This is a genomic window from Dokdonella sp. (assembly GCF_041395345.1).
Classification (GTDB): Bacteria; Pseudomonadota; Gammaproteobacteria; order Xanthomonadales; family Rhodanobacteraceae; genus Dokdonella.
Map to the genome: position 1 here is coordinate 1 of NZ_JAWLAR010000001.1, position 228,681 is coordinate 228,681.

Consider the following 228,681-nt stretch of genomic DNA (forward strand, 5'->3'; position numbering starts at 1 on the left):
CCTTCCAGGAGCATGCAGTTTGACCGTGCGGATGCCGATCCGCAATTGACCGGCTTGGCCGTGCAGCAGTGGACCGGGCACGGCTCGACCGGAAATCGGACATCCGGTTCGGGTTGCCGCCCGCAAGCGCATTCAAATCCTGGGGGCTCGCCTCGATCCTGCCCGGCACTGTCTCGAGACGGGTTCACCGGCCTTGGCCGGGAAACGCCGGCAAGCCTGTCCGATCGATTGCCGGCATTCTTGCACTGCAAGCGCCTGCCGTGAGCAGGGACATTCGGTGCAACAGACTTGCAACCGAGCCGACCGCCACCACCTCGTTGAGCAGCCCGCTCGAAACGCAACGGTGCGGATCGCATCGAGCGGTGCAGCAAGGGCGGCACGGCCGATTCGTGGCCTGCAATCTTCTATCCAGCCGCTGTCTGCGCAACCTGATCCACTCACCGTTCAATGGCACGCGCCGAGGTCCCTTTCGTGATACCGCTTTCCATACTCGATCTTGCGCCGGTCACCGAAGGCAGCCATGCCGCGCAGACCTTCGCCAATACGCTCGATCTCGCGCGCCATGCAGAGCGGCTGGGGTACCGCCGCTACTGGCTGGCCGAGCACCACAACATGCCGGGGATTGCCAGCGCGGCAACGGCCGTGTTGATCGGACATGTGGCCGGCGGCACATCGGACATTCGCGTCGGTGCCGGCGGCATCATGCTGCCCAACCATGCGCCGTTGCAGGTGGCCGAGCAGTTCGGCACGCTCGCATCGCTGTATCCGGGTCGCATCGATCTCGGACTTGGCCGCGCGCCCGGTACCGATCAGGCCGCCACGCGCGCCCTGCGTCGTTACTATGAAAATGCCAACGAATTTCCTGCCGACGTGGTCGAGTTGCTGGGCTATTTCGAACCGGCCACGCCGGGACAGGCTGTCCGCGCCGTTCCGGGTGCCGGCCTCGAGGTCGAGGTCTGGATACTCGGTTCGAGCCTGTTTGGCGCCAGACTCGCCGCCGTGCTTGGACTGCCGTACGCCTTTGCCTCGCATTTCGCGCCGGCCCAGCTGGTCGAGGCAGTGGACACCTACCGACGCGAGTTTCGCCCTTCTGCACGCCTGTCCCGTCCGCATGTGATGCTGGCCCTGAATGTCGTCGTCGCCGAAACCGATGAAGAAGCGGGGCGCCTGTTCACCACGCAGCAGCAAGCCTTCGTTCGGCTGCGACGCGGCAGCCCCGGCCTCGTCCCGCCGCCTCTGGACAGCGCCGCCGCGATCAACGATTGGTGCAGCCCGGTCGAGAAAGCCGGCGTTGACCAGGCGCTGGCCTGTGCCGTGGTCGGCTCAAGCGAGACTGTGCGTGCCGGTATCCAGTCCTTCGTGGAAAATCACCGACCGGACGAGTTGCTGTTGACCGCGAACATCTTCGAACATGCCGCCAGAGTGCGCTCGTTCGAGCTTGCGATGCATGCGGCAGCAACCTGATTCTGCGCAGGAACCGCTACTTCCCCGTCGTCTTCACCACCGTTCGCAGCATGCCCCCGTGCGCGGGCTCCCCACTGTCGCAATTCCTTCGTCGGTACCGTCAATAGCAGAGGGTTCTGCGAGAAGCGCCATCCGCAATGGAGACTTGCACCATGTCGACCCCACCGCTGCCCCGCCCCGAGGAACTTGCCACCCTGGTCATCCAGCATTGGGTCGCGCACGGCAGGACGGAGGAATACGAACGATGGCTGGGGCGGATCATGCCGGTCTCGCAGAGTTTTCCGGGCCATCTCGGAGCCAACGTGATCCGGCCCGCCGACCTCGATCAGCCGTACACGATCGTTCTGCGCTTCGACACGATCGAGCATCTGGAAGACTGGGCGCGGTCGGATCGGCGCAAGCGACTGGTCGCGGAAATTGCAGACCTGCTGGTCGCGCCCGACACGCTGGACGTGCACATCGGTGCCGCGTTCTGGTTCACCCCGGTTGCGGCAGGCTCGAAAGCGCCAGTCCGCTGGAAGCAGGCACTGTTGACCCTGATGGTGATCTATCCGCTCACCGTCATCGTTCCGGCCTTGCTCGGATTCGTGCTCGCAGCGATCCCCTGGTTGGGCGGCCGCCATGTCGACGGGTTTATCGCTGTCGCCCTCATCGTGATCCTGGTGGTGTATCAGATCATGCCCCGCCTGACACGCCTGCTTGCCGGCTGGCTGACACGCTGAGTTCAGGCGATTTGTGGAGTCTCGTGGGTCGGGTCGTCGCCCGCAGGCGGCTTGTTGGCGGCCTCGAGGCGCTGCGCCAGTCGAACCAGTGACTCCACCGAATCGCACATGCTGCGGGCGATTTCGCTCTCGCCCATGATCGTGGCGTCGGCGCCGGCCTTGTGCAGATAGATGACTTCTTCGTCGGAGTGGGCCCGGGCCAGAATGGCGAGACCGGGATTGGCTTCGCGGGCGAGCTTGATGATCGGTCCCGCTTGCAGTGCCTGCGAGATCGCGACCAGCAGGGCACGCGCCGTGGTCAGGTTGGCGTCGTCCAGAACCTCGGTCGATACGGCATTGCCGAAGATGCACGGGATGCCGAGCTTGCGCGCCTCGACGCAGTGCTCCCTGTCGGAGTCGATCAGCACCAGGGGCATATCGTGTTCATGCAACGATCGGGCGACGCGCGAGCCCACCTGCCCGTAGCCAACCAGGATGATGTGGTTGCTTGCAGGTATGGCAGCACGATCGGGCAGGATGTCGTCCTCGCTTTCGTTCAGGGAGCGCTCGGCGGCTTCATGGATTTCGGCCTCGTGGCGCTTCGACCAGCGGTCGAAGAGGACGAACAGCATCGGATTGGCAATGATCGAGAGCAGCGCCGCGGCGAGGATCAGGTTGCGCGCATCTTCGCTGAGCAGGCCGAGACTGACCGCAAGCGCGGCGAGGATGAACGAGAACTCGCCGATCTGGGCCAGCCCCGTCGCCAGGGTCAATTGGGTCTGCAGGGGCTCGCGGAAAGTCCGCGTGACGATGAAGCCGCAGAACGAATTGCCGAGCACGATGATAAGGAACGTTGCCAGGATGGCCAGCGGCTGCTCGATCAGGATATGCGGATCGAACAGCATGCCCACGGATACGAAGAACAGCACGGCGAACGCATCCCGCATCGGCAGCGAATCACTGGCCGCCTGATGGCTGAGTTTGGATTCGTTGAGCATGACCCCGGCAAGGAACGCACCGAGCGCAAACGACACTTCGAAAATGGCTGCTGAAACATAGGCCACGCCGAGTGCGATGGCCAGCACCGCCAGGGTGAACAGCTCGCGCGAACCGATACTTGCGGTGCGCTCGAGCATCCACGGAATTACGCGGCGGCCAATGGCAAGCATCAAGGCGATGAAGACGGCGACCTTGCCGAGGGTCCAGCCGAGCGTCCTGAGCAATCCATCCGGCGAGCCCTCATGCACAGACTCGCCACCAAGCACGCCAGCCAGCGGCGGCAGCATGACCAATACGAGTACCATCAAGAGGTCCTCGACGATCAGCCAGCCAATCGCGATACGGCCGCGATGGGTTTCCAGCAGTCGGCGTTCCTCGAGGGCGCGCAACAGGACCACCGTACTCGCCACCGAAAGGCATACGCCGAAGATCAGGCCGGACCCCCAATTCCAGCCCATCAGCCAACCCAGCAGCATGCCGAGGCTGGTCGCGACAATGACCTGGAACAGTGCGCCCGGAATGACGATCTTGCGCACCGACCACAGATCGCCAATCGAAAAGTGCAGACCGACGCCGAACATCAGCAGGATCACGCCGATTTCCGACAGTTGCTGGGCGATCGCCGAATCGGCAACGAAACCGGGCGTGAACGGACCGACGACGACGCCGGCAACCAGATAGCCGAACAAGGGCGAGAGCCTGACCCGTTGCGCCAGCATGCCGAACACGAAGGCCAGGCAGATTCCGCCAACCAGCATCGCAATCAGCGGCGTGTGGTGCGGCATCAAACCTCCCTGCAGTGCGTGCGCGTGTCGCGCGTGGATTTCACTATAGCAAGCGCCGGGCATTGCGGAAGAAATCAACAACGGTGCAGCAACGCGCATCAAGCCCTCGAAGCGCGCGCCCCGTATCGGCTTGTGGCCCAGGCCAGATCAAGCACCCTGCGTGAACATGCGAATGAGGCCTGAAGATTCCCGGCTGCTGGTTACAGCCCGCTCGCCGCATTGGCCACGGCGCGGAAGAGTGCGCGACCCTTGTTCATGGTCTCCTCCCATTCCGTGGTCGGATCCGAATCGAAGACGATGCCGGCGCCGGCCTGCACGTGCAGGCGACCGTCCTGAATCACCGCGGTACGGATCGCAATCGCCGTATCGGTGTCGCCGGCCCAGCCGATGTAGCCGATCGCACCCGCGTAGATATTGCGCTTGATCGGCTCGAGCTCGCGAATGACTTCGAGAGCGCGGATCTTCGGCGCGCCACTGACCGTGCCGGCCGGGAACGATGCCTTGAGCACATCCATGCTGCTCAAGCCCGCATCGAGCTCTCCTTCGACCTGGCTGACGATATGCATGACGTGCGAGTAGCGTTCGACGACGAAACTGTCGGTGAGCTTGACCGTACCGGTCTTGCTGACCCTGCCGACATCGTTGCGGCCCAGGTCAATCAGCATCAGGTGCTCGGCGCGCTCTTTGGGATCAGCGAGCAGTTCGGCCTCGAGGGCAAGATCTTCCTCGACCGTCTTGCCGCGCGGCCGAGTCCCGGCCAGGGGCCGCAGGACCACCTTGCCATGCTGCTGGCGGACGAGGATTTCCGGTGACGAACCGACGATCTGGGTCGCGCCGAGATCGATGAAGTACATGTAGGGCGATGGATTCAGTGAGCGCAGCGCGCGATAGACATCGACCGGCCGTGCGCGGAACGGCACGCTCAGCCGTTGCGACAGCACGACCTGGAAGATGTCGCCGGCGCGGATGTATTCCTTGGCGCGACGCACGGCATCCTCGAAGCCTTCTCGGGTGAATCCGGAAACGAAATCCGCTTCGTCCAGCGGCTTCGGATCCAGCGTTTCCGGATAGCTCGAACCGGAATGGCGCAGGCGGAACGACAACTGATCGAGGCGCCGGCAGGCCTGGGCGTAGGCTTGCGGCTGCGACGGATCGGCATGCACGATCAGGTAGAGGCGACCCTTGAGGTTGTCGAACACGGCAACCTCCTCGCTGAGCATGAGCAGCGCGTCGGGGGTACCGAGCTGATCAGGTTTGTCGTCCATCCTGAAGCGCGGTTCGATCCAGCCAATCGTCTCGAAACCGAAATAGCCTACGAGCCCCCCGGAGAACGCCGGCATGTCGGGCAACTGCGGGACGCGATACTGCTGACGGAGCGCATCAATCCCTGCAAGCGGATCCGCCAGTTCACGCGTTTCGACGACCTCGCCGAGCTCCTCGACGGAGAGCGTGTGTCCGCGCAGCGAATAGACGCGCCGGCACGGCAGGCCGATGATCGAATGACGCCCCCAGTTCTCGCCACCCTGCACGGATTCGAACAGATAGGCGTAGGGGCCGTCGGCCAGCTTCAGGTAGACCGACAGCGGCGTATCGAGATCCGACAGCACCTCGCGCGCGACCGGAATGCGGTTGTAGCCCACGGCGGCGAGCGCGTTGAATTCGTCCTGGCTGATCACGACTCGGGATCTTCGAAGGCGAGCGGCCCGAGAAGATACCAGTTCGCATCCTGATGAGACAGCGCGATTCGGGGCGCACCTGTCGTCGAAACCGCCGACGAACACGGGATCGAGCACGCTGGCACGTGGGTCCCGGGTGATCGGAGGCCCGGCCACCGCGCCGCGTAGGTCGGCGCCGGGTTACTGGCTGGCGGTGTCGTCGAAGCCGTCCATGAAAAGCGCGTCGACGAGGACCACGGCCGCATCGCGGACGATGTCGTAGTCGTTGCTGCCCAGCGGCATCTCGCGGCCCCAGTAGAGTTCGACGACGCCGGGCGAGGCACCGACGAGCGGGTGCGGTTCGACGTCGTTCTCGCCGGCGCTCGCGGTCACGACGATGTCCTCGCTCCAGTTCGCCCCGTCGGCTGAGCGGCGCGCGGCAATGTCGAACTGACCCGCGACTTCGCGGATCCAGAACAGCACGAACGCGTCGTCGGCCAACACCACCGGCAGCGAATCGTGGTTGTTGCCGGTCGCGGCGAATGCCTGCGCCGGCGCACTCCAGTCGCGCAGGTTGGTGGTCGTCTTGACCCACATCTGCAGCGCCGTGCTGCCGGTCTGGTAGCTGGCCAGGTAGAGACCGTCGCTTTCGCGATAGGCGATCCGAGGCAGCTGGCCGTTTGCATGGATAGCGGTTTGCTGGGCGTCCCAGGTGAACCCGCCGTCGTTCGACTGGGCGACATACACGCCGCCCGAGCCCAGACGCTGGTAGCTCATCGTCAACGTGCCGTCGGCGTGGCGGACCACGTGCGGGTTGACCTCGCCACCCGTCGCCCAGCCGAGATCGAGCATGCCCTGTTCGGCGAAGTTGATGCCGTCGCTGCTCGTCGCGCGCCAGATCCGGTAGGTCGAGGCCGAGCTCGTGCCCTTGAGGTAGAACAAGGCAAACGCGCCGGGTGACGTCTCGACGAGAGCCGGATGACGCTCGTTCGGCGCACTACCGATGGCCAGCACCGGCGCGCTCCACGACTGGCCCCCGTCGTTCGAGCGCGTCAGCCAAAGATCGCCGTTGAGAGAGGCATCGAGACGTTCGAAGACGACGATACGGGTACCGTCGCCGCTCGCGCGTACGACCGCGGCCTGGTAGTCCAGACCGCTACCCGACGTCACCGGCTGCACGGCCGCCGCGGCGAAAACCGGGATCACGGCCATGAGGAGGGTGGCGCAGACGTGCGGAAAAATCATGGCGAATCACTCTCGCTGAAGCGCCGTCGCGGCATGCCGCTCAAGCGCAGGCTGAATTCGACGCCACGACCATCGTCGAGATTGGCCGCCGATGCGCGGCCATTGTGCAGCTCGGCGACGAGACGCACGACATGCAGGCCGAGGCCGAGGTGCGGGGTCTCGCCTGCCGAACGGATCGAACGCTCGCGCAGGCTGACCAGCGAGTCGAACAGTCGCTCCTGCATCGCCTGCGGCAGCAGCGGCCCGCTATTCGCCATGGTCAGCAGCACGCCAAGTTCGTCGGAGCGCAGGCCGATCGCGATCCAGCCGTCCTCGGCGCTGAACGAACGCGCATTGTCGAACAGCTTGTCGAGGGCCTGGGCGAGCAGGTCGGGAGCGCCATGGAAGCGCAACGGGGCGAGTGGCAGGTCGACGCGCAGATCGCGCCCGCCCGCCAGCGCGCGGTAGCCCTCGGCGCAACCGGCGACCAGCGCGCGCAGGTCGAAATCCTCGGCGTCGGCCGAGGCGATGGCCCGCTCGACGCGGCTGGACTCGCTCATCGCACGTACGATGCCACCCAGCCTGGCAGCACCGTCACGAGCGCGGTCGAGATAGGCGTGGGCGGCGTCGGGCATCTTCTGATGGTCGAGGTTGTCGAGCGAGGACTTCACGATTGCCAGCGGCGTGTTCAGCTCGTGCGACAGTTTCGCTGCCAGCGTGCGCAGGTATTCGGTGTAGGCGGCGACTTCATCGAACAGACGTCCAAAACTTCGGGCCAGATCGCCGAGCTCGTCGCCTGACCGAATCAGGGGCAATGGTCCTGCAAGCCGGCCATCGTTGCGAATGGCGCGCTCGGTCGCGTTGCGCAGGCGACGGATGCGCCAGCTCAGCACGGCGCCGAACAGCAGCAATACGCCACCGCTGACGAGCAGCGCGAGCAGACTTGCGCCGAGCAGACTCGACAGCGCGCGATTGGCCAGAATCGGCAACGCGGGATTCGCCTGCTCGAGCACCAGGGCACCGCGCTGGGTGTTGCCGTCGAGCAAGGGCACCGCTGCCACCAGCAGCACGCCACCGCTGTCCGTGGCACGCCAGCCGGTGGCCGGGATACCGGAAAGGGCCTGCCACAGATCGTCGCCCTGCAGGCGTGGGTCAACGGCGCCAAACGCATTCACGCTTGCGCGCTTGGCGACCAGTTCGGCCGGTTCCGGCGCCAGCAGCAAGCGGTAGACCAGCCCTGCCAGCATCCCCAACTCCTCCTCGTTGGGCGCGTCGGCATCCAGCGAACCGCCCGCTGCAACCAGCCAGCCATCGGCAGAAACCACGCGCACCCGCACATGCTCCGGGGCCAGTCGTGCCAGCACCGTTGCCACGGTTTCGTTGTAGCCGAGCAAGGCCAGCGGCTCGCCCGTTGTCGAATCGGGCAACGCGGAATCGTGCACCGAGAATCCGATATGGTCGGGAGCGTCGCTGCGCGGCAGGCGCAATTCGATGCGATAGCCCGAACCGTCTTCCTGCCATTCGCCACGCAGGCGCAGTGGAAAACCGCCATCACCCGAGATCGCCGGTGCATCGAAGCTGCCCGGTGCCGCGCTGGCGATCAGATAGCGCCGCGACTGCCCGTCGCGGATCAGATCGATAATGACGTGATCGCTGCGTTGTGCGGCGCTGTCGCGTGCGTCGACGCGTTGCCGGGTGACATCGCGCACCTCGACGAACAGGTAGAGCCATTGCGCATCCTCGGCCAGCATCGCGCGCAGACGATTCGGGTCGCCGGCCGCACCAAACACCTGTGCATACGGACGATAGGCCTGCCAGTCGTCGGCATAGCCGTCGATGCGCAGGGCACTGCTGCTCTGGTGTACATAGAGCGCCGCGTCCTCCGGCGGTGCATGCACATCCAGTGCATCGAGTGCGCGCGCCAGCGTACTCGCCGAGGCAAGCAGGGCCTGCTCCTGGCCCTGGCGCAGTACCGCCTCGGTCTGACGCACGAATTGCCAACCGGCCCAGGGCAGGGTCAGGGTGGATAGCGCAACGAGAAGGAGTTTCAGGCGGAGGGACACTTAGGAGCCGGGAATGGGGAATTGGGAATGGGGAATGGGTAGAGCGGACTTGCGGGAATTCACTGCTTGCTCCTCAGTCAAAATTTTCGTTGTCGTCATTCCGACACTTGCGGAGGCGACCAAGTGTAGCGATTTCGCTTCTCACCGATTCTCCATTCCCGATTCCCCACTCCCGGCTCCAACCTATTCCCTATTCCCTATTCCCGATTCCCCGCTCCCGGCTTCTCCCGATCCACCCACCGATAGCCCGCGCCGTGGACGGTGTCAATCGCGTCAAAATCGGGATCGATGGCGATAAACTTGCGGCGGATGCGCTTGACGTGGGATGTGATGGTGGCTTCGTCGACCACGACCTGGGCATCGCGCATCAGTTGCTCGCGGCTTTTCACGTGACCGGGGAAGCGCACGAGCGTGTGCACCATCCAGAATTCGGTGACGGTCAGCGGTACTTCCTCGCCGTTCCAGGTCACGCGCATGCGCTCGGATTCGATGCGCAGCGGACCCTGCTCGTGGATGCTGTCGGCAGCGGTCGGCTTGCGCAGGGCTTCCATGCGGCGGAACAACGCGCTGATGCGCGCGGCCAGCTGATGGAAGGAGACATCCTTGGCGAGGTAGTCATCGGCGCCAAGGCGCAGGCCTGAAATCACGTCAAAATCCGAATCGCGCGCGGTCAGGAAGATGATCGGCAGCGTAGGCGCTTTCGCGCGAAGGTTGCGGCACAGGTCGAAGCCTCCCTCGGGTTCGTCGCCGAGACCGACGTCGATGATGACCAGTTCGGGCATGCGCTGGGCAAAGGCCGTCTCGGCTTCCGCGCGACCGGCGTGGCCCCGCACTTCGTAACCGGCACGGGTCAGTGCCTCGACGTAGTTGGCCCGGATCAAGGGTTCGTCTTCGACGATGGCAATGCTGCGTGGCATGGGCTTTCTCCTGGCTCGGACTGGCGGCGGCAACCAGCTTACGCAGCGCTTTGGCGCCCGCGCAATGCGCCGGGATCGATTGCCCGCGATTCGCCACAACTCGTCGCCAAGCCGACACGGTCTGCGCCCCGACCTGTCTGCGCGCTCCCCTGGAATGGCATCGAACCCGACGGGAGACAGCGATGAAAACCGGCAACAACGAAACCAATACCGACCTGCAACGCGGAATCGAACCCCTGCGCGCGATTTTCGCGGTGCTGGTGCTGCTGCTCGGTTTCATCGCCGGCGCCCGCGCCGATACCGGATTCGGCACGATCAAGGCAACGGCCAGGGACGGCCAACCTTTCGAACTCGTTGCGCTGGCCAGCGATGTCCACTACCAGATCGGCGGGCTCATCGCCGAAGCCAGCATCCGTCAACGCTTCAGCAATGACAGCAACGACTGGGTCGAGGCCCAATACCTGTTGCCTTTGCCGGAGGGTGCCGCCGTGCACGACATGACGCTTCGCATCGGCGAGCGCTTGATCACCGGCGAGATCCGCGAAAAGGAGCAGGCGCGTATCGAGTATGTCGAGGCCGCGGCCAGCGGCAAGCGTGCCGCGTTAGTCGAATCCGACCGCGCAGGCCTGTTCCGCACAGCCGTGGCCAATGTCGGACCCGGCGAAACGATCGAGGTCGACGTGCGCTGGTGGCAGCAGATCAGCTATCGCGACGATCGCTTCAGTCTGAGCCTGCCTCTGACCTACACACCGCGGTTTCCGTCCCCGGGCGGCGAAGACATCCTGCCCCAGGCGACGGCCGACCTGCCCTCGACAACGCAGGATGACCACCATTCGCTGGTTGCGCCCAGAGTGGATGTCCGCATCGATCTGGATTCGGGCCTGGCCCTGAGCAAGATCGAGAGCTCCACCCATCGCGTCAGGATCACGCAGAAACCGACCGGACATGCGGTGTCGCTGATCGACGGCCCGGTCCCTGCCGACCGCGACTTTGAACTGAGCTGGGTTCCGGTACTCGGACAGGCACCCGCATCGGCGCTGTTGACCGAGACCGTCGACGGCGAAACCTACGCCATGGTCATGTTGCTGCCGGATAGCCAGCTCGCCAATCCGCTGCCGCGCGAACTGATCCTGGTCATCGATACCTCCGGTTCCATGGGCGGCGCATCGATTACCCAGGCGCGCGCCGCACTCGACCTGGCGCTGAGTTCGTTGCGCCCGATCGACCGCTTCAACGTGATCCAGTTCAACTCGACGACCGAGTCGCTGTTCGCCGGCGCAGTGCCTGCCTCGGCTGCGGATGTCGCCCTTGCCCGCGACTGGGTCGCTCGCCTGCAAGCAACCGGCGGCACCGCCATGCGACCGGCGCTTGAAGCCGCACTCCGGGGAACACCTCCGCCCGGCCATGTACGTCAGGTGGTATTCGCCACCGATGGTGCGGTCGACAACGCAGGCGGCCTGTATCAACTCATCGATCGTGATCTTGGCCAATCGCGACTGTTTCCGATCGGTATCGGCAGTGCACCGAACGCCCGGTTCATCGAGCGTGCCGCCACGCTGGGACGCGGCTCTTCGATTGTCATCCGCGGCCCGGCCGACATCAGGGCGCGCATGCACGAACTGTTCGCCAAGCTCGATCGCCCGGCCCTGCGTGATCTGAGCCTGAGCTGGCCCGGTATCGCCGACAGCTATCCGCAGCGTCTTCCCGATCTGTACGCGGGCGAACCCCTGCTCGTCGTCGCCAGAGTGTCCAGCCTGAACGGCTCGCTGGAAGCACGCGCCACCGGCACCCAGGCACCCTGGGCCGCATCACTCGCGCTGGATCGCGCCGCCAGCTTGCCCGGCATTGGCCGACTCTGGGCTCAGCGCAAGATCGAAAGTCTCGAGCAGTCGATTGACCGCGGCGCAGATCCGGCGAGCGTACGCAGCGAAGTGCTGCAACTCGCCATCGACCATCATCTGGTCAGCCGCTATACGAGCCTGATCGCGGTCGAACAGGTACGCGCCCGCGATGACATGCTCGATCTGGCCTCGACGCGCATCGCCAACGGCGCGCCGGCCGGCAGCGTCGCCTACGCCGCGACCGCGACTTCGGCCCCACTGCAATTCCTCGTCGGCCTCGGCCTGCTCGCGCTGGCCGGCCTGTTCGGCGTCGCCGGAATCCACCGCACCCGCTATTCCTTCTGAAGGAGGATTGATGTCATGAGCCGCTTTCCTGATGCCAACACAGCCGCACGGCTGAGTCGCGAAGACAGCGAACCCGCCGCCGAGTGGCTCGGTGGCGAAGCCTGGGTGACTGCGATGCCCGCAATGTTCTACGCGCGCGACAGCAAACCCGCCGTACGCGACGAACCGGCAGCTGCGGACTGGATTCCGGTCTGAGCGGTGCTGAAATTCGAGCACCGAAATCGCTGTCGCCAGGTGGCGTTGATACTGACCCTGGCCGCCTGCGTGCCCCTGGTTCACGCCGGCTACATGCAGGCCAAGGCCGGGCTCGCACAAATCCTGCTGCAGCGAGCCTGGCAGCAGGGGTTGCAAAGCGGCTCCGTCTCCAGACCCTGGCCATGGGCCGACATGGCGCCGATTGCACGGCTGAAAGTCGAACGCCTCGCCATCAACGAGATTGTCCTGAGCGGTGATTCGGGCAGAACACTGGCCTTCGGGCCTGGCTGGGCCGAGTCCAGTTCGCCGCCGGGTGAATCCGGAACCAGCGTGATCAGCGCACACCGCGACACGCACTTTTCCTTCCTGCGCGATCTCGTACGCGGCGACCGCATCGAGTTGCAGAACAGTCGATCAAGTCGGCGCTACGAGATCCTGTCGCTGCGTGTCGTCGATGCGCGCGAGGAAGATCTGCAACTGGCGAACGACAGCGATGCACTGATCCTGGTGACCTGCTACCCGTTCGACGCCATCGAACCAGGGGGACCGCTGCGATTCGTGGTCACAGCGGTCCCTTTGGATTGGGCCAAGAATCAGCCTTCGGCGGAAGGTTCGCCCGCGTCGTCACCGGCGTCCATCGGTGCACCGTGACCGCGGCGGCCGTGATGTCGGCCGTGCCTGCGTTCAGCGCGTTGCTCCATCTTCCATGCGGCATAGGTGGCATAGGCCTCATCGCCCAGCGCGGCACGCAGTTCATCGATGGTCTGGTCCCTGATCGCCTTGTGGGCGGCGCGCTCGGCTTCCCAAAGTGCCTTGTGTTCGGCCTGTCGTTCGGTCTCGATGCGGAGAATGTCGTCCCGTTGTGCCTGGGTCAGGCCGGGCACTGAAGCCAGTGCTTGTGCGCTGGGCGCGTGCTTGTCGCGCGGCTGGGCGAAGCCGGGCGTTGCCACCAGCAAGGCGGCGAGCAAGCCTGAGGCCAGGGTATTGCGGAGAAGTGTATTCATGGGGATTCCTCGTAGGGGTGGGTTGCACTGAAGCCGCCAGAGTCCGGATGCTGCGGACGAGGGGATCTTTCAATCCGCCCACGGATGGCTTCAGTGCTGCAGACTGCGCGGGGAATGCGCAGCGAATAGGCAGGAATAAAGGATTTTTTGCGCAGGGAACGCCGATCCCCGACACACGCGGTATCGTGTGCGGGTATGAACCTGCGCCTATGGCAACGCCTTTTCCTGACCTTTGCCGCGCTCAGCAGCGTGGCATTGACCGGATTCCTGTTCTGGCAGCAGCAGGCCTTCCGCAAGGGCTTTCTCGGCTATATCGAGGATGTCACCCTGGAGCGCCTGCAACCGGCGACCCGACGCCTCGCTGAAGCCCACGAGGAAAACGGCGGCTGGCAGTTTCTTCAAGGCGACAAAGCGCTGTTCGCCGAATTGCTCGAGCCCGACTTGCGGCGCCTTCGGCGCGGCCCCGGTGAGCGCCGCAGACTGCCGCTTCCTGATCGACCGCCGCCCGAAGACTTCGACGAGCCGCCCCCACCCGGGGATCACCGTGATCGGCCGCCGCCACGCGTGCCCCCGCGCGTGCATGCCCTGCGCGCCCGGCAGGCCGAAGCGAATCTGCTGGCGCGACTGCTTCTGGTCGACGCCAGGGGTCGGCCCGTGGTCGGCGATCCCGAAGTCCGCCAGGATGCGATCCGCCTGCCGATCGAGGTCGACGGGCGCGCGGTGGGCACCTTGTATCTCGGCAGGTTGCCGCAATTGCGGGGAGCAACCGATCTGGCCTTTGCCCGCGAACAGCTGCGCAATGCACTGGTTGCCGGTATCGCGATTCTGGCCCTGGCCTTGTTGCTTGCGTTCGCACTGGCGCGCTGGCTGCTCGAGCCGGTACGCGAGCTGGCCGCGGGAACCCGAGCGCTGGCGGCCGGAGACTACGGTCGGCGCGTCGGTGATCGCCGTCGCGACGAACTCGGCGCGCTGGCGCAGGATTTCAACCATCTCGCGGTGACCCTCGAACAGCATCGCGATGCGCGCAGACGCTGGGGTGCGGACATCGCGCATGAATTGCGCACGCCGTTAAGCGTTCTGCGCGGCGAGATCCAGGCGCTACAGGATGGTGTGCGCGAGGTGACGCCAGAGGCCTTGAATTCGCTGCACACCGAGTGCGAGCGCATGGGCAATCTGATCGAGGATCTCTACCAGTTGTCTCTGGCCGATGCCGGAACCCTCGAGTACACGTTCGCGCCGGTCGATCTTGCCGACATCCTGCGCGGCAGCCTGAGCGCCCTCAACACCAGCTTCGAGGATGCCGGGCTCGTCCTCGAGGCCGACATCCGCGAGGTTCCGTTGCTGCGCGGAGACATACGACGACTCGAGCAACTGGTCGACAACCTGCTGGGCAACTGCAGGCGCTACACGGATGCGCCGGGTCGGGTCCGCGTCGAACTGCGCGAGCACGACAATCGGATCCGGCTGCGGATCGAGGACAGCGCGCCGGGCGTGCCCGACGCTGCCTTGCCGCGCGTATTCGATCGCCTGTATCGCGTCGATCCCTCTCGCAACCGCGGCGCTGGCGGGGCCGGTCTGGGTCTCGCCATCTGCAAGGCGATCGTGCATGCGCACGGGGGGCATATCGATGCCGAGCACTCCGGCATGGGCGGCCTGCGCGTCAACGTGCATTTCCCTGTGGCCACCCGCTTGTGAACGACAGGTCGCACATCCTGATCGTCGAGGACGAGCCAAAACTGGCCAGCCTGATCCGCGACTACCTCGTTGCAGGCGGTTACGAGACCAGCGTTCTCGAACGTGGCGACGGTGCAGTGGACTGGGTTCGCAAGCACCAGCCGTCCGCGATCCTGCTCGATATCAACCTGCCGGGTCTGGACGGATTGAGCATTTGCCGCGAAATCCGCGGTTTCTCCGAGGTTCCGATCCTGCTGGTCACCGCCCGGGTCGAGGAGATCGACCGCCTGCTCGGGCTCGAACTGGGCGCCGATGACTACATCTGCAAGCCGTTCAGTCCGCGTGAAGTCGTGGCCCGGGTTCGAGCCGTGCTGCGCAGGACGAATCCGGCCCTGCCGAAGCCGGCCGCTCAGGTGGAGCTCGATGAAGTCCGTTTCGAGGCCCGCGTCCTGGGACAGGCACTGAGCCTGACCCCCGTCGAATTCCGTCTGCTGGGCAAGCTGGTCTCTCAACCCGGCCGCGTTTTTTCCCGGGATCAGCTGATTGGCGCGCTTTATGCAGATCACCGCGTGGTCAGCGATCGCACGGTCGACAGCCATGTGAAGAACCTGCGCCGCAAGCTGTCGGATCTCGGATACGACCCGATTTCTGCCGTTTATGGCGTCGGCTACCGGTTTGAATGGGAGCAGGACCAGACCGGCGGCAAGAGCTGATCCGGGCTGGTAAGACTGTGCCCATTTTTGTCACTGCGGGCCAAAACACTTTAAAACAACTGGCGCATTGCCTAGCATGCTGGTCGGATTCAGAGGGGATTCCAATGTTCGAGCACGCAATTCCGGTCAAGACGGCGATCGGCCGCCTGGAAATTGACGAGCGCAAGCAGAAACTCGGGCCGCGCCATCGCATGGTGCTGATCTCGATCAATGGCGAGCGCTCGGTCGGTTCAATCCGCAAACAGTTCGCTGCCATCAACGAAATCGACACCTTGCTCGAGGAGCTGCTGCAAAGCGGCATGATCGAGGTGGCCAATGATGTCGAAGTCGCCGCGCCGGTTGCAGACGTGATCACCGCGCCACCACCCGATCTGCAGCCGGCAGCGCACGTCGAGGACACCGCGCACGTTGGCGCCGACGTTGCGGCGCCTGCTCCGCGCAAGGCCAGCCACGCCGAAAACCTGCAGGAAGCGCGCGACTACATGAAGAGCGTGCTGAACGCCAAGGTCGGCTTGCGCGCCTTCCTGTTCACCCAGAAGATCGACCGTTGCAAGACCGGCGAGGCGCTGCACGAACTGTTGCCCGAGTTCCGCCGCCTGCTCAGAAAGAGCCTGGATGCCGGCCGCGTCGCGGAATTCAGCGCCAACGTCGACCAGTTGATCGGCCACGACTAGCCTTCCTGGCGTCTGATCCACGTCGCACCTGTTCCGGGTCTGGCCGTGCGACTGCGGGGTGCTTGATGCAACGCCGCCGTTGACGCTTCAAGTCAACCCTGATCCAGCGGCACAACCGTCATGGCATTCAGAAGGTCTGCCGGTCCATCTGCGCCAGCGCGCCGCGATCTGCACGCAGTCAGGTATCGTGACGATTGCGCTACTGGATCCGTGCTGCCCCGATGCTCAACAAACTCTGGCTTGGATTTTTCCTGACCGCCACCGTAGCCGGGCTGGCGCGCTGGTTGACCGGCGGCGACGACACCGTGTTTGCGGCCATGGTCGCCAGCCTGTTCGACATGGCCCGGTTGTCGGTCGAGGTGATGATCCTGCTGTTTGGCACCTTGAGCCTGTGGCTGGGCTTCCTGCATATCGCCGAGCAGGCCGGCCTGATCAAGGTTCTGGCGCGCTGGCTCGGTCCCTTGTTCGCACAACTGATGCCTGAAGTCCCGCGTGGACATCCGGCCATCGGCCTGATCACGCTCAACTTCGCTGCCAACGGACTCGGCCTCGACAACGCGGCCACGCCAATCGGCCTGCGCGCGATGCGCGAATTGCAGACTCTCAATCCGAGCCCGGAATCCGCGACCAATGCGCAGATCCTGTTCCTCGTGATGAATGCTTCGTCGCTGACCCTGCTTCCGGTTTCCATCTTCATGTATCGCGTGCAGCAGGGGGCGCCGGACCCGACCCTTGTTTTCCTGCCGATCCTGCTCGCTACCAGCGTCTCATCGCTGGCCGGCCTGCTCATCGTCGCCTTCGTGCAGCGCCTGAAGCTCTGGGACCCGGTCGTGATCGCCTGGCTGGCCGGCATCGCCGTCCTGCTCGGCGGTTTCATCACCGTGCTGGCCAGCTTGTCCGCGGTTGCGCTGGCGGCACTCTCATCGCTGCTCGGCAACCTCGTCCTGTTCGGCATCATCATCCTGTTTCTCGTGATCGCGGCGCTGCGCCGGGTTCCGGTGTACGAGAGCTTCATCGAAGGTGCGCGGCAAGGCTTCGAAGTCGCCAGGGATCTTCTGCCCTACCTCGTTGCCATGCTTTGCGCGGTAGGCGTACTGCGCGCCTCGGGGGCGCTCGATTTCCTCCTCGACGGAATCCGCTGGCTGGTCGCCAGCTCCGGCTGGGACACCCGCTTCGTCGACGCCCTGCCGACCGCCCTGGTCAAACCGCTGTCCGGCAGTGCCGCGCGGGCGATGCTGATCGAAACCATGGGCACGCATGGTGTCGACAGCTTCCCCGCTCTGCTCGCGGCCACCATGCAAGGCAGCACGGAAACCACGTTCTACGTGCTTGCTGTCTATTTCGGTGCCGTGGGCGTCCGCCGCGCACGGCATGCGGTGGGCTGCGCCCTGTTTGCCGAGCTCGCCGGCGTTCTCGCCTCGATCGCGGTGTGCTACTGGTTCTTCGGCTGACGTGCGCTCGCAACAGGCGCCAAGCGGGCTTCGATTCATCGACACGATGCACGGCGCTGGACGAAGTCGACTCGGGCAGGCACGATTGTCGGTTCGCTTTTGCTGATCGGACGTTGCGCCTCGCATGGAAGAGTCGGTTTTCCGCCAGTTGTTGTCGCGCAGCGCCAATGCGGTGCTCGACCAGCACACCCTGGCCAAGGGCGCCGAATACCTGCGCCGGGGCCGGGTGCGCGAGATCTGGTACGAGAGCCTCGGCCAAGCCGGCACCCTGTTTGGCTCGATCCAGGGTCGCGACACCAGCCCCTATACCGCTGCAATCCTGATCGGCATCAACGGCGGCAAGCCGAAGTTCGATACCCAGTGCACCTGCCCGCTGGAAGGTGAGTGCAAGCACGTCGCCGCCATCGCCCTGAAGATGCTCGGCAATGGCAGCGAACCCCTTGAAGCGCGCCCTGTCGCCACTCCGGGGCGAGGCGACCTCGGTGCCTGGAAACCGTGGTTCGACTCGTTCTCGGATCCCCCCAAGCCGGCCAGGCGCCCGTCCGCCGCCGTGGACCCCGGCCTGGTCTTCGGAATCCTGCTGCGCGTCGGTGATGGCACGCTCCCCGGTATCCAGGCCCAGCCGGTCTGGCTCAAACCGAACAAGCGCGGCGGACTCGGCTCGCCGCAGCCCGTTGGCCAGTTCCAGTTCGGTGCCGATCCCTGGCAGCGTCTGACCGTGCACCAGTTCGAGCATGTCGCACGTCTGCGCATGGCCAGCCCGCACTATGCTTCCAGTGCCTGGTATCCGCTGACCGGCGAGCGCGACGAGGCGCTGCTGGAGATCCTGCTTGCCGAATACCCGTGTTTCGTCGAAAAACCCTCGCGCGGGCAGGTCAAGCTGGGCGAGACGCGCACGCTCGACTGGGGTTGGCAACTCTTCGAGGACGGCAATCAGAAACTCGTGCCCAAGCTCGATGTTGCCGACGCGGCCACGCGCCTGCTGCGCATCGCGCAGATCTGGTACTACGATCCGGGCAAGCTTGCGATTGGACGCGTCGAGGGCGACACCCGGGTGATCGATGCGGCCCTGCGCGCGCCGGCACTGATGCCCGAACATGCCGAGTTCGTGGTCGAACACTGGCACAAGACTCAGCAGCTCGAAGGCCTGCCGAAACCGGCCAGGGCGAGTGCCCCGGAAACCCACAAGGTCGTGCCGACACCGGTGCTGACGCTGCGGGCTTTTCCGGTCATGACGGTCAGTGCCGGCATCGCCAACCGCTATCAGGCGGGCAGCGTGCGCCTGAGTTTCGACTACGACGGACCTCGCCTGCCGTTCTCGCCTGTCAAGCCACGCGAACGTCGTTTGCATGATGGCAAGCTGCTCGAAATCGTGCGCGACCGCTCGGCCGAGATCGCTGCCTGCGAGCAACTGGAAGCACTTGGCCTGATTGATGTCGAGCTGTTGCCGCGCATGGCCAACTTGCCACGCGACGCCTTCACCGATGGTGATTTCGTGCTCGAACCGAGACGTGGCCAGTTGATCGCCGCAGAACACCTGTTCGCACTCGCGCCACGCCTGCGCGATCACGGCTTCCGCCTGGAGACCGACGCCGGTTTCCCATTTGAACTGCTTGATGAACCGGACGACTGGTACGCCGAGATCGAGGAATCGGGCAACGCCTGGTTCGATCTGAGCCTGGGCATCGATATCGGCGGCGAACGCGTCGACCTGCTGCCGATCCTGCGCCGCCTGTTGTCCGACCCCGGATTTCCGCTGGCCCCACGCAAGGGGGAAGACGCCGATGCCTTGTGGCTGGTACCGGTCGATGATCGCCGTCGCGTGCCGCTGCCACTGGGTCGCCTGCGTCAGTTGATGGCGCCCTTGCTCGAGTGGCTGCAGGACATGCCCGAGCGGGATGCGGAACAGGGCAGCCTGCGTTTGCGCCGCTCACAGGGCACGGTGCTCGATGAACTGTCGGCCGGCAACGAGATGCCCTGGCGCGGTGGCGAGCGCCTGCGCAAGGAACTGGCGCGGCTGCGCGAGGCGCGACAGCCGGCCACCGAACCGGAGGGATTCAAGGCCACCCTGCGCGCCTATCAACGCGATGGCCTGGCCTGGCTGGGCTTTCTCGCCGATGCCGGCCTCGGCGGTGTCCTTGCCGACGACATGGGCCTTGGCAAGACAGTCCAGGTGCTCGCTCATCTGCTCTCGGAAAAGCAGCGCGGACATCTCGACCAGCCGGCCCTGATCGTCGCCCCGACCAGTCTCGTCTCCAACTGGCGCGACGAGGCGCGCCGGTTCACGCCGGACCTGTCCGTGCTTGTCCTGCATGGTCCGGCACGGGGCGGCCTGCATGAAGCGATCCCGCATCAGGACCTGGTCATCACGACCTACCCGCTGCTGGCCCGCGATCGCGACGAATTGCTCTCGCACGAATACGCCTTGCTGGTTCTGGATGAATCGCAGGTGGTCAAGAACTCAAAAAGTCAGGCGGCCAGGGTGGTGCGTGAAATTCCCGCTCGGCGTCGCCTCGCCATGACCGGCACGCCGCTGGAAAACCATCTGGGTGAACTCTGGGCGCAGTTCGATGCGGTCGAACCCGGTCTGCTCGGCAGCGAGCGCCATTTCACGCGCTTCTTCCGCACCCCGATCGAGAAGCACGACGACGCCGAACGACGCGATCGACTGAGCCGGCGGATCGCACCCCTGCTGCTGCGTCGACGCAAGGAAGACGTGCTTGCCGACCTGCCCGAAAAGACCTTGATCCCGCGCAATATCGAGCTGGATGGCGCGCAACGCGAACTCTACGAGAGTCTGCGCCTGGCCCAGCACGAACGCGTGCTGGCCGAAGTGCAGAAACGCGGCCTCGCGCAGAGCGGCATCATCGTCCTCGATGCCCTGCTCAAACTGCGCCAGGCCTGCTGCGATCCACGTCTGGTCAAGCTCGAAGGCGCACGACGGATCAAGGAATCGGCCAAGCTCGACCTGTTGCTGGAGCTGACCGACAGTCTGGTCGCCGAAGGCCGGCGCATCCTGGTGTTCAGCCAGTTTGCCGAGATGCTCGACCTGATCGCCAAGGCGCTGACCCTGCGCAAGCAGAAATTCCAGATGCTGACCGGCCAGACTCCCGGCAGCCAGCGCGCCGAGCTGGTGGCACGCTTCCAGGCCGAGGAGGTTCCGATCTTCCTGATCAGTCTCAAGGCCGGCGGTGTCGGCCTCAATCTGACCGCCGCCGATACCGTCATTCACTATGACCCGTGGTGGAATCCGGCCGTCGAGGCGCAGGCCACCGACCGCGCCCATCGCATCGGCCAGGACAAGCCGGTGTTTGTCTACAAGCTGATCTGTACCGGCACGGTCGAGGAAAAGATCCAGGCCCTGCAGGAGCGCAAGGCCAGCCTGGCCGAAGCGGTGCTCGAGGGCGGCAGCACGCAGGCGTTGCGCTTCGATGAAGAAGACCTCGCCGAACTGTTCGCGCCGCTGTAGCGCATTGCGCGCGCCGCCGCAGATGAACATTCGCACCCAATGAGTGTCCCAGTGTTCACGCCATCCGCTCCACAGCCCAGGTCCATGCATGAATTTTCAAAGCGCTTGCGTCCGTTTCGTTGTTGCGGGTATCGCCGCGCTCGCCCCGCTTGCGGGCGCTGAGGCCGTCGCCGTGAAAGCCGAACATGTCACGGTCGAGCTGGTCAGCGAGTCGAGCGGACTGGTGCCCGGCGAGATCGCGTGGCTCGGTCTGCGTCTGCGCCATGATCCACACTGGCACACTTACTGGATCAATCCGGGTGATTCCGGATTGCCGACGCGACTGAAGTGGCAACTGCCGGACGGCTTTGCGGCCGATGCCATCGTCTGGCCGGCACCGACCCGATTCGAGATTGGCGGTCTCTACAACTTTGGCCATGCCGGCGAGGTCGTGCTGCCCGTGGCCATCCATGTCCCGAAAAACGCGAGTCCCGGTCGGTCTGTGCCGTTGGCCGTCGACGCCAGCTGGCTTGTTTGTCGAGAGGAATGCATCACCGGCAAGGCGCGCCTTGATCTCGAATTGCCGGTGGTCGCCCATGAAGCACTGCGAGACTCCGCGCATGCGAATTTGTTCGCGTCAGCCCGCAACGCGACACCCGCTGCGACCGACTGGTCCGGCAGCGCACGGCTGACCGGCAACCAGGTCGAGATCCGGCTCAAGGGCGCCGACCTACCGCAAGTCGCTGGCCTTGACGTGTTCGCCGTCGAGCGTCGAATTCTCGGCAATGCGCCGCCAGACATGCACCGCGATGGCAACGACCTCGTCATCATCGCGCGCAAGAATGACTATTTCGACGAAACACCCGCCATGCTCGACCTCGTGTTGACTTCAGGGATGACGAATGGCCATGCCAGCGCCTGGCAGGTTCGCGTACCGTTTCATGTCGATGCCCAGTCAGACTGACAGCCCAGAATCCATGCAATCTTGATTGTCGCTGCAAGCATCGCCATATAAGCCACGTACGAAGGCCTGCCGCAGTTGAAGCGGGCCTGGGCTGCAGAACGGTTCATGTCCGCGCCGGGCCTGGCCGCAATGCGGCCCGACGACTTGCTCCGACTGAATCCCCTTCTACCCGACGCACAGGAGTCCGCCACATGTTCTTCAGAACCGCACTGTTCAGCGCACTCGCCGGCATGACCCTCGGCGCTTCCGCTTTCGCCAGCGTCGAAGTGGGCCAACCGGCCCCGGATTTCAGCCTCACCGGTGCCGATGGCAAGACCCATTCGCTGGCCGACTATCGCGGCCAGATCGTCGTTCTCGAATGGAACAATCCCGATTGCCCTTTCGTGAAGAAACACTACGGCGGCAACATGCAGAAGCAGCAGGCCCAAGCCGTCGCATCGGGCGTGGTGTGGCTCACGATCAACTCGGGCGCACCCGGCAAGCAGGGCCATCTCACTGCGGAATCCGCCAGGGCCTACATGGCCGACACCAGCGCGAAGCAGTCCGCGTATCTGTTCGATCCGGACGGCAAGACCGGTCATGCCTACGGTGCGCGTACGACACCGCACATGTTCGTTGTCGATGCCGATGGCAAGCTGCGCTACGCTGGCGGTATCGATTCTGTTGCCAGCGCCGACAAGGATGACATTGCCGACGCGACCCAGTTTGTCCCGCTGGCGCTGTCTGAACTTGCCGCAGGCAAGCCTGTATCCACGACCAGGTCCGAGCCCTACGGCTGCTCGGTCAAATACGGAGGTTGACCACGATGCGCGCACTTTTCGTTCTGCTTCTCTGGGCCATCGTGCTCGTGCTGTGCTGGCCGGTCGCCCTGGTGCTGCTGATCCTGTGGCCGATCCTCTGGCTGCTTTCGATTCCGTTCCGCATCGTCGGCGCCCTGATGGAAGGCATCCTCGCCCTGATCAAGGCCATCTTCCTGTTGCCCGCGCGCATTCTGGGCTACCGGCCGCCGTCGACGGCGCAGTAATCCACTCGAGCACACCCGCGCCGAAGGCGCGGGCGTCGCGCATGGCCGCGCTGCGGTACTTGCGAGGTCCGGACCGACGGCCTCGCATCACTTGCCGCCCGGGTGGAACCCTGAATCTTCGCCGGGCCACCGGGTAGTGCCTGGTCCCACGCCCTGTGATACGGTTCGCATTCCCAGCGCGGAGCGTGACTGCATCGGACAGCCGATGCTTGCAACACGCTGACGACTGCGGTTCCCTGCGGCACGCATTGCGCTGGCCCCTGCTCAACACAGAGAGGGCCAGTCATGTTTCGAATTCTCGTTTGCGCCATCCCGCTGATGTCGATCCTGCCGGCAGCGCTGGCCGCCGACGTCAAGCAACCGTGGAGCCAGGTGCCGATCTTTCCGCACGCACCACTGGAAGCAAAACTCGGTACGTTCACCCTGGGCGCGGATCCGGACGTGCTTGCCGTCGTGCTGTGGAACGACCGCGTCAACAATCGGCTCGACGCCATCCGCATTCCGCCGCCGTACGACGGCACGGGCATCACCAGCACGCCGCTGGAGAACACCGCGACACTGTTCGCCCTCGGCGACATCTGCACTCAGGGAACGAACGTGGTCGTGCCCTACATAAAGAACTTCAACATCGAGGTGGCCCGCTTCAACGGCAGTACCTGGTCGACCTCCACCATTCCGGGCACCACCACCAACAGTTTCACCACAGCCGATTGCGCGGTGACGCACGATTCGATCGTCGTATCGGGCCAGGATTTCAACGACCAGGAGGTCGAGATCTTCCGATCGACCACCGGTGGGGCCAGCTACACGTTCTATGGCCGCTACTCGAATGCCGTGGGTCCTTTCAGTGGCGCCCCGCGGGACCAATTGCTGGCGGCGCCGACCTCTCAGCATGCCTTCTCCCTGAGCATGACGCCGACGGGCCAGGTTCGTGTCGCCGAGTTCAACCTGGATGCCAGTCCCGCGGTGTTCACGCAGAGAAACATCATCAACCTGCCGGCGCCGCCTGGCACCTTCAGCGTGGTGCGTGAGTCGGCCGCCGGCTTCACCCTCGCAGGCAGGGCCATATTTACCTACAACGCTGACGATGCGGCACGGGTCGTCGAATTCCCGTTCTCCAACGCGTCGGCCATCACGACGCGCAATCTGGGAGCCATCAACAACAGTGGATCCCAGTTTCCGTTCCAGGGCGGCGGGGTGGTCTATTCCGAGGGCGAGTCCAGCCACGCGAACATTCTGTGGGGAGACTGGTTCATCCTCTCGGACAGCGGCGGGTTCACCACCGATTCGAGCTATCCGAAAGTCGGCATCGGCGGTCCCGTCGACGGTTGCGCAATCGAACGCCATTCCCTGCGAAATCAGACGGCGGTGGTAGTTCCCACGGCCGGCGCAGATTCGACCACCCTGCTGTTCCGCAAGGACGATGCCGCGGGAATCTTCCGGGATGGCTTCGAATCCGGCGACACCTCATCGTGGAGCTGCCAATAGATCCAGCCGCATCCCGCTCGGGCCATCGGTCGCCGTGACCCCTACCGCAAGGCAGACGCGGGTTGCTGCTCCATTACCTGGCTGCGGAAACGCTCATCGGACACAAACTTCTTCACTCATGGAAGGTACTGACTCCTGGAGTTCTCGCCGGCCAAGGCCTGCGCTACTGCGTCCTCCCCGATCAGCAGGATCCGCGCGCTGATCAGATCGACAAACGCGATGAACTGCTGAACCGGGACACTCGTTTCGAGGTCGTTGGCATAGTCTGACGGATCTCCGATGCTCTCAACCTTTCGAAGCAGAACATAGACACGCGTTGCGTCAAGGGATTGAACGATTGTGGGGATCTTCTTCTTCGCCCCCTTGCGGGAAAGGTAGGCGATAGAGATTTCGTCGATCTGCTCGGCGACAGTCATTTGGTTCCCGTTGCATGGTGTTGACAGCGCCCAATGCCTCAGTTCAGCCGCGCCGCGAAGCGGCGTCGGCCTGGACGAATCGCCAGCCGTCACAGCGGTGGAGGCATGCATGACGGGCGCCTGGTAGCGGTAGCCAGGATGTTGTGCTGTAGAGGTTGTCGACCAGAAAGGACCGCAGCTTGCATGCAGCTGACGACTGCTAGGCCGTTTGCATTGCGGAGAACATCATGTATCAACCGGACAGGGTATCCGTCATCGTGTCGTCGAATAGAGTGGATACCTGCATGGACATAGGAGTTCAACGCTTTCCATGAGTTCTCCTTGAAGCGGGATAGTGCATCGTAAGCCTGTGGCGGCGCCTTCGTGGCCAGAGCCTGCATCATTTCTGAGGTTTGAGGCAGGTTCTTTGCCGCCTGCTCAGACTCTAGAGAAAGAGTAGCAATCAACTTTGAAAGTTGATTTTCCGACGCAGCGTATAGCAGCCAAATTGAACGAGCGAGCGCTTCAAACTGGGCGCGATGAACAACGGCGGCTGATGACAGCAAACCATGACGAAGAAGCTTTTTTGTCGATGTCCAATGTTCCAGGGAGAGTGAGCATGCAGCATCACTGGATTGAATGCGCGGTGAGTCGTCAAAGAGCGGCAGGTCAATCAGCGCCAACAATTCTTCAGCCAGATCGTCGGACTCGTCGAATATTGTGGGCACAGGCACAGTGGCGAATGTTGCGGCCTAACGCTGCGCGTAAGCCGCGAGCAAAAGCGCCTCGCTCTTGCGAGTCGGGCGCCGGCAGGGCGCGGACTTGACGCGCTTGTTGGGCGTCATTGAGTTCTACCGCCAAAGCGCTCCGCAAACCCCTGACGCGCTTCTCCGATAAAGACGAGAAGCTCATTCTCAGGAACTCTCTTGACAACGATGTGCTGGCGAGTGGCTTCGGCCGCAACGGCATCCGCCTTTTGCTCCCGCGGGATGAGCAGCGTTTGAGGCAACTGTTGCCGGTGGCTTTGCCCGGCTTTCAGGAGCCGCCGGGCCTCGATGGTGGACAGTTCCACTGCCCTTACTGCAACCAGCTCCGAGCCCAGAATGAAGCCACTCGCGGCATCCATCAACGCAAGGCAATTGAGATCTCCATCCTGTTCGGTCTGAATCGGTGCATCATTCAGCCTGAACACGATCCAAGCCTCGTCTACGTCAAACTGAGTCGGTTCAAGCATGCCTTCCTCTCTTCTGACGCCCCACTACAATTCGATTGCAAGGTGAAATCCAATCTTGCTGCCTGGCCTGGGATGGCGGCGGTGGTGATCATGAAAACTCCCCCTTGAAACAGCGGCATTGTCCCATCTCGCTTCCTGATCCTGCCACCTGGTCAGTCCAATTTGCATGATTGGGTTATGCGGTGAAATGTACGCCGTGTATCGGGCATCTCGGCGTACTCCGTGGCGGTCCGCGCCAGGAAGGTGCGGGCAGGCCCGGTCTCCTCGGCTACCTGGCCATGGTGTCCATTGCATGGCCCTTGGATTCAAGCTCTCCACCCTTCGTGCTTGCGGGTCGTCGAGGTGGAATCGGGACTGGAGCGGTTCGGACGTTCGTCCGAGAATCGTCATGGATGGTGGACGGTCAGGCGGCCGGTCGACAGGCTCCCCGTGGGGCGACTACACTCGGGCCACCACCGCTTGCGTGCCTTGTGCGGTTCCGCGCCGACGGTCCTGACTGTCCTGAGGGCAATCAGGCGATGGCGGTTCGGAGGAGCTCGCCGCGACCATTCCGTTCGCGCAAGTCGCTGCATGCACGAGAGCCGCACCTGCTCGCGCCAGACCCAGCAGAGGAGATCGCCATGTCCGGCCATTATGAAATCTCATCGAACGACAAAGGCCAGTTCTCGTTCGTGCTGAAGGCTTCCAATGGACAAGTCATCCTGCGCAGCCAGATGTACGAATCGAAGGGGGCCGCCCAGACCGGGATCGCCTCGGTGCAAACGAATTCGCCATTGGATGAGCGCTATGAGTTGAGCGTCGCCAGCGACGGTCGGCCATACTTCAACCTGCATGCCGGCAACCGTCAGGTGGTCGGTACCAGCCAGATGTATTCATCGGATGATGCGCGTGCGACCGGAATTGCATCGGTGAAGACCAACGGGCCCAGCACGGACGTGCGCGACGCCTGATCGGAAAGCGACGGGATCGGCCTGCTGCGCAACAAGCGCGCCGATCCCGTGCCTGTCGAACCGATCAGATCCTCGAAGACTCAAGCTCCACATCGGCGAACTGCCAGGATTGCTCGAACAGCTTTACGGCCGCATCGGCTTCCTCGTTTCGCTGCTGCGCGCGCAAGCTCCGTGAGAGTCCGTACAGGCTCCATCCGTTGAGTGGATTGCGCTCGAGTTCGGCCCGATACACCGCTTCGGCTCTAACGGGCTTGCCCGCATCGAGCAGGACGGCGCCGAGGGCGTGACGTGTCGGGGAGTGCCAGCCCGGCGGCTCGTCGTAGGGTATCTGATCCTCGATGATGACCGCTTCTTCCAGCGCCGCGATGGCGCCTTCGGTGTCCTTGTTGAGCAAGGCGACTTCCGCTTTCAGGCTGCGCTCGGCAATGTCGGCCGCATGGCTGATCGGATAGCGTTCCCAGACCAGGACAGCGCGAAGTTCCGGCGCTGCGACCAGCGGTTGCATGGCGGCCAGGTGCTGCTCGGCATCCTCCTTGCGTCCTTGCCGGGCCGCTGCAATGCCCTGCGCGTAGTGCCAGATCACGCCCACGTAGGGAAGATCCGGCGCAGGATTGGGCAAGGCGGCAATTTCCTCCCAGCGCCCGAAGCGGACGCGATCGAACCAGGGCGTCAGCCAATAGTGCTGCATGGCTTCAAAACCTGGCGTTCGCAGGATCTCGGCATCAGCCGTGCGTTCGGCCGTATGCTCGGCGGCCTCGCGCGCCAGCGCACTGTTGCCTTCCATGCTCGCCGCGAACCAGAGGAAGTGATGATTGTGCGGCACATAGCCGAGCGGATACAGGCCATTGGCATTGCCCCTGCACACGGCCAGATAGGCATCATCCGCGCGGATCGCCACCTGGTTGGCCAATACGGCGTCGTTCCAGCGCCCGACCCGCGCATAGATGTGGGCAGGCATGTGTACGAGGTGGCCGGAACCGGGGATCAGATCGCGCAGATGATCGGCAGCGGCCACACCGCGTTCGGGGTTGGCTGAGGCTTCAACCGCGTGCACGTACAGGTGCAGTGCACCGGCGTGGTCGGGGTTTCGCTCCATGATGGATTCAAGCAGGGAAACGATGTCGGCGGTATTTCCCTTCGGTTGGCGCTGCTCGTCGTAGTAGTCCCAGGGCTGCAGATTCATCAACGCTTCTGCATGGAGCGCGGTGGCATCGAGATCGTCGGGGCGCTCCTGGACCAACTTGCCGGTGGCCTCGGCGTATGCGCGATCCAGCGGTCCGCGGTCCTGCGGCGGCTTTTCGGCATAACGGGCGGACAATGCCTCGATGAAGGCCTGCTCGCGCGGAGTCGCGTTGACGGCCAGCGCGCGCGCCTTCTGCAGGCGATCCCAGGCCTTGGCATTGTTCGTCGGTTCCATGCCGGCATTGACATGCGGGCCGAGCACCAGCGATGCACCCCACCAGCACATCGCACAACCGGGGTCGATTTCGGCACCGCGAAGAAACGATCGCTCGGCCGCATCGTGGTTGAAACCCCAGGCCAGCATCAGGCCCTGGTCAAACCAGCGTTGTACCTCGGGAACCGAAGTCGTTATCGGGAAATGATAGTCGCCTAGACCTTCGATGAAGTTGGCGCCGAGATTGTCGTCAATCGGCACTTCAGTCGCTGGCGTCTGCGCAACCTTGTCATCGGATCTTTCGGCGTTGTCACAGGCCACCAGAGCGGCCGTCCAGACAATCAGCAGGACCAGCATCGCATGGCGATTCATGACGCTTTTCCTCCGCAGTTGCAGGGGTTTCACGTTGTACGCCACCGCCTCGCGCTTCGCAAATCAATCCGCCAGATCGCGCCCCGACACCGGGGCGGGCTCGCTCTTGCCGCGCGGGAAGCCCGGCCGGAAACCGCTGCAGGAGTTCACCGTGGTCGCGAGTGCCGACAGACTCGTCGGCAACCCGCATGGCATGAGAGGATGGCGCGAATCCGGCGTCGCCTGCGGACGCAGCCGCGCTGGTACGCAATCCTGATCCGAACTGAAAGGCTGGCAGCACGCCATGAACGAAAACGATTCCCGGCAAGCCATCATCGACGGCGAACACCTCAGATTGCTCTCGATCGGCTACATCATTTCCGGCATTTTCAGCGCGCTGTTCTCGCTGATGGGCCTGATGTATGCGGTGATTGGCCTGGTCATGAGCCGCTTTTTCTCCGGCCTGGCGAAGGACAGCAACCATCCGGTCGAGGTGCCGCCAGAGTTCATGGGCACTTTCATCGCCCTGTTCGGCGGCGCATTCTTCCTGGTACTGGTTTCTCTGGCGCTGGCGAAGTTCTGGGCAGCCTCGCGCATCCGGCGACGCAAGTCGCGCGTCGCGATTCAGGTTGTCGCCGCCATCACCTGCTTCGGCGTTCCCTATGGCACGATCCTCGGTGTCTGCACTTTCATGGTGATGAGCCGGAAAAGCGTCGTGGACGTGTTTGATGCAGTCGCGACTGCAGATGATCGGCAGATTGCGCCAGGTTGAGCCGCCGGCAGACGGCACTACTCTCGAACTGCGTCAGTCGACAGCCCTCCGGCCGGCTCAGCGTGAACGGCTGACGGGGGAAGCCGCCAGGTCGTCGACCCGCGGAATCAGGTGGGGCCTGGTCTGGCGTCCGTCCAGGTAGCGAAATTTCCTGCCATCAAACACACCATCCTGTTCGAGCATGATGCGGATATCCTTGTTCCATTCGGGAATGTCCGAAGCAGCGTTGAGTTCGATCGAATAGACCGTATCGGCGTGCATCGGGAAGTCGCCGCTGCCCGGCACGCCTTCCTGTTTGTCCCACATGCCGATGGTGGGTCCGGCGGCATGTCCGTGACTGCCCAGTGGATGCGTGTAGATGCTGGCCTTGATGCCTTCCTTCTTCGCCTGTGCGAGCGAGGCGGCGAGTATCTGGTTGCCTGTGCTGCCGAGGGCGAAATGGCCGACAAGGATGTCCTGCAAGCGATTGGCCCTTTCGAATGCGCTGGCGATGCTGGCGGGAACCTCGGTTTCACCCGGGCGCAAGACGTAGGCGTGTTCCTGTACGTCGGTATTCAGGCGCAGATAGGTGATTCCGAAATCGACGTGCAGCAGGTCGCCTCCGCGGATGATCGCTTCGGCCGGATGATCGATGAAGCTCTTCAGATGATCGAAGCTTGTACCGTCGTTGCGCTGGATCGAGACGGTCGGGTGGAACCAGGTATCGAGACCGAGATCGCTGACGCGCTGGCGCAGCCACCAGACCACGTCGTCGCTGCTCGTGATGCCGGGCGTGATGACCTGCCCGGAAAACGCTTCGGCGATGATCGAATGGGTGATACGCACGAGTTGCGGGTAGATCTGCAACTCGCGTTCGGTGCGCGTTTCCAGCCAGGCAACGGCGAGATCCTGCGCAGACACCAGTCGATCGCGATAGCGCTCGGGCAAGGCTTTCACGAGAGCGGTGTAGTCGGTGCGCACGAGGCCATCCGCGTGGGCGAAGTCCTCGGATTCGTTGATCGCAATATTCTTCGGATCGCGTGTCTCGACGATATGGGCCAGCGCTTTCCATTGATCCGGAAACCTGTCCATGTCCCAGGCCGCGGTGATGCTGTCTCCGACGCTGTAGCGTGCGACAGCGAGCTTTTCGTAGTTGCCCTTGCCGGGATTGTTGTAGAACACGAGGATGGTTCGCCGGCGCGCATTGAGCCAGGTTGCCGGCAACATCGTGCGCAGCACGGGATCTTCGTTGTACTCGCGCGAGACGACGATCCACATCTCGATACCCGTGCGCTGCATCAGCGCTGGCAACAGCGTATCCAGGCGCTCGGCAAGGATCTCGTCGACAACCCTTGCCTGTTCGCGCTTGTCGAGTATCTGAGCGAAAGCGTGAGGTGTACCTGCGACAAGCAGGGCGAGAAAAAACAGCAGTGTCTTCATGGGGCAGACCGGCCAGTGCGTGGAACTGCAGCGTGTCATCGTGCGCCGTGCACAGCAAGGCTTGTGGACGGCCACGACAATTCATCCGCTTCCGTACAATCAAGGATGCCGGGCGGGCCGGATGGGGCAACACGCGCGCTTCAGACTCCCGCATCGCCCGCACCTTGACCCGACCCTCTCCCGACCGGAGAGGGTGGGAATCGAGAAATTACAGGCCCAGCACTTTTTCGACGCTGCCCTGGGTCATCGGGTGATAGCCGGGTTTGGCCCTGGCATAGACCTCGATCGCGAAGGCCTTGCCATCCGGGGTCCTGGCCAGCTCCTCGTAGATCGGCACGACCAGCTTGCGGCGCCCGATGCGTTCGATGAAGGCCGCAATCTGCGGACGTGCGTCGGTGTAGCCAGCACGCACGGTCGCCACGTACCAGCGGAACGCGATCTCGCCGTTGCCGCTGTTGCTGAGGTTCCAGGCATCGTCGAGCGCCTTGATCTGCGCGATTTCGGGCGTCTCCGGCAGCGCGTTGATGAAACGCAGCCACTCGAGGGTTACCCAGTCCTTTGCCTGGATGTCCTTCGCCGCGAGATTGCCCGCAATAAAGTCGGCCGCGGCCTTGTCGACCGCATCGAAGCGTGCCGAATGCGCCACGGGTGCATTCGACGGTATGCCCGGCAGGTGCAGCCACGCATCAATCTCGGCCGAACTGACCTTGCCGAGGTGCTTCTTCTCGAGATTCTCGCTGTAGAACTCGAGGAACTCGGTGCTGGTAATGCTCTGGAAGGCGAAGTGGTCGAAATAGGCACGCAGGAACGGATCGAACACATCACGCCCGTAGCGCGATTCGAGAAAACGCAGGAACCAGCGCCCCTTGTCATAAGGTACTCCGGACAGTCCCTCGTCGGGATCGATGCCGTCCAGATCGGTCACCAGCAGCTGCTGCTCGGGCGTCATGCCCTGCATTTCGACCAGCAACTCCTGATCATCGACAACCAGTTGCATGGTCGCGACTTCCTTGCCATACAGCTCCTCGACGATGCGGTTTTCCACGTAGGTCGTGAAACCCTCGTTCATCCACATGTGTTCAGCGCTGGCATTGGTGACGAGATTGCCCGACCAGGAATGCGCCAGCTCGTGTGCGATCAGTCCAACCAGACTCTTGTCGCCGGCGAGAATGGTCGGCGTGGCGAAGGTCAGGCGCGGATTCTCCATGCCGCCGAATGGAAAGCTGGCCGGCAGGATCAGGATGTCGTAACGCTCCCATCGATACGGTCCATACAGCTTTTCGGTCGCCTCGATCATCTTCTCGGTGTCTTCGAGTTCCTTCGCTGCCGCGGCAATCACGCTCGGCTCCGCAAACACGGCGGTACGCGGGCCGGTCACGCGCACATCGAGTTCGCCGACGGCAATCGCGAGAAGGTAGGAGGGAATCGGCTGCTTCATGACGAACCGGTAGTCGCCATCGAGCCGGTGCTTGACGTCGTTGTCGGCGCTCATGACCACGCGCAGCGGCTTTGGCGCCTTGACATGCGCGGTGTAGGTGAAGCGCACCGAGGGCGTGTCCTGCAGCGGGATCCAGCTGCGCGCATGGATCGCCTGCGACTGCGAGAACATGAACGGCTGCTTCTTGCTCGCCGTCTGCTGCGGACTCATCCATTGCAAGCCCGAGGCTTCTGGCGAGGTCCGGTAGCGGATACGCACGTTCGGGACCTGGTCCTTCAGCGCGATGCGCAGAGCCGAACCGAAGATCGGATCGCGCGGATCGAGGCTGAAGTCCGCATCCTGCTCCCTGCCCTGGGCATCAACGGCCTTGACCGACTCGATGTCGAGGTCGCGCGTATCCAGGACCAGGCTGCGCGCATCGGCATCGTGCCAGGCGAGCGAGAGATCGGCCGTCGCGAGCAGCTTCTTCGTGGGGAAGTCCACTTCGATATCGAGGTCGAGCGCGGTCATGCTCACCCTGGAGGGTTCCGCATAGCTATGCGGGTCGACCTCGGCATGAGCCACGACGACGTTCAGGAACAGGAAAAGGATGCAAGGCCAGAACAGTGTTTTCATGATTCCTCCGTTACAGACCGCCCAGTATGCCATTGCCAGGCCGACCCTTCGCACGCGCATGGCCGGGAAACGCGCCGTCAGCTGAACGCGCGGGCGGACTTGCGCAGCCAAAGTGCGTATATTCCCCTGCAGGGGGTTTTGCCATGCTTGATCAATGGGCCAGTCTGCAGAGTCTGCTCGAGTGCGACTCGACAGAAAGCTTGCGCGCGGAAGCCAGTCGCCAGATTCGCCGGCTCGGCTTCGAGAACTGGAACTATTCCAGCGCGAATGCCGCGCATCAGATTCCCGAGCGCCTGAACGCCTACCCGCCCGCCTGGACCGCCCACTACCGGCGGCAGGGCTACCTCGAGATCGATCCGGTCGTCGACCATTGTCGACACCGCTCGACGCCGTGTCTGTGGGCGTCGGATCCGCAGGCACGCCGCGCCGGCTATCTGACCGACTACTTTCGCGAAGCGGCGGATTACGGATTGCGCGCCGGCATCGGCCTGCCCTTGCATGGTCCGGGCGGACACACCGGCATGATTTCCGTGGCCACTGACAACAACGCACGAGCGGGCGAGAACCTGCACCATCTGGGCGACCTGCAGCTTCTTGCTTCGTTCATGTACGAGGCCGGCCATCGGATTCTGTGCGAATCGGCGCAGCAAGAAGTGCATCTGACCTCGCGCGAGCAGGATTGCCTGCGCTGGGCGGCCGAAGGCAAGACCAGCTGGGAAATCGGCCAGTTGCTGGGCATTGGAGAGCGGACCGTCGTTTTCCATCTGCAGAATGCCGCACGCAAGCTGGGCGTCCTCGGCCGCCGCCAGGCCATCGCCAAGGCGCTTGCGCTGCAATTGATCACCCTCTAGGCGGCGCGAACCACAGTTGTTTCCTCTCGTCAAGCTGTAAGAACTTACAGCTATCGCGAGCCCGGCCAGGCAGGCATGCTTGGGCCCGTGCTCGGCCACGCCGGCACGCCAGTCCCCCTAGTCGGACGAGGGGAGAACGGTTCGCAGGATGCGGTCCGCTCCTCGTCCGACTTCTTTCTTTCCCCTTCGCAATCCCGCGCTCGCGCCCCCTGGCGGCGGCATATCGCGCTTTGGATCGGGATGCAGCTAGATCCTGTAACCGCGATGGATAGCGACAATACCGGCCGAGAGATTGCGCACGTCGACGCGTGACAGGCCTGCCGCTTCCATCATCGCCTTGAGCGTTGCCTGGTCGGGATGCTTGCGGATCGACTCGGACAGATACCGGTAGCTGGAATCGTCACCGGCAATGAGTTTGCCGAGTCGTGGCATGACGGAAAACGAATGGAAATCGTACAGCGGCTTCAGCAGCGGCTCACGCAAGGTCGAGAATTCGAGCACGAGTGCGCGACCGCCGATCTTGAGTACGCGGTGGATCTCGGCCAGCGCGCTTTCCTTGCGCGTCACATTGCGCAGGCCAAAGGCCATGGTCACGCAATCGAAACTCCGGTCCGGAAACGGCAGTGCTTCGGCATCCACCTGGGCGTAGTCGAGACCGCGCAACAAGCCACGATCGATCAGGCGATCACGGCCGACCCGCAGCATGTCGCCATTGATGTCGGCGATGACTATGCGTCCGTCCGCCCCCACCCTGGGCAGCAACAAGGCCGCTATATCGCCCGTCCCGCCGGCCAGGTCGAGCACGACATCGCCCGCACGCACGCCACTGGTCGCGACGAAGTGGCGCTTCCAGAGGCGGTGGATACCGAACGACATGAGGTCGTTCATGATGTCGTACTTGCGCGCCACCGATGTGAACACTTCGCCGACCAGACGCGCCTTGTCGTCCTCGGCAACTTCGCGAAAACCGAAGTGGGTTGTGCCTTGCTTGCTCATGCGCACATGGTAGCTCGGGACGGGAATAGGGAACAGGGAATGCTCGGAAGCCGTGAGTGGCAGGCGGCAAGTCAAGAGCGGATACGGCGCGGGCGGTCAAACATTGCACGGATCCGGCTCTTCCCATTCCCCACTCCTGCTCCTCAATCCTTGACCCGCTTGCGCAAGGTCATGCGCGCGCTGGGGACCGGGCTGCGCACGACGCCGAGCTCGTTGGCCACATCAACGTAACCGAGCAGGGCGGCGATTTCGCCAGCGCTGCGTCCCATCGCATCGCGCTGGTCGATCGGCGCATCGTGCGACTTGAGCAGGCGTGCGACTCCGAGCAGACCGTGCATCGCGCATGCATGCAGGGGGCTGACTCCGCGCTGGTCGTGGCCGTCCACACTGGCGCCCTTCCCGATCAGCAAGGTGGCCAGATGACCCAGATGCTTTGCATCACACTCGGTGCCGGGATCCGCGCGCGCGCCGAGCAGGAGCAGCAGCGCATCCTGTCCGCCCTGATTGCGCGCACCGATGCTGGCTCCATGCCGAAGCAGCAATTCCAGCAATTCCGCTGAAACCGCCGTATCGCGGCTGTCAAAGGCAAACTGGGCGGCGGCTTGGAGGGCGGTATTACCGCGATCATCGGCTGCGTTTGGATCGGCGCCACGTTCGATCAGGGGTTCGGCCAGACGGGGCAAGCCCAGCGCCGCTGCAATCATCAACGGGGTACCGCCGCCCGGCAGGCGCTGGTCAGCATCGATGCCATGCTGCAACAAGGTGCGCACGACGGCTTCGCGCCGCGCCGCGACGGCTGCGGAAAGGCAGGTCGCGCCCGAATAAGAGGATTGCTTCGGATCGGCGCCCACATCGAGCAGTCGCACGACCAGGGCCGCATAGCCCGAGCCGGCCGCACGAATCAGGGCCGTTGCACCCTGGGCGTCCACACTGCCCACCGGGAAACCCAGAGCGAGCAGCTTGTCGACGGCATCGATGTCGCCTGCTGCGGCTGCCAATGGCAAATCGGCACCGCGCAAGGCGCGGCCTGGCAGGCGCCAGCGCGGCCAGTTCAGCCAGTAGACGAGATCCCGGTCGGCGCGGGACAGGGCCAGACCGAGGGCGGTTTCGCCACTGGCCGAGGCCCGTTCCGGGTCCGCGCCGCTGCGGATCAACACGCGTGCCACACGAATCGCGCTTTCACTGGGTGCCTTCAGCGCGTAGTGCAAGGGCATCCTGCCGCGCGAGTCGCAGGCATTCACGTCGCTGCCACGCTCAAGCAGGCGGCTGACCAGATCGTCATCACCCAGAGCACAAGCCAGATGCAGGGGCATGGCGTCGCCTGAAGCACGACCGAAACAGTCGGCGCCCCGGTCGATCAGGCGTAGTGCCAGGCGGCACATCGCATCGCCATCCGGCCCGGGCGGCGCAACCGAAAGCACGCGGGCCAGCAACGAGGCACCACCGATCGGGAAACCGCGCTGCTCCAGTTGGGTCAGGGCATCGCAGGTACCGGGCAGGCCCTCAAGCAGAGCGTCGGTCAGCAGCTTGCCGGTTTCGAGCCTGACATCGGCAGGCAATCCGATATTGCATATCCAGTCGCGAGCCTGCGCATGCGCAGGCTCGATGAGGCCGAGATACAGGCGAGCCAGCTCGGCAGCAGGCCGCGAGCGCGTGAAGTCGCGCAGTTCATCGGCGACACTCCAGTGCCCGAAACGCAGCGCGTCGAGGAGATGCGAAGAATTGTCATCGTCCAGGATCGGCTCGGCAGCCATGCTGCTCGGCAGCGGGAATGACGGATCCAGCAACGACACGATCGGCCAGCGTCCGCTCGCTGCAGCGTGATCAACCGCGCGCCGACCGTCTGCCGCGACGATGCCCCGATCTGCACCGATGGCGAGAAGTGCGCGAACGGTTTCCTCATTCCCCGCACGAGTGCCGCAGGCAATCATCAGTGCGGTTCTACCGAGCGCATCGACGCGATCCGGATCGGCCTTGCGCTCGCCCAGCGCGTGAATGATGTCGACCGCGCCGGAACGTGCGGCCTCCATCAGCGCATTGGCACCGTTGCGATCGAGCAGTTCGACTTGTGCCCCGGCGCCGAGCAGGGCATTCGCAATGCGTACATGGCCGGTCATCGCGGCCACCATCAGGGGCGTCCGATCAAGCAGGCCACGCGCATCCACCCTGGCCTTTCGCTTGAGCAACATCCTGACCCCTTCGGGATCGTCGTCGGCAATGCTTGCGGCCAGCAGCAAGGCGGGTTGCGCATGTTCGACATCGACTGCCGCGCCACGATCAAGCAGGAATGCCGCCAGTGCCCAGTTGCCATTCGCGCAGGCCATGCCGAGTGCGGTCTTGCCTTCGCCGTTGACCGCGTCGATCGGAACGCCGGCATCGAGCAGGAGGGCTGCCACAATCGGCTCCCCGCACAACGCGGCGTGATGCAACGCGGTATTTGAATTCTCGTCGAGGACGGCCGGATCCGCTCCGTTGGCGAGCAGGGTCATGATTGCATCGGGCCGGCCCTGATAGCTGTCGCGCGTGGCCGCGATCAGGGGCGCCATGCCGCCGTGGCCGCGATTGACGTCAACGCCTCTGGAAATGAGCGCTCGCAACAAGCGCAGATCGGGCAGGATGACGGCGTGGATCAGCACGCTGCGCTGGTCACGCTCATGGATCAGCGGCACGGTATCGGGATTCGCACCGCGCTCCAGCGCGGCCAGGGCAAGATCGACCTGTCCGGAACGTGCCGCAGCGAGCAGGGCGGCGCTGGCATCGAATACGCCGATGTCGGGCGGCAAGGCCTCTTCCGCCGGTGCGTCTTCGAAGGGCTGCTCTGCCTGACCCTGGCGCGACAGACGCTGCAGGCGCGCATCGGTGAGCATGGCGTTGACGCAACGGGTGGCAACGGTCAGATAAGCCAGTGGCACCAGCACCAGGGCATAGAGAACAACGGCGGAGATGCGCAGCTCGATCGCCAACCCTGAACCCAGCGTGGCAATCGCAAGCGCGCCTACGCTGACCAGAAGCAAGGCGAGCGCGGACAACAGGCCATGGCTGAAGAACAATTCATGCTCTCCGGTCAGGTGACGCGCAAATGCCATGGATCGGCGCAAGGCGGCCAGTAGCCACGATTCGCGACCCTCCGCAGGATAGGCGTCATCCCAGACAAATGGCAGCACAAACGCCGGCCAGAATCGCCACAGGATCAGGAGCCCGGTCAGCAACGCCACCGACAGCCCCAGTGCTCCGAGCAGGCTGGGTTCCTGAACCAGCCACCAGGTCGGCACTGCCAGCAGTACCGCGACGACGACGGTGTAGAGGCTGGTCAGCAGGAATCCGGCCAGGCCACGGCGCGCAACACTGCGACCGAAGCCGAGATCCATGTCGAAACCGATTCCGGCGCAGATGGCGGTCAGCATCAAGGCGTCGCCGGCCAGCAACAGGATCAGGACTAGCGGATCATCGAACGGTACGGCCGCCGCAAAAACAAGGACGGCGGGAAGAAAACGGGCCAGTCCTGCAAACAGGGAGCGGGGGCGGGCGACGGTGTTCGGCATGTCGGGGTGAAAGGTCAGCCAGGCCGCGGTATGAGCCGCAATGCGACGAGTATATCGGTGCCCGGCGCCGTTGCGCTGATGCGCATCAAACCAATTCCCCGTCGCACGCATTGCCCATCAGGCGCGTTCCTCGCGCTCGGCAACCGGTGGCCACTGCAAGTGATAGCCCTGGGAGTCCAGGTTGACCATGACATTGTCGACGTTTTCGCGGGCCAGTTTGCGATGCGGTGACAATTCGATCTCGATGACAAAAGCCAGTGGGCCCAGTTGCTCGGCGACGGGTTCGGGCAAGACATCGAACGCATCGGCATGACGCAGATACACGTAGGTCTCGGCCTTGCGCAGACTCTTGTAGACGAAGCACTGCATCGGCAACCACTCCTCAATCGCGAACCGGGCCGCGCAGGATAGCGCAGCCCGTCTGTCGTTCAGAACCCCGCGGCCTGCTCGCGCTCAACGCCCGGAAGGCGCACCGAAGCGGGTCGGAGCCGGTGGAGCGACCGGCTTGCTGCGCGGCGTTTCACCGAGCTCTTCGAGCAGTACGCCCACGGCAACTTCGATACTGGGATCCTTGCCGCTGGCCAACTGCTCCGGACGATCGATGACTTCGATATCCGGACTGACGCCCTCGTTCTCCACGGCCCACTTTCCATCCGTGTCCATGAATCGGAAGGTCGCCGCGAGCAGGACGCCGCCATCGGCCAGCGACGGATTGCCGGATATGCCGATCAGGCCACCCCAGGTGCGCGTTCCGATCAGCTTGCCGAGGCCGAGTTCACGGAAATAGTACGGCAGCGCATCACCACCGGAGCTCGACAGCCCGTTGATCAGCATCGCCTTCGGCCCGCTGTGCGAGAGCATCGGCGTGGCCTGCGGATCGAGGCCACGGGATTTCCAGTAGTTGAGCGGCTTGCGCGCGAGCAGCTCGATCATGCGATCGGGAATGAATCCACCACCGTTGTAGCGGTCGTCGATGATCAAGGCCTCCTTGTCGGAATAGGCCAGCATTCCCTTGAACAGCTCGCGATTGCCGGCGACTGCCGTGTTCGGCAGGTGGATATAGCCGATGCGACCGTTCGAAAGGCGATCGACCATGGCCCTGCGCGAGGCGACCCACTCCGCGTAGCGCAAATCCTGTTCCGAGGTCAGCGTCTTCACACGCACCTCGCGGCTACCCCTGGCTTCAGGCTTCGAGTTGACCTGCAGACTGACCTTCTGCCCTCCCTTGCCTTGCAGCAGCTGGTAGAAGTTGCTGACCGAACGTGCGTCGACGCCATCCACGGCGATGATGTATTCACCCTCCTTCACATCGACGCCGGGTTCGGCCAACGGAGAGCGGTTGCCTTCGTTCCACTGATCGCCGGCAAGAATGGACTGGATGCGGAACGCACCTGACGGGTCGGCAACGATCTCGGCGCCGAGCAAGCCACCCGGCGTACGCTCGACCTTGGACTGGTCGCCCTGCTGGACATAGATGTGCCCGGACTGCAGTTCGCCGACAAGCTCCTGGAACAGGTAGTCCAGGTCCTGGCGCGTTGCGACGTAGGCAACCAGCGGCTGGTAGCGGGCGCGGACTTCGTTCCAGCGCTCGATACCGCCGTGCATGCCCGGATCGTAGAACCAGTCACGCAGGATCCGCCAGCCATCGGTGAATTCCTGGTTCCACTCGCGCGGCGGATCGATCAGCAGCTTCATGGCCGACAGGTCGAGCGTGTTCTTGGCGGGATCCTGATCGGCCTTCGTCTCGAGCAAGGCGAACTTGCCGTCGAACTGGACCAGCACCTGCTTTCCATTGGCCGCCAGCGCGTAGTCGGAGAGATCCTTTGCGATCACTACGTCCTTGTCGGCATCAATACCGAGCATGCGAAGTTCGAACTTGTCATCATCCCGCCCGCCAGGAGAGGAGGCAAAGAAGACGGCATCGGCACTTGCCTGCAGCTTGCGGTAGTTTCCGTTGCTGGCCTTGAGCACCTGCTCGCGCCCGATCATGCCCCTGGTATCGACCTTCAGGCGCGGCGTCGAAGCGTCCTTGTCGGACTTGCCTTCATCCGCATTGTCGGTTTCGTCGTCCCGGTAGAAGAACGGGCCATCGGCAGCGAGGCTGACCGCGTAGACACGCGTGGCATCGGCGTAGAGATAGTTCATCTCGTAGGCACTGAACTGCAACTGGTAGTCGCGATCGGACAGGAAGTAGAGCCAGCGGCCCTCGGGATCGAATGCAGGGCTGAATGCGCTTGAGGTTTCGGCGGTCACGGGTGTCCTGGAGCCATCGGCAAGCGAGTACAACCAGATCCTTGCCAGACCCGCACTGTTGCGCAAGGTGTAGGCCAGCCACTGGCCATCGGGAGACCACGCGTACTCGGTGATGTCCTCCATGCGACTGCTGTCGACGTCACGGGTACTGCCATTGTCGACATCGACGATACGCAGCCGCTGTTTCTTGTCGGCATAGGCAAGATGCCGACCGTCCGGCGAATACACGGGCGGGAATCGCCAGACATCGCCATCACGGGTCAGGCGTTTCGGCGTACCACCCGCGAGCGACTGCAGATAGAGTTCGTATTCGCCACTCGCATCGGACAGGAATGCGATCGAGTTGCCGTCCGGCGCCATGGTCAGGCCCAGCTCGCGCGCATCCGGGGTGTGCGAAAGATTGCGGATTTCCGGCTCCTTGCCGCTGTAGCGGAACACTTCGCCGCGCGCTGCGAAGGCGATGGTCTCGCCCTCGGCATCGAGATCGAAGGATTCGACGTGGGCGGCCACGTTTTTCCAGGTCGGCAGCGTCTGCGGAAAATCACCGGTGACCCGTATCGGCACTTCGCTGGCCTTCGAGGTGGCTGGATCGAAACGCCAGATCGCGCCGCCCTTCTCGAACACGATGGCGGTCTTGCCGGCGCTGGGCCAGAGCACATCGAAGTCGGTGAATTCGGTCACCTGGCGCGGCTCGCCGCCTTCAGGCGAGATCGCAAACAGGTTCATCGTGTGGTTGCGATCGGACGTGAAATAGATGGTGTCGCCGACCCAGGTTGGCTGGTTGTCGGTTCCCGGATCGTCGGTCAGGCGTTTCGTGGTATTGCCGGAAAGGTCATAGGTCCAGACGTCCTGGGCGCGGCCACCGCGATAGCGCTTCCAGCTGCGGAATTCGCGATCGATCGGGGTGTAGACGAAAACCTTGCCGTCCGGAGAAAGCATGCCACCACCGGTTTCCGGCACCGCGAGCGCTGTTTCCATGCCGCCATCGACCGGAACAAGATACGGGCGTCCAGCGCGATCATCGGTCGCGACGCGGTTGGCGCGCACGAGAATGTTGCGGCCGTCCGGCGTCCAGTCGAGCACGCGATAGTCGGTACCCCCGCGGACCGGTTGCGGGCCGACATCGTTGTACCAGGTCAACTGGCGCGGCTCACCGCCCGCGGCCGGAATCACATAGACCTGGCGCGTACCATCGTATTCGGCGGAGAAGCCAATCGAGCGGCAATCCGGAGAAAACTTGGGGTACAACTCCTGCCCGCCGTGCGAGGTCAAACGCAATGCCGTGCCACCCGACGCCGCAACCACGTAGATATCCCCGGCCTGGACAAACGTGATGGCATCGCCGCAGATGTCAGGGAAGCGCAGCAGGCGCGAATTCCCGGCAGGCATGGCCTGGACCAGCGAACTGCCGGCCATGATCAGCACGACAAGAGGGGTGTATAGGCGCATCAGGCACTCCACGGAACACGAAAGCGCTCGATTCTACCGCCTGAACCGTTCAAACCCGAGGGTCGAAAGGCATGTTGCCGCCTCGCGTGCGCAAGGTCAGGCCGAGGCGACTGCCGATTTCATCGCCGAAACCACGCCGGGATAGTCTGATTTGCCGAATATCGCAGAGCCCGCGACGAAGGTGTCGGCACCGGCGCGTGCAATCTCGGCGATGTTGTCGATCTTCACGCCACCGTCGATCTCGAGGCGGATATCGCGTCCGCTCCGATCGATCAGTTCGCGCACCTTGCGCAGCTTGTCGAGCGCCGAGGGCAGGAAGGACTGGCCGCCGAATCCGGGGTTGACCGACATGATCAGGACCAGATCGAGCTGGTCGAGCACATGATCCAGATGATTCAGCGGTGTCGCCGGATTGAAGACAAGTCCGGCCTTGCAGCCGCTGGCGTGGATCAACTGGATCGTGCGGTCGACGTGCTCTGAAGCCTCGGGATGGAAGCTGATCAGGCTGGCCCCGGCCTTGGCGAAATCGGGAATGATGCGATCGACGGGCTTGACCATCAGGTGCACGTCGATCGGCGCCTTGATGCCATGCTTGCGCAGCGCCTCGCACACCAGCGGCCCGATGGTCAGGTTCGGCACGTAATGGTTGTCCATCACGTCGAAATGGACCCAGTCGGCGCCGGCGGCGAGGACGGCGTCCACCTCTTCGCCCAGCCGGGCGAAATCGGCGGAAAGGATGGAGGGAGCGATGACGCAGGATTGTCGGGGCATGGGCGGCAAGTCGGGAGTCGAGAGTCAGTGGATCATGTCATTGGAGAAACCGACGCTCAATCTCCGCCGGTTTGCGCTCACTCGCGCACGCGCGCGTGGAATTCGCCGTCCGTCACGGACTTGTCCGGCATGCCCGGCATGTCCAGCGAGAATCGGCCGTCGATATAACCATCGCTGACCGAAGTGATCTCGACCTTGGCATTGGCCAGACGGATGTTGCTGCTGTCGCCGATTGCATCGGTCAGAAGCTTGGTGGCATCGGCTTGCGCGTCGCCGCCTTCCTTCGGCATCGTGATGCTGACGCGCACAAACATCGACATCATGTCGGCCGTGTAGGCGCCGGGTCCCTTGAAACCCTTGATGTTCAGGCTGAGCGAATCGCGCTTCATCCTGTCGCCATCGCGCGTGGTATGGCTGGCAGAAATGCTCAGGCTGTCGCCCTTGAGTCGAGCCGATGCTCGCTCGCCATTCCAGGTGGTACCGGCCACGCTGAATTGCGCGTTGCCGCGATCTTCACCGGACCTTGATCGTCTGGGCTCCGACTTCGCTTCGCCAACCTGCTCGGGCGACGAAGACTTGCCTGCAGTGTCGGACGCGCCATCGCTGCATCCCGAAACGGAACCCAGCGCAAAGAGGGCGACAAGGCAGATCAAGCGAAAGGGTTGGAATGCAAGCATGAGCGGGCCTTTCTCGATTCAGTCGAGCATGGAATCTCGCACGATCGGCTCGTTTCGTCCAACCGAGCGCCGTTCAGTTGAAGCCACGCTCGTTCTTGATGCGCTCGTATGCGGTATTGATTTCGCGCGCACGCGCTTCGGCGCGATGCTTCAGCTCCTCGGGCACATTGCCGAGTTTGTCCGGGTGATGCTGGCTCATCAATTTGCGATAGGCGCGCTTGATGTCGCGCGGCTCTGCAGACTGGGTGATACCGAGGATTGCATACGGGTCCGCGGCCGGCGTGCTGTTGCGCGAAGTGCGTTGTCCGGAGGATCCGCCCGGTGCGCCCTGGTAGCGCGGACCATAGCCCTTCATGGCGGAAATCGCGCCGAGCTCCATGTCGCTCACGCCGAGTGCCCAGCACAGCTTGCGCACCATGCCGAGCTTGTTCGCGGCCAGGGTTCCCTCGGCGTAAACCAGGTCCAGCAACATGTCGAGCAGCAGAAAGGCCAGATCGCGCCTGCCCCGGGTCCATGCCTTGAGGTCGTTCACGGTGAGATGGACATCGAACTCCGGCGCCTTGCCCTGGTTGAATCGTTCAATGGCCATGCGGCGCATGTCGGTGTCCAGGCGCAGCCGGTCCATCAGCGCTTCGGCGGCCTTGATCTCGCGTTCCGATACGCGGCCATCCGACTTGGCCAGTGCGCCGGCGAAAGCGAACAACGGTTCGATGAACGACGAGGCGCGGGCGGGCGCACGCGCCTGCATGACGCTGAGATCGAACAGGTGCCCGGCAAATGCGCCGATCAGGACACCCACGAAGTTGCGAAAAATGATCAGGCCGAGGATGGCGCCTACGACCTTTCCGAAAATGCTCACGTGGTGCGCCGCTCCATGGTCACCGCGGCGGGATCCAGTGCGAAATCCTGCAGCGCCGCTGCAAGCCGCGTCGGGCGGCCGTTGTGGTTGTCGTGCAGGCGGTTGAACGGCGGGTGGCGCTTGGAAGCAGTCGATGTGCGCTGGCGCATGCAGCAGGTTCCGGGACGGACAGTCCGGCGATTTTACACGGCCAGTGCTCGGCCCCGGACCTTGACTGGCATTTGATTCAGGAAGGACGCCCCGGCGTCGATGCCGCAGCCGACAGCCCGCGATCGTCCGCCCTCGGGCAAGGGCTCCGGGTTAAACTGGGCAGCGACCCGTTTCGGATGCTTCCTCGTGCCCACCACGCTTTCCCAGTCCAGTCTGCCCGGTCTTGAGCTGATTCATCGTGGCAAGGTCCGCGATGTCTATGCCTTGCCTGAGGATCAGTTGCTGATCGTTGCGACGGATCGGCTCAGTGCCTTTGACGTGGTTCTGCCTGATCCGATTCCGGGCAAGGGTGAAATGCTCACGCAGATGTCCAACTTCTGGTTCGCACGGACCGCCAGCGTGATGCCGAACCACCTGACCGACCGACCCGTCCAGGATGTGCTGCCCGATGGCGTCGATGTCGATCTATATTCGCGGCGCAGCGTGGTCAGCAAGCGGCTGAAGCCGGTACCGTTCGAGGCCATCGTGCGTGGCTACCTTATCGGCTCCGGCTGGAAGGACTATCAGGCCACCGGTGCATTGTGCGGAATCCCCCTGCCCGCCGGTCTGTCCCAGGCCGAACAGCTCGCCGAGCCGATTTTCACGCCGTCGACCAAGGCCGCTGTCGGTGGACACGACGAGAACGTGAGTTTCGATACGGTCGTCGACCAGGTGGGTCGCAGGCTGGCCGAACAGGTGCGTGAGGCAAGCCTGGCCATCTACCATGCCGCAGCGAATCATGCGGCCAGCTGCGGCATCCTGATTGCTGACACGAAGTTCGAGTTCGGCACCGATAGCGAAGGCAAGCTTTACGTGATGGATGAAATGTTGACCCCGGATTCTTCGCGCTTCTGGCCAGCGGACGAGTATCGCGTGGGCATCAGCCCGCCGAGTTTCGACAAGCAGTTTGTTCGCGATTATCTCGAAACCCTGGACTGGAACAAGCAGGCGCCCGGCCCGTCCATCCCAGCGGAAATCATCGAGGGCACGGCGCGCAAGTATGCCGAAGCGCTGCATCGGCTGGCTGGCATTACGCTGGAGTGATCTGGGCCGACCATGGCAGGAGCAATCGACTTCTTGCGCTTGTATCGGGAGTTCCAGCTCAAGCCTGGAGCGGATATTGATGACCTCAAGCGCGCCTATCGCCGCCGCGTGTCCCTGGTCCATCCGGATCGCCTCGACGCAAGGGACGCCATTTCGCAGCAGTTGGCCACCGAACACTTGCAGAGGTTGACCGCACTCTACGAAGCCGGTGTGCAGTTTCATCGCCAGCATGGGAGGCTGCCCGGTGCCAGCGCCGTGACCGACGTGCATGCAATGGCCGATCGGGATGTGCCCGAAGACCGACCCGTGAGACCCGCCGATGCGGGCAAGCATGGGTTGCGCTGGGCCGTCATCGCGGTCCTGCTGGCCGCTGTCCTCGGCTGGTGGTTGTGGCCGGAAGATATCGAGCAAACGCCTGCGGTGATCCATGCCGCACCGGTCGCCCGCGTGTCTGCACTGGGCTCGCGGCCAGGCATTCCCGTTTCCGAACAGGCGGGAATCATGGTCGGCATGCGCAAGGAGTCGGTCCTGCGCATCCAGGGCGCACCGGTCATGCGCGATGGCGAGCGCTGGCTCTACGGGCCTTCCTGGATCCTGTTCCGGGAAGGCAAGGTCGCCGAGTGGTACAGCTCGCCCCTGCATCCGCTCAGAGTCTCAGCGAAGCCGGAGAAGTAGTTCGGCGGGCCCGTTCCGCTACACTCGATTCTGGTCAGGCCAACATCAGCGAAACGCGGGGTCAGTCATGCGCACCGTCCACGAATGGTTTGGAAACTACAGCAAGGATCATCGCAATCCGGTCAACCGTGCGATTCACTGGATCTGCGTACCGGCAATCCTCTGGGCGGTCATGGCTGCGCTATGGGTGATTCCGGTGCCCGCTGCGATCGGGCGTCCGGGGTTCTGGTGTGGCATCGCCATCGTCGGCGCATTCGCGTTCTACTGGCGCATGTCGCGTACGGTCGGAGCGGCGATGCTGCTGGTCTTCGTCGTATTCGGCCTGTCTTGCGAGGCCCTCTATCGCACCGCAGGACCAGCCAGCATGCTCTGGATTGCGGGCAGCGTCTTCGTGCTGGCCTGGATTGGCCAGTTTATCGGGCATGTCATCGAAGGCGCGCGTCCATCGTTTTTCACCGACCTGGCCTACCTGTTGATCGGGCCGGCCTGGCTGGCCGGCAAGCTGATGCGACGTCTGAACATTTCGTATTGATGCCGCAACCTGCGCAGTCCGCATGAATTGTTGCGCGCTCCACTAGCGCGTCATTCGACCTCGCGTTCCGGTCCGGAGCAAGACAGATGCACACACACCCAACCGAGTCACATCGAACGGACCGCGTTGGCTGGTTGCGTGCCGCGGTACTCGGCGCCAACGACGGCATCGTCTCGACCGCCAGCCTGGTCGTCGGCGTCGCGGCAGCGAATGCGAGCCAGACGCAGATTCTGATCACCGGCGTGGCCGGGCTTGTGGGCGGCGCCCTTTCGATGGCAGCCGGAGAATATGTGTCGGTCAGCTCCCAGGCCGATACCGAGCGTGCGGATCTTCGCGTCGAACAGCGCGAGCTCGAACAGTTTCCGCAACAGGAGCTCAAGGAGCTCGCCGGCATCTATGTCAGGCGCGGACTGGATGCCAACCTTGCGAGACAGGTCGCCGAGCAGTTGACCGCACACGATGCACTGTCCGCGCATGCACGCGACGAGCTCGGCATCACGCCCGAGCTGCGTGCGCGCCCCCTGCAGGCGGCGGTGTCCTCCGCTGCTGCTTTCGCGACCGGGGCTGCGATGCCCTTGGCGACCATCCTGCTCGCGCCGGCAGCGCACCGCTTGATGGTCGTGATGGCTTCATCGCTGCTGTTTCTCGGCGTACTCGGTGCCACCGCGGCGCGCGCCGGTGGCGCACCGGTACTGCGCGGGGCACTCCGGGTCGTGCTCTGGAGCACCCTGGCCATGGCCGCTACCGCCTGGGTCGGCAGTCTGTTCGACGTGAGTCTGACCTGATCTCGCGGACGGATCGAGGGCCGTCGATCCGTCCGCTTGCAACAGCGACGATCAGGCGATCTTCTCGGTTGGCCGCAGCAGCCAGCGGCACAGCGCTGGCAGGAACACGATGGCGGCAATCATGTTGACCACGAACATGAAGGTCAGCATGACGCCCATGTCGGCCTGGAATTTCAGGTCCGAGAACACCCACGTACCGACACCGACAGCCAGGGTCAGTGCGGTATAGAAGATCGCGATTCCGGTCGTCTTCAGCGAAGCGAAGTAGGCCTCGGTCAACGGCTTGCCCGCCTGCAGGGACTCGTTCATGCGCGCGAAGATGTAGATGCCATAGTCGACGCCGATACCGACACCGAGCGCGACGACGGTCAGCGTATTGATCTTCATGCCGATATCCAGATAGACCATCAATGCGTGGCCCAGCTCGGTGACGAGAACCAGAGGCAGGACTATGCATAGCGCCGCGCGCGGACTGCGGAAGCTGATCAGGCACATCAGGAACACGGCGGCGTACAACATGTAGAGGATCAGGCGCTTGACCGCACGCACCTCGTCGTTGATCGCCGCCATGACACCCACATTGCCGGTGGCCAGACGCAGGTTGACCTGGTGCAATCCTTCTTCGGGTACGTCGCCACTGGCCGTCTGTTCGGCAAGCTGCATGCGCAGATTCACATCCGGACCATGCCAGGCATTGTTCTCCTCGCGGAACTTCTTCACCGCGGCGACGACCCGATCGATCGTCGTGGCTCGATGGTCGGTAAGAAAGGCCATGATCGGCATCGCGCTGCAGTCGGCATTGAGCAGGCCGGTGTCTGTTTCAAAGCCCTGGGTCGCGAGGCGCAGGGTGTCGGAATCTCGCGGCAGGACGCGCCAGCGGATATTGCCTTCGTTCCAGCCTGCGTTGACGACCTTGGCGGCCATCGGCAGGGTCATGACCTGGGCCACGCCCTCGACATTGCGCAAATGCCAGGCGAAACGGTCGACCAGCTCCATGTAGGGATAGCTGTTCGTGCAACCTGACGGCGGGCCTTCGGCAATGACGCTGATGATGTCGACGCCCAGTGCGAACTTGTCGCTGATCAGGACGGCATCCTGGTTGTAGCGTGCATCCGGGCGCAGTTCAGCGACTCCCTTCTGCGCATCGCCAATCATGACCTTCTCGCCATAGCGCTCGGCCACGAACCAGACCGCGATGCCGATGACAAGAATGATCGCCGCCGGCACGGGACGGCTGAATTTGGCCAGCACGGTCCAGATCTTGTCGAACTGGGTCAGTTGTCGCAGGCGGTAGGCGCGCTTGCGTGGCAGGTTGCGCAGGCGTGTGTACGAAAGCAGGACGGGCAGCAGCACCAGATCGGTGAGCACGGTCAGTGCAACACCGATGGTGGCGGTGATGGCCAGCTCGAAAATGATCCGGATCGGAATCACCAGAATTGCCGCGAAACCGATGCAACCCGCGGCCAGAGCCACCGAGCCGGGGATGAGCAGGGCGCGGAACGCGCTTCGTGCGGCGGTCTCGGAATCGACGCCCGTGCGATGGCTGAGTTCTTCGGGCGTGCCTTCCTCAAGTCCGCCGAAGAATATCTCGCCGCGGTACCGGTTGATCATCTGCTCGCCGTGGCTCACCGCTATGGCGAATATCAGGAACGGTGTCAGCATGTTCATCGGGTCGATGCCGAAGCCAAGCAGGCGCAGTGCGCCGAGCATCCAGATCACCGAAATCAACGCGCAGAAGACGGTCAGCGAAGCAAGCTTGACCGAAGAGGAATAGATGAAGAGCAATAGCCAGGTGAAGGCTATGGTCAGGCCAAAGAACCAGATGACCGACTGGGCGCCGGCGGTAATGTCGCCGACCATCTTGGCGAAGCCGATGATCGCTACCGTGGTGTTTTCGTTTTCGTACTTGGCGCGGATCTCATCGAGCTGAATGGCGATCTTGTTGTAGTCGACCTTGACGCCCTGCTCCGGATTTTCCGGAACCAGGTCGACCCAGATCATCGCTCCCGAGAAATCCTTGGCGACCAGTCGGCCGACAATGCTGGCCTTCTCCATGTTCGCCTTGATCGTGGCGAACTGCTCCGGTGTGGCGTCGAATCCTTCGCTGTTCGGCGTGAAATCCTGGGGGATGACGTTGCCACCGGCAAAGCCGTCCTCGACGACTTCGACGAAGCGCACATTCGGCGTGAAGATCGAGCGCACCCTCGCCTCATCGACACTGTCGATGGCCTTGGCGTCCTGGGTGATGTTCTCCATCGTCTGGAAGAACGGCAGGTTGAACATGTCGCCGTTCTTGTCCATGACCGCGATGAGCACGCGGTTGGCACCGCCGAACTCCTGCTCGTAGTCGATGAAGGTCTGCATGTACTCGTGCTGGAGCGGAATCTGCTTCTTGAACCCCGCATCCACGCGCAATTGTGCGGCGAAGTAGGTCAATACGATGGTGACAATCGCGAACAGGATGAGGACTATCGGTCGGCTACCGAACACGAGGCGCTCGGCGCCGCGGTGGAATGCGTTGGGTTGCTTGTTGCTGGAACTGCCTGCGCTCATGGTGTCCCCGTTACTTGGGCTGGAAGCGACTGAGGCCATTCTCGCTGGCGATCAGCAGCTCACCGTCGTTGCCGATCGGCTGAACACCGGCGATGACGCCGGCTGCGTTGTCCGTTGCGGCCTGCAGTGCAGCGCCTGGGTTTGCGCGATGCAGGATGATCCCGTTGGCACCAACGATGACGAGACCGCCGTTGTCGAGGCTCTTGCCCCCCATCAGGCTCAACTCGCTCCCGGTGGGGATTTCATTCCAGGTGACACCGAGGTCCGTTGATTCGAAAACATGACCGCGCAGGCCGAAGGCAACCACGCGCTGATCCTCGAAGCCGACAACGCCGAACATGGAACCATCGTAGGGCAGCTGTGAGCGTGTCCAGGACAGGCCACCGTCTGTCGAACGGAAAACGGCGCCACGCTCGCCAACGATGACCAGCCCCCCGCTTCCGGTTCGCGCAATGCCGTTCAGATGCGGATCGGCTTCCATGCCGATCGTCAGCTCGGCATCGCTGAACACCGAGCTGCCGAGATCATTGTCGTCGTGCAACCCATCTGCTGCGAGGTCGTCTTCGATCTCGAGATCGTCGGCCATTGTCGGATCGGTTTCTTCATCCGCCTGACCGGAGGGGATGCGCAGGCCATTCCAGGTCTTGCCGCCATCATTGGTCGTGAGAAACATCGCATAGGCACCGATGGCCATGCCATTGTTGGCGTCAGTGAAGAGCACGTCGAGAAAGGGCGCGCCCTGACGCAGGTCGTAGGGATCAATGCCTTCGCCCGGTTGACCGCGCGGATCGCGCCGCTGGATTTCCCAGTTCTCGCCACCGTCGGCACTGTGCAGGATGACACCGTCGTGGCCGACCGCCCAGACCTGATTGCCCACGGCGGAGACGGCTGTCAGGGTGCTGCGCAGCGGAACGCCGGCGGACTGGGTCCACTCATTGCCATCCGCTGAAATCATCACTTCGCCACGCTCGCCCACGGCGATGAAACGGTCACCGCTTCGGGTGATGTCGAGCATCGTCGCCTTGCTCGCCAGCGGCAGCATCTCGGCCGGTCGATCGAGCGGGTCGGCCGGGAGGTTTGCCGATTCCTCTGCGTGAGCTGCCAGGGACATCGATAGCGCCGTCAGCGCCAGGGCTGCGGCCGCGAGGCCTGGATTGAAGCGCTGCATGCGGGTTACCTGTGCTTGGCGGGCGGCCTGATAAGGCTGCCCTGTTTGTCCAACAGGCCGCCGACTTCCTTGCGGGAAGGCCGGCGGCAGACACATGGAGGCAGAACTTACTGGATGCCGCGCTGGCGCAGGGACTGCGGCGAGAACATGGCCGGAGTCGTCTGGAACGAGAAGTCGTACATCTCGTCCTGGTTGTCGAGACCCACCGAAATATAGCGTCCGGATTTCAGATCGTGATGATCCTCGAGGGTCGACCAGAACACCGGCACATCGTAGTAGTTGACGCTCGGTGCCTCGGAGTAGCGCCAGAGCTCGAGCTGTGCATCGTAGTGATCGGTGGTCAGGATCTGCCAGCTGTCCTCGTCGAGATAGAACGTGCGACGCGGATTGATGTGGCGCTGGCCGGGGCGCAAGGTTGCCTCGACGACATAGACGCGATGCAGCTCGTAGCGCAGGTAGTCCGGATCGACATAACCCGGCTTGAGCAGATCTTCGACCTTGGTATCGGAACTGTGTGCCTTGTACGAATTGTACGGGACATACATTTCGCGCTTGCCAACCAGCTTGTACTGGAAGCGGTCCAGCGAACCGTTGAACATGTCGGTCATGTCCGTCGTACGCAGGTTGTCTGCGGCGGTGCCGGGGTTGTCGTAGGCGATGTTCGGCGCACGACGCACACGTCGCTGACCGGGATTGTAGACCCAGGCCTGGCGCGGTCCGATCTCGGAGTTCAGGGTTTCATGGACGAGCAGGATCTGGCCGGCGAGACGCGGCGGAGAAATCACTTCCTGGAAGAAGTAGATCAGGACGTTGTTGATTTCCTCGAGCGTGGCGCCCTGCCGATAGTAGAGGCCCAGCAGCTCTTCCTTGATCTTGACCAGGACATACTTGCCGCTTGCCGTTACCGGCGCCTGGGTGGACCAGCGTCGTGCAGACACGCCCTTGTACTTGAGCTTGTGGTTCCAGATCGCCTGTGGCCCGGCTATCAGGGGATCGCTGCTCAGAATCGGGAATGGAATGCCTTCTGCGACGTTGCTGACGCCGTCGCCTTTTTCGCCGCCGACCAGCTCACCGGTGGTGGCATTCTTGATGGTCATCTCGTAGGTGCGCTGCGGATTGGATGCCGAGCGCCGGGTTGGATAGACGATCATCTTCCATTCCGGGTACTTGGCAAACATGGCCTGCTGCCCGACCGAGAGCTTGTCCCCGTACTCCTTGTAGTTCTGCGCCGTGATCGTGAACAGCGGCTTGTCGGCGGCATAGGGATCAAGATGGTGCATGCCTACCTTGTAGCCCGCGGGCGGTTGGGTGATGCCACCGGTCCAGGCCGGAATCGTGCCATCGGCATTGCCGGCGCGCTCGGCGCCCATGGGCGTCAGCGGTGTTCCGGTGACGCCGAGTTTTTTCGCTTCCTCGGCACTGACCTTCGCGACCGCGGCATTGGCCATCAACGCGGTGGCGATGACAATGGCGAGTCCTGCAGTTTTCATGATTCTCATTGGTCGTACCCTCAGAACGAATAGCGGGCCGCGATCTGTAGGAAATCGCGATCGTTGATCAGATTGAAGTTGCCCGCGCCAAAATAGTTGGTGTAGGCGATGTCGAACGCCCATTGGCTCAGGTAGTTTGCTTCCATGCCGATGGTGACGGCCTTGCGTCCATCCAGGAAGCTGCCACCCGGTCCCGGCGTGGTTCCGTTGACATCCTGCTGGAAGGCGATGCGCGGATTCAGGCTGATCGGCGTGCCCCAGACATTGTCATAGTTGGCGCGCGCAGCAATCCGGTAGCCCCAGGAGAAGCGGGTCGGGAAGCCGTCGACCTGCGTGATCGGATTGCGACCGACGCCCGAGTTGACGTCTCCGCCGCCGCCGGTGTCGGTGCCGTCGCCCTGAAAGCGCAGATTGTCGGGCAGGTCGACATTGACGAAGCCCACCTCACCCACCAGGGCGATCTGATCGGAACCCAGCCAGTTGCCCGGCCCGAACACCTTGGTTGCGGTGAACTGCAACTGGGCGACCTTGTGCCGCTCCCAGCCCTGGATTTCCTGGCCCGGTCCGAATGAGCCCAACTGGCTGTTGAAGCGCAGGTAGGGCTGCGGAATGATGGCGTTCAGCGGAGACAGGCCGGCAAACAGCACTTCGACATCGTCGATCTGATAAGGCTGGTTCGGCCGATAGCTCAATTCACCCTGGAGAGCGACGCCGCTGCCCTCGAGCAAGGTGTTGAAGCTGACACCGAACAGATGGATGTCCTCAGGGTATTCGGTGAAGTAGGAACCCGAATTGACCGCCGAACTGACCACGGAAATGCCGCTGATCAGGGGCAGACGGCTGTGGTAGTTGAGGGCGTAGAAGCCGAACTCGGTATTGTTCAGGCTTTCTGCCAGATAGCGCAGCACGATGCCGCCCTGGCCGCTGTCGGATGCATAGCGTGTATCGCCACGCGGGAACGCGGCAGAACAGCCCGCTGCAACCAGACTGGGTGGCAAACCGGTGTCGCTCTGGTCGTAGTTGCCCTGACCGCAGACGCTGGCGAACAGATCGGTATTGATGACCGGCTGCGGCACCGTACCGAAGTTGAGCATGACGTAGCGGCCGCCGATCACGGCGAAGTCATTGGTGGAGAAGAAGCTGCCGACCGGATCCGGGTCGGTCTTCTGGAAGTCGAGCAGGTACACCGCTTCGGCCGAGAAGTTGTCGGTGAAGTTGTACGAGGCCCAGAGCATGTTGACTGGCAGGAACGCCGACTTCAGCTCGGAACCGGCCAGACGCAGCTTGGAGACATCGACCGGGTTGATCGAGTTGATGCCGCCCTGGATGAAGGTACTCTCGCCCCAGCTCAGCACCTGGCGACCAAAGCGCACGGTACCCTGCTGCTCGCCCAGCGTGAAGTTGTGGAAGATGAAGGCGTCGAGGATGCGTCCCTGCGTGCCAACGCGATTGCGTGCCGCCTGGGACAGATTGCCGCGGTCGGCATTCTCGAAATCATAGAAGGTGGTGCCGCGGATGAAACCGCCCCAGTTGTAGCCATAGTTGATGCTGACTTCGACCAGGGCGCTGACCGCGTTGGAAATCGGATCCCACTGGTCGTAGGCCAGGTCACCGTCGTCGCCGTTGACCGAGTAGCGGCCCTCGGCTGCATTCTGCGCGGCGCTGCCGAGACCGGCCTGGAAGATGGTCGGATCGAACTGGGCCTTGCCGATCAGGTCCGGATCGGCATCCTGGGTACGCCAGCCAACGCCGTAGGACAGCGTGGTGTTGACGACGAAGTTGAACCCCTCTTCCTCACCCCAGGCGAAAGCCTGTGCCTCGCTGGCGGCGCCGGCAAATGCCAGCGCCATGGCGATCGAGAGGGTGGACAATGCCGGACTGCGAAGTCGCGAACCGGCCCGGGATGTATTGCTGGTTTTCATTTTTGACTCCAGTGCCAGGTCGGTTATTGCGTCTGGATGACGGAAGGATTGCTGATCTGGACGGCATTGCCGCCGCTGACCTGCAGACTCACCATTTCACCCTGCATTTCGGCGGTTGCCGTCGGATAGGTTGCAGGGTTCAGCAGTGAGCCATGATCGCCTACCGTGAAGCGTACGGCGCCACGGATACCGGTGGCCGATTGGGTGGTCTGGGTGATGCTGCTCAGGCCGAGGATCCGGATCAAGGGTTCGGTACCGGACAGCGGCGCTCCGGGCACGCTGTTCGGAATGACCTGGTCTGGCAGCACATCGCCGCCACCGACCACTTCCTGGAGCAGCAGGTTCTTCGAAGCGTTCAGGCTGTTGTTGCCGGGCAGCGCCCAGTTGATCGGATCGCCGGAGTCGATGACGGTCTGGGTGGCGACGAAGAATGCCGCGTAGTCGGGCGTTCCGGGCTGCAGGCCGAGCGCGGCAAGTCCGGCGCGAATGCGCGGACCGAAGGTCGGCGAAGCTTCCAGCAGGTTGGCAATACCGCCACCGGGCACGTTCAGCAAGGCTGTCTGCACGTTCGGGTTTACACCCATGAATACGGTGCCGATGATTCCGCCCAGTGACTGGCCGACAAAGCCGATCTTGTTGGCATCGAAATCGACACCACTGCCGCTGGTCGTATAGCGAGCCGTCGGAATGGCCCGGGTCAGCTGGAGCAGATCGACCACGGCTTCCCGGAGGTTGTCGCGCGAGGTCAGCAGGCTTGGCAGATTGATGAAGTACGAGCCGGAAGGATCGGGCACGCCATCCGGACCTGCTGCGCCCGTCGAGTTGTTGATCAGGTCGATATTGAAGGTGCGCTCGGTCGATCCGAGGCTGGAATAGAGCGGGCTGCTGGTGTTGGTGATGCCGTGCAGCGGCGCATCAATGGCGATCACCGCGAAACCCTGCGACGCCAGCGAGCCGGCGATGGCGAACGCATCGGTACGATCACGCGTGATGCCATGCTGAAAGATCACGATCGGCCAGCCGGTTGGCGGCTTGCTCTTGCCCGAAGCGGCATTCGGGATGGTCAGGACCAGCGGCACCTTCTGCGTCGACGTGGCCACGGGCAGCGGATTGGCGAAGGTGACGAAGGTGGAGGTCGGATCGAGCATGCCTGCGAACGGCGGGATGTAGGCGCCGGGTGCCGCATGCCAGAACGAGGTCAATGGCGGGCACGCCGTGGTCGGAGTGCATTCCGTCACGCCGGGAGCGGTCAGGTAGTAGGGCAGATCCAGCGAACCGACATAGACATCGGCGATCGGCGGCAATGCGGCATTGATGGCCGAGAGATTCAATCCGGTCGGCACGATCTGCGTGGCGGTTGCCGGCGAAGCTGCGGTGCGTTGCTGAACGGCACCGATCACCGGCGTGATGCTCTGCACGGTCGCGACCCAGGACAGCACGATCTGGCTGCGGTTGACGCCGGCAGATGCGGCAGCGGCTTCCTGCGAGTTGGTCAGCTGGCGCAGCGGCTCGAGCGCACAGGCCTGCAGGTTTGACAGCAGCGGCTGCTGGGACACGCCATCGATGCACAGCGGCGTCGTGCTCTGTGACAGGAAGTAGGTCTGGTCCGGGGTCGCGTCATTGCCGCGGCTGTCGGTGATGTTGTCGGTCAGCACAGCCATGTACGAGGTGAGCTGCTGCAAGGGCTTCAACGGCACGATGGCCAGTTGGGTCGGGCTTGCAAGTGTCGCGACATAATCCACATTGGGCGTAAGTTCACGAGTCACACCAGTCACAACACTGCCCGGGGCGAACAGGGTCACCTGGAATACTCGAACCGAAGTACCTGCCATCACCGAAGATGCTTTCACCGGCACCGAGAAGCCGGTGACCCAGGGGGCCACGGCGCCGAAGCCATCCTGCGTATTCATGGCCACACGCGGATCGCCGAAATCGGTCGGATCAGCGACCGGAATGTTCAGGGTCAGATCCGTGGTTCCGGACAACAGCAGGTTGGTCGGAAACGGAATGATGCCGTTGCTGGGATCGAATCGCGCCGTGATCACGCCCGTGACCGGCGAGCCATCGTTGTTGGTTGCGACCGGCGTATCCACTGCACGGGGACTATTGCTCCCACCGCCGCATGCGGCGAGGAACAGGGACGGCAGGAGTGCCGCCGCGATCAATCGGGCCTGCATTTGAAACCCCTTCTTGTGATGATTCTGCAGCTTCATCTTAGGCCGTTCAAACGGTCGTTGGCAACGTCTTCTTAACGGAAAATCACCAAGCGCAACAATATGTTGCGGCGCACCATACGGTCGAGAATGGTGTACTGGCCAGTACTCAACCGAGCGTCCAATCGCTCCAGGTTGCCGCGACCGGCCGAAAACTCCGCGGCGACCAGCCGAGATGCGAGCGCGCGAGCTGATCATCGGCGACCAGGTCGCGTTTCAGGCGCTCGATGGCCTGTGTCGTGATTCCGCGCCACTGCGGGCGCAGGCGAGCCAGATGCAGTGCTGCCCGCAACGTTGCGAACGACAGTGAAATTCCAAGCGTTGATCGCGGCAGGGATGCTCGCACTCGCGACATCATCTCGGCAAAACTGAGCTGCTCGCCGCCGCCAAGGTCATAGGTTTGCTTGCGCGCCAATGGCTCTTGCGATGCGGCCAGGCACGCATCGGCCAGGTCCTCGGCGTGTACCGGCTGGCGCAGGCCGGTGGCGGCAGGGAACTTCGGGAACACGCGCCAGCGCATGCCCAGCCGCGCCAGCGGGGTCAGGCTGCGATCGAGACCGGCTCCGTAGATCAGGGTCGGCCGCAGCAACGTCCAGTCCAGATCTTTTCGATTTGCCGCGTCGGCGAGTTGCTGTTCGGCTTGCTGAAGGGTTCTGGCGAGATCCCGTTCGCGGGCATCGGCCGAGTCGCGCTTGCTCAGCACGCTCATGGATCCCAATGCGACGAGACGGGGATTGCCGGCAACTTGCGCGTGTTCAATCCAGTTCGCGAATCCGTTCAACGGGCCGAGACTGAAAATGCTGTCCAGCGGTCCGAATTCGGGCATCGCCGAGAACAGATCGCCACGAACCCAGCGCAGGCTTTCTTGGCCGGAGTCTCTGGGCCTGCGGCTCAGCGCGATCACCTCATGGCCGCAATCCAGCAGCTTCGGGATCAGGAAGCGGCCAATCTGGCCGCTTCCGCCAAGCACCAGCGAGCGAACCACGCGATCGCCCCGATTCGGATGCGCGCCGATCAGCGACTGCCCGACAAGGGCAGGTTGCTGACCGCGGCCGCCGCCGTGATGGGCAGGCTGACTATGACGCTGGTGCCGGTTTCTGCGGACGAGCGCAGATTGATGGTGCCGCCATGCGCCTTGATGATGCCCTGGGCGATGCTCAAGCCGAGGCCGAGCGCCTCCTTGCGCGTCGAGAAGAAGGGCTCGAAGACTTCCGGCAATGCCTCGGCGGCAATCCCCGACCCGGTATCGCTGATGCGGATCTCCACGTTGCGGACGCCGCCGGCGCGGGTATGCACGGAGACTCTGCCGCGGTCGCTGATGGCCATGGCCGAATTTTCGAGTATGTGCAGGAAGGCCCGGCAAATCTGCGCAGGCAGGCAACTGATCTGGGGCAGATCGGCATATTCCCTGACCACGACGATACGATCGCCCCAGGTCGGCGCAAGCAGACCCAGTGCCGCATCCATGACCTGATTGACGTCGGTCGCCTGCACGCCCTCGGTGTCGGGTCGGGTCAGATGACAGAGGCCATGCACGAGCGTCGAGGACCGACCCAGTCCGACCGCCGCCTCGCTGAGCATCGACTTCGAATCGGTCAGGATCGAGCTCTTGTCCAGCTCACGGCGCGCATTGAAAAGCTGCCTGCGCGCTTCTTCCACGTGCTTCACCAACTGGTCGAGTCCCGCCTTGTCGGCGCCGAAGATCATTTCCACGGGCTGCAGGCAGTACTGCACCGCCGCATCGTAGTTCTTGACCAGTTGCCGATAGTCGTCGAGCAACTCGTTGATGCCCTCGACGTTGCTGCGCGCGAATCCGAGCGGCGGATCCACTTCGCGCGCAACCACGGCTGCGATCTGGCCGACCACGGTCATCGGCATGGCCTGGAGCAGGCGTGCCTGAGTCGACTTCAGGTGTGCAATTTCGTCGGCAAGATGCATGCGCTCGTTGCGCAGACGCTGGGTCGTTGCCTTTTCGTCGCGCAGACGAACGAACAGGTAGCCGAGGCCCCCGATGGCAACCAGTATCAATATCCAGCTAACCCATTCCATGCAGGCTTTCTCCCGAATCCGGGCCGCAGTATAGCGATGCCCGGCTCAGGCGGAAGTCAGCCACAGTTCAAGCGCGACAATCACCGCGTAGCTGACGAGCAGGACCATGCCTTCGCGGCGGCTCAGTTCGCCGTCGCTGCGCATCATCGGATACACGGCCAGAGCCAGGGCAAACAGGGCTGGCAACTCGAGCCGCATCAGTGAGGCTGAAACCGCCAGCGGCTGCCACAGCACAACCGCACCCAGCACGATCAGCAGACCGGCGCTGGCGCCGAAAAGAGTCTGACCCAGGGCCAATTCGCCGTGGCCCCGGCGTGCCGCCAGCAATGCCGTGGGTGCGCCGGCCAGTGCACTTGCCGGTCCGACCACCAGCAGCCCGAGGATCAGGGGATTGACTGCCAGAATCGCGGCGAGTCCTTCGCTGCCGTCAATCAATCGCCATGCGCCGAGGCCAAGCAGGGCCATTCCGAGCACAAGCCGCATCAGAAGCATGGGCAGACCAAACACGCGCGGTGCTTGTTCAAACAGGGCCGCTGCCGTCGCTCGCTCGCCAGCAGCGGCGCGCACGATCAGGACGATGGCCATCAGGCCGGCAGACAACAGGACAAGGCCATCGACGAGTGAATAGGCCTGATCGAAACCAAGGGCAAACACCAGCACAACCGCAACGAGCAGGATCGGGTTGATCCAGTTGAGCACCTTCAGGCGCGCAAGCAAGGGTGCGAGCAGCGCCGCAAGTCCCAGCAGCAGTCCAAGCTGGGCAATCGATCCACCGACGATGCCGCCCAGGGCCAGCTCGTGTTCGGACATCCATATTGCCGCCAGGGCCAGGGCCGCCAGCGGAAACAGGGCGGCACTCGCGGCTGCGATCAGGGCAGCCGCATAAGCCCTGGGCTGACGTCGCACCAGCAAGCCGGACATCCCATTCGCCAGTGAGTCGCTCCCCAACAGCAAACAGACGATACCCAACACGATGTTCCCGATTTCAGCCAGCATCTCGCGCCCTCCCAGGTTTCCTGCGGCTCAGTCTAGCCCGAACATTTCATCCGGTCGCAGAAAAGCCTCGAGCAGGGTCGGCCGCGCTTCCCGCAGACCGCCGATGTGCGATGATTCCTGCCCCTGCTTGGCGGAGATCGCTCATGATCGCGCGCATCTGGCGAGGCATCACCCCGGCCGAAAAGGCCGACGCCTATCTCGAATACCTTCGTGACACGGGATTGCGCGCCTACTCCACCGTCAGCGGATGTCGCAGTATCAAGGTGCTCAGGCGTGTGCAGGGCGAACACTGCGAGATCATGCTGGTTTCGCTCTGGGATTCGATGGACGCCGTACGCGAGTTCGCGGGCGAGAATCCCGACCGCTCGGTCTACTACCCCGAAGACGACCAGTACCTGCTCGACATGGAGCCACTCGTACGCCACTACGAAGTGGTCGAAGGCCTGCTGCCGAACGACGTTCCGGGCTTCGAGCAAGATTTGTAGGAGATTCTGCGTTGTCGCGCAATCTGCTGAAAAGCATCGCGGCTGAAGCCTGCTCCTGCGAAAAGACTGAACGGTATGCGCAACGTCGAGGGCTGCCCTTGCTTGGCCGGCAACAGGCGACGAAAGTTATCCGGCATTTCAGGCGTCCGCGACAATCAGCTAGTAGCGGATCACCGAGCGGATCACCTTGCCGTCGTGCATCAGGTCGAAGGCGCGGTTGATGTCTTCCAGGGGCATGACTTCGGTGACGAATTCGTCGATCTTCAGATTGCCGGCCATGTACTGGTCGACATAGCCCGGCAGTTGCGTGCGACCCTTGACGCCACCAAAGGCCGAACCGCGCCAGACCCGTCCGGTGACCAGCTGGAAGGGTCGCGTCGAAATCTCCTGTCCGGCGCCTGCCACACCGATGATGATCGATTCGCCCCAGCCCTTGTGGCAGCACTCGAGTGCCGAACGCATGACATTCACGTTGCCAATGCATTCGAACGAGTAGTCGACGCCGCCATCGGTCAGGTCGACGATGACCTGCTGGATCGCGCTATCCGGATAGTCTTTGGGATTGACGAAATCAGTGGCTCCGAGCGCCTTGGCCATGTCGGCCTTGGCCGGATTCGTATCGATGGCGATGATGCGCCCGGCCCCGGCCATCACGGCACCCTGAATCACCGACATGCCGATACCACCCAATCCGAACACCGCAACGCTGGCGCCCGCCTCGACCTTTGCCGTGTTCAGAACCGCGCCGATTCCCGTCGTGATGCCGCAGCCGAGCAGGCAAACCTTGTCCAGTGGGGCCGCCTTGTTGATTTTTGCCAGCGCGATTTCGGGCAGCACGGTCAATTCTGAATCGCGCCTTTGTCGATTTACGGTCCGCTGCTGGCGCTGCTACGCGCATTGACGCATGAACCGATCGCCTACCTGTTGAAGTCTACGGCGACCTCGATGGCCGCTGCAGTGGGAATCGAACATACTACGCAGACAACGCTCCTGCGCCAGGCGCTCTGCGTCCTCCTTGATCACACTCAGCATTGGATCCACCACGTGCGCCCTCGGCACTTTGACTGATACATCCTCGCCCAGCTGACGACTGAGAATGAGGCTCAAGTCGCTGGTTTCCTGATACCAAGCGCCAATCACCTGCTTGCACGTCGTCGAGGAAGTTTGCTGGAAAGCGTCCCACCGGCTTGAACCGTAGTCGCCACTGTAGTCCAAGCTGTCGGCATCTGATCGAGCCTTTGACCCGGCGCTGGGGTGGCTAAGAAAGCGAACCATTTCGTTGAGGATGACACGCTGCTCTCGATCTCGATTTCGCCATTTTCAGATGCAATGTTGCCTGTGTAAGTACATACATCAAAAAAGCTGACCAATGCCAAGGTCGCCGCTTCCTCAGCAGCTCCGGCTCATCGGGACCGGATGACTCGGCATAGGCGCAAACTGGTTAAATAGTCAACAACGCATCAATGCCATTAAGTCAGCTCAAAATAGGACTCCGGTTGTTCTACACCCAGTTCGAGGTGCCTGCTTTGGCTTCAACCAGCGCTGCCATCGTGTATTCGCCGCCCGCAACACAAGCGCATTCCCAATCCGTCTGGTCTGACTTTCGAATCACCTCCTTTTCCAGCTCGACCTCCGTATATGCCTCCAAGCGCGTTCGCGCACCCCACTTTCAACCCTAGGTCAGCCGAAGTGCCTTTTGCAAAATCTTCAACGGTTTCCATGCAAGAAGCCAGGACGATTGTAAGGAAGCGTCCTACCCTCCTTGGACAATCTCCACGAGTACTGGAAATAGCCGAGCTCGCTCGCCTCGGACAAAAAAGTCTGGTCGATCATCCATGGGATATCCCCAATTCAAGCAAAGGTTCATGCCTGAATAATGCCATCGATCATCGTACAAGTGTGAACATCGGCATGGGCCATGGAAATTTGCAATCTGCAACATCGTGCCAGTTCAATTCACGGATTTGCACGAAGCGCTCTGACAGCCGCGACGGCAAGACAAACAACTAGGCCCCTCAGTAGCGGGATCACCGAGCGGATCACCCCTTGCCCCGTCGTGCATCAGGTCGAAGGCGCGGTTGATGTCTTCGAGGGGCATGACTTCGGTGACGAATTCGTCGATCTTCAGATTGCCGGCCATGTACTGGTCGACATAGCCCGGCAGTTGCGTGCGACCCTTGACGCCGCAAGGCCGAACCGCGCCAGACCCGTCCGGTGACCAGCTGGAAGAGTCGCGTCGGGAAATCTCCCTGTCCGGCGCCCACTTGCCACACCGATGATGATCGATTCGCCCCAGCTGTGGCAGCACTCGGTGCCGAACGCATGACATTCGTTGCCAATGCATTCCCGAACAGTAGTCGACACCGCCATCTACGGTCAGGTCGACGATGACCTGCTTGGATCGCGCTATCCGGATAGTCTTTTCGGATTGACGAAATCAGTGGCTCGAGCGCCTTGGCCATGTCGGCCTTGGCCGGATTCGTATCGATGGCGATGATGCGCCGGCCCCGGCCATCACGGCACCCTGAATCCACCGACATGCCGATACCACCCAATCCGAACACCGCAACGCTGGCGCCCGCCTCGACCTTTGCCGTGTTCAGAACCGCACCGATTCCCGTCGTGATGCCGCAGCCGAGCAGGCAAACCTTGTCCAGCGGGGCCGCCTTGTTGATTTTTGCCAGCGCGATTTCGGGCAGCACGGTCAATTCGGAAAAGGTGCTGCAGCCCATGTAATGCAGGATCGGCTTGCCGTTCATCGAAAACCGGCTGGTTCCATCCGGCATCACGCCCTTGCCCTGGGTGGTGCGGATTGCCTGGCACAGGTTGGTCTTGCCGGACAGGCAAAACTTGCAGGCGCCACATTCCGGCGTGTACAGGGGAATGACGTGATCACCCGGTTTCAGCGATGTCACGCCTGCGCCGACTTCCTCGACAATGCCACCGCCTTCATGGCCGAGAATGACCGGAAACATGCCTTCGGGATCGGCGCCCGACAAGGTGAATGCGTCGGTATGGCAGACACCGGTGGCAACAATGCGAACCAGTACTTCGCCGGACTTCGGGCCGTCCAGATCAACCTGCTCGATGGACAGCGGCTTGTCGGCTTCCCATGCAACGGCGGCTCGGGTTTTCATGATGCATGCTCCAGAAGTGGCCAAGCTGCAGCGCGATGCGTGCCGCGGCGTCGCGCTACTGTAGCGATCAATGGAAGCCGCGGACAACCCGCCGGCCATGCCGCAGCAGGGCTTCCCGGCGACAATGCCGGCACGCTACTGTCCCCGCGCTTGAAAAACCTGCACGCCGGGCGCATTAGGCCAGGTCTGCCAGCAAGGAATTCCCATGAACCTCGTCTGTGAAATACCCGGTGCCAATCTCGCCATCGCGCGTGGCGACTTTCCCAACCCCGAGCGCGACATTGATCCCGCTTCGGCCCATGGCGAGCAGCATGCCGTTCTGGGTGGCGGTTGCTTCTGGTGTGTCGAGGCCGTCTTCAAGGAAATCGACGGAGTCAATTCGGTGACCTCGGGCTACAGCGGCGATGGCGCGCACAATGCGGACTACAAGACCGTCTGCACCGGCACGACCAACCACGCCGAAGTGGTCTCGATCCGTTTTGATCCGACGCGCACGAGCTTTGGCCAGCTGCTCAAGGTGTACTTCGCCGTTGCGCATGATCCGACCCAGAAGGATCGCCAGGGCGAAGATCGCGGTCGCCAGTACCGCTCGGCGATCTTCACCACCGACGCTGCACAGAAACTCGTGGCCGAGGCATACATTGCACAGCTCGATGCTGCCGGCGTATTCAATGCGCCGATCGTCACGGAAGTCGTTCCACTGGAAGAATTCCATGAAGCCGAGGCCTACCACCACAACTATGCCGAGCTGCATCCGGAACAAGGCTATATCGCCGCCGTTGCCGCGCCCAAGGTAGCCAAGTTGCGCAAGCAGTTCAGCGACAAGCTGAAAGGCTCGAACTCGTGACCACTTCCGCATCGGGCCATGACATCACGCCCATCGATCCGGCCGAACGCGAGCGCCTGGCGCAGAAGCTCACGGCCGAGGAGCGCCGCATCCTGCTCGATCACGGCACCGAGCATCCATTCTGCGGTGGCTTGCTCGACAACAAGGAGGAGGGCCACTACGTCTGCAAGCTGTGCTCGCTGCCGCTGTTCAGATCGGAGAACAAGTTTGATTCGGGCACGGGTTGGCCGAGCTTCTTCGCCCCGTTCGATCCGCAACATGTGCGCGAGATACGCGACATCAGCCACGGCATGATCCGAGTCGAGATTCGCTGCGCGCGCTGCGACAGCCATCTTGGCCATGTCTTTCCGGATGGTCCGAAGCCGACCGGGATGCGTTTCTGCCTGAATTCTGCCGCGCTGGATTTTGATCCAGGGTCCGACTGAATCCTGAACGGACTCGCTGGCTCCACGCGGGCGATAGGGTAGGCTAGCGGCATGAGTCGACAGTTCGCCGGTTCGGGATACGTGCCGCTGCGCATCAGCGCAGGCCTGATCTTGTTCTGTCTCGTCCTGGCGGCCGTGGCGACCCTCCCCGCACCGGCCAGCGCACAAATCTTCGATCCCTCACCGGCGACCTCGACGCCGGCCAGTCCGCCGCCCGCTGCGGAAGAGCCGGCCGCGCCAGAGCCCTCGACCGCGACTGCCGAAGGTCCGGTCGCGGAGTTGCTCGTCGGCGTGCAAGCGGTGCTTGCCTACCCGCTGTTCGAGATTGGCGAGATCTCCATAACACCGGGCGGCATCTTGCGCGTCCTGTTGATCCTGCTCGCGGCCTGGTTCGCTTCGAAATGGTTGCGTCAGGGCCTGGAGCGCTACGGCAAGCGGCGTCCCGAAGTCAGCCGCCCTGCGCTTTACGCCGCCGGGCGCGTGCTGCACTACCTGCTGATTGCCATCGGCATCAGTTTTGCCCTGTCCGCGATCGGACTGGACCTGACCAAGATCGCCTTCTTCGCCAGCGCGCTCGGCGTCGGCATCGGCTTCGGCCTGCAGGGCATCGTCAACAACTTTTTCTCGGGCCTGATCCTGCTGTTCGAGCGCAGCCTCAAGATCGGAGATTTCGTCGAACTCGAATCCGGCGTCACCGGAGAAGTCACCGACATCAGCATCCGTTCCACGCGGGTAACCACCAACGACAATATCGACATCCTCGTGCCCAATTCCGAGTTCGTGAATGGCCGGGTGACCAACTGGACGCTGCGGGACACGGCTCGCCGCATCAAGGTCAAGTTCGGTGTTGCCTATGGCAGCGACAAGGAGCTGGTCAAGAAAGCCGCCCTGCAAGCGGCGGCCGCGGTTCCGTTCTCGTTCGCAAGCGAAGGCCCGCGGCGGTCGCAAGTCTGGCTGGTGGGATTTGGCGACAGCAGCCTCGACTTCGAGCTCGTTGTCTGGCTCACGGCAGATGCAGTCAATCGGCCGGGTGCCGTACAGGCCGCCTACTACTGGGCTCTCGAAGACGCTCTGTCCGAACACGGGATTGAAATTCCGTTCCCGCAGCGCGACTTGCATGTTCGCAGTCTTTTCAGTGCGACCGATGAGGAAGCCCGTGAGCTTTGGCGCAACCAGAAACCCAAACGCGGCAAATCCGGATCCAGGGGTGATCTGAGCGAGGGCGAGCGCAAGGAATTGTCCGGTAACGATGCGCTGCAGGACGCGCTGAGCGACGCGCCGGATCGCGGCAAGACGCGAGACCGGGCCGAGCCTGATTGAGCGGGCCCCGGAGGCTAGCGCGCCCGCGTCCATCGACGTCCAGATCGTGCTGACGCAACGGAGCAATCTCCAACTCGGTATGATCGCCGCCTGCCTACAGGCGTGAATGCCCCCTGCGATGATCGAGAATATTCCGATTCCCCTGACCCTGACCGGCATTGTCGTTCTCGGCGTGCTGGCCCAGTGGATCGCATGGCGGGTGCGCCTTCCGGCCATCGTGCTGCTGCTCGGTGTCGGCATCGTGGTCGGCCCGGTGATGCATCTGCTCGACCCGGACGCCGTTTTCGGCGACCTGTTGTTTCCTTTCGCCTCGTTGTCCGTAGCGATCATCCTGTTCGAAGGCGCACTGACACTGCGCTTCCGCGAAATCCACGGCTTGCGCGGCCCGATTCTGAATCTGGTCACGCTGGGCGCAGCGATCAATATTTTCGTGATCACGGCCAGCGCCCTCTATTTCCTGCGCGCTCCGATCGGTGTCGCCCTCCTGATCGGAACGATTGCCAGCGTGACCGGCCCGACCGTTGTGGTGCCGATGCTGCGCGCCATCCGGCCGACGCCAGTGATCGACAAGGTGCTGCGCTGGGAAGGCATCATCATCGATCCGATCGGAGCAATCCTCGCGGTCATTGCGCTCGAATTTGCAATGAAGGTGAACAACACCGAGATCGGCTGGGTGCTGGGCAAGCTGGTCGTGTCCGGCACGGTCATCGGTGTCGTCGCCGCGCTGCTGCTCGGCGGCTTGCTCAAGCGCCATCTGGTGCCGTGGTATCTGCGCAACGTCGTGACCCTGGCCGTCCTGTTCAGCGCCTTCACGGCCAGCAACATGTTGGCCCACGAAGCCGGCCTGCTGGCGGTTACGGTCATGGGCGTGATCCTGGCCAACACCCGCGGCCTGGACATGGAAGACGTGCTCAACTTCAAGGAGAGCCTCACCGTCCTGCTGGTCTCCCTGCTCTTCATCATTCTCGCTGCGCGCCTGGATCTGAGCAGTTTCCAGACCCTGGGCTGGGGTTTTCCCCTGTTCCTGTTTGCGGTGTTCTTCGTGGCCCGGCCGATGGCGGTATTCGCCAGCGCCACCGGTTCCAAGCTGTCCATGCGCGAACGCGGCCTGATTGCCTGGATTGGCCCGCGCGGCATTGTCGCGGCGGCGGTTGCCTCGTTGTTCGCACTGCGACTTGAAGTCGAACAGGTACCGGGTGGCAATCTGCTTGTGCCGGCCATATTCAGCATCATCATTGCAAGCGTGCTGATCCAGAGCTTCACGTCACGTCGACTGGCTCTTGCCTGGAAACTGGCCGAGGAACAACCGCTCGGCGTGATCATCGTCGGCTCGGGCAAGGTCGCTGTCGCGATTGGCGAGTCCCTCAAGAAAGCCGGATTCGACGTGACCCTGGCCGACAGCAACTGGGATGCGCTCAAGCGTGCACGGATGGGCGGGCTGAAGACGTATTTCGGCAGCATCGTCTCCGATCATGCCGACCACCATCTCGACTTGAGCGGCGTCGCCCGTCTGCTCGCCATGAGCAACCGGCCTGCGCAGAATACGCTGGCCTGCCTGCACTACCGCTCCGAACTCGGCACCGACGGGGTCTATGCGCTGCGCACCAGCGAGGATCGCGACAAGGCCCAGATGACGCTGAGCGGAAGTCTGAAAATGCCGTGGCTGTTCGACGACCGGATCGATGACCTGACGCTGGAAAAGGCCCTCGACAGCGGCGCCGTCATCAAGACCAGCAAGCTCAAGGAAAATTACACCCTGGCCAACCTGATCGAGCGCAGCGAAGGCCTCGCCATCCCGCTATTTGCGATCGACCCGAAAAAGCGCTTGCTGCCTTTCACCTCCAGCGACGACCCGCCCGCACGCACTGGCTGGGAGATCATGGCCATGCATCTGAAGAGCGACAGTCCTGCCAGGACAGAGGGCACCGACGCCGATCCGCCGCCGGCAGAGCCTGCTGAATCGGCCTGATCCGTGCACGGGTAGTCTGCTCCTCGTTCGCACCATGACCAAACCAGAGCCCACCCACCGCAGCGTCGAAACCGTGATTCGCAGCTCGTCCATGCTGCGCCGGATCAGGCGGACATTGGCTGCAGGCATTCTGTGGCCGGGCTGGATCCTGGCACAGGGCGTATTGCCCGCCATCAATGTAAACGCGGATGCGGATGCGTCGGACAACTCGGCTTTCGACACGCCCGCGGCATTGTCAGTGGTGCAACTCGACAGTGCGGAACAGGATTCTGCCGGTGTCACCCTGTCGGAATTTCTCGCCCTTGTACCGGGCGTTGCCGTGCGCAACCGCGGCAACCTGGCCCAGGACGAACAGGTATCGATTCGCGGATTCGGCTCACGTTCCACCTTTGGTGTTCGCGGAATACGCCTGTACGCCGATGGCATTCCGGCAACCATGCCGGACGGATCGGGTCAGATCTCGCATTTCGATTTCGCCTCGGCGGATCGCATCACGGTCCTGCGCGGTCCGTTCTCGGCCCTGTACGGCAATTCCTCCGGCGGCGTCATCGCCGTGCACAGCGCCGACGGCGAAGGACCGCCACAGCTTCGCAGTCGCGCCATGGCCGGAAGTTTCGGCACCGCGATCCTTGGCGCGAATCTGCGGGGCGGACACGAAGCAGTCGGGTACAACCTTGATCTGGGCGGCTTCAAGACCGACGGCTATCGCGACCACAGCGCCGCGCGCCGAGACATTCTCAATGCGAAACTGACTTCGAATCCTGGCGAACACGACAGCCTGACCATCGTCGCCAACGCGGTTTCGATTCCGTACGCGCAGGATCCCCTCGGCCTTGACCGCGAGCAGCTCGAGGACGATCCCGGTCAGGCAACAGCCGCTGCCGAGCTGTTCAACACGCGCAAGCAAGTCGCGCAGCAGCAACTCGGCCTGCATTGGGAGCACGCGATCAATGCAAACCAGGGTCTGCGCGTGATGGCCTATGGTGGCCATCGCGAAGTCGAGCAATACCTCGCCATTCCGGTATTCCTGCAAGCCGATCCGCTGCGCGCCGGTGGCGTCATCGATCTCGACGGCGACTATGCCGGTGGCGACCTGCGCTGGACCTGGCGCGGCGACACCGCGTCACTCGCTGTCGGAACCAGCTTCGAAGGCCAGCACCAGCGGCGCCGCGGCTACGAGAATTTTTCCGGAGACGAACTCGGTGTTCGCGGGACCCTGCGTCGCGACGAAACCAATCGCGCAGGCAATGTCGACGAGTACGCACAACTCAGCTGGTCGCCAACGCCGTCCTGGTCATTTGATGCGGGGCTGCGCCATAGCAGGATCCGCTTTCGTGTTGACGATGACTACATCAGCGACGCCAACCCGGATGACAGTGGCCAGCGTGACTACAGCGCAACCGCACCGGTGCTGGGCGTACTCATGAAACCCTCGACCGATCTGCGCTTTTATGCGGCCTGGGGCGAGGGCTTCGAAACACCGACCTTCGCCGAACTGGGCTATCGCAGCGATGGTGGCGCCGGCCTCAACCTCGACCTCGAGCCCGCACGCTCCAGCAACTTCGAGGTGGGCATGAAGCAGCGCTGGAGCAACGTCCTTGAAACGGAGATCGTTGCATTCCGTTCGGATAGCGATGACGAAATCGCGGTTGCGACCAACGCCAACGGTCGTTCCACCTATCGCAATGTCGGCCAGTCGCGACGCCAGGGCATCGAAGCCTTTCTGCATGCCGACCTTGGCGAGCGCTGGTCGCTCGATCTAGCCTTCACGGCTATCGATGCGCGCTTCCAGTCGAGCTTTCTCGCCTGCAGCAGCGTCCCGTGCACGCAACCGTCGGTAGCGGTTGCCGCAGATTCCCGCATTCCCGGCATACCCGAATCGATGTTGCGCCTGGCGGTCACGCATGGCGGCGATGTCGGATGGCGCTTCGAGGCAGCCATGCAAAGTATCGGCAGCACGGTCGTCAACGACGTCGGCAGTGAAGCCGCTCCGGGCTATACCCTGTTGGATGTGGGTGCCGGCTACGGCTGGCGCAGACCGTCGGGCTCCCTGCGCGCCTTCCTCGACATCGGCAACGTGTTCGATACGCGCTACGTGGGTTCGGTCATCGTCAACGATGGCAACGGGCGCTACTACGAACCCGGACCGGGTCGTAACGTGATGCTGGGCCTACGCTGGAACTGGCAGGCCAACTGAAAACCTGACGAACCAGCCCCGCTCGCACACGGCGGGCGGGGCCGATTTGCAAGAAAACCGTCAATCGACCTTGAGCTGGGTATCCTTCATGGCCTGGCTGCAGCCCGGAGCGAGCGTTGCCTGGTGCGCCTGCAGGCACTTGGCCAACCTTCCATCGCCAATCTCCATGCCGGCACAGTTCTTCTCGAGGTCCGCCTTGCACTCGACGCCAACGTAGGCCATTGCCGCGGCAAACCGCTCGAGCTGGGCGTTGGCATCGAACAGCGAGTAGGTGCAGCGCGCGGACAGCTTGTCTTCGTGGGCACCGAGGCAGGCCAGGATGCGACCTTCACCCGCTGTCACATCCTTGCAGAACGAGTCGATATCGGCCTGGCAGCCCTGTCGCGCCGACTCGACGATGTCTTCAGCGGCCAGAGCCTGCGTGGCGAAGAATCCCGAGGCACCGACCACGACGGCAAAAGACAGGGACCTGAAAAACGAACGATTCATGGAAGCTCTCCTTCAAGGTTGATGGGCAACACAGTCGACTAAAGGCAACACTGATCAAGTGGCCGCGGCGTCAAGGATACACGCGCACGAAACGCATTGCCCGGGCTCGGCGGAGCGATCCGATTCGAGGATTCGCTGGCCGCCCCGGAAGCGGAGCGTTCAGCATCGGACGTCAATACTGGGCAGGTTCGTGGAAGGCCACCACGTCACCGAGGAGGAGCATCCATGTCGGACGAATCCAGCAAGACTCCCGCTGATCACCTCGCGGATACGCTCGCCCAGTTCAAGGAAATGCGGCACTACTCGAAAGCCAATGTCGAACACCTGACCGCTTCATGGATCCTGTTCGAAGGCGAGCTCAAGAGCCTCAAGCAGACGGCGAAGATCGAAGACCTGATGAATCGGCAGGGCCAGTTCTATGACGCCCTCGAGAGCACCATCGAGGATCTCGAGAAGATGCATGAGGAAATGACAGCCGAACCTGAGGCTTGAGCGCGAAGCAATTGCGATCCATCAATCACGTTGCGATGCCGATTATGGGGGCCCTTGATTCAAAATGTCGGCGACCCGTCGGTTGATTTCCTGCTGACACCACGTCGGCGTCGGGAGACAGATTGCACCGATCAGCAAGACTCGCGCATCGAGTGTGTCGGTCCAGCGCTGTCTGAGTATCAGCTGCTTGGGGCCAGCCGGAGAGGACGCATCTCGCGTTTCGAACAAATCCCAAACAAGTGCGCCATCTTCCCGGGTGAAGCGTGAACCGTTGGGGGTCCGGCGCTCGCTGATGCCGGGCTGGCTCCGCAGATACTGCAGGCCATCCTTGAGCGAAGTAAACTCCAAAGGTTGCGGATCGGTGCGCCAGTCGAATGCGAGCGCATAGCCAGCGCCTCCTGGCGAACGCGGTATCAGCGTGCCCACCGAACCTTCCGATGAGTTGCTCGAAAGCGCAAATTCCACTGGTACCACTGCAGTCGAGCGGGTTGCCTTGCCGTCGCACTGCATCGCATTGAATCGCCACTCGGCAACGCTGTCGAGCGCAGCCTGGTCAAGATCCGTGTTACCGCTACTTTCGAGCACTGCGAGCTGGCCTGGCGAACCGTCGGTTTCGACAACGGCTTCCACCAATACCTTGCCCTCGATTCTCGCGGCCACTGCTTGCGCAGGGTACTTGAGGGGCTGCACTTTCGCGTAGCTGGATGGCGTGCATTTTTCTGGCACAGCAAGCGCTGCGACCGGAGCAGTCAATAGCAGGATTGCAATCAGTTCTGGGCGCATGCAAGAACGTCCATGTTGGTGGCAAAGCCGAGTTTTCGGGCCTAGCTGAAAAACCTACTTCTTCTTCGGAATATACAGATCCGTAATCGTGCCCTCGTAGACCTCCGCGGCCATGCCGACTGATTCGCTCAAGGTCGGATGCGGATGGATGGTCAGGCCGATATCGGACGCTTCGCAGCCCATTTCGATGGCGAGGCCGATCTCGGCGATCAGATCACCTGCATTCGGCGCAACGATGCCGGCGCCAATGACGCGATGGCTGGCTTCGTCGAAGATCAGCTTGGTGAAGCCCTCGGTGCGACCGATGCCGATCGCGCGACCGGAAGCGGCGTGCGGGAACTTGCCGACGCCGTAGGCGATGCCTTCCTTCTTCGCCTCGGCCTCAGTGAGACCGACCCAAGCGATCTCCGGATCGGTGTAGGCCACCGAAGGAATCACGCGGGCGACGAACTCGCTCTTTTCGCCAGCAGCCACTTCAGCGGCGACCTTGCCTTCATGCGTGGCCTTGTGCGCGAGCATCGGCTGTCCGACCAGATCGCCGATCGCGAAGATATGCGGAACATTGGTGCGCATCTGCCGGTCGACCGGAATGAATCCGCGCTCCGTCACCTTGACGCCAGCTGCTTCGGCATTGACCTTGCCGCCATTGGCCGAGCGGCCCACTGCAACGAGGACGCGGTCGTAGGTCTGCGGTTCCGGCGCCTTGTCGCCTTCGAAGGTCGCGGTAAGGCCTTTCTTGCCAGCCTCGATTTTCGCGACTTTCACCTTGAGGTGAATGCCGGCGTAGCGTTTGCTCAAGCGCTGCTGCAGCGGCCGCACCAGATCGGTATCGGCGCCGGGCATGAGCTGGTCGAGCAATTCGACGACCGTCACTTCACTGCCGAGTGCATCATAGACGCAGGCCATTTCGAGGCCGATGATGCCGCCACCGACCACAAGCAGTTTCTTCGGGATATCGGTGAGATCGAGCGCATCGGTCGAATCCATCATGCGCTTGTCATCCCACGGGAAACCCGGCAGTTTCACTGCCTGTGAACCCGCGGCGATGATCGCCTTTTCAAAGCGCACGAGCTTCTTGCCATCGGCACCGTCGACTTCGATTTCGTTGGCGGAGATGAACTTGCCGGTGCCCTGCACGACCGTGACCTTGCGCTGCTTGGCCATGCCGGCGAGGCCGCCGGTCAACTGCTTGACGACCTTGTCCTTGTTCGCGCGCAATTTGTCGAGATCGATCTCCGGTTTGCCGAAGCTGATACCCATGTCTTCGGCGTGCGCGGCTTCCTCGATCACGCGTCCCGCATGCAGCAATGCCTTGGACGGAATGCAGCCGACGTTGAGACAGACGCCGCCCAGGGTCGCATAGCGCTCGATCAGCACCGTGTCCTGGCCAAGATCGGCAGCACGGAATGCCGCGGTGTAACCACCGGGACCGGAACCGAGCACGACAATCTGGCACTCGATATCGGCCTTGCGTCCACTCGCCGAAGCGGCTTTCGGCGCGCTTTTTCCGTCTCCCCCCGGGTGAGGGTGGCCCGCAGGGGCGGGTGACGACTCCATGGATGGAGGAGTCAGCGCAACGTCTGGAGTAGTTGCCGAGGGTTCGGACTTGCCGGCAGATTCAACTTTTGGCGCATCGGCTTTCGGCGACGGCTGTTCCGCCGCAGCCGCAGCGTCCGTTTCCAGAATCGCCACGACCGTGCCTTCGCTCGCCGTGTCATCGACCTTGACCTTTACTTCCTTGATCACGCCATCCGCCGGCGACGGCACTTCCATGGTCGCCTTGTCCGATTCGAGCGTGACAATACCCTGATCCTTCCTGACCGTATCGCCCGCTTTCACGAGTACTTCGATGACCGGGATATCGCTGTAGTTGCCGATATCGGGGACCTTGATCTCTGTCGTTGCCACTGCGAGCTCCTTGGGTGCGCTGTCGGGACGGAAGTCGGCGTCAGACTATTCTTCGTTCACTGGATCGGCAGATTCGGCGGCCTGTTCGCAGGTCCTGGCTGCAGCCCGGACACGTACGGCGTAATCTTCTCCGAGTGCCTGCAACTCCGGCATCATCGACTTCATGCGACTCTGGGTGATCATCATGGATTTCTGCATCAGCTCCGGCATGCGCTCGATCATCTTCTTGCCGAGGGGTGATCGGTAGAAATCATTGATCTCACGCAATTCCTCAACGCTGAATACTTCCGCGTAGACCGCGGCGACATCGACCTTCATGCCTTCATCGTTCAACGTTCCCATCATCATGTTGGTCATTTCCGCCGAGAATTCGCGCAGTACCGGCCTGGCTGCTTCGCAAGTCGTATAGGTATCAAACTGCTGTTCGAGCATGCCGCGAATCTGATCCTGCATGCTTTTCATGGTTTCATCGAAATTCACCAGTCGCAGGAGTTCGATGGACAGCGTGATCTTTTCGTCAACCGGTTTCTGCGGAGAATTTCCGGCGAACGAGGACGCACTGAACAACGCGAGCGAAACGAATAGAACGGCATTCTTCAACATGGCGAGATCCTTTCGGTTGGGTCAGAGAAGCACGCGCCGCATGTCGGCCAGTACCTGGCCAAGGTATGCGGTGAAGCGTGCGGCCGAGGCACCATCGATGACGCGGTGGTCGTAGCTGAGGCTCATCGGAAGTATCAGGCGCGGCTTGAATTTCTCGCCGTTCCAGACCGGCTTCATTGCCGATTTCGAGACGCCGAGGATGGCGACCTCGGGCGCATTGACGATCGGCGTGAATGCGGTGCCGCCAATGCCGCCGAGGCTCGAGATCGAAATGCAGCCGCCTGACATGTCGGCCGGGCCGAGCTTGCCGTCGCGTGCCTTCCTGGCCAGCTCACCGCTTTCCTGCGCAAGCTCGATGACACCCTTCTGATCTGCATTGCGGATGACCGGAACAACGAGGCCATTCGGCGTATCGGCAGCGAAGCCGATATGGAAATATTTCTTCAGGATCAGGTTTTCGCCGCTGGCATCCAGCGAGGCATTGAAGTCGGGATACTTCTTCAGCGCGGCAACCATGCCCTTGATCAGGAAGGCGAGCATGGTCAGCTTGATCCCGGCCTTTTCGTTTTCCTTGTTGAGGCTGACGCGCAGTGCCTCGAGATCGGTGATGTCGGCATCATCAAACTGGGTGACATGGGGAATCATGACCCAGTTGCGGGCCAGGTTTGCGCCCGAAATCTTCTTGATCTTCGACAGCGGCCGGGATTCGATGTCGCCGAACTTGCCAAAATCGACCTGCGGCCAGGGCAGCAGGTCGAGGCCACCGCCGCCGCCAGAGGCCGCCGCGCGTGAAGGTCCCGAGGACAATGCACGCTTGACGAAATTCTGCACGTCTTCACGGGTGATCCGACCCTTGCGAGCGCTGCCACTGACCTTGAGCAGGTCGACGCCCAGTTCGCGCGCGAACAGGCGCACGGCCGGGCTGGCATGCGGAATCCTGTCCGGCATCACGCTGTCAGCCCCGAACGTGACGGGCGGTGACTGCGGGCCGGAAATTTCGGGATCGCTGTCAGGCGACAGCGCGGCCGACTCGAGCTCGCTCAAGCGCGCCGGGTTGCTGGTATCGATGGTCGCCTTCTTCGCCGCGGGTGCCGGCTCGGCCTTCGCGGGCTTGTCCGCCGCGACAGGGCTGGCCTGTTCTGCCTTCTTGCCGGTGTCCCCTGCAGCTTCCGCCTCGACGATCGCCACCACCGTTCCTTCGGAAATCTCGTCACCGAGCTTGACCTTGAGCTCCTTGACCACGCCTGCCACCGAAGAAGGCACTTCCATGGTGGCCTTGTCCGATTCAAGCGTGACCAGCCCCTGGTCCTTTGCCACCGTGTCACCCGGCTGCACCAGTACTTCGATGACGGGAATACCGGAGTAGTTGCCGATATCGGGGACTTTGACTTCGTGGCTGGCCATCAGGCTGCTCCAGATAAGGTCATTCAGGTTAGCGAACCCGCATTGTCGCCTTGATGGGCCGATACGCCAACCGCCAGTGAGCAACCCGCAAGGCGTGGAATGGCCTTGCGTCTGGGCTCGACATCCCGAGAAGGCAGGGATCCGGCTTTTTCCGGGTGTGCGGTTGATGGCAAGGGAACTCGATGCGGCTGCCGAGAAGCGCCCCAGCCTGCACCGGAACGACGCAAGGCATGGGTCCGCGCCAGGTCGGTTCCCTGCCATAAACGGCCCGTCTCCTTGCAGGGCTGATACCTGTTCGTGCTTCCCGTACAATGATCGGCTGCCCTTTCGCCCGTGCGGCCTGCGCCGGCAAGCGCCGGTCCGACACAACGCACTTCCGGAACACCGCCTGATGATTTCCTTTCGCAACTTCGCCCTGCGCCGTGGCGAGCGCCTGCTGCTGTCCAGGGTCGATATCGCCCTGCACGCCGGTTGGCGTGTCGGCGTGGTCGGGCGCAACGGCTGCGGCAAGACCAGCCTGTTCGCCGCCATCCTCGGTGAGGTCGAGGCCGATTCGGGCGACCTGGAGAAATCGCCGAAGCTGCGTATTGCCTGCGTCGCCCAGGAAACGCCATCGCTTCCCGATGCGGCCATCGATTTCGTTGTCTCCGGCGACAGCGAAGTCCATGCCGTGCTGCAGGCCGAAGCTGCCGCGATGGCCGCCGAAGACTGGGATGCCGTCGCCGCCGCGCACCAGAAAATGGCCGAGATCAATGGCTACGACGCCTCCGCCCGCGCGGGCAAGTTGCTGCACGGGCTCGGCTTTTCCTCCGACACCCATCAACGCGCAGTATCGGAATTCTCCGGTGGCTGGCGCGTGCGTCTGAATCTGGCCCGCGCGCTGATGATGCCGAGCGACCTGCTGCTGCTCGATGAACCGACCAACCATCTCGATCTCGATGCGGTGCTTTGGCTCGAGCAATGGCTGCTCAAGTATCCCGGCATGCTGATGATGATCTCGCACGACCGCGAGTTCCTCGACGGAGTCGGCACGCATATGCTGCATTTGCACGACGGAACAGCCAAGCTCTATACCGGCGACTACACCAGTTTCGAGCGCCAGCGTTCCGAGCAGTTGCGCCAGCAGCAAATCGCCTTCGAGAAGGAACAGGCCGAGCGCGCCCATCTGCAATCCTTCATTGACCGCTTCAAGGCTTCGGCCGCCAAGGCCAAGCAGGCGCAATCGCGGGTCAAGCGCCTGGCCAAGCTCAGCGGCACCGAAGCCGTTCGCGCCGAACGCCAGATCCGCATCAATTTCGCCGACCCGGTCAAGCTGCCCAATTCACTGACCCGACTGAACAAGGTCGATGCCGGCTACGGCGATGTGAAGATCCTGAGCAAGGTCGGCTTCGGCCTCGAGGCCGGCGACCGCATCGGCCTGCTGGGTCCGAACGGGGCCGGCAAGTCGACCCTGGTCAAGACCCTGGTCGGAGAATTGCCCGTGCTTGCCGGAGAGCGCAGCGCACATCCGGATATGGAACTTGGCTACTTTGCCCAGCACACGGTGGAGTCGCTGCACGAGGGGCAGTCGCCGATCGATCATCTGCGCGACATTGCGCCGGGCACCGGGATACAGGAGTTCCGTGACTTCCTCGGACGCTGGAATTTCGCCGGCAACCGTGCCTTCGAAAACGTCGACGGCTTCTCCGGCGGCGAACGCGCTCGCCTGGCCCTGGCCCTGATCGCCTGGCGCAAGCCAAATGTGCTCCTGCTCGACGAGCCGACCAATCACCTCGATCTGGAAATGCGTGAAGCCCTGGCGGAAGCCTTGAGCATTTTCCCCGGCGCCATCGTCATGGTCTCGCACGATCGCCACCTGATCGGCCTGGTCTGCGAAACCTTCTGGCGCGTTTCCGACGGCAAGGTGGAGGAGTTCAAGGGCGATCTGGATGAATACGCTGCGTGGCTGAAATCGCGAGCGGCGAAGGGCTGATAGCCGGGAATGGGGAATCGGGAATGGGGAATGCGCAGAGCCGGGTTCCCGCCGCCCACAATCTTTCGGCTACCAGGCTTGAGCGTCAGATGTCGATCCTGGGGAAGCTCAAGCGGTAGACTGCAGGGCGCCAGTCGGCCCCAATTGACTGCGAAAGTCGACGACTCTTGCGTTTCCCATTCCCTATTCCCCATTCCCCATTCCCGGCCCTCAACCCATGTACACCCTCTACTACTCTCCCGGTGCGGCCAGCATGGTCGTCCACCTGAGCTTGCTGGAACTCGATGTACCACACGAGTTGCGCCTGATCGATTTCGATTCGAAAGCGCAAAAGAACCCGGAGTACCTTCGCCTCAATCCGGCCGGAGTGGTGCCTACCCTGATTGTCGACGGTGCGCCGATCTACGAATGCGCGGCGCTGATGCTGCTGCTGGGCGAACGCCATGCAGAGAAAGGCATGGCTCCGATCACGGGATCGGAGCAACGCGGGCTCTACCTGCAATGGACCCTGCATCTGGCCAATACCCTGCAACCTGCGTTTCGCCAGTGGTTCTACCCCACCGACTTCGGGCCAGCCGATCAGGCCGATGCCATGCGCGAGTTTGCGCAGCGCCGCATCGAGGCGGTCTGGGATCGGCTCGACGCGCATCTCACCGGAAAAGGGCCCTACCTGCTCGGCGACTCCTTCAGCCTGCTCGACCTTTACGCGACGATGCTGATGCGCTGGTCGCGCAACATGCCGAAGCCGGCAGATCGATGGCCAGCCATTGCTGCGCTGGCCCAGCGGATCAAGGCAAGGCCGTCCTGGCAGCAGCTCTACAAGATCGAGGGCTTGACCGAGTGGGCGTGAACGATTCGTCGAAGCGTTGATCCAGGACCAGGAGGAACCCATGAAATTTCTTCACAGCATGGTGCGCGTGCGCGATCTCGATGCCTCGCTGGATTTCTACTGCAACAAGCTCGGCCTCAGGGAAATTCGCCGCAACGACTACGAGAAGGGTCGCTTCACCCTGGTCTTCCTTGCCGCACCCGGAGACGAAGATCGCGGGCAGATCGAGCTGACCTGGAACTGGGATGCCGAGGACTACGGCAGCGCGCGCAATTTCGGCCATCTCGCTTTCCAGGTGGACGACATCTATGCAACCTGCCAACGCCTGATGGACGCCGGCGTCGTCATCAATCGTCCGCCACGCGACGGCCATATGGCCTTCGTACGCTCGCCCGATCTGATTTCCATCGAGTTGTTGCAGAAGGGCGATTCCCGGGAGCCCTGTGAACCCTGGGTGTCAATGCCGAATACGGGCGTCTGGTAGACAGACGGCCTGCGCGAGCGGGCTTCAGTCGCGGCGCTGCCTCGCAGACGAGGCATGCAGACCGGGCCTCGGCGGTGGCAGCGCCGGGGCGGTCCGTCCAGCGGGTCGGCCCCGCAACCCAACCGTCCTCTCACCTCTGTGAGACCATGTGCGTCAGCTCTTCGTGCTTGCGGGCCATGCCGGGAGGCATCCGACGAGCACAGGGCCAATCACCACTGATCCCATCGAATCTCTAACAGGGGGGCTTCGAATGCATCAAGGCGAGGATTCGTCGGCAACGGCGGCAACCGAATTCGAGGGCTCCGCGCGGGACAGCGGCAATTCCGAGTCGATGGCGCCCGGAACCCGCCTCGGCGCCTACAAGATCCGACGTCCTCTCGGCGAAGGCGGCATGGGCCAGGTCTATCTGGCTGAACAGACGGCCCCGGTCCATCGCGACGTTGCCCTCAAGCTGATTCGTCAGCAGATTGCCAGTCCTCTCGCCCTGGCCTGGTTCGAAGTCGAGCGCCAGGCGCTGGCGCAGATGCAGCACCCGGCCATCGCGCAGATCTTCGATGCGGGCACGACCGACGAGGGCCATGCCTACATTGCAATGGAATACGTCGAAGGCGTGCCGCTTACCGAGTTCAGCCGAACCAACGGGCTCACTCGCGACCAGCGCATCGCCTTGTTCGTGCGCATTTGCCAGGGCGTGCAACATGCGCATCAGAAGGGCGTCATTCATCGCGACCTGAAGCCGGACAACGTGCTGGTCCAGGCCATCGACGGAATACCGATGCCCAAGATCATCGACTTCGGCATCGCCATTGGTGGCAGCGTGTCCGACAGTGGTCCGGTGGTGTCGCGCAACACCAGCGATCATGCGGGCACCGCGATCTACATGAGTCCCGAGCAGGCCGGATCAAAACATCGCGACATCGATACACGTACCGATGTCTATGCATTGGGCGTGATGCTTTGCGAACTGCTCACGCACTCCGATGCGCGTGCCCTGACCTCGGACGCGCACCATTCCACGCATGCGCCGCACCAGACCCTGTTGACCGCACTGGCCGGCGAAGCCGAGGCCCCCAGCGCTACACCCAGTGCACATGCATTGTTGAACGCTGCCCGGACACTGCCGGCGGAACTGCGCGCCATCCTGCGCAAGGCGCTGGCACTGGATCGAGCCGATCGCTACGAATCCGCAGCGGCACTCGGACAGGACCTTGAACGCTACAGGGAGCATCGACCGCTGTCGGCCATGCCGGCCAGCCGCGCCTATGCCGCGCGAAAGTTCATCGCCCGACACCGACTCGGCATCCTCGCCACCGGTGTCGCCGCACTGGCCCTGATTGCCGGGACCATCATGGCCGTACAGGGACAGCGCCGCGCCGAAGTCGCTGCGGAACTGGCCCGCATCGAAGCAGACAAGGCAGCCCAGGTGGCCGCCTTCGTCCAGGAAATGATTGCCGGTATCGATCCCGACCGCGCCAAGGGTCTCGACCGCAGCCTGATGCGGTTGATGCTCGATTCGGCAGCTTCTCGCGCCGGTACCGAGTTGGGGGACCAGCCGGCGGTACGCAGCACGATCGAAAGTACAATTGCGCGCAGCTACGCAGCCATCGGCGAGTATGCGCTGGCTGCCGAGCACTTCTCCGCAGCACGAACTGCGGCCATCTCGGCAGGAAGTCCGAAGGCAGAACGGGCCCGCCTGCTGCTGGCCGAGGCCGACGCCGATGGCAACCTCGGTCACTTCGAGCAGAGTAGAGTTCTAGCCAGCCAGGCTCTCGAGGAAGTGCGGGACCTGCCCGAGACGGATCGCGACCGGCTCTACATCGAGAGCCGTCTGGCCTGGCACGAGCAGGGCGCAGGGCAATTCGAAACCAGCATCAAGCGCTACCAGCGAGTACTCGCTCTTCAACAAGCGGCCTTCGGCATCGACGACGACGACACGCTGGAAACTCAGCGTGGCATGGGTGCCAACTATGCGCGTGTCGATCGATACGCGGAAGCGGAGCCGCTATTCAAATTCGTACTCGAACGATACACGCAACGCTACGGCCCGACCCATACAAAAACCCTGGACCTCACCACCGGCCTTGGCGTCACCTACCTCGAACAGGAAAAGTATGCCGAGGCCGAAGCATTGTTGCGGCCAGCCCTGGAACTAACCGAATCCAGGCTCGGGCCCGAGCATCCAAACACCATGGTGCTGGTCTCGAATCTCGGCAGCGCGATCCGTAAACAGGATCGCAACGAGGAGGCGCGTCCGTACTACGAGCGCGTGCTGGCAACCAATCTGAAGATCAATGGCCCCGACCACTATCTCAGCGTCGCCGGCGAAAGCAACCTGGCCTTGCTCTTGCGTGACGCGGGCGACATCGCTGGCGCGGAGAAGCATGCGCGACTGAGCATCGCGCACCTGCAGAATGCGTTTCCTCCCGAGCATCCGGCACGTGCGATCTTCATCGCCGCACTTGGCAGCGTTCTCGTTTCCGCCGGGAAATATGCCGAGGCCGAAACCCACTTCGATGCTGCTTACGCCATCTTTCTTGGCGCACCGGGATTTGGCCCCAGGCATTCGCGTACGCTTGAGCTGATAGAGAACTACATCAAGCTATACGGTGCCTGGGGAAAACCCGAAGAGAAGGCGCGCTGGCAGGAAACCCTCGACAAGGCGAAACGCGCCGAAGAAGAGAGCACTGCAACTAGAGGCTGACTTCAACCAGGTTCAATGCCGAGCCATCAGGCATGCGTGCGGAAACCGATGCCTCGATACGATCAAGAGCCTGAACCCGACGACACAGTTCGTCAGCGCGCGCTTCGAGCGCCTTGGCGCGCTTCTCGACAACCCTCTCGACATTTGTTTCGATCGATGACGCGCGCGCCTCGAGCTCCGCTACGGCCGACTCGTCACCGCTGAAGGCCACGGCGATGGCCTGGGCAGTGATATTGCCCACCATCTCACCGATCAGGGAGCCCACTGCACCTTCGATCAGGTCCTCGACTTCCTTTTCGGAACTCGGGCCCCAGACATCGCGGTCGTTGATGGTCTGCTTGATTTCGTCGGCCGTGCGCGCAATTCGCTCGGCGCTTTCGCGCGCTGCCTGCGCACTGGGTGCAAATGCCATCGAAACATGTGCCACCGCTTCGAAGGCAATTCCCACGGCCTCCACAGCCAGCGCCTTGGCTTCGGGCACCAGGGCCCGTACGCCGCGATCCAGTTCGACAACGCGGGTTTGGTCTGCTGCATCAAGGCTCAACGCCTTGCCGTCGACCTCAAGAACGCCACCGGGCAGGATCGCCACGACCTGTTTCGACTTGTCGTCGGTGAAGGCGATGCGACCGGCCTCGATCTTCGTGGAATAGCGGCTTTCGACATCGCAGTGATTGCCATCTATCTGGACCTTTGCATGGCCGGTGTGTGCGGACAGGGCGAGCACGAGGCTGACCGCGGCGACGACGGGAAGGGTTTTCATGACGGACTCACCTTGCATCGGGATATGAAGCTTGGATGCGAAGGGTCACACGCGGGTTTAAACCGCGCATGTGTCAAATGTACGGGGCCGCAGTCCCTCTCGACCGGAGGACGGCGCGACGAGCTCCGCTCGACGCGCCCTTCCGTGCCCGATTTCAGTGTGCCCGCTTGTCTTCCAGCAGAAACCGGTAGATCAGCCCGCCAATGGCCCCGCCGACCAGGGGCGCCAGCCAGAACAGCCAGAGCTGGCTGATTGCCCAGCTGCCCTGATACAGGGCCACACCCGTGCTGCGGGCGGGGTTGACCGAGGTATTCGTGACCGGAATCGAAATCAGGTGGATCAGGGTCAAGGCCAGGCCGATGGCGATCGGGGCGAATCCTGCCGGCGCCCGCTTGTCCGTGGCACCCATGATGATGAGGACGAAGAAAGCGGTCAGCACGATCTCGATCATCAGCGCAGCCTGCATCGAATAACCGTCGGGTGAATGCTCGCCGAAACCGTTCGAGGCGAAACCGGCCGAGGCATCGAATCCGGCCTTTCCGCTGGCGATCAGGTAGAGAACGCCGCCGGCGGCTATGCCTCCGATCACCTGTGCCACCACGTAGGGCGCGAGATCCTTCGCGCTGAACCGACCACCGAACAACAGGCCGAACGAGATGGCCGGATTGAAGTGCGCCCCTGAAATATGACCGACGGCATAGGCCATGGTCAGCACTGTCAGGCCGAAGGCCAGGGCAACGCCGACAAATCCGATACCGAGCTCCGGATATCCCGCTGCAATGACCGCACTGCCGCAACCACCAAAAACCAGCCAGAAGGTGCCGAAGAATTCCGCCGTCAGGCGCTTGCCCATGCTCATAGATTTTCTCCCCGATTCCGTTTTCAGATGGACCACTGCCGATATGGCACCGGATGACCCGATCCGGCCCCACTACCGGCGCGGCGGCCCATTCTAGCTGCTGTCGCGATCGATATTGCTACGGAATTTGCTTTTGTTGACGACAAGATCAGGGCTGAGCCGGAGTTCTCCCTATGGACCGGATACGGGCCGATTGGCTGTCGGGTTGTCCTGATTTTCCTTGAGCCAGAGCATCGCGCGGTGCACGCGCGCGTAGCCGCTGGGGTGATCGTAGAAAATGATCTCTTCGAGCGGGCCGGGCTTGATCTTGCGGTAGGTCGACAGACGCATTGCGACCATGGCGAAGCCATGCGGCTCGTTGGCGGCATTCAGTCCGTAGGCGTCCGCTTCGGCTTCGGCCTGGCGAATGATGGAGTTGGTCAGCGGTGTCGCAAGGAAGAAGAACAGGGAAAGTATGGCCAGCGCCAAGGGCAGCGCAGCGGGATCATCGCGGCCCTCGAGACCGAAGCGCGCACCCCAGCGGGCCATGGCGCGATCGAAATAGCGGTTGACGATCCAGAAACCGAAACCCAGCACCAGAGTCATGTAGGTAACCAGACGCAAGCCATGATTCAGCACGTAGTGGCCCATCTCATGCCCGAGCACGGCGTAGATTTCAGGCTTCGAGGTGCGATCAAGCAGATTGTCGTTCATGGCGACACGTGTGGTGCCGAGGAACCCGGCGACATTCGCACTGATCCGCGTGGTTTGCCGCGAGGCGTCGAATTCGACCACGTTGTCGTCGGGAATCATGTTGGCCCTGGCCAGCGACAGGATTTCCTCGCGCACCTCACCCTGACGCAGCGGCTTGTAGTCGTTGAAGATCGGATCGAGGAAAACCGGAGCGATCATCATCATGAACAGGATCAGCACGAACGCGCCGCAGGTGGCCCAGATCCACCAGCGCTGTCCCGTCTTGCGTATCGCGGCATAGGCCAGCGCAATGACGGGCGGAACGATGACAAGACTGACCAGCAGGCCCTTGAGCTGGTCGAGTGACCACTCACCGAAATTCTGGGCGGCGAGGCCGTAGGCATGCTCGCGGAAGAATCCGGTGTAGATCGTCATTGGCAGGGCCAGCACGGTTGCCACCACCAGCCACTGCAGCGCGTAGATCATCGTGACCAGCCAGGGTCGATGACTGACCCGACGAGCCAGATTTCGCATTCCGGTCGAGAGCCCGCTGCGCAACAGGATCCAGGCTACGACCAGGCCGTAGAGCAAACCCCACAGCTGCAACCAGTAGCCGCCTTCGAAATAGGCATCCGACTTGGCCTGCTGCTCGGGCGTGAGCAGATCCAGATACGCCTGGGTGGCCTTGTCGACATCGAATTGCGGGCCGGGACGTGCAGCATCGGGGATCTGCAGCCCCGCTGGCAGCTCGGCCGAAACAGGGGATTCGGCGCCTGCCAGCCCGAACAACAGGAACGCACTGAACAGAAACACGATGCCGCGATAGACCAGCTTCATGCCGCACTCCCCCTGGATACGAAGAGTGCCAGACTACCGCAAGCTGAACGACAAGTGCATGCCGCAATTGACTGGCTTTTTGAACATGAGAAAGCCGCGGCACCGAAGCGCCGCGGCTCGTTTCAGGTTGCCAGTCGAGTCGCCCCTCAGTCGGCCTTGCTGATCGTGAAACCGCCAAAGCTGACGCCGAGGTTGACGCCCTCGCCCGTACCGGCCAGCGCAAGGGAAACGGTACCCTTGGTCAACACCTGTGCGGTGGCGCTCTTGCCGGCAGCCGCGGAGGCATCCGCCTGGGCATAGGTGCCGAGAACGTCACTCATCTTGTGGACATCGGAGAACGTGCCCTTGCCGCCATCGATGTGGATCTTGCCGACGGTCAAGCCGCCGCCCTTGGCGGAAATCTTGACGTTCATGGATTCACCGTTTTCACAGGTCACCTTGCCGGTGCCTTCGGAGTGCTTGTAGATGGCCGACCAGCCGGTCAGGCTGAAGCGCATCTCGCAATCGAGCTGTGCCTCTGCTGCTTCTGCTTTCGGAACAGACACTGCGGTCAGGGCCAGAGCCAGTGCAGATACGGCGAAACCTTTCTTGACGAATGTCATGGTGATTGCTCCTCGTTGGGGTGGCGCAAGTGTGTGTCGCGGAAGCTGAACGAGCCGATACTGAGGCGCTGCGACGGCTTGATGCTGGCCCTCTCAGGTCAGGAATTCCTCCAGTGCCTGCCAGCGACGCCGCTTCTCCGCCCTTGTCATTCCTGCATTCGCCGGGCTGGTCGATGGCAGCTCGAACAGAGTGACCCGTTCGCGCGCGGCCACGTCTAGCCTCGGCAGGATCAGTCGCCGGAACGAAGTCCGGGCGCGGCCGCCATTCAGGGCAATGCCCGTGATTGAAGGCCGAGCCATCAGCAGTCCCGGTATATCATTGGCCACTTCACTGGAGCGCACAATAGCGCTGTCGAGACTGCCCTGGCGTTCGCAAGACTCGAGGACATCCCAGATGCCAACGCCCATCCGCTGCAAACGCGCAATGCGTTCGGCATACGGCAACTCGGGGCCTGCATTGAACATCTCGCCCATCAGCGGCCAGAACAGATTCTGTGGATGTGCGTAGGACTGTTGCAGTTCGAGCGACTTGACGCTGGGCGCGGTGCCAAGCACCAGCAGGCGACAGCCCTTGGCTACTTGCGGCGCAAAACTCTCAACATGAAGGATCTTGGCGGAATTCTTCATTGACCAGGTGCAGCTCATCTTGTTTCTGCAGCGCTGCTACTTCTTCGGCAGGGGCAGGAATTTCTCGGGATCGAATCCACCGACTTCATAATGCAGGGTGCGCGGCGGCTTGCCTTTCTCGCTGACTTCGATATCCACGGTCTTCGACTTGCCAACCCTTGCGATGAAGGCCTTGTCTTCCTCGATGAAGATTGCGGGCTCACCCGTTGGCGGAATGCTGCCTTCCATGCTGGTCGGTGAGCCCCCGTCGAAAGTCATCGTCACGCGGCAATTCTTCGCGCAAGTGAATCCGGGCTCGCTGCCGTAGAGAAACACACTCTGACCCCAGTCGGTATGCCGGCGAAAGACGAGACGCACCTGATCGCCGTTCGCGCCACCGTCACTGGATTGGTAGATCGTGGCCGTGCTCTGCGTTCCACCGGCCATCGGAGATGTCTGGTAGGTCCACAGGCGTGCCATGCGCCGCGCCTCGCCTTCTGTCGTCGCCTTCTCGCGCAAGGCCTCGATGTCGGGCCGGATGCGTGCGGCAGCAGCACTGTCGGGATACATCTTTAGCAATTCGTCACCGAGCGGAAGTGCCAGCTCGGCGTTGCCCGCCTTCAGCATTTCTTCGTACATCGCGTAATGCTGTTCCGCCCTGGCTTCCTGCTGGGCCCTGGCCGCTGCAATGGCTTCAGGCGAGGGCGCGGCGGCTTGTTCCTGCTTGTTGCAGGCACTTGCAAGGGCAAGCAGTAGTACAGGGACAACCACTACGTTGAAAATTCGCATCGACAAGGATCCCGCTGAATGATTGAGCCACCCAATATACCGCCGATAGCCTGCAGCATGTCGTCGCCCGCGGCTGCGCACGTGCCGTCCTGATTGCGGGCTATCATTGCTGATGATGACTGACCTGAGCATGACGCTTCGAGAACTGCTGGGGCTTGCGCACCCTGTTTCGGTTGAATTCCAGCGAGGCGACGTCGAAGAGGCCGTCGGATTCAACCGGGAACGGATCGGGTACCGGGGACTGGAAGGCGACGTCATCCCGGCTTTCCTGTTCACACCGAGGGGCCGTGACATGCTCGGCGGTGTGGTTGTCTTTCACCAGCACAATGGGGAGTTCCACTTCGGCAAGAGTGAGGTAGCCGGCTTGGTCGGCGATGCCTTTCAGGCCTTCGGGCCGGCGCTTGCTCGCATAGGCCTCGCCGTTCTGGCCCCGGACTCCATCTCTTTCGAGGATCGACGAGGAGCGGTTCGCGGGGTTGAGCCGGACCACTACGACTGGCTTCAGCACTACAACGCCATGAGCTACCGCTTGGTCGATGGTGACCTGCTGATGAGGAAGTGCCTGGATGACGCACAACGGGCGCTGAGCGTCTTGCTCCAGGCCACCGAGCTGGACAAGCGACTCGTGGGCGTGGCAGGCCACTCCTACGGTGGTTACACCGCGCTCTACCACGCGGCAGTCGATGCACGATGCAGGTTCGCGTGCGTCAGCGGTGCCGTGTGCAGCTTCGAGACGCGCCGCCGGGAAGGCACCGGGATCTCTCTCTTCGAGACCGTGCCCGGTCTCGCACGCCAGATCGACACGCACGATGTTCTTGCAGGCATCGGGCCTCGGCCGACAATGGTGGTGTCGGGTACCGGGGACAAGTATTCACGGGATGCGGACCAGGTAGTGGCCAAGGTCGCCGGCGACTTCATCACCGAGCTCCGCGTCGAGAGCGGACACGCTCTCGATCGAGAGAGGTTCGATGCGATCGTCGAGTGGATTGTCGGCCGCACATCCGATCGATGAGAAGCGACACCTGACGCAGAATTGCGTCTGATTGCAGGCAGGACCTTCGCCAGCGACTCCGGGCATTGGTAGCATCGGCGATTGGCATTGCCGGGCGAGTTTCAAGCCGCGTGGAATGCCCTTGCCGATTCCCCATCATCCATTCCCGATTCCCGACCCCATGCGCAAGATCCTTCACGTCGACATGGACGCATTCTATGCATCGGTCGAACAGCGGGATGATCCCTCGCTGCGTGGTCGGCCGGTGGTCGTCGCCTGGCGTGGTGCGCGCTCGGTGGTCTGTGCGGCGTCTTACGAGGCGAGGACCTTTGGCGTGCGTTCGGCGATGCCGGCCATACGTGCCGAACGACTGTGTCCGGACGCGGTCTTCGTGCCGCCCGACTTCACTCGCTATCGTGCCGTGTCGCGCCAGGTGCGCGAGATTTTCCTGCGCCATACCGACCTCGTCGAACCACTGTCGCTCGACGAAGCCTACCTCGATGTCACCGAGAATCACGGCCGCCTGCCTTCAGCCACGGCGGTAGCCCGGGCGATCCGAGAGCAGATCCGCGAGGAAACTTCACTGACCGCCTCGGCCGGAGTTGCACCCAACAAGTTCCTCGCCAAGATCGCCTCGGACTGGAACAAGCCCGATGGCCTGTTCGTGATCAAGCCGGATGCCGTAAGAGACTTCCTGACGCCACTATCGGTCGGGCGAATCCACGGCGTCGGCAAGGTCATGGACGGCAAACTCGCCGAGCTTGGCATTCGCACGGTCGGTGACTTGCGCGCCCGTGATGTGCACGAGCTTGAGAGCCTTTTCGGCCGCTACGGTCGGCGACTGCATGAACTCAGCAACGGCATCGACGAAAGCGCCGTGACGCCCGACCGGCCGGTACAGTCGATATCGGCCGAGGATACCTTTGCCGAGGATCTGCCGCTGGCGGATCTCGAGCCGGCGATCCGCGAACTGGCCAGCAGGGTCTGGACTGCGAGCCGCAAGGTCGAACGCGTCGGGCACACCGTGGTACTCAAGCTCAAGACCCGTGAATTTCGCATCCTCACGCGCAGCCTGACACCAGCGACGATGCCCGAGTCCGCAGATGAACTGGCCACGCTCGCCCTGGCACTGCGCGAACGCGTGAACCTGCCTGAATCCACGCGCTATCGCCTGGTCGGGGTCGGCATCAGCAATTTTCGCGATGCCGACGAACTGGGAGAACAGGCTGGCCTGTTCGGTGGCGATGGCGATTCGACAAGCACTGGCTAGCGTCGTCGCCGCGCACGCCAGGCTTCGATCTTTCGTGAAATCCAGACATCGAGCCGGTCGAGCAGGCGCGCCGCGAACAGTGACTCCTCTGCCACGAGCACGGCACCAAGAATCAGGGCCAGGATTCCGGGGCCGGGCAGGACGAGCATCGCCACGCCGGCCAGCATGATCAGCACGCCGAGCCCGCTGATCAGGACCTTTCGCACCAGACCACTCCTGCTTCCGCGGCGCAGTCGATAGCGAGTCACGAAACGGCGGCCCCTGGGGGTGGCTGCAAAGTGTTTCCATTGTCTGCGCACGCTGGCCGTCATCGATGCCCCTGTACTTGTATGGTGCAAGAACCCGCACCCGGCGAATGCTGGCCATGCATCGATCAGTCTGAACGTTTCAGGTGAACCGCTCCGAAATGACCGTGTTGTATGCTTGAAGTTCATCACGGCAAGGAGCTGGACGTGACGCGATTCATTGCATTGCTGTTCACCCTGATGGGTGCTTGCGCGGCGGTGGCGGCAGAGCAACCCGACCGCGTCCGGGAGAGCAGCGAAGGGCACTACAACGCCAGCCTTGTCGAAAGCCTGCTCGCAGAAGGAACGCCCCGCGCGCTGGTACTGGCAGCGACGTCCCTGCCGTATGCCGGGAACCCAGCGGGCCTATCGCGCCAGGCTCTTCTGGATCGAGCCGCACAAGCCGCGCCAGATGACCCCTTCGTCCAGTGGTTCGCCGCACTCTACACCGCGCCCGCCACCACCTTGTCGGAACCGGCGAAAGCGGTGCTGCGCCTGGAGCCAGACAATGGAGCAGCGTGGATGTTCGTGCTTCAAGCCGCCAGCGAGGCAAAAGACGAGAACGGCGTTACCGAAGCGCTTGCACATCTTGGTGCTGCGGCCGCCTTTGACGAGCACTATGCTGATTTCACACTGGCATGGATGGAAGCATTCCGGGCCCATCCCCGGCCCGCGCAGCCTGAACTCGACCGCGAGCAGGCCTTGGCCGAAGAGCCGCTGATCATGGCAATGGCACGAAGTACGGCGCTGGCCTTGCCCGCCTTCTCGAGCCTGATTTCCGCCTGCAGTGACAAGAGCGTCGACTTGCTTGCGGGCCGTCGCGATGCCTGCATCGCTGCGGCGCGCCTCATGGCAGGGCAATCCACGGCAATCATTTCGCGCGGCATGGGCAACGCCCTGCTTCGCCGCAGCGGCGCTCCGCAAGCCGCCACCGCCATGCGCGACTTCGAATACATCAACTCTCGCTATGCGTTGCTTTCGAGCACGCTCGAATGCGACCCCGTCGAGTTCGACGCGTTCGAGGCCGACTGGATGGAAACGCGCAACGAAATCCAGGTCGCCGAACGAGCCCTGTTGCGAGACGGCCATCTGCTGCAGCCGCCACCGGACTGGCAGCCAGACGATGGGTCGCTGCCTCCAGTCGACAGGACAGGCTGTCACTAAACCGACACGATCCGCCCGCCTGTAGTACGCTCTCCCGCGCTGTGCAACCCGACGGAGGCCTAGATGCTGAGAGTCCTGGTGGCGAGTTCCAAGGGCGGTTGTGGCAAATCCACGATCGCGACGAATCTGGCGGCGCACTCTGCGCTCAAGGGCAAGGCGACCGTGTTGGCCGATGCCGACCGCCAGGCCTCAAGCAGCCGATGGTGCGAAAAGCGCGCTGTCCTCGATACCGCCGTATTGCCCATCGATGCCACGCGCAAGGGCTGGCAACAGCGTATCCCGGAAGACGCCGAGCGCGTCATCATCGATTCCGGTGCCGGTATCCGGGCCAGCGAAATCGCGGAGTTTCTCGACGATGTCGACGCGATCGTGGTGCCGGTGCTGCCGTCCGTCGTTGATCTTGAGGCCACCATGCCGTTTCTGGCCGATCTGGCCAGGCTGCCGAGAATCAAGAAAGGCAAGGTCGCCGTCGGCCTCGTGGCCAATCGCACCAAGCCCTGGACGAACGCCACCCAGCAGTCGCTGGAGGAGATGCGCGAATTTCCGTTCAGCGTCATTGCACAGTTGCGTGATACCCAGGCCTATTCGCTGATGAATGGCCTCGGCCGCAGCATTTTCGACTACCACTCCGAGATCGTGCGTTCGCATCAGCAGGATTGGGTCAAGCTGATCCGCTGGCTGAACAAGCAGGGCTAGGCACCGCAGCGTATTGCGGCGGAGCATGGAAATCGGTCCCGGCGTGCGCCGCTGCTCGCGCTCGCAGTCGACCGCTCTGGCGAGTACTTATTCAGCCAGGCCGGGAAAATTCGCTTCTGCTTGGGAATTGCACCGGCCATGCGGCATGATGCAGGCCTACTCCGAGGAGTCATCATGTCAGTACGCCAGATCATCCTGTTGCGACACGCCCACGCGGAACCTCCGGCTGGCTCGCAGACCGACGAGTCCCGGCCGTTGACGGAAGGGGGCGTGTGCGAGGCGCATGCGGCGGCGGACTGGCTCAAGGACCATTCTGCGGAACCGGATGTCATTCTCTGCTCGCCCGCCGCACGCACCCGCGAAACGGCCGACTGCGTGGTTGAAAAGCTCCGCCATGCCCCTGGCAGCGTGGTCGATGGACGGATCTACGAAGCCACCCCCGGTGATCTGATCCAGGTGCTCGAGGAGCACGGCGACGCCGATTGCGTGCTTTTGGTCGGCCACAATCCAGGCCTGGAGACGCTGGTGGCCCTGCTCACCGACGGCACCTCGGACCAGGGACGCGGCATGCCGCCTGGGGCCATCGCCTGGCTGCATGTGGATGGTGATGCACCGATCGAACCCGGATCGGCCAGCCTTCGGCACTTCTGGTGGCCATAGGATTCCCGCTTGCCGGATGAGTTGACCGCGTGATCCCCAACGCACCTGAAGCCGCCCGCATGCACAGCACCGGATCGGGGCGGCGCAACCTCCTTGCCGATGCGTGGAAACTCGTGTTTGCCTGGACCTGGGCAACAGGCATTTCGCTTTCGGCAATGGCCGCCGAACCTGCTTCGACCACACCGGAATCCCGTTTCCTTCGCTTCGACAGTGTGCGTTCCAGCGCGTCGTTCGAGGTCAGGGTGCTGCTGATGTTCAGTGTCGATGGCCAATTCGGCAGTGTCAGTGGTGGCGTACACATCGAGAATGAACAGGCCCGGGTCGAAGCCGCCATCGATGCGAATGCGGTCAGCATGAACCGTGAATCCAATGAAAAATGGGTCAAGTCGACGGAGTTCTTTGACGTCGACCGGCACCCGCAGATCTTTTTCGAGTCGGCCCCGTTCCCGCTGGACCAGCTGCGGCAGGGCGGTGCGCTGCCCGGCACGCTGAACATGCGCGGCGTAACCCGGCCCGTCGAATTCGTGCTTGAGCCCGCCAAATGCGAGCAGCCGGCACTCGATTGTCCGGTGGTGGCCCATGGCACCGTTCGACGCAGCGAATTCGGCATGACCACGCGCCGCGGCGCACTTTCGGACAAGGTCGAGCTGAATTTCAGCATTCGCGTGTTGGCGCCCGCGGCTGGATCCGCTCAGCCGTGATCGGGGGCGACCGGAATTCGCTTCACGCGGCAGGGCGCGCCGCCCTGGTGCTGCTCTGCGTCCTCGGACTTCTCGGTGGTTGCACCGTCAATCGCCAGCTTGCGCGCAAGGCCGACCAGATCGTCTCGGAAACCCGCAACGACGAGCTCACCTGTAACCGGCCGGATCACTGCGCCATCGACTCGCCCTACCGCAAGCTGGCCGACAAGGCGCAGGGGCCGGGCGCGGCTGAGAGCGAGACCCACTATGTGAACCTGCTCGAGCAAGGCGAGGATTCGCTGCTCCTGCGCATCCATCTGGTCCGCGCCGCGCGCACCAGCATCGATATCCAGACCTTCATCTGGGTCAACGACGATGCCGGCAGGCTGCTGCTCGATGAACTGCTCAAGGCGGCGCGGCGCGGCGTGCGCGTGCGCGTCATCGCCGACCAGTTGTTTTCGCTTGAAGACCCGGCGCTATTGTCGCGCCTGGCAGTGATTCACCGGAATTTCGAGGTCCGCATCTACAACCCGACCTTCAACAAGGCAGTCACCCAGCCGCTCGAATTCGCGGTCAGCATCCTCTGCTGCTTCACCCGTTTCAACCAGCGCATGCACAACAAGCTGTTCCTCGTCGATGGGGAATTCGGCATCGCCGGTGGGCGCAACTACGAAAATCGCTACTTCGACTGGGATCCGGAGTTCGACTATCGCGATCGCGACGTTCTCGTCACCGGAGCGAAAGCCGGCCGCGAGATGCAGCGATCGTTCGACCAGTTCTGGAACTACAAGCGAGCCGTGCCGCTGACCCGGCTGAATGACGTGAACCGCCAGATCGTCGCGGATTCGGGTCAGAGCCTGCCCTTGCCCACGCCGATCCGGCAGGTGGATCCCATGCGCGTCGGCATCCTCAGTGCACACGCGAGCAATCAGGCCGAGATTTCGCGGCGCTTCGTCGATGAAGCCTTGCGCGTCGAGAAGGTTGACTACTTTTCCGACGAGCCGCAAAAGCAGGACTCGGCATCGGACAGCAATTCCGAGCTTGGCGACCGGATCGAAGGCCTGATCGCCTCGACGGAATCGAACATCCTCATGCAGACCCCGTACCTGGTCCTGAGCAAACGCGCGCGACGCCTTTTTGGTCGCCTCAAGGAACAGGAACCACGTCCGCAAATCATCGTTTCGACCAATTCGCTGGCAGCCACCGATGCCTTCTATGTCTATGCGCTGTCGCACAAGTACAAGAAGCGCTACCTCAAACTCGGATTCCGCATCTACGAATTCAAGCCTTTCCCGGGCGATGCGGACCTGTTGATCGCCGACTACGCCCAACTGGGTGCCGGCGAAATCAGCGAACAGGGTTACCAGCGCTACGGAAAGGCACCGCTCACAACGAGTGGCAGCGGCGTTCGGGTCGGCATGCATGCCAAATCCATCGTCATCGACGATCACGCGACCCTGATCGGCTCGCACAATTTCGATCCGCGTTCCGACAACTACAATACCGAGTCGGGATTCATCATTCATGACGATGAAGTGGCGCGGCGAGTCAGCGCGGCCATCCTGCGCGATATCGAGCCGCAGAACGCCTGGGCCATTGCCAAGCGCCCGCGCACCAACCTGGTCCATCGCATCAACAATGCCATTGCCGACTTCTCGACGGCCCTGCCCCTGTTCGACTTCTGGCCGTTCCGCTACGCGACCAGCTATGAACTCAATCCCGGCTGTAAACCGCTGCCGCAGAACGACCCGGATTTCTACGACTGTTATACGGCCGTCGGCGATTTTCCCGAGGTCGACTTGCCGTTGAAGACCATCTATACGCGCATGGCGACCGCAATCGGCGCCGGGGCAGTGGGTATTCTTTAGCCAGCGCGGCCCCGCACCGATTGACGCGCCCCCAAGCGCCGTCTAGTCTCAGCGCTGACTCTTTCCCCTGCGGAGCGGCATCCATGTCCCTCGACATCACGATTCAACTGGCTGATGAGGACCTCGATCACTTTGTCGAGGCCATGAAACGCGCACAGGTCAAGGCAGCCGATCTGAGCCCCAAGGAGGTCGTCGAGGCCGCATCCAGGCTGCTGATCGACGCGCCGGGCGGCAAGGTTCCCCAGTTCATCCAGGAACGGCTCGAGAAGCTCGACCAGATGTTGCAACTGGTCGTTGACGAAGGCTATGGCCTGCCCCAGGAAGACCGCGACCGGGTCCTGTCCTGCCTGGCCTATTTCGCCGATCCGCACGACATCATTCCCGACAATGTTCCGGTCATCGGCCTTCTCGATGACGCGATCATGATCGAGCTGTGCGTTCGCGAACTGGGGCCGGAAATCGATTCGTATGCGGATTTCGTGCTGTTCCGCAATCAGGAAGCGGCGCGCCGTGGTGTCGACCCGGCCACGTTGAAGACCGAACGCGTCGATTGGCTGGAGACACGTCGCCAGGAAGCGCATGAAGGCATGCGTCGGCGCCGTCGCGAAGGCTATTCCAGCAGTGGCGGCTTTTCGCTGTTCAAGGCGCGCTGATCGCCCACCCGCCCGTTCAAACCATGCAACGAAAAAGGCAGCCGCGAGGCTGCCTTTTTCGTCCTGGACAACGCTGATCAAGTGGCGGGTCCTAGACCCGCCACTGCGGCACGCTGCTAGTTGCAGTCAAACGGCAGCAGGTCCGCCGCCATGCTCGACTCGCAACGCCAGCCGCCGCCCGTGTAGGTCCATTCGATGCGCTCGATGCGGGCGGCGAACGGAATGTCCGAAGATGAGGAAAGGCGCACCGTCACCGTGCATTCCGGGGCTATGCCACCAATCTGAATGGCCTCGATCCAGGCGTTGTTCGATGTGCGCTCCTCGGCCGGACAGTCTCCGCCGCCATCGGCAATCGCAGCCACTTCGGCCTGGGTTTCGGTGGCGACCATGAACACCGACGTCATGCCGGCGCGGACGGCCGCAGCTTCATCAGCCTCCACGCCCGAGCTGGTATCCATGGACTCGGCAAGATCGGAGAAATCGGACATGTCCATTTCCGCCATCTCCGACTCGGCCATGTTCATCTCGCTGGAGGCCATGCCCATGAACTGGCTCATCACGTAGCCCCAGCTCGCAAACATGATCACGATGCCCAGAATCGGCAGGCAGTTGAGAACCCAGCCATACCAGGGCATTTTCGGCCGCTCGGTGGGCATCGGCTTGCCCGGTTCCACATCGCGGAAAACCACGCAGCAGCCGGCCATCATGTCGTGCAGCGCCTGCTTGCGGCTCGTGAAGCCGGCCATCATGTAGCCGACATTCATGATCATGCCGGATACGATCTTGCCGAAGAAGCGTCCTGTCGCGCGGCCGAATCCGATGCGCTGACCCTTGTCGTCGGTGACCTTGATGCCCATCACCTGCTTGCCGGGCGTTGCCTGCCTGGGGCCGCTTTCGAACTTGGCGAAGTACAGCCACATGATCGCGATCAAGCCGACGTAACCCAGGAACATGATGAAGAACACCAGGCCCGGCGAGTCCGAAGCCAGCCAGCCGAGTCCGCCGATCACGGCGAAGAAGATCAGCGAGACGACGCTGAGAATGATCGAGTCGAGCATGTAGGCCGCAACGCGACGCCAGAAGCCGGCGTTGACGATGTTGCCTTCCGGCAGGAGTTCGCCCGGCGCCATGCTTGCACCGCTCGCAGCAGGTGCAGCGGCGGGAGTCGCCGCAGACATGCGCATTTCCGGAGCAGGGGTTGACGCCGCCCTGGGCTGGGCTGCCACGGTTTCCGGGCTCAACGTGCTGAACGCCACGGTGGCCTGCTGGTCCGCATCCATGGATGGCGCAGCCGGGGTGATGAAGGGTCGCCAGTTGGCGCTGCCCACGGTCGCAACACTGATGCTGGATGGCCAGGCGCCGCTGCGCACCCGATCCTCGACATAGGCATGCGGCATCGGGCCACGCGGAGAACCGTCGACGAGTACGAACAGGTTGTCGTCGCTGCCCATGGCCTGCAGTTCGGTGGCCGCGCCGACGGCGGAAGCGCCGTCCTGCAGCTTTTGCAGCTTGGCCAGATCGTCGCTTTCCTTGATGGAAATGGGCGCACGAGCCAGCAGCTCGGCCTTCAGGCGATCGGGCTCCATGCGGAAATAGGCAGCCAATGCAGGCCAGACGTTGGCGGCATCGAATCCGGGCAATACCTCACCGGTCAGGACCAGGGCGTGCTTGATGGGTTCCATTGTTTACCTTCCCCGTATTGGTTGAGTTCGTGGTCAGGGACAACGACCGATTTCGCCGCCCGGTGGTTTTCAAGTATCGCCGTCCGCTTGCGGTTATGCACGCCTCCCCGGTCGAAGGCTTCTGCGGCAGTGCGTCATCGACAGGCGGCGGGCAGATACCTTGATTCTACGGATGAAACGCAGCTCCAGTCGTTGTCGCCAATATAGGCCCACTCGATCGACTCGTCGCGCGCTGCATCGGGCACGTCCGGACCCGAGGCAAAGGTCAGCGTGATCACGCAGTCCGGCGCGGTTCCGGCAATGCGGATGGAGTCGACCAGGGGACTGGAGCTGTTGCGCAAGCCCTGCGGGCACGGCTCGCTGGCAATGACTGCCTGACTGACTTCGATCTTGGCCGGCGATACCTCGATGAAGGCCTCGGAAATTCTGGCTCGTACGACGTAGTCCTGATAGGCCGGAACGGCAATGGCGGCGAGGATGGCCAGCGGGAAGAGCGCCAGCAGCAAGCCGTTGACGACCCATCCGTACCACGGCATCGGCGGTCGCACCGTTGGCAGCGCCTGCCCGGGTTTGACCGTGTTGAAGACGACACAGGTATCGGCGATCAGGTCGTGCAGGGCCTGCTTGCGCGTCGTCCATCCGGCCAGCATGTAACCGATGTAGAAGGTGATATGGGAGATCGCGGCCGCAAAGAAGCGGCCCGTAGCCTGCCCGAAACCCAAGCGTTGGCCCTTGCCATCGGTGACGATCAGGCCCATCGCACGTTTGCCCAAAGTGGCCTGGACGGCGGAGCTCTCCTGCAGCGCAAAGTACAGCCAGTAGCCGACAAAATAGACGATGACGCCCAGCAGCGGAATGATCATCAGGATCATGGCGGGAATGGCGATGATCAGGCCATCGATCAGATAGGCAGCGCTGCGGCGCCAGAACCCGGCATGGATGGCAGGCCCGGCCGGCAACGGGAGCAGCGGATCCTTCTTGCTGGCAATGCTGTCGGCAACGCGTGCGATCTTGGCTGCGACCGTATCCTCGGGATCGACCTCGTTTGCGGCATTGCCGTTCAGCGCTGGCGGCGGTGCGCTCACTTCGGGCCCCGGATCGAATGTGCGCCAGTCGGTGCTGCCTACCGGGGCAACCTTGACCGAGGCCGGCCAGCCACCGCGGCGCAGTCGTTTTTCAATGTAGCTGCGCGGCAGGGGCCCGCGCGGCACGTTGTCGACCAATACGAAATGGCTGCCGCCATCCAGCGCGTGCACTTCGCTGAGCGCACCGAGTTCGGTCAATCGGGTCTGGCGCTGGGTGAGGTCGGCAAGATCCGACGACTCCTTGACCGTCATCGGCACGCGCGCCAGCACATCGGACTTCAGTCGGGCCTCGTCGATCCTGAAGTAGCTGGCAACAGCGGGCCAGACCTTTTCGGCGTCAAAACCGGGTAGCAGCTCACCGGTCAAAACCAACGCACGCTTCGTGTTTTCCATCGTTTCCGCTTCCCCTCGCAGATGTCGGTCCTGGCGCGCCGTCGCGCCTGCCCTTTCTGATCCGTATCGATCAGCGTTCGAGTATGGCGGTGACCCCCATGCCACCTGCCGTGCAGATCGAAATAAGCCCACGGCCCGTGCCTTTCTCCTCAAGCAACTTGGCCAGGGTAGCGACGATGCGTCCGCCGGTTGCGGCGAACGGGTGGCCGAGGGCAAGGCTCGATCCGTTGACGTTCAATTTGGCTGGATCGATTTCTCCGAGCGGCTTCTTCAGGCCGAGTCGGTTCTTGCAATAGTCCTTCGACTCCCATGCGCGCAAGGTGCACAGCACCTGGGCCGCAAAGGCTTCGTGGATCTCGTAGAAATCGAAATCCTGCAGACTCAACCCGGCATTCTTGAGCATGCGCGGTACAGCCACGGTCGGCGCCATGAGGAGGCCTTCGCCGTGCACATAGTCGACCGCGGCGACTTCGGCATGGGTCAGCCAGGCCTGCACCTGGAGGCCGCGATCCCGGGCCCAGGCCTCGCTGCCGAGCAGGACAGCGGAAGCGCCATCGCTGAGCGGCGTCGAATTGCCAGCGGTCAGCGTGCCGTGACCGGAAGTCTTGTCGAAGGCGGGTTTCAGGGTGGCGAGTTTTTCCAGCGTGGTGTCGGGGCGCAGGATGTTGTCGCGATCAAGGCCGCGGAACGGCACGACCAGATCCTTGAAGAATCCACGCTCATAGGCTGCTGCCGCCTTCTGGTGACTTTCCCAGGCCAGCTTGTCCTGGTCCTCGCGAGAGATCTTCCATTCGCGCGCCATCATCTCGCAGTGATCGCCCATGGACTTGCCCGTGCGCGGCTCGGCCACGCCGGGAAACGACGGGGCCAGTTCGCCAAACGAGAATCCGCGGATCGCCGTCTTGACCTTGTCGGCCGGCTTGCGCGCGCGGTTCACGGCCAGCAGGCGTTGCTGCAGGGCGCGACCATAGACGATCGGCACATCGCTGGTGGTGTCGCTGCCACCTCCGATGCCGGCCTCGATCTGGCCGTTGGCGATCTTGTTGCCGATCAGGATGGCATTGTCGAGACCGGTGCCGCAGGCGCGCGCCGTGGTGATGCCGGGGGTGGTCGGTGCCAGGCCCGATGACAACACGGCTTCGCGTGCGAGATTCCACTCGGACGGATGCTTGATCACGGCACCGAGGGCGACTTCGCCCAACTCGACGCCATGCAGGCCGTAGCGTTCGACCAGTGAGCCAAGTGTCTTCACCGACATGCCGAAATTGCCGATGTCGGCATACGCGGTATTGTTGCGGCAGAACGGAATCCGCACACCGCCTATGACACCGACACGCTTGATCGCAGTCACGTCGAACCTCGCTTCAGGGAATCAGAATGCGGGGACATTATGCAACGCCCACAGCGCAGATGCCGCATTCAATGTCGAAGAAACGCGATTGCGAAGGCCGGCCCTTTCAGCGTGGCGCTGCGCCCCATGCAGCTTCATTGCCTTTCCACATCCCGAGGAACCATTCGCGGAACATCGGAATTTCTTCGCCACGTGAATCATCGGAGAGATCTTCCCAAAGCGCCATCGGCGCCCGCTGGCCGGTGACGACATCGAGGATGCCGTCGAAAAGCTCGGTCCACAGCGGGGAATACGCGACGCGCCCGGAGGCCGACTGCGCCCTCTGCCGGGCGGCTTCGAGATCGGAATTCGCGCCTCGGCGCACGCCGATGGCCTGCACCCACGGAGAATCGGCCAGGAGCAGGGCGAGATCGAATCCGGCGCGGTCGAGGAAGATGCGCACTTCCTCGGGCGAGGAAAACTGGTTGCGTGCCACGTCCTTGCGCTTGGCATGATCCGCTGCCCGGTACTGCTCGATCTCGAGCGCATAGCGGCGCCAGCCCACCCGGCTGGCCATGTTCCATACATCGAAATAGACCAGGCCCCCCGGCTTGATCACGCGGGCCATTTCTTCCAGATAGAGAAAGAAGTCTTCCTTGTCCATGTGGATGAACACGGCGACGCAGTAGGCCTTGTCGAAACTGGCATCGGCCAGCGGCTGCAAGCTTGAGCGATGCAATTCGGTGAAGCCGACATTGGTATGGTCGGCCAGTCGCTCGCGTGCCACCTGGATCATGTTCGACGAGATATCCGAACCTTCCCAATGTGCCACGCGCGGCGCGATCTCGCGCCCGATGCGACCCACGCCGCAACCCAGCTCCAGGACGCGATCGGTGGCTTGCAGATCGAGCGCGGCTGCAACCTGATGGGCACTGTAGGTGCCGGTCAGACGCGCCGTTTCCTCATTCGTGCTGCCATCGACTGCAATGAATGCACCATCCGGCGTGGATGCCTTTTCATTCCAGAAATTCTTGTAGTTCTTCTGCGATTCCATGGGATTGCACGATCCGGACAGGGGGCGCGATGGTACACTGCGGCCCCCACCGCGAAAACCATCAGCGGATCCGTTTGCGGCAGCGCGACTGGCGCAAGGCAAGCGGAAGTCGCCATGGTGACCTCTTGATGGGGGCGAGGAGCGTCACGGCAGTGGCGGGCCAGATCAGGCGATCTCCGCAGCGACCGGAATACGCCACGAGCGACGTATCCAGCAACAAGCCGAAGATGAAAACCTGCCCGTTCGACTCAAACTTGAAGATGTCCGGTGATCGCATGAAGAGTCCGGGCTGACGTGGCGGTCTCATCACAGGCACCCGGAGCCGATGCGGCGCGATCCCACCTCATGGCCCTGGTCGCGGTGGAGTGCGAGGCCCCGGGCGCGCCGCCCAGAGCCGCACTTGACCGACAGATGGCCAGCGTCCTGGCCGATGCCCTGGCTCAAGATCTGGTCACCCAGATTCCGCAGATCGGCCTGCTCGATTTCGTGGTTGTCGGTGCACTTTACGATCAGGCACAGGTCCTGCGTCCTCACTGGCCCTTGTACGCATCGATGGCAGACGCGCTGGAGCGGCTGCCACGAGAATCTGGCGAGAGCCACGTGGTTGCCCTCGGCACTCATGGGGGCCGCTTGCCGTTGTCGATTCTCGAGCCGGAGCCGGAACTGTTCGGCAGCCCGATGCTGGTCATGCCCTGGCTCCTGAGCGGACCGGGCGACGTGATCGGCAAGGTGGCGCAACGTCTGGAACAGGAGTTGATGGAGCGCGGCCTGATCGGAGCCGAACTTGCCCTGGCCATCGGCGAGGCGTTTGGCATCAAGACCGCGCATGCGCGCCACATGACCACGCTCGATCTGTGTGCGCTGGCCTGCGCGCAATACGAACACGCGGGATTGGGCGCGCTTTGGCAGATCATCGAAACGGCCTTGCTGAGGCCGGACCAGGAGATCGGCGTCAATCTGGATGACGGAAGTTCACTGTGGTTTCGAGACAGAACAGTTCACTTTGAATCCCGCGACAGTCGCCTGCTCGCACAATACCGCGCCATTCTCGGCGCGCACGGAATCGTGGTCGTGGCGATCGGTCGGGGCGGCCCCGACGCGGGGCCGGGCAGCGCCTAGGCCGTAAAGTCGATGAATCCGGTCTGCAGCATGCGATAACCGGCGTCGCGCATGCCCAGCGATGCATAGGTGGCCTGTGCATCGTGATTCTCGTTTTCGACGTAGAGACGCAGCCCGACCACAGCAGCGGTGGCGCGAGCGCGTGACTCGGTATCCGCATACAGTGCGCTGAATACCCCGCTCCGGCGTGCTTGCGGCGTGACATAGACACTCTGTATCCACCACCAGTCGCCATTGCGCCAGTCGCTCCACTCATAGCTGACCATCAGGCTGCCTACTGCCACGCCATCGCGCTCGGCCACCCTATAGAAGCCGCGACGCGGATCGGCGAACACGGCCTCGGTGCCGCGTGTCAGCAGTTGCCTGTCGAGAGTCTTGTGTTCGGTTTCCAATGCCATGGCCGCATTGCAGTCGACCAGGAAGGGGATGTCGGCTGCAGTTGCGGCGCGGATCGTGATGGCGTTGCTCATGGGGTGTATTCCGTTTTGGTGGCCAATGGCAGCGAGAATCGCGCCGAGCGCCTCGTGTACAGGTTCTCGACCCAGATCGAACGACCATCCTCGGAGATACCGGTGGGGCGCGAGCCTGTGCGCAAGTGGTCTGGACGCGCGTCGAAGCGTTGCTGCAGGGATTGACCGTTGCCCTCGGTCTCACGCAGCCAGACCAGGGTCGCGGCCAGACGCAGATGCGCAGCGGAGTCGAGAAGTCGTTCGTGATACTCATTGAATTCCGGAGCTCCGATCCGGGTCAGGATGCATCCGACCTTGTTCGCCTGGCAGTCGAACCAGTCGATCTCCAGTGGCGGCCTCACGGGAAGCCTGTCCTCAAGCGCCTGCGTGGCGTCCTCTGCCTTGCAGTAGGCTTCGGTTTCCCTCGCGCGCCAGGCGCGAACACGCGATGCATCGAATACCAGGGGTTGTGTATTGCGCTCCAGCCAGCCCTTCTGCGCGCTGTCTTTTCCAGTTGAAACCAGTGGATCCAGCAAGTCATCGATATAAGCAAATTCCCCGATCATGGCCGAGCAGAGGGAAACCTCCCCGGCAACAACCGGTACCAGCGCTGCATCGCAGTCAGCAGGCAAGGGCTTGGCAGCATCCATCTCGGCCAACATGTCGGCAAGCAGCGCGATATCGGCATCGCGACGGGATGCGGCAAGCATGGTCTGAACCAGTGATCGGTTGTCGCGCCCGAAGCGTCTCCACGTGGAGAGATTGCGACAAACACCTGCCAGAGCCTGCTCGTGCATGCCATCCACGAACATCAGGGCCAGTTGGCTGGTACGCAATCGCTGAGGCAGCCTGCTGTGCACGGTAGTGGTGACAGCCATGCTGAGTACGGGCGGGAAGTCGTTGTGGAGATATTCGTGATCTTCAATCGCTACCGCTCGCTGAAGAAGTCGATCGTGTCTGGCCAGAGCCTCACGCGTGGATTCGGGGTTCTCACGCACGGTCGCCAGACAGCTTTCAGGTGTGTCCTCGCACAGGGCCGTTGACCGCGCATCGGGCACGTCAAGGTCCGGTAATTCATTCGAAGGAAACTGCAGCTCTTCGCCGGTCAATGACAAGTTGCTGCGAACGTACTCGACGTCACGTGCGGCAAGGCGCTCGAAATCGGTGTCGGGAACATCCTTCGCGAACAGCCACAGGGTCGCAAATGCATTTCGTCCTTGAGGCGCAACGTATGGCACTTCCACCAGCTCGAGTGCGGCCTGCTCGTCTGCGGTGGGTCCGCGCAAGCGGTGCCAGGCGATATTGAGCAGGAACAGGATAATCACGCCCAGCAACAGCAGAAGAAGCCACTTGATGAATTGTCGTGTCCATTTCATTCGTGTTTCCTCCTGCGTGAGCTTCCCAGTTTTCGAGTCAAAGTATTGCGACCCAGGCCGAGTGCCCTGGCGGCATTCTGGCGATGGCCGTTGTTGACGGTGAGTGCGGCTTCGAGAAGGACGCGATCAAACTCGGCGAGCGCGCGTGCATGCAGGGCCTCGCCACCTCCCTTGAGTTCCTGCTCTGCCCATTCGGCCAGCGCGAGACTCCAGGCGGGCCGGCTCGGGGTGATGTTGCTGCGCAGTTCGATGGGCAGATCGGCGACACCGATCTGGCGACCACTGGCGAGTACGGCGAAGCGCTGACAGACATTCTCCAGTTGCCTGACATTGCCTGGCCAGGGCAGTTCGCGCAGCGCCGACAGCGCGGCAGGCGCGAACCGCTTCGGCTCCATCCCGGCTGCGCTGCTGGCCTGGGCGAGAAAATGTTCGGCCAGACGCGGGATATCGTCACGGCGATCACGCAATGGCGGCACCTTCAGGCGCAGCACATCCAGACGATGCAGCAGGTCCGCACGGAATTCGCCGCTATCGACCTTGGCTTCGAGATCCTGGTGGGTGGCCGCGATCACGCGCACGTCGGTCTTGATCAACTCGCGGCCACCGACACGATAGAACTCGCCGGCGGCCAGCACGCGCAGCAGTCGAGTCTGCAGGGCCAGTGGCATGTCGCCGATTTCATCGAGGAACAGGGTGCCCCCATCGGCCTGCTCGAAGCGTCCGGCATGACGTCGCACTGCTCCGGTGAATGCGCCGGCCTCATGTCCGAAAAGTTCGGACTCCAGCAACTCCGAAGGGATGGCTGCCGTATTCAAGGCAATGAAAATCCTGTCTGCACGCGGGCTCTCGCGGTGCAGGGCGCGCGCAACGAGCTCCTTGCCGGTGCCTGTCTCGCCCGTGACCAGCGCATTGAGTCCGCTGGCGGCGACCCGGCCAATGGCACGAAACAGTTCGCGCATGCCGGCGCTGCTGCCGATGAGTTCGTGCTCTGCGCTGTTCGATTCCTGCTTCGACGGCACGGCTTCGGCAATGGCCTGGGCGAGAGCGCGCTCGGCCATCTCGACCGCCGCATCCAGATCAAAGGGCTTGGGCAGGTAGTCAAAGGCGCCTTGTCGATACGCGGCCGCGGTCGTTGCGACATCGGTGTAGGCACTCATGACGATGACCGGAAATCCGGGTTCGCATTCCGCCAGTCGCGAAAGCAACTCGAGCCCGCTGGCACCCGGCATGCGGACGTCGGTAAAGATCACATCGGGCGATCCCGATTCGAGTGCTGCGAGCAGGGTCTCTGCATCGGCAAACTCGCGTGCATCGAAACCGGCATCGCGCATCGCCGCTGTCAGCACGACGCGCACGCCGCGGTCATCGTCCACGATCCAGACGCGTGCATCACTCATGGCGACAACTCCAGTGGCAACAACAGGGTGAATGTGGTGGCGCCGGGTCGGCTGCTGTGGCGCAACTCGCCGCCATGTTCGTCGGCTATCTCGCGCGCCAGGGCCAGGCCGAGTCCGCTTCCATCGGCGCGCCCGGATACCAGGGGTTGGTAGAGGGATGCGGAGATGTTCGCGGGGACTCCGCAACCATCATCGATCACGTCCACGCGCAACACGACACGTCGCAAGCGCTCGCCCAGCCGGGCGCCGAATTCGACACGCGTGCGCAGGCTCAGCGTCGTCGCGCCGGCCTCGACCGCGTTGCGCGCAAGATTGAGGACCAGCTGATAGAGGCGGTCGCCGTCTCCTACAGCCGGGGGCAGACTGGGATCGTAGTCGCGGCGAACCATCGGCGCGCCATCCTCGGCGGCGATCAGGGCCGCCACGCGCTCCAGCAGCTCATGCACATTCAGCCTGACCAGGCGCGGCTTGCCGCGCGCGCGCAGCAGGTTGTCCGCAAGACCGGCCAGTCGATCGGCCTCGGCGATGATCAGCTCGGCCAGTTCGCGCAGGTCATCGGATTCCACCCGTCGCCCGAGCAGTTGCGCCGCTCCGCGCACACCGGCGAGCGGGTTTTTCACTTCATGGGCGAAACCGCGCAATGATTCCGACAACGCAGGCGTGCCGCGATCGCCGCTCGAATGGGTCTGGTGCAGCTCCATCAACAGGCGCTGCTGATCCAGTGGCGTAAAGGCAATATCGCCGAAGAATTCCCCTTCGTCGCGGCGACGAAGGCGTATCTGGCGCAGCACCACTCGCCGCTGCTCGTCCAGCGCGCGCTGCGCCGCCTCGACCAGCCCCGAACCGCCGGGATCCAGCAGTTCGAGAGAGTCGCCATGCCAGCGCAGCAAGCCGGCGCCGAGCAAATCGGCCAGGGCGGGGTTGCACCAGTTGAATTTCAGGCCGAAATCGAGCTCCGCGAACGCCGTGATGCATTGGGCCAAAACCTCCTCGGAGGTCTGAGGCCCGGATTGCTCGATAGTGGTGCGATGCTTGGGCATTGCACGATAGTAGTGCATGTCGCGGACAATGCGAGCTGAAATGATCAACGGTCAAGTGTCGGGGAAAGTATCCCGTGAACCCGAAAAGAAAATTCTCCAGCAAGGGGGATATGTTGGCGAGCGGAAAGGGCGCCTTCTTCAACTCCACCGATCGGGCTCAGCGGACGACGCGTTGGCGTCGTCCGCTGCAACCACTTGCCAGCGGGCACTACGCTTACTTGATCAATTCGATCTCACCTGGCTTCCAGGTCTTGTCAAACCATGGTTCCATTGGTCCGTAGAGACGCAAGATCATGAACCAACCTCTATCGGGAATCGTCTGCACCCAGTTGTTTTCCTTGCCGGTCGGAGGCTTGGGACCGAAATAGACATCAACCGAACCGTCCGTATTGACCAACACGTCCTTGTTCTGGCTGCTGACACTGGGGAAGCGCTGGTCCGTCTGTATCATCGAGCGTGTCTGGTTGTCATAGACGATGACCGACCAGAAATCCTTGACCGGAACATTCGGTGGCAGACGCAGTTTGTAGTTCTTGCTGCCATCAAACGGCTTTCCGTTGGAGTCCTGAGCCGTCCAAGGATATTGCGAGCCTTTGCCAACCATTTTCTCCGCCATGGCCGGTGTCACCCCGGTCGCGAAGTAATAGAAGAATGCTGCGCCATCCAGATTGGATACGCCCGGTGAGACTTCGAACTTGTAACCGCCGAAGAACGGCAGACGCCACGAGCTATCTGGATAGAAATAGGCGTCCTTTTCGCGCATCCTGAATGCGATCGCCCGCGCAGTCACCGCACCGATGTTCGCGGCATCCGTCAGGATTTTTTTCATCCGTGCATCCGGGTTGAAGGGCTTGCCTTTTTCTATGCCAATTGAGGCAAACAGGCCGAGCGTCGTGGGATCACTGCCTGCGCTGGGTTCTTCCTGAATCACTTCGTTGAGCAGGCCCCAGAACGAATAGTCACCTGGAGGCACAAAGTTTGTTGGAAGGCCGGAAGCGTTGACGAATTTCACCTCGGGAGGATTGGCTGCGTCAGCGAGTTGATAGATCTTCAGATACTTTTTCGCTTCTTCGACACCAGGCTTGGTCGAGCCATCGACGAGGAAGGAACGAAACGGCATCCAGCTGCCATAGGTACTGGGCCTTACCACGTAGTATCCGTCAGGAACATCACCGCTGTAACCGGGAGGCAGAATCAGGTATTTGCCACCCATCCCCTTGTCTTCGCCGGTAATGCCGACATCGGCCACCCAGCGATACCAGAAATCATCAATGAGCCCCAGGACTTTGGGTGGAATTTCCACAACCAGCGGCCCATTCTTGGTATCGAGCCAGACAAAGCTGTAGACGGTATTGTCGTTGGCTGTGAGCTCCACAGTCTTGGAATCCACCAAGTCTTCCCAAATCACATTGGTCTGGTTTGCTGGCCCGAACTCGGCAAGCGTTGCGCGCATGCTCGCCTGATTGACGATCGGTATGGCCAGCAGGTATGCCTGTAGCGCCCGCGAGGCATCCAGATTGTCATAGACTTTCTGAGTAGTCGCATCATCGGGATACCCATAATTCAAGCTCAGCGTACCTAATGAAGTTTCCACCTTGTCAGGGACCGCGACACCCGGTGCGATTGGTGTGGTCATTTTCATTTGCGCCGCTTTTTCTGCGTAGCTGCTGTTCGTCACCAGCAGGCAAAATAGAGCGGCGGCAATCAAGCATTGGATAGGTCTGCGTTTCATTTCTTTGGCTCCTCTTGACGTTCCTCCAAGTTTCAGTTATGGCCTGAGCCAAGTAAAGCGTATTTTTTTGACCCCTACCCAGTTCTAGCGCCAGCCGAAGATGGAGATTTCGTCGGAAATTTCCTCTTGCTGCCGTGACAGATGCTTTGACAGTTGGCGTCCTAGCCATGGAAGTTGGGCCCGATCCTCTGAAGGGTTTCTCGCAGGTGCCCCATTTGGAAGACTCTGTCACTGGGCAATTGCTTGCAATGGGACCTGTCAGCAAGCATGGCACTCCGGTGGCTCAATTCGGCAATCGTCTGACTCGTAGAGCAATGTCGGCTATGTCCCGATTTGGAGAAGTCGACAGCCATGTTCAACGGCGGGCGTGGAACTCGGCGCAACGAAAGATCCGAAGGGCCCGGCAAGGAACGGCGGGTGCTTTGCCAAAGCGGCCAGGAATGTCGGATAGTTGATCAGCGGACCACCGAACTGGCGGATCCGGGCATGGCCATCGGACGGGTGGATCAATCAGGGAGCGGCAAGACATGGGCGATTGGAAGTCAGGTTCAAGTGGAATGAGCATCTGGCTGATGGTTGCGGCCATCGCATTCGGGACCGAATCGTTGCTCGCGGCGACCACGCCGGCACCTGCGAAGAATCCCCTCAAGAGCGTACTAGCACCTGAAGCATTGGCACTGGGCGAACTTGAGCTGCCGCAGAGCGCTGGCGTTTCGGAGCTTGATCGGCTGGTTGGTGTGGATCTCCCCGGTGCCTTCGAAGGTGAACGCTGCGATGAACTCGAATCGACCATCGAGGAACAGCTGCGCCTGGATCCGTCGAGTCTCTCGGCGTCCTACTTCAAGGCACTGTGCACGGGGTCGGAACAGTCAATCCTCGAGTATCGGCAGACCAGCAACGATCTCGACCTGAAGTTCAAGCAGGCAGAATTACCGGCGGGCGAGTACTTCGGCGATACCGTCATTTCGGTTTCTTCATTCCTGGATATCGGTGTCTTCAATGTCTGGCACGGCTACGAGGTTCTAGCAGGCTATTACGACATCGCCGGAGGTGGCAGACGCCTCTATTTCGTTTCCATCGTGCGCGATCCTGAAAGCGGACGAGAGTCGAGGATCCATTTCGACCTGACCCGCGTCGCTACCGAACTCGGGCAGGTCATTTCGTCGGAAGTTTCTGCACCGATCCGTCAGGCTATCGAAGATTCGCCGGCTGCTGCGCTGGTCGGCGCGTTCGTCAGTCAGGCGGTTGCTGACCCGGCAACGCTGACAGGACTTGCGAGTTTCTCGGCAAATCTTCCCGACGGCTCGTGGGAATCGCCCGAAATTCTCGAGTTGCTCGAGAAGGCAGCAGCGATGGAAGACAGTTACGCTCGGATCCTTCTGGCGAGGGCATTGTTGCTCAAGGAGAGCCTTCCAGTTTCGGCAATGCCTTCACACTCGCCACCAAAGCTTCGGAATCCGGTTGTATGGCCGATCTGGTTTTGTATGCCATGCTTGAAGTGCACCGGTGGCAGGAGAAGCAAGAAAGCGCGGCGCGTTGAAGAGCGCCGAACGAGCGCTTGGTGCCGCGCATGCCCACTATGAACGACTGGCCACGGTAGTAGCCTCTGTCCGAGGGCAGTCGCGAACCGCAAGCTCGGTCTGCGCTGGCTCGAGAAGGCAGCCCCGCTGGCGATGCGAGTGCGCAAAACCAGATGGGTATCGAGTGCTACTCGGATAAGCCCGACAATCCGGGAAACGAGTGCATCCGATGAATACGAAAAAGGCTGCCGACCAGGGCATGGCGTTCGCAATGTCCAATCTTGCATGGAACTTCGAAAACGGCAGCGGCGTAAGAGAAGGATCCTGGCAAAGCGCAGATGTACTACCGACAGGCCATGGAGCATGGCAGCACCTTCCACTGACCCGGCAACCTGGCTTTCTCCTTTCACAAACCGACGATGCTGCGCACAGCAAAGCACAAGTCGCCGCGCTCTATCGAAAGGCGGCGGAATGGGGCGCACCCTGGGGCAGAACAATTATGGCGTCGTACTTCGCGAAGGAATCGGCGTCCAATGATGAAGGCCAGGGCCGTTCGCTGGTTTCGACTCGGAACAGCGCAGGGAAATCTGTCCGCGCTCTTGAGGCTTGCAAACGCCTATGAATGGGGTCTTGGCCTTGAACAGGATGAGACTTAAACAGGCATTTGCACTGGTTGAGAATCGCCAGAGACGCATCTTTCTGCTCGCGGCAGAGCTGGGCGACAGCGAGGCCATGTGGCGATTGGGGAAGCCGCGTTGGAGGAACCTTTACTGCAGCCGATCGTGAAGTCGCAGAGCAATGGTTTCGAAAGAGCGCCGAGGCCGGTGACATGATGGGTCAACGCCGACTTGGCTTTCTTCTCTCCGAAAGTGAAGCGGAAGACAGAAGGGGCGAAGGAGTGCGTTGGCTGCTTCAGGCGGCTGAGTCGGGTGACGACGTTGCATCCAACGGCCTCGGCATTGCCTACGAAAACGGTATCGGCGTGGAAGTCGACTACGGCTCGGGCCAAGGCGTGGTTTCTGAAGGGAGAGGCCGCCGGAAACGTACGCCATCTTCAATCCTCGGCCACCTGAATCAGAGCGGGATTGGCCAGGATCCGGATCCGGTCATGGCAAGGACGTACTTTGAGCGTGCCAGTGCGATGGGGCTGAACCCTGCCAAATGCCATCTCGGCGAAATGCTTATTGAGGGCGAAGGCGGCGGCGTGGATCAGTTGGCTGGGCGCTGATCACGCAAGGCAGCGAACGGGAGCGTTCGCATGTGTCAGCTCAAGCTCGGCATGGCGTTTCGTTTTGGGGCTCAATCCATCGCCGTGGACAAGGCCAAGGCGATTCACTATCTGGAGCTGGCCTCGGCTCAGGGACTGGCATGACAGCGCAACTCGTGGAAATCTCGATGCGACAACGAGGATGACGCTGAAAAGATCGCAGAGGGTTTTGCGACTTTGACCCGGCTTGCGGAAACCAACTCTGCACGAGCACAGTTCCTGCTCGGAGAGGCTTGCCTGATGGGTCGCCCATGGCCGCGCGACTTTGAATGTGCGCGTCGAAACTTCGAGCTTGCCGATCAAGGAAGCATTCCCGCTGCTGCGTACAACCTGGGATTGTTTGCCCAGGCGGGCATTGGGGGGGCCGTGGATCTGGATGCCGCTGAAACCTGGTTCCGCAAAGCAGCGGCCCACGAGGGCTCTGCTCTTGACTATGAAATTGGGCGACTGCTCCTGCACCGCAACAAGAACGTACAAGAAGCCATCGATCTGCTCCTGCCCAACGCCGATGAAGGCAGCCCCATAGCGGCCTATGTCCTGTTGCGGTTTTGTCGTGAGAATCCGGATTGCAACCTGACTCCCATCAATATCGCCGAACTGGAGAAACAACTTGCCGAGTTGACACCCCAACTGAAGAACGATTTGGCCTGGGGTCTGGGCTGCGACGCGTTGTCCGATGCCGAGGATGGCCGCTACGCTGTGCAGTTGATCAAATCGATGCCAGCAAAGGAAAAAGTCACGTGGATCGTGCTAGATACACTTGCCGCAGCTTACGCCCGTGCCGGGGATTTCGCGAAGGCTGTGAGCGCACAGAAAAAAGCCATAGGCTTGATTCCAGAAACCGAGATTCGAGTGCGGCGTCTCATTTTTGAGGAGCGTCTTGAACGCTACGAGTCCGGCAGGCCCTGGGATCTTCCGTATTGAGATTTTTCAGGCTCGTGACGGGCGCCTGTTCTCGCACTCCAGTCGCGGGCAATTTCGGATGCCGCCCCATGCAGGCCTCTGTAGTACGGCATTCGAGCTGGCGACGGCGACCACACGGCCTGCCTTCCGCACTCTCTTCCGGTTCATTTCTCCGGCTTTGACTCAAGTGCAGGCTGATTTTTTTCGATGAGTTCCAGCTCCGGGACGTACTCCAGATACCTTCGCCAGCGATCGACCGATTTCGTGTTGACCGTTTGTCGCGCCTGCCAGACGCTGGCGGTGGCAATGATTTCGACTGGCTTGACCTCTGCCGTAGTCGTCGCTGCGTCAGGTTCGAGGCCGAGGAATTGATGGACTCTGGCGAGCGTTGCATCGGTATCGGCGACGAGCGCTTCGTAGTCGAGCGCGAAGATGCGTTCCGGCATGACTGTTTGCCAGTGCGACATCAGGCGCTGGTAACCGCGGATGAACTCGGCGATGTCGCCGAATGCGTAACTCCAGTTCATGTCTGCGTGCGCGAAATGCTGGCTCCAGATCGACAAGGCGGTATCGCGCAGATCGCGGCGGCAATGGATGATGCGCGCCTGCGGCAGCATTGCCACAATCTGGTCGAGATGGCGGAAGTTGAGCGGGTTCTTGTCGATGTAAAACTGCGCGGGCGTGTCGTCCTGACGGAGTTGGCGCATGAAGTAGCGCCCTGCACCGGCAAGAATCTCGGTCGTCGCTTCCGCTCCAAGTCGCGGCGCAAAGGCGGAAATCCAGTTCAGCTCGCCGCGATTGCGAATCCGCGCGTCGCGCGAAAGCAGGCTGGCGGCCAGGGTCGTTCCCGAGCGCGGCAAGCCCACGATGAAGACCGGAACGGCATCATCCACCTGCGCAGCCTCGGCCAGCGCAGGCGAGCCGATTCGCGAATCGACAAAGCGCTGCCATGCCGCCGAATCCCAGGGATGGCTGGCATGCCAGCGCGCATTGGTGCGTCGAAGTACTTGCGCAGCTTCGGCCGCATCACCCAGATCGTCGAGCGCCTTGCCCAGGGCAAAGCCAATCGCCGTGTCCGCGTCTTCAGCCAGGTCCTCGCGTGCAGCACCCGCGCGCAGCAAGCCAAGATCGGGATCGTCGTGCCCGGTAAAGCGATGTGTGTGCGCAAGTCGCAACCACGCAGACGCCTGGGTCGGATCAATCGCCAGTGCCCTGCGCAAGGCCTCACGTGAATCCTCGAAGCGCCCGAGCACCAGTGCGATTTCACCGGCCCGACGCAGCAGCCCGGGATCGTCGGGATGTGCGGCAAGCATGGCCTTCGCCAGCGGATCGGCATCGGCAAAGCGCTCGCACTCGCAGAGAAAGGCGAGCGTGCGCTTGTCGCTGTCCAGGCTTCTCGGCTCGTGTTCCCACAAGGCCAGCATGACCGCGGCCAGCGCCTGCATGCGTCCCTGCTCGCGCAACAGGTAAGCCAGTGAAAGACTGGCATTGACGTGGGAGGGTTCCAGCGCAATCGCCTTGCGCAGCGATGCTTCGGCTTCAGCATGGTTGGCATTGAGGCGGCAGGCATTGCCCAGCAGGTAATTCAGCGTGGAGGAATCTGGAAACCGATCGGTTGCCACTTCGAGCAGAGCCAATGCCGCGAGCGAATCCGCGCGCAACAGTTGTTCGGCACTGCCAATCCATTCCTGTTCGCTGGCTGCGCCCGATCGCAATCGATCAAGAAGTGCCGGTACGCCATTGGCGGAGGTCGCAGCCAGTACTTGCTGCAAACGTGCCAGAGCGTCGGAAAATTCCGCCGTACTCACGCCAGCAACCAGAGGCCCACTAAAGCCAGGGTGGCGCCCAGCAGCAACCCGCCCACCACCGGCCAGTAACTTCCGTCACGCTTCAGGCAGTAGAACAGATAGCCCGGCACGAGCAGGGACAGCCAACCGGCGACGAGACTTGTCTGGAATGCGAGAACGGCGCCGGTGAGCAGGGCAAGACAATAGACCGCGATTCCACCGAGGATCATCACGCTCGGCAGATTCATGGAGGCGAAATCCTCCGGATACTGCAGCTGGCCGAAGTAGACGGCCGCACCGACGCAGCCTGCGACCAGCAGGAGAAACAGGCAGATCACCAGCAGCCAGTTCACCAGTTCGCGGCGAAACCGGCGCCAGCGTGCCGCCGAGCGCGCCTGAGCGCGCACGGCCGGATCGATTTCCAGTTCGATGTGGCCAATGCTCGGCTCCAGGCGCTTGCTGCGTCTGTTCTGCTCCGCCTGCGGCCTGATATCGCGTCGGCTCAAATCGAGTAGTACATCTGGTATTCGATCGGATGCGTGGCCGCACGATAGCGCGTCACTTCGTGCATCTTCAGATCGATGTAGCCGTCGATGAAATCATCCGAGAACACGCCGCCAGCGGTCAGGAATGCGCGATCCTTGTTCAGCGCATCGAGCGCCTGGTCAAGCGAATGGCAGACCGTCGGGATGTTCTTCTCTTCCTCGGGTGGCAGGTCGTAGAGATCCTTGTCAGAGGGGGCACCGGGATCGATCTTGTTGAGGATGCCATCGAGGCCGGCCATGAGCAGTGCGGCAAACGTCAGATAGCCGCTGTTGACCGGATCCGGGAAACGGATTTCGATGCGCCGGCCCTTGGCATTGTTGACGAACGGAATGCGGCAGCTGGCCGAGCGGTTGCGCGCCGAGTAGGCCAGCATCACGGGCGCCTCGAATCCGGGTACCAGCCGCTTGTAGCTGTTCGTCGAAGAGTTGGTAAAGGCATTGAGCGCGCGCGCGTGCTTGAAGATGCCGCCGATATACCAGAGCGCCGTCTGCGACAGGCCACCGTAAAGATCGCCTGCGAAAATGTTGTTGCCTCCCTTGGCCAATGACTGGTGCACATGCATGCCGGAACCGTTGTCCCCCACCAGGGGCTTCGGCATGAAACTCGCCGTCTTGCCGTACTGGTGGGCGATGTTGCGCACGACGTACTTCATCGTGATCAACTCGTCGGCCTTGCGCACGAGGGTATTGAAACGCGTGCCGATTTCGCATTGGCCGGCGGTGGCCACTTCGTGGTGATGCACTTCGACGACCTGGCCAAGACGCTCGAGCACCTTGCACATCTCGCTGCGCAGGTCCTGCAGGGAATCGACTGGCGGCACCGGGAAGTAGCCTCCCTTGACGCCCGGACGATGACCGCTGTTGCCGGCCTCGAATCGCTTGTTCGACGACCAGGCTGCTTCCTCGGAATCGATCTCGAAGCCAACCTTGCCCATGTCGACCTGCCAACGCACCGAATCAAAAATGAAGAACTCGGGTTCCGGTCCGAAAAAGGCCGTGTCGGCGACACCCGTCGATTTCAGGTACGCCTCGGCGCGCTTGGCCAGCGAGCGCGGATCGCGCGAATAGGCCTGCATCGTATGCGGCTCGAGCACGTCGCAGGTGATGATCAGGGTCGGATCGGACATGAACGGATCGAGGATGGCGGTCTCCGAATCCGGCATCAGCACCATGTCCGATTCGTTGATGCCCTTCCAGCCCGAGATCGAGGAGCCGTCGAACATCTTGCCGTCCTCGAAGAATGCCTCGTCGACCGAGTGTGCCGGAAACGTCACGTGATGCTGCTTTCCGAGCATGTCGGCGAAACGCAGATCGATGAACTCGACGTCGTGGTCCTTGATCAGCTTGAGCACATTGGCGACAGACATGGTGGATCCTCTGGGAAGGGTGGCGTCCGCAACGGGCCGGACTGCATCGCGTGGGTGACAATTCTCGCACGAACCTGTCGATGGAAAGGTCGCACTGCATCTGGACAACCATTTGACCTATGCTCCGGGGTTTGACTGACCGGATTCCGCGCGTGCCCGACCTGATCAACGTCATCCTGCTTGGCATCATCGAAGGCATCACCGAATTCCTGCCGATTTCCAGCACGGGCCATCTGCTGATCGCCGAACAATGGCTCGGTGCACGCACCGACGCCTTCAACATCGTGATCCAGGCCGGCGCGATCCTGGCGGTTACCCTGATCTACTGGAAGCGCTTGTGGCAGCTGGCGACGGGCTGGCGCGAACCCGAAAATCGCGATTACCTGCTGAAGCTCTTGGTTTCGTTCCTGATTACCGCGGTACTCGGACTGGTTGTGAGCAAGATGGGCTTCAGCCTGCCCGACCAGGTCCTGCCGATCGCAATCGCCCTGGTGGTTGGCGGCTTCTGGATGTTCGCAGCCGAATACTGGAGCGCGAAGCGCCCCGAGAGCGACCGGATCACCTGGACCGTCGCCATCCTGGTCGGCCTGGCCCAGATCGTCGCTGCAATTTTCCCCGGCACGTCCCGCTCCGCTGCGACAATCTTCATCGCCATGCTGGCCGGCACCAACAACCGACCAGCGGCCACCGAGTACGCCTTTCTGGTCGGCATCCCGACCATGTACGCGGCCAGCGGCTACCAGATCCTCAAGCACTGGAACAGCGCCGGGGTGCAGGAAGACTGGCTCGCGATCGCAGTCGGATTCGTTGCGGCCACGATCACCGCCTTCATTGCAGTGAAATGGCTACTTGGCTATATCCGCACGCACACCTTCAATGCATTCGCGATCTATCGCATCGTGCTTGGCGTACTGCTGCTGGCGTTGTTGCCGGCGGACTAGCTGTTTCAGGATGTTGGGCTCCGCTTGCGCTCAGCACCGACAACGAAGCCGCAACGCGACGAGGGCAGTCGAAACCCGCTCCCTGTTTCGGCTTTGGGTCCGCTTTGGACATTTGAGCTGAGCGCAGTCCCGAAAAGGGGATTCCCTTCGATCACGATGCCCGGCGTGAGGCCCACTCTACGGCCTAGTCATCGACGCAAGGCGGCATTCAGCGAATAGGTGCCGACGATTTCCGCTTCATCGAGCACGTGACCCTGCATCGCGCGACGCAGGTCGGCAAGGTTGAATCGTCCCTCGAGCCCGAGCGATGCCACGTCGATGGCGGCGACGCGAAAGTGATAGTGATGCAGGCGCTCGTCGTTCCAGGGCGGGCACGGACCGTCGTACCCGTAGTAGTCGCCGGCCATGTCGGCATCGTTGGCGAACCAGCTCGTGTAGTCGTTGATGCCCTGCTTCGAACCAGCCGGACCGAACGGTTCGCGCACACCATGCGGGACGACGCCTTCCGCGCAACTGCCGGCACCGAACTCGCGGATTTCCGCCGGTATGTCGATCATCAGCCAGTGCACGAATTCGCCGCGCGGCAATCCCGAGCGCACGCTGCGCCCCTCCTGATTGACATCGTCACCGACCGTCGGCGCATCGACATCGATGCAGGTCAGCACGAAGGACCGGGTGCCTTCCGGTACGTCGCTCCAGGTCAGGTGCGGATTCCGGTTCTCGGCGAAAACGCAGGGTTCGCCCTTCGGTCCGGGCTTGCCAAAGGCAAACTCGGACGGTATCGGTTGCATGTCGTGGAAGCTCTTGCTGCGGATATGCATGACGTCCCCCTATGGTCTCAGGATGCCTTGACGAGTGGCCCCGGCAGACTGGAAAAGGCATCTGCCAGAGGTTCAGCATAAGCTTGCCAGTGGCCATCCTCGAAATGGGTCGGCAAGCCTGTCACACCGGCCTCGATACGCCGACTCAATGGACCGGGTTGCAGACTGTCGATGCCGACAAAGCGGGCCAGTTCGGCGCCTGCTCCGGCCGGATCGGCAAGTACCTGCTCGGCGTTGACGACCAGATTCGCCAGACCACCCTGCTCGGCAACCAGGCGAACGTGAGCCGTGGCGCGAGCGAGCCAGGCCAGGCAGCTGTCGAAATCGTTCAGCCCGGCGAACGGAAGCCAGCCGAAGGCCAGCCAGTTGAGCAGGGCGTCGCGCGGGTCCCTATCGACCACGATCACGCGGGTTCCGGGCAGCACAGCACGCGCGAACAGAAGATGGTGGGCATCCAGGCGCGGCAGCCAGTCGACGACAGGGCGGCTGAGGTCGATCCTGCGTTCGCGCAGCGGTGCAAAATAGGCTTCGCGCTGGGCCTCGATGAATTCCGCAGTCGGCTCGCCTTCGGGAAGCATGACCGTCCCGGTATCGAAGCCGTCGTTGCGTACGCCCTGGACACGATCGCGCAGCACGACGAGCCCGGGCTGGTCAGCGAGCAGGGCGGCAACTCGGTCCACACCGCTTCCCGGTGTGCCGATCAGCAGGATCGGGGCGTTTTCGCAGGCATCCGCTTCGGGCTTCTCAATTTTCCTGGCATAGTCGGCCGGCAGCGACTCGAGCCGGGGCAACATGCCCGGCAGACCCTTCTGCGCTTCGCGAAAATCCGCGACCGCTTCCGCTACCTTGCCGGCTCGATCATTGAGCTGACCCGAAAGGTTGGTGCAGACACGCGCGACATCCTTGTTGGCCTTGCGCAGATCGATCGCCTTCAGCAGCTCCCGGGCGCCGGCATCATCGCCGGCGCGCATGCGTGCGCGCACCCGGATGATGCCCAGCGTCGCGTCGGCCGGCGCAAGCTTGACGGCCGCCTCGGCGACCTCGGCGGCGCGATCGAACTCGCCGTTGCTTTCCAGCGCGCTCGCGAACTGCACGGCCGCTTCGGGATCCTGAGGATCGCGTTCGACCAGCCACTTCCAGTCGGCTGCCGCGTCGGCATGGCGACCGCTGGATCCGTTGATGCGGGCACGGGTTGCGCGCCAGCGCACCTGCTCTGGAAACTCGGCGATGCGCTGGTCAAGCAGGCTCAGCAATTCCTGCCCACGACCCAGCTTGCCAAGGCACCAGGTCATGGCTTCGAAACAGGCCTCGTGGTCGGGCTTCAGTGCCAGTGCTCGCTGGTAGGCGGCAATCGCCTCTTCGAACTTTTCCTGGATTCGCAGCGAGTCGCCCAGGCCCAGTTCGGCGGCCAGTTCGAAGCCGCGCACGCCCTGCAGGGCACGGAAATACGGTTCGGACTCGGCGGCCCGCTTGTCATGGATCAGCAGCTGACCGAGTGCGTTGCTGGCGTGCGGCAAGCCCGGGCGCAGGCGCAAGGCATTGCGGAAGGCCTGCTCGCCGAAGGCCATCATGCCGCGCTTGGCGAAACCACGGCCCAGCGCATAGGCGATCGAAGCATCCTTCGGCGCCAGATCGGAAGCACGAGCCAGATACTTGAGCGCCGTTTCGGCATCGCCCGCGTCCAGGGCGAGGGTACCGAGCCCGCTCAGGGCCTGCGGATCTTCGTCGACGCGCAGGGCGGTGCGGAAATAGTCGCCGGCGAGCCGGGTATCGCCCTGCATCATGGCGATGTGGCCGAGGGCCGTATGCGCCCCGGCGATGTTCGGATCCAGGGTCAGGGCGCGCTCATAGGCACTCCTGGATGCATCGATGTTGCCGGCTTCGAGCTGCACCGAACCCAGCATGAGCAGCAGCTTGGGCTGTTCCGGGGCCAGGTCATGCGCGCGCGCTATCAATTCCGCGCTTTCGGCGAGCTGGCCGCGCGTGCGGCAGATCGCTCCGAGCCCACGCAGGGCCTCGCTGTTGGAAGGATCGGCGGCGAGGGCTTCGCGATAGCCTTTTTCGGCTTCATCCAGGCGACCGTGACGATGGTGTTCGATGGTTTCTCTGAGCATGTTCTTCAACGAGTTGGGCAGCCCGACGGGCGCTTGTGAATCCCCCATTATGCCGCATGCCGCCATGTTAGGCTTCCGCGCCTTGCATTTCGGGCCATCTCGTGTGGCCGCGAGGAACGGGAAACAATGAGCGGCAATCAGGATCTCACCACACTGTTGCGGGCGCGAACGCCGCTGCTGGTCATCGAATCGGCGGAGGAAGGGCGGGTCATCGAGAGCTTCAGGCACGCCATCGCGCAGTCGCTGCGGCCGCTGTTCACCTGGAGCATTACCGACGGCCTGCGGCGCATCGACATGGACGACGAGGGCGAGCAGGCCATTCCGGATGCCACCCTGACCCTGACCTCGATCAAGCAGCGCACCGAAGCTGGCGTGTTCCTGTTGCTCGATTTCCAGCCCTACCTGCGTTACCCGATGACCCTGCGCCTGCTGCGCGAAATCGTGCTGCGTCAGGGATCCGCCGAACACACGCTGGTCCTGGTCGGCTCGAAGATCGAGCTGCCGGACGATCTCGGCGAGCATGCCACGCGCTTTGAAATGGCTTTGCCCGACGCACAGGCCATGGCCGCCCTGCTGCGCGAAGAGGCGTTCAACTATTCGCGCGAGAACAGTGGCCGCCGTGTCGAGGTCGATGCCGACTCCGCGCGCACCATCGTTCGCAATCTGGCCGGCCTGACCCATGCCGATGCTCGCCGCATCGTGCGCAAGCTGATCTACGCCGACGGTGCGTTGGGTCCTGCCGACCTGCCGGAGCTGGCCCAAGCCAAGTTCGAGCTGCTGGATCGCGAGAATCTGCTGCATTTCGAGTACGAGACGGCGCGCTTTGCGGAAGTTGCGGGCCTGAACCGCCTCAAGCGCTGGATCCAGCAGCGCGAGCCGGCTTTTGTCGGGCGCAAGCTCAAGGTCAGGCTGGATCCGCCCAAGGGCATTCTCCTGCTCGGCGTGCAGGGCTGCGGCAAGAGTCTGGCAGCCAAGGCCGTCGCCGGCGGCTTTGGCGTGCCCTTGCTGCGCCTCGACATCGGCACGCTGTACAACAAGTACCACGGCGAGACCGAGCGCAACCTGCGTGCCGCACTGAAGAACGCCGAAATGCTCTCGCCTTGCGTGCTCTGGCTCGACGAGATCGAGAAGGCCTTGTCGACCGAAGGCAGTGACGATGGCGTATCCCGACGGGTGCTCGGCTATCTGCTTACCTGGATGGCCGAACGCAAGGGAAAGGTCTTCCTCGTGGCCACTGCGAACGATGTTTCAGCACTGCCTGCCGAATTGCTTCGCAAGGGTCGCTTCGACGAAATCTTCTTCGTCGATCTTCCCGATGCGGAGTCGCGCGTGGAAGTGCTGCGCATCCATCTGGCCAAGCGCGAGATCGATGCCGAGAGTATCGACATCGATCACGTCGCCAGCGCCTGTGAGGGATTCTCCGGCGCCGAGATCGAGCAACTCATCGTCGCCGCAATGTACGCCGCTTCGGCAGATGATTCGGCTCTCGCAACGGAGCATCTGATCGAAGAAGTACGTCTGACCCGGCCGCTGTCGGTGATGATGGCCGATCGCGTCTCGGCCCTGCGCGAATGGGCACGCGACAGGACTGTGCCGGCGGATTGAAGTCTGAATTCCCGTTTGGCTGCCTTCGCAAGAGTGGGTCTCAGACCCACCCGCTCGCAAACAACACCCGCCCCTGCCAATCTCTCCGCCGTCATCGAGGCAGCACCGCGATCCTCACCATCAAGGTCCTCGGCGAATAGAGGCCTTGAACGTTCAATCAGCAACCGGCAACACCAGGTTCCGACTCATGCGTTCCGCAATGTAGTCCTCGGTCCAGCTGGTCAGGGAAAGGTCGCGGATAAAGCCGCAGTGCCCTCCGCCCGGCGCAATATCGAGTTCGACACAGGACGGAAGACTGAGCTTGCGAAAATCGGCCACGGGAATGATCGGGTCATCCACCGATGTCAGTACGCTGGTCGGTACACGCATGCTCGACAGGCGGTCGCCGGCAATAGAGTAGCCGTCGAAGTAGTCTTCCAGCGTTGCGAACCCGGTGTGCCGAAGCACCAGCGAACGGGTCAGTTCGCGCAGGTTGCCGCGCAGATCCTTTTCGTCGAACAGACGATCGGTCGGAAAGGCACGCTGCTTCAGGCCCAGCGAGCGTTTCCACTTGCGCAGGAAGTAGGCCTCGTAGAACCACGGCGCCTGTTCGATAGCATTCATCGCATCGCGCGGGCTGATCGCCGGGCATACAGCCAGCGCGTAGGCCAGCGGAATCCCCGCATCGGGCGCACGCAAGGCCACGCGCAAGGCAAAATTGCCCCCGAGCGAAAAGCCGGCAATGGCCAAGGGCAGCTGCGGAAACATGCGTGCAACAGCGCCCACGGCAGCCACGACTTCATTGATTCGGCAAGAGTGAAACAATTCGCGATTGAGATGGTGGGTGTCGCCGTGATCGCGGAAATTGAGTCGGAAAACGTCATAGCCTTCGGCAAGCAGGCGTGAGCCGGTGTGCAGCACGTAGCTTGATTGCACGCTGCCTTCCCAGCCGTGCAGCAGGACCACCAGCCCGCGTGCATCCGGCAACGCTGTCTGGGCAGTGTGCATCCCCTGCAGGCGCACTCCGTCACCGCAATCAAGCAGGTGCTGGCTGGCGTTGCGTTCGAGTGCGGAAAGCCGGCGCCGGAACAGCAGGCGACGCACGCCGCTGGAGGCCAGCACCGATTGCAGGTGCGGATTGCGCAGCAGGCGAGGCGGTCGGTAGTCGGATGCGTTCATGGCTTCAGCAATGATTCGGAGCGCAAGTCCAGGTCAAGTCCATTCAACGTTCGCCGTAGCCCAGCGCATCGATAATGCGTGCCCGGCTCTCCTCGGCCATGCGCCGACGCGCGTCCGGGGTTGCTTCGACGGGCTCGAGGAAATGGACCTCGGCATCCATCGAGCGGTTTCCAAGCAATCGAATGAAGTTGGCGGCGAAACTTTCACCGGGAGAGAACGGCACGTCGGGATCCTGCATGCCGTCCAGCCCGTAGCGCAGCGCCACAGGCTGAACCGGCGCCTCTGCATCGAGCGCAGCCTGGAAGATGCGCGCATGAAACGTGCGCACCTGTTTCCCTGCGCCGGTACCGCCTTCCGGAAAGATGCCGACCGGCATTCCTTCGCGGAGCCGCTCCACCACGCGACCCATCACCGCCGACATCGAGTCGGTGCTGCCACGCTGGTGGTAGATCGTTCCGGCACGCGTGGCCAGCCAGCCGACCAGCGGCCAGCGTGCGATCTCGCTCTTGGCAACGAACTGGATTGCGCGCTGACTGTGCATCAGCTCGATGTCCAGCCAGGAGACGTGGTTGGCCACGTACATGACCGCGCCCGGCAAAGGCTTGCCATGTGCACGGATACGGAAGCCGAACAGGCGCACCAGGGTGCCCGACCACCAGCTGATCATGAACTGGTCAAAGCGCAGCTTGCCGACCGGAATGCGTGCCAGCAGCGGATTCAGGGCCAGTACGGCCAGCGGCAGGGCGAGCACGACATGCAGCGTCAGCAACGGCGCACGCACGAGATAGCGCAACGGACGCATGGCGTCGCCGCGGGTTGACTCTCGAGTACGTTCAGTCGTTGAGTTCATCGATGCGTATCGTACCGGAAGCGAGGGTCGTGCCAGCACATCCTCGCTTATACAAGTCGACCGAATGCTCTAAAAAGTATCAGTTGCCACTCAAAGTGGAAATGGCTTCGGCCAGATCGTTGCAGTGTTCTTCCCACCAGCGCGCCTCGCCGACATGGGCGAATGCCATCGGAAATGCGGGATCATGCCAGCGCATGGCGACCCAGCCGGCCCAATGCACCTGGCGCATGATGCGCAAGGGATCGATCAGGGCGAGTTCGGCCGGATCGAAGTCACGAAATTCGGCATAGCCTTCGAGCAGGATATCGAGTGCGGCCGCGGACGGCGCGAGCATCCAGAGATCCTGGACGGCCGGTCCCATGCGCGCGTCGTCGAGATCGACGAAATGCGGGCCGGCGTCGGTCCAGAGCACGTTGCCACGATGGCAATCGCCATGCAGGCGGATCTGCCGGATGGGAGCGGCGGCCTCGAAGCATTCGTCGAGCAGATCGGCCAGTGCCGCTGTCTCGTCGGCATAGCGCTTGTGCAAACTGGCCGGCAGGAGCTCGGACTCCAGCACCGCCGCCGCCGGCTTGCTGACAAACGTGTCAACGTCGATTTGACCGCGCTCGCTGAATCGTCCGCGTGAACCGACCCCATGGATGCGCGCGAGCAGGCGTCCCATCCACTCGAGGTTGTCGCGCGTTTCGAGCTCGGGCGAGCGACCGCCCTGGCGCGGATACAGACTGAATCGAAACCCTTCGAACTCGAGCAGCGACCGACCCTCCAGGATGAGCGGTGCGACTACGGGCAGCTCGGCGTGCAGAAGTTCCAGGGCGAACTGGTGCTCCTCGGCGATCGCCGCATCGCTCCAGCGGGCCGGTCGATAGAACTTGGCGACAAGTGGCGTCCCGTCCTCGATGCCGATCTGGTAGACACGATTTTCATAACTGCCCATGGCGAGCATGCGCCCATCAGGTTCGAATCCGGCATCCGCCACGGCATCGAGAATCAGATCGGGGCTCAGGCCTGCGTAGGGAGCGTCGCCGTGATTCACCGGCTCAGACGGCCTTCGGCGATCGACGCGGCACCACAGCCATGGTCAGACGGGATATGCAGACGAGGTTCTGTTGCCCGTCTTCGATGCGGATCTCCCAAACCTGGGTCGAGCGACCGATATGCAGCGGACGTGCAGTGCCCGTTACCGGCCCTGAAGTCACCGCACGCACGTGATTGGCGTTGATGTCCAGTCCGACTGCCATTTCACTGGCCGGATCGAGCACCAGATTGGCGCCGAGGCTGCCAAGCGATTCGGCCAGCGCCACCGATGCTCCGCCATGCAAGAGCCCGAAGGGTTGTATGGTGCGCATGTCGACCGGCATCGTGCCGCGCACGTAGTCATCGCCTATTTCGGTCACACGCATGCCGAGATGTTCGACCATGGTGTTGACGTTCCAGCCATTGATGCGATCAAGATCGACCGATTGTTTCCAGATGGGCACCATGAGTCTCCGCGAATGTGCTGCGCGACTATAGCAAGCCGGACATGCGACGATGCGGCAACTATCTGCGTCACGTTGCTGTCATTGCACTGAGCCCCGCGGAGCCTGCCCGATGATCCGAACACTTGCTCTTGTCGCCCTCATGTTGACGCTGGCAAGCCCTGTGGCGATGGCGCTTCGCTGCGGCAACCAGCTCGTCAGCGATGGGGACCGCGACTTTCAGGTCCGCGAGCGCTGCGGCGACCCCTACTGGGCCGAGACCTGGATTGGCGTCGACGTGGTCGGACGCTACTCGGCGCTGGAAACCCAGCAGGAAGTGGAATGGAGCGTCTGGTACTACAACTTCGGACCACGCGCGCTGATCCAGCGACTGGTGTTCGTCGATGGCAACCTGCGCTTCAGCGAATCATTGGGATACGGCGTTCGCGAGATCGGCGACAGCTGTCGCGCGAACATGAATTTCACCGGACTGAGCAGCGGAGAGCTGGTGGCCAGATGTGGCCAGCCCGCGCATCGACGCGCCTCGAACGACGGTCTGGTCTACCGCCCGGCGCCCGGCCTGGAAAACTGGCGTCAGCAACGCCGCGAAGAATGGACCTACGACCTTGGCAGCAACCAGTTGCTGCGCGTGCTTCACCTGGTCAATGGCAAGGTCGAGTCTGCGCAGAACCTGTCCCGCTAGCAACTTTCGTTCGTTTCGAGCCCGATCTGTCGGGCGTCTGCCGAAGCAGATCAATACGGTGGGAGCGTCCTTCGACGAGCTTCCTTCGACGGGACTCAGGACGAAAGGCACTGACCTGGTGCTCGTCACTCCAGCGCAGGCCGGGATGACGCAAGCCGGGAATCGGCGCCAGGTCAGTGCGATTCCGCTCAGAGCCTGGCCCGGACTGGGGTCAGAGGACGAACGTCGGGGAAAATCGGACCCTACTCGAGCCGATCAGTTTACGGCGCAGCGCACTTCGCCTTGCCACTCCCCATTCCCCACTTCCCGCTGCTACTTCCCGACTGGCAAGCGCGGCACACCGTGGGCGTCGCGCTCTTCGAAGATGAGTGCGCGCGTATCGACAGTTCTCGGAACCTGGCCGCTCAACGGAACGGCCGGTTCGCCGCGCAGATTGAGCAAGGCATTGCGGTAGCAGCGATTGGCCAGGCTCTCGTTGCCGGCTCCGGCGTGGCAGTCGCCCAGGGTTTCCCAGGCGATCGGTGATTCGGTTATTTCGACGGCGCGCTCCAGATACTGGATGCCCTTGCCCCACAACTTCTGGTCACGACACAAACGTCCGAGCGTGGTCAGCAGCGACGTGCTGTTCGGCGCGATCTGCAACCACGCTTCGGCGTGGCGGGTTCGCGTGGTCATCTCGGCGGGGCCAATGTCGCTGTAGCACAGCGCCAGTTCGTCACTCCACTCGCGCCGCTGGGCCGATTCGATCTCATCCATTGCAGCGAGCGTCTGACCGAAGCTCGCGGCACGGCGCGCGAAGGCGGCGATCACGTCGGGTTGCTTGCGGCGATTGCGACCGATGTCGTTCCAGAGGCTGTTCAGGCGCGCCTGCGAAGGTGCGCTTGCCAGCGCCGCCATCATCACGCGAATTTCCAGCGCGGCAAAGGAATCCGCCGTCAGCGACTGCGTTTTCGCCAACGTCGGAAGCGCGTCCAGCGCTTGCTGCACGTCGCCTTGAGTCAATGCGGCTTCGACAAGCATCTGCCAGCCGACCGGCGGCAATGCGCCTCGGGCTGCCTTTGGCTTGAGCAGGGCGAGCGCATCTGCATGGCGTCCGCGTTCAATCATGAACTTGGCTCGCTGGGCCAGGGCCGCCGATTCGAGATCCAGTGCAGCGTCGTCGAGGACTTTCGATGCGCGCTCGTCGTCGCCGCGCGCGTGGGCCGCACGGGCCATCGCCAGCAGGGCCGGGCCGCGCAGCGCGGGTTGTTTGATGGCCTTGGCCAGATGACGTTCAGCCTGTATGTAGCGGCCCTCGGCGAAGGCGGCCAGGCCATTGGCCAGGTTCTCGCGAGCGCGCCGCTTGCGGGCGCGAATCCAGGCCTGCAGCGGCCAGCGCAGCAAGCGCCAGGCCAGACTCAGCAGGCCCCATAAGACGAGCAGGGCGACCGCAGCAAATACCAGGGTGGTTTCGACCGATGTATCGCGCAAGCGCAGCAGCACATAGCCCGGATCTTCAACGACCCATTGCCAGCCGAATGCCGCGGCCGCAGCGATCAGCAGAAGCAGAAAGACGCCAATCCAGACTCTCACTGCAGCTCCCCGTCACGAGGCTGCGGCGCCAGCACCGGTTGCGACAGGGCGCGGGTCGTGCGCAGGTTGCGCAGTTCTTCCAGCGCAGTGCCGAGTTCGGGAAGGGCCGGTGCCAGAGGCTTGGTGGCAACCATGTCGAGCGTCGCCAGTGCTTCACTGACCGCAGGGGCGCCAGGGTCCAGCGCCGCCAGCATGCCGGCGCGTGCACGCGCGAGGGCGGCGCTGAAGCCTTCCTGGTCGCGTGCGAACAGGTAAGTTTCTGCTGCACGCAGGTCTACCGCAATGAGGGTGCGCAGCAATTCTTCGTTGCGCAGCTCGAACGCAGGGCCGGCGTCATCGTGGCTGACACGCACGAACTGGTCCAGGATCTCGCGGAAGCGCGAGCGCTCCGGCTTGAGCGCGGCCTGCTCACTGGTTGGCGTGGTCTTCAGTGGCAGCGTGACGATGCGCGCACGCAGATCGGCCAACGCATCCAGAGTGGCACGGGTTTGCATCGGCCGGGCAGCTTCCAGTGCCTGCATTTCCGCGCTGATGGTTTGGCGAACGGCGCTGAACAGCGGGTCTTCGGCTGCCGCCAGCGCACTGTCGGCGAGTCGATAGGCGGCGATTGCACCGCTCGCGTCACGAAACAGAGCCAATCGTTCGCCCGCCAGCTGGAGGATGAACTCGGCCTCGTTCAAGGCCATGGCATCGCGATTGCTCAGGCGTTGATCAGCCAGATTTGCCACTGCGTCTTCAAGCGCACGCGAGCGTTCGCCGAACGCCAGCACCTCTTCGCGAATGCCGCGATTCATCGCTTCGGCATCGCTGGCACGCGTGCGCAATGCATCCATTTCACGACGCAATTGTTCGTTGGCGCTGCTGAGCGCGCTGATCTGTTCGGCCAGACGCTCTTCACGCTGGGAATCCTGTTCGCGTGTCTGCCGCTCCCAGAACCACCAGCCGAGCAAACCCAGTACCAGCAGTACAATGACGAGGATGAGGAGGCCAGGCCCGCGACTCTTCCTCGTCGATACCTTGGCGCCGCCCTTCCTTTCGGATTCGGCGGGTGCGGGCAAATTTGCAGCGGATTCGGTTTCCATGGGGTCCATGCTAGCTGAAGACGCCGGCCCGCGGCAGCACAACTACAGGCGATGCCGACTCAGCACGGCGACTGCAGCGGCGAGCAAATCCTTGGGCAAGGCCGATTCGGCCTCGTGGACATCGCTGAAGCCGTGCTCCCGAGTCTGTTCGGCAAGTCGCTGACTGCTGACTACCACGGCTTCCCTGCGCCATCGCATCGCCAGCTCGGCGGGTAGCGCTGCCAGCAGGTTGGTCAGAGCCTGAGCGCTGGACAACAGGGTGATCCACGGCCGTTCGGCGTTCCGCAGGGCATTCAGATATCGTTCGCTCAGGTTGGGCGGCTTGCGCTGGTAGACGGCAATGCTCTCGACAAGGGCGCCTCGCTCGCGCAAGGCCGGGGCGAGCAGGTCGCGACCTCCGGGGGCCTCGATCAGGGCAATGCGCTGGCCGCTGATATTGGCCAGCACGGGTTCGGCAAGCAGCCCCTCGCTGTTGTGCAAATGGGCCGGTGCAATCGCAGCGATTCCATTTCGGGCCAGAGCGCGTGCGGTACCCGCACCGACGGCGCAAACGCGCAAACTCGACGGAAGCGGATCCGAACCGAGCAGCGAGAGGCCAAACAGGACCGCCGTGGGACTGGTGAAGATCCAGGTATCCGCACCGCGCGCGGCAACCAGGTTGCGTTTTGCAGCGGCGGTATCGTCGATCGCGCAAAGGCGCATGCCGGGCAGTCGAACCACGTGCGCACCGCGGGATCGGGCTCCACGGACCAGCCCCGCCGCAGTGGCAGCAGGGCGAGTGACAATGACACTCGCGCCTGCGAGTGAGGGCGCTTTGCGCGTGCGGCTGTCGGTCATCTCGGTTCCCGCCCCGATCAGGGTAGGAATCATACTCAAACAGCGCCCTGGCTTGAATGAACACGTCCCGCATGCGCACACTCGCGGCCCGTTTCCAAGCGCGAGCCGTGCATGCCCCCGACCGATGCCTTCGCCAGCAAGCCGCAACGCGAGCGCGACGCATTGCGGCTTGCCCTGCAGAAACAGGTGCGCGTCGATATCCCGCTTACGGCTGCAATGCAACTGGGCATCACGGCCTGGGATGGAGAATCGCTGCGCATGAGCGCACCGCTGGCGCCCAATGTGAATGACAAGGGCTGTGCGTTCGGCGGCAGCCTGACCAGTGTCATGACCCTTGCCTGCTGGTGCCTGGTCACCCTGGCCATGAAGCAGCGAGGCCTGGCGTGCGACATCTACGTGCAGGACAGCGAAGTGCGCTACCTGGCTCCGGTCTGGGAGGACTTCTCGGCGGAGGCACGACTGGCCTACGGCAACACCTTCGAGGAGTTCTTCGGCACGCTGGAGTCGCGCGGAAAGGCCCGGCTTTCCGCGCACTGCGAGATTCGTCTGGCTGACGGATGCGTGGCCAGCCGTCTGAACGCGCGCTTTGTTGCGCTAGGGCAACGCTGAACAAGAGGCGCAGCCTCCATGGCACGGAATTACTGTCAGTGCGTCTGATGGGGCACAATCGGAGTCTGCCGGCTGACAGTCGAGGAGACGACAGCATGATTCCGAACCGATGGTCTGCACGTTCCGCAGCGATCACCCTGCTTGGCCTGGCGCTGCTCACCGCCGCATTCCCGCTGCTCGCGAAATCGCGTGACAAGCAGCTGACCGAGACCCTGCGCACCTATGCCGCGACGATTCGCTGGGGGTCCATCGAGCAGGCCGAGAGCTTCGTCTCGCCCGAATACCGCGCCTTGCATCCACTGACCTCTCTGGAACTGGAGCGCTTCAAGCAGGTTCGGATCACCCAGTACACCGATACGGCCCCGGTTCCTGTCAATGACTATGAGGTCCGCCAGACCGTGGAAATCGGCCTGGTCAATGTGTACACGCAGGAAGCGCGTACGATTGTGGATCGTCAGATCTGGATCTACGACAAGCAAAACAAGGTCTGGCTGCTCCATTCCGGCTTGCCGGACATCACTCAACGCAATTGATCGGGCTCGGCGAATCGGTCCGATTTGCCAGCCCACCCCTTGCTCACGGACAATCGGCGCCCATTTCTCTCCGGCGCGGATCCTCGCGCGCCGCATCAGGCCAGCCAACGACCGTGTCCGAAATCCTCAATCGCCTGCCCGAATTCATCGGCAACCACCCTTTTCTCTCGCTTGGCTTCATTGGCGTGCTCGCCGCGCTCATCGCCAGCGAAGTCGGCCGCATCACGCGAGGCTACAAGGCGCTGACCCCGGCCGGCCTGACGCAGTTGATCAATCGAAACAATGCCCTGCTGATCGACGTTTCGAGCATCCAGGACTTCGAGCAGGGCCATATCGCCGGCGCCCGCCATGTCGCCATGAGCCAGTTCGATCCGGAAAACAAGGATCTGGCCAAGGCCCGCGAACTGCCGGTGGCGGTTTACTGCAAGACAGGGCAAACCTCGGCCACGGCAGCCAAACGCCTGAAAAAGGCCGGCTTCACCGATGTGTCCACGCTGGATGGCGGCCTTCGTTCCTGGATCGAGGCGCAATTGCCGCTGGCCAAGGGTCGAAACAGCGGCAAATAACCCCCATCTCACTGGATCCAGCCCGGATGCACAACGCGCTGTCGTGCGCCAGCGCCCTCGGCATGGGATAATCCGGGCCCATTTTTCCCCACGTTTTTCTGGAGCAAACGCAACATGGCAGAGAATTCCCCCGCAAATGGCGCGGCCAACCCCGCAGCCGACCCGAGCCAGCCGCAGCTCAACCTGCAAAAAATCTACACCAAGGACATCTCGTTCGAAGTGCCGGATGCGCCCAAGGTTTTCCAGCTTCAGGGCCAGCCTGGCGTCGAGCTGAACCTGAGCCAGCGCGTCAACACACTCAGCGAAACCGTGTTCGAAGTGGTCCTCAGCGTCACCGTGACCTGCAAGATCGAGGAAAAGACCGCGTATCTGGCCGAAGTCCACCAGGCCGGCATCTTCGGTGTCGCCGGCTTCGACCAGGCTTCGCAGGAAAACGTGCTGGGCACCTATTGCCCCAACGTGCTGTTCCCCTACGTGCGCCAGATCGTCTCCGACCTGGTCCAGGGCGGCGGCTTCCCGCCGCTGTATTTGCAGCCGATCAACTTTGACGCGATCTATGCCGAGCAGATGCGTCGTCGCAACGAAACGCCGGCCGAAAGTCCAGCGCTCAACTCCTGAGCCAGCGATCGATGAACACGCCGGTTGCGGTTCTCGGCGCCGGATCGTGGGGCACGGCCCTGGCCGTGCTGCTTGCGCGCAACGGCGTCCCCACCACCTTGTGGGGACGTTCGCCGCAGGGCGTGGTCGACATGGCCACGCAGCGCGCGAACACGCGCTACCTCCCGGAAATGAATTTCCCCGATGCCCTCGGCATCAGCGGCGTACTCGAAACCTGTGTGCGCGATGCGGCCATCGTGCTGATCGCCGTACCCAGCCATGCCTTTCGCGAGCTGGTCGACGAGATCGCGCCGTGGGTCGCGGCCGATGCCGGCATCGCCTGGGCTACCAAGGGATTCGATCCGGGCTCGGGCCGCTTCCTTCATGAACTGGTCGAGGAGCGCCTGCCGGGCCACCCTGCCGCGGTCGTCACCGGACCTTCTTTCGCCAAGGAAGTCGCCGCCGGCCTGCCGACTGCGCTGACCGTGCAGTCCAACGACGCCGACTTCGCGCGCAAGCTCGCCCGCCTGCTGCATGCGCCCACCTTTCGTGCCTACACCGGCACCGACATTCTCGGCGCCGAGCTGGGCGGCGCCATGAAGAACGTGCTGGCCGTAGCCACCGGTGTCGCCGATGGCATGGAACTCGGATTGAATGCACGCGCCGGCCTGATCACGCGCGGCATGAATGAAATCCTGCGCCTTGGCACCGCACTCGGCGCCAAGCCCGAAACCCTGATGGGCCTCGCCGGCCTCGGCGATCTCGTGCTCACCTGCACCGGCGATCTTTCGCGCAACCGCCGCCTCGGCCTTGCCCTCGGTCGTGGCGTTTCACTCAAGCAGGCAGTCGCGGATATCGGCCAGGTCGTCGAAAGCATCGTTACCGTCGACGAAGTCGTCCGCCTCGCCCGTCGCGTCGGCATCGAACTGCCGATCGCCGAACACGTGCAGCATGTCCTTCACGAAGACATGACCCCGGAAGAAGGACTGCGCGCCCTGCTCGCCCGCGAACAGAAACCCGAATACCCCGAGTAATCCTCTTCCCCGCCTTTTTCCTTGAAGGGGGCGTCAGCCGCTATGCCAATTGAATCCTCCTGCAGGGGTGGGTCTGAGACCCCTCCGCGCTTCCCCCACAATTCGAAAACGTTGAAACGCGGGCGGGTCTGAGACCCGCCCCTGCGGTCGACCCATAACCGCCTCAACTGCCGCCTTCGAACCCGCTTTGCCGCCAGGCCTCATAGGCCACCACCGCCACTGCATTGGACAGGTTCAGGCTCCGATTCCCCGGTCGCATCGGCAAGCGGATCCGCTGCTCGGCCGGAATCGCCTCAATCACTTCCGTCGGCAGGCCGCTCGTCTCCGAGCCGAACATGACCGCGTCATTCTCCTCGTAACGCACCCTGTCATGGCGCACCGTCCCTCGCGTGGACACCGCGAACAGCCGGTTGGGTTTTACCGCCTCCATGAACGCATCAAGATCCGCATGCACGGTCAGCCGCGTGTACTCGTGATAGTCGAGTCCGGCGCGCTTGAGCTTGGCATCATCGAGGGCGAATCCGAGCGGACCGATCAGATGCAGGTGAGCACCCGTGTTCGCGCACAGACGGATGACATTGCCTGTGTTGGGGGGTATTTCCGGGCGATGCAGGATGATGTTGAGCATGCTGTAGGAGCCGATACCATTCGGGGAATTGCAGGGCAGACTAAATGAGTTTCCCTTCTCCATCGAGAAGACTCGTTGCTCGTGCGTCGGCGGCGCGTGGATCGCAATCGAATTGACCTTTGTGGCAGGCAATTGCCCAAACTTGGGTGCGCTGCCCCCAATTGCATAACCGACAATCCCGACTTGAGCCCTTGGCTACGGCAAGACTGCCCGACAACCAATTCGTCGATGAGTCGCCGTGGCCTGCGACGGTTCTCAGCGAATTCGGCGAGAGTCAGGCTGCAAACGACGCTGTAAAGTTCGCATACGGCGTTGCTTTGAGGAGCCGAGCTACAACTGCCATTGCTGGCGATGCCAGGAACCCGCAAGGACATTCAACGATGGAAGCCGTACCCGAGTTCAGAAAGAGCGTGGCAGTGGTCATTGGCATCAACGCCTACGATCACGGCGTGCCGCAACTCAAGACCGCGGCGAACGACGCCCGGCGGCTGGCTCGCATGCTGGCCGAAGAGCATGGCTATGACGTGCACCTGCTGCTCGATGAACAGGCTTCGCTTGCTGCTATCAACAAGCTGCTCAGGGACGAACTCGCGAATTCGATCGAAAACGAGGATCGCGTCTTTTTCTACTTCGCGGGGCACGGCGTAGCCCTGCAAGGCGCAGATGGACCCAGCGGCTATCTCCTCCCTCAGGACGCCAGGCGCGGCGAGCCCGAAAGCTACCTCCACATGCCCCTGCTATACGACGACCTCTTCGCGCTTCAGTGCCGGCATCTCCTGGTGATTCTCGACAGCTGCTTCTCCGGGGCATTCCGCTGGTCTTCAACGCGCGACGTGCTGGTCATGCCAGAAGTGATCCATCAGGAGCGGTACGACCGCTTCATTCTCGATCCGGCCTGGCAGGCCATTGCTTCGGCTTCCTACGACCAGACAGCGCTTGACGAGATCCCCGTATTCGGGGCCTTCGGATCACGAGGCGATGACGGCACGCACTCGCCTTTCGCCAGTGCCCTTTTCGAGGCGCTGGAAGGGGCTGCGGATGTGGCACGTGGTGGTGTGGCCGATGGCATCATCACGGCAACCGAGCTGTATCTGTATCTGGAGGACTCCCTTCAGCCTGCAGCAATCGAAGCGGGGCATCGGCAGACACCGAGCTTGTGGCCCCTGCCCAAGCACGACAAGGGCGAGTACATCTTTCTGGTACCCGGTGGCAAGCTCGACTTGCCGCCGGCACCACCGCTCAATTATGGCAACAACCCATGGCGCGGCCTGGAGCCCTACGAGGAAGAGCATGCCGAGCTGTTCTTCGGTCGCGAAGATGCCATCGACGCGCTCGCGAAACACATTGACGAGCATCCCCTGAGCATCGTGCTGGGTGCCTCCGGCACGGGCAAGTCGAGTGTGGTGAAAGCGGGTTTGTTGCCGAGGTTGAAGCGGGACGTGGCACAACGCTGGTACGTGCTGCCTGTCGTGCGTCCTGGTGCCGAACCGATGCAGGCACTTCGCCGGGCGGTGGCCGGCCTGGATTCGGGCGCGCCAACCGGCACCGAAGTTGGCGTGGAAGAGCGCATCGCAGCCTGGTGCCTCGCGCATCCCGGCAATCGACTCGTTCTGGTCGTCGACCAGTTTGAGGAACTGGTTTCGATGACCAGGTCAGACGCAACACGGGTAGAAGTACTCGATCTATTGGCGCGTCTTGTCGCGCAATTCCCGGAACAATTCCGCCTGGTCCTCACGTTGCGGTCGGACTTTGAACCACAGTTCGACCGCTCCGCGCTGGGGTCCGACTGGAACCAGGCACGCTATGTCGTGCCGCCGATGACGCAGGACGAAGTGCGCAGCGTCATCGAGCGACCCGCTTTGCAGCGGGTGATGTATTTCAAGCCATCGGAGCTCGTCGAAGACCTCATCAACGAGGTCATCCAGACACCCGGCGGGCTGCCCCTGCTTTCATTCGCACTCAGCGAAATGTATATCCACTACGTCAATCGTCGCAGTGACGATCGCGCATTGGAAAAGATCGACTTCGACGCTGTGGGCGGTGTCGTCGGCGCACTGCGCACGCGCGCAGATGCGGAGTTCGAGGCGCTGGACGCCACGCAGAAGGAAACCATGCGGCGCCTGCTTCTGCGAATGGTTGCTGTCGAGGGCGGCAACGTGGCGCGTCAGCGCGTGCCCGGCCCCGATCTTGAGTACCAGGACGCCGCCGAAACCGGGCGCTGTCGTGAAATCGTGGGTCGCCTGACGCGTGCGCGCTTGGTAGTTGAAGGGCGGGCAGACGATGGCGAGGCCTACGTGGAGCCCGCACACGACGCGCTCGTTCGGGCGTGGGACCGCCTCCTGCGCTGGATCCATACCGAGCAGGGCCGCGTTGCAAACCTCCAGTTCCAGCAGGGACTTTCACGCGCGGCGCGCGAATGGTCGCTGGCCCGGACCAGCGCGATGAAGGCCGGTTTGCTATGGCGGGACTCTGCGCGCGCGGGGCTGCTGGCCCTTCTGGTCGGGCACGAAGAAGATCAGATGCCGGGAAGTGCGCTGACCACTGGACAACGACTGCGGCGCTGGGGCCGCCGGTTGAAACGCCGATTCGGCGGAAAGGCCGGAGCCGTCGAGGTCCGGGGTGCCTGGATGAACCGTCGCGAGATGGCGTTTGCCCGGCGCAGCATTCGGCGGCGGAGACGAATTCGTGAGGGGTTGGCCGCGCTGGGCCTGATCATCTTTGCGAGCGCGTTTATCGCCTGGGGCTTTGCTATCGAAGCAGGTATCCAGGAGGAAATCGCGGTCAGGCGCGCGGATTCACTGGGCGAGCTTTTCGGCAGGGACCTGATCAAGGACGGACTTGTGCCAGGGGACATGGCGGTTGCTGAAGCGATGCAGTCGGAGTGGGAACCCTTCGTATTCCGTGGGAGTTCTGTATTCGCCCTGCGCAGCTCGCATGCCGGCGGCAAGATCGTCGCGCTCAGCCATGATGAGCTGCCGGTAGACGAAATCTTCATGGATTACGTGCTGGGATGGATGCTCGATGGCAAGGACGACGCCACGTTTCTCGTGTCGACCTCGCACTGCGAGGTGATTACCTATGAGATCGAAAATGTGTTGGCCCGAAGTCAGTTTTCGAACAGCTCAATCAGGGAAATCAGCGATCTGTCTACGATTGGCTCGGGAGATCCGTCGACCGTGCTGCTGGTTGGAAACGCCTGGAGCGCCTTTTCAGAAGCAGAGATAGAAGCCGTGGAGCGATTCGTGCGGCAAGGTGGCGGGCTTGTGGTTGCCGGTATCGGCTGGTCGTGGAACCAATTCAACGGTCAGCCGAATTTCGCGACCCAGTTTTGCGAGGCACATCCGAGCTCGGTCGGAAAGACTGCCAGCACCGACTCCTACCCAATGAACAACTTGATGAAGCCTCTGGGCCTTTCGTGGATTCTTGAGGCACCCGCTGAAATCGATTCGGACCAGTGATCTCCTGCGCTTCCGGACAGCCTGCATCGACACGAAGCCGAGCAACCGGGATGCCCACAATCTGTCGCTGGCCACCGTCCAGCCCGAACCGGGTGTCGCCAGACCATTCCATTGCTGGCTTCTACCCGACAGGTCGATCGCTCTTGATCAAGAGAAACAGGGCACACTATTTCCATAACGGCATAGGAGGGATCTCAGTCACAACATGCGACCACTCGGATACATGTACAAACGCGTTGCCACCGATCTGCAATGGCTGAATGCGCCGCGCGTCGACGACGTCTACGCGCTCAGCGGTTGTGTCTCGAAGAATTTCGCCGACTACATCGCTTTCTGGAAGCACAACGGCTATTGGCTGTTTGATTCTCCGTCCATGATCCGTGCGCTCGCCGTGGAACACGCCATCTCGCTTGACGGTGCGAAGCTGTTCTACTACGAGGCGCACGATCTGGAATATGACAGCAACTCTGGCAGCTGGTTCCCTTTCGCTCCCGATCCGGCCTTTGAGACAAACGTCGAAGCTCCTGGCGCCGCAACACTGGAAGGATTCGACATCACCACGTTCCATGCCGGCACTTCGCCCGAGTGTTCCCCGCTGTCATGCAACGGCCTGGCCGCAGACGTCGCCACAAACGAACATTGCCTCATTCCCACGTTCGAGGCGGCAATCCTCGCACTTGAGAGCGGGCGATTCGACAATTCCGAACCGGGGCCTTGTCGCGTCATTGCTGTCTACTCGGTCAATGACGCCTGATGCTTCGCCGGGAACAGCAGTGAACCGCCATGTGGGTCGGTGCATCGACTCCCGAATCCGCCTGCGCACGTGACCGGTTGCCGCTCGAGCATCGCAGTTCGCGGCGAATATTTCGACCAATCCGGGCAATCCGTACATCTCCCCGAAATCGTTTGCTGCGGCCAGGACGAGGCATCCTGTGGAGCGATCCTGCATGGTCATTGACGATGCCTGGCATGGGCGAAGCACGGCATTTTCATCGCTCAGAACGTACACTCTGATCTGGTATTCGCGCTTGGGAGGCGACATGAAACGGGTCACTGGCATTGGCGGCATCTTCTTCAAGGCCAAGGACGCTCCTGCACTGCAGGCTTGGTACAAGCGACACCTCGGCATTGATGTGCAGGAATGGGGCGGCACGGCCTTCAACTGGACCGACGCTGAAGGCAAACCGGCCGGTGGAACCACCATCTGGTCGATCGGACCGGACAAGGGCGAACCGTACGCGCCAGGCACCGCGCCGTTCATGATCAACTATCGGGTGGAAGACCTGCACGCCCTGGTCAAGGTGTTGCGCGAGGAGGGTTGCAACGTCCTCGACCGGATCGACGAGTCCGAGTATGGAAAGTTCGCCTGGGTGATCGACCCGGAAGGCAACAAGGTCGAGCTCTGGCAGCCACCGGTAGGCCAGTGAACTCGGCAGGCAGGCCCGGTACGCACCTGCGACATGTACGATCATCGCGGCCAGTCGGCTCCATGTCAGACCGTCTGTCGGCTTCCGGAAACAGGTGCTGGGGATATCAAATTCGCTTCGCAGTAGTGTTGTCGGTGCTACTTCTGGCGGCGTGCTCCCGGGCCATGGTTCGAGATGAGGGCATCGACCCGCCTTGCTTGCCTGGCGCGCCTGCTTGTACGCCCGAAATTGCAGCAACGCTCTCGCGTTCCGAGATTGCGCTGGTTGGTTCAACACTGACCGTATCCTGCGGAGTGTCAGAATCAGGCGAAAAGTCCGCTGCGCTCTCGCAATGTTCGGAACGATCGAGAAGAATGCTGCACCAACTTTCCAACGTGATGCCCACGATCGATCCCTTTGCCCACATTGATGTTGAAGAGGCCAGAACCTGCATTGACACGTTTATTTCCGGCCGTGAAGCAGCGGACTGCGAGTTCCATGCCATTTCGGCAAGGGTATCCCTCGATGGCAAGCTCGAGAGGTGAGCTGACCGTACCTCGCCCGGTTCACTCGACACATGGCCAGGCAAGTCCGTCTTGATCGTATCTTGCGGTTGCTCCGGTCAAGCCGTTCGCTCATTGGCTTCACGCAACTGCAATGCAGGAATCAGGAAGATCAGCAGGAAGCCGATATTGCCGGCGACGTTCCACGGCGCTCCAGCAAGCATGGACCCGCTGGAGTCGACGACGAACCAGGTGCACAGGCCGCCCAGGATGAGAACGCGCGCAAGCTCGGGCTCGCGGGCAGCCAGTCGCGTGAGGACCAGCCAGATGGAAACGCCCCAACCTGCCATGACGCCACCACCGATGGCTGACAGCAGGCGGGCGGATGGATCGGTCAGGCCTTGCCCTCCGTCCAGCGGCGCGAACACAAGGTCCAGCATGAAAGCCACGGGCGCCGAAAGCGCAGGTGTTGCGGCTGCCACCATCAGCAGGCCGAACCCGATCGTGAACACGGTGGATGCTTTCAACCACATGATTGCGTGACGCTGTTTCATGGCGCGATCCTTGTATCTGGGAATGCGCCGAGACTAGGCCTGAGCAAGGCTGCTGCCAATTACCTCGCAGGTAATGGATATTGGTGCCGGGGTCTGGTTTGATCGAATCCTCCCAGGGAGTGCGCGTCCGTGGATCCGTTTGGCCATCTTCTAAAGCACTGGCGCAGCCGACGCCGCTACAGTCAGCTCGATCTGGCCGTGGCTGCGAATGTTTCTTCGCGCCACATCTCGTTTCTCGAAACCGGCCGCTCGCAACCGAGTCGGGCCATGGTGCTGCAACTGTCCGAGGTCATGGACGTGCCGCTGGCCGAACGCAATGCCTTGCTGGCATCGGCGGGGTTCAGCGTCGCCTACGTCGAACGCGCGGCCGATTCGAGGGATCTGCAGTTTGTTCGCGAGGCGATAGCCTGGACCCTGGAGCGCCACGATCCGTATCCGGCCATTGCTTTCGACCGGCATTGGCGCGTGAGGAAGTTGAATCGCTGCGCTACGGCCCTGCTCGGGCGACTGGGTGTTGGCGAAGGCGACAGTCTGCTCGATGCATTCCTGTCAGCGGGTCCATTGCGTGATGCGCTGGTCAACTGGCAGGAAATTGCGCGCGAGTTGCGCACTCGACTGCGCACCGAGAGCATGCATTTCGGCGGCGATCCGGTTCTGGAAGAGGCGATCGACAGACTCGATGCACTCGACGACGGCGAGCGGAATGATTCCCGAGCACCATCCCCGGCCGTGATTTCGGTCGAGTATCGCGCCGGGCCAGAGGTTCTGTCCTTCTTCTCCACCATCTCGCAATTCGGTTCCGCAGAAGACATTGCCTTGGCCGATCTGAAGATCGAAATGATGTTTCCGGCCAATGAGGCGACGCGACGCGCCTTGCTGGATTGACATCGCGGACAGCGGGATTGCATCGGTCGGCAAGTTGCAAGCGATGGCGGGGACGCCGATCATCCGCTGACAACTTCCAGATCAGGACGGAAACCGGCGGATCGACTCTGACCGCCAACGCACCGCACACCGCTCATGAGCCTGCCCGACAGGACCCTGCGACCGCAGCAATCGACCTCCAGCCTGCTCAAGAAGTGCCTGCTGTTGGCGGTCTCGATCCTGTTCGTCGCCTGCGGCGTCTGGATGCTGCCCGAGAAAGCCCTGACGGGATCCTTCATCATCGCCTTCTTCGGTCTGTGTGCGTTGGTGTTCGTCGTCCAGCTGCTGCCTGGAAGCACCTGGCTGAAGCTGGATGCACGGGGATTCACCTACTGTTCGCTGTTCAGGAAGCACCGGGTGCGCTGGCAGGACGTCGAGTCCTTCGTGCCGGTTCGTATGGGTCCCAACGATCTGGTCGGCTGGACTTGGGCGGAGAACTACAAGGGCACACGTGGCGGCAGCGAGCTCAGTCGCAGGCTGGCCGGTGTGGACGCCGCCCTTCCCGACAACTACGGAAAGAGTGCGGGCGGGCTTGCTCAGCTCATGAACTCGTACAACTCGCGAACTCGCTGATCAGCTCTCGAACCTGGCTACCAGCCGCCTCCGCCACCGCCCCCTCCACCGCCGCCCGACGAACCGCCGGAAGATCCACCGGAGCTTGAGCCGGGCGCCGTCGAGGCCGAGGAAATCGAATTGCCAAGACTGGAGGTCAGCCCACTGGTGAGTCCGGTGAGACCCGCCGCGTTCAGCGCGGTGCTGCCGTGATACCAGCTGGGCTGCGCCTTTTCGAGTTGATCGCTCGGCAATGCGTCGGCGAAACGCCGGGCCCAGGCCTGTTCGACATCGAGCGCAAAGGCGTACGGCAGGAACACACTGAACTGTTCAGGGTTGTCTTCGGGACGATAGCGCGCGTCGAGCTCGTCTTTCTCGGCCACGCCGAGATACCAGCGGAAGCCCTCGATACGATCAAGCAACTTCGCGCCATCCTGGGTTGGCGCCTTCATCCAGTGGTAGAAGGCGATATTCGTGCCGATCACGGCGATAAAGACGAACATCAGGCCGAAGCCGGCAATCATGGCCATGGCCACCAGGCCGAAGATTTCGCCCGCTATGAATGGCAGGGCGAACAGCCACATGAAGGCCGCGCCAAAGTGCCCGAAGAATCCACGCGCGCCACGCCAGCCCGCTAGTGCACGCGAGACGAGGGCGTAGACGCCAAAGCTCCAGCCACTCAGCCAGACGCACATGAACAGCACGGCGAACTTGGCTTCGCCAGGCATGGCGATTGCGGCGGCCAACAGGCAGAGAATTGAAAACAGAACGGCCGGGATCAACTTGCGTCGGTGGGTAAGGAAGTACTTCTTTTCATAGTCGGCCGCCAGAGCCGCCTTGTGTGCGTCCTTGGTCGCACTCATCTTGCGCGCCGTGGTCTCGCTGGTTTTCAGCACGATCGACTTGCTTGCCGCGAACAGCGTCTTCATGATCGCCGCCTCGCCTGGTGCGAAATCGACCCTTCCGCCTTTTGACTTGAGCGTGATCTCGCCCTTGTCATCCTCGATGTCGAGCGCACCCTTGGCCGCCAGCCCGAGCACCGCTGCGGCGAAACACGATCGGTCGTAGCCCATGCGCCGGATGTAGCGAAGCGAAGCCGGGGAATAGCCATTCGGAGGCTCATACTGAGGAACAACGACGCCGCGTTCCGGATCGCGACCGTAGCGCGTCCACATCAGTCCGTAGTAGATCCAGAGCAGGATCAGTCCGCCTGCGCCGATCAGCAACTGGCGGTTGTCCGCCAGCAGCCAGCGAACCTTCTGTTCGGTGGTCGGTTCGGCAACGATGCCCTTGGGGAATTCAAGGACAATGCTGAGCCCTTCCTCTGGACCGAGCGCGCGCGTTGCGCGATAGCGGGCGCCGCCATCCATGACCTCGGCATCAAGTCGGGCCTCGGTCGAGCCTTGCGGCCCGGTGTAACCGGATGCCTTGAGCCGATCCGCGCTGACCGGCTCGGGCAGATGCACGCTGGCGCTCGCCGCTTCGATCGGGAAGGCCCAGCCGTTGCCGGTCACGTTCCAGTACAGCTCATCGTGTTCGTCAAAGAAACCGAGCTGGCGCGAAGTCCGGTACTCGATCACATAGGTGTACTCACCCGGCTCGAGAGTCACATCCTTGTTGCCAAGGTAGATGCGCACGCCATTGCCGAGGGTCTCGCTGTGCCAGGCTTCCTTCTTGCCATCGCGTGTTGCACTGACGAGGTCGAATCCGGTGACGTAGCGCTGTCCCTGCGGATCGCGGTAGGTGGTCGGGAAATCGCGGTAGATGCCGCGCTTGATCTGGTCGCCTTCGGCGCGCACGCGAATCGTTTCGCGCACGACCATCGTGGCATCAGCAGCAATCGCGATGTCGCTGTGGTAGGAAAGAATGGATTCGTTCGCAGTGGTCGTTGCTGAGAACGCCAGCAAGACCAGCACCAACATGCATGCCCAGCCGCGGCGGCTCACAATTTCACCTGTGGGGCAGAAGCCGCTGAATCCGGTGCATCAAAGAATTCCGCCTCGCGAAATCCGAAACCGCGTGCCACGAGCACGTGCGGAAAAACCTGGATGCGGTCATTGAACTGGCGCACCGAGCCGTTGTAGAAGCGGCGTGCGTATTGAAGGTGGTCCTCGACCTTGACCAGCTCGTTGTTGAGCTGGGCGAAATTCTCGCTGGCCTTGAGATCCGGATAGGCTTCGGCCAGCGCGATCAGGCGACCGACATCGTTGCCGAGGGCGCGTTCGATCTCCCCTTTTGATCCCACTTTGTGCGCATTGCGACTCTGCGTTCGCTCTGCGGTCACGCGCTCCAGAAGCTCGCGTTCGTGCGTGGCGTAACCGCGCACAATCTCGACCAGCGGCGGAATCAGGTCGTGGCGCTTCTGCAGCTGCACGTCGATGTCGCTCCACGCGGCAGCGACCTGGTTTCGGTCGCGAACCAGGCGATTGAAGATCCAGATCACGGCTACGCCGAGCGCAGCGATCAACAACCCCAACAACAGGCTTGCAGACATGAGCGAACTCCCATTCCCGGAAATCCATTCTGCCCGCAATTCGGCATCAATAGAAATCCTGCTGCGGACGTGACACGGACTGTCGACATGGCAGGCCAACCATGGACAGAGTTCTCCATCCGCCGGCCAGAACCAGTAATCCGACATGACGGCCCATGCCATTCGCCTGCATCGCGTACTGCGTGCCGCCCCTGAAAAACTCTACCGGGCTTGTCTCGATGCCGCCGCGATGGCCAAATGGCTGCTTCCGTACGGGTCCACCTGCTCGATGGACAAGATGGACGTCCGCGTCGGCGGCAGATTCCAAAGGGCGTCCACCAACTCCTCCACAGGCAACGGTCACACCTTCGGCGGCAAGTACCGCGAACTGATCCCGAACGAGCGCATCCGCCATTCGGACGTCTTCGACGACCCGAACCTGCCCGGAGAATTGGAGACCACAATTTATTCAAACAAAGTCTCCTGTGGGTCCGACCTTGCAATCACGCAGACCGGCATTCCCGAGATGATTCCGGTCTAGAGGTGTGAACTCGGATGGCAGGAGTCGCTTGCCCAACTGGCGCTGCTGGTCGAACCCTTGATCAGCGACTGAAGTCGTCCTGAGCAGGAATCGTTAAACCATTGTTAGCAACAGTGGCCTGGTATGGAACTGCTCAAATACAGCCGGTAGGCTTGGCAACGGCAGAGCGTCCATTCCGCCCATCCTGCATTGTCGATCCCGCGCTATACCCGAGATCATCTGTCGTGTACGTTCTGCCCCTGCTGAAACATCCTGAGCTGTTTCAGACAGTTTCCACATCGAGAGACATCGATCACAACCGGGAGACCCCCCATGCAAACAAGGCAATTGATCGGCCTGGCTTTCCTGACCTGTTTCGCCGTACAGGTTCAGGCCGCGGGAAACGTAGTGAAATGTGAATCCGAGCACGACAAACGCGTTTCCTGCGAAATGAATACAGGCGGTGTGGTCAAGATCAAGCAGCAGCTGAGCAAGACCCGCTGCGTCGAGGACGAGAACTGGGGTATCACCAAACACACCGTCTGGGTCGACAAGGGCTGTCGCGCCGTATTCGAATTGCAAGGCAGCAACAATGCCTCGAGCAGTTCGGATGAGGGCGACAATTCCGGATATGCCTCCAATGGCAAAGCTCCCAACTCCGCGATTCGAGCCTGCAATGCCGTCGAAGACTGGTATGGGAAGGTCGTATCCAGCAATGCGATGAAGCCGGGCTGGTGGGAAATCATCCTGCAGTACGACGATGGCAAGTATGTCTGCAACGTCAGCGACTCGGGTGAGGTCGAATCGTTCGAGAAGTTGCGTGAGCCGGGAGCCGCTGCTGCGACCGAACCACCGGCCGCCGCCGTACGCGCCTGCAATGCCGTCGAGGACTGGTACGGAAAGGTCGTAACCAGCAACGCGCTGAAACCGGGCTGGTGGGAGATCATCCTGCAGTACGACAATGGCAAGTATGTCTGCAACGTCAGCGACAGTGGCCAGGTCGAAACCTTTGAACGACTGAGGAACCAGTAGCCCTCAAGGCAGGGATCACTCAGGGCGGCAACCCCCTGTTGCCGCTCTGGGCAACGCCGGCAATCGGGACTTGCCTGACCCATCGGCAAGGGCCCCGTGAAAGAACCGACATCCAATGCGGACTCGCGTTCGCACTGCCCGTTTGTATATCCAGACGACGAATTTCCCTGCTACAACGGCCATCCGCCAGGCCTGTCGATCTGACAGTGGCTGTTCGTACCGGCTGCCGTCTTCGCCGATTACCTTGCCTTGTCAGTGATGCCCTTGCTGGCGTTGCTCACCTTCAATTGTCACCACCGCGGGAAACGTCCATGCAAAATCTTCGAAGTGTGCCGGACCGGTCTTGTCGCGCCCTGAACCGCACCTTATTCCTGATGTTCTCGGCGCTGCTCGGCATGGCGGCAACGCCCGTAGCGCTTGCCGACACCGCGGCCAATGCCTTCTTCGACTCGTTGCACCGGCTTTGCGGCACACGCTTCGAAGGTGCCATGACCTTTCCTGCCGAAGGCCAGGATGCCTTCGCCGGCAAGTTGCTGGTTGCGCAGGTTGAAACCTGCACCGACAGCGAAATCCGCATACCGTTTGCGGTTGGCGACGACACCTCGCGCACCTGGATCATCAGTCGCACGGACAGCGGCCTGCAGTTGCAGCATGATCATCGACATGCGGACGGGACAGAGGACGCGATCAGCATGTACGGCGGCAAATCCCGTCCCGGCGGCAGCGCGACAGAGCAATCATTCGCTGCCGATGCTCATACCGCGAAGCTGATACCGGAGGCCGCCACCAATGTCTGGACGATCAGCCTGGCGGACGACGGTGGACGTCTCGTCTATGCGCTGCAGCGAAACGACAAGCCACGCTTCAAGGCGGAGCTCAGACGCGTCGATAGTCCGGCATCGGTCCCCGGGCACTGATATTCTGAATACAGAGCTGCGCGGACACAGGAGTCGCTGGCGCAGCGCCCGACAGGAGCATCCGCGCCATGGCTACGGCAACTTCGCTGTTGCTGGCTCTGCATATCGCAGCCGGCTTCTCCGCGCTCGGTTCGGGCCTGCTTGCTGCCGGCAACAAGGTCATCAATCGCGGACGTCGGTGGCATGTGCTGGCCGGCCGCACGTTCGTTGTGGCCATGTCGGTCGTCTTCGTGACGGCCGTGCCGTTGTCTATCCTGCGCGCGAACATCTTCCTGCTCCTGATCGCCATCTTCAGTTTCTACCTGGCGTTTTCCGGCTGGTGCCTTGCACGCAACCGATCGGGCAGGCCGCAACGCGTCGACAGGGTTCGGGCGATTTCCATGTTGCTGTGTGCCGGGGCCATGGCGACCTACGGTGTGTTGCTTTTGTCCCGAGGCAACAGCGGCGGCTCAATCATGCTGGTGTTCGGAGTCATCGGCGCATTCCTGGGCGTCAATGACATCCGCATCATCCGCGGCGGTGGCGTCAGCGGTCCGGCGCGCATTGCCCGCCACCTGACCATGATGCTCGCGGCGACGATCGCCGCCATTACCGCGTTCCTCGTCGTCAACCTCGTTTTTCATCCGGCACTGGTACTCTGGCTGGCACCGACGGTCGTGATCGTTCCGCTGATCGTGATCATGAGCCGACGTGTGAAGCAGACAGCTTGAATCTTGATCCGGCCAATGCAGGAATACCGATCGATGAGCAATGACCCACTCGCCTCCTGGCACGAACTGGTCCGCAGCAGGGACATCCGAGGGCTGGACGCGCTGCTTGCCGACGATGTTGTGTTCCATTCGCCGGTTGTGCATACCGCACAGGTGGGCAAGAGGATCACGACGCAGTATCTGGCAGCGGCCCTGAAGGTTTTTTTCAATGAGTCATTCGCCTACGTGCGCGAGCTCAAGACCGATCGTGATGCGGTTCTCGAGTTTCGCGTGGTGATTGACGACATCGAAGTCAATGGCGTCGACATGATCCGCTGGAACGAGGCCGGGCTTATCATCGAGTTCAAGGTCATGTTGCGCCCGCTCAAGGCGATCAATCTGATCCACCAGAAGATGGCCGCGATGCTGCAGGGCGGCCAGTCGCGGTAACCTCGGGCCAGCGGACCAGCATTGTCTTGCTTTGCTGCGAAAAGACGACCTCAGGGTGACTCCCGCCTGTTCGGGGACTACCCTTGCATCCACCGCCTCCATACCGGACGCGCCAGGGAGAAACCCGATGCAAGCACGCCTTCCGAATCTTGTGCTCCTGATGTCCCTTCTGCTGACCGCCTGCGGCGTCGCCGTACCGGCCGACAAGTCCGACTATGTCGGCGAATGGAACGCCGATGGCATGTCGCTGCTGATCACCCAGGATGGCAGTGTCGTCTATCACCGCATGAAAAAGGGTGCGAAGACTTCCATCGATGCGCCGCTGAAAGGTTTCAAGGGCGATGATTTCGAAGTGGGACTCGGCCCGATGGTGACGACATTCAAGGTCAGCTCTCCACCGCACAAGGTGGGCGATCAGTGGATGATGACAGTGGATGGCGTTGAGCTGACAAGACGCTGAGCACTTCGGAATGCTCATGGATGCCGCCAGCCTGGACGTGAGGTCGCTCGCTTCGAGCAGTTGTCCTGTTCAGTCGCCTGCGCCGCCGCAGCATGAATCGGACCCGTCATGGACACGAAGACGACCGATGCAGATCGGACGCGTAGCGCTGCCACTCCTGCTTGCCCTCCTGCTGTCTGCTTGCGCAGTCCCTGTTCGTGCCGACAAGATCGATTACGTGGGCGAGTGGTGGAGTTCGGAAGGCATGTGGCTGCTGATTACCCGGGACGGCAGCATTGCCTACAGCCGCTTGAAAAAGGGCGGGCGGGTTTCAATCGAGGGACCGCTGAAGGGATTCACGGGCGACGATTTCGAGGTGGGCTTCGGCCCGGCGGTGACGACCTTCAGGGTCTCGGCACCTCCGCATCAAGTGGGCGGTCGCTGGCTCATGACGGTCGATGGCGTGGAGCTGACGCGTCAATGAGTGCATGGTTGGCTCTTCTGGCGTACCAGCGCAATCGGCGGCCCGCCTGATGCTGCGCAGCTTCGTGTTCTGGAGTTCATTGCCCGTCGTTGCCGTGCAGGCCCTGCGCGTGCGTCGGAATGCGCTGCGCATGACGCCGGCAGAGGGTCCGGATTCGGGATCGGTTGGCAGCGGCCCGCCGCTGCGCCTGCTCGCGATCGGCGACTCGATCATTGCCGGGGTCGGCGCCTCCACGCTGGCCACGGCCCTGGTCGGGCGCACGGCGGAAGCGATGGCCGCATTGTCCGGGCGTACGGTCCATTGGCGGGCGATCGGTCGCAGCGGCATCAATTCGACGGACATGCTCGACGAACTGGTTCCACGCCTGCCGGCCGAGTCCGTTGATGTGTTCGTGGTCTCGATCGGCGTCAACGACGTCACCGCGCTGACACGCACGGCACGCTGGAAGAAGAATCTCGATGCGCTGCTACTGGCGTTGGCCTCGCATTCGCCAGGCGCCGTTGTTGCGATGGCCGGCATTCCACCGCTTCGGGAGTTTCCACTGCTACCGCACCCGCTTCGATCGGTGATTGGCTATCGCGGCGAAAGTCTGGATCGCATCCTGCGCGACACGATCGCCGCACACTCGTGTTCCGTGCACGTGCCGGTCGAGTTCGAGGCACAGGAGAATCGCTTCAGCCAGGATGGCTTCCATCCGTCCGAAGCGAGCTACACGGAATTTGGTCGGGCCATGGCGGAGCACATCGTGTCACGACTGCCTGCGAATTCCCTCACTCCCCGCTGATCGTCATTGGATCACGTCCAACCGGGTCGTGCGGCAACGATGCGATCCGTTGCCTTGGCCGCCGCTTCAGTCCCGGCGCTGCCAGACCACGCAGCGATTGTTGGCAGGCAATGCGTGGTCGGCAACCCGATACAGGCCGGCGCTTGCAGCCAGCGTGTCCACATCGGCGAGGTCACGTATGCCCATGTGTTCGCCTTGTTCCTTGAGCCATCGGTCGAATCCCGCATTGCTTGGACTGGTAAATCGCCCATCGATGTTGAAGGGTCCGTAGATGACGAGTTTCGCATCCGCGGTCATGACCCCGGGCAAGTGAATGAACAGTTCCTTGACCTCGGACCAGGCCATGATGTGCAAGGTATTCGCGCTGAAGACTGCGTCGAACTTCTGCTCGGGCCAGGTCGGCTGAGTGACGTCAAGCACAAGCGGCGCCGGGGTATTGTCGAGACCGGCCTCGTCCAGCCAGAGCCTGATGCCAGGAACATGTTCCTCGCGCTCGCTGGTCTGCCATACCAGATCCGGAAGCGCTTCGGCGAAATGCACGGCGTGCTGACCGGTGCCGCTTCCGACTTCGAGCACGTGGGCGCGATCGGCGAAGACCGAGCGCAGGACTTCAAGGATCGGATCGCGATTTCGCTCGCACGAAGGCGCGATCGGTTTCTCTCTGGCTTCGCTCATGGGCGATCCTCCACATCGGCGAGTGCGGGCAGTTCGCCGGTTCCGGGCAGACCGGCTTCGGCGTGCGCGGCGGCAGGCGTGATTGGATGCAGATCGGCCGTTGCGCGCCAGCCGAGAACGAATCCGAACCCGAGCAGGATCGCCGACAGGATGAAGGCGGCCCCGGGCAGTTGCACGGGTGTTGCGGGTCCGATAAAGAACGCGAAGATCTGGCTGAAGATGAAGGGCCCGAACACGGTAGCCAGACTGCCGAGGCTGGTGATCGCGCCCTGCAGTCGACCCTGTTCGCTCGGATCGACCTGGCGGGTGATGATCGACTGCGTGGTCGGTCCGCCGAGCCCTGCCAGGGCGAGCAAGGGGATTCCGAGCAGGAACAGCGTGCTGGTCGCGGCAAAGCCCAGGGTCAGGAACCCGCTGACGCCGAATACCAGTCCGGCCAGCATGACGCGACGTTCACCGAACAGGGGCACCAGCCGGCGTACGAGCCCGGCCTGCACAATCGCGCTGCACAGGCCGACCAGGGCCAGGGTGTAGCCGACTTCCTGCGGACCCCAGGAAAAGCGGTAGTCACTGTAGAGCACGAAGGTCGAATTGAGCGAAAACTGGGCCAGTGCGGCGAGAAAGAAGACGATGGACAGCGCAAAGACCTGCGGATAGCGGCGCAGCATGCGCAGCGCCCCGAGCGGGTTCGCTTCCCTGAAATCGAAACGCTTGCTGCGACGCTCCCTGGGCAGGGATTCGGGCAGGATGAAGAAGCCGTAGAGGAAATTGGTCAGGGCCAGGCCCGCGGCTACCCAGAATGGCGCGCGTACCGACCATCCGCCGAGGAATCCGCCCAGGGCCGGACCAAAGATGAATCCGATGCCGAAGGCTGCGCCCATCAGGCCGTAGGCAGCGGCCCTTTTTTCCCTGGAAGTGACGTCGGCTATGTAGGCGTTCGCGGTCGAGATGCTGGCACTCGCGATTCCCGAGATGATCCTTCCGACAAAAAGGATCGGAAGGGTCTGGGCCACGGCCATGACGATGAAATCCAGACCCAGCGCAAGATTTGAGGCCAGGATGACCGGACGTCTGCCAAAGCGATCGGACAAGGCGCCCTGAACCGGAGAGAAGACGAACTGCATGAGGCCGAACATCGCGCCCATGATGCCGGTCCAGCGTACGGCCGTGCTGATCTCGCCGCCGGTCATGAACTGCACGAGGTGCGGAAACACCGGAATGATGATTCCGAAGGCCAGCATGTCGAGCACCACCGTGACGAACACGAAGATGATCGCGGCGCGGCGCGGTGGCGTGTGGTCGGCCTCGGAGGTCATTCGGAAGGAATCAGGGAAGGTCAGCGCAGCGCACGATACAGCAATTGCCTGGAGACCAGTGCCTGCTGGAAGTCGTGCGTGCCAGCTGCTAGTTCTTCGAGTTGATATTGATGAAGCGCAGGAATTCGGCACGGGTGCGCGCATCGTCACGGAAATCGCCGAGCATCTGGCTGGTGATCATCGAAACGCCACGCTTGTGCACGCCGCGTGTCGTCATGCACTGGTGCACGGCATCGATGACCACGCCGACGCCGCGCGGCTTCAGCACGTCCTCGATGCAACGAGCGACTTGCGCGGTCAGTTTCTCCTGGACCTGGAAGCGCCGCGAATAGGCATCGACCACGCGCGCCAGCTTGCTGATGCCGACCACCTTGTCGGTCGGCAGATAGCCGATATGCGCGCGACCGATGATCGGCGCCATATGGTGCTCGCAATACGATTCGAACTCGATGTCACGCAGCACGATCATTTCGTCATAGCCGGCGACTTCTTCAAACGTGCGACGCAGGTATTCGGCCGGATCGATGGCATAGCCCGAGAACCAGTCGCGATAGGCGTTGACCACGCGTTTCGGTGTATCCAGCAGTCCCTCGCGCGCAGGGTCCTCGCCGGCCCAGCGCAGCAGCGTGCGCACGGCCTCTTCGGCCTGGGCCACGCTGACGGTGGGGACAACGGTGGTTTTCTTGCCGTGGCGCGCCATGCGGGTTCCCGATAACACTGCAGAGGCAAAGTCTAACAGCCAACTACGCAGCGGCAACGCGGGCGCCGCTCGACGAATCGCAACGCTGAATCGCGGATGGGTCAGACCAGCGACGGAGGGGCCCTGGCTCCTGATTCGGTCTGACTCCCCATCAAGGCGCTTCGCCCGGCCTTAAACCCTGCCTGCCGTTCTCCGTCTGCTGTGCGGCACCTGCTCGCGTCCTTCAGGATCGACCTGGCAAGCGCCCGGATGGCGGTCGATACCCGTCTGGTCCCGACCGACGGCATGGCGGAAAAATCGGGATTTCAACCGTACTTGCAGGACGGCCTTGGACAGCGACCGCCAAGGCAGCGCAAGATTCGACGAGCGCAAACTACCCTCAATCCACCCGGCAGAAGACGGCCTTGAGATAGCGACTCTCGGGAACGTGCGCGAGCCAGGGATGGTCGGCGCCTGCACCGGTCACCTTGAGCACCTGGGCCGTGCGTCCGGCATAGAACGCCGCACGACGCAGCATGTCGAGGAACTGGTCTTCGCTGACCAGGCCCGTGCAGGAACAGGTCAGCAGGATGCCGCCGGGCTTGAGTGCACCCATCGCGAGCTTGTTCATGTCGAGGTACTTCTTGAGCGCCGGAATCACCTGCTCGCGGTCGCGCGTCATCTTGGCCGGATCGAGGATCACGACATCGAACTTTTCGGCCTTGTTGTTCGGGAAATCCCGCAGCCAGTGGAAGATGTCGGCCTGGACGAAGCGAACCTTCGCCTTGTTCAGGTAGGCGTTCTTCTCGGCGATCTCGAGGATGCTCTCGTCGAGATCGACACCGACGACTTCGCTGGCCCCGCCTATGGTCTTTGCGGTGATGCCGAAGCCACCGGAGTTGCAGCACAGGTCGAGAACCCGCTTGCCTTCGCAGAACTCGGCGAGGGTCTTGCGATTTTCACGCTGGTCCACAAAGAAGCCGGTCTTGTGCTTGCTGCCCGGTGCAGCATGGAACCTGACGCCGTGCTCGTGGATGACCGTCGGTTCCGGTGTTGGCGGCACGGCACAGTCGAAGCTCTCCTGCTTCTGCACGTGCTGTTCGGCGTAGGCGTAGATCTCGCTGTCCGGATAATGCGCAAGCAGGCAACGACGGATCAGTTCGCGCTGCTTGTACATGCCGGCCGAGAAGAATTCGACGACCAGAGTGCCGGCGAATCGATCGACGATCAGGCCAGACAAGCCATCCCCTTCGGAGTGGATCAGGCGGTAGGCGTCGGTGACCGCATCGAGCTTGAGCAGGTCCCGGCGCAGGCTCACGGCCGCCGCGATCTTGCGTTCGAAGAAGGCCTCGTCGACCTGCTCCTCGATGTCGGCCGTGAGTACGCGCAAGCTGATGCGCGAGTGGCCATTGTAGAAGCCGCGACCGGCGTACTCGCCGTTGCGATCGACGATCTCGACAATACTGCCGGGCTTGGGCTTCGGCTCGGGGCGCTCGACCATCTTCTGATAGATCCAGGGATGGTTGGAACGGCGTTCGATTTTCAGCTGTACGACGGGCAGCGGTCCCGCTGGATGGTTGCTCATCGGTGAATGATAAGCGAACGCGCCTGCCACACGGATTTTCGCCCCGGTCGCCAGCCCGTCGACCGGGCGGGTCCCGCTTCCCCGCTTTTCGCCGGTGGGGCCGGGCGAATGCCCCCGAGAAAGCAATTCCCTTCGGTCGCCGCGCCCGACATCGCCAATGAGGGGGGTCAGGCTCGGAGCAACCTCCCGACATGCCGGGGTTCGCTGCGCTCTACGTGCCGCTCGCCGCTTCCCATCCCTCACGCTCTACTGCCGATCTCCGAACCCCAACCCCGTCACGCTTTGTTACCGCGGCGGCCGATGACTTTTACCAGGTGTTCGGATACAGTCATGCGCGTAAACGAAGGGGAGTAGCTCTCCCGTTGCCGTGATCGTCAGCACGGACCGCCCCGCCGGTCCCGGTCCGGCAGGCAGTTTCCGGTGCCTGGCACCGTATCCTGCGAGCAAGACCTTCGCCGCACGACGGCGAAGCTGTGCCCGGAAATAACCGAGGCCCTGATCGCCGTCACCGGCGCGGGGCCTTTTTTGCAGTTGGAGTCCAGGCAATGCACACCATCGGTACCCCCGGCCTCTGGTCAGCCTTCGGGCTACTGGTTGTTGTTGCCCTGATCATCGACTTCGCCGTTCTGAAGGCCGGTGGCTCGCACAAGGTTTCCTTCAAGGAAGCAGCCTGGTGGAGCATTGCCTGGATCGTGCTGGCGATGCTGTTCAACCTGGGCCTCTGGTATTGGCTGGGCGGACATTCCAGCCCGGCGGTCGCGGATGAAACGGCTCTGCAGTTCCTGACCGGCTATGTTGTCGAAAAGGCGCTGGCGATCGACAACATCTTCGTATTCCTGCTGATCTTCAATCGATTTGGCGTGACTCCCGAATTGCAGCAGCGTGCCCTGATGATCGGCATCCTCGGCGCCATCGTGCTGCGTGCGATTCTCATCTTCATTGGTGCTGCGCTGATCGCGCGCTATCACTGGATCCTCTATGTTTTCGGGGCATTCCTCGTCTATACCGGGATCAAGATGGTGCGGGCGCCGAACGACGAAGCGGATTTCGAGGCCAATCCGATGATGCGCTGGATGCGTGGCCACCTGCGCCTGACCAGCGAGTACCACGGCACGTCGATGACCGTGGTCAAGGACGGCGTTCGCTGGTTTACGCCGATGTTCGTGGTGATCGCCCTGCTTGCCGTCACCGACGTGATCTTCGCGGTCGACTCGATTCCGGCGATCTTCGCGATCACTGAAGACCCCTTCATCGTGTTGACGTCGAACGTGTTCGCCGTGCTCGGATTGCGCGCGCTGTACTTCCTCATTGCCGGCATGGCCGATCGCTTCCATCTGCTCAACTATGGGCTGGCGGCGGTGCTGGTCTTCATCGGGGCCAAGATGCTGATCGCCGATATCTGGAAGGTGCCGATCGGATTGTCGCTGGGCATGGTGGCCCTGCTGATCGGCAGCTCGCTGATAGCCAGTCGCCTGATCGAACGCCCTCAGTAGGAGCCGGAGGAAATCTCCGGGCGATCCCCCGCAACACCGTCCTGCCCCTTCTCCAGGGTCGACGCCGCGACCACGCGGTTGCGTCCCGTGCGTTTGGCCGCGTACATGGCACGATCGGTTTCGCGCAACAGGGTCTCGAGATTGCTGATCGACGGGCCCATCGAACCGACCCCAATGGATGCGCGCAACGGTACAGGCCAACCACTGACCGAGAAGTCGCTTTCTTCCAGCCGCTCGCGCAAGCGTTCAGCCAGGTTTGCGGCGGCGGCTTCGTTCGAGTCGGGCAGGATGGCGACAAATTCTTCGCCACCGATTCGCGCGATGACGTCCGATCCGCGCAAGACGCCGTGCATGATCTCGACCACGCGGCACAGGGCCAGGTCCCCGGCTTCATGGCCAAACTGGTCATTGATGCGCTTGAAGTGATCGATGTCGAGGATCAACAGCGACAAGGACCGGCCATGGCGCTTGCTCGTGGCTATGGCCTTGTTCGCCAGTTCCGCCATGGTCCGACGGTTGTACACGCCCGTCAGCGGATCGATCGTGGCCAGGCGGGCGAGGTCCTTGTTCAGTCGCTCGCCGCACATGAGCAGGAAGCCCGAGGTCGCAATCACCGGCAGCAAGGCGGCATACGTGAATACGATGCCCTGCAGCGGCGAGGACATGGTCAGCTCCATGAAGCCCGGCGCAGGCACGATTGCGACCCTGACAATCATGATGGCAACGCCCACCAGCAACATCAACGCTACCAGATGCTCGGGCCGGGTAATCGAATCCTGCTTGCGATAGATGGCTTCGACGCCGATGCTGGCCTGTAGCCCGATCATCACCGAGATGAGGATGATGCGCCCGTACAGGCTGGGCCAAACATAGGTGAGCAGGATTTCGCCAACAACGGCGAGGCCCACCAGGACCAGCATCAGCCCGGTCAACGGCGACTTGCGACTGTAGATGCGCAGAGCCTCGGTAATGTGCGCAAACGCGATCACCAGCAGGGCATTGGCAACGATGATCGAAAGCCAGTCGGGAACCTGCCCGCGCAGGGAGAACAGGGCATAGGAAAACGGCTGAATCAGCAATCCGCGTACCCACAAGCGCATCGGCTGCCGCAAGGTAGCCGGAAAGCCGGTCAGGGTCAGGGCTAGTGCCAGGCCGATGATCATGCTCATCGTGGCTGTCAGCTGCATCGCGGTGGGAATGTGAAAATTCATGACGGCTCAGGTACTTGGGCCCCAGACTTCAGCAATATTCGAGCCAACCCCGCCGGAGCCGGGCGATTACCCTTTGACCAATCGTTTGCGGGGGCTTGAGAGGCGCATAGAAGTCAGCCCTGCGGGAAGCGCTCGACTACCCCTTTCGAACGAGCGTCTGCGGAGACAAAGGGTGAGTGATCGATGTCAGGCCCGCGGAGAGAACCAGGTCCTGCCAGGTTCACACCCCGAAAAACAGCGAAACCCCGCCGGCACCCGCATACCGATGGCGGCAGGGAAATAGGGTGCCGCCAGGTCTCTCCAAACAGCCCACCCTTGCAGCCGCCGCAGCCGACCCAACGTGCTGTGAATGGACATTGCTCCCCCTACACCCGATCCGGGCAGTACCGCGGTCAAGTTCGACCGGGAACGCATCAACTACGCCGTATTCAGTGCGGCGATCCTGCTTGCAGGCATCTGGCTGGTCTGGCTGGGCGGCTGGTTGCTCGGTTGGAAAATGGGCGATCTCGGCATCGAGCCGAGGCGGCTCGGCGGCCTGCTCGGCATTCTCAGCGCGCCACTGGCGCATGCGTCGTTCTCGCATCTGATGTCGAACACGCTGCCGCTGGCCCTGCTCGCCACGCTGACCCTGTATGCCTACCCGCTGGCGGCGCGCTACGCGATGCCAGCGATCTGGCTGGCATCCGGTATCGGCGTCTGGCTGTTCGCACGCGACTCGACCCATGTCGGCATGAGCGGCATCAATCATGGGCTGATGTTCTTTCTGTTCCTGACCGGCCTGCTGCGCCGAGATCGCCTCGGTGTCGCGATATCGCTGGTCGTGTTCTTCTTCTACGGTGGCATGCTGCTGACCGTACTGCCGCGCGAGGAACAGGTTTCCTTCGAGTACCACCTGGCCGGCGCCATCAGTGGCGTGATCGCCGCGATCCTGTTGTTCCGGCTGGATCCGAAGCCGATCCGCAAGCGCTACAGCTGGGAAGACGAGGAAGACGAGGATGAAGATGCGTTCGCGCTGGATGCCGAACTCGAACTGCCCCGCCCCGCTGAAGTTCCGGTGCTCTGGAAGCGGGATTCGGCAAATGCGGATGAACCGCGTGTCCTGCGATTTCCCGCAAGCCGACGCGATGAGGATGGCAAGTCGCACACCCTGCATTGAACAAACTCGATTGATCAGCTTCGACTCAGATGATCCAGCGGCAATTCGCGGGTCTGCTTGACCGTGCGCAACACGAAACTCGAATTGACATCGGCGACGCCGGTTTCATTGAGCAGCTTGTCGAGCAGGAAGCGCGAGAAGTGTTCGAGATCGCTGACCACGATGTGCATCAGATAATCCATTTCGCCGGTCAAGGCATGGCAGGCGATGACCTCGTTCCAGCTTTGCACGCTTTCGACGAAGTGCTGCACTTCGCGGGCGCCGTGTTTCTCCAGTTGCACACGGACGAAGGCCTGCAGACCGAGGCCAACCGCCTGTGGATCGACCAGGGCGGCATAGCCGGCGATGACCCCATCGGCTTCAAGGCGCTGGATGCGTCGCAGGCAGGCCGATGCGGACAGGTTCACGGCCTCGGCAATGTCCGCATTGGTCGCGCGGCCGCTGCGCTGGAGCAGGGCGAGCACGCGAAGATCGGTGCGATCCAGCCCGGAAACCGTTGATTCGCTCATTTCGTGCGCCATTTCGTGCATTGACGCAAGAAATATGCGCCCAATCTGCTCACCAAGGCAAGAACGCAAGCCTGTTGCGCCTGTGTCCCTCTAGGATGGTGACTCTACCCATTCCCCGTGACTTTTCATGTCCAGCGAGCCGCGCCGCGTCGAAAACCAGCTCACCGACAAGGGCTATGTCCCGGTCTATACGACCGCCGTTGTCGACCAGCCCTGGGACAGCTATACGCCGGAGGACCACGCCACCTGGGCGACCCTGTTCCGACGCCAGCGCGAAGTGCTCAAGGGCCGCGCCTGCAACGAGTTCATCGAGAACCAGACGCGCTTCCGCATGACGCCGGACCAGATCCCGCGATTCGAGGAGCTCAACGCGGTGCTCGACAAGGCGACAGGCTGGCAATTGATCGGCGTCGAGGGGCTGCTGCCCGAGCTGACCTTCTTCGAGCACCTGGCCAATCGCCGCTTTCCGGTGACCTGGTGGATTCGGCGCCCGGACCAGATCGACTACATCGCCGAACCCGACATGTTCCATGACCTGTTCGGGCATGTGCCGCTGCTGCTCAATCCCGTGTTTGCCGACTACATGGCGGCGTACGGGCGCGGCGGCGTCAAGGCGCATGGCATCAGCGCCGAGGCTCTGGTCAACCTGACCCGCCTGTACTGGTATACGGTCGAATTCGGCCTGATACGCCAGGACGACGGTTTGCGCATCTACGGTTCCGGCATCGTTTCCTCGAAGGGTGAATCGATCCATTGCCTCGAGTCGGCCTCGCCGAACCGTATCGGCTTCGACCTCAAGCGCATCATGCGCACGCGCTACCGCATCGACACGTTCCAGAAAACCTATTTCGTCATCGACAGTTTCGAGCAGCTCATGGATGCCACGCGCCCGGACTTCGTTCCGATCTATGCAGAACTCGCGTCGAAGGAGTCGTTGCCGGCTGGTTCGGTCCAGGACGACGACAAGGTTTATCAGCGCGGTTCCGGTGAAGGATGGGCCACCGACGCGGATGCCTGAATGCAGCGAACGCCACAGGCCGGCGTGACCTCGGACGCAGGCGCTGCGACAAGGGATGCCAGGGTCGAATGGCTCTGGATTGACACCGAATATCGTCTATTGGCATACCTGCGCCGGGGGAATGACGAGCGTCGAGCCGGTGTCATTCGAGCCAGTGTCTCCAGCGGGAACAACCCATGAAATTCGCCACGGTCATTGCACTCTTCCTCGCCTGCGCAACGGCGCCCGCCATGGCTGAAGTCAAGGAGGCTTCCGCCGATCATTTCCATCTGGCCTTCACGGCCACGATTGCTGCGTCGCCCACCAAGGTCTATGCCTTGCTGCCGCACGTGGAAAAATGGTGGAGTGCCGAACACACCTGGTCCGGCGATGCCGCGCACCTGAGCCTCAAGCCCGAAGCCGGTGGCTGCTTCTGCGAGCGCTGGCAGGGCAACAGTGTCGAACACGGTCGAGTGATCATGGCATTGAAGGATCAGACCCTGCGCCTGGATTCGGCACTGGGTCCGTTGCAGGAATTCGCGCTCAAGGGAATTCTGGATTTCGGCCTGACCGAAATGGAAAACGGCGCGACCGAAATGCTGGTCGACTATCGCGTGAACGGATCAGACGCGAGTGGACTGGACCAGTTCGCACCCGCCGTCGACGAGGTTCTCGGCATGCAACTGGAGCGTTTGCTGCGCTACATCGACACCGGAAATCCGGAAGCGCCCGTCGTAGCTGAGCCGGAAGAAGCCCCGAGCAAGAAGGAGGCGCGCGCCGAGTTGATTGAAGAGTGGGCGGAAGAAGCGGCCAAGGAGATGCAGAAGCCTCCGAAGCCGAAAGAAAGGCCGTAGGCGTTACCGGGTACCGATGGGAATCCCCGGAACACGGATCGAACCCTGCGTCGGTCATGCGATTGTCTGAAGGAGCCAGCTTCAGCTGCGATGCTTTTTGCGCCATTGCGAACAAGAGCGTCACGGCTGAAGCCAACAACAAAGCGGCAACTCCTGACCCGTAACCGAATTCCGCGCCGCCGGACCGGCACTTCGCAAGAGGCCTCTTCTGCAACGATGCTCTTTCGCCATGTTGCTGCGAGGAGCATCGCCGCTGAAGTTGGCTCCTATAGTTATTCCTGCGCCACTTTTTCGTTCTTCGCCGCGGCCGCTGCCTTGCTGGTTGCGATGAACTGCTGGATCTGCTGATCCAGAACCGGCAGCGGTACCGAGCCCTGGGCAAGTACCGCATCGTGGAAAGCACGGATGTCGAAGTCCTCGCCCAGCGCCTCTTCGGCCTGCTTGCGCAAGGCGACGATGCGGATTTCGCCAAGCTTGTAACTCAGTGCCTGGGCCGGCCAGGAAATGTAGCGGTCGACTTCGGTCGTGACTTCGTGTTCGCTCAGCGCGGTGTGATTGCGAAGATAGGCCAGCGCCTGCTCGCGACTCCAGCCCTTGTGATGCACGCCCGTGTCGATGACAAGACGGCAAGCCCGCCACATCTCGTAGGTCAGACGGCCGAAGTTTTCGTAGGGCGTCGTATAGATGCCCATCTCGATGCCGAGCTTCTCCACATACAGGCCCCAGCCTTCTCCATAGGCGGAGATGTAGCCATTGCGCCGGAACGCCGGTTGCCCGCTCTGCTCGTCGGCCAGCGACAACTGGAAGGAGTGACCGGGCGCAGACTCGTGCAGGGTGAGCGCCGGCAGGTTGTACAAGGGCCGCGAGGGGAGATCGTAGGTGTTCAGCCAGTAGGTGGTGGGTCCGCCGCGACCGGCAGTCCAGAACGGTGCAATGTCTGCCGGAACCGGCTCGATGCTGAAACGTGCGCGCGGCAGCAGGCCGAAGAACTCGGCCAGCCTGGCGTCGACCTGCTTGGAGATCCATGCGGCTCGCATGAGCAGTTCCTCGCCGGTCTTCGGATAGAACTGCGGATCGGTGCGCAGGAAAACCAGAAACTCCTCGAAGCTGCCCTCGAATCCCGCCTCCTGCATGGTTTCGAGCATCTCGGCCTGGATGCGCGCGACCTCATTGAGCCCGATCGTGTGGATCTGCTCGGGGTCGAGGTCAAGCGTGGTGTACTCGCGGATCTGCTGGCGGTACCAGGCCTTGCCGTTGGGCATCGCTTCGGCGGCCAGCGACTTGCGCGCCCTGGTCATGTACTCCTTGCGGAAGAACGCGAGCAGATTGGCATAGGCTGGAATGACCTGTTCGCGGATCGCGGCAAGAGCCTCGGCCTGCAGGCGTTCGCGTGTTGCCGCATCCATGCTCGTCGGCAGTTTCTTCAGCGGGCTGTAGAACTCGCTCTCGGACGGATCGCTCAGGTCGGCAATGGCCGCGATCGAGGCATCGCGCCCCGGCAGCACCGCACGCGGCACGCTGAAGCCGCGCTTGAGGCCTGCACGCATGTTGACAATCTGCTGCTCGAAGTAGCGCGAAATGTCCCTGAGCTGGGCGATGTAGTCTTCGGCCGCCGCGGCATCGCGCAGCGGCTTGCGGGTCAGGAAACCGAGATTCGACCAGAACGAGGAATCCGAGTTGAACGGCATCTGGTAGCTGCCGAAATCGATTTCGGCAATCAGATTCTCGATCTGCGGCCGGTACACGGCATAGTTGATGCGCTCGGCCGCCGACAGGTTCTCCACAGGCAGCGCGTCCAGTTCAACCAGCACCCCGCGCCACACGTGCAGGCGTTCGCGCCGGGCCGCAGCATCGACCTGGGGAAGCGACCTGACCCGCGTCTTGCCGTCCTTGTCTTCCTCGAGTCCAGGAAACTGCTGCTTGCGCCATTCCCATTCCTTCTCGTAGATGGCCTTGAAGGTTTCATCGGCACCGGGGCGGGTGCCGGCCTGCGCAGTGACCGGGACCGGGCAGGTCAAAGCCGCTGCGAAAAGGAGTACTGAAAGAATTCTCATTGCCTGATCCACGTTCTCATCCGCAGCATGATCGCACTGATGATCGTGGTTGCGCAGGTGGCATTCGACACTTCGGGCAGATGTCGTCGTCGAATGGGCCTGGGGCGATGCCGTTCCAGTGGCGCAGACCGGTGTCGCTGACCGACCGGCTTTCACTGATGGAGGCGGCTTTCAGAAGGCCATGACGCGGGTGCCACTCGATCAGCGTTGCCCCGTATCCGTGATCGGGTCGGCACCGATTGCGCGCAAATAGGCATCGAAGCCATGCTCGGGACAGTCGGCAAAACGTTCGCTGCGAAGCTCAAGCGCGATGATGCGATCGGGGCGGAAGTTGCGGAAATCCTCGCGCATCCGGCACCAGGCGCCGAGCGTCCAGCTGCCTCCCCAGAACGCCAGGCACAAGGGTTCCACTTCGCGCGCGCTGGCTTTGCCCGCCTCGTCTCGGTAGTCGAGGCCGATCACCCTGCGCTGCTCGATGGCTTCGTTGAGCCGGTCGATCAATGGCGCCGACGTCTGCCATCCGCCGGGTGCGAATATGCGCGATCGCTGCGCACGCGCGCGTTGTTCGTCCGGCAGCACGGCTTCGATCTTGATCAGCGCCGAACGCGCGCCCGCGGCAAGGCGCGTCCCCGCGAACGCTCGTACGAAACGGGTACCGACAACCAGGGCTTCGAGTTCTTCTGCGTTGAACATCAGCGGGGGAATGTCTGATCCCTTGCGCAGCAGGTAACCGACCCCGGCTTCTCCCTCGATCGGCACGCCGGACAACTGGAGATCGGCGATGTCGCGGTAGATCGTGCGGAGGGAGACGGCCAGCGTCTCGGCCAATTGCCGCGCGGGCAACGCCGTGCGTCGCCCGCGCAGGGAGTGGATGATCAGAAACAGTCGGTCGGCCCGGCGCATGTCGCCATCATCGCGCGTCGGCCGGACAACGCCAATCGGCCGGCAAGATCAGGCGCAAGCTGGAGCGGTACTGCCTCAAGGCCGATCCCGGTTGAGACCCCACCTTGCATCGGCACGTTCGTCCCCGGACCGGAGTCCGGGGCAGGCTCCGAGCCCGTCGAAGGATGAACGCGCGTTGCGGAACGGCAAAGGCGAACTTCCGCCCATGCTTGTGCAAGCTCACCCCGAAACGGAAGCTGGTCTTTCTTCCCGCCGAGTTCCTGTCATTCGTGTCGGTCTTCGGTCGGACTGCCTTTATTTGGCCGACCACAAACCGACCCGGTTGCCCTCGCTGTCGATGAACTGGGCGAAGTAGCCCATGTCCCCCGGCAGGGCGGTGCGTGGCACGATGGTGTCGCCGCCTTCCGCAACGGCTCGCTCAAGCACCGGCCGAAGATCAACGACACTTAGATAGATGACACAACCTTGCACGGAGGGTTCATTGTCCTCGGCATGGATCAGGGCGCCGCTGGTGTTGGGGCTTCCGCCATACGGAAATACCGCCATCTTCGACCCGCCCATCTCTTCGCGCTGCATCTTGACCTCCAGCACCTTCTCGTAGAAACGCTGGGCACGATCCAGATCGGTGGTGGAAATTTCGAACCAGGCGGGAACATTCGGATTCAACATGCTTGCTTCCTTCGCTGACGTGCGCGACTGCACGCTGAGACGATAGGCGAGGCCTGCTGACAGCGTCCTGTCAGCAGGCTGGCGCATTCACGCTGGAGTCGCGACAATCCTCGCCCGCTCTTCGAGGCCGGGATGATGCGCCGCGACCCGAACATTGATGGCATCGCGCAGCCGTGATCAGTGCGGAGCGCGTGGCACGCATCGTGTCCATTCTGGGCCACCCGATGCTGGTGATGCCGCTGGCGACATGGCTGGCGGTTCGCAGCCGCGATGCGACGGTCGCTGCCGGTGCCTCGGCCATCGGTGCCGTCCTGTTGCTCGGAAACCTCGTGCTGGTGTTCAGCGCCATTCAGGTGCGTCGCGGTCGCTGGCGCCACGTGGATGCCAGCAGCAGCCACGAGCGACGCGCATTGAACCTGTTTCTGCTCTGCCTGTTCGCGGTGGCTGCGGCGGCGATATGGTTCGAGCAGGGTTTCTCGCCCCTGTTCCTGGCCCTGTTCCTGTCGGCCGCGATCATTCTTCTCGCGTTGCTGACATCACCGTTGTGGAAGCTGTCCCTGCATGTCGCCTTCATCGCCTTCGCCGCCTTCGTTCCGGGTTCGATCGGCGTCGGTGTCGGCATCGCCACATTCGGCACGGTCGTGGCCTGGTCACGCCTGAAACTGGGCCGCCACGCGCCAGCGGACCTGATCGCCGGATTGCTTGCCGGTGTCGCGGCTGGCATTGTCTTCCAGACAGGCTGAGAACGGACTCAGCGGAGCGTCGGGCATGGCGGACGATTTCATCGAGGTTTACACGGATGCCATCAGCGAGCGCGATAGCCGCGCGCTGATCCAGCAGTTCGAGTCCAGCGGCAAGGCCGTACGTGGGCAAACCGGCGGCGGCGTCAACACCCGACTGAAGGACAGCTGGGACATCTGCATCAGTGACTATCGCGAATGGACCGCGGCCTCCAACCTGCTCAACTCGGCGATGATGCGCGCACTGATGGCCTATGTGCGCAAGTATCCGCATACCACCATTGCGCCGTTGTCCCTGCAGATGCCGGATCCGCAGACCGGCGAGCTGACCACCCTCGATGCCGATGCGATCCGGAGCCTGCCCGACGAGCGACTGCAGCAGCTGCTGGTCAAGGTCTTCAGGCCGGGCACCATCAACATCCAGAAATACCTCGCCGACCAGGGCGGCTATCCGTACTGGCATTGCGAGCTCTATCCGAAAATCGGCGACCACAACGGCGATACGCTGCATCGCGTATTGCTGTGGTCGATCTATCTCAACGATGCCTTTGCCGCCGGCGAAACGGAGTTCCTGTACCAGCAACGCAAGATCGTGCCGCAAACCGGGTCACTGCTGATCGCTCCGGCCGGCTTCACCCATACCCACCGCGGCAACATGCCCAGGAGCGGCAACAAGTACATCGCGACCTCGTGGGTCCTGTTCCAGCGCGCGGAGCAGTTGTTCGCGGCGCCCGGCGCGAATCGCTGAGTCAGCCGCTGCCGGCCATGGCATCCAGTTCCCCGCGCACACTGCGCAGCAGCTGTTGCACGGATACCGGTTTCTGCACGAAGCGCATGTGCTCGAGCGGCGGCAAGCCCTCGCGATCAATCGGCTTTTCGGGGTCGACGAGGAGGACAAGGGGGCCGGTGTAATCGAGATCGAGCAGGGCCGAAATGGTTTCGATGCCACTCATCAGGTTGAGGTCCGCGTCCATCACGACGATGTCGGGCGCACCGAGCGCGGCGATCTTTTGCAGCGCATGCGAGCCGCTGCCGGCAGTCGTCACTTCGTAGCCGTTCAATTCGAGACTGTCGGAGAGCATGGTCTGCTTGCCGAGCCGCTCGACAACCACGAGGACTCTCTCGCCTCTGCCGCCAGGCACTTCTGCCAATTCGTCGTCGTCCGCGTCAGCCGACTCGAGCGGAAGATAGACCTCGAACGTGGTGCCCTGGCCCGGCTCGCTGAGCACGCGCAGGTAGCCGCGATGATTGGTCACGATGCGCTTGCACGAGATCAGGCCGAGTCCGGTACCGCTCTCCTTGGTCGTGAAGAACGGCCGGAACAGACTGGCACGCACCTCCTCGTCCATGCCGATACCGGTATCGCTGACGAGCAACTTGAGGTAGGCGCCCGGCGTCTGCAGTTCGCCTTCCTCGAAAAACGCTGCATCGATTTGTGCCGGTTCCGCGGACAGCACAAGGCGGCCGCCTTCGGGCATGGCCTGCATCGCGTTCAGGCACAGATTGAGCAGACACTGCTGCAATTCGGTCTGATTGCCCTCGATCGCTATGTCTTCTTCGGGATTCTCGAATTTGAGGTCGATGTTTTCCGGAACGCTGCCGCGCAGCAGCAGACCCAGCGCATCGAAGAGCGCTGCCAGCTGGACGCGCTCGACTTCGACGCGGGCTCCGCGCGCGAAGGAGAGCATCGAGGCAACCATCTGCAAGCCGCGGCGGGCGCAATCGCCGACGAGGGCGCCATGTTTGCGCAACTCCTCATCGGAGCTGTCGTTCAGTGCAGAGGCGGTCAGCAGCAGGGGTTGCAGGATGTTGCGCAAGTCATGACTGAGACCCCCGGCCAGCATCGCCAGACTCTCGAATCGTTGTGCGCGCATGAGCTCGCTTTCCGCGCGCGCGCGCGCCGAGGTTTCACGGGACTGTTCGACGGCCCGGCGCGCCGCCGAAGCGAGGCGAGCCAGGCGCTCCTTGAGCAGATAGTCGGTTGCGCCGCTCTTCAGCGCCTTGATCGCCGCATCTTCGCCGATCGTTCCCGAAACGAAGATGAAGGGCAGCAGTGAATCCTTCTCGCGCAGCAGCTCAAGCGCGCGGTAGCCGCTGAAGCCGGGCATGCTGAGGTCGGAAATGACAAGGTCGGCATCGAACTCTTCAAGCGCCGCCAGGAACCCTTTCTCGTCATCGACCAGGCGCGATTCGATGCTCATGCCATCCTCGCGCAACTGGTCGAGAATCAGTTCGGCATCGAGCGGTTCATCCTCGACCAGCAGAACGCGCAACGTCCCGCCATCATCCTTACTTGGCATGCCTGTTCATTCCTGCTGCGGAAATTCGTTGAGAACAGCCCAGAATTGACCGAGTATCTGGACCGCGCTGAAGAACTGGCCGACATCGACGGGCTTGACGACGTAGGCATTGACGCCGAGATCCCAGCTTTCTATCAGATCGCTCTCTTCGCGGGACGAGGAGAGAATGACCACGGGGACGCGCCTGAAATGCTCATCGGCCCGCATGCGCTTGAGCACCTCGAGACCGTCGATCCTGGGCATCTTGATATCGAGCAGCACAACGGCCGGATTGCCCTTGCCACGCCCTTCGTAGGTGCCTCGGCAATACAGGTAGTCGAGTGCTTCGACGCCGTCTTCGACGTGCACGACCGGATTGGCGAGCTTTGCCTCGCGCAGCGCATCGATGGCCATCTCGGCGTCCGCAGCACTGTCTTCGGCCAGCAGGATGGTATGTATTTCACGATTCATGCGTTGTTCCATCGGATATGACTGCGCCTGTCACTTCGGGCAGCGAGAAATAGAGGGTTGCTCCCTGGTCGGGCACGGCATCGGCCCAGGTGCGGCCGCCATGCCTGCCGATGATGCGGCGGACATTGGCCAGACCGATACCGGTGCCAGGGAACTCGGACGCCTTGTGCAGACGCTGAAAGACGCCAAAAAGCTTGCCTGCGTACTCCATGTCGAATCCGGTACCGTTGTCGCGCACAAAGAAGGTGATTTCTCCTTCGGTCTCGCGCTCTACGCCGATTTCGATTTCAGCCCTGTCGCGCCCCGAAGTGTACTTGATGGCGTTCGAAAGCAGATTCTGCCAAACCCTTCTGAGCATGCTCTCGTCACCCATCACCGTGGGCAAATCGGCAACCTTCCAGACGATATCCCGCTCCTCGTGATCGGCCAGCATCATCGAGCGCAATTCCTCGACGAGCTGGTTCATGTTTACCGCAGAGACCCTGAACGCACCGCGACCGAGTCGCGAATACTCGAGCAGGTCTTCGATCAGACGCGACATGCGATGTGCAGCGTCGCTGATCACGCCAAGGAAATGCCGGGCCTTGTCATCCGCTGATTCACCGAGATGGTTGCCCAGCTTCTCGGCAAAGCCGGCGATATGGCGCAACGGCGCACGCAAGTCGTGTGACACCGAATAGCTGAATGCCTCCAGTTCGCGATTCACTTCGGAGAACTGTTCCACCTTGATTTCGAGGTCTTCATTCAGTTCGCTGATTCTCTGCTCGTAGCGCTTGCGTGCGGTGACATCGCTGACGGTCAGCAGAATCGTCTGTTCGGCACCGAATTCAGCGCTGTCGGAGAGGTCCATGCGCCGCGCATTCACCAGCACGATGCGTTCGATGTCATCGGCACTGTACTGTTCCAGTTCGAAATCCCAGATTTCCCGCCCGCGCGCGGCGACGTCGAGCAGGCGCTGCAACAGCATCGGATTGTCCCAGGCGCCATCGCCAAGGTTCTTGAGGTGGTCATCCTCACCTTGCTGCGGCGGCTTGCCATAGAACTCCGCGAATGCCTCATTGGCCATCAAGACACGCAATGAGGAATCCAGAACGGCAATGGGTTCGCGCATGCTCTGCACGATGAGCCGCGAGCGTTCCACGGCCGTGCGCGCAAGTTCTTCGGCGCTGCGCCGGTGCTGTGCCTGTCGCTCGGAAACGAACACCACCGAACCGAGCAGCAGCAACTGGGCAATGAGGGCGCCGGCAATCGTCCAGCGCGAGGCACGCGTGGTCTGTGCCATCTCTTCTTCGCGCTGTCGATACAGTGCCTCCTCGGTGCTGACGATCTCCCAGGACGTCTCCCGCGATCCGAACATTCTGGCACCGTCATTCAGCGTTTCCATCGCGGCGTCGAAATTCTTGTTGCGGATCTGATCCAGAGCACTGTCCAGCATCTTCATGCGGCCATCGAGCAGCACTCGCAGCGCTCCGATCCTGCCCTGCTGCTCGATGTTGTCGCGCGTGCTGTTTACGAGATCGTCGAGCAAGGGCGTGATGCGTGCGCGAACGTCCGCATAGGCGGGCCTGTTTTCGCCGGGATAGACGTCCACAAGCTCGGACAGCACGAGGCTCTCCAGTTCACTCATCTGGAATCCCAGTTCGTACAACTTCTCCCGCACGGCGGCCGAATGCACGACCCAGTTCGACGCGAGCAGCATGCGATCGGCGCTGGAGCGGATGATCGTATAGGGCAGGGCCACGCTGGCAGCGACGGCGATCACGAGCAGAACGATTCTCAGGCGGGTTTCGACTTCCGCCGTCAGCTTTGGCCACTGCATTCGATGTCCTGGTAGTAGGATGACCCCATAGATGTGGTCGGAACGCGGGGCAAGAGATTTCCCGATTCGCTTCCGACCATACGCCCGCTCTGCAGGATAGATTATCAAACCCCAATGGTGGCTTTATGGAATCCTCCCGACGAGTCCTGATCACCGGAGCCGGCAGCGGCCTTGGTCGAGCACTGGCCTTTCGCTACGCAGAAGCCGGCTGGCGTGTCGCCTGCGCCGACATCCGCCTGGATCGGGCCAGGGAAACGGTCGGCCTGATCACGGGCTTCGGCATAGGTGCAATGGCTCTGCAGGTGGATGTCGGCGACGACGAGTCGTTCGAGGACCTTCGTGACCAGATCCTGGCCGCCTGGGAGGGGGTCGACCTGGTCATCAACAACGCCGGCGTATCCGGGGGTGGCTCGGTGCTCAACGCCTCGATGTCGGATTGGCACTGGATGCTGAACATCAACCTGCTCGGCGTCGTGCGCGGTTGCCGGCTGTTCGGTCCGGTCCTTGTCGAACAGGGTACGGGACATATCGTCAATATCGCCTCATTCGCCGCCCTTGCCGGCGGTCCGAACATGGCCACCTACGCTACCGCCAAGGCTGGCGTGGTCACGGTGTCGGAGGGGCTGCGCGCCGACCTGCATGGCAGTGGCATCAGCGTGTCCGTCGTCTGCCCGAGCTTTTTCCAGACCAATCTGCTCGAAGGTTTCCGCGCGCCGGATACCACGTCGCTGAACGTGGCCAGGAAGCTCATGCGCAACGCAAGGGAAACGCCGGCGGATATCGCCGAATCCATCTATCGCAGCGTCGAGCGTGGCGAATTCCTGATCCTGCCGACGGCCGAAGTGCGCAAGGCCTGGCGTCTCAAGCGCTGGTTTCCGGATTTCTATTTCCGCAAGCTCATGCAACTGGTCCAGCAGAGGGGAACGAACTGATGCATCCGATCCTGATCTATGGTGCCAACGGCTACACCGGCAGGCTGATCGCCGCCGAAGCCTGCAAGCGCGGCCTCAAACCCGTTCTCGCCGGACGCAATCGCGATGCGCTGGACGCCCTGGCCGAGCCGCTCAAGCTGACCCGCCGGGTTTTTGAACTTGGCGATCCGGCCGAAATCGACCGCAACCTCGATGGCATCCGGATCGTGCTCAATTGCGCGGGTCCGTTTGAACGCACCTGCGAACCGCTGCTGGAGGCCTGCTTGCGCAATCGGGCCCACTACCTCGACATCACCGGCGAAATCGATGTCTTTGCGCTCTGCCACCACACCGATAAACGCGCGCAGTACGAGGGTGTCGTGGTGTTTCCCGGAACCGGCTTTGATGTTGTTCCCACCGATTGCCTGGCGGCAATGCTCAAGAACCGCCTGCCCGACGCGAGTCATCTGGTGCTGGGATTCGAGGCCGCCGGTGGACCCAGCCCCGGCACGGCCCGAACCAGTGTGGGTGGCCTGGTCAAGGGCGGACGCGCGCGTGTCAATGGCGAGGTGGTGGAGGTTCCGCTGGCGTGGAAGTCGCGCACGTTCACGCGCGAAGACGGCAGCGAGCGTTCCGCTGTCAGTATCCCCTGGGGCGATGTCTACACTGCATTCGTCTCGACAGGCATTCCGAATGTCGAGACCTACATGGCGATGCCCGAGAAGACGATCGCAAACATGCGTCGTCTGCGCCACCTGCGCTGGTTTCTCGGGCTGGGGCCTGTACAGAAGTTCCTCGAACGCAGGGCTGCGCAGACGGACGGGCCGGATGAACAGCGCCGCCAGCGCTGCGGATGCCAGGTCTGGGGCGAAGTGCGCAATGGCGCCGGCAAGGAAGTCGCGCTTTCCCTGATAACGCCGAATGGCTATTTGCTGACGGTCACGGCCAGTCTCGGCATCGTCGAGCATCTGCTGGCGAATTCCCCGGCCGGTGGTTATTACACGCCGTCGCTGCTGATGGGCGAGGATTATGTGCTCGGGTTGCCGGGCGTCCGGCTTGTCGAATAGGCCCATTCGCGGCGAAAACGCGCCGGGTCGGCCAGGCCGGACGATCCCGCGCGCGCTCTGGCGGATGGTGCTCACCGATTCCTGCAGCGCTTGCTAGAATCCGCGGCCCTGCCACCGACCGAGTATGCGCATGTCGCAAGCCAAACCGCCCTTGAGCTTCTTTCCTGCCCTGATCTTCTCCTCACGCTGGCTGCAGCTGCCGCTGTACCTTGGCCTGATCATCGCGCAGGGCGTGTACGTGATCCTGTTCGTCAAGGAATTGATCCACCTGATCCTGCACTCGACCTCGTTCGGCGAGCAGCAGATCATGCTGATCGTGCTCGGCCTGATCGACGTGGTCATGATCTCGAACCTGCTGATCATGGTCATCGTCGGTGGCTACGAAACCTTTGTCTCGCGACTCGGACTGCAGGGACACCCGGATCAGCCGGAATGGCTCAGCCACGTCAATGCCTCGGTGCTCAAGGTCAAGCTGGCCATGGCGATCATCGGCATTTCCTCGATCCACCTGCTGAAGACCTTCATCGCGGCGGGAACTCTCGGTGGTCTTCCGTTTTGCAGCGCAAATGAACTCGCGCCAACGGCCAGTGCGGTGATCAACGGCACGATCCAGACCTGCACCACGATGACCGAAGCCGGCGTCATGTGGCAGACGATCATCCACTGCGTCTTCATCCTGTCGGCCATCGGCATCGCCTATACCGACCGGGTCATGCAGAGTATTCCGCGCAGCAAGCCGGGCGCCGCGCACTGAAGGCACTGACGTTCAAGTGAGAGAAACCTGAACCCCAGTTGCGCAGGCGAACGGCACTGTCTTGCACGGGCACCTGAAGCCGGTCACCCTGCAGGTTCCAACCACGACACAGGGGTAGCACCATGCGCATGGGAATGATCATTGCCGGAATCCTGTTCATTGTTGTCGGCGCGGCCGCATTCACGGGAAACCTGGATTTCAGCAGGGACAAGGAAGTACTGAAGATCGGTGGCTTGTCGGCGACCGTGCAGGAGGAAAAGACCGTGCCGCAGTGGGCGGGCGGTGCCGGCGTGCTGATTGGACTGGGCTTGCTGGTCGCCGGCGCAATGCGCAAGCGCTGATCAGCCTGGTTCGACCCGGCAGCGGTGACGGGCCACTACAATGGCGACATGGATGTTTCCCACCTGCTTGATGATCTGAATCCGGCCCAGCGAGAAGCGGTCAGCGCCGCGCAGGGCCATACCCTCGTACTCGCCGGAGCTGGCTCGGGCAAGACCCGGGTCCTGACCCATCGCATCGGCTGGCTGCTCGAGGTCGAGCGCGCATCGCCGTGGTCGATACTGGCGGTCACCTTCACCAACAAGGCCGCCGCAGAAATGCGCGCCCGTACCCAGGCTCTGGTTGGCGAGGGTCCGCGCGGTCTCACCATCGGTACCTTCCACGGCATTGCACATCGGCTGCTGCGCAGGCACTGGCGTGAAGCCCGCCTGCCCGAAACCTTCCAGATCCTCGATTCGGATGACCAGCAGCGCCTGATCAAGCGCACGATCCAGGGCCTTGGCATCGACGAAGCGCGGTTCCCGCCCCGCCAGGCTGCCTGGTTCATCAATTCGGCCAAGGACGAAGGCAAGCGTCCCGAAGCCATCGATGCGGCGGGCAATCCGATGGCCAGAACGATGGTCGACATCTATGTCGCCTACGAGCGTGCCTGCCAGCGTGCCGGTCTGGTCGACTTCGCCGAGCTGCTGCTGCGCTCGCATGAACTCTGGCTGCACGACGATGCCCTGCTTGCCCACTACCGTGAACGCTACCGGCACCTGTTGATCGACGAATTCCAGGACACCAATACGCTGCAATACGCCTGGATTCGAGTACTCGCCGGGACCACCGGTCAGGTGTTTGTGGTGGGTGACGACGATCAGGCCATTTATGGCTGGCGCGGCGCGCGTGTTGAAAACGTGCAGCATTTCCTGCGCGATTTCCCCGAAGCGAGAACCATCCGCCTCGAGCAGAACTACCGTTCCACGGCGAACATTCTTGGCGCAGCCAATGCGGTCATCGCAAACAACCCGAGCCGACTCGGCAAGCAGTTGTGGACCGCCGACGGCGATGGCGACCCGATCGAAGTCTATGCGGCCTACAACGAGCAGGACGAGGCACGCTTCGTCATCGAACGCATTCGAGAGTACCTGCGCGAAGGCCATCGTGCGAACGACGTGGCGATTCTGTATCGCTCGAACGCGCAGTCGCGCAACTTCGAGGAACAGCTGATCCAGCACGACATCGCCTATCGTGTTTACGGCGGCCAGCGCTTCTTCGATCGCGCCGAGATCAAGGACGCGCTCGCCTATCTGCGCCTGATCGGCAACCGCCATGACGACGCGGCCTTCGAACGTGTCGTGAACACACCGCCTCGCGGTATCGGGGATCGCACGATCGACTTGCTGCGCGCGCGCGCGCGGCGCGAAGACACTTCGATGTGGGAAGCGGTCCTTTCCGAACTGACCGACAGCACGCTGGCCGGCCGGGCAAGGAATGCCTTGCGTACCTTCCTCGAGCTGATCGAAGGACTGGCGCGGGATTGCCTGGCACCCGGGCAGGAACGACGCGAAACGGATGCCGAGGACGCGGACGCCGATGAACCCTTGCCGCTGTCCGAGCAGATGGATCATGTCATCGTGCGTTCGGGCATTCGCGACTACCACGAACGCGACAAGACCAGCGCCGAATCGAGGCTGGAGAATCTCGACGAGCTGGTCAATGTCGCCGATCGTTTCGAGCGCACGCCCGAGGATTACGAGGCGGGATTGTCCGAGCTGGCCGCCTTTCTCTCGCATGCAGCACTCGAGTCCGGCGAAGCGCAAGGCGAGGCCTGGCAGGAGTGCGTGCAATTGATGACCCTGCATTCGGCCAAGGGCCTGGAATTTCCGCTGGTGTTCCTGGTGGGCCTCGAGGACGGTCTGTTTCCCAGCCACAAGTCGGTCGAGGAGCCCGGACGCCTGGAGGAGGAACGTCGTCTGGCCTATGTGGGCATTACCCGCGCACGCGAACACTTGTTGCTGTGCTATGCGGAAACACGGCGCATGCACGGAATGGAGATGTATGGCCGGCCTTCGCGATTCCTCGGCGAGATTCCAGCCGCATTGCTCAAGGAGATCCGCCCGCGCCCGCAACTGAGCCGCAGCCTGCCTGCCGCTGCGCACACCTCGCTGGCCGAGCACAACCACGGCCTGAAGCTCGGCCAGCGCGTCAGCCACTCCAATTTTGGTGAAGGCGTTGTGGTCGACTACGAGGGCACCGGCGCGCACACCCGCGTTCAGGTGAATTTTGAAGGGGCCGGCCAGAAGTGGCTGGTGCTCGCCTATGCCAATCTTTCGGCTGTTTGATCTGTATGGGGCGCTGAAGTCCGACGACTTCTTCGGATCTCCCGCGTTGCAAGCCCGGGCATGACGCCCGTTGTGCCGTTCGATTTTCGGATCTGGTGCAGAGGCCCCTCGACACGCTCGGGGCGAACGGTTCTCGGCGTGCGGGGAGTGCGCGTCACTGGGGAATGCGTTGCCCTTGCCCGACACCGGCCAGAAAAAAGCGGACCGAAGTCCGCTTTTTCCTCATGCCGGGTGGTTTCAGCCGCGGCTGCTGCGCGAGCGGAACTCGGCGAGGTTCCTGTCGACGTCATCAAGCAGGGGCTCGACCGCTTCCTGGGCTTTCTCGGTCGCATTCAGGGTGCTGAAGTTGACCTGCGACTTGGCGCTGCTCCACAGCGTGCTGCCATCGGAAACACGGTAGGCCTTGACCCCGAGCTGCACGGTGTACAGCGTGGATGCCTGCCCATAGTAGAACAGCTCCTGCGAACCGACCGGCTTGGCCTGAATGAAGACCACGGCATCGGCACGCCCTGCAAGACGTCCCATGTCGGGACTGTTGCCCTGGACCTGGCCTGCCTCGATCACGCGGAATCCGCGGCGCTGCAGCAGGCTGGCGATCGCATCGCGCGCCGGTTCGGCGATGACATCGTCGCCACCGAAGACAACGGCAATGGTCGGCACGCTCGGCTTGGCCGGCTTGGACGGTGCTTTCTTGGGCACCATGGCGACGGCCACGGCTTCCTCGGCCCGCGGCGCCGGCACATTGCCCTGGGATTCCTCGGCCGCTCGTGCCGCCGGCAGGTCACGCAAGGCATCGACGTCGGCTTGCGAAGCGCGTGGGCCGGGGCCGTCCGCGCCGGCATCGGCCACGGCGACCGTCGCCACATCGTTCGATGCGCTCGTGTCCGAATCCTGACTCGTCACGACAGCAGCCTTTTCACCATCGGCCGTCGTGGCGGGGCTGTCTGCCCTCGTGTTGCTGTCGGTCGATTCATCGACCATGGCGACCCGGTCGGACTCGACACTGCTGAGGCCCGGGATCTTGTCCCGGAACGCCCATGCGCCTCCGATCAGACACAGCACCAGGGCGGCAGCAATCGCCAGGGGCACAACGGAACTGCGCTTGTCGCTGGCACCGGCCTGGCTCTCGAGCACGGAACGGCGCTCGAACGCCTGTCCCGAGACGCCCGGCGCAGTCGCGGACGCATCCTGCGACGGATACGCCGGCGGCATCGGCTGCGACGACGGAGTGATCCGGGTATTGGCTGCGCCCGAGTTCGAAACCGGCGTCTTCGGCAGAGCGCTCTGGCCGGAGAACGGGGTTTTCTGGCCGACCATGGTGGCTGCGGCTGCCGAGACCTTGGGCACGATCGTGATCGGACCGCCCTTGGCCACCAGCGGGTGAGCGGCCAGATCCTCCGCCAGCTCGTGGCAACTCTGGTAGCGATCCTCCGGCTCCTTGGCGATCATCTTGGACAGGATCCAGGCGATCTGCTCGTCCACTTCCTTGTTCAGCTCGCGCACGTCCGGTATCTCGGCGCGGACGACCTCGAGCATCAGCCCGAGTGGCGATTCATCGGTGAACGGCATGCGTCCGGCCAGCATCTCGAAAAACACGATGCCGAGCGAGAAGATGTCGGAACGCTGGTCGACCTTCTTGCCCAGGCAGACTTCCGGCGACAGATAGCCCGGCGTGCCGACGAATTCGCCGGTCGAGGTCAGCTTGTTGGACAAGTCCTGGTTTGACAGGGCGATGCCGAAATCGGCGATCTTGATCGTGCCGCGACTGGAAACCATCAGGTTGCCTGGCTTGATGTCGCGGTGGATCACGCCCTTGTCGTGCGCCGTGGCGAGGCCGAGCGCGGTCTGGTAGATGATCTTCGCGGCCGGCCCGGCGGCGACCTTGTGCTCGCGCTTGAGCAGGGTACCCAGCGATTCGCCCTCGACAAATTCCATGACGAAGAAGGTCTGACCCTCGTCATCACCGATGTAGTAGATCTGGATGATGTACGGATCATTGAGCGCGGCCATGCTGCGTGCTTCGCGCAGGAAGCGCTCCTTGACCCCCTCGTCGTGGGCAAGGGAATCGGCCAGAACCTTGATTGCGACGTAGCGGTTGAGCGAGGACTCGTGTCCCTTGTAGACGACGCCCATGCCTCCACGACCCAATTCGGAAACGATGTCGTAGTGTCCCAATCGCGTTTTCATGCTGTGTCTCCCAGGCGCGTTGCGCCAGTAGTGGTGCTGCGAGATGAAATGCTAGCACCGGGAAGTAGCACCGGATCGTCCATTGCTTCGCATTGAAAAGCGGACTGCGGACACGCCGGGAATGCAAACCAGATCACACTTTCATGACGTTAGCACAGCAGCGATGAGCCTGAAGCCTGCGCCAACGAATTGCATCCTGCTGCGACGCACAATATGCAGTGCGCGGGTACGCGCCGAGACGATTGTGCCACTTGTTCAGCGTTGCCCTAGATCTGCATGCCGTCGATCTCTATGCGCAGGTCGCTGCGGCAGATGTCGCCAAACAGGGTAATGCAGTCGATCTGGGGCGGGCAGCGCTCGCGCATGCGTTGCTCGATCGCCGCGGCTTCAGTCGGATCGCGCAGGTACACCTTCAGCAGGCTCGCCGCCAGACCGCGACGGGCGATTTCGCTACCGGCTGCGTCGAGCAGGCTCTGCAGATTGCGCAAGGTCTCCTCGAACTGGGCGAAGGTGTCGCCGAGGTGGACCGAGGCATGGCCGACCACGGCCGCCGTACCGGATACCAGGAGTTGCTCGGCGGGCGTTCGCGTGGCGCGGGCGAAAGTCGGCGCGACCGGGCCGTACTGGCGTGGATAGGACCAGGCACTGACCTGACGCGGATTCTCGACCGCTACACCGGCCTGACGCGCCGCCAATCCATAGACCTGCAGCACGCGCACGCCATCGCGACGCCCGATAGCGGTGGCGGCAGAGTAGCCGTTGCGTGCGGCGGGGGTGATTCCGCGTGCGCGACCACAGCAGAATTGCCGGTAGCGTTCATCGTCTCCCTCGCCCTCGTTGATGGCGTCCATGTAGTTCCACAGGCGCAAGATATGCGGTCGCGTACCGCCCTCGAGGCGTTGCTCGTCGAGCAGGTTGCAGATCCTGGAATAGGCCTTTTCCGCGGCCTGATCGATGCCACCGGATTCGGCTTCATCGATTTCGACGGCGAAGAACAGGTAGGTATCGTCACTGCTCCAGCGCACGTTTCCCATGACGCCCGAACGCACCGGTGCCACGCCTCGCCAGACTTCATAGCGGTTGCTTCCGGCTTGCTCCAGTCCGATATTCAGGTAGCGCGGATCGTTGCTGGATCCGGCGGACGGGCCGAAGCCGATCACGGCAAGCACGTCGGGGCCGGCCAGCAGATCCTCAAGCCGGCCTGCCTCATAGCTGGCCCGTAGCGGAGGCATCGAAGCGCATTTGGCGGTGGTGGGTGGTTCGGGGAATATCACGTGAATTTCAGATCTCGGGCCTGTTTCCGGCACAGGGTTGGCGGTCGCGGATGATACACTGCGCAGCTATTGACCACCGACTATCCGACCAGGCAGGCCTTCCCGTGACACAAGCTTCAGCAACCCCCACGCAATCCCCCGCCGAACACGAACTTGCCCAACTCGTGATCAGCAGCCTCAACATCGAAGGCGTGGAAGCGGCGGCGATCGACCCCGATGCACCGCTGTTCGGCGACGGCGATCTTGGCCTCGACTCCATCGATGCGCTCGAACTCGCCCTGGCAGTATCCAAGCATTACGGATTCCAGCTACGCTCCGACAACCCTGAAAATCGGCAGATTTTCGGCAGTCTGCGCGCACTTTCCGCGCATATCGAAAAAGAGCGCGCCTAGCAGGCTTCCGGCGCGGTGCTTGTTGTAGGGGTGGGTCTCAGACCCACCCTGCAGGGGTTGCGAACGAGTGCGCGGAATCCGATAACCTCCCTCGCGTTTCTGCTTCGTTGTTGGCTTCAGATCCGATTGGCACTGACCCAAGGCTCGTCATTCCAGGCTGCTCCGGGATGACGAAAATGGGCGCGAAAACGGGGGATCGGCTCCAAATCAGTGCGATTCGTCCCAGTCCCGCCCGCTCCCTGGTTTGTGCAAGTTGCGGCAGAAAGCCGGGCGAGTCCGAGACTCGCCCCTACACTCGAGCTGTATTCCGTCAACGCGCCGGCGCAGGCTTGACCTGCGCGTCCTCCATGAGGAACGCACGAATACGCAATGCCGGGCCGCGCCAGGCCAGAGCTGCAACATGCCCCGGTAGCGGTTCAAATCGATGCAGCTGCCAGTCTTCGACGGCGCCCGCCGCGGTGTCGATCGCCTTCAACCTGCCTGCCCGGCCCTCGTGGTCGAGCTCGAACTGCAATCGGTGCAAGCCGAATGAAAGTCCCTGTCCCAGGGCCTTGAGCACGGCTTCCTTGCCGGTCCACAAGCGCATGAATGCCGGACCCTGGCTCGAACCATCCAGCCTCTCCAGAGCGCGCGACTCCTCGTCGGCGAAGAAGCGTCGGGCCAGCTCCAGCGGCGTGTGCCGGCGCGCCAGGGTATCCACATCGATGCCCAGTTCCTGCCGTTTCGAAAATGCGAACAGCACGCATTGCCCGCCATGACTCAGGTTGAATTGCGGAAATCCCGCCTGGCTCGCGTAGGGCTTGCCATGCTCGCCACGCTGAAGCGCCGGCGGCGCGGCGCCGGCATAGCGATGCAGCAAGCCGAGCAGTTGTTCGTTCGCTTGGCGCGATACATCGCGCGGGGGTATCGGCCGGGCCGCCTGCCACAACCAGACATGCACCTCGTCGTCGAGCAAGTCCAGATTCGCCGGCGCCGTCTCGAACTCCAGCCGGACCGAATCGGCCGGTTCCTCGGCAGCCTGTCCGGGCAAGGATGCCTGCATGCCGGTCAAGCCGGATCCACGGGCGTACTGCCGCCGCTGAATTCGATCCTGGCCTGACGCCGTCGCGCGACCCGTTCGCTGCGCCAGCGCGCCCACGAAAGCAGGCTTGTCACCGCATAGATCAACTTGAACAGGCGCATGCGCCGCATCACCGGAGCGTTGTCGAACACATCACCGGCCAGCATCGAAACCAGACCCTCTTCGACACGCCAGTGGTTGCGCGGATTCGCAAACAGTCCGCGCATGACCGGCGAATTGAAGCGGTAGATGAACCAGGAAAACACGCGCACTCCGCGACGGATGCGCCGATCGTAAGCCCGCTGCAGGCGCTTTTCGCTCGCCCCGTCTCGCAGGCAGGCATCAACCAGTGCCGCTGCCGCGGTTCCGCTGTGCATGGCCAGGTAGACACCTGAGGAAAACACCGGATCGACGAACGCCCAGGCATCCCCGGCCATGATCCAGCCGGGTCCGCACATGCGCGAGCAGGTGTAGGAATAGTTGCCGGTTACGCGGACCTCGCCGCGGATGCGCGCCGCCTGCATCCGGCTCCATGCTTCGGGCATGCGCTGCAGGGTCTGCATGAGAAAGGCCTCGTTGCTGCCCTTGCGCTGCTTGAGGAATTCCGGCCAGCACACACAACCGATGCTCATCAGGCCATCGCGCAAGGGAATGAACCAGCACCAGCCCTGTTCGAAATGGTAGATGCTGATGTTGCCGGCGTCCTCGCCATCACGGCGTTCGACCGACTCGAAATGGGCGAAGATGGCCGCACTCTGATGCACCGCGTTCTTTCGCTTGAGGCGGAATTGCCTGCCGAGCACGGTATCCCGACCACTGGCATCGACCAGGTAGCGTGCCTTGATCGACAATTCCGTTCCGCTGGCCTCGCGGGCCCGTGCTTGCACGGATCCCGGGCCATCGATCGAGACCGACGTCACGCATGTCCGCTCGCGGGCGTCGACACCATTCGCGCGCGCGTTCTCGAACAGGATGCGGTCGAACTCCTCGCGCTTGACCTGAAAGGCATGGTCGGGCGACTGGCCCAGGGCGCGCGCAAAGTGAAACGTCTGGTAGCGCCCCTCGGTGGCCGGAAAGTCCGCGCCGAGCTTGCGCACCCCGATCGCCTCGATTTCATCGAGCACGCCAAGCTGCTCGAGGATCGGCAAATTGCACGGCAACAGCGATTCGCCAATGTGGAATCGCGGGTGGCTGTCCTTCTCCAGCTGCAGCACCTGCCAACCCTTGCGCGCCAGCAGGGTCGCAGCCGTCGACCCGGCAGGACCGCCCCCAATCACCAGCACATCGCATTGCAGAGCCTCTTGCATGGCATGTTCCCCGACTGCGGAAAGAGCGTGTCCAATGCCGCGCCCGTTCCTGCGGCACTCCATCGGATCCTGCCCTCCATGTTACATTTCCGCCCCGTTCCCATGGCGATTGCCTCAGTCCAGCGCGTGAATCGCCCTGCCCAATTGCACAGCCGACCTGTGACCAAGCTGCCAGCCCCGGCATGGCGCCGTGCCCTGGTCGCCATTGCCATCGCGCTCTACCTGCTCCTCGTGCTGGCCGCGTGGACGACCGGCAGCGAGCCGCTTTCGGCGGCCTGCGTTGCGTTGCTGGTGACCGCGGTACTGGCGCAACCGATGCTGGCGCGCAAGGCCTGGGCCTGGATTTGCTGGCTGATTCTCGGCTCCGGCTTGCTCGTCCTGAGCCTGAACGGATACGGGCGGATCGCGCTCGACCTGGTTCCTGTCCTGATCAACGTGGCCCTGGCCATTCTGTTCGGCCTGACCCTGCGCCGCGCGAGCACGCCGCTGATTGCGCGTGCCATCTGTGCGATCGAGGGCCCGGAACACTTGAAGCTGCCGCGCGTGGCCGGCTATGCGCGCGCACTGACCATTGCCTGGACCTGCCTGTTCCTGATCCAGGCCTTCCTGCTCGTACTGATGCTGGTCTGGTGGTTGCCGTCGATTGCCGAGAACGAGCGTCTTCATTCCTGGGGCATGAACTACGTGCACATCGGCGGCTATTTGCTGCCCGCCGCATTCATGGCCATCGAGTACGCTTTCCGGCGCTGGTACCTGCGCCATCTGCCGCACGTCCCGCTGCATGTTTTCCTGCAGAAGCTCGTGCAGAACTGGCATGGCTTGCTGCGCGATTCCGCGCATGGCACGCAAGGGAAATCCTGAGCGATGCGGCAAGACGATTGCGAGTTCATCGAAGCGCTCTGCATCCCCGCTACACATCCGTGCCTGCCGGGTCACTTTCCCGGCCAGCCCGTGGTTCCCGGAGTCGTCCTTCTGGACCGTGTCGCCGCATGTCTCGAAAGGCAGGGTCGGGGCACGCTGTTGCGCCTTGGCGCGGTGAAGTTCCGCGCACCCCTCTTGCCGGGGCAAACGGCAGAGATGCATGTCAACCTCGGCGCTGGGCGGTTGCGTTTTCGTATCGTGCGCGAGGATCAGCTTCTGGTTTCGGGTGAGGGGGAGCTGGCTTGAGCGAGCACTGGAGCGAACAACGGGAGGGCGGCGGGCGCTTCGCGCTGTGGCTGATCCGCACCATCGGACTGACCCTGGGACGCAGGGTAGCGCGCGCATTGCTGTATCCGATCACGCTGTACTTCTTCTTGCGCCGCACGGCCGAGCGGCGTGCGTCCTACGCCTATCTCGAGCGCATGTTCGGGCGCCCGGCGAATGCGCGAATGGTCTTCCACCACATCCACCGCTACGCCGCGACAATGCTCGACCGGATTTACCTGCTCACCGAACATCTGCGCAACTTCGATGTGCGCGTGTACGGGCTGGATGAACTGCACGCCATGATGCGGCCGGATCGCGGAGTTCTTCTGGTCGGCGCCCATGTCGGCAGCTTCGAAGTGTTGCGCGTGATGTCCCTGCAGCGACCGGACGTGAAGGTGCGGGTTGTGCTCAATACAAAGCAGACGCCGGCCATGACCGAGCTTCTGCACGCTCTGAGTCCGGACATCGCGAACAACGTGATCGATGCCTCGCGGCCCGGACACGAGGTCGTTTTCGCGCTGCACGATGCCATGCAGGAAGGCGCCCTGGCGACCTTGCTCGGTGATCGCGCGCGTCCTGGCGAAGCGACCGTTGAAGTCGACTTCCTCGGTTCGCCTGCCCGCTTTCCAGTCGCTCCGTTCCTGATCGCGAGCATGCTCAAGGTCCCTGTCGTGTTGTGCCTCGGCATGTATCGGGGAGGTCGAAGCTACGACCTGATCTTCGAGCAGCTAGCTGAACAGCTCGACCTGCCCAGACGCGGCAGGGAGGCGGAACTGCGTGTTTTCGTGCAACGCTATGCCCAACGGCTGGAACACCATGTCCGCGCCCATCCTTACAACTGGTTCAATTTCTATGACTTCTGGAACCTGGAAACGCCTCGCCCTGCGCAGCCTTCCGTGGCTGATTCTGCCTTCTCTGGCGAGCGCAGCAGAGTTTGATCCGCTGACCCTGGTCGCCGGCCTGCAGCGCGAGCTTCCTGCGCGCACGGCCTACACCGAAGTCCGCTTTTCGCACATGTACGATCGAGCCCTGGTCGCGCGTGGCGAACTGGAATATCTGGGCCCCGGCCGCCTCGGCAAGCGTGTCGACGAACCCTACACCGAGGTCACCACGATCGCTGACGGGCAGGTGACCCTGCAACGCGGCAAGCGCAAGCCGCGCCAGATCTCCTTGCAGCGCGTTCCCGAACTGGAAGGATTCCTGCGTGGCTTCAGCGCGCTGCTGGGCGGCGATGCACAGGCACTGCAACGCGATTTCGAATTGACCGGTAGCGGCAACCAGGACCGGTGGCAGCTGCGTCTGGCCCCAAGCGACAAGCGACTGCGCAAGCGCATCGATGCCATCGTGGTCGATGGCAGCGGGGACGATGCCAACTGCTTCAGCATCGTCGATGCCGACGATGACGTCAGCATCATGATGGTCGAGCAGCTGGCTTCGGCCCCCCTGCCCGAGCCACTGACGCAAAAGAATGTCGAATCGGCCTGCCGTGGCGGAGACGCCGCGAAGTGACAGGGCGCTCGGGTCGATTTGCCTTGCTGGCAGCGTGGATCGTCGCGCTGGTCAGTGTGGCTGCCTACACCGCGCACACGCTGAAGATCAGCACGGACTTGCGCAGCTTCATGCCACCCGCGCAAAGCGCCGACCAGAAATTGCTGATGGAACAGATCGGCGAAGGGCCGGGCTCGCGACTGCTCCTGCTCGCCATCAGCGGTGACGAGGAATCACGGCTCGCGGAGTTGAGCCGGACATTCAGCAGCGCGCTGCGTGAGGATCCACGCTTTTCCCAGGTCATCAATGGCGAGTTCGACGCCGGCATGCTCGATGAGACGCTGCTGCCCTATCGCTATCTGCTGACCGCGAGCTTCGATGAGGAACCGCTGGACGCGGCCGTGCTGGCCGACGAGCTGCAGCAGCGCGTCGAGGATCTCGGCTCGCCTGCCGCAACCCTGCTGAAACCGATTCTCGAGCGGGATCCGACCCTGGAGATCATGAAGCTGGCCGAAGCGTGGTCACCCCCGCGGCAGCCACTGGTTCGCGACGGGGTCTGGTTTTCGCCCGAGAACGAGGCCCTGCTGCTGGCCCAGACGCACGCGCCGGGCTTTGATCCCGAAGCGCAGGGCGAGGCGATCGCCGCGATCCGCAACACGTTCGACGCAGTCAAGTCCGCAGGCGATACGGCAGAACTTGTCATCAGCGGACCCGGCTATTTCACCGTAATGGTCAATGCCGACACGCGCGGCGAATCGGAGTGGCTGGGCCGGATCAGCACGGTGGGCTTCATCATCCTGCTCCTGCTCGCCTATCGCAGCATCGCCGTGCTCGGGCTCGCCGCCTTGCCGATAGCTTCCGGGGCGCTGGCAGGGGTGGGCGCGATTGCCCTGGTCTTCACCGAAATGCACGGCATTACGCTCGCGTTCGGCTTCACCTTGCTCGGCGTTGCCCAGGAATACCCCATCCGCCTGCTCAGTCATCGACGGGCCGGGGAGACCGCACTGGAAAGCGTGCGCGGTCTGTGGCCCTTGCTGCTGACGGCCATTGCATCGGCGTGCATCGCCTATCTGGCATTCTTTGCCTCCGGCGTGACCGGCCTCATGCAGCTGGCCGTATTCACCATCAGCGGCCTGCTCGTCGCCGGCTTCAGCACGCGCTATCTGCTGCCGCGCGTATTGCCGATCAGGTTCAGGGACGCGGCCGACACGCCCGGACTCGGCGCGGTCTGGAACTGGCTGGAGGCACTGCCACGACCACGCTGGCTGCCGGCACTGCTGTGCGTGATCGCAGCGATCATGCTGTGGGCTGCGCCAACGCCGTTCTGGCAGAACGATCTCGCAGCGCTGACGCCCGTGCCGCAGGACCTGATGCAGCGCGAAGGTCGGCTGCGGGCGGCACTCGGCGCACCCGATGTGCGCTATCTGCTCATTGTCGAAGCCGAGGATGCCGAAGGCGTGCTTGAGCTTTCCGAACAGGTCGCGCCGCGCATCGAGGCCCTGGTCGAACAGGGCGCGATCGCCGCCGCCGAACTGCCGAGCCGCTACCTGCCGAGCCTCGAAACCCAGCGCGCGCGCCAGCAGAAACTGCCCTCGCGCGACGCGCTTGAAGCCATGCTCGATGAAGCCAGCGCTGGCCTGCCGTTTCGGCAGGGACTATTCGAACCCTTTGTCGATGATGTCGAAACTGCGCGCGGACTCGAGCCACTGACCCCAGCTGCCTTTGCCAGCTCGCCCATCGGAGCCCGCATCGACGCCATGCTGGTCGAGCGCGAGGGACACTGGCTCGGTCTCGGCACGATCATCGGCATGCAGGATGCCGAAGCATTCGGGGCGCTCGCTGCCGAGACCGGCGGCGCGGTGCGCTTGCTCGATCTCAAGGGTGCGTCCGAATCCCTGGTCATTTCCTATCGCGAGCGCATCCTGCAGGCCTTCGTGATCGCCATCGTGCTGCTCGTGATCACGGTGTTTGTCGCCTTCCGCGATGTTCGGCGCGCATGGCACGTGCTCGCACCGATGACGCTTGCGACCATCCTCGTTCTGGCCGTGCTGCGCATCAGTGGCTTCTCGCTGTCGTTGTTCCATCTGGTCGCGTTGACCCTGGCCGCCGGGCTCGGCCTGCACTACGCGCTGTTCTTCGAGCGCACGACACCCGATGCCGCCGAAGCGCGGCGTACCCTGCATGCGACCCTGGTCTGCGTGATCTCGGCCCTGCTCGTATTCGCCCTGCTGGCCTGGTCGTCGTTGCCGGTATTGCGCGCGATCGGCCTGACCGTCAGCCTCGGCGTCGGCTTCCATTTCTGCCTGTCCATCCTGATGGCGCGCAAGGGACGATCCGGCCATGCTGGATAAATCGGACTGGGCACACCTGATTCCGCACCAGGGCACGATGTGCCTGCTCGATGGTGTCGTCCGTTGGTCGGCTGATGCGATCCACGCGCGCACCGACTCGCACCGGCGTGCGGACAATCCGCTGCGCAGCGACGACGTCCTGCGGGCCGTGCACCTGTGCGAATACGGTGCGCAGTCAATGGCCGTGCACGGGGCCTTGCTGGCCCGCGAAGCCGGGGAAGCCGCTTCACCGGGTTTCCTCGTTTCGCTGCGCGGCGTTTCCCTGGCTGTTGCGCGCATCGATGATCTTCAGGGCCCGCTCGATGTATTCGGCGAACGCCTGATGGGCACGGACTCGAGCTGGCAGTACGCGTTTCGCATCGAGCACGCGGGAATCGAGATTGCGTCGGGGCGGGCGGCGGTGATGCTGGCCGGAGCGCCGGGAATGGGGAATAGGGAATAGCGAGTAGGTAGTCGGTTTTCCATATCCCCTCGCAAGGAGGCTGTGGCATGCCACGGCTTTTCGGCAAGTCGCAGTTTGGCCGTGAACACAGCGAACCCCAACACTGCCACGTTGCGGGAACAATCACGACGACTTGGTATGCTGACCCGCGAAGCACATTCAGGGCAGCATCCGTGCAAGGAATTGAACCATGAACACATCCCCTCGACGCGCCCTCGTCACCGGCGGCAGCGGTGATATCGGCAGCGCGATCGCGCGCGGTCTGGCAGGCGATGGCTGCAGCGTGATCGTGCATGCCAATTCGAATATCGAACGCGCCGAAGCCGTCGCCACGGAGATTCGCGAGGCAGGTGGACAGGCTGCTGCGATCGCTTTCGATGTGACCGACGCGCAGGCCTCGAAGGAGGCGCTCGAGTTCCTGCTCGCTGACGGCCCCATTCCGATCATCGTCAACAACGCCGGCATTCACGACGATGCGCCGATGGCCGGCATGTCCGAGCAGCAATGGCGACGCGTGATCGACGTATCCCTGAACGGATTCTTCAATGTGACCCAGCCGCTGCTGTTGCCAATGGCGCGGACGCGCTTCGGGCGTATCGTCAGCGTCTCTTCGGTCGCCGGCGTACTCGGCAATCGCGGGCAGACAAACTACGCCGCTGCCAAGGCAGGCCTGCATGGCGCGTCGAAATCACTGGCCCGCGAAATGGCCTCGCGCGGCGTCACGGTCAACGTCGTCGCGCCGGGAATGATTGAAGGCAGCATGCTCGGCGAGCTTTACGACAAGGCCCAGATCAAGGCGATGGTCCCGGCCGGTCGCCCTGGCACCGCCGCAGAAGTTGCTGCCCTGGTGTGCTTCCTGTGCAGCGAAGCCGCCGCCTACATCAACGGCCAGGTCATCGGCGTCAATGGCGGCATGGGCTGAACCCCGCCGCGCGAGCAAGTCGGCGGCGAGGCGGAGCAGGTTGGGGACTATTCGATCTCGAAGGATTGCAGGGACACCGGCGTAGTGCCTGCAAAGGTGACTTCATAATTGAAGGCCGCGGCATTGTCGAATGTCGTCAGCACGTAAACCCGAGTCGATCCACTCGGAATACTGATGCCGGTAAACGAAGGGCATCGATCTGTCGAGCCATTGGTGTCGTCGTTGACCAGCAGGCAATTGGTCAGCGGGGAGGCCGGGTTGAAGCTGCCGTCATATTCCACGAGAAACGGGTCAATCACGGTTCCACAAGCCGTCGAAGGATCGCCCTGTTGACCGAGTCGAATATTGAGAGTTGCCGTATTCGCCCCTGAATTGGTCAGCGTGATCGTGTCGAACGGTACGGCCGTGCCGACACCGGACAGCGATCCGCACGTGACCGGCCGGTTGAAGGTCGAATCCTGGGCGTCGAATGAGCCGACAACGTTGCCCGGAGGCGTGCCGCCCGGGTAGTCGATGACGGTATTCGTACTGACCCGAATGATCGGTGCCACCGCCGGATTGACGCTGGCGGAATCGACCTTTGCGTCATCGGCCTGCGCGATGGCTGCCGAAGTCGCCAATAAAGCAAATAACATATTTCTGTAAACTGGTTTCATGACACATCCCCTGCGAGGCAACATTCCAGACCCGATACACGGTCGGCATGCGATGGTGCTCCCGGGATTCAGCCATTTCAAGTAGCGCAACAATTCACAAGCAGAGGCCGAGCCCGCGATCCGTTAGTTTCGCAAGGCGAAACTCTGCCTCCGGGGCGTGATCGGGCCGGAGCCGGCTCAGGCCGCCGAAGCGAACAGCGGCGTGGTCGATGAGGCCAGCGAGGGCAATGGGCCGACGTCGAGTGACGGACATGCCGCCCGGGCACGCGCTACCATCGTCGCAGCCAGATCCCGCATCAGGCCGACATTCGCGTGCATGCGTTCGCGCAGGGCCGCCTCGTCAAGGACATCGTGCAGGCCGCGATTCATGTCCACGAACCAGCCGAGCTCGTTCTGATTGAGCATCACCGCTTCGTTCGGCGATTGGCTCCGCTCGCCCCAGCGGCGGAAGAATGCCTGCATGTCCAGATTGAGCTGGGCGGCCTCGGCGAGGTCGCTCTGCAAGGCGCCGAGCAGGGCGACGTCGGCAAGCCGGTTCTGGAAGACCAGCTGGCAAAGCACGCCCCAGTAGTAGGTGTAGTCCCAGAGCACCTTGTTGGACATGACCTCGGCGTCGCCAAAGAGGCCGTATTGCCCGCGGTACATGCCGAGCGTGTTCGAGTAGAACGAGAAGTAGAACTGCTCGAACAGTCGCGCGTAGGGCGCCACCGACTTTCCGGCCCGGTCGAGGCCGATCAGCTCGCAAATGTAGGTGTTCGAAATGGCGATGAAATCGGTGCCGGGCGAATAGAACGGGTCCAGAAAGACCCCGGCCTCGCCGGTCAGTGCCCAGCGATCGCCCGAGAAAACCTGCTTGCAGCCATACGAGTAGTTGCGCAGGAACTTGAAATCCATGAGCTTGTCGCGCCTGGCCTCGCAAGCCCGGGCAACCAGTGGCTGGTGCTCGTGCAGCCATTCGAGTGCACGTTCGAACGTGTTCATGCCCTTCAGCGGATGCTGATTGGCGTCGCAGACGATGCCGACCGAATGGGCACCCGAGCCCAGCGGAATCAGCCAGACCCAATAACCCGGTCCGCACAGGTGATTGGTCGAGCGCCAGCGTTCGGGCGGGTCGCAGCGTTGGCCCCAGGCCTTGTCCTCGCACCATTCGTCGATCGACAACAGATCATCGATGCGAAACCAGACCGCATTGCCGTCGTGGCCGTTGTCCTCGTTCAGATCGAGCTTGCGCCGGATCAGTCCGGCACGCCCGCTGGCATCAACGACCCAGCGCGCCGAGAGGCGACGCTCCTCACCCGCCGTCGTGACATCGACGATATGGGCGGCCTCGCCCTGACCCAACTCGATGCCGCGTACGACCGAGCCGTCCAGAAACCGGATGCCGCGCTCGCGGACAAGCTGGCCAAGATGGTTTTCGAGAATGCCGCGGTCGATCTGCCAGGTCGGCGTCGGCAGCACGTGGCTGACACCCAGTTCGGTGACGCCGTCGAGATCGTAGCGCTGGTCGCTCCAGAAGAATCGGAAGCCGAACTTGCGGATATGCGCGCTGTCGAGATGCTCGCGCAAACCCAGCGTATCGGCCAGATAGTGGGCGCCGATTTCGACTTTCGATTCGCCCACCTTGTGCGCGGCGAGCGGCAGCGGATGCATATTGCGCTCGAGCACGACGATATCGAGATCGACGAATTTCTGGCGCAGCTGCAAGGCCAGACACAGGCCGGCCAGGCCACCGCCAAGGATTACCACATCGTGCTGTGCATCAGTTGTCATGGAGTGTTCCGCAAGGTTGCAGCGCCATTCGCTGGCGTGAGCTGAACTGTCTTCGTCCGCGTAAACAGGCTCAGCAACGGCGTGGTCATCAGTGTCGTCACGATTGCCATGATCATGAGCATGGTGAAGATCTCGGCGCCGATTACGCCGATATCCAGACCGACTTTCATGACGATCAGTTCCATCAGGGCCCGCGCATTCATCAGCGAGCCTACCGCAAATGCCTCGCGCCAGCCGAACCCGGCCGCCTTCGCGCCTGCCGCACCACCCAGCACCTTGCCGAGCACGGCGGCGGCGAGAATCAGGGCAAGGGCAACGCCACCGGCTCCGCCGAGGGCGTCCGGCGTCGTGTGCAAACCGGCGAGGGCGAAGAACACCGGCATCAGCACCAGCACGGCCACATGTTCGATGCGCTCGACCAGGCAGGCCAGCAGGCGATTGTCGCGAGGCAAGGCGGAACCGAAAACAAACGCGCCGAATACGGCGTGCAGACCCAGCGCATCGGTAATCGCGGCACACGCGAATGCGCCAATCAGCAGGAGTGCCAGCAGGCCCGTCGATGGCTGACCATCGACGCCATGGCGGGTCAGCGCGCGGGCCAGCAACGGACGCAACACGGCGAAGGCAAATACCGCCATGCCCAGCGTTCCGAGAACCGTGACCGCAAAACCGGCCCAGCCGCCGCGCGAGGAGATCATCGCCACGACGAAGGCGAGGACGATCCAGGCGAGCACGTCGGCCAGCGCCGCGGAGGTCAGCGACAGGCGGCCGACTGCGGACTCGGTCATGCCGCGTTCCTTGAGGATGCGCGCCATGATCGGAAACGCCGTGATCGCCATGGACGCGGCCATGAACAGGGCGAACGGCCAGAACGCGACACCGGCGGGTGCGAATCGACCGTGCAGCATCGGTGAGATCGCAAGCCCCAGTGCGAACGGCAACAACACGCTGAGCAGACCGGTCAGCCCGGCCACCGTCAGGTGACGCCGCGCACCATCCGGCAAGCGCAACTCGGCGCCGACGATGAACATGAACAGGACCAGGCCAATCTGGCTCAGCCCTTCCAGGGGAGCCAGGCTTTCGGGTGCAAACAGCCAGGCCTGTGCCGCTGGTGCGATGGCGCCGAGCAGCATCGGCCCCAGCAGGATGCCGGCCAGCATTTCACCGATCACCGGAGGTTGCCCGATCCTGCCGAGCAACAGGCCAAGCAGTCGGGCGACACCGAGAATGACGACCAGCTGCAGGAACAGCATCGACATTGGATTCACGCAGGTCCGTGCTGTTCTGTCAGTGGTGGATCGACGATGCATGGCGCGCTCGCGTGCGACCGCCGATAGCTTTGAATGACGTTGCCGTAATGAATGACACGGCCGATCGTGTACAGCGAGATCAGGGTGATATCGCGCACAGGGCGGAAATGACTGAGCCGAAACTCGTGGTTGTAGCGGGTTTCGATCGGTACCGAGACCACGCCAAGACCGGCTTCGCGCACTGCGGCTATCAGGATGGCCGCCTCGAACACGAAACCCTGCGCAGGCAGATCAACCAGTTCCATCGCTGCACGCGGGTAGTAGCGCTGGCCGCTCTGCGTATCGGCAACGGGAATTCCGCAGCCCCAGGAGATGCCCCAGTCCGCGACCGCGTTGGCGCGACGGCGTGCATTCGGCTGGTTGTCGCGTGTGCGCATGCGCGCGCCGATAACCAGACTGTCCGGAAAAGCCTTGGCAGCGGCCAGCATGCGCGGGATGTCGGCGGCATCGTGCTGACCATCGCCGTCCATGGCCACGACCGCATCGAAGCCGCGTCGCAGCGCCTCGCGGAATCCGTCGCGCAGGCTTTCGCCCTTGCCGCGCGGAGTGTCATGGCGCAACAGGGTGACAGGCAGGCCGGCAAGTTCATCCACGGTGCGATCAGTCGAGCCATCGTCCACGACGATCACATCCGGCAAGACGGCCAGGGCCGACTCGACGACACGACGGATCGCGAGTTCCTCGTTGAGGGCAGGAATCAGGACGGCGATGCGAGGCTGCGATGGACGGCTCATGCGTCAACGTCCACTTGCAGCAGGGATCGAGCGCCGGCCGGCAGCTGCAATCGGGTCGGCTTGCCGGCCGCGAGCGCAGCCAGCAACGGCAATGAACCGGCCGCCATCGGATTGCCCGCCGCCAGGCTGGCAAAGGCGTCGGGCATTTCGATCTGAGCGCCGGAATCCTCACTGGCAGCATTCATGCGCAGGCGCAGTGAGCACTTGCCGTTCGCCCGTGGCGAGACCACCAGGGCCGTGCCGAACTGGAGGCTGCAGGGAGCCACCTTGACCAGGGGTCCGGTCGTTTCGGTGTCATAGACAACCAGCAGTACGGCCGTGTCGTCGGCAATCGCTTCGACAGCCGCCTCGAACAGGGTCGCCGCAAAACTCGCGTGCCAGGAACTGATCGATGTCGACGGCGCATGGCACTGGGCGGCAATCGTCCAGTAGCCGGCCGGTGCGTTGTGCACCGAGTTGTGGAAGCGGATCGGCGACAGTTCGCGTGGCGCGCTGGCCAGCGTGGTGCACATGTAGTCGGTGATCAGCAGGTCGCCGAGCGCGGAGGCGAATACGCTGGGCAGGGTCGACGGCTCGCGACCCGATGCCGCGCAAGCCTGGGTCGCGATTTCGCAGGCCAGCGCCACCGGCTGCGGCGCACGCCGGCGCTCGGCTGCCGTCAACAGGGTCGGGCTCGGTTTGACCGGCGCCTGCGGATCGGCCTCGGCCTCGCCACGCAGTCCGGCACGCGCGCGCTCCCAGTCCGGCCAGCCCGGTGCCCAGAATCCGATGCCTTCGATATCGATCTCGAGCGCGCTCATGGCGTCGCTCCGCGGGCGAACGCAAGCGTGCTGTTGCTGCCACCAAATCCAAAGGAATTGCTCAGCGCGATGCGGACGTCACGCGACTCGTTGGCCAGCGCCAGTTGCGGGCCGCACAGCGGATCCGGTTGTTCGCAGTTGAGGGTGCCGGGCACGAACCCGTGCTCCATGGCGAGCAGGCAGACGATGGATTCGAGGATGCCGGCGGCACCCAGCGTGTGTCCGCTCCAGCCCTTGGTCGAACTGGCCCGGGTGCGCTCGCTGAACGCAGCCGATACCACGCCGGCCTCCACTTCGTCGTTCTTCGGCGTCGAGGTGCCGTGCAGATTGATGTAGTCGACCTCGGCGGCGCCGATACCTGCGCGAGTCAGTGCCCCCTCGAGCGCCAGGCGGGCGCCCAGACCTTCAGGATGCGGTGTCGACATGTGGTGGGCATCGCTGGATTCACCCCAGCCGATCAGGCGCGGCGCGGTGGCCGGACCCTGGCGTTCGACCAGGGCGAACCCGGCCGCCTCGCCGATCGAGATGCCGCAACGGCGCACATCGAAGGGCCGGCAGGCCTGCGGCGCCACGAGTTCCAGCGAGTTGAACCCGAACAGCACGCTGCCGCAGAGCGAGTCGACACCGGCCAGTATCGCGGCATCGACCACGCCGAGCCGGATCAGGCGTTCGGCCTTGGCGAAGATCTTGGCACTGGAGGAACAGGCGGTGGCCGTGGTCAGGCAGGGGCCTCGCGTTCCGAGAACGTTTTCGAGAAACAGGCCCAGCGAATGCGGCGTATGCACCTCCGGGCGCTGCAGCTCGACCGGCATCTGGCCGTCTTGCTGGCGCACGTAGCCTTCCTCGGTGGCCCCGATGCTGGACGTGGACGTGGCAACCAGCAAGGCCACCCTGTCGGCGCCATGGCGGTTGATGGCCGCGCTCGCCTGATCGAGGAACCCGTCCGCATTCAGCCCCATCCAGGCCAGCCGATTGTTGCGGCACTCGTAACGGGCGAAGGCGTCCGGCAATCCGGCCGACTCCAGCCCATCCACGCGACCGATCGCGCACTCCAGGGGTTCGCGGGTGAAATCGTTCGCACGCAGACCGCTCTTGCGGCCAGTCAGCGCGGCAAGGTGATCAGCGAGTCCGCATCCGAGCGCGGAAACGGCAGTGTTTGCGGTAATGCTTATCGGGACGATGGGTTCTGGCACGCGGGTTCGATGCTGGCTGAATCAAGGAAGTATAGCGAGCTGGCACTGCTTGAGGCCTGAATAGAACAGCCATCGGGATTTTCGTGGGAGATCGGGCCTGCCTGGAGTCAGCCCGGATGGCCCTTGCCATCCGCGGGCCCGTTCATCTTCGATCCAGCGGGCTCAGGACACCGGCCCCGCCCCGATTCAGCACGTGGGTGTAGATCATCGTCGTCGATACATCCGCATGCCCCAGCAATTCCTGGATGGTGCGGATATCCGAACCCGATTCGAGCAGATGCGTGGCAAAGCTGTGGCGCAGGGTGTGGCAGGTGGCGGGCTTGTTGATCCCCGACCGTCGCACCGCCGCCTTGACCGCGCGCTGCAGTACGCCCTCGTCAAGATGATGCCGACGCTCTGAATCGCCCCGGGAATCCCGGAGACTCGTTTGTGTGAGTCACGCCGCCATGGCGAGCTCACCCTGTTGCTGATAATAGTTGGCTTCGGCTTCTGCAGGTGGAATGTCTCCAATCGGACCGAGTAGGCGCTTGTTGTTGAACCAGTCCACCCAGTCCAGCGTGGCGAACTCGACCGCGTCCGGATTCTTCCAGCTCTGCCGATGGATGACCTCGGCCTTGTACAAGCCGTTAATGGTTTCGGCCAAGGCGTTGTCGTAGGAATCGCCGACGCTACCGACGGAAGGCTCGATCCCGGCTTTAGCCAGACGTTCCGTGTAACGGATCGAGACGTACTGCACGCCTCGGTCACTGTGGTGGATCAGACCGCCCTGGGTCGGTCGACGGGCATGCAGCGCCTGCTCAAGCGCATCGAGCACGAAGTCGGTTCGCGATGAGCTTGATACTTTCCAACCCACGATCCGACGGGCGAACACGTCGATGACAAATGCGACATAGACGAAGCCTTGCCAGGTCGAGACATAGGTGAAGTCCGATACCCAGAGCGCATTTGGACGTTCAGCCTGGAACTGCCGGTTTACAAGGTCATTCGGGCATGCAGCCGCTTTGTTGCTGTAGGTGGTCCTCACAACCCGGCCTCGTTTTACGCCTTTCAGGCCCAGCCTCTTCATCAACCGGGCTACCGTGCAGCGAGCGATCTGGATACCTTCCCGAAGCATCTGCTTCCATACCTTGCGTGCGCCGTAGACTTCCTTGTTCTCGCGCCATACGCGCAGAATCTCAGGGCACAACGCCTCATCACGGATTGCACGCACAGGACGAAGGGCGGGATCAGCTCGCCTTGCAGCCTGCTCGTAGTAAGTTGACGGAGCGATCGGCAGGACCTTGCAGATCGGCTCGACTCCGTAGACATCTCGGTGATCGTTGATGAACGCTGTCATCGTTTGAATGGGCGGTCGAGCTCCGCCTGGGCAAAATAAGCGCTGGCCTTGCGCAGAATCTCATTCGCCTGACGCAGCTCTCGAACCTCACGCTCAAGCGCCTTGATGCGTTCCTGCTCTTCCGAGGTAGGACCTGCACGCAAGCCTTGATCCCGCTCGGCCTGACGCACCCAGCGTCTCAATGTTTCTGTGGTGCAGCCAATTTTTGCACTGATCGAACTCATCGCGGCCCACTGCGACGAATACTCCGCCTGATGATCCAGAACCATTCGAACTGCCCGCTCGCGGGATTCCGGTGACACTCTTTCTGATTTCTTCATGACTCCATCCTCTCAAAGGTTGGAGCCTCCGGAAAAGCCGGGGCGATTCACTCGATTCCGGCGCGGGGATCAAGACTGCGGTGACTCGACGGAAAGACGTATTGCCAGCTCCATTCGCGCTCGGCGTTGGGGTATTTACGCGCCAATGCATTGGGCAACCAGACCGCACCGTACCCGGCTGCAAGGTCCTTCTCATGCAATCGAAGCGCATGGACGAGTTGCGCCTTCAGCGCCTCGATGCTGACTTCAGGCAGCACAGTCCTGCGATCCTTGCCGCCTTTTCCATGGCGCACCATGATTTCTCGTCGCAGGAAATCTATGTCCTGCACCCGCAAGCGCATGCACTCCATTAGTCGCAAGCCCGCGCCATAGAGCAGGCTGGCCATCAGCCATGTCACCCCACTCATACCGTCAAGTACCGACACCACTTCGCCGCGCGACAGCACCACTGGCAAGCGCTCGCTACGTTTTGCGCGCCGGATGTCTTCCATCCACGGCAATTGCTGCCCCAGCACCTCGCGATAGAGAAACAACAACGCGGATAGCGCCTGATTCTGGGTAGAGGCAGACACCTCTCCCTTCGTCGCAAGGTGAGTGAGAAAATGCTCGACCTCGCGCTCGGCCATCTGCGCCGGGTGGCGCTTGCCGTTGAACAGGATGAAGCGGCGTGCCCAGGCGACGTAGGCTTGCTCCGTACGCAGCGACAACCCCAACCTGCGCACGCGTGAACGCAACTGATCCAACAGACGCGGCGGCTCCCCGCCCGCTTCCGATGAGACGCCAACTATCAGATCCGTTGATTTCATTGACGATCCCTATCCAGACATTTATCCCCAGATTAGACCGCACGATGGGCGGAACACGATGATTTTTGTAGGATATTTCCTACAGCTTTTGCTTAGTTCTCCATGTTAGGCTGTGGGAATAGATCCCATTGTGGGACCGAATAGTAGTTGGGTGGTCGAGGGCGTTTGTCATGATTCCGGTTATGAACAACACCAAGTGGGAGGAACTGCGGATCGCCATGCTTGGACTTGACCGCGCACCACTTTGGCGCACCCGCGACGTAGAGAACAGATACGAGTCCTGTTGGGACGGAGACTGGCTGCATCACATCAAGCAGGGCGGCTACAACACTATCGAGTGGGTAGAAATAGCTGCTGCTAATCCCGAGCAGCTACGAGCTATCAACAGCGCTGGTACGACTGAATGTGCCGGGAGAGCGCACGGTTGCAGGGTATAAGGTGTACGGCTTCATTCCGGCGGGCAGCACGGTAGATTATGTGTCGCCCACCCAACTGTTCAATCAAGCCGACCGCTAACGCGGCGGCTTATTTCCGGTGTTAGCGCCAATGGATCGAGTCGAAATTGTTGCAATAGCTCTGATGCTTCTTGTTCCGGCGAGCGCCCGCGCCTCAGGCTTTGAGTTCTGCGACTTCGAGGCTGAAATTCAGCGCGTGGAGATCGGGCCAGAACAAACCTACGAGCTAGTTGTCGATGTTGTTCGTGCCTCGAAGGCCGAAGTATGAGGTCGAAAGCTATACTGACTGCGCGGAGTACGTGGGCAAGCCTATGAAGTTACATTCGGCGTTTCGAGCTCCCAAGTGTGCCGGCGAAGGGCGACAGCATTCTTTTTTCCCGCTCTGTTATTGATGGTTTCGGCATGGACGGGTCCTATGCCGGTACAACTACAAGAACAGCTTTGCGTAAATTGCCAAGACGGCCTCAGCGACCGCCGAGCGCTAACTAATAAATCAAGCCGACCACGTTCCGTGGCGGCTTATTACCGGTGTTGGGGTGCGGAATGCGCGTTTCAAATTTAATGGGCGCTTTAGTGCTGCTAACTTTACCCGAACGTACGCCTTGTCGTGCAGCCCTCCACTTTCGAGATGCACTTGGTTCCGGGGCCAACTGAGTACGCCTATTCCCTACTTTATTGGGTACGCTTGCGCCTACATCGGCAAAGTCGTTGGGTATTCCGAAAACGAATGAAGGAATCCGGCGCTAGAGGTGCAAGTCTTGGACGCGTGGACACCCATGCAGAAAAACGGGGAAATTCTTAAGGTCACTGTGCAACCTTGGTCCGGATGCGGTTGCCCAAAAAGCGCAGTGACTTCGGCCCCTCAAGTATCAATTGGCACGCGTCTGAGGGTAATCACTTTCACGAAGGTAATGCTGAGCTGGGACGCCAATAATGCACTTGTCGTGCTCGGTGCCGAACCCCAACTATTCAATCAAGCCGACCGCTGATGCGGCGGCTTATTTCGGTGTTATGCACTCAATGAACCATCGAAAACACCGTGCCGAGTTACATCTGGTGGTTCTACTTCGCCCTCTCATTGCTTCTCGCAGTCGTTTCGCTTATCCAGGGCGTAAGCTCGCCAATTGAGCTCGCATTTGGAATCGTCAACGCGTTTGCACTTGCCGGCTTGTGGGGCTACATATCTCAGGTTGCGGTCGGCTGGCGGCTGTTCTGGGTGTTGTATTTCGTTGCGTCGGTCGTGGCAAACATTGTTGGACTTGCACTCTTTGCAGCAGACATTGGACAGCGGGATTTCGCCTTCCTCATGATAGTCAGTTTCTCTATTGTCCTTGTTGCTCCAATGTATCTTGCACTTTGGCGATATGCGTTTCGATCACCGAAAGTCTGGATGATACAAAGTGCATAACTAGTCATTCGAGCCGACGTGCTAACGCGCGGCAATTCAGGTGTTGGATCCATATGTTCAGAATCCCGAAACTGTGTGTATTGCTCCTTCTGGCTTCAGGCAATGCGCTTGCTTGTAAGTGCCACAGGAGCTTCGCTCACTGAGAAGCTCCCAAGACGCGTCCATCGCATTTGTCGGAAGCACCGATGCTGACCCCACTCTCGAAGAAAAGACGGTGAACCAATTCCATTCGTTGTATCGCCCATTGAAGGGTAACGTCACAAAGGGTGCACCGATCTCGGTTGACCCCAGCTTCAATTCTGATTGCGCTGCACCATTCGTAGGGAGTTCAGCTTTTAGTGTTTGCATACGGAAGAGCTGGTGAACCACCTAAGGTCGTGGCGTGCTCAATTCGCACAGTCGAGCCAATTTCAATTGATGGTGAGCTTCTGCAACCTTCGTCGGATGTCGCTGAATTCTTGCGGTCGGTACCCAACTAATCAATCAAGCCGACCGCTAACGCGGCGGCTTATTTCCGGTGTTATGCATTGGAAAACTAAGTGACCACATACAGCCTTTCGGGCCCTGACAACGACTCAAATATGTGCGGTTCGCCGATCGCCTGTTTGACGATGTTGGTAACATTCAGTTTGTCCTGTGTGCGGCTATAAAACTGACCTGTACTTTGTTAATCCTTCGTTTCGTGTCAAAAGAAGGGTATACGAACCTGTCGTCAACCTATGACGGATACAATATCGCCTCCCTAAAATTCAAGGAAGCATGTCAACGGCTGAAGTTGAAAGGAGTTGAGTTTCTGCCGCTTCCATCAGGTCAAGGTTCTTTGTTATCCGACCAATGCGTTGCTGCCGTTTGACTCAGTATCAAGGAAGAGCAAAATAGAATATTTCTGGCACGCTTGTGGCTTCTACAAGGCTGTTGCCGGCGCAACCCCTGCTTTCCTGTTGTCAGAGCCTGAATCGGACATTTCTGGAACCGATATTGTTTTTGGTTCGGGTAATAGTCGTGGCCGAGTTCTCATCACTACAGAGCACATAAAACACATGCTGGTTACTGAGAAGCTAACAGGGCTCTATTTCAAAGAAACAATGCATAACAATTCGCTCAAGCCGACGCCGCGAAGCGGCTCCAACTCAAACGTTAGAACTCGAATGGTTTTTTCGTACTTTCGCGCCCTGGCTACGATGAGCTAGTAAATCTAGTTGGGGGCCCGCCGTCGCAATTTGGGTCAATGCCGGAGTATTGTCCGATCAAGAAGTTGATGCGTTAAGAGCAAAAGGCGTAGATCTTTCCCGCTTTTCGGACACTATCGATCCGCTCTCAACGTCATCAATCTGCAGTTCCATAACGACAATAGCTGAGCACCATCCGGGCGAGCGTATTTGGGTTGAGCATCGGGCGGATTCTAACTTTTCATCGAGCCGACGTGCTAGCGCACGCGGCTCAATTCTGGTGTTAGGTAGCGCAATCATGGCCGACGTTGAATCGAAAGTCGCCAGGCGCGAGCTGGAAGCTTGGCGGGTTTGCTGCGCGTTGGAGCGCCAAGCTCTTGCCGAACGTCGCACATGAAGCCGAATTTCGTCTCAACCCAAGTGAGCGCGCCACAAGCGTTGTGGCCTCTTCGCTCACTACCATTGGCAAACCCATCTCTGAGCTGCCATCGGTTCCCGCCCGAGGCATCTACTACGCCCTGGTAGGGTCCGGGCATCTGAACCTCAATCCGACGGTTCTTCGTGTCAAAGTTGAGGGCCAGTCGGTTTTCATTCGCGGTGTCGCAAAGGAGGGTGCCATCAAACAGCATTCCGCACGCCTGGCTGTTGAGCGCTTGGAGCAAATCATTCGTGGCAGCGCTGCCTAACTGTGTGTGTTCAAGCCGACCGCCGTACAGACACGGCGTTTCAACCAACCGCTGCCGCGCGGCGGCAGCAGCCGGCACGTTAGCCAGCTGTGAGGAGAGCTTCGTTGTCTTTTCGATCACTGAACATAGTATCCCTTTTCAGCTTGCCTGGTTGCAGCATTCGCATACTCGATCGGCGTTTTGGCGTTCCCGTTAGATTGTGTGTTCGTTGTTGGTCGTCTGCTTGAGCTATGGCATTTTGGCGGGCCTATTCTCTTTCGGCATCCTGTTAGCACGTGCCATCGTTGTGCGCACTATGGGCTCATGGCTATTGAGTGCTTTCTGGTTGGCGATGCTTGATCTTACTGTTGTGTACTATCTCAAGCGAACTTCGTCATGCTTCTACTCGTAAGCTTGGCTAACTGGTCCGTAAGAGACTTGCCGTCAACTCCGAAGGGCGCATGACGCTTTTTCCCTGACTTTTGGGCCACTGCCGGTCATCGTGTTTTCTCTTTTCCGCGTGATGCGTGTCAGTGCTTTGCGTGTTGCAACGATTGTCAGACTGCTTTTCCGTAATCGGTCTTGTTGAGTCGGTTGCGCTGACTCGGACCTCTGTATAAACCGCACCCGAAGACCTCATTCATTCATCGGACTGTCCGGTGGCCGGGGATCAGCCGAAACACCGCAGGGACGTCCAATCAGTTAGTCAGGTTCTCTCCGGGGTGGTCTGACCCGTTGTCTACCGTATCGCGCTGACGTTGGTTAGAAAGTTTCCTCTAAGCCGCCTGCACCGCCGGCGTCCGTGTGTGCATCGGATGGTTCAGGGACGCGTGCGGGTCGTAGTCGACCTCGTAGGCGGACGTGCTTCCAGATCTGGACGACGACCATGCGGTGGTGATTGACGTGATCACACCCGCCGGAACGTGAGCGTCATCAGTTCGTATCTGCAGCTTTATATTGGCGTGGTTGCTTTCTCAGGTGTGTATTTGGCTGCCTTGTGCGGAATATACTGTCAGATCCTGTTTGTGGACCACCTCGCTGTGCAGCTGGTTCTTCGCCATCCGTTTTGCATCCGTGCCGCTCACGGTGCTGGGTCCGGCCTTCGGGCGGGCTTCAGAAGATGGCGTTATCCGCCGTGGCGTGAAACTCCGGCGTTCGTAACAGCTGCGTTCGACCATTCACGCTCGCAGCTGAAGACCAGCAGTCGACCGGTATTCACCACGGTCTCGCGCCAGCGTCTGCAGCGCAGTCCTCGCGACCGCCTCAGCTGATCAGCCGAAGGCGGCAGATGCCGGGCGTCTGCGACTCAGCTGTGATGGACGAGATGCCGCAACGACCTGCTGGATCGGCGGCGGCTAAGACGCCAGGACGAGACATCGGGCAATGGCAGGCATATCGCCGTGCGACGATGTCGGCGTGAATGGCCGGCGGATGCGACGGCGCCGAACGACGAGCGACTTCAACCGCGACCATTCGTGGTACTGGCGGAAGGTTGGATACTGCGACTGACCTCAACCTATGACCTTGTCGAACGCGCGCGGCGGCATGCGAAGAAGACCTCGGCGACAACGTCGATGACAAGTGAGGGCGCCTTTTGCGGAACGGCGGCGAAAACTAAGGTCCGCCGACCTGGCGCGGCAAGGCACGCCGCGTGTGCGCAGATGCGGTAAGCGCTGCGGCTGCCGCGACGCCATACCAGCACCGGCAGCTGGCAGCGACATGTGGCAGCTCAGCGTCGCGGCACAGTTACTGGCGAGCGCGCGGGCTTCCAGGCCGCGTTCCTGCCGCGTTCAGGACCGCGATGCCTTCAGCAAGGCGGAATCCTTCCGGGGCTGCTGTTCGTGACAGCTTGTCTCAGTTGTTATTCGACAGGGCCCTTATTTATCTTTAATGATTATGTAAGATTTTCTTCATCATTACTTTTCAATGGCGGATTGAAGTCTCTTTTATATTCAACAGTTTATTAACGTAAAATTAATCAGCATTATTAAGCTGTCGGAACTTGCAATAAAGCATCTATCAGTATCGCAGCATCATCATATTTATCTGCATTGGATATATGCGTGGTTGTGTTTGTCATATTTCAGGTGAACCAATCATTCGTGATCATTGTACTTGGTGAAGATATTATTCAGAGCTTCGACGTTCATGTTGGATAAGCGATACCGCATTAAGAAATTACCATGGACTCAACGTATGGCGCAATGGTTTTGGGGGTAACTCACAGTCAGTATCATGATGGCATTTGCGTTTCTTGCGAACTCAGTCATCAGTTAAACACTGAATACAATATGTATTATATTGCGATGACATGTCTTAACTGGACTCCTCTCAGGCCTAACACAGTTCGCATTACTCGGAGTGCAGGATAATTATACTTTATGTAAGAATTCTTTTCATTCAAATGACGATTTTCGTATTTTTGCGACTCGATATCGTCTTCACAGTCTTTAAAATTAGATGAACGATATCAATATCATTATTTTCATTTTGATGTTCACTTTGATGCTCTCAAACATTGCGAAGCATACAAGCAATCTTTTTCAATTCCTGAATGTCTCCAGCAATTCCACCATTGCGCATCAGTTACAGGAGATAACTTGCGAAGGCGTTGGTTTCGCTAGCACTCATAAAACTATTAAACCGGAAGAAATACAAGAAGACGATGGCGAGCTGTGAACTTAAACTCAAATAAAACATGCGAAATCATCAACGTGGTCATGCGAGTCATATCCAGCGCTGTGTCCACTCAGCGTGAAACGCGATCTCGTGGAAAGCGGAATCAAAGCGTTCGGAGATAACGTCAGTGAAGCCGTTTAAGGTAACTCGTAATGAAGCTACCATATTTGAAATCTTAACGATAGTAACTCGTTGTGTGTCGCTGCGAAAAAACATCAAGTGATGAAGTGTGGCGACATTTTCAATCTCTTGGCGGTGGCAGTGTCAAACTCATCGTGGAAGCATTCATTATTGCGCCACGTGAAGGACCGTTCTCGTTTTTGGCTCACTGTGCGCTCGCCGTGATCGTTTCAAACATTTGTTTCCTGCCGTTTACGAGCGTCGCTGCAGTACCAGCAACGCCACGGTGATCTGAAAAAGACGATGCGCTCAGGAGCAGATCACTTTCCAGCCTCGTGCGGCATCTTGCGCGGGTTCCTGATTATCGACGCTTCTTGGGCGGCCTCTTGTTATCCGGCGTTTCGTATTCTTCGATGTCCGCGCACCGAAGCTGCCGGGCGACCGGTGACGACGCTCACTCAGGGCCCACCTTCAGAATGCAGATGCGCTAAGGATGCTAATGGCGGGTGTACACATGCGAGTACAGAACGGCCGGCTTGTTTGGTAAGCGTCGACAAATTCGAGTTTCGTGCATTCTCCAATGCCACAGCTTGGGTCATTTGGACTTGCGGGGAAACAACCGGTGGTGGTGAGCAGGCCAGTTTTGAGAAGCACGGAGGAGTTTGGCTCTATGCTGGCTCACGTGAAGGCATTGCCATATAAGCATAACTTTTCATTCGAGCCGACTTGCTAACGCATGCGGCTCAATTCTGGTGTTGGACCCCAATCGAGGTTTTCCTTGGCAGCTGACATTGACGATGAGTTCTACAATCGTGCCGACGCAGTAATCTACCTCGCGAATGAGCAGGTAGAGAAATTCAGTCCGGGTAAGGTTAGTGCTTCGTGCATGTATGCAACGGCGCGATTCAATGCTTGGGTAACTGCATGTGGTTGCAGTTCTTCATTGGAGATGCGAGCTGAAAGAAAAGAGGCAATCGAATACTTCACCAAGCAAGACAGGGCTATGCTGGAGGAGAACCTCGATGACTACATCAACAAGTTTGCTGGATATATGCAGCCCGAAGGGCCTGACTAATGAATCAAGTCGACCGCATTCAACGGCGGCTTGTCTGCGGTGTTGAGCCAAATGAAGGCACTATGCAAACTATGCCGTGAACGGCCGGCGGAGGCGGGTGCACTCAAGTGGTATGGCATCCTGTTTCTCGGCGTCTGGTTTGGTTCTGGGCCGTGCTGCACAGAGTGTGCGGGCGGTATGAACTTCGTCGGCCTGGTCGCCGTTTCAGCCATTGCTGTTGTTGCTTTTGTGCTTGCAGTAATCGTCTGGTAGGCGGCATGCTTCAGCCCAGCCATTTATTCAAGCCATACGCTAACGCAGCGGCTCATTTCCGGCGTTGGGTGGCTCAAGACTAACGGCGCTGCTGTCCTCACCCGGGCGTGAAGAGAGAGTACCTTGGAGCTCACTAATTTGGTGTTTCTGGTCGCGGGTCTTGCCGTGCTCGTGATTGGCGCAGATCTACTCGTGCGCGGGGCGTCGCGACTGGCGCTGCGCTTCGGCATCTCTCCCCTCGTGATCGGGCTTACCGTGGTCGCCTTCGGCACCAGCTCGCCGGAACTGGCGGTAAGCGTGCAATCCGGACTCGCCGGTCAGGCCGACATCGCCGTTGGCAATGTCGTGGGGAGCAACATCTTCAACGTGCTCGCCGTGCTGGGAATGGCTGCGCTGATCGCGCCCCTCATGGTGCAGCAGCAACTGGTGCGCTTCGAGGTGCCGCTGCTGGTTGGCCTGTCCGTGCTGGTCCTCGTGATGGCGCAGGATGGGAGAATTGGCACGTTCGACGGGCTGCTGCTGGTGGCAGGACTTGTCGCCTACACCGTGTACGTGATCCGGCAGACCCGACGGGAGGTCACGGCAGTGCAGGCTGAGTATGCGAAGGAGTTCAGCGCCGCTCCCGCGGGATGGCTGGAACGTCTGCCGGTACAGGTCGTTCTTGTCCTCGGAGGATTGGGCCTGCTCGTGCTCGGCGCGACCTGGCTCGTGGACAGCGCCGTGTCCATCGCTCGCGCGCTGGAGATCAGCGAGGTCGTCATCGGCCTGACCATCGTGGCGGCGGGCACGGGCTTTCCGGAACTGGCCACTTCCGTCGTAGCGGCGATGCGCGGGGAACGTGATATCGCCGTCGGCAACATTGTCGGCAGCAGTATCTTCAATCTGTTGGGCATCCTCGGGGTCGCCGCTCTGGTCACGCCGGACGGGCTCTCGGTGGCACCGGGACTTGTCGTCTTCGACATGCCCGTGATGATTGCGGTGGCCTTTGCCTGCCTGCCGATCTTCGGCAGCGGGCACCGGGTTGCACGCTGGGAGGGCGCCGTATTCCTGGCCTACTACGTGATCTACGTGACCTATCTCATCCTTGCCGCTACCCAGCACGACGCGCTCCGCGGCTTCGGTGCGACCATGCTGGGGTTCGTCCTTCCACTCACCGGCATCACTCTCCTGGTGCTCTGGACGCACCAACGCTCACGAGAGAACGCACCTTGAGAAGGTAATCATGGCCGCTGTGCATGGAGCCACCCCACAAGCAGTTCTGCCGGCCGGACGGTTCCAGCGCTTGGGCGGACACCCTGAACCAGACTTCAGGAATTCTCGTCATGGCCAGACCAGTTCCCCCGAACCCTCCATCTCCGCAGTCGCGAGTTCAAGGCTACGGTGGCACGCATGAAGAGAGAACTCTCGTGGATTCTAGCTGGCTTGGCCTATGTCGCTCCGCCAGCATGGGCCTACCTTGAGCAAGCTTCCGTCTATGAGAGTGTCCAGGCGCAGCATGGGTATATCTGCGGCCTGCCCATGCTTGCAATTGTCTTTATCGCGAGTGTTGCTTCCGGTGCGCTGTCATTTGTCTCGTTCTCTCTTGGCTACGCGTCGTTCCATTATCTTGCGAAGCCGCGCTCGGTTCTCCGAAAAGTCGAGTTGGTAGTTCTTGCAGTTCCGTTTGTCTGCTCTGTAGGCATACTCTCCACACTTCTCGCCGACTAGCATCTGCTGCCATTCACGGCAGATCAACTTCTGCTCCAGGCCGACGTGCCGGCGCACGCAGCTTGGAATATGTGTCAGGCCACACCAGGGATCCTTGCATGCGAAGACTATTGCTCACGTTACTGCTGCTCTCGAATTGCGCGAGTGCCGTTGAAGGCACACCCGGGGCGGCGATTTCCGCGCTTTGGAGCGCCTTGTCCAACGAACCCGGCTCAAGTGCCGATCTCGCCACCCTCAAGCGCATCTTCCATGAAGATGCGGTGATCTTCGGCGGCCGTTACAAGGCAGGCGCCCCCTCCGTGCGTCGCTCGAGTGTTGAAGAGTTCCTGCAACCCTATGCGAGCGTCAGGGAGAAAGGCTTCCATGAGTGCGAAGTCTCACGCATGGTGCAGACCTACGACCGCTTCGCAGTCGTGTATAGCGTCGTGGAGTCAAGAACCGACAAGTCCGCAACTTCCCCCGATTTCGTCGGCGTCAACAGCATCCAACTCTACAAGGTGGGTACGCAGTGGCGGATCCTGTCGCTGTACTATCATGTGGAGAAGCAAGGGCTGCCCATTCCCCTGGGCGAAGGAAGTTCAGGCAAGTGCATTGCCTGACAATCCTCAAGAGACTTCCCGTCAACTCCAGGCGAGTGATCCCTTTGCCCTGCGCTTGCTGGCTACTGTGGGTCATCTGATTTTTCTGCGTGCTGCATTTCGCTGAAGTCGGAGCACTGCAGTGATGGAGCGATGGTCAGACTGCGTTTTCGTCCCGGAGGAATGCTTCCCTGGGTCGCGAACGGTCTTGCGGTGTCGCTGGTGCTGGATCGCTCCATGGCACTCGACCGCACGCGAAAACCCCTTTTGCCGATCGGTGTCGTTGGTGCTCGGGAATCAGCCCCGTCACTTGCAGGCATTCGGGATGTGAGTCACGAGGCTTCCCCTTCTGCCGATGGTTGTGTAGAACACCCGTCATGGCTTGGGAGGCCGGATAAGGCGGGAAGCTTTCTGACTCGCCCTGGCGACCGTTACCCCGGCGGGCCACTCCGAAATCGGGTTGCAAGAGGAGACTACCGCGTGTTCGTTGTCCTGTTGACCTACACCAAGCCATTGGCGGCAGTCGACGCGCTGCTTCCGGCCCATCGCGAGTTCCTGCAACGCATGTATCAGCAGGGCATATTCATTCTTTCCGGGCGCAAGGAACCGCGCGATGGCGGGGTAGTCCTGGCAAATGCGGCATCGGCCGAGGAGTTGGAGTCGGTTCTTGTCCAAGATCCGTTCCACATCCACGACGTGGCCAGCTATCAAGTCATCGAGTTCGTTCCCACCTTGGCCGCACCGGCGTTGCAGTCGCTGGTCGCGGCTTGAACATTCATCAAACCGACGCCGGTTTGCTGTTCGGCCCAACCTCAGTGTCGGGCCGACTGTTGCCCCGAGGAGCTGTCCGTGTCGTCTCTGATTACAAAGGCTGAAAGGCACAGCACACCTGCGGATACCACAGCGGCGGTAGATCGGTTCATGGACGAGCTGGAGCACCCGTTCAAGGACGAGATCCAGCGCTTGCGCGCGTGCATCCTGGCCGTTGACCCGTCGATAGCCGAGGGCATCAAGTGGAAAGCGCCAAGCTTTCGTACAAGCGAGTACTTTGCGACCACGAATCTGCGCGCAAAGGGCGCAACGGGAGTGATTCTTCATCTCGGGGCCAAGGTGCGCGATGCTCCTCCTGGCGGCGTGAAAATCAAGGACCCTGATGGCCTGTTGAAATGGCTTGCCGGGGACCGCGCGATGGTCGAGTTCAAGACCGGGCAAGACCTGGAAGACCATGCCGAGTCGTTTCAGGCCTTGATCCGTCAATGGATTCGGTACCTGTAGGCCGCGCAAAGCGAAGGTTCCTTCTCCGTCGGATCCAAACCCATGGCTATGGCAATCATGGACACTTCCCCTTCTACCGAGGGTTGTGTAAAAGCAGCGTGATGGCCCTTGAGGCCACATGAAGCCGGAGTCGTCTTGCCGCTTGTCCGATCCGTCGCCCTGGGCGCAGGCGGCTTGGCACCGGTGTTCGTCGCTGCGTGGTGCTGGCCGACTGAGGACAGTCCGGCGACACCTCCAACTGGGAGCAAACCCGCATGGGACTTCTCACCTTCAGCCTGAACCTCACCCTGGACGGCTGCGTCGATCATCGGGAAGGAATCGCCGATGACGAGACACACGCCTTCTTCACCCGTCTCATGGACCAGGGCGGGGCGATGCTGTGGGGCCGCATCACCTACGAGATGATGGAAAGCTACTGGCCGGCGGTCGCGCGCGGCGAAGTGGAGGCGACGCCGGCCGTGCGCGAGTGGGCGATCAAGCTGGAATCCAAGCCGAAGTACGTGGTGTCTTCGACGCGAACGGACTATCCGTGGACGAACAGCCACTCCATCGTCGGCGACCTGCGCACATGCGTGCAGGAACTCAAGGAGGCGACGCCTTCCGGGGTGCTTCTCGGTAGCAGCAAGCTCGCAACCGAGCTAGACCGGCTGGATCTGATCGACGAGTACCAGTTCCTTGTGCACCCCCGGATTGCCAGTCACGGCCCGAAGCTCTTCGATAGCGGACTCTCCAGCACGCGACGGCTTGAACTGATCGCTTCGACGCCGCTACGCAATGGTGCGGTGGCGATGCATTACCGACGCGCGCTCGACCAGGATCCGCGGATAGCTGGCGAGTCGATTCAATCGGCGAGGTGACCCCCCCCGCGCTGACCGGCGGGATTACCGTCCCCGGTCAGCATTTTCGAGCGATGATTTCGTAACAGGAACGAGTTTCAAGCACGCCGTGCCTTTACCAGACAGGCCCACCATGAACATTTCAATGGACATCGCGCGACACGTGCTGGCATCCCAGCCTTTCAGCACCCTTTTGGGCACCCGCGTTACCGGGTTCGCGCCCGGCCACTCCGAGCTCCGAATTCCGATCAGGGACGAGCTCAAGCAACAGAACGGGTTTGTGCATGGGGGTGTCCTTTCCTATGCGGCCGACAACGGTTTGACATTTGCGGGTGGCAGTGTTCTCGGGTCCGCGGTCGTGACCTCCGAGTTCAAGATCAATTACGTCCGGCCGGCGCTCGGTGACGAGCTCGTGGCTCGCGCCAGTGTGGTGCATGCCGGCAAGAGCCAGGCGGTCTGCCGCTGCGAAGTTTTCTGCGTCAGTGCAGGCAGCGAGACGCTTTGTGCGATCGCGCAAGGCACCATCGTGTCGCTGCCACGGGACTCGAGAGATGACCTCTGACTCCGTGCCCGGGTGCTCCCCCACCCACAACGGGGAGAATGCGATCGCATGCGATCCGCTTGAAATTCGAGTCGACGACCTGGCGAGCGACGCGGTGCAATCCCTGATTGCCGAGCACCTGCAAGGCATGCACGGGAACTCGCCTGCCGGGCATGTGAACGCGCTGGCCGTCGAAGCATTGCGCATGCCCGACATCACGTTCTGGACCGCCTGGCGGAATCAGGAACTGTGCGGATGCGGCGCGCTGAAGGAACTCGGCGGCAATGCGGGCGAAATCAAATCGATGCGAACCCGCGCAGCATTCCTCGGGCAGGGGGTCGGCCAGGCCCTGCTGAACCGGATCGTTTCGGAAGCAGCCGATCGAGGCTACAAGCGGATCTTCCTCGAAACAGGAACAGGTGAAGCCTTTGCCGCGGCGCACGCGCTGTACTTGAGGAACGGGTTTGATTGGTGTGGCGCCTTTGCTGACTACACGGCTACCGAATTCAACGTGTTCATGGTTCGTGCGCTGCAGTAGCAGTAACCCCCGCAGACGCGCAAAATGACTGAGCAGCCCGATATCGCAAACACGAGGCGCGCGCCTTTGCCGGCGACCGGATTGAACGTGCTGTCGGCGCGACGGGCGTCCGGCCCGGATGTTGCACTTGCGGTTCGAGTTCAGGCGGCGTGCGTGCAGTACTATCGCCGGCATTCACGCCACGAAAACCAGATGGAGGAAACACCATGCCAGGGCATCCGATCTTTGCCACCGCATTCTCGAAGGTGTATCCGATGTATGTGCAAAAGGCGGAGCGCAAGGGTCGAACCAGGGAAGAGGTGGACACGATCATCTGCTGGCTGACCGGATACTCCAAGGCGGAGCTGCGCGAGCAGATTGGGCAAGGCTGCGATCTTGCAACGTTTTTCGCCCGAGCGCCCGCGATGAATCCGAATGTCGCGCTCATCAAGGGCGTCGTCTGCGGTGTTCGTGTTGAAGACGTGGAGGATCCGCTGATGCGAAATATCCGCTACCTCGACAAGCTCATCGACGAGCTCGCAAAGGGAAAAGCCATCGAGAAGATTTTGCGCTAGGCGTAGGCGCCTGCAATCCGGCGTCTCGAGACGACCCGGGAGGCGCTCCCGGCTTGAGAGTGCGAGAATCGTTGAACCCTGGCTAACCGGACGATTCACGCATGAAGGCAATCTGGAACGGTTCGATCGTTGCGCAGTCCGACGACACCGTGGTCGTCGAAGGCAATCACTACTTTCCTGAAGCGTCGTTGCACTCGCAGTACTTCAAGACCAGCGAGCACACCTCGCGGTGCCCCTGGAAGGGGACGGCCAGCTACTACTCACTCGAAGTCGATGGCAAGCGCAACGAGAATGCGGCATGGACCTACAAGGAACCTCTGCCGGCGGCTGAGGAGATTCGTGGTCGGGTAGCGTTCTGGAAGGGCGTTGAAGTCCGCGAGTGAAGTTGCCCGGCATTCGCCCTGCGGCGCAGGGCTGCCCGACACGCCGTCCTGCTGTGGCGTCTCGGCTCTGGCAGGACGCGTCCATTCGATCGTGGGTGAAGTCCTCATCTTCGCGAAGCTGCACTTGGGCGGGATCGTGCCGATATCGTCAGCGCCACCGTTGCAGCCGGTAAACATGCGTATCCTGTGAGCCACCTGGCATCTCGCCAGTGTGCCCGGGCTTGAAGCTGCAGGCATCCTGGTTTTTCTGGCGGGTAATATTCAACGGCAGCTACTGGCCTCGCCTCCGTGGCGATGAAGGCTGTCGTTGCTGCGCTGAATTCGCGTTAGGCTAGTCGCAATGACAATGGACTGGAGAATCGATCATGAAGATCCAGGTCAATACGGACAGCAATGTTTCCGGGAATGACGGACGGGCGCATGAGGTCGAAGCGACTCTTGAGCGCATTCTTGCGCGATTCGAAGATCAGATCACGCGAGTAGAAGTGCACTTGAGCGACGAAAACAGCGCGTCCAAGTCGGGACCGCCCGACAAGCGCTGTTTGCTGGAGGTCAGGCTCGCCGGGCGCCAACCGGTATCCGCGAGTGAACTGGCACAATCGGTTGATCAGGCAGTGACGGGTGCGGCACACAAGATGGTCCGGGCGCTGGAGCGCGGGTTAGGCAAGCTCGGCGGTCACTGATCCCGAATCGGGCCGGGTGCCGACGCACGCGACCTGCTTCTTGCAGAAGAACTTTCATGCGCAACTCACAAGCGGAAGCAGCTGAAGTCGACCAGCCCGACCGGATCGTGCTGTTCGACGGCGTGTGCAGGCTGTGTTCGGCCTGGGCGAAATTCCTGATCCGGTTCGATCGACGACATCGCTTCAAGTTGGCAACCGTGCAATCACCCGAGGGTCAGGCGATCCTGGCGCGGCATGGCTTCCCGCAGGATCACTTCGACACGATGCTGCTGGTCGAAGGGCCTGCAATCCATACGAAGTCGGCTGCATTCCTGCGCGTCATGCGCCGCCTGCCGTTTCCGTGGCCACTCGCGTGCATTGCCTGGATCATCCCGTGGTTTGTGCGTGACTGGATGTACGACCGCGTCGCGTTGAACCGGTATGCGTTGTTCGGTCGCCTCGACAGCTGCCTCGTTCCGCACGAGGATCATGAAAACCGGTTCTTCAAGGCCCATGATTGACAGGATTTCGGCTTACGGGATCAGCCGTGTTGTGATCGCTCTTGTCTGGGTCTATCACGGCCTGGTGCCGAAGTTGCTGGGTCCGCACGCGGATGAACTCGCCATCTGGGCCGCGCTTGGTTTCTCCCGCGAGCTCGCCGTGCCGCTGTCGATGAGTGCGGGCGTCATCGAGATTCTTTTTGGCCTGATCGTCCTGGTCTTGTGGCGCCGGGCCTGGCCGTTGATGGTTACCGCGGCGGCCATGCTGGGCCTTCTTGCTGTTGCAGCATTTGCCGTCCCCAAGCTGCTTGCGGGGGCGTTCAATCCGGTCACGACCAACCTGTGCGTCCTGGCGCTGTGTGCTGTCGCGCTGAAATTGCGGCAAGCTGAATTCGCCTGACTTTCTGGTAGAGGAGCGGCTTGGCTATCTCGTTGCCGTCCTGCCATTTCGAAGCATGCCTGCAGAGGCCGGGCGTTGGGGAAGCGTGCTCCTTCGGCGCATTGATCTTGAGCCGGTCACGAAAGAAGATGGGGCAGGTTTGATGGAGTGCACGAAATGATCGACGCGTTCAGTCAGTTGTCCTCCGTCAGTGCGGTCCTTGGCGGGTTCGCCCTGGCCTTTCTCGGCGTAGTGGTCTCGGTTTCCGAACGATCGCTGTCACGCGAAATCACGGCAGCCCTGAGCCTGGTCTGTTCGGGTGCCCTGGTCCTTTGTGCGCTCGGCTGGTCCCTGTCCGCGGTCTGGCTGGCCAGTCCGATGGCGGAATCGAATCCGGACATGCTGATGGACATTCACGCCACGCTCTCGCCGCTGTTCCTGGTCGGGACCTGCCTGTTTTTCTGGACCCTCGGCGCCAGCGGCTGGATCTACTCGCGCCGGCTCGGCATGGTTTCCACCTTGATCGGCGTGCTCGCGACCATTGGCGGTTATCTGGTCGTGACACCGTTTCTGATTTCGCCCTGACCTGCCAGGGAAACTCTCGCCGCCCAGTGGCGCTGTCTGGCGCTCCTCGTTCAATGCGCGGAAAATGCCGGACTCCCATTCACGCCCGAGACGCCCTACGTTTCGGGCGTGTTGCGTATGACAGGGCTCAAAGGCCAGTGCGAGGCGCGGCGGATGATTGATCTCATTTTCGGGCAGAACAGTGTGCTGATCGCCGGCTCTGCCCTGGCGGCGATGGTCGGGGCCATCGAGATCGGCTTCCGCATCGGGCGACGCAGTGACGAGCGGGTCAGCAAGTCGGCTCACGCCCATATCGGCGCGATCCAGGCCTCGCTGCTCGGTATGCTGGCACTGCTGCTGGGTTTCACCCTGTCCTTGTCGCTGCAGCGCTATGACACGCGCAGCGAGGCCGTTGTGGATGAAGCCAATGCGATAGGGACGGCGTGGCTGCGCGCGCAACTGCTGCCGGGTTCGGTCCGCGGTCAGGTCCTTGAAGGCATGCGGCGGCATGTTGACTTGCGTGTGGATGCCGGTGAAATCGACCTGGCTCATCCCGCCGAGCGCAGCCGGTTGTTGGGTCAGACCAACGAGAATCTGAATCGGCTGTGGGGCCTGGCCCTGACTGCAGCCGAGGAGAATCCTTCGCCGGTCACCACCGGACTGTACATTCAGGCCCTGAACGAGATGATCGATTCCCATGGACAGCGAGGTGCCGCACTCAATCGCCATGTTCCACAGACGGTGCTGTTGCTGCTGTTCGGCACCTTCCTGCTGACCGGAAGCGTGGTCGGATACGCCTCTGGCGTGGCCGGCCATCGACCCTCGGCAACCACCCATGTGCTGGCCGTGCTGATCGTCGTTCTCGCCTTCGTCATCCTGGACCTGGACCGCCCGCGACGCGGCCTGATCCGAGTTGATCAGAGCAGCCTGCTCGACCTTCAGTCGGCGATTCATGCTGCCGGCAAACGGGCCGATCCTGCCTCGCTGGCGTTGCCGGCCCAGTCGCCGCCGCGACACTAGCGAGGCGCCATCGCGCTGCAGCGATTCGTTGCCGGCCAGGGCATGGCGCCCGATCTGGAATTGGTGAAGACTAGCGTGTTGCAGCACGCAACCCGACGCGCCGGCCTGCGCGACTTGGGCGCGGATTTCCGGGTATCGGTTCAACAGGGTGGAATGAATGCTTGATCTGATCTTTCAACAAAACAGCCTGCTCATTTCCGCCGGCATCTTCGCCGGTATGGTGCTGGCTGTCGAATTCGGCTACCGACTGGGCCGACCGGTGCAGGGGCGGGAAAGCGACACCACGCGCACTCACATCAATGCGATCCAGGGTTCGCTGCTCGGTTTTCTCGCCCTGATCCTCGGCTTCACCCTCTCGCTTTCACTGCAGCGCTACGACATGCGTAGCCAGGCCGTGGTCGACGAAGCGAACGCCATCGGGACGACCTGGCTGCGCGCGCAACTGCTTCCGGATTCGGTTCGAACCCAGGTCCAGGATCGACTTCGCCAGCATGTGGATCTGCGTGTGCGTGCGGGCAGTATCGACCTGGCCCACGAATCCGATCGCGATGTCCTGCTCGGCAACACCAATCAGAATCTGGATGCGGTCTGGGCGCTCGCCCTGCAGGCGGCCGTGGAGAAACCGGAGATGGTCGCGACAGGGCTGTTCATCCAGGCTCTCAACGACATGATCGATTCCTACGGTCGTCGCGACGCGGCGCTGGCTCGCCACGTGCCCAATGAAATCCTGTTCCTGCTGTTTGCCACGTTCGTGCTGACTGGTGGTGTGGTCGGCTATGCCGCCGGTGTGGCCGGCCATCGGCCGTCCGTAACCACGTATGTTCTACTGGTCCTGATCGTCGTGCTTTCTTTCGTGATCATGGATCTGGATCGTCCGCGACGCGGCATCATCCGGATTGACCAGAGCAGTCTTGTCAATCTTGGAGCGGCCCTTGATGCCGGCCCCGGTGCCACGGATACTCATTCGCGTGCCGTGACGGGGCATCCCTGATTCGAGTCGGAGACATGATTCACATCCGCGAAATCGATCACCTGGTCCTGCGCGTTGTCGATCTCGATGCGATGCTGCATTTCTACTGCGACGTGCTTGGCTGTTCGCTCGAGCGGCGCAAGGACGGGCTCGGCCTGATCCAGTTGCGCGCCGGCAGCAGCCTGATCGACCTGGTACCGGTCGATGGGGAACTCGGCAGGGCTGGCGGTGGCGAGCCGAAGGCCGGCTCGCACAATCTCGATCACTTCTGCCTGCGTGTCGAACCGTTTGACGAAGCGGCCATTCGCTCGCACCTCGCCACCTTCGGCCTCAACGCCGGGCCGCTTGAAATGCGCTACGGCGCCGAGGGCAACGGACCTTCCCTGTATCTCGAGGATCCGGAAGGCAACGTGGTCGAATTGAAGGGACCGCCGAGCCGCTGAAGGGTGCCTGGGGTGACCTATGGGCCTTTTCCGGCGAGTCGTGAACAGGCCTGATGGTGCGGACGTGGAGGACGAGTCCATGAAGCACTTTCTGATCGGTCTGGGTCTGGGTCTGGCATGCAGCCTTGCGCTGGCGAGCAAGCCCGACGACAGTGACGCCTTGCAGAAGTCCGTCGAACAATTGCGTGAATCGATCGGCCTCTGGGATGTGGTCACCGAGAATCTCGCCGAGGACGGCTCGGTCGCCAACACGATGAAGGGCACCTACCGTTTTTCCTGGGTCGTTCCCGACCGCGTGGTTTCCGGTCGCATGGACATTCCGGAAAAGAACCAGGCCGCAGGAATTCTCTTCTACGTGAACGAACGGAAAGCCCTGATCGAGATGGTTTCGGTCGGCGCCGACGGCAATCTCTGGATCATGTCGGGGCCACTCGGTGGCGAGGTCCGCACGACTCCGGAATTCGAGACTCGGGATGGCGGCACGGGTCAATTGCGTTTCACTCGGTTCAATGTCGGTGAGGATCGCTTCGAGTCGCGCATGGAGTACAGCAAGGACGGCGGCAAGACCTGGACGCCGGGCAACCACCAGATTTTCCGGCGCGCGCAGGCGGCTGGTTCTTGAACCCGGGTCGGTGATGCGGTTTGATGCCTGCTCCAGCTTCGCGGAGCAGCGGCGATGACCTCGATGTCAGACTACCCGATCACTGGCGGCTGTGACTGCCAGGTCCTGCGCTACCGGATTCTGTCCGCACCGATATTCGTGCACTGCTGCCATTGCCGCTGGTGCCAGCGCGAGACAGGCACGGCATTCGCGTTGAATGCGCTGATCGAAGCGGATCGTGTTGAACTTCTGCAAGGCGAACCGGACATGGTCGATACGCCTTCGGCCAGCGGCAAGGGCCAGCGTATCGCGCGCTGTCCGCAGTGCCGCGTGGCGATCTGGAGCCACTATGCAGGGGGCGGGCCTTCAGTCTGCTTTGTTCGCGTCGGTACGCTGGATGAGCCCGACCGGCTGCCACCGGACATCCATATCCACACGGAGAGCAAGCAGCCCTGGGTGGTGTTGTCAGCGGACAAGCCGGTTTGCCCGGAATTCTACGACGCCAGGGAACAATGGCCGGCGGAAAGCCTCGAGCGCTGGAAGGCGCTGCGCGCGCGCCAATCCTGATTGCCGCAAGCCATCGAAGATTCAATCCTGACGACAACCCTGGAGAAGCGTACTTGCAGACCCTCAACCTGACCGATGAAGGCAATCCTCCGAATGCCCCAAGAGCTTCCAGCCTGAGCAACGCCATGATCACCACGGCCTTCGAACTGCCCGGCTATCGCATCGTGCGCAGCCTCGGCGTGGTCAGGGGGCTGACTGTTCGTTCGCGCTCGATCGTGGGCAACATGATTGGTGGCCTGCATGCAATCTTTGGCGGCAACATCACGGTTTACACGACCCTATGCGAACAAACGCGGTCGGAGACTTTCCAGCTGATGATCCGACAGGCGCGCAAGCTCGGCGCGAATGCGATCGTCGGCATGCGCTACGACGCAACCGAACTGATGGCCGGCATGGCCGAAGTACTGTGCTACGGGACAGCAGTCGTCGTCGAGGCGCAACAGGTTCCTGTGCAAGACCAAACCGGGAGATCGTCATGACAGATCTGGAAAAGGCTTATGCCACGCAGCTGGCCAATATCGAAAAGCGCAGTGGCAGGAAGCTTTCCGAGCTCGTCAAGTTGCTCAAGGCCAGCGGCTTGTCAAAGTTCGGCGAAAGGCGCGACTACCTCAAGCGTGAACTCGGCATGGGTCACGGCGACGCCAACGCGGTCGTGACCTATGCAGCCGCCGCGGAATCGCCGGCCAGGTCCGTTGCGTCGACGGATCCCGACAGGATCCTCGATGAAATCTACACCGGCAAGAAGGCCGAGTTTCGCCCGATCCATGAGTTGCTGATCAAGAAGATCTCGAAATTCGGCGACTATGAAACGGCACCAAAGAAGGGCTATGTCAGCCTGCGGCGCAAGAAGCAGTTTGCGATGATCGGGCCCGCGACGCAGACGCGGCTTGAAGTGGGACTCAACATGAAGGGCGTCGCGGCAACCGAAAGACTGCTGGCCGAGCCGCCTGGGAAGATGTGCAACTACAAGATCAGGCTGACCAGCATCAAGGATGTCGATGCGGAGCTGATCGGCTGGATCCGCACCGCGTTTGACAGTGCGGGCTGAGGCAGCGCTTCGCCGAGGTGTGAGACGGTTTCCGAAACTGCGCAACAGAGGGTCCAGCTTCGAGGGACGATGCAAGGATCCTCAGGCTGCTCGCAGAGATCCGTGATGCGCAGCAGCGCTTGAGGCTTCGCTGGCGAAGCGGCTGCAGTGCAATAGCAATCGTTTGGACTCTGGCGCAGTGCCGTGGCCTAGCAGAAACCAGCGGTGAAGGCATACGCCCGGCATCTGCGTCTGGAGCGTCGCGTGCCTGCAGTCAATGGGTTCGTCACGCTTGCGTGGTTTTTCGTGGCCGTGTTGTCGATCGCGCTGCGCTGATCACCCGCCAGACTGCACAACGCGATGCGCTGATCAGCCGAAGAACTTGCCGAACGCCGCGATGGCGCGATCAACCCCGGCGTCGTCGATATCGAGGTGGGTAACCAGGCGCACGCTGGGCAGGTAGCCGATGCTGGCACGCACGCCCGCTGCGAGCAGATGCTCATCGAGCGCCCGCAGCTGGTCCGTGGGTACATCGATGAACACCATGTTGGTGAAGCATCCCTGCACCTGAATCGCGTCGATCGCGCGCAGGCCGACTGCGAGACGTTGCGCGCGTGCGTGGTCTTCGGCCAGGCGCGCAACATGATGGTCGAGCGCGTAAAGTCCGGCTGCGGCAAGAATACCCGACTGACGCATGCCGCCACCGAGCATCTTGCGCCAGCGAAGGGCGGCGTCAATCAGCGATTCCGAACACAGCAGAACCGAGCCCACCGGCGCTCCTAGGCCCTTGGACAGACACACCGAAACGCTGTCGAACGGCTCGGCCAGCTCATGCGCGGGCCGTCCGCTGGCGACGACGGCATTGAAGAATCGCGCTCCGTCCAGGTGCACGGAGAGTCCATGCGATCGCACCCAGGCGGCCGCTTCGACAATATAGTCCTGGGGCAGGACACGACCGTGCCAGGTGTTTTCGAGTGCGAGCAACCGCGTACGGGCAAAGTGTGGATCGTCCGGCTTGAGCGCCTTTTTCAACGCCTCGATCGGCAAGCTGCCGTCAGCGGCATTGAGGATGGGTTGCGGCTGGATGGAGCCAAGCACGGCGGCGCCACCGGCTTCGTACTTGTAGGAATGCGCGTCCATGCCGACCAGCATCTCGTCGCCGCGCTGGCAATGCGAGAGCAGGGCGATGAGATTGGACTGTGTGCCGCTGGGTACAAACAGGCCGCAATCAAAACCGAGCTCGGCGGCGGCGCGCTCTTCCAGTGCGCGGACTGTGGGGTCTTCCCGGTAGACGTCATCGCCGACTTCGGCGGCCGCCATCGCTGCGCGCATGGCCGCGCTGGGCTGGGTCACGGTGTCGCTGCGCAGGTCGATCATTGTCATGGTGATTGCAGACAGAATGGGCAGGTACTGATGGTAGCGCGTCGTGCGCGTTCGAAGACCGGTTCAAGGTATTCTGGGTCCTCGACTGGAAGAAGCCATGAAGACCTCGGAAACCATTCTCGTTGTCGCGTTCATGCGGTGGCTTGAAGGAAGCAATCGGCGATGAATTCCGCGCAGCTGACAATTCTCCTCGTGCTCGGCGCGACAATGGCCGGCTTCCTGTGGAGCCGGCTGCGCCATGATGTCGTCGCGATGGCCGCCTTGCTGCTGTGCGTCGTGCTTGGCACTGTTTCCGGCCGCGATGCGTTTTCCGGGTTCGGCCATCCCGCGGTGATCACGGTAGCCTGCGTTCTTGTGCTCGGACATGGCTTGCAGGCCACCGGCGCGGTGCAGGCTCTGGCCAGACGCCTGCTGCCGACATCGGCCGGTCCGAGCTTGAGCATCCTTTGCCTGATCGGCCTGGCCGCCCTGCTCTCGGGCTTCATGAACAATGTCGGCGCACTGGCCCTGCTGATGCCGATTGCGATCCAGATCGCCGCACAACAGAACCTGCCGGCCGGCAAGGTGCTGATGCCGCTAGCCTTCGGTTCGATTCTCGGCGGCATGACCACCCTGATCGGCACGCCACCGAACCTGATCGTTTCGGACTTTCGCCTGGCCTCCGGCAAGGGTGCATTCACGATGTTCGATTTCGCCCCGGTCGGCGTCAGCGTGGCCGTCGCTGGCCTGCTCTTTGTCGGGCTGATCGGCTGGCGCATGGTGCCGCTGCGCAAGCAGTCGGCATCAGGCAGTTTCGACACCGGCCTGTATTTCAGCGAAGTACGCATTGTCGAAGACAGCAAGCCGGTGAATCGCAGCCTGCGCGAGGTCGAGCAGATGCTCGATGAGTCGGATGCGCAGATCATCGGACTGGTCCGCAGCGGAATGAGGATTTCCGCGCCCAATCCGCGTCGCATCCTCAAGGCCGGCGATATCCTCGTCATCGAGGTCGATCCCGATTCGCTGGCCACAGCCCTGTCGAGTCTCGGCCTGAAACTCGAGGAGGCGGTACCACCCCGGGAAGAGGATGAAGACGACGCGCCGACAGAGGCCGCCGCCATCAGCGCGATCGCCGACGCCTTGCCGGACAAGTCAGATCCGGTTGATGACAAGGGTTCCGACAAGCCACGCTCGAGCGAAGTCGAGATTCGCGAATTCGTGGCCACGCCGAATGCCGAGCTCATCGGTCGCTCGGCAACGGACATCGAGTTGCGCACACGCTTCGGCATCAATCTGCTCGCCATTTCGCGCCAGGGCCGGCGATCGATCAAGCGCCTGCGCTCGACCGCCATCGAAGCGGGTGATGTGCTGCTGATGCAGGGACCGGGCGAGTCGCTGGCCGGTTTCGCTGCCCAATTCGGCTGTCTGCCGCTGGCTCAGCGCGATATCCGCGTGCCGAAGAAGGGCAATGCGCTGAAGGCATCCCTGATCATGGCAGCCGCCATTGTCGCGACCACTCTTGGCGTGTTTCCGGTGGCCATTGCCTTTGCCCTGGCCGCGCTGGCGTTTGTGGTGACCCGAATTGTCCCGCTGCGCTCGGTGTATACCTCGATCGACTGGTCGGTGATCGTCCTGCTCGGGGCCATGTTGCCCGTCGCCGATGCAATGGCGACAACCGGCACCGCGGACCTGATCGCGCGTTTCCTGCTGGATACGGTCAGCCAGGGCCATGTGACGGCCGTTCTGATCATCCTGCTCGTGGTCACCATGTTTCTTTCCGATCTCATGAACAACGTCGCCACTGCGGCAGTCATGTGTCCTATCGCGCTCAGCGCGGCCGACCAGTTTGGTGTGAATGCCGATGCCTTCCTGATGGCGATCGCGATTGGCGCGTCTTGCGCGTTCCTGACCCCCATAGGCCACCAGAACAACACGCTGATTCTCGGGCCGGGCGGATTTCACTTCGGCGACTTCTGGCGGCTCGGCCTGGCCCTTGAGGTCATCGTGGTCGCGGTCAGCGTGCCGATGCTGCTGTGGGCCTGGCCGCTCTAGGCAGGCTCTGAAATTGAACGAAACCCCGAGCCTGGCGTCTCCATGCAGCGAGTACACCCAGTCGGCTAAACTGCAGCCATGAAACTCGCTACCTGGAACGTCAATTCGCTGAACGTGCGCCTGCCGCATGTCGAACAGTGGTGCGCGAGTGCGCAGCCTGATCTGCTCGGCATCCAGGAAACCAAGATGGAAGACGCCAGGTTTCCTCGCGCGGCAATCGAGGCACTGGGCTACGAGGTCGCGTTTTCCGGTCAGAAGACCTACAACGGCGTGGCCATGCTGGCGAAGCAGCCGATCCACGACGTCGTCACCGATGTGCCGGGACTCGACGATCCGCAGCGGCGCATTCTCATTGCTACCGTTGGTGAACTCAGGGTGGCCAATCTGTACGTGGTCAACGGACAGGCTGTAGGAAGCGAAAAATACGCCTACAAGCTCGCCTGGCTGGACAAGGTGACCCGTTTTCTCGAAGGGGAGCTGCGCAATGATCCGCGTCTGGTCGTGATGGGTGACTTCAACATCGCTCCGGATGATCGCGACGTGCATGATCCGGTTGCCTGGCACGAAAAGATCCTGTGTTCGACGCCCGAACGCGATGCCTTGAAGCGCATGCTCGATCTTGGCCTGGCAGACAGCTTCCGGCGATTCGACGAGTCGGCAGGCCAGTTCAGCTGGTGGGATTACCGGCAAGCCGGATTCCGCCGCGACCTCGGCCTTCGCATCGACCTGGTGCTGGCCAGCGCAGCCGTCATGGAGCGGGCCAGCGGCGCCAGCATCGATCGCGAGCCGCGTACCTGGGAGCGTCCTTCCGATCACACACCGGCCCTGCTGGAGCTTGTCGATGTCCGAGTCTGACTGGCCAGCCTCGTTGTCGGATATCGAGCTTGAGGAGCTCGATCAGTACCTGCGCGCGCACGCTGGTGAAGACCACCTGCTGCTCGACGGGGTGCATGGATTTCTGACCTCGCTGACGATCGGGCCGTCGCCGGCCACACCCGATGAATGGCTGCCGGAAGTCCTGCATGAGCCCTTTGTCGACATCGAAGAGGGCGAGCGCATCCTGACCCTGCTGGCGCGTCTCAATGATTCGGTCATGCTCGAGATCGAAACCGGGGCTTACGAACCCATTCTTGGCGAGATCGACTCCGATGAGGGTGGCACGACGTTTACCTCACGCGGCTGGTGCGAGGGCTTCAGCCGCGGCATCGACTTGCGAGCAGCGGCCTGGGAATCGCGGCTCGGCCAGGATTCCGACCTGATGCAGTATCTCGGTCCGATCATCGCGTTGTCGATCGAGGACGACGTGTTCGAGAGCGACGCCGAGTTTGCGCCGATGACCGAGGAGGAATACGACGAATGCCTGGCGCGTATTCCCGAGGCCATCGATGCAGTCGCCGAATACTGGCGGCAAAACCCGGCCAACGACGAAGAGCATGTGCGGCGGAAGGAAGGTGAGCCGCCGAGACCGCCGCGCAGGCGCGGTGGTCGCTGGGTGCACTAGCCCGGACCATTCCTGGTTTACGGGCGTCGAGTGCTTGCCTTTCCTAACCCCTGCGAAGGCAGGGTTCGAGGGCGTCCTCGGGCTTTGCCGCTACGGCGAGGAAACGGGATGGCATGCGAGGACTGGAGCATGGCCTCGTAGCCAGTCGCATTTACCCAAAAGCCTTTCGCGCCGATCCGCCATCGAACGGCATGGGTCCATCAGACTTTATCTATGACGGCGAGCGGTGGCCGTCGCCGCCGCGACCCTTGACCTCATAGAGCAGGCAGTCGGTATCGCTGTACCAGATGGCCCAGTCGGTGGTTTCGGCGCAAAGCTGGGCGCCGATGCTGACGGTCACCTTCAGGCCATCGCAGGTCGGGAAACGCATGCCGCGCACGGCGTTGACGATCTGGGTGGCGCGGGCATTGAGTTCTTCGGCGCCGGTGACCTGGGTCAGCAAGGCGAACTCGTCTCCGCCGAGCCGACACGGCAGATCGCAGGGTGAAGCGGCGGCCTGCACCTCCTCGGCAATCGCCCGCAGAACTTGATCGCCGATCAGATGGCCGCAACGGTCGTTGATCTGCTTGAAACGGTCGATGTCGATCAGCAGCAGGCCGAGCTCGGTGCCCTGCAGCCTGGCTTCGGACAGATGCTCGAGGAACATGTACAAGCCACGGCGGTTGCACAAGCCGGTCAGCTCGTCGGTTTGAACCAGACGCTGCGCCGTGCTGAGCTGGGTCTGGGTCTGGCGCAGCGAATCCAGGGTGACCATGAGGTCTTCATTGCGCCGTTTCAGGCTCGAGATCAGTTGTTGCTCGCTGGCGACCAGATAGGAGAACGAGCGGCGCATGAACTGGGCAAGCAGGCGCGGCTCGCTGTCGAGGAGCTGGTCAAAGGCTTGCTGCTCGATGACGTGCATGACTGTCGCGGTCGTGGCGACGGCATTGGCCACGCGGGTGTGGTCGCCGATGAACAGGGTCAACTCGCCGAAAAATTCACGCGGCCCGATCAGCTTGTCGGGCATGCCATCGCCAAATTCGAGGCGAATCTGCCCGGCTTCGACGACGAACATGCTGCGACCGAGCTCGCCACGACGGAAAATGACTTCGCCGGGACTGACCTCGCGGCGGTCGCTGGCCGTCATGAACAGGGCCAGCTCACGCTCGGAAAGCTCGCGCGGCAACAGCGGCGCACGCTGGCGTGCGGCAAAGCCGCCTATCGGCGTGACATTGTTGCCGGCATTCTTGATCGCCACGTCTCCCCCTGTGCAGACACTTGCGACTGTCGATCTTACCCTATTGATAGCAGCCGGATTCGTGATCGACGATGACTTTCGTCACGTGTGGCCGGGCCCGCCCGATGGCAAGCTGAATTGCCGGTCAGCCCCTCTGACCTGGCGAATGGGTGCCGCGATTCTCTCCCGGTTCCCGCGCAGCGCCGACTTCGGAGCATCGCCCGGCTTCCCACCGGGCTACCCCAGACCCCACTGTTCCGTTGTCGGCGTCTGGCGCGGCCGGCACATGGCCGGCCCGCCTGTCAGACAGGACGCTTCCGTCAGGCCGCCTTGTCGCCTTCAAATTGCTCTTCCTCGGTCGATCCGGTCAGCGCGGTGGTCGAGGACTGGCCTTGCTGGATGGCCTGGGTGACCTGGTCAAAGTAACCGGTTCCGACTTCGGTCTGATGCTTGACTGCCGTGAAGCCACGGTCCGCGGCAGCGAATTCGGCCTCCTGCAACTCGACGAAGGCGCTCATCTGGTTGCGCGCGTAGCCGTAGGCCAGATTGAACATGGAATAGTTCAGGGCGTGGAATCCGGCCAGGGTGATGAACTGGAACTTGTAGCCGTAGCCGGCGATTTCCTTCTGGAACTTCGCGATCGTCGCGTCGTCCAGATTCTTCTTCCAGTTGAACGACGGCGAGCAGTTGTAGGCCAGCATCTTGCCCGGGAATTTCGCGTGGATGGCTTCGGCGAACTTGCGCGCGAACTCCAGATCGGGCTTGCCGGTTTCGCACCAGACCAGATCGGCGTATGGCGCATAGGCCAGACCGCGGCTGATGGCCTGATCGAGCCCCTTGCGCGTCTTGTAGAAGCCCTCGACGGTGCGCTCGCCGGTTGCGAACGGCTTGTCGTTAGCATCGATATCGCTGGTCAATAGGTCCGCGGCTTCCGCGTCGGTGCGTGCGACGATCAGGGTCGGCACGCCCATGACGTCGGCCGCGAGTCGCGCGGCGTTGAGCTTGTCCACGGCTTCGCGCGTCGGCACCAGTACCTTGCCGCCCATGTGGCCGCACTTCTTGACCGATGCCAGCTGATCTTCGAAGTGCACACCGGCAGCGCCGGCCTCGATCATCGCCTTCATCAGCTCGAAGGCATTGAGGACACCCCCAAAACCTGCTTCGGCGTCGGCGACGATGGGTTGCAGATAGTCAACCGAATCGTTGCCTTCGGCGTGGTTGAGCTGATCGGCGCGGAGCAGGCAGTTGTTGATGCGCTTGACAACTGCCGGCACCGAATCAGCCGGATACAGGGACTGGTCCGGGTACATTTGTCCGGCCAGATTGGCATCCGCGGCGACCTGCCAGCCAGACAGATAGATGGCCTTGAGGCCGGCCTTGACCTGCTGCATGGCCTGGTTGCCGGTCAAGGCGCCGAGCGCGTTGACGAAGGGACTCGCGTGCAGGCTGTTCCAGAGTTTTTCCGCACCGAGTCGGGCCAGGGAATGTTCGATGTGCACGCTGCCACGAAGTCGGACGACGTCGGCGGCGGAGTAGTTGCGCTGGATGCCGGCCCAACGCGGATTGGTGGCCCATTCCTGGGCAAGCTGTTCGGCGTTCGGCATCGTGTTCTGGCTCATGGTGTGCTCCCGGTGAAACGGACGGTGTAGGTAAGAGGACTGGCGCGTTGTTGGAAAGGACTCGGGTATTCAGGGCAGGCGATCGTAGGCGGGCAGGGTCAGGAACTCGACCAGTTCATCGGCGCGGGTCAGTTCGCCCAGCATGGCAATGGCCTCGGCCACGCGCTGCTGACCGGGCAAACCGGACCCGGGCAGGCGACCGGCACAACCTTCAAGCACCTGGTCGAACAGGACGAAATCAATGGCGCCACCGTCTTCCAGCTTGAGCCCTTCATGGTGCAGCCACTGCCAGAGCTGGGCACGCGAGATTTCTGCGGTCGCCGCGTCTTCCATCAGGTGGTGGATCGGTACGCAGCCGAGGCCATCCAGCCAGGCGGCCAGATAGCGCACGCACACATCGACGTTGTTCTCGAATCCGGCACGGGTGATCGTGCCGGCAGGCGCAGCCAGCAGATCATCCTGCGCAACATGGACGTCGTCGCGCTGACGCTGCAGCTGGTTCGCGCCGTCGAGAACCTTGTCGAATTCGGCCATGGCCACCGGAATCAGACCGGGATGGGCAACCCAGGTACCGTCATGCCCAGCGCGCGCCTCGCGTTGCTTGTCCAGGCGCACCCGTTCCAGCGCTGCATCGTTGGCTGCCGTGTCGTTGCTGATCGGAATCTGGGCGGCCATGCCGCCCATGGCGAATGCGCCGCGGCGATGACAAGTCTTGATCAGCAGCTCGCTGTAGGCCTTCAGGAACGGAACGCCCATCCCGACCTGCGCGCGCTCGGGCAGGACGTGGTCGCGCCGGGCACGAAAAGTCTTGATGTAGGAGAAGATGTAATCCCAGCGACCGCAGTTCAGCCCGACGATGCGGCTGCGCAGCGCCCAGAGAATCTCGTCCATCTCGAACGCGGCCGGCAGGGTTTCGATAAGCACGGTCACCTTGATGGTTCCGGGCTCCAGTGCCAGTTCACGCTCCGCGTGAGCGATCGCCGCATCCCACAATGCGGCTTCCTGATAGCCCTGCAGTTTGGGCAGGTAAAGGAAGGGGCCGCGACCGCTTGCCTGCAGCACCTTCGCGTTGTGGAACACAAACAGTCCGAAGTCGAACAGGGATCCGCTCAGACGCGCACCGTCGACAAGGATGTGCTTTTCCTCGAGGTGCCAGCCACGCGGGCGCACGATCAGCACGGCGGGGTCCGGCTTCAATTGGTACTCGCGGCCGTCGGCTGCAGTGAAATCGATGGTGCCGGCGACGGCGTCAGCCAGATTCTGCTGGCCATCCAGCAAGTTGTCCCAGGTCGGCGAGGTCGAATCCTCGAAGTCCGCCATGAAGACCCTGGCGTCCGAATTGAGCGCGTTGATGATCATCTTGCGATCGACCGGACCGGTGATCTCGACGCGACGATCCAGCAGGAGGTCCGGAATCGGTGCCACCTTCCATTCCGTTTCGCGCACGGATCGTGTCTCGGCGAGAAAATCGGGCGTCTCGCCGGCATCGAATCGGGCCTGACGGACTGCGCGGGTGGCGAGCAGCTCGATGCGCTGCGCGTTGAATCGCCGATGCAGGTCTCCGACAAAAGCCAGTGCCGCCGAGGTCAGGATGTGCGGGTCGACTCTGGCCAGAACCTCGGTGCCACCAAGCTGGACGCTCGTTGCTGAGTCTTGTACGGGATTCGCTGACATGGGCTCTGCCGCCTGTTCGGGTCGTCAGACTACTCCCGCTGCTTTACGTTTGACAAAACACATGTTTCAATGCAACACGTTAACTCTGTTAATGCGTGTTTCAACTCTCTGAATAGACACGGATAGCACCCGCATTTCATGGTGAAGCCGATGTTGCGACGCGACAAAAGGACCCCGGCAGGCAAGCCGCCCAAGGCACGAAGGGGCATCCAGCAGACCCCGCGTTTCTATTACAAGGGCAATCGGGTCAAGCAGCTGCGTGCGTTTTGCTACACGGTGAAACTGGGCACCCTGACCCGTGCCGCCGAGTCGCTGTTCCTGTCCCAACCTTCGGTGAGCCTCCAGCTTGGTGCGCTGGAATCCGAACTGGGCTGCAAATTGCTGGAGCGGCGGCGGCGGCGCGTGACCCTGACCCAGGAAGGCCAGATTCTGTATGAACTGGCGCGACCGCTGGTCGAAGGACTGGAAGGCCTCGATGAAGCGTTCTTCGCACAGACACGAGGCCCCGGCCAGTCCACGCTGGATATCGCCTGCGGCAATTCGACGATCCAGTACCTGCTGCCGGACATGGTCGCGGGATTCCGGGCCAGGCATGACAACGTGCATCTGAATCTGCACAACGTCACCGGCACGGACGGCCTCGCCCTGTTGCGATCGGACGAAGTCGATTTCGCCGTGGGCTCGATGGTCGATGTGCCGAACGATCTTTCCTATGAAGCCCTGCACCATTTCGACCCGCTGCTGATTACTCCTCCCGACCATCCGCTGGCCGCGAAGTCCGACATAACGCTCGAGGATTTGTCGCCCTACGGGCTGATCCTTCCGCCCAAGCGACTGACCACCTACCGGTTGGTGGATCTGGTTTTCCAGAAGGCCAGGGTGCCCTATACGGTCGCCATCGAAGTGGGCGGCTGGGAAGTGATCAAGCAGTACGTCGCCATGGGTCTGGGCATATCGATCGTCACCGGCATGTGCATCAGCGACACCGACCGGGATCGCCTCGTCGTGCGCAATCTGAGTTCCTACTTTCCCCAGCGCAGCTACGGCGTGGTAGTACGCAAGGGCAAGGTGCTGTCGGCCGAGGCGCGCGCCTTCATCGACCTGATCCGGCCTGGCCTGTTCGTACGACAGGACTGGTTCGAAACGGGCCACTCGGACCGATAGCGAGGCGTGTCCCCGCGCCCGAGGCGGCAATGACCCCGATCAGGGTGGCCGCGTATTGGGGCTTGCACTTGCCGCCCGTCGCAAGCGCCGAACGATTCCGCCCAGCGCGCGCAACAGCTTTGGCAGCAGCCAGATCACGAGGGCGAGAAAGAGAGCCAGCAGGATCAGGAAGATCCACGGGTGTTGCAGGGCCAGCCAGAGCCCGACCAGGAGCACGCCATCTTCGCTGAAGCTGGCAGCCCAGTTGGACACCGGTTCAGGCGAAGTATTGATCAGGGCACGGCCACCGCTCTTGAAAAGATGTGTGCCGCCACTGATGAATCCGCCTGCGAGGGCGGCAATGAACTGGGTAGCGGCCGGCTCGTCGCCCATGGCGCCCCATGCCAGCAGGGCACCGGCGGGTATGCGTACCACGGTGTTGAGGGCGTCCCAGATCGAATCGAACGCGGGAACCTTGTCAGCCAGAAACTCCCCGAACATCAGGATTCCGCTGGCGACGAGTACCCAGGGGTGCTGCACCACCTCCAGACTCGGTGGCAATTCGATGACTCCGTAGTGCGCCAGCAGGCCGACGATAAAGACGGTGGCGTACAGACGGAATCCGCTGGCCCAGGCCAGACCACCGGCAAGCGCCCATTGTGCTGCGATGTCCATGCCGGCCAGTCTGCCGATCAGCACGCGGACTGTCGATGCCCGATTTTGCACTACCGGCAGCGTTCCGCCGATCAGCGGACAACCAGGCGGCGGCGGGTCTGATAGCTTTGTCCCGAGGATATACGGATATCACCCGGCTCAATGCTGCCGATAGTGGGGGAACAGGCATGACTCGCTGGATCATGATTTCATTGACCCTGATCGGACTGATCACGGCCATCGTCACACGCAGCCCGGGTGTGCTCGGCTTGGCTCTGGTTGTCTGTTTCGTTGGCGCGTTCGGCACGGTCTTCTCGATTGCTGCAGAGCGCGTCTCGTCCAACGCGCGGCCCGATGCGAGCATGCTGCCACCCGAGGCTCTGGCTGCCATTCGTGACAAGGCTCGCGCCAAGGCCAGCGAGCAAGTCGCGTCCAGGGACGCGCAAAACCGGACAACGGCGGCCCGTCAGCAACAGCCGCAAGCCTGATTCCGATTGCGTTTGCGCCGCGTTGACGTTGTCGAGGGGCCGATTGCGCAGTGCGGCATGCACTGTGCCAGCGCTTCGCGCACACTGTGGATGTCGCAATTCGCGGCCTGAACCTGGGGAGAGCTACATGACTCTGGAGTCCTTGTTGGTGTTCCTGATCATCGGCGGTATAGCCGGTTTTCTTGCCGGTTTGATCGTCAAGGGGCGCGGCCTCGGCCTGATTGGCAATATCGTCGTCGGCATCCTCGGTGCGTTCCTCGCGGGTTGGCTGCTGCCGCAACTGGGCATCGCCCTCGGTAGCGGAATTGTCGCGGCCATCATCAACGCGATGATCGGCGCAATCATTCTGCTTGTCATTGTCATGGCGATTCGAAAAGCCTGACCGGTTTCATCGCCGCCAGGGAGTGGCGGGTTCGCGCAAGACCGGGTTGGGAAACCCGGTCTTTTTCTTTGCTCGCCGCCTGGTCCGATCGCTGGCAGGCCCGCGAATGAGCGGCTTTCACCGAACGGGTTCGCAACGTGGCTTTCGCGAAGCGACCATGGGGACAAGCCTGACGTGAAGACCATTCGCGCCGAACGGTGCCGGAATCCCTTGTTGAGCGGAGCGAACAGCCCGCGCATAGCGTGACGTTCCGCACGCTGTGCGTTGCTGCTGTCTGGCAATACCGCTATCGTCAGCGGACTGGGTAGACAGCGGCAGTTCGACTGCCGCAACAGAGGATGCGCACACTTATGAGATTGCGCAACGTAGTGCTGGTGACGGTCGTGTTGTTGGCCGGAAGCGGGCTGGCGCTCGAGTTTGCCGCGCGTTCTGCCGCAAAGCGTCTGGTTCAAGCACTCGAACCCACGGCAAGCCTGAGCTATGAGAGCGCCGGCATCGCACTGGATGGGAGCATTCGCTTCGATTCCCCGCGACTTGAGCTGAGTCGCGGTGTCTGGTTGGGCGGATTGCGCGCACGCGTGGCCAATCTGCGCGGTCCCGGCCGCTTCTGGCTGATCGGCCAGGCACTCACCGGGGATCCGGTCTGGCCTTCCGGCATGACCCTGACAACTCGCGGACTCGGCATTGAAGAATCCGGTGAACCGGGCATTTCAAATTGGGTGAGTCTGCCGGAACTCGTGCTTTTCGAGAATCTCGGTTGTGGCAGCGACGCGCTGACGAGCAAGGATCGCCTGCGCATGGGACTGACCCCCACGGAACGCGTCGATACTTTCGGCTATCGCTATGACGAGCCTTCCAGGCAGCTCGAATTGAGCATGTCGCTGAACAGCGAGGATGTGGCCCGTTGGACGGGCAGCGCCGAATTCACGGCTTTCGACCCTGCAAGGTGGGCAGAAAGCGCCGTTCAGCAGGAACTTCGTCTGGGTCGTGCATCGTTGAGCTATCAGGATCCGGGATACCTGTCGCGACGCAACAAGTTCTGTGCAGAATGGTTGGGCATCACGCCCGCACAGTTTGTCGACAGGCACGTCGCGGCCGTTCGGACCTTTCTGGCCACTCGCGGGATCGACCCGAGCGAGGATGTGCTCGGGCTCTATCAGCGCATGGTGAGCAGAAGCGGGTCACTGAATCTTGCCAGTTTGCCGGATGCATCCTGGGTGCCGGTGGAGACCGATGCCTATCCGCGCCAGGTCCTGTTGCGGCTGCTCAACATCACCGTCCGAATCGATGACGCACCGCCGATCATGTTGCGCCTGGCATTCACCGATCCGGAACAGCCGTTGTATGT

The 228,681-nt window shown here is 62.2% G+C and carries 214 protein-coding genes, 6 pseudogenes and 1 other annotated feature (1 of these 221 only partly in view); of the genes and pseudogenes, 121 read left to right on the forward strand and 99 right to left on the reverse strand.

The window, feature by feature from the left end:
* From R3F00_RS00005 to R3F00_RS00015, 3 genes are all read left to right on the forward strand, one after another.
* Positions 1–264, forward strand: a 264-nt coding sequence (locus tag R3F00_RS00005; protein ID WP_371279631.1) for a hypothetical protein, incomplete at its 5' end; no start/stop codon positions are given.
* 207 nt (positions 265–471) lie between these two features.
* A complete protein-coding gene (locus R3F00_RS00010; protein ID WP_371280020.1) occupies positions 472–1,464 on the forward strand; it encodes an LLM class flavin-dependent oxidoreductase in 993 nt (330 codons plus the stop codon).
* A gap of 152 nt (positions 1,465–1,616) precedes the next feature.
* Positions 1,617–2,186 carry an antibiotic biosynthesis monooxygenase gene (locus R3F00_RS00015; protein ID WP_371279632.1) on the forward strand — a complete coding sequence of 190 codons (570 nt, stop codon included), beginning with the start codon at positions 1,617–1,619 and terminating at the stop codon, positions 2,184–2,186.
* Positions 2,187–2,188: 2 nt separating this feature from the next.
* Here the strand turns inward: R3F00_RS00015 and ybaL are convergent, their stop codons facing one another.
* The 5 genes from ybaL to pdsR all read right to left on the reverse strand — a co-directional run bounded on the left by ybaL (position 2,189) and on the right by pdsR (position 9,808).
* Positions 2,189–3,949 (reverse strand): YbaL family putative K(+) efflux transporter, encoded by a 1,761-nt coding sequence (gene ybaL / locus R3F00_RS00020; RefSeq protein ID WP_371279633.1) that lies wholly within the window; start codon positions 3,947–3,949, stop codon positions 2,189–2,191.
* A 200-nt stretch (positions 3,950–4,149) separates the two neighbouring features.
* Positions 4,150–5,625, reverse strand: a complete 1,476-nt coding sequence (gene trpE / locus R3F00_RS00025) for an anthranilate synthase component I (RefSeq protein WP_371279634.1) — start codon at positions 5,623–5,625, stop codon at positions 4,150–4,152.
* 180 nt (positions 5,626–5,805) lie between these two features.
* Positions 5,806–6,849, reverse strand: coding sequence for a sialidase family protein (locus R3F00_RS00030; RefSeq protein WP_371279635.1), 1,044 nt, complete (start codon positions 6,847–6,849; stop codon positions 5,806–5,808).
* Positions 6,846–8,891, reverse strand: coding sequence for an ATP-binding protein (locus R3F00_RS00035; RefSeq protein WP_371279636.1), 2,046 nt, complete (start codon positions 8,889–8,891; stop codon positions 6,846–6,848). The genes R3F00_RS00030 and R3F00_RS00035 overlap by 4 nt, the downstream gene beginning before the upstream one ends.
* 197 nt (positions 8,892–9,088) lie before the next feature.
* Entirely contained in the window at positions 9,089–9,808 is a 720-nt protein-coding gene (gene pdsR / locus R3F00_RS00040; RefSeq protein WP_371279637.1) for a proteobacterial dedicated sortase system response regulator, read from the reverse strand.
* 182 nt (positions 9,809–9,990) lie between these two features.
* Between pdsR and R3F00_RS00045 the strand changes: the two genes are divergently transcribed.
* The 3 genes from R3F00_RS00045 to R3F00_RS00055 are packed head-to-tail and all read left to right on the forward strand — an operon-like array spanning position 9,991 to position 12,840.
* Positions 9,991–11,994 carry a marine proteobacterial sortase target protein gene (locus R3F00_RS00045; protein ID WP_371279638.1) on the forward strand — a complete coding sequence of 668 codons (2,004 nt, stop codon included), beginning with the start codon at positions 9,991–9,993 and terminating at the stop codon, positions 11,992–11,994.
* Positions 11,995–12,009: 15 nt separating this feature from the next.
* Entirely contained in the window at positions 12,010–12,189 is a 180-nt protein-coding gene (locus R3F00_RS00050) for a hypothetical protein (protein ID WP_371279639.1), read from the forward strand.
* A gap of 3 nt (positions 12,190–12,192) precedes the next feature.
* Complete coding sequence (locus R3F00_RS00055; protein WP_371279640.1) at positions 12,193–12,840, forward strand: class GN sortase; 648 nt, start codon at positions 12,193–12,195, stop codon at positions 12,838–12,840.
* Here the strand turns inward: R3F00_RS00055 and R3F00_RS00060 are convergent.
* Positions 12,783–13,193 carry a hypothetical protein gene (locus R3F00_RS00060; protein WP_371279641.1) on the reverse strand — a complete coding sequence of 137 codons (411 nt, stop codon included), beginning with the start codon at positions 13,191–13,193 and terminating at the stop codon, positions 12,783–12,785. The genes R3F00_RS00055 and R3F00_RS00060 overlap by 58 nt on opposite strands.
* A 195-nt stretch (positions 13,194–13,388) precedes the next feature.
* Here R3F00_RS00060 and R3F00_RS00065 point away from each other — a divergent pair, with 195 nt between their 5' ends.
* From R3F00_RS00065 to R3F00_RS00105, 9 genes are all read left to right on the forward strand, one after another.
* Complete coding sequence (locus tag R3F00_RS00065) at positions 13,389–14,888, forward strand: ATP-binding protein (RefSeq protein ID WP_371279642.1); 1,500 nt, start codon at positions 13,389–13,391, stop codon at positions 14,886–14,888.
* On the forward strand, positions 14,885–15,580 hold the full coding sequence (locus R3F00_RS00070; RefSeq protein ID WP_371279643.1) for a response regulator: 696 nt from the start codon (positions 14,885–14,887) through the stop codon (positions 15,578–15,580). The genes R3F00_RS00065 and R3F00_RS00070 overlap by 4 nt, the downstream gene beginning before the upstream one ends.
* Positions 15,581–15,684: 104 nt before the next feature.
* Positions 15,685–16,254, forward strand: coding sequence for a hypothetical protein (locus R3F00_RS00075; protein ID WP_371279644.1), 570 nt, complete (start codon positions 15,685–15,687; stop codon positions 16,252–16,254).
* A gap of 221 nt (positions 16,255–16,475) precedes the next feature.
* Complete coding sequence (locus tag R3F00_RS00080) at positions 16,476–17,705, forward strand: nucleoside recognition domain-containing protein (protein ID WP_371279645.1); 1,230 nt, start codon at positions 16,476–16,478, stop codon at positions 17,703–17,705.
* A 124-nt stretch (positions 17,706–17,829) separates the two neighbouring features.
* A complete protein-coding gene (locus R3F00_RS00085; protein ID WP_371279646.1) occupies positions 17,830–21,174 on the forward strand; it encodes an SNF2-related protein in 3,345 nt (1,114 codons plus the stop codon).
* An 88-nt stretch (positions 21,175–21,262) separates the two neighbouring features.
* Positions 21,263–22,117 (forward strand): protein-disulfide reductase DsbD domain-containing protein, encoded by an 855-nt coding sequence (locus R3F00_RS00090; RefSeq protein ID WP_371279647.1) that lies wholly within the window; start codon positions 21,263–21,265, stop codon positions 22,115–22,117.
* A 191-nt stretch (positions 22,118–22,308) separates the two neighbouring features.
* A complete protein-coding gene (locus R3F00_RS00095) occupies positions 22,309–22,917 on the forward strand; it encodes a thioredoxin family protein (RefSeq protein ID WP_371279648.1) in 609 nt (202 codons plus the stop codon).
* A gap of 5 nt (positions 22,918–22,922) precedes the next feature.
* A complete protein-coding gene (locus tag R3F00_RS00100; RefSeq protein WP_371279649.1) occupies positions 22,923–23,141 on the forward strand; it encodes a hypothetical protein in 219 nt (72 codons plus the stop codon).
* A 285-nt stretch (positions 23,142–23,426) separates the two neighbouring features.
* Entirely contained in the window at positions 23,427–24,629 is a 1,203-nt protein-coding gene (locus R3F00_RS00105) for a hypothetical protein (protein WP_371279650.1), read from the forward strand.
* Positions 24,630–24,745: 116 nt separating this feature from the next.
* Here R3F00_RS00105 and R3F00_RS00110 read toward each other — a convergent pair whose 3' ends face one another.
* The 3 genes from R3F00_RS00110 to R3F00_RS00120 form a co-directional block, all read right to left on the reverse strand.
* Positions 24,746–25,045 carry a hypothetical protein gene (locus R3F00_RS00110; protein ID WP_371279651.1) on the reverse strand — a complete coding sequence of 100 codons (300 nt, stop codon included), beginning with the start codon at positions 25,043–25,045 and terminating at the stop codon, positions 24,746–24,748.
* A gap of 89 nt (positions 25,046–25,134) precedes the next feature.
* Positions 25,135–25,752: a hypothetical protein gene (locus R3F00_RS00115; RefSeq protein ID WP_371279652.1), complete on the reverse strand. Its 618-nt coding sequence runs from the start codon at positions 25,750–25,752 to the stop codon at positions 25,135–25,137.
* Between the two features lie 113 nt (positions 25,753–25,865).
* Positions 25,866–26,258, reverse strand: coding sequence for a hypothetical protein (locus R3F00_RS00120; protein WP_371279653.1), 393 nt, complete (start codon positions 26,256–26,258; stop codon positions 25,866–25,868).
* 620 nt (positions 26,259–26,878) lie between these two features.
* On the opposite strand from R3F00_RS00120, the gene R3F00_RS00125 reads away from it, so the two are divergent.
* The gene (locus tag R3F00_RS00125; protein ID WP_371279654.1) at positions 26,879–27,208 is read left to right on the forward strand and encodes a YegP family protein; all 330 of its coding nucleotides are present in this window, start codon (positions 26,879–26,881) and stop codon (positions 27,206–27,208) included.
* Positions 27,209–27,272: 64 nt separating this feature from the next.
* Here the strand turns inward: R3F00_RS00125 and R3F00_RS00130 are convergent, their stop codons facing one another.
* Entirely contained in the window at positions 27,273–28,976 is a 1,704-nt protein-coding gene (locus tag R3F00_RS00130) for a hypothetical protein (protein ID WP_371279655.1), read from the reverse strand.
* 283 nt (positions 28,977–29,259) lie between these two features.
* On the opposite strand from R3F00_RS00130, the gene R3F00_RS00135 reads away from it, so the two are divergent.
* Positions 29,260–29,727, forward strand: a complete 468-nt coding sequence (locus R3F00_RS00135) for a hypothetical protein (protein WP_371279656.1) — start codon at positions 29,260–29,262, stop codon at positions 29,725–29,727.
* A 57-nt stretch (positions 29,728–29,784) separates the two neighbouring features.
* Here R3F00_RS00135 and R3F00_RS00140 read toward each other — a convergent pair whose 3' ends face one another.
* Positions 29,785–31,146: a M24 family metallopeptidase gene (locus R3F00_RS00140; protein ID WP_371279657.1), complete on the reverse strand. Its 1,362-nt coding sequence runs from the start codon at positions 31,144–31,146 to the stop codon at positions 29,785–29,787.
* Between the two features lie 208 nt (positions 31,147–31,354).
* Positions 31,355–33,199 carry a M1 family metallopeptidase gene (locus tag R3F00_RS00145; protein WP_371279658.1) on the reverse strand — a complete coding sequence of 615 codons (1,845 nt, stop codon included), beginning with the start codon at positions 33,197–33,199 and terminating at the stop codon, positions 31,355–31,357.
* 143 nt (positions 33,200–33,342) lie between these two features.
* Between R3F00_RS00145 and R3F00_RS00150 the strand changes: the two genes are divergently transcribed.
* Positions 33,343–34,050: an autoinducer binding domain-containing protein gene (locus R3F00_RS00150; RefSeq protein WP_371279659.1), complete on the forward strand. Its 708-nt coding sequence runs from the start codon at positions 33,343–33,345 to the stop codon at positions 34,048–34,050.
* A 246-nt stretch (positions 34,051–34,296) separates the two neighbouring features.
* On the opposite strand, the gene ubiE is transcribed toward R3F00_RS00150, so the two are convergent.
* From ubiE to R3F00_RS00190, 8 genes are all read right to left on the reverse strand, one after another.
* A complete protein-coding gene (gene ubiE, locus R3F00_RS00155) occupies positions 34,297–35,046 on the reverse strand; it encodes a bifunctional demethylmenaquinone methyltransferase/2-methoxy-6-polyprenyl-1,4-benzoquinol methylase UbiE (protein ID WP_371279660.1) in 750 nt (249 codons plus the stop codon).
* Positions 35,047–35,189: 143 nt separating this feature from the next.
* Positions 35,190–38,588, reverse strand: coding sequence for an ankyrin repeat domain-containing protein (locus R3F00_RS00160; RefSeq protein WP_371279661.1), 3,399 nt, complete (start codon positions 38,586–38,588; stop codon positions 35,190–35,192).
* Positions 38,589–38,705: 117 nt separating this feature from the next.
* Complete coding sequence (locus R3F00_RS00165; protein ID WP_371279662.1) at positions 38,706–38,957, reverse strand: YcgL domain-containing protein; 252 nt, start codon at positions 38,955–38,957, stop codon at positions 38,706–38,708.
* Between the two features lie 84 nt (positions 38,958–39,041).
* A complete protein-coding gene (locus tag R3F00_RS00170) occupies positions 39,042–42,290 on the reverse strand; it encodes a PDZ domain-containing protein (protein WP_371279663.1) in 3,249 nt (1,082 codons plus the stop codon).
* 96 nt (positions 42,291–42,386) lie between these two features.
* A complete protein-coding gene (gene rpe / locus R3F00_RS00175; protein ID WP_371279664.1) occupies positions 42,387–43,061 on the reverse strand; it encodes a ribulose-phosphate 3-epimerase in 675 nt (224 codons plus the stop codon).
* A gap of 77 nt (positions 43,062–43,138) precedes the next feature.
* Positions 43,139–43,738, reverse strand: coding sequence for a hypothetical protein (locus R3F00_RS00180; RefSeq protein ID WP_371279665.1), 600 nt, complete (start codon positions 43,736–43,738; stop codon positions 43,139–43,141).
* A gap of 73 nt (positions 43,739–43,811) precedes the next feature.
* Complete coding sequence (gene djlA / locus R3F00_RS00185; RefSeq protein WP_371279666.1) at positions 43,812–44,597, reverse strand: co-chaperone DjlA; 786 nt, start codon at positions 44,595–44,597, stop codon at positions 43,812–43,814.
* Positions 44,594–44,746 carry a hypothetical protein gene (locus tag R3F00_RS00190; RefSeq protein WP_371279667.1) on the reverse strand — a complete coding sequence of 51 codons (153 nt, stop codon included), beginning with the start codon at positions 44,744–44,746 and terminating at the stop codon, positions 44,594–44,596. Before R3F00_RS00190 ends, djlA begins: the two co-directional genes overlap by 4 nt.
* Positions 44,747–44,933: 187 nt before the next feature.
* Between R3F00_RS00190 and R3F00_RS00195 the strand changes: the two genes are divergently transcribed.
* From R3F00_RS00195 to R3F00_RS00210, 4 genes are all read left to right on the forward strand, one after another.
* Positions 44,934–45,830 carry a phosphoribosylaminoimidazolesuccinocarboxamide synthase gene (locus R3F00_RS00195; protein WP_371279668.1) on the forward strand — a complete coding sequence of 299 codons (897 nt, stop codon included), beginning with the start codon at positions 44,934–44,936 and terminating at the stop codon, positions 45,828–45,830.
* Positions 45,831–45,842: 12 nt separating this feature from the next.
* Positions 45,843–46,505, forward strand: coding sequence for a DnaJ family molecular chaperone (locus R3F00_RS00200; protein WP_371279669.1), 663 nt, complete (start codon positions 45,843–45,845; stop codon positions 46,503–46,505).
* A gap of 67 nt (positions 46,506–46,572) precedes the next feature.
* Positions 46,573–47,037: a DUF962 domain-containing protein gene (locus R3F00_RS00205; protein ID WP_371279670.1), complete on the forward strand. Its 465-nt coding sequence runs from the start codon at positions 46,573–46,575 to the stop codon at positions 47,035–47,037.
* 86 nt (positions 47,038–47,123) lie between these two features.
* On the forward strand, positions 47,124–47,822 hold the full coding sequence (locus R3F00_RS00210; RefSeq protein WP_371279671.1) for a VIT family protein: 699 nt from the start codon (positions 47,124–47,126) through the stop codon (positions 47,820–47,822).
* A 51-nt stretch (positions 47,823–47,873) separates the two neighbouring features.
* On the opposite strand, the gene R3F00_RS00215 is transcribed toward R3F00_RS00210, so the two are convergent.
* The 8 genes from R3F00_RS00215 to R3F00_RS00250 form a co-directional block, all read right to left on the reverse strand.
* Entirely contained in the window at positions 47,874–50,375 is a 2,502-nt protein-coding gene (locus R3F00_RS00215) for an RND family transporter (RefSeq protein WP_371279672.1), read from the reverse strand.
* 10 nt (positions 50,376–50,385) lie between these two features.
* Complete coding sequence (locus R3F00_RS00220) at positions 50,386–51,543, reverse strand: WD40/YVTN/BNR-like repeat-containing protein (RefSeq protein ID WP_371279673.1); 1,158 nt, start codon at positions 51,541–51,543, stop codon at positions 50,386–50,388.
* Positions 51,544–51,650: 107 nt separating this feature from the next.
* Entirely contained in the window at positions 51,651–53,033 is a 1,383-nt protein-coding gene (locus R3F00_RS00225) for a DUF1329 domain-containing protein (RefSeq protein ID WP_371279675.1), read from the reverse strand.
* A gap of 20 nt (positions 53,034–53,053) precedes the next feature.
* Positions 53,054–54,955 (reverse strand): DUF1302 domain-containing protein, encoded by a 1,902-nt coding sequence (locus tag R3F00_RS00230; RefSeq protein ID WP_371279676.1) that lies wholly within the window; start codon positions 54,953–54,955, stop codon positions 53,054–53,056.
* A 23-nt stretch (positions 54,956–54,978) separates the two neighbouring features.
* A complete protein-coding gene (locus R3F00_RS00235) occupies positions 54,979–57,132 on the reverse strand; it encodes a hypothetical protein (protein ID WP_371279677.1) in 2,154 nt (717 codons plus the stop codon).
* Positions 57,133–57,277: 145 nt separating this feature from the next.
* Positions 57,278–58,153 carry an NAD-dependent epimerase/dehydratase family protein gene (locus R3F00_RS00240; RefSeq protein WP_371279678.1) on the reverse strand — a complete coding sequence of 292 codons (876 nt, stop codon included), beginning with the start codon at positions 58,151–58,153 and terminating at the stop codon, positions 57,278–57,280.
* Between the two features lie 29 nt (positions 58,154–58,182).
* Positions 58,183–59,217, reverse strand: a complete 1,035-nt coding sequence (locus R3F00_RS00245) for a sensor histidine kinase (protein ID WP_371279679.1) — start codon at positions 59,215–59,217, stop codon at positions 58,183–58,185.
* A gap of 45 nt (positions 59,218–59,262) precedes the next feature.
* A complete protein-coding gene (locus R3F00_RS00250) occupies positions 59,263–60,213 on the reverse strand; it encodes a sodium:calcium antiporter (protein WP_371279680.1) in 951 nt (316 codons plus the stop codon).
* 143 nt (positions 60,214–60,356) lie between these two features.
* Between R3F00_RS00250 and R3F00_RS00255 the strand changes: the two genes are divergently transcribed.
* Positions 60,357–60,698 (forward strand): antibiotic biosynthesis monooxygenase, encoded by a 342-nt coding sequence (locus R3F00_RS00255; RefSeq protein ID WP_371279681.1) that lies wholly within the window; start codon positions 60,357–60,359, stop codon positions 60,696–60,698.
* 159 nt (positions 60,699–60,857) lie between these two features.
* Here R3F00_RS00255 and R3F00_RS00260 read toward each other — a convergent pair.
* Positions 60,858–61,547: pseudogene (locus R3F00_RS00260) on the reverse strand (zinc-binding dehydrogenase); the annotation flags it as partial.
* Positions 61,548–62,748: 1,201 nt separating this feature from the next.
* Positions 62,749–63,835 (reverse strand): annotated as a pseudogene (locus R3F00_RS00265) (S-(hydroxymethyl)glutathione dehydrogenase/class III alcohol dehydrogenase); the annotation flags it as partial.
* Between the two features lie 205 nt (positions 63,836–64,040).
* On the opposite strand from R3F00_RS00265, the gene msrA reads away from it, so the two are divergent.
* The 5 genes from msrA (at position 64,041) to R3F00_RS00290 (ending at position 70,593) form a co-directional block, all read left to right on the forward strand.
* Positions 64,041–64,682 (forward strand): peptide-methionine (S)-S-oxide reductase MsrA, encoded by a 642-nt coding sequence (gene msrA / locus R3F00_RS00270; RefSeq protein ID WP_371279682.1) that lies wholly within the window; start codon positions 64,041–64,043, stop codon positions 64,680–64,682.
* A 23-nt stretch (positions 64,683–64,705) separates the two neighbouring features.
* The gene (gene msrB / locus R3F00_RS00275) at positions 64,706–65,107 is read left to right on the forward strand and encodes a peptide-methionine (R)-S-oxide reductase MsrB (protein ID WP_371280021.1); all 402 of its coding nucleotides are present in this window, start codon (positions 64,706–64,708) and stop codon (positions 65,105–65,107) included.
* Positions 65,108–65,158: 51 nt separating this feature from the next.
* A complete protein-coding gene (locus R3F00_RS00280; protein WP_371279683.1) occupies positions 65,159–66,427 on the forward strand; it encodes a mechanosensitive ion channel family protein in 1,269 nt (422 codons plus the stop codon).
* A 118-nt stretch (positions 66,428–66,545) separates the two neighbouring features.
* Positions 66,546–68,396, forward strand: coding sequence for a cation:proton antiporter (locus R3F00_RS00285; protein WP_371279684.1), 1,851 nt, complete (start codon positions 66,546–66,548; stop codon positions 68,394–68,396).
* A 34-nt stretch (positions 68,397–68,430) separates the two neighbouring features.
* Complete coding sequence (locus R3F00_RS00290) at positions 68,431–70,593, forward strand: TonB-dependent receptor family protein (RefSeq protein ID WP_371279685.1); 2,163 nt, start codon at positions 68,431–68,433, stop codon at positions 70,591–70,593.
* Positions 70,594–70,653: 60 nt separating this feature from the next.
* On the opposite strand, the gene R3F00_RS00295 is transcribed toward R3F00_RS00290, so the two are convergent.
* Complete coding sequence (locus R3F00_RS00295; protein ID WP_371279686.1) at positions 70,654–71,082, reverse strand: cysteine rich repeat-containing protein; 429 nt, start codon at positions 71,080–71,082, stop codon at positions 70,654–70,656.
* A 225-nt stretch (positions 71,083–71,307) separates the two neighbouring features.
* Between R3F00_RS00295 and R3F00_RS00300 the strand changes: the two genes are divergently transcribed.
* Positions 71,308–71,574: a hypothetical protein gene (locus tag R3F00_RS00300; RefSeq protein ID WP_371279687.1), complete on the forward strand. Its 267-nt coding sequence runs from the start codon at positions 71,308–71,310 to the stop codon at positions 71,572–71,574.
* A gap of 42 nt (positions 71,575–71,616) precedes the next feature.
* Here R3F00_RS00300 and R3F00_RS00305 read toward each other — a convergent pair whose 3' ends face one another.
* The 4 genes and pseudogenes from R3F00_RS00305 to aceF all read right to left on the reverse strand — a co-directional run.
* Positions 71,617–72,264: an energy transducer TonB gene (locus R3F00_RS00305; protein WP_371279688.1), complete on the reverse strand. Its 648-nt coding sequence runs from the start codon at positions 72,262–72,264 to the stop codon at positions 71,617–71,619.
* A 147-nt stretch (positions 72,265–72,411) separates the two neighbouring features.
* The gene (gene lpdA / locus R3F00_RS00310) at positions 72,412–74,265 is read right to left on the reverse strand and encodes a dihydrolipoyl dehydrogenase (RefSeq protein WP_371279689.1); all 1,854 of its coding nucleotides are present in this window, start codon (positions 74,263–74,265) and stop codon (positions 72,412–72,414) included.
* 45 nt (positions 74,266–74,310) lie between these two features.
* Positions 74,311–74,868: a DUF2059 domain-containing protein gene (locus R3F00_RS00315; protein ID WP_371279691.1), complete on the reverse strand. Its 558-nt coding sequence runs from the start codon at positions 74,866–74,868 to the stop codon at positions 74,311–74,313.
* Positions 74,869–74,889: 21 nt separating this feature from the next.
* A pseudogene (gene aceF / locus R3F00_RS00320) lies at positions 74,890–76,260 on the reverse strand (dihydrolipoyllysine-residue acetyltransferase); the annotation flags it as partial.
* A 403-nt stretch (positions 76,261–76,663) separates the two neighbouring features.
* On the opposite strand from aceF, the pseudogene R3F00_RS00325 reads away from it, so the two are divergent.
* From R3F00_RS00325 to R3F00_RS00340, 4 genes and pseudogenes are all read left to right on the forward strand, one after another.
* Positions 76,664–78,235 (forward strand): annotated as a pseudogene (locus tag R3F00_RS00325) (ABC-F family ATP-binding cassette domain-containing protein); the annotation flags it as partial.
* 226 nt (positions 78,236–78,461) lie between these two features.
* On the forward strand, positions 78,462–79,094 hold the full coding sequence (locus R3F00_RS00330; RefSeq protein ID WP_371279692.1) for a glutathione S-transferase family protein: 633 nt from the start codon (positions 78,462–78,464) through the stop codon (positions 79,092–79,094).
* Positions 79,095–79,134: 40 nt separating this feature from the next.
* The gene (locus tag R3F00_RS00335) at positions 79,135–79,557 is read left to right on the forward strand and encodes a VOC family protein (RefSeq protein WP_371279693.1); all 423 of its coding nucleotides are present in this window, start codon (positions 79,135–79,137) and stop codon (positions 79,555–79,557) included.
* Positions 79,558–79,807: 250 nt separating this feature from the next.
* On the forward strand, positions 79,808–82,258 hold the full coding sequence (locus tag R3F00_RS00340; RefSeq protein WP_371279694.1) for a tetratricopeptide repeat protein: 2,451 nt from the start codon (positions 79,808–79,810) through the stop codon (positions 82,256–82,258).
* Here the strand turns inward: R3F00_RS00340 and R3F00_RS00345 are convergent.
* The 7 genes from R3F00_RS00345 to R3F00_RS00375 form a co-directional block, all read right to left on the reverse strand.
* A complete protein-coding gene (locus R3F00_RS00345; protein ID WP_371279696.1) occupies positions 82,248–83,018 on the reverse strand; it encodes a DUF2884 family protein in 771 nt (256 codons plus the stop codon). The two genes, R3F00_RS00340 and R3F00_RS00345, sit on opposite strands and share 11 nt — an antisense overlap.
* A 154-nt stretch (positions 83,019–83,172) precedes the next feature.
* A complete protein-coding gene (gene aqpZ, locus R3F00_RS00350; RefSeq protein WP_371279698.1) occupies positions 83,173–83,877 on the reverse strand; it encodes an aquaporin Z in 705 nt (234 codons plus the stop codon).
* 171 nt (positions 83,878–84,048) lie between these two features.
* The gene (locus R3F00_RS00355) at positions 84,049–85,386 is read right to left on the reverse strand and encodes a M48 family metallopeptidase (protein ID WP_371279699.1); all 1,338 of its coding nucleotides are present in this window, start codon (positions 85,384–85,386) and stop codon (positions 84,049–84,051) included.
* A 146-nt stretch (positions 85,387–85,532) separates the two neighbouring features.
* Positions 85,533–85,988 (reverse strand): hypothetical protein, encoded by a 456-nt coding sequence (locus tag R3F00_RS00360; protein ID WP_371279700.1) that lies wholly within the window; start codon positions 85,986–85,988, stop codon positions 85,533–85,535.
* Between the two features lie 93 nt (positions 85,989–86,081).
* A complete protein-coding gene (locus tag R3F00_RS00365; protein WP_371279701.1) occupies positions 86,082–86,615 on the reverse strand; it encodes a DNA-deoxyinosine glycosylase in 534 nt (177 codons plus the stop codon).
* 36 nt (positions 86,616–86,651) lie between these two features.
* Positions 86,652–87,383, reverse strand: coding sequence for a hypothetical protein (locus tag R3F00_RS00370; RefSeq protein ID WP_371279702.1), 732 nt, complete (start codon positions 87,381–87,383; stop codon positions 86,652–86,654).
* Positions 87,384–87,486: 103 nt separating this feature from the next.
* On the reverse strand, positions 87,487–87,891 hold the full coding sequence (locus tag R3F00_RS00375) for a hypothetical protein (protein WP_371279703.1): 405 nt from the start codon (positions 87,889–87,891) through the stop codon (positions 87,487–87,489).
* A gap of 9 nt (positions 87,892–87,900) precedes the next feature.
* Between R3F00_RS00375 and R3F00_RS00380 the strand changes: the two genes are divergently transcribed.
* Positions 87,901–88,395: an alpha/beta hydrolase family protein gene (locus tag R3F00_RS00380; protein ID WP_371279704.1), complete on the forward strand. Its 495-nt coding sequence runs from the start codon at positions 87,901–87,903 to the stop codon at positions 88,393–88,395.
* Positions 88,396–88,555: 160 nt separating this feature from the next.
* Positions 88,556–89,644: a DNA polymerase IV gene (gene dinB, locus R3F00_RS00385; protein WP_371279705.1), complete on the forward strand. Its 1,089-nt coding sequence runs from the start codon at positions 88,556–88,558 to the stop codon at positions 89,642–89,644.
* On the opposite strand, the gene R3F00_RS00390 is transcribed toward dinB, so the two are convergent.
* On the reverse strand, positions 89,641–89,850 hold the full coding sequence (locus R3F00_RS00390) for a PGPGW domain-containing protein (RefSeq protein WP_371279706.1): 210 nt from the start codon (positions 89,848–89,850) through the stop codon (positions 89,641–89,643). The genes dinB and R3F00_RS00390 overlap by 4 nt on opposite strands.
* Positions 89,851–90,063: 213 nt before the next feature.
* Between R3F00_RS00390 and R3F00_RS00395 the strand changes: the two genes are divergently transcribed.
* The 6 genes from R3F00_RS00395 to R3F00_RS00420 all read left to right on the forward strand — a co-directional run bounded on the left by R3F00_RS00395 (position 90,064) and on the right by R3F00_RS00420 (position 95,649).
* On the forward strand, positions 90,064–91,092 hold the full coding sequence (locus R3F00_RS00395; protein ID WP_371279707.1) for a hypothetical protein: 1,029 nt from the start codon (positions 90,064–90,066) through the stop codon (positions 91,090–91,092).
* Positions 91,093–91,155: 63 nt separating this feature from the next.
* Positions 91,156–91,788, forward strand: a complete 633-nt coding sequence (locus R3F00_RS00400; protein WP_371279708.1) for an AAA family ATPase — start codon at positions 91,156–91,158, stop codon at positions 91,786–91,788.
* A gap of 174 nt (positions 91,789–91,962) precedes the next feature.
* A complete protein-coding gene (locus tag R3F00_RS00405; protein WP_371279709.1) occupies positions 91,963–92,448 on the forward strand; it encodes a histidine phosphatase family protein in 486 nt (161 codons plus the stop codon).
* A 29-nt stretch (positions 92,449–92,477) separates the two neighbouring features.
* Positions 92,478–93,149: a YceI family protein gene (locus R3F00_RS00410; RefSeq protein ID WP_371279710.1), complete on the forward strand. Its 672-nt coding sequence runs from the start codon at positions 92,478–92,480 to the stop codon at positions 93,147–93,149.
* Complete coding sequence (locus R3F00_RS00415) at positions 93,146–94,996, forward strand: phospholipase D family protein (RefSeq protein WP_371279711.1); 1,851 nt, start codon at positions 93,146–93,148, stop codon at positions 94,994–94,996. Before R3F00_RS00410 ends, R3F00_RS00415 begins: the two co-directional genes overlap by 4 nt.
* A gap of 83 nt (positions 94,997–95,079) precedes the next feature.
* Positions 95,080–95,649, forward strand: coding sequence for a YkvA family protein (locus tag R3F00_RS00420; RefSeq protein ID WP_371279712.1), 570 nt, complete (start codon positions 95,080–95,082; stop codon positions 95,647–95,649).
* A gap of 116 nt (positions 95,650–95,765) precedes the next feature.
* On the opposite strand, the gene R3F00_RS00425 is transcribed toward R3F00_RS00420, so the two are convergent.
* The 4 genes from R3F00_RS00425 to R3F00_RS00440 form a co-directional block, all read right to left on the reverse strand.
* The gene (locus R3F00_RS00425) at positions 95,766–97,331 is read right to left on the reverse strand and encodes an RDD family protein (protein WP_371279713.1); all 1,566 of its coding nucleotides are present in this window, start codon (positions 97,329–97,331) and stop codon (positions 95,766–95,768) included.
* 134 nt (positions 97,332–97,465) lie between these two features.
* Positions 97,466–98,809 carry an RDD family protein gene (locus tag R3F00_RS00430; RefSeq protein WP_371279715.1) on the reverse strand — a complete coding sequence of 448 codons (1,344 nt, stop codon included), beginning with the start codon at positions 98,807–98,809 and terminating at the stop codon, positions 97,466–97,468.
* A gap of 70 nt (positions 98,810–98,879) precedes the next feature.
* Positions 98,880–100,160: an acetyl-CoA C-acetyltransferase gene (locus R3F00_RS00435; RefSeq protein WP_371279716.1), complete on the reverse strand. Its 1,281-nt coding sequence runs from the start codon at positions 100,158–100,160 to the stop codon at positions 98,880–98,882.
* A gap of 106 nt (positions 100,161–100,266) precedes the next feature.
* Positions 100,267–101,193, reverse strand: coding sequence for a class I SAM-dependent methyltransferase (locus tag R3F00_RS00440; RefSeq protein ID WP_371279717.1), 927 nt, complete (start codon positions 101,191–101,193; stop codon positions 100,267–100,269).
* A gap of 294 nt (positions 101,194–101,487) precedes the next feature.
* Here R3F00_RS00440 and R3F00_RS00445 point away from each other — a divergent pair, with 294 nt between their 5' ends.
* Positions 101,488–102,312, forward strand: a complete 825-nt coding sequence (locus tag R3F00_RS00445) for a hypothetical protein (RefSeq protein WP_371279718.1) — start codon at positions 101,488–101,490, stop codon at positions 102,310–102,312.
* Here the strand turns inward: R3F00_RS00445 and R3F00_RS00450 are convergent.
* The 5 genes from R3F00_RS00450 to R3F00_RS00470 form a co-directional block, all read right to left on the reverse strand.
* Positions 102,309–102,782 (reverse strand): GNAT family N-acetyltransferase, encoded by a 474-nt coding sequence (locus R3F00_RS00450; protein ID WP_371279719.1) that lies wholly within the window; start codon positions 102,780–102,782, stop codon positions 102,309–102,311. The genes R3F00_RS00445 and R3F00_RS00450 overlap by 4 nt on opposite strands.
* Positions 102,779–104,137, reverse strand: coding sequence for a hypothetical protein (locus R3F00_RS00455; RefSeq protein WP_371279720.1), 1,359 nt, complete (start codon positions 104,135–104,137; stop codon positions 102,779–102,781). The genes R3F00_RS00450 and R3F00_RS00455 overlap by 4 nt, the downstream gene beginning before the upstream one ends.
* Positions 104,134–105,534, reverse strand: coding sequence for a nitrogen regulation protein NR(I) (ntrC, locus tag R3F00_RS00460; RefSeq protein WP_371279721.1), 1,401 nt, complete (start codon positions 105,532–105,534; stop codon positions 104,134–104,136). Before ntrC ends, R3F00_RS00455 begins: the two co-directional genes overlap by 4 nt.
* Positions 105,531–106,622 (reverse strand): nitrogen regulation protein NR(II), encoded by a 1,092-nt coding sequence (locus R3F00_RS00465; RefSeq protein WP_371279722.1) that lies wholly within the window; start codon positions 106,620–106,622, stop codon positions 105,531–105,533. The genes ntrC and R3F00_RS00465 overlap by 4 nt, the downstream gene beginning before the upstream one ends.
* A 166-nt stretch (positions 106,623–106,788) precedes the next feature.
* A complete protein-coding gene (locus tag R3F00_RS00470) occupies positions 106,789–108,306 on the reverse strand; it encodes a DUF1254 domain-containing protein (protein ID WP_371279723.1) in 1,518 nt (505 codons plus the stop codon).
* 557 nt (positions 108,307–108,863) lie between these two features.
* On the opposite strand from R3F00_RS00470, the gene R3F00_RS00475 reads away from it, so the two are divergent.
* The 4 genes from R3F00_RS00475 (at position 108,864) to R3F00_RS00490 (ending at position 112,017) form a co-directional block, all read left to right on the forward strand.
* Complete coding sequence (locus R3F00_RS00475; protein WP_371279724.1) at positions 108,864–109,889, forward strand: hypothetical protein; 1,026 nt, start codon at positions 108,864–108,866, stop codon at positions 109,887–109,889.
* A gap of 166 nt (positions 109,890–110,055) precedes the next feature.
* A complete protein-coding gene (locus R3F00_RS00480; protein WP_371279725.1) occupies positions 110,056–110,448 on the forward strand; it encodes a hypothetical protein in 393 nt (130 codons plus the stop codon).
* Positions 110,449–110,655: 207 nt separating this feature from the next.
* The gene (locus tag R3F00_RS00485) at positions 110,656–111,054 is read left to right on the forward strand and encodes a tetratricopeptide repeat protein (protein ID WP_371279726.1); all 399 of its coding nucleotides are present in this window, start codon (positions 110,656–110,658) and stop codon (positions 111,052–111,054) included.
* A gap of 279 nt (positions 111,055–111,333) precedes the next feature.
* Positions 111,334–112,017, forward strand: a complete 684-nt coding sequence (locus tag R3F00_RS00490; RefSeq protein ID WP_371279727.1) for a hypothetical protein — start codon at positions 111,334–111,336, stop codon at positions 112,015–112,017.
* Between the two features lie 143 nt (positions 112,018–112,160).
* On the opposite strand, the gene R3F00_RS00495 is transcribed toward R3F00_RS00490, so the two are convergent.
* Genes R3F00_RS00495 through glnA form a run of 3 tightly spaced genes read right to left on the reverse strand, consistent with a single transcriptional unit; the run spans position 112,161 to position 115,695 of the window.
* Positions 112,161–113,804 carry a sulfotransferase gene (locus R3F00_RS00495; protein ID WP_371279729.1) on the reverse strand — a complete coding sequence of 548 codons (1,644 nt, stop codon included), beginning with the start codon at positions 113,802–113,804 and terminating at the stop codon, positions 112,161–112,163.
* On the reverse strand, positions 113,801–114,289 hold the full coding sequence (locus R3F00_RS00500) for a hypothetical protein (RefSeq protein WP_371279730.1): 489 nt from the start codon (positions 114,287–114,289) through the stop codon (positions 113,801–113,803). The genes R3F00_RS00495 and R3F00_RS00500 overlap by 4 nt, the downstream gene beginning before the upstream one ends.
* Positions 114,286–115,695, reverse strand: coding sequence for a type I glutamate--ammonia ligase (gene glnA, locus R3F00_RS00505; protein ID WP_371279731.1), 1,410 nt, complete (start codon positions 115,693–115,695; stop codon positions 114,286–114,288). Before glnA ends, R3F00_RS00500 begins: the two co-directional genes overlap by 4 nt.
* 152 nt (positions 115,696–115,847) lie before the next feature.
* On the opposite strand from glnA, the gene R3F00_RS00510 reads away from it, so the two are divergent.
* Positions 115,848–116,636: an undecaprenyl-diphosphate phosphatase gene (locus R3F00_RS00510; protein ID WP_371279732.1), complete on the forward strand. Its 789-nt coding sequence runs from the start codon at positions 115,848–115,850 to the stop codon at positions 116,634–116,636.
* A 188-nt stretch (positions 116,637–116,824) separates the two neighbouring features.
* Here R3F00_RS00510 and R3F00_RS00515 read toward each other — a convergent pair whose 3' ends face one another.
* Positions 116,825–117,457: a YbhB/YbcL family Raf kinase inhibitor-like protein gene (locus tag R3F00_RS00515; protein WP_371279733.1), complete on the reverse strand. Its 633-nt coding sequence runs from the start codon at positions 117,455–117,457 to the stop codon at positions 116,825–116,827.
* A gap of 17 nt (positions 117,458–117,474) precedes the next feature.
* A complete protein-coding gene (locus R3F00_RS00520) occupies positions 117,475–119,571 on the reverse strand; it encodes a tetratricopeptide repeat protein (protein ID WP_371279734.1) in 2,097 nt (698 codons plus the stop codon).
* A 126-nt stretch (positions 119,572–119,697) separates the two neighbouring features.
* Between R3F00_RS00520 and R3F00_RS00525 the strand changes: the two genes are divergently transcribed.
* Positions 119,698–121,176, forward strand: a complete 1,479-nt coding sequence (locus tag R3F00_RS00525) for an AAA family ATPase (RefSeq protein WP_371279735.1) — start codon at positions 119,698–119,700, stop codon at positions 121,174–121,176.
* A 153-nt stretch (positions 121,177–121,329) separates the two neighbouring features.
* Here R3F00_RS00525 and R3F00_RS00530 read toward each other — a convergent pair whose 3' ends face one another.
* From R3F00_RS00530 to R3F00_RS00545, 4 genes are all read right to left on the reverse strand, one after another.
* Positions 121,330–122,334 (reverse strand): YheT family hydrolase, encoded by a 1,005-nt coding sequence (locus tag R3F00_RS00530; protein WP_371279736.1) that lies wholly within the window; start codon positions 122,332–122,334, stop codon positions 121,330–121,332.
* Positions 122,335–122,377: 43 nt separating this feature from the next.
* Entirely contained in the window at positions 122,378–123,184 is an 807-nt protein-coding gene (locus tag R3F00_RS00535; RefSeq protein ID WP_371279737.1) for a lysophospholipid acyltransferase family protein, read from the reverse strand.
* Between the two features lie 79 nt (positions 123,185–123,263).
* Positions 123,264–124,220: a serine/threonine protein kinase gene (locus R3F00_RS00540; protein WP_371279738.1), complete on the reverse strand. Its 957-nt coding sequence runs from the start codon at positions 124,218–124,220 to the stop codon at positions 123,264–123,266.
* Between the two features lie 4 nt (positions 124,221–124,224).
* Positions 124,225–124,668 carry a hotdog fold thioesterase gene (locus R3F00_RS00545; RefSeq protein ID WP_371279739.1) on the reverse strand — a complete coding sequence of 148 codons (444 nt, stop codon included), beginning with the start codon at positions 124,666–124,668 and terminating at the stop codon, positions 124,225–124,227.
* A gap of 109 nt (positions 124,669–124,777) precedes the next feature.
* On the opposite strand from R3F00_RS00545, the gene R3F00_RS00550 reads away from it, so the two are divergent.
* Positions 124,778–125,347 (forward strand): DUF2845 domain-containing protein, encoded by a 570-nt coding sequence (locus tag R3F00_RS00550; protein ID WP_371279740.1) that lies wholly within the window; start codon positions 124,778–124,780, stop codon positions 125,345–125,347.
* A gap of 312 nt (positions 125,348–125,659) precedes the next feature.
* Here the strand turns inward: R3F00_RS00550 and R3F00_RS00555 are convergent, their stop codons facing one another.
* Genes R3F00_RS00555 through R3F00_RS00565 form a run of 3 tightly spaced genes read right to left on the reverse strand, consistent with a single transcriptional unit; the run spans position 125,660 to position 128,838 of the window.
* Positions 125,660–126,919: a heme biosynthesis HemY N-terminal domain-containing protein gene (locus R3F00_RS00555; RefSeq protein WP_371279741.1), complete on the reverse strand. Its 1,260-nt coding sequence runs from the start codon at positions 126,917–126,919 to the stop codon at positions 125,660–125,662.
* Positions 126,916–128,001, reverse strand: coding sequence for a uroporphyrinogen-III C-methyltransferase (locus R3F00_RS00560; protein WP_371279742.1), 1,086 nt, complete (start codon positions 127,999–128,001; stop codon positions 126,916–126,918). Before R3F00_RS00560 ends, R3F00_RS00555 begins: the two co-directional genes overlap by 4 nt.
* 42 nt (positions 128,002–128,043) lie before the next feature.
* Positions 128,044–128,838: a uroporphyrinogen-III synthase gene (locus tag R3F00_RS00565; RefSeq protein ID WP_371279743.1), complete on the reverse strand. Its 795-nt coding sequence runs from the start codon at positions 128,836–128,838 to the stop codon at positions 128,044–128,046.
* A gap of 111 nt (positions 128,839–128,949) precedes the next feature.
* On the opposite strand from R3F00_RS00565, the gene R3F00_RS00570 reads away from it, so the two are divergent.
* The 5 genes from R3F00_RS00570 to R3F00_RS00590 all read left to right on the forward strand — a co-directional run bounded on the left by R3F00_RS00570 (position 128,950) and on the right by R3F00_RS00590 (position 132,177).
* Complete coding sequence (locus tag R3F00_RS00570) at positions 128,950–129,447, forward strand: YiiD C-terminal domain-containing protein (protein ID WP_371279744.1); 498 nt, start codon at positions 128,950–128,952, stop codon at positions 129,445–129,447.
* A gap of 95 nt (positions 129,448–129,542) precedes the next feature.
* Positions 129,543–129,980 carry a hypothetical protein gene (locus R3F00_RS00575; RefSeq protein WP_371279745.1) on the forward strand — a complete coding sequence of 146 codons (438 nt, stop codon included), beginning with the start codon at positions 129,543–129,545 and terminating at the stop codon, positions 129,978–129,980.
* Between the two features lie 113 nt (positions 129,981–130,093).
* Complete coding sequence (locus R3F00_RS00580; protein ID WP_371279746.1) at positions 130,094–130,546, forward strand: rhodanese-like domain-containing protein; 453 nt, start codon at positions 130,094–130,096, stop codon at positions 130,544–130,546.
* A 114-nt stretch (positions 130,547–130,660) separates the two neighbouring features.
* Positions 130,661–131,164, forward strand: a complete 504-nt coding sequence (secB, locus tag R3F00_RS00585) for a protein-export chaperone SecB (RefSeq protein ID WP_371279747.1) — start codon at positions 130,661–130,663, stop codon at positions 131,162–131,164.
* Between the two features lie 11 nt (positions 131,165–131,175).
* Entirely contained in the window at positions 131,176–132,177 is a 1,002-nt protein-coding gene (locus R3F00_RS00590) for an NAD(P)H-dependent glycerol-3-phosphate dehydrogenase (protein WP_371279748.1), read from the forward strand.
* A 163-nt stretch (positions 132,178–132,340) separates the two neighbouring features.
* Here the strand turns inward: R3F00_RS00590 and trmL are convergent, their stop codons facing one another.
* Positions 132,341–132,805 carry a tRNA (uridine(34)/cytosine(34)/5-carboxymethylaminomethyluridine(34)-2'-O)-methyltransferase TrmL gene (gene trmL / locus R3F00_RS00595; RefSeq protein ID WP_371279749.1) on the reverse strand — a complete coding sequence of 155 codons (465 nt, stop codon included), beginning with the start codon at positions 132,803–132,805 and terminating at the stop codon, positions 132,341–132,343.
* A gap of 380 nt (positions 132,806–133,185) precedes the next feature.
* Here trmL and R3F00_RS00600 point away from each other — a divergent pair, with 380 nt between their 5' ends.
* The 4 genes from R3F00_RS00600 (at position 133,186) to R3F00_RS00615 (ending at position 138,214) form a co-directional block, all read left to right on the forward strand.
* Positions 133,186–136,263 carry a caspase family protein gene (locus R3F00_RS00600; RefSeq protein ID WP_371279750.1) on the forward strand — a complete coding sequence of 1,026 codons (3,078 nt, stop codon included), beginning with the start codon at positions 133,186–133,188 and terminating at the stop codon, positions 136,261–136,263.
* 205 nt (positions 136,264–136,468) lie between these two features.
* The gene (locus tag R3F00_RS00605) at positions 136,469–137,017 is read left to right on the forward strand and encodes a hypothetical protein (RefSeq protein WP_371279751.1); all 549 of its coding nucleotides are present in this window, start codon (positions 136,469–136,471) and stop codon (positions 137,015–137,017) included.
* 286 nt (positions 137,018–137,303) lie between these two features.
* Positions 137,304–137,690, forward strand: coding sequence for a VOC family protein (locus R3F00_RS00610; protein ID WP_371279752.1), 387 nt, complete (start codon positions 137,304–137,306; stop codon positions 137,688–137,690).
* A 62-nt stretch (positions 137,691–137,752) separates the two neighbouring features.
* Positions 137,753–138,214, forward strand: coding sequence for a hypothetical protein (locus R3F00_RS00615; RefSeq protein ID WP_371279753.1), 462 nt, complete (start codon positions 137,753–137,755; stop codon positions 138,212–138,214).
* A gap of 77 nt (positions 138,215–138,291) precedes the next feature.
* Here R3F00_RS00615 and R3F00_RS00620 read toward each other — a convergent pair whose 3' ends face one another.
* Positions 138,292–138,726, reverse strand: coding sequence for a hypothetical protein (locus R3F00_RS00620; RefSeq protein ID WP_371279754.1), 435 nt, complete (start codon positions 138,724–138,726; stop codon positions 138,292–138,294).
* Positions 138,727–138,855: 129 nt separating this feature from the next.
* On the opposite strand from R3F00_RS00620, the gene R3F00_RS00625 reads away from it, so the two are divergent.
* Both R3F00_RS00625 and R3F00_RS00630 read left to right on the forward strand, forming a co-directional pair.
* Positions 138,856–139,611, forward strand: coding sequence for a helix-turn-helix domain-containing protein (locus R3F00_RS00625; RefSeq protein WP_371279755.1), 756 nt, complete (start codon positions 138,856–138,858; stop codon positions 139,609–139,611).
* A 135-nt stretch (positions 139,612–139,746) separates the two neighbouring features.
* Positions 139,747–140,223, forward strand: coding sequence for an STM3941 family protein (locus R3F00_RS00630; RefSeq protein ID WP_371279756.1), 477 nt, complete (start codon positions 139,747–139,749; stop codon positions 140,221–140,223).
* A 17-nt stretch (positions 140,224–140,240) separates the two neighbouring features.
* Here R3F00_RS00630 and R3F00_RS00635 read toward each other — a convergent pair whose 3' ends face one another.
* Positions 140,241–142,124: a DUF2207 domain-containing protein gene (locus R3F00_RS00635; RefSeq protein WP_371279757.1), complete on the reverse strand. Its 1,884-nt coding sequence runs from the start codon at positions 142,122–142,124 to the stop codon at positions 140,241–140,243.
* A 20-nt stretch (positions 142,125–142,144) separates the two neighbouring features.
* Positions 142,145–142,696, reverse strand: coding sequence for a LemA family protein (locus tag R3F00_RS00640; RefSeq protein WP_371279758.1), 552 nt, complete (start codon positions 142,694–142,696; stop codon positions 142,145–142,147).
* A gap of 145 nt (positions 142,697–142,841) precedes the next feature.
* On the opposite strand from R3F00_RS00640, the gene R3F00_RS00645 reads away from it, so the two are divergent.
* The 8 genes from R3F00_RS00645 (at position 142,842) to R3F00_RS00680 (ending at position 147,990) form a co-directional block, all read left to right on the forward strand.
* Positions 142,842–143,216: an SRPBCC domain-containing protein gene (locus R3F00_RS00645; RefSeq protein WP_371279759.1), complete on the forward strand. Its 375-nt coding sequence runs from the start codon at positions 142,842–142,844 to the stop codon at positions 143,214–143,216.
* Between the two features lie 312 nt (positions 143,217–143,528).
* Positions 143,529–144,227: a DUF3011 domain-containing protein gene (locus R3F00_RS00650; protein WP_371279760.1), complete on the forward strand. Its 699-nt coding sequence runs from the start codon at positions 143,529–143,531 to the stop codon at positions 144,225–144,227.
* Positions 144,228–144,538: 311 nt separating this feature from the next.
* Positions 144,539–145,144: a hypothetical protein gene (locus R3F00_RS00655; RefSeq protein ID WP_371279761.1), complete on the forward strand. Its 606-nt coding sequence runs from the start codon at positions 144,539–144,541 to the stop codon at positions 145,142–145,144.
* 68 nt (positions 145,145–145,212) lie between these two features.
* Positions 145,213–145,854 carry a hypothetical protein gene (locus R3F00_RS00660; RefSeq protein WP_371279762.1) on the forward strand — a complete coding sequence of 214 codons (642 nt, stop codon included), beginning with the start codon at positions 145,213–145,215 and terminating at the stop codon, positions 145,852–145,854.
* A 33-nt stretch (positions 145,855–145,887) separates the two neighbouring features.
* Positions 145,888–146,283, forward strand: coding sequence for a nuclear transport factor 2 family protein (locus tag R3F00_RS00665; protein ID WP_371279763.1), 396 nt, complete (start codon positions 145,888–145,890; stop codon positions 146,281–146,283).
* Between the two features lie 127 nt (positions 146,284–146,410).
* Positions 146,411–146,743, forward strand: coding sequence for a hypothetical protein (locus R3F00_RS00670; protein WP_371279764.1), 333 nt, complete (start codon positions 146,411–146,413; stop codon positions 146,741–146,743).
* A gap of 127 nt (positions 146,744–146,870) precedes the next feature.
* On the forward strand, positions 146,871–147,206 hold the full coding sequence (locus R3F00_RS00675) for a hypothetical protein (protein ID WP_371279765.1): 336 nt from the start codon (positions 146,871–146,873) through the stop codon (positions 147,204–147,206).
* Between the two features lie 4 nt (positions 147,207–147,210).
* Complete coding sequence (locus tag R3F00_RS00680) at positions 147,211–147,990, forward strand: SGNH/GDSL hydrolase family protein (protein WP_371279766.1); 780 nt, start codon at positions 147,211–147,213, stop codon at positions 147,988–147,990.
* Between the two features lie 66 nt (positions 147,991–148,056).
* On the opposite strand, the gene R3F00_RS00685 is transcribed toward R3F00_RS00680, so the two are convergent.
* The 4 genes from R3F00_RS00685 to R3F00_RS00700 form a co-directional block, all read right to left on the reverse strand.
* Positions 148,057–148,665 carry a DUF938 domain-containing protein gene (locus R3F00_RS00685; protein ID WP_371279767.1) on the reverse strand — a complete coding sequence of 203 codons (609 nt, stop codon included), beginning with the start codon at positions 148,663–148,665 and terminating at the stop codon, positions 148,057–148,059.
* Entirely contained in the window at positions 148,662–149,981 is a 1,320-nt protein-coding gene (locus tag R3F00_RS00690) for a TCR/Tet family MFS transporter (protein ID WP_371279768.1), read from the reverse strand. The genes R3F00_RS00685 and R3F00_RS00690 overlap by 4 nt, the downstream gene beginning before the upstream one ends.
* An 88-nt stretch (positions 149,982–150,069) precedes the next feature.
* Positions 150,070–150,681 (reverse strand): GTP cyclohydrolase I FolE, encoded by a 612-nt coding sequence (gene folE, locus R3F00_RS00695; protein WP_371279769.1) that lies wholly within the window; start codon positions 150,679–150,681, stop codon positions 150,070–150,072.
* Positions 150,682–151,060: 379 nt separating this feature from the next.
* On the reverse strand, positions 151,061–152,245 hold the full coding sequence (locus R3F00_RS00700) for a class I SAM-dependent rRNA methyltransferase (protein ID WP_371279770.1): 1,185 nt from the start codon (positions 152,243–152,245) through the stop codon (positions 151,061–151,063).
* Between the two features lie 545 nt (positions 152,246–152,790).
* Between R3F00_RS00700 and R3F00_RS00705 the strand changes: the two genes are divergently transcribed.
* A complete protein-coding gene (locus R3F00_RS00705) occupies positions 152,791–153,738 on the forward strand; it encodes a TerC family protein (protein ID WP_371279771.1) in 948 nt (315 codons plus the stop codon).
* Here the strand turns inward: R3F00_RS00705 and R3F00_RS00710 are convergent.
* The gene (locus R3F00_RS00710; protein ID WP_371279772.1) at positions 153,732–154,949 is read right to left on the reverse strand and encodes a GGDEF domain-containing protein; all 1,218 of its coding nucleotides are present in this window, start codon (positions 154,947–154,949) and stop codon (positions 153,732–153,734) included. The two genes, R3F00_RS00705 and R3F00_RS00710, sit on opposite strands and share 7 nt — an antisense overlap.
* A 349-nt stretch (positions 154,950–155,298) precedes the next feature.
* Between R3F00_RS00710 and R3F00_RS00715 the strand changes: the two genes are divergently transcribed.
* Positions 155,299–156,105 carry a rhomboid family intramembrane serine protease gene (locus tag R3F00_RS00715; protein ID WP_371279773.1) on the forward strand — a complete coding sequence of 269 codons (807 nt, stop codon included), beginning with the start codon at positions 155,299–155,301 and terminating at the stop codon, positions 156,103–156,105.
* Positions 156,106–156,119: 14 nt separating this feature from the next.
* Here the strand turns inward: R3F00_RS00715 and R3F00_RS00720 are convergent, their stop codons facing one another.
* Positions 156,120–156,614 (reverse strand): Lrp/AsnC family transcriptional regulator, encoded by a 495-nt coding sequence (locus R3F00_RS00720; protein WP_371279774.1) that lies wholly within the window; start codon positions 156,612–156,614, stop codon positions 156,120–156,122.
* 127 nt (positions 156,615–156,741) lie between these two features.
* Here R3F00_RS00720 and phhA point away from each other — a divergent pair, with 127 nt between their 5' ends.
* Positions 156,742–157,632: a phenylalanine 4-monooxygenase gene (phhA, locus tag R3F00_RS00725; protein ID WP_371279775.1), complete on the forward strand. Its 891-nt coding sequence runs from the start codon at positions 156,742–156,744 to the stop codon at positions 157,630–157,632.
* A 176-nt stretch (positions 157,633–157,808) separates the two neighbouring features.
* Complete coding sequence (locus R3F00_RS00730; RefSeq protein WP_371279776.1) at positions 157,809–158,465, forward strand: hypothetical protein; 657 nt, start codon at positions 157,809–157,811, stop codon at positions 158,463–158,465.
* A gap of 272 nt (positions 158,466–158,737) precedes the next feature.
* Here R3F00_RS00730 and R3F00_RS00735 read toward each other — a convergent pair whose 3' ends face one another.
* The 3 genes from R3F00_RS00735 to R3F00_RS00745 form a co-directional block, all read right to left on the reverse strand.
* Positions 158,738–160,519 (reverse strand): DUF885 family protein, encoded by a 1,782-nt coding sequence (locus tag R3F00_RS00735; protein WP_371279777.1) that lies wholly within the window; start codon positions 160,517–160,519, stop codon positions 158,738–158,740.
* A 201-nt stretch (positions 160,520–160,720) separates the two neighbouring features.
* Positions 160,721–161,422, reverse strand: a complete 702-nt coding sequence (locus R3F00_RS00740) for a helix-turn-helix transcriptional regulator (protein ID WP_371279779.1) — start codon at positions 161,420–161,422, stop codon at positions 160,721–160,723.
* A 294-nt stretch (positions 161,423–161,716) separates the two neighbouring features.
* Complete coding sequence (locus R3F00_RS00745; protein ID WP_371279780.1) at positions 161,717–162,091, reverse strand: VOC family protein; 375 nt, start codon at positions 162,089–162,091, stop codon at positions 161,717–161,719.
* Between the two features lie 173 nt (positions 162,092–162,264).
* Here R3F00_RS00745 and R3F00_RS00750 point away from each other — a divergent pair, with 173 nt between their 5' ends.
* On the forward strand, positions 162,265–162,834 hold the full coding sequence (locus R3F00_RS00750; RefSeq protein ID WP_371279781.1) for a hypothetical protein: 570 nt from the start codon (positions 162,265–162,267) through the stop codon (positions 162,832–162,834).
* Between the two features lie 25 nt (positions 162,835–162,859).
* Positions 162,860–163,579 carry a 2OG-Fe(II) oxygenase gene (locus R3F00_RS00755; RefSeq protein WP_371279783.1) on the forward strand — a complete coding sequence of 240 codons (720 nt, stop codon included), beginning with the start codon at positions 162,860–162,862 and terminating at the stop codon, positions 163,577–163,579.
* A 1-nt stretch (position 163,580) separates the two neighbouring features.
* Here R3F00_RS00755 and R3F00_RS00760 read toward each other — a convergent pair whose 3' ends face one another.
* Genes R3F00_RS00760 through R3F00_RS00770 form a run of 3 tightly spaced genes read right to left on the reverse strand, consistent with a single transcriptional unit; the run spans position 163,581 to position 167,400 of the window.
* Complete coding sequence (locus R3F00_RS00760) at positions 163,581–165,131, reverse strand: response regulator (RefSeq protein ID WP_371279784.1); 1,551 nt, start codon at positions 165,129–165,131, stop codon at positions 163,581–163,583.
* 6 nt (positions 165,132–165,137) lie between these two features.
* Positions 165,138–165,581 (reverse strand): response regulator, encoded by a 444-nt coding sequence (locus R3F00_RS00765; RefSeq protein WP_371279785.1) that lies wholly within the window; start codon positions 165,579–165,581, stop codon positions 165,138–165,140.
* On the reverse strand, positions 165,571–167,400 hold the full coding sequence (locus tag R3F00_RS00770) for an ATP-binding protein (RefSeq protein ID WP_371279786.1): 1,830 nt from the start codon (positions 167,398–167,400) through the stop codon (positions 165,571–165,573). The genes R3F00_RS00765 and R3F00_RS00770 overlap by 11 nt, the downstream gene beginning before the upstream one ends.
* A 125-nt stretch (positions 167,401–167,525) precedes the next feature.
* Between R3F00_RS00770 and R3F00_RS00775 the strand changes: the two genes are divergently transcribed.
* From R3F00_RS00775 to uvrD, 5 genes are all read left to right on the forward strand, one after another.
* The gene (locus tag R3F00_RS00775) at positions 167,526–168,332 is read left to right on the forward strand and encodes an SDR family oxidoreductase (RefSeq protein ID WP_371279787.1); all 807 of its coding nucleotides are present in this window, start codon (positions 167,526–167,528) and stop codon (positions 168,330–168,332) included.
* Entirely contained in the window at positions 168,332–169,378 is a 1,047-nt protein-coding gene (locus R3F00_RS00780) for a trans-acting enoyl reductase family protein (RefSeq protein WP_371279788.1), read from the forward strand. Before R3F00_RS00775 ends, R3F00_RS00780 begins: the two co-directional genes overlap by 1 nt.
* A gap of 130 nt (positions 169,379–169,508) precedes the next feature.
* Positions 169,509–170,132, forward strand: a complete 624-nt coding sequence (locus R3F00_RS00785; RefSeq protein WP_371279789.1) for a TIGR00645 family protein — start codon at positions 169,509–169,511, stop codon at positions 170,130–170,132.
* 122 nt (positions 170,133–170,254) lie between these two features.
* Entirely contained in the window at positions 170,255–170,473 is a 219-nt protein-coding gene (locus R3F00_RS00790; RefSeq protein ID WP_371279790.1) for a hypothetical protein, read from the forward strand.
* A gap of 48 nt (positions 170,474–170,521) precedes the next feature.
* Entirely contained in the window at positions 170,522–172,738 is a 2,217-nt protein-coding gene (gene uvrD / locus R3F00_RS00795; protein WP_371280022.1) for a DNA helicase II, read from the forward strand.
* A 237-nt stretch (positions 172,739–172,975) separates the two neighbouring features.
* On the opposite strand, the gene R3F00_RS00800 is transcribed toward uvrD, so the two are convergent.
* Both R3F00_RS00800 and R3F00_RS00805 read right to left on the reverse strand, forming a co-directional pair.
* Positions 172,976–174,925, reverse strand: coding sequence for a protein kinase (locus R3F00_RS00800; RefSeq protein ID WP_371279791.1), 1,950 nt, complete (start codon positions 174,923–174,925; stop codon positions 172,976–172,978).
* 266 nt (positions 174,926–175,191) lie between these two features.
* The gene (locus tag R3F00_RS00805; RefSeq protein WP_371279792.1) at positions 175,192–176,199 is read right to left on the reverse strand and encodes a pteridine-dependent deoxygenase; all 1,008 of its coding nucleotides are present in this window, start codon (positions 176,197–176,199) and stop codon (positions 175,192–175,194) included.
* Positions 176,200–176,303: 104 nt separating this feature from the next.
* Between R3F00_RS00805 and R3F00_RS00810 the strand changes: the two genes are divergently transcribed.
* A complete protein-coding gene (locus tag R3F00_RS00810; protein ID WP_371279793.1) occupies positions 176,304–176,591 on the forward strand; it encodes a phosphopantetheine-binding protein in 288 nt (95 codons plus the stop codon).
* A gap of 310 nt (positions 176,592–176,901) precedes the next feature.
* Here the strand turns inward: R3F00_RS00810 and R3F00_RS00815 are convergent, their stop codons facing one another.
* On the reverse strand, positions 176,902–177,633 hold the full coding sequence (locus tag R3F00_RS00815; RefSeq protein WP_371279794.1) for a 4'-phosphopantetheinyl transferase superfamily protein: 732 nt from the start codon (positions 177,631–177,633) through the stop codon (positions 176,902–176,904).
* Between the two features lie 5 nt (positions 177,634–177,638).
* Positions 177,639–178,958 carry an NAD(P)/FAD-dependent oxidoreductase gene (locus R3F00_RS00820; RefSeq protein WP_371279796.1) on the reverse strand — a complete coding sequence of 440 codons (1,320 nt, stop codon included), beginning with the start codon at positions 178,956–178,958 and terminating at the stop codon, positions 177,639–177,641.
* Between the two features lie 102 nt (positions 178,959–179,060).
* Between R3F00_RS00820 and R3F00_RS00825 the strand changes: the two genes are divergently transcribed.
* The 7 genes from R3F00_RS00825 (at position 179,061) to fabG (ending at position 185,349) form a co-directional block, all read left to right on the forward strand.
* The gene (locus R3F00_RS00825) at positions 179,061–179,819 is read left to right on the forward strand and encodes a xanthomonadin biosynthesis protein (protein ID WP_371279797.1); all 759 of its coding nucleotides are present in this window, start codon (positions 179,061–179,063) and stop codon (positions 179,817–179,819) included.
* 3 nt (positions 179,820–179,822) lie between these two features.
* Positions 179,823–180,125 carry a hydroxymyristoyl-ACP dehydratase gene (locus tag R3F00_RS00830; protein WP_371279798.1) on the forward strand — a complete coding sequence of 101 codons (303 nt, stop codon included), beginning with the start codon at positions 179,823–179,825 and terminating at the stop codon, positions 180,123–180,125.
* Positions 180,122–181,084 (forward strand): acyltransferase, encoded by a 963-nt coding sequence (locus R3F00_RS00835; protein ID WP_371279799.1) that lies wholly within the window; start codon positions 180,122–180,124, stop codon positions 181,082–181,084. Before R3F00_RS00830 ends, R3F00_RS00835 begins: the two co-directional genes overlap by 4 nt.
* Positions 180,999–181,655 (forward strand): LolA-related protein, encoded by a 657-nt coding sequence (locus R3F00_RS00840; RefSeq protein ID WP_371279800.1) that lies wholly within the window; start codon positions 180,999–181,001, stop codon positions 181,653–181,655. The genes R3F00_RS00835 and R3F00_RS00840 overlap by 86 nt, the downstream gene beginning before the upstream one ends.
* Positions 181,652–183,985 (forward strand): MMPL family transporter, encoded by a 2,334-nt coding sequence (locus R3F00_RS00845; protein ID WP_371279801.1) that lies wholly within the window; start codon positions 181,652–181,654, stop codon positions 183,983–183,985. The genes R3F00_RS00840 and R3F00_RS00845 overlap by 4 nt, the downstream gene beginning before the upstream one ends.
* Complete coding sequence (locus R3F00_RS00850) at positions 183,975–184,427, forward strand: phosphotransferase (RefSeq protein ID WP_371279803.1); 453 nt, start codon at positions 183,975–183,977, stop codon at positions 184,425–184,427. Before R3F00_RS00845 ends, R3F00_RS00850 begins: the two co-directional genes overlap by 11 nt.
* A 190-nt stretch (positions 184,428–184,617) precedes the next feature.
* Positions 184,618–185,349 (forward strand): 3-oxoacyl-ACP reductase FabG, encoded by a 732-nt coding sequence (gene fabG, locus R3F00_RS00855; protein WP_371279804.1) that lies wholly within the window; start codon positions 184,618–184,620, stop codon positions 185,347–185,349.
* A 47-nt stretch (positions 185,350–185,396) separates the two neighbouring features.
* On the opposite strand, the gene R3F00_RS00860 is transcribed toward fabG, so the two are convergent.
* The 9 genes and pseudogenes from R3F00_RS00860 to R3F00_RS00900 all read right to left on the reverse strand — a co-directional run.
* Positions 185,397–185,984, reverse strand: coding sequence for a hypothetical protein (locus tag R3F00_RS00860; protein WP_371279805.1), 588 nt, complete (start codon positions 185,982–185,984; stop codon positions 185,397–185,399).
* 198 nt (positions 185,985–186,182) lie between these two features.
* Positions 186,183–187,775, reverse strand: a complete 1,593-nt coding sequence (locus R3F00_RS00865) for an NAD(P)/FAD-dependent oxidoreductase (protein ID WP_371279806.1) — start codon at positions 187,773–187,775, stop codon at positions 186,183–186,185.
* Positions 187,772–189,043, reverse strand: coding sequence for a cation:proton antiporter (locus R3F00_RS00870; protein WP_371279807.1), 1,272 nt, complete (start codon positions 189,041–189,043; stop codon positions 187,772–187,774). Before R3F00_RS00870 ends, R3F00_RS00865 begins: the two co-directional genes overlap by 4 nt.
* Positions 189,040–189,819, reverse strand: coding sequence for a glycosyltransferase family 2 protein (locus tag R3F00_RS00875; RefSeq protein WP_371279808.1), 780 nt, complete (start codon positions 189,817–189,819; stop codon positions 189,040–189,042). The genes R3F00_RS00870 and R3F00_RS00875 overlap by 4 nt, the downstream gene beginning before the upstream one ends.
* Positions 189,816–190,619 carry a beta-ketoacyl synthase chain length factor gene (locus tag R3F00_RS00880; RefSeq protein WP_371279809.1) on the reverse strand — a complete coding sequence of 268 codons (804 nt, stop codon included), beginning with the start codon at positions 190,617–190,619 and terminating at the stop codon, positions 189,816–189,818. Before R3F00_RS00880 ends, R3F00_RS00875 begins: the two co-directional genes overlap by 4 nt.
* Complete coding sequence (locus R3F00_RS00885; RefSeq protein WP_371279810.1) at positions 190,616–191,812, reverse strand: beta-ketoacyl-ACP synthase; 1,197 nt, start codon at positions 191,810–191,812, stop codon at positions 190,616–190,618. The genes R3F00_RS00880 and R3F00_RS00885 overlap by 4 nt, the downstream gene beginning before the upstream one ends.
* Before the next feature lie 142 nt (positions 191,813–191,954).
* A pseudogene (locus R3F00_RS00890) lies at positions 191,955–192,206 on the reverse strand (tyrosine-type recombinase/integrase); the annotation flags it as partial.
* A gap of 42 nt (positions 192,207–192,248) precedes the next feature.
* Positions 192,249–193,468, reverse strand: a protein-coding gene (locus tag R3F00_RS00895; protein ID WP_371279811.1) for an IS3 family transposase whose coding sequence is annotated in 2 segments (ribosomal slippage) — positions 192,249–193,183 and positions 193,183–193,468 — 1,221 coding nt in all. Because the reading frame shifts where the segments join, the coding sequence is not laid out codon by codon here.
* Positions 193,074–193,190, reverse strand: a sequence feature (AL1L pseudoknot). It overlaps the preceding gene by 117 nt.
* 56 nt (positions 193,469–193,524) lie before the next feature.
* Positions 193,525–194,274: pseudogene (locus tag R3F00_RS00900) on the reverse strand (integron integrase); the annotation flags it as partial.
* Positions 194,275–194,456: 182 nt separating this feature from the next.
* Here R3F00_RS00900 and R3F00_RS00905 point away from each other — a divergent pair.
* The 4 genes from R3F00_RS00905 to R3F00_RS00920 all read left to right on the forward strand — a co-directional run bounded on the left by R3F00_RS00905 (position 194,457) and on the right by R3F00_RS00920 (position 197,327).
* The gene (locus R3F00_RS00905) at positions 194,457–194,711 is read left to right on the forward strand and encodes a DUF6678 family protein (RefSeq protein ID WP_371279812.1); all 255 of its coding nucleotides are present in this window, start codon (positions 194,457–194,459) and stop codon (positions 194,709–194,711) included.
* A 109-nt stretch (positions 194,712–194,820) separates the two neighbouring features.
* Complete coding sequence (locus tag R3F00_RS00910) at positions 194,821–194,997, forward strand: hypothetical protein (RefSeq protein WP_371279814.1); 177 nt, start codon at positions 194,821–194,823, stop codon at positions 194,995–194,997.
* Between the two features lie 771 nt (positions 194,998–195,768).
* Entirely contained in the window at positions 195,769–196,137 is a 369-nt protein-coding gene (locus R3F00_RS00915) for a hypothetical protein (protein ID WP_371279815.1), read from the forward strand.
* Between the two features lie 785 nt (positions 196,138–196,922).
* Positions 196,923–197,327, forward strand: a complete 405-nt coding sequence (locus R3F00_RS00920) for a hypothetical protein (protein ID WP_371279816.1) — start codon at positions 196,923–196,925, stop codon at positions 197,325–197,327.
* 275 nt (positions 197,328–197,602) lie between these two features.
* Here the strand turns inward: R3F00_RS00920 and R3F00_RS00925 are convergent, their stop codons facing one another.
* A complete protein-coding gene (locus R3F00_RS00925) occupies positions 197,603–198,112 on the reverse strand; it encodes a hypothetical protein (protein WP_371279817.1) in 510 nt (169 codons plus the stop codon).
* 2,319 nt (positions 198,113–200,431) lie between these two features.
* Between R3F00_RS00925 and R3F00_RS00930 the strand changes: the two genes are divergently transcribed.
* The 23 genes from R3F00_RS00930 (at position 200,432) to R3F00_RS01040 (ending at position 215,263) form a co-directional block, all read left to right on the forward strand.
* A complete protein-coding gene (locus tag R3F00_RS00930) occupies positions 200,432–200,650 on the forward strand; it encodes a hypothetical protein (RefSeq protein ID WP_371279818.1) in 219 nt (72 codons plus the stop codon).
* Between the two features lie 898 nt (positions 200,651–201,548).
* Positions 201,549–201,845, forward strand: coding sequence for a DUF3144 domain-containing protein (locus tag R3F00_RS00935; protein WP_371279819.1), 297 nt, complete (start codon positions 201,549–201,551; stop codon positions 201,843–201,845).
* 375 nt (positions 201,846–202,220) lie between these two features.
* The gene (locus R3F00_RS00940) at positions 202,221–203,309 is read left to right on the forward strand and encodes a calcium/sodium antiporter (RefSeq protein WP_371279820.1); all 1,089 of its coding nucleotides are present in this window, start codon (positions 202,221–202,223) and stop codon (positions 203,307–203,309) included.
* Between the two features lie 177 nt (positions 203,310–203,486).
* Positions 203,487–203,804, forward strand: a complete 318-nt coding sequence (locus tag R3F00_RS00945) for a hypothetical protein (RefSeq protein WP_371279821.1) — start codon at positions 203,487–203,489, stop codon at positions 203,802–203,804.
* A gap of 98 nt (positions 203,805–203,902) precedes the next feature.
* The gene (locus tag R3F00_RS00950; RefSeq protein WP_371279822.1) at positions 203,903–204,403 is read left to right on the forward strand and encodes a nuclear transport factor 2 family protein; all 501 of its coding nucleotides are present in this window, start codon (positions 203,903–203,905) and stop codon (positions 204,401–204,403) included.
* A 459-nt stretch (positions 204,404–204,862) separates the two neighbouring features.
* Positions 204,863–205,153 carry a YciI family protein gene (locus tag R3F00_RS00955; RefSeq protein WP_371279823.1) on the forward strand — a complete coding sequence of 97 codons (291 nt, stop codon included), beginning with the start codon at positions 204,863–204,865 and terminating at the stop codon, positions 205,151–205,153.
* A gap of 150 nt (positions 205,154–205,303) precedes the next feature.
* Entirely contained in the window at positions 205,304–205,657 is a 354-nt protein-coding gene (locus tag R3F00_RS00960; protein ID WP_371279824.1) for a DUF1801 domain-containing protein, read from the forward strand.
* Between the two features lie 254 nt (positions 205,658–205,911).
* Positions 205,912–206,514: a dihydrofolate reductase family protein gene (locus tag R3F00_RS00965; RefSeq protein ID WP_371279825.1), complete on the forward strand. Its 603-nt coding sequence runs from the start codon at positions 205,912–205,914 to the stop codon at positions 206,512–206,514.
* A gap of 112 nt (positions 206,515–206,626) precedes the next feature.
* Positions 206,627–207,055 (forward strand): PaaI family thioesterase, encoded by a 429-nt coding sequence (locus R3F00_RS00970; protein ID WP_371279826.1) that lies wholly within the window; start codon positions 206,627–206,629, stop codon positions 207,053–207,055.
* Complete coding sequence (locus tag R3F00_RS00975; RefSeq protein ID WP_371279827.1) at positions 207,045–207,572, forward strand: GNAT family N-acetyltransferase; 528 nt, start codon at positions 207,045–207,047, stop codon at positions 207,570–207,572. The genes R3F00_RS00970 and R3F00_RS00975 overlap by 11 nt, the downstream gene beginning before the upstream one ends.
* Before the next feature lie 206 nt (positions 207,573–207,778).
* Complete coding sequence (locus R3F00_RS00980; RefSeq protein WP_371279828.1) at positions 207,779–208,126, forward strand: DUF2200 domain-containing protein; 348 nt, start codon at positions 207,779–207,781, stop codon at positions 208,124–208,126.
* Between the two features lie 101 nt (positions 208,127–208,227).
* Positions 208,228–208,509, forward strand: coding sequence for a DUF427 domain-containing protein (locus R3F00_RS00985; protein ID WP_371279829.1), 282 nt, complete (start codon positions 208,228–208,230; stop codon positions 208,507–208,509).
* Positions 208,510–208,874: 365 nt separating this feature from the next.
* Positions 208,875–209,192, forward strand: coding sequence for an HPF/RaiA family ribosome-associated protein (locus tag R3F00_RS00990; RefSeq protein WP_371279830.1), 318 nt, complete (start codon positions 208,875–208,877; stop codon positions 209,190–209,192).
* Positions 209,193–209,248: 56 nt separating this feature from the next.
* A complete protein-coding gene (locus tag R3F00_RS00995) occupies positions 209,249–209,692 on the forward strand; it encodes a thiol-disulfide oxidoreductase DCC family protein (protein ID WP_371279831.1) in 444 nt (147 codons plus the stop codon).
* Positions 209,685–210,071, forward strand: a complete 387-nt coding sequence (locus R3F00_RS01000) for a DoxX-like family protein (protein ID WP_371279832.1) — start codon at positions 209,685–209,687, stop codon at positions 210,069–210,071. Before R3F00_RS00995 ends, R3F00_RS01000 begins: the two co-directional genes overlap by 8 nt.
* 156 nt (positions 210,072–210,227) lie before the next feature.
* Positions 210,228–210,635, forward strand: coding sequence for a hypothetical protein (locus R3F00_RS01005; RefSeq protein WP_371279833.1), 408 nt, complete (start codon positions 210,228–210,230; stop codon positions 210,633–210,635).
* Positions 210,636–210,788: 153 nt separating this feature from the next.
* On the forward strand, positions 210,789–211,634 hold the full coding sequence (locus R3F00_RS01010; protein ID WP_371279835.1) for a hypothetical protein: 846 nt from the start codon (positions 210,789–210,791) through the stop codon (positions 211,632–211,634).
* Positions 211,635–211,791: 157 nt separating this feature from the next.
* A complete protein-coding gene (locus R3F00_RS01015; protein ID WP_371279836.1) occupies positions 211,792–212,625 on the forward strand; it encodes a hypothetical protein in 834 nt (277 codons plus the stop codon).
* 14 nt (positions 212,626–212,639) lie between these two features.
* Positions 212,640–213,047, forward strand: a complete 408-nt coding sequence (locus R3F00_RS01020) for a VOC family protein (RefSeq protein WP_371279837.1) — start codon at positions 212,640–212,642, stop codon at positions 213,045–213,047.
* A 79-nt stretch (positions 213,048–213,126) separates the two neighbouring features.
* Entirely contained in the window at positions 213,127–213,669 is a 543-nt protein-coding gene (locus R3F00_RS01025; protein ID WP_371279838.1) for a hypothetical protein, read from the forward strand.
* 54 nt (positions 213,670–213,723) lie between these two features.
* On the forward strand, positions 213,724–214,215 hold the full coding sequence (locus tag R3F00_RS01030) for a GFA family protein (RefSeq protein ID WP_371279839.1): 492 nt from the start codon (positions 213,724–213,726) through the stop codon (positions 214,213–214,215).
* A gap of 125 nt (positions 214,216–214,340) precedes the next feature.
* Complete coding sequence (locus tag R3F00_RS01035; protein ID WP_371280023.1) at positions 214,341–214,694, forward strand: YbjQ family protein; 354 nt, start codon at positions 214,341–214,343, stop codon at positions 214,692–214,694.
* Positions 214,691–215,263, forward strand: a complete 573-nt coding sequence (locus R3F00_RS01040; protein ID WP_371279840.1) for a DUF5655 domain-containing protein — start codon at positions 214,691–214,693, stop codon at positions 215,261–215,263. Before R3F00_RS01035 ends, R3F00_RS01040 begins: the two co-directional genes overlap by 4 nt.
* Before the next feature lie 348 nt (positions 215,264–215,611).
* On the opposite strand, the gene ltaE is transcribed toward R3F00_RS01040, so the two are convergent.
* Complete coding sequence (gene ltaE, locus R3F00_RS01045; protein ID WP_371279841.1) at positions 215,612–216,625, reverse strand: low-specificity L-threonine aldolase; 1,014 nt, start codon at positions 216,623–216,625, stop codon at positions 215,612–215,614.
* A 162-nt stretch (positions 216,626–216,787) separates the two neighbouring features.
* Here ltaE and R3F00_RS01050 point away from each other — a divergent pair, with 162 nt between their 5' ends.
* The 3 genes from R3F00_RS01050 (at position 216,788) to R3F00_RS01060 (ending at position 220,157) form a co-directional block, all read left to right on the forward strand.
* The gene (locus tag R3F00_RS01050; RefSeq protein ID WP_371279842.1) at positions 216,788–218,656 is read left to right on the forward strand and encodes an SLC13 family permease; all 1,869 of its coding nucleotides are present in this window, start codon (positions 216,788–216,790) and stop codon (positions 218,654–218,656) included.
* A gap of 78 nt (positions 218,657–218,734) precedes the next feature.
* Positions 218,735–219,511, forward strand: a complete 777-nt coding sequence (gene xth / locus R3F00_RS01055) for an exodeoxyribonuclease III (protein ID WP_371279843.1) — start codon at positions 218,735–218,737, stop codon at positions 219,509–219,511.
* Positions 219,498–220,157 (forward strand): YecA family protein, encoded by a 660-nt coding sequence (locus R3F00_RS01060; protein WP_371279844.1) that lies wholly within the window; start codon positions 219,498–219,500, stop codon positions 220,155–220,157. The genes xth and R3F00_RS01060 overlap by 14 nt, the downstream gene beginning before the upstream one ends.
* Positions 220,158–220,368: 211 nt before the next feature.
* On the opposite strand, the gene R3F00_RS01065 is transcribed toward R3F00_RS01060, so the two are convergent.
* From R3F00_RS01065 to aceB, 3 genes are all read right to left on the reverse strand, one after another.
* Positions 220,369–221,394 (reverse strand): diguanylate cyclase domain-containing protein, encoded by a 1,026-nt coding sequence (locus tag R3F00_RS01065; RefSeq protein ID WP_371279845.1) that lies wholly within the window; start codon positions 221,392–221,394, stop codon positions 220,369–220,371.
* 299 nt (positions 221,395–221,693) lie between these two features.
* Positions 221,694–222,992, reverse strand: a complete 1,299-nt coding sequence (gene aceA / locus R3F00_RS01070) for an isocitrate lyase (RefSeq protein WP_371279846.1) — start codon at positions 222,990–222,992, stop codon at positions 221,694–221,696.
* A gap of 69 nt (positions 222,993–223,061) precedes the next feature.
* Positions 223,062–224,666, reverse strand: coding sequence for a malate synthase A (gene aceB, locus R3F00_RS01075; protein WP_371279847.1), 1,605 nt, complete (start codon positions 224,664–224,666; stop codon positions 223,062–223,064).
* Positions 224,667–224,873: 207 nt separating this feature from the next.
* On the opposite strand from aceB, the gene R3F00_RS01080 reads away from it, so the two are divergent.
* Complete coding sequence (locus R3F00_RS01080; RefSeq protein WP_371280024.1) at positions 224,874–225,830, forward strand: LysR family transcriptional regulator; 957 nt, start codon at positions 224,874–224,876, stop codon at positions 225,828–225,830.
* A gap of 39 nt (positions 225,831–225,869) precedes the next feature.
* Here R3F00_RS01080 and R3F00_RS01085 read toward each other — a convergent pair whose 3' ends face one another.
* Positions 225,870–226,508, reverse strand: a complete 639-nt coding sequence (locus R3F00_RS01085; protein WP_371279848.1) for a DUF4126 domain-containing protein — start codon at positions 226,506–226,508, stop codon at positions 225,870–225,872.
* 143 nt (positions 226,509–226,651) lie between these two features.
* Here R3F00_RS01085 and R3F00_RS01090 point away from each other — a divergent pair, with 143 nt between their 5' ends.
* The 3 genes from R3F00_RS01090 to R3F00_RS01100 all read left to right on the forward strand — a co-directional run.
* The gene (locus R3F00_RS01090) at positions 226,652–226,951 is read left to right on the forward strand and encodes a hypothetical protein (RefSeq protein WP_371279849.1); all 300 of its coding nucleotides are present in this window, start codon (positions 226,652–226,654) and stop codon (positions 226,949–226,951) included.
* A 127-nt stretch (positions 226,952–227,078) separates the two neighbouring features.
* Positions 227,079–227,333 (forward strand): GlsB/YeaQ/YmgE family stress response membrane protein, encoded by a 255-nt coding sequence (locus R3F00_RS01095; RefSeq protein ID WP_371279850.1) that lies wholly within the window; start codon positions 227,079–227,081, stop codon positions 227,331–227,333.
* A 338-nt stretch (positions 227,334–227,671) separates the two neighbouring features.
* Positions 227,672–228,681, forward strand: partial view of a hypothetical protein gene (locus tag R3F00_RS01100; protein WP_371279851.1) — the 5' portion only. It continues 592 nt past the right edge of the window; 1,010 of the gene's 1,602 nt are visible here — the first part of the coding sequence; the start codon lies at positions 227,672–227,674; its stop codon lies off the right edge, out of view.

What these genes read in the sequence shown, in the direction of transcription:
- R3F00_RS00215 (WP_371279672.1), bottom strand. Translation starts at nt 50,375, where the DNA reads ATGAGCGCAGGCAGTTCCAGCAACAAGCAACCCAACGCATTCCACCGC.
- R3F00_RS00560 (WP_371279742.1), bottom strand. Translation starts at nt 128,001, where the DNA reads ATGGAAACCGAATCCGCTGCAAATTTGCCCGCACCCGCCGAATCCGAA.
- R3F00_RS00230 (WP_371279676.1), bottom strand. Translation starts at nt 54,955, where the DNA reads ATGAAAACCAGCAATACATCCCGGGCCGGTTCGCGACTTCGCAGTCCG.
- R3F00_RS00800 (WP_371279791.1), bottom strand. Translation starts at nt 174,925, where the DNA reads ATGAAAACGCGATTGGGACACTACGACATCGTTTCCGAATTGGGTCGT.
- R3F00_RS00285 (WP_371279684.1), top strand. Translation starts at nt 66,546, where the DNA reads ATGATCGAGAATATTCCGATTCCCCTGACCCTGACCGGCATTGTCGTT.
- R3F00_RS00450 (WP_371279719.1), bottom strand. Translation starts at nt 102,782, where the DNA reads ATGAGCAACGCCATCACGATCCGCGCCGCAACTGCAGCCGACATCCCC.
- R3F00_RS00315 (WP_371279691.1), bottom strand. Translation starts at nt 74,868, where the DNA reads ATGTTGAAGAATGCCGTTCTATTCGTTTCGCTCGCGTTGTTCAGTGCG.
- ybaL (WP_371279633.1), bottom strand. Translation starts at nt 3,949, where the DNA reads ATGCCGCACCACACGCCGCTGATTGCGATGCTGGTTGGCGGAATCTGC.
- aceB (WP_371279847.1), bottom strand. Translation starts at nt 224,666, where the DNA reads ATGTCAGCGAATCCCGTACAAGACTCAGCAACGAGCGTCCAGCTTGGT.
- R3F00_RS00060 (WP_371279641.1), bottom strand. Translation starts at nt 13,193, where the DNA reads ATGAATACACTTCTCCGCAATACCCTGGCCTCAGGCTTGCTCGCCGCC.
- R3F00_RS01015 (WP_371279836.1), top strand. Translation starts at nt 211,792, where the DNA reads ATGCTTGATCTGATCTTTCAACAAAACAGCCTGCTCATTTCCGCCGGC.
- R3F00_RS00990 (WP_371279830.1), top strand. Translation starts at nt 208,875, where the DNA reads ATGAAGATCCAGGTCAATACGGACAGCAATGTTTCCGGGAATGACGGA.
- R3F00_RS00730 (WP_371279776.1), top strand. Translation starts at nt 157,809, where the DNA reads ATGAAATTCGCCACGGTCATTGCACTCTTCCTCGCCTGCGCAACGGCG.
- R3F00_RS01060 (WP_371279844.1), top strand. Translation starts at nt 219,498, where the DNA reads ATGTCCGAGTCTGACTGGCCAGCCTCGTTGTCGGATATCGAGCTTGAG.
- R3F00_RS00065 (WP_371279642.1), top strand. Translation starts at nt 13,389, where the DNA reads ATGAACCTGCGCCTATGGCAACGCCTTTTCCTGACCTTTGCCGCGCTC.
- phhA (WP_371279775.1), top strand. Translation starts at nt 156,742, where the DNA reads ATGTCCAGCGAGCCGCGCCGCGTCGAAAACCAGCTCACCGACAAGGGC.
- R3F00_RS00840 (WP_371279800.1), top strand. Translation starts at nt 180,999, where the DNA reads ATGACTTCTGGAACCTGGAAACGCCTCGCCCTGCGCAGCCTTCCGTGG.
- R3F00_RS00945 (WP_371279821.1), top strand. Translation starts at nt 203,487, where the DNA reads ATGAAGAGAGAACTCTCGTGGATTCTAGCTGGCTTGGCCTATGTCGCT.
- R3F00_RS00045 (WP_371279638.1), top strand. Translation starts at nt 9,991, where the DNA reads ATGAAAACCGGCAACAACGAAACCAATACCGACCTGCAACGCGGAATC.
- R3F00_RS00485 (WP_371279726.1), top strand. Translation starts at nt 110,656, where the DNA reads ATGATGGGTCAACGCCGACTTGGCTTTCTTCTCTCCGAAAGTGAAGCG.
- R3F00_RS00355 (WP_371279699.1), bottom strand. Translation starts at nt 85,386, where the DNA reads ATGAAGCTGGTCTATCGCGGCATCGTGTTTCTGTTCAGTGCGTTCCTG.
- R3F00_RS00645 (WP_371279759.1), top strand. Translation starts at nt 142,842, where the DNA reads ATGACGGCCCATGCCATTCGCCTGCATCGCGTACTGCGTGCCGCCCCT.
- R3F00_RS00180 (WP_371279665.1), bottom strand. Translation starts at nt 43,738, where the DNA reads ATGCTTGCATTCCAACCCTTTCGCTTGATCTGCCTTGTCGCCCTCTTT.
- R3F00_RS00815 (WP_371279794.1), bottom strand. Translation starts at nt 177,633, where the DNA reads ATGCAGGCATCCTTGCCCGGACAGGCTGCCGAGGAACCGGCCGATTCG.
- R3F00_RS00515 (WP_371279733.1), bottom strand. Translation starts at nt 117,457, where the DNA reads ATGCATATCCGCAGCAAGAGCTTCCACGACATGCAACCGATACCGTCC.
- R3F00_RS01050 (WP_371279842.1), top strand. Translation starts at nt 216,788, where the DNA reads ATGAATTCCGCGCAGCTGACAATTCTCCTCGTGCTCGGCGCGACAATG.
- R3F00_RS00610 (WP_371279752.1), top strand. Translation starts at nt 137,304, where the DNA reads ATGAAACGGGTCACTGGCATTGGCGGCATCTTCTTCAAGGCCAAGGAC.
- R3F00_RS00250 (WP_371279680.1), bottom strand. Translation starts at nt 60,213, where the DNA reads ATGCTGGCTGAAATCGGGAACATCGTGTTGGGTATCGTCTGTTTGCTG.
- R3F00_RS00345 (WP_371279696.1), bottom strand. Translation starts at nt 83,018, where the DNA reads ATGAAAACCCTTCCCGTCGTCGCCGCGGTCAGCCTCGTGCTCGCCCTG.
- R3F00_RS00300 (WP_371279687.1), top strand. Translation starts at nt 71,308, where the DNA reads ATGTCGGACGAATCCAGCAAGACTCCCGCTGATCACCTCGCGGATACG.
- ntrC (WP_371279721.1), bottom strand. Translation starts at nt 105,534, where the DNA reads ATGAGTGATGCACGCGTCTGGATCGTGGACGATGACCGCGGCGTGCGC.
- R3F00_RS00290 (WP_371279685.1), top strand. Translation starts at nt 68,431, where the DNA reads ATGACCAAACCAGAGCCCACCCACCGCAGCGTCGAAACCGTGATTCGC.
- R3F00_RS00720 (WP_371279774.1), bottom strand. Translation starts at nt 156,614, where the DNA reads ATGAGCGAATCAACGGTTTCCGGGCTGGATCGCACCGATCTTCGCGTG.
- R3F00_RS00440 (WP_371279717.1), bottom strand. Translation starts at nt 101,193, where the DNA reads ATGGAATCGCAGAAGAACTACAAGAATTTCTGGAATGAAAAGGCATCC.
- R3F00_RS00685 (WP_371279767.1), bottom strand. Translation starts at nt 148,665, where the DNA reads ATGAGCGAAGCCAGAGAGAAACCGATCGCGCCTTCGTGCGAGCGAAAT.
- R3F00_RS00780 (WP_371279788.1), top strand. Translation starts at nt 168,332, where the DNA reads ATGCATCCGATCCTGATCTATGGTGCCAACGGCTACACCGGCAGGCTG.
- R3F00_RS00820 (WP_371279796.1), bottom strand. Translation starts at nt 178,958, where the DNA reads ATGCAAGAGGCTCTGCAATGCGATGTGCTGGTGATTGGGGGCGGTCCT.
- R3F00_RS00565 (WP_371279743.1), bottom strand. Translation starts at nt 128,838, where the DNA reads ATGACCGACAGCCGCACGCGCAAAGCGCCCTCACTCGCAGGCGCGAGT.
- R3F00_RS00765 (WP_371279785.1), bottom strand. Translation starts at nt 165,581, where the DNA reads ATGAATCGTGAAATACATACCATCCTGCTGGCCGAAGACAGTGCTGCG.
- R3F00_RS00640 (WP_371279758.1), bottom strand. Translation starts at nt 142,696, where the DNA reads ATGTCTGCAAGCCTGTTGTTGGGGTTGTTGATCGCTGCGCTCGGCGTA.
- R3F00_RS00660 (WP_371279762.1), top strand. Translation starts at nt 145,213, where the DNA reads ATGGCTACGGCAACTTCGCTGTTGCTGGCTCTGCATATCGCAGCCGGC.
- R3F00_RS00875 (WP_371279808.1), bottom strand. Translation starts at nt 189,819, where the DNA reads ATGAGCCGTCCATCGCAGCCTCGCATCGCCGTCCTGATTCCTGCCCTC.
- R3F00_RS00030 (WP_371279635.1), bottom strand. Translation starts at nt 6,849, where the DNA reads ATGATTTTTCCGCACGTCTGCGCCACCCTCCTCATGGCCGTGATCCCG.
- R3F00_RS00790 (WP_371279790.1), top strand. Translation starts at nt 170,255, where the DNA reads ATGCGCATGGGAATGATCATTGCCGGAATCCTGTTCATTGTTGTCGGC.
- R3F00_RS00880 (WP_371279809.1), bottom strand. Translation starts at nt 190,619, where the DNA reads ATGAGCGCGCTCGAGATCGATATCGAAGGCATCGGATTCTGGGCACCG.
- R3F00_RS00910 (WP_371279814.1), top strand. Translation starts at nt 194,821, where the DNA reads ATGGATCGAGTCGAAATTGTTGCAATAGCTCTGATGCTTCTTGTTCCG.
- R3F00_RS00690 (WP_371279768.1), bottom strand. Translation starts at nt 149,981, where the DNA reads ATGACCTCCGAGGCCGACCACACGCCACCGCGCCGCGCCGCGATCATC.
- R3F00_RS00050 (WP_371279639.1), top strand. Translation starts at nt 12,010, where the DNA reads ATGAGCCGCTTTCCTGATGCCAACACAGCCGCACGGCTGAGTCGCGAA.
- R3F00_RS00950 (WP_371279822.1), top strand. Translation starts at nt 203,903, where the DNA reads ATGCGAAGACTATTGCTCACGTTACTGCTGCTCTCGAATTGCGCGAGT.
- R3F00_RS00550 (WP_371279740.1), top strand. Translation starts at nt 124,778, where the DNA reads ATGATCCGAACACTTGCTCTTGTCGCCCTCATGTTGACGCTGGCAAGC.
- R3F00_RS00425 (WP_371279713.1), bottom strand. Translation starts at nt 97,331, where the DNA reads ATGGAACCCATCAAGCACGCCCTGGTCCTGACCGGTGAGGTATTGCCC.
- R3F00_RS00120 (WP_371279653.1), bottom strand. Translation starts at nt 26,258, where the DNA reads ATGCTTGAACCGACTCAGTTTGACGTAGACGAGGCTTGGATCGTGTTC.
- R3F00_RS00520 (WP_371279734.1), bottom strand. Translation starts at nt 119,571, where the DNA reads ATGCTCAGAGAAACCATCGAACACCATCGTCACGGTCGCCTGGATGAA.
- R3F00_RS00225 (WP_371279675.1), bottom strand. Translation starts at nt 53,033, where the DNA reads ATGAAAACTGCAGGACTCGCCATTGTCATCGCCACCGCGTTGATGGCC.
- R3F00_RS00235 (WP_371279677.1), bottom strand. Translation starts at nt 57,132, where the DNA reads ATGCAGGCCCGATTGATCGCGGCGGCACTCCTGCCGTCCCTGTTCCTC.
- R3F00_RS00860 (WP_371279805.1), bottom strand. Translation starts at nt 185,984, where the DNA reads ATGTTATTTGCTTTATTGGCGACTTCGGCAGCCATCGCGCAGGCCGAT.
- R3F00_RS00135 (WP_371279656.1), top strand. Translation starts at nt 29,260, where the DNA reads ATGAACGAAAACGATTCCCGGCAAGCCATCATCGACGGCGAACACCTC.
- R3F00_RS01090 (WP_371279849.1), top strand. Translation starts at nt 226,652, where the DNA reads ATGACTCGCTGGATCATGATTTCATTGACCCTGATCGGACTGATCACG.
- R3F00_RS00665 (WP_371279763.1), top strand. Translation starts at nt 145,888, where the DNA reads ATGAGCAATGACCCACTCGCCTCCTGGCACGAACTGGTCCGCAGCAGG.
- R3F00_RS00995 (WP_371279831.1), top strand. Translation starts at nt 209,249, where the DNA reads ATGCGCAACTCACAAGCGGAAGCAGCTGAAGTCGACCAGCCCGACCGG.
- R3F00_RS00365 (WP_371279701.1), bottom strand. Translation starts at nt 86,615, where the DNA reads ATGAAGAATTCCGCCAAGATCCTTCATGTTGAGAGTTTTGCGCCGCAA.
- R3F00_RS00600 (WP_371279750.1), top strand. Translation starts at nt 133,186, where the DNA reads ATGGAAGCCGTACCCGAGTTCAGAAAGAGCGTGGCAGTGGTCATTGGC.
- R3F00_RS00210 (WP_371279671.1), top strand. Translation starts at nt 47,124, where the DNA reads ATGCACACACACCCAACCGAGTCACATCGAACGGACCGCGTTGGCTGG.
- folE (WP_371279769.1), bottom strand. Translation starts at nt 150,681, where the DNA reads ATGGCGCGCCACGGCAAGAAAACCACCGTTGTCCCCACCGTCAGCGTG.
- R3F00_RS01005 (WP_371279833.1), top strand. Translation starts at nt 210,228, where the DNA reads ATGATCGACGCGTTCAGTCAGTTGTCCTCCGTCAGTGCGGTCCTTGGC.
- R3F00_RS00630 (WP_371279756.1), top strand. Translation starts at nt 139,747, where the DNA reads ATGAGCCTGCCCGACAGGACCCTGCGACCGCAGCAATCGACCTCCAGC.
- R3F00_RS00095 (WP_371279648.1), top strand. Translation starts at nt 22,309, where the DNA reads ATGTTCTTCAGAACCGCACTGTTCAGCGCACTCGCCGGCATGACCCTC.
- R3F00_RS01000 (WP_371279832.1), top strand. Translation starts at nt 209,685, where the DNA reads ATGATTGACAGGATTTCGGCTTACGGGATCAGCCGTGTTGTGATCGCT.
- R3F00_RS00740 (WP_371279779.1), bottom strand. Translation starts at nt 161,422, where the DNA reads ATGCGCCGGGCCGACCGACTGTTTCTGATCATCCACTCCCTGCGCGGG.
- R3F00_RS00100 (WP_371279649.1), top strand. Translation starts at nt 22,923, where the DNA reads ATGCGCGCACTTTTCGTTCTGCTTCTCTGGGCCATCGTGCTCGTGCTG.
- R3F00_RS00340 (WP_371279694.1), top strand. Translation starts at nt 79,808, where the DNA reads ATGCATCAAGGCGAGGATTCGTCGGCAACGGCGGCAACCGAATTCGAG.
- R3F00_RS00430 (WP_371279715.1), bottom strand. Translation starts at nt 98,809, where the DNA reads ATGGAAAACACGAAGCGTGCGTTGGTTTTGACCGGTGAGCTGCTACCC.
- R3F00_RS00605 (WP_371279751.1), top strand. Translation starts at nt 136,469, where the DNA reads ATGCGACCACTCGGATACATGTACAAACGCGTTGCCACCGATCTGCAA.
- rpe (WP_371279664.1), bottom strand. Translation starts at nt 43,061, where the DNA reads ATGCCCCGACAATCCTGCGTCATCGCTCCCTCCATCCTTTCCGCCGAT.
- R3F00_RS00570 (WP_371279744.1), top strand. Translation starts at nt 128,950, where the DNA reads ATGCCCCCGACCGATGCCTTCGCCAGCAAGCCGCAACGCGAGCGCGAC.
- R3F00_RS00140 (WP_371279657.1), bottom strand. Translation starts at nt 31,146, where the DNA reads ATGAAGACACTGCTGTTTTTTCTCGCCCTGCTTGTCGCAGGTACACCT.
- R3F00_RS00675 (WP_371279765.1), top strand. Translation starts at nt 146,871, where the DNA reads ATGCAGATCGGACGCGTAGCGCTGCCACTCCTGCTTGCCCTCCTGCTG.
- R3F00_RS00525 (WP_371279735.1), top strand. Translation starts at nt 119,698, where the DNA reads ATGAGCGGCAATCAGGATCTCACCACACTGTTGCGGGCGCGAACGCCG.
- R3F00_RS00405 (WP_371279709.1), top strand. Translation starts at nt 91,963, where the DNA reads ATGTCAGTACGCCAGATCATCCTGTTGCGACACGCCCACGCGGAACCT.
- fabG (WP_371279804.1), top strand. Translation starts at nt 184,618, where the DNA reads ATGAACACATCCCCTCGACGCGCCCTCGTCACCGGCGGCAGCGGTGAT.
- R3F00_RS00150 (WP_371279659.1), top strand. Translation starts at nt 33,343, where the DNA reads ATGCTTGATCAATGGGCCAGTCTGCAGAGTCTGCTCGAGTGCGACTCG.
- R3F00_RS01010 (WP_371279835.1), top strand. Translation starts at nt 210,789, where the DNA reads ATGATTGATCTCATTTTCGGGCAGAACAGTGTGCTGATCGCCGGCTCT.
- R3F00_RS00770 (WP_371279786.1), bottom strand. Translation starts at nt 167,400, where the DNA reads ATGCAGTGGCCAAAGCTGACGGCGGAAGTCGAAACCCGCCTGAGAATC.
- R3F00_RS00975 (WP_371279827.1), top strand. Translation starts at nt 207,045, where the DNA reads ATGACCTCTGACTCCGTGCCCGGGTGCTCCCCCACCCACAACGGGGAG.
- R3F00_RS00330 (WP_371279692.1), top strand. Translation starts at nt 78,462, where the DNA reads ATGTACACCCTCTACTACTCTCCCGGTGCGGCCAGCATGGTCGTCCAC.
- R3F00_RS00200 (WP_371279669.1), top strand. Translation starts at nt 45,843, where the DNA reads ATGGCAGGAGCAATCGACTTCTTGCGCTTGTATCGGGAGTTCCAGCTC.
- R3F00_RS00680 (WP_371279766.1), top strand. Translation starts at nt 147,211, where the DNA reads ATGGTTGGCTCTTCTGGCGTACCAGCGCAATCGGCGGCCCGCCTGATG.
- R3F00_RS00190 (WP_371279667.1), bottom strand. Translation starts at nt 44,746, where the DNA reads ATGCGCCAGCGCACATCGACTGCTTCCAAGCGCCACCCGCCGTTCAAC.
- R3F00_RS00295 (WP_371279686.1), bottom strand. Translation starts at nt 71,082, where the DNA reads ATGAATCGTTCGTTTTTCAGGTCCCTGTCTTTTGCCGTCGTGGTCGGT.
- R3F00_RS00785 (WP_371279789.1), top strand. Translation starts at nt 169,509, where the DNA reads ATGTCGCAAGCCAAACCGCCCTTGAGCTTCTTTCCTGCCCTGATCTTC.
- R3F00_RS00745 (WP_371279780.1), bottom strand. Translation starts at nt 162,091, where the DNA reads ATGTTGAATCCGAATGTTCCCGCCTGGTTCGAAATTTCCACCACCGAT.
- R3F00_RS00825 (WP_371279797.1), top strand. Translation starts at nt 179,061, where the DNA reads ATGGCGATTGCCTCAGTCCAGCGCGTGAATCGCCCTGCCCAATTGCAC.
- R3F00_RS00015 (WP_371279632.1), top strand. Translation starts at nt 1,617, where the DNA reads ATGTCGACCCCACCGCTGCCCCGCCCCGAGGAACTTGCCACCCTGGTC.
- R3F00_RS00635 (WP_371279757.1), bottom strand. Translation starts at nt 142,124, where the DNA reads ATGTTGGTGCTGGTCTTGCTGGCGTTCTCAGCAACGACCACTGCGAAC.
- R3F00_RS00545 (WP_371279739.1), bottom strand. Translation starts at nt 124,668, where the DNA reads ATGGTGCCCATCTGGAAACAATCGGTCGATCTTGATCGCATCAATGGC.
- R3F00_RS00830 (WP_371279798.1), top strand. Translation starts at nt 179,823, where the DNA reads ATGCGGCAAGACGATTGCGAGTTCATCGAAGCGCTCTGCATCCCCGCT.
- R3F00_RS00245 (WP_371279679.1), bottom strand. Translation starts at nt 59,217, where the DNA reads ATGGAATGGGTTAGCTGGATATTGATACTGGTTGCCATCGGGGGCCTC.
- pdsR (WP_371279637.1), bottom strand. Translation starts at nt 9,808, where the DNA reads ATGCCACGCAGCATTGCCATCGTCGAAGACGAACCCTTGATCCGGGCC.
- R3F00_RS00490 (WP_371279727.1), top strand. Translation starts at nt 111,334, where the DNA reads ATGGGTCGCCCATGGCCGCGCGACTTTGAATGTGCGCGTCGAAACTTC.
- R3F00_RS00700 (WP_371279770.1), bottom strand. Translation starts at nt 152,245, where the DNA reads ATGAGCAACCATCCAGCGGGACCGCTGCCCGTCGTACAGCTGAAAATC.
- R3F00_RS00650 (WP_371279760.1), top strand. Translation starts at nt 143,529, where the DNA reads ATGCAAACAAGGCAATTGATCGGCCTGGCTTTCCTGACCTGTTTCGCC.
- R3F00_RS00865 (WP_371279806.1), bottom strand. Translation starts at nt 187,775, where the DNA reads ATGACAACTGATGCACAGCACGATGTGGTAATCCTTGGCGGTGGCCTG.
- aceA (WP_371279846.1), bottom strand. Translation starts at nt 222,992, where the DNA reads ATGAGCCAGAACACGATGCCGAACGCCGAACAGCTTGCCCAGGAATGG.
- R3F00_RS01030 (WP_371279839.1), top strand. Translation starts at nt 213,724, where the DNA reads ATGACCTCGATGTCAGACTACCCGATCACTGGCGGCTGTGACTGCCAG.
- R3F00_RS00985 (WP_371279829.1), top strand. Translation starts at nt 208,228, where the DNA reads ATGAAGGCAATCTGGAACGGTTCGATCGTTGCGCAGTCCGACGACACC.
- xth (WP_371279843.1), top strand. Translation starts at nt 218,735, where the DNA reads ATGAAACTCGCTACCTGGAACGTCAATTCGCTGAACGTGCGCCTGCCG.
- R3F00_RS00775 (WP_371279787.1), top strand. Translation starts at nt 167,526, where the DNA reads ATGGAATCCTCCCGACGAGTCCTGATCACCGGAGCCGGCAGCGGCCTT.
- R3F00_RS00075 (WP_371279644.1), top strand. Translation starts at nt 15,685, where the DNA reads ATGTTCGAGCACGCAATTCCGGTCAAGACGGCGATCGGCCGCCTGGAA.
- R3F00_RS00280 (WP_371279683.1), top strand. Translation starts at nt 65,159, where the DNA reads ATGAGTCGACAGTTCGCCGGTTCGGGATACGTGCCGCTGCGCATCAGC.
- R3F00_RS00590 (WP_371279748.1), top strand. Translation starts at nt 131,176, where the DNA reads ATGAACACGCCGGTTGCGGTTCTCGGCGCCGGATCGTGGGGCACGGCC.
- R3F00_RS00335 (WP_371279693.1), top strand. Translation starts at nt 79,135, where the DNA reads ATGAAATTTCTTCACAGCATGGTGCGCGTGCGCGATCTCGATGCCTCG.
- R3F00_RS00400 (WP_371279708.1), top strand. Translation starts at nt 91,156, where the DNA reads ATGCTGAGAGTCCTGGTGGCGAGTTCCAAGGGCGGTTGTGGCAAATCC.
- R3F00_RS01095 (WP_371279850.1), top strand. Translation starts at nt 227,079, where the DNA reads ATGACTCTGGAGTCCTTGTTGGTGTTCCTGATCATCGGCGGTATAGCC.
- R3F00_RS00255 (WP_371279681.1), top strand. Translation starts at nt 60,357, where the DNA reads ATGATCGCGCGCATCTGGCGAGGCATCACCCCGGCCGAAAAGGCCGAC.
- R3F00_RS00455 (WP_371279720.1), bottom strand. Translation starts at nt 104,137, where the DNA reads ATGAAATGGACACGACAATTCATCAAGTGGCTTCTTCTGCTGTTGCTG.
- uvrD (WP_371280022.1), top strand. Translation starts at nt 170,522, where the DNA reads ATGGATGTTTCCCACCTGCTTGATGATCTGAATCCGGCCCAGCGAGAA.
- R3F00_RS00220 (WP_371279673.1), bottom strand. Translation starts at nt 51,543, where the DNA reads ATGCAGCGCTTCAATCCAGGCCTCGCGGCCGCAGCCCTGGCGCTGACG.
- R3F00_RS01020 (WP_371279837.1), top strand. Translation starts at nt 212,640, where the DNA reads ATGATTCACATCCGCGAAATCGATCACCTGGTCCTGCGCGTTGTCGAT.
- R3F00_RS00705 (WP_371279771.1), top strand. Translation starts at nt 152,791, where the DNA reads ATGCACACCATCGGTACCCCCGGCCTCTGGTCAGCCTTCGGGCTACTG.
- R3F00_RS00960 (WP_371279824.1), top strand. Translation starts at nt 205,304, where the DNA reads ATGGACGAGCTGGAGCACCCGTTCAAGGACGAGATCCAGCGCTTGCGC.
- trmL (WP_371279749.1), bottom strand. Translation starts at nt 132,805, where the DNA reads ATGCTCAACATCATCCTGCATCGCCCGGAAATACCCCCCAACACAGGC.
- R3F00_RS00735 (WP_371279777.1), bottom strand. Translation starts at nt 160,519, where the DNA reads ATGAGAATTCTTTCAGTACTCCTTTTCGCAGCGGCTTTGACCTGCCCG.
- R3F00_RS00170 (WP_371279663.1), bottom strand. Translation starts at nt 42,290, where the DNA reads ATGCGCCTATACACCCCTCTTGTCGTGCTGATCATGGCCGGCAGTTCG.
- R3F00_RS00370 (WP_371279702.1), bottom strand. Translation starts at nt 87,383, where the DNA reads ATGCGAATTTTCAACGTAGTGGTTGTCCCTGTACTACTGCTTGCCCTT.
- R3F00_RS00470 (WP_371279723.1), bottom strand. Translation starts at nt 108,306, where the DNA reads ATGAAACGCAGACCTATCCAATGCTTGATTGCCGCCGCTCTATTTTGC.
- ubiE (WP_371279660.1), bottom strand. Translation starts at nt 35,046, where the DNA reads ATGAGCAAGCAAGGCACAACCCACTTCGGTTTTCGCGAAGTTGCCGAG.
- R3F00_RS00755 (WP_371279783.1), top strand. Translation starts at nt 162,860, where the DNA reads ATGGCGGACGATTTCATCGAGGTTTACACGGATGCCATCAGCGAGCGC.
- R3F00_RS00380 (WP_371279704.1), top strand. Translation starts at nt 87,901, where the DNA reads ATGAGCTACCGCTTGGTCGATGGTGACCTGCTGATGAGGAAGTGCCTG.
- R3F00_RS00760 (WP_371279784.1), bottom strand. Translation starts at nt 165,131, where the DNA reads ATGCCAAGTAAGGATGATGGCGGGACGTTGCGCGTTCTGCTGGTCGAG.
- R3F00_RS00475 (WP_371279724.1), top strand. Translation starts at nt 108,864, where the DNA reads ATGAGCATCTGGCTGATGGTTGCGGCCATCGCATTCGGGACCGAATCG.
- R3F00_RS00655 (WP_371279761.1), top strand. Translation starts at nt 144,539, where the DNA reads ATGCAAAATCTTCGAAGTGTGCCGGACCGGTCTTGTCGCGCCCTGAAC.
- R3F00_RS00125 (WP_371279654.1), top strand. Translation starts at nt 26,879, where the DNA reads ATGTCCGGCCATTATGAAATCTCATCGAACGACAAAGGCCAGTTCTCG.
- R3F00_RS00110 (WP_371279651.1), bottom strand. Translation starts at nt 25,045, where the DNA reads ATGACTGTCGCCGAGCAGATCGACGAAATCTCTATCGCCTACCTTTCC.
- R3F00_RS00710 (WP_371279772.1), bottom strand. Translation starts at nt 154,949, where the DNA reads ATGAATTTTCACATTCCCACCGCGATGCAGCTGACAGCCACGATGAGC.
- R3F00_RS00670 (WP_371279764.1), top strand. Translation starts at nt 146,411, where the DNA reads ATGCAAGCACGCCTTCCGAATCTTGTGCTCCTGATGTCCCTTCTGCTG.
- R3F00_RS00980 (WP_371279828.1), top strand. Translation starts at nt 207,779, where the DNA reads ATGCCAGGGCATCCGATCTTTGCCACCGCATTCTCGAAGGTGTATCCG.
- R3F00_RS00620 (WP_371279754.1), bottom strand. Translation starts at nt 138,726, where the DNA reads ATGAAACAGCGTCACGCAATCATGTGGTTGAAAGCATCCACCGTGTTC.
- R3F00_RS00165 (WP_371279662.1), bottom strand. Translation starts at nt 38,957, where the DNA reads ATGCAGTGCTTCGTCTACAAGAGTCTGCGCAAGGCCGAGACCTACGTG.
- R3F00_RS00395 (WP_371279707.1), top strand. Translation starts at nt 90,064, where the DNA reads ATGCTTGAAGTTCATCACGGCAAGGAGCTGGACGTGACGCGATTCATT.
- R3F00_RS01035 (WP_371280023.1), top strand. Translation starts at nt 214,341, where the DNA reads ATGATCACCACGGCCTTCGAACTGCCCGGCTATCGCATCGTGCGCAGC.
- R3F00_RS00130 (WP_371279655.1), bottom strand. Translation starts at nt 28,976, where the DNA reads ATGAATCGCCATGCGATGCTGGTCCTGCTGATTGTCTGGACGGCCGCT.
- R3F00_RS00615 (WP_371279753.1), top strand. Translation starts at nt 137,753, where the DNA reads ATGTCAGACCGTCTGTCGGCTTCCGGAAACAGGTGCTGGGGATATCAA.
- R3F00_RS00970 (WP_371279826.1), top strand. Translation starts at nt 206,627, where the DNA reads ATGAACATTTCAATGGACATCGCGCGACACGTGCTGGCATCCCAGCCT.
- R3F00_RS00090 (WP_371279647.1), top strand. Translation starts at nt 21,263, where the DNA reads ATGAATTTTCAAAGCGCTTGCGTCCGTTTCGTTGTTGCGGGTATCGCC.
- R3F00_RS00575 (WP_371279745.1), top strand. Translation starts at nt 129,543, where the DNA reads ATGATTCCGAACCGATGGTCTGCACGTTCCGCAGCGATCACCCTGCTT.
- R3F00_RS00360 (WP_371279700.1), bottom strand. Translation starts at nt 85,988, where the DNA reads ATGACATTCGTCAAGAAAGGTTTCGCCGTATCTGCACTGGCTCTGGCC.
- R3F00_RS00905 (WP_371279812.1), top strand. Translation starts at nt 194,457, where the DNA reads ATGAACAACACCAAGTGGGAGGAACTGCGGATCGCCATGCTTGGACTT.
- aqpZ (WP_371279698.1), bottom strand. Translation starts at nt 83,877, where the DNA reads ATGAGCATGGGCAAGCGCCTGACGGCGGAATTCTTCGGCACCTTCTGG.
- R3F00_RS00930 (WP_371279818.1), top strand. Translation starts at nt 200,432, where the DNA reads ATGAACGATATCAATATCATTATTTTCATTTTGATGTTCACTTTGATG.
- R3F00_RS00145 (WP_371279658.1), bottom strand. Translation starts at nt 33,199, where the DNA reads ATGAAAACACTGTTCTGGCCTTGCATCCTTTTCCTGTTCCTGAACGTC.
- R3F00_RS00715 (WP_371279773.1), top strand. Translation starts at nt 155,299, where the DNA reads ATGGACATTGCTCCCCCTACACCCGATCCGGGCAGTACCGCGGTCAAG.
- secB (WP_371279747.1), top strand. Translation starts at nt 130,661, where the DNA reads ATGGCAGAGAATTCCCCCGCAAATGGCGCGGCCAACCCCGCAGCCGAC.
- R3F00_RS00535 (WP_371279737.1), bottom strand. Translation starts at nt 123,184, where the DNA reads ATGAACTCAACGACTGAACGTACTCGAGAGTCAACCCGCGGCGACGCC.
- R3F00_RS00850 (WP_371279803.1), top strand. Translation starts at nt 183,975, where the DNA reads ATGCTGGATAAATCGGACTGGGCACACCTGATTCCGCACCAGGGCACG.
- ltaE (WP_371279841.1), bottom strand. Translation starts at nt 216,625, where the DNA reads ATGACAATGATCGACCTGCGCAGCGACACCGTGACCCAGCCCAGCGCG.
- R3F00_RS00080 (WP_371279645.1), top strand. Translation starts at nt 16,476, where the DNA reads ATGCTCAACAAACTCTGGCTTGGATTTTTCCTGACCGCCACCGTAGCC.
- R3F00_RS00480 (WP_371279725.1), top strand. Translation starts at nt 110,056, where the DNA reads ATGAATACGAAAAAGGCTGCCGACCAGGGCATGGCGTTCGCAATGTCC.
- R3F00_RS00530 (WP_371279736.1), bottom strand. Translation starts at nt 122,334, where the DNA reads ATGAACGCATCCGACTACCGACCGCCTCGCCTGCTGCGCAATCCGCAC.
- R3F00_RS00105 (WP_371279650.1), top strand. Translation starts at nt 23,427, where the DNA reads ATGTTTCGAATTCTCGTTTGCGCCATCCCGCTGATGTCGATCCTGCCG.
- R3F00_RS01040 (WP_371279840.1), top strand. Translation starts at nt 214,691, where the DNA reads ATGACAGATCTGGAAAAGGCTTATGCCACGCAGCTGGCCAATATCGAA.
- R3F00_RS00205 (WP_371279670.1), top strand. Translation starts at nt 46,573, where the DNA reads ATGCGCACCGTCCACGAATGGTTTGGAAACTACAGCAAGGATCATCGC.
- dinB (WP_371279705.1), top strand. Translation starts at nt 88,556, where the DNA reads ATGCGCAAGATCCTTCACGTCGACATGGACGCATTCTATGCATCGGTC.
- glnA (WP_371279731.1), bottom strand. Translation starts at nt 115,695, where the DNA reads ATGTCTGTCGCCAATGTGCTCAAGCTGATCAAGGACCACGACGTCGAG.
- R3F00_RS00965 (WP_371279825.1), top strand. Translation starts at nt 205,912, where the DNA reads ATGGGACTTCTCACCTTCAGCCTGAACCTCACCCTGGACGGCTGCGTC.
- msrA (WP_371279682.1), top strand. Translation starts at nt 64,041, where the DNA reads ATGAACCTCGTCTGTGAAATACCCGGTGCCAATCTCGCCATCGCGCGT.
- R3F00_RS01025 (WP_371279838.1), top strand. Translation starts at nt 213,127, where the DNA reads ATGAAGCACTTTCTGATCGGTCTGGGTCTGGGTCTGGCATGCAGCCTT.
- R3F00_RS00085 (WP_371279646.1), top strand. Translation starts at nt 17,830, where the DNA reads ATGGAAGAGTCGGTTTTCCGCCAGTTGTTGTCGCGCAGCGCCAATGCG.
- R3F00_RS00420 (WP_371279712.1), top strand. Translation starts at nt 95,080, where the DNA reads ATGTCCCTCGACATCACGATTCAACTGGCTGATGAGGACCTCGATCAC.
- R3F00_RS00160 (WP_371279661.1), bottom strand. Translation starts at nt 38,588, where the DNA reads ATGCCGAACACCGTCGCCCGCCCCCGCTCCCTGTTTGCAGGACTGGCC.